Genomic DNA, 230686 nt, shown 5'->3' with positions numbered 1-230686 from the left:
TTGTCTCAGCAAAATTCAGGTTATTCTGTAAATGGTAGTTATGCTGAATATTGCGCGGCTCATGCTGAATACGTTGTGAAAGTCCCTGATAATCTTGATTACGTAGAAGCTGCACCGTTATTTTGCGCAGGCGTAACAACCTATAAAGCGCTAAAAGTATCTGATGCCAAACCAGGCAATTGGGTGGCGATATTTGGTATTGGCGGTTTAGGCCATTTAGCGGTTCAATACGCCGTTGCCATGGGCTTACGAGTAGTCGCTGTAGACACAGGTAATGCCAAGCGAGGCCTTGCAATGCAACTTGGCGCAGAATGTTACTTTGACTTTAAGACAGACGATGTCGTCGACGATATTCTAGAAAAAACAGGTGGCGTGCATGCCAGTGTTTGTACTGCTGTCAGCAAGGCAGGATTTAGACAAAGCTATGATGTAGTACGTCGTGGAGGAAAATGTGTATTGGTTGGTTTGCCTCCAGAAGACATGCCATTGCCTATCTTCAATACCGTACTGAATGGCGTGAGTGTGGTTGGTTCTATTGTTGGCACACGAAAAGACCTTGAAGAATGTTTAGAATTCGCAGCTCGTGGCAAGGTAAAAGCCATTATAGAAGAGAAAAAACTTGAAGATATTAACGACATTTTCGGAGACATGGAAAAAGGTGAAATTACAGGACGCATCGTAATGTCTATGTAACTGAGAACTTATTGGAATATCGATTCAAGGTATATCAGTAAGGTCTAGTCAAAAAAGAGCGAAACCAAACGGTTTCGCTCTTTTTTATGTATTAGAAAAAGATTTACGCAGCAGGTAACATGATAGTTGCTTCGCCTGTTACTACGACTTTTCCATCGCATTCACATACGGTTTTAAGTGTCGCTCGACGACGACGCTCATTCAAATCCGTCACCGTTACTGTTGTCACAACTTCTTTTCCGATAAAAACAGGGGCACGAAACTTCAATGTCTGTTCTAAATAAATGCACCCCGACCCTGGTAATTGAGTACCAATCGCAGCGGATATAAAGCCAGCCGTCAGCATGCCGTGGGCAATTGGTTGGCCGAATGAAGTTGTCGCTGCGTATTCTGCATCCAAGTGAACAGGGTTCGTATCGCCTGTTACGTCAGCAAATGCTTGCACATCCGATTCGGTGACTACTTTTCGAAATTCGACGCTTTGGTCAATGCTAAGTTGCTCAAATGTATAACCAGAAGTCATGACTTGTCCTTATATTGTAATTTATCGCTATGGTACACTTTCGCCACATCATTCTTAAGAGGTATCTATGGTTAAGTTGGTAATTTTTGATTGGGACGGTACTTTATTTGATTCCATCGATAAAATTTGCTTTAGCATGCTTCATGCTGGCAAGTTAGCAAACGCACCTCAACGTAAACATGATGATGTTAAAAATATCATTGGGTTATCTTTAGACAAAGCGGTTGATGTTATTTGGCCAGAACTCTCTACAGAAGAACAAAATATTATAATAGAACACTATAAACACAATTTTGTTGCCACAGATCAAACGCCACCCGATGCCTATGCAGGTGTTATAGAGACTTTAAATACGATTAAAAGCGCAGGTTTAAAAATGGCTGTGGCCACAGGGAAAAGCCGACGAGGTTTAGACCGAGTAATGGCCCTGAGCAATACAAGAGATTATTTTGTTACATCCCGTTGCGCAGACGAAGCACTTTCTAAACCTGATCCGCTTATGCTTGAACAAATACTGACAGAATTAAACCTTTTGCCAGAGCAGGCCATCATGGTGGGAGACACAGAATACGATTTAAACATGGCAACTAATGCAGGTATGAAAAGCATTGGGGTAACCTATGGTGCACACGATGAATTACGCCTAAAAGCGTGTCAACCACATGCATTAATAAATAATTTTAACCAATTGAAAAATGTTTTAGGACTATAAATAATGAGTTGGACAGAAGACGAAGATAAAAAGAAAGCGCTTGAGAAAAGCGCATCAGTACAAGCTCAAAGCATTGACGATACAGGGATCGACGATGAAGGAGTAACAAATCAAGAACAAGAACGTCTCGACCCTAATACAGCCATTTGGACATTGTTAGAAAAAACGCTTAGCGACAGTTTAATAGAGAAACGTCGAGGCAGACGCTGGAAGATCTTCTTCCGTCTAACAACACTCGCCATCACACTAGCTTTACTTGGAAGCTGGTTTTTTACATCTAACTTTGAAGAAGTGAGTTTAGATGAAAAAGTCGTTGCCATGATTCCTATGCGCGGCGTGATTGGCGCAGGTTCAGAAATAGAGTCTCTTGAATTTGTTGAGTTACTTGATAGTGCTTATCAAAATAGCAATCTTGAAGGCGTCATTATTGAAATGAACAGCCCTGGTGGAAGTCCTGTTCATTCAGGCATTATTTACGATGCTATTCGTGCGAAAGAGCAATTGCACCCTAATGTTCCTGTCATTGTCGTCGTAGAAGACATGGCCGCTTCTGGTGGTTATTACATTGCTTCTGCTGCCCATGAAATTTACGCAGACAAAGCCAGTTTAGTAGGTTCCATTGGTGTTATTTCATCAGGTTTTGACGCTACTAGCTTACTTGAGAAAATTGGCGTAGAAAGACGAACCTTTACAGCGGGTCGTAACAAAGCCTTTTTAGACCCTTTTGCGCCAATGACGCAAGAGGCCAAAGTAAAGTGGCAAGCCGTGCTTGATGAAACACATCAGCAATTCATTCATGCAGTAAAAGAAGGCCGTGGTGATCGATTAACCATTACGGACGATGTGTTTTCTGGCATGATTTTTACTGGCTCTCAAGCCATTAAAATTGGCCTTATCGACGGACTTTCAAGCACTAGTCAGCTGTTAAATTCGCGTTTTCCTGAAGCAGAACCTATTTATTACCAGGTGAAAGAAGAACCTTGGAAAGAGTTAGCAAAAGAGTTTGGTGTCGAAATGGCAACCAAGATAATGAATACCACGAACTTTCAATAATGTGACAACACTGGATTAAGGCTGCCGCTTTAATCCAGTGTCGTTTTAACGAAATAGCACTTTAATTGAGTGCTATTTTAATTCAGTAAAAGCATCTTCACTCCATTTTCTTTGTATTCCTAATCGCAAAGATAGAGCCGCAGTAAAATAGTCGCTATAATACGATTCATTCAGAACATCGCATTGTTGTTCACTATTTAAAAACGCATAAGAACATATAAGAAAACATAATGAGCTATCGACAATCCGCTGTTCGAGATTTATCTAGTATTAAAGATTTTATTCGTTGGACATTCAGTCGCTTTAATAAAGCAGACTTATTTTATGGTCATGGTACTGATAATGCTTGGGATGAAGCCGTTCATTTAGTGATGGGAGCGCTCAAGCTTCCAATTGATTTTGACCGTGATATGCTGGATTGTGCACTGACGTACAACGAGAAAAAACACATTTTAAAGCTAGTACAAACCCGCATTACGAAACGTGAGCCATTGCCGTATTTACTTGGTGAAGCTTGGTTTATGGGGTTGCCTTTTAATGTGACGAAAGACACCTTGATTCCTCGTTCTCCAATTATGTCTTTGCTCGAAAGTGAATTTGAACCTTGGCTAAAAGGCTATCCATTAAATATTTTGGATATGTGTACTGGCTCTGGTTGTTTAGGCATTGCAGCCGCTTTGGTGTTTGATGATGCTCAAGTCGACCTTTCTGATATCAGTGAAAGTGCTTTATTAGTCGCTAACCAAAACATTCTACGTCACCAAGTAGAAGAACGCGTTCAAGCGATTCATTCAGATATGTTTAAAAACTTAGCAGGTAAACAATATGATTTAATCATCTGTAATCCACCTTATGTGGACGCGGAAGATTTTCAGAATGCGCCTGCAGAGTTTCATAATGAACCTGAATTAGCTTTAGCCTCTGGTGATGATGGTCTTAACTTCACTCACGAATTCTTGGCTCAAGCCGCGCATTATCTACAAGATGACGGTATATTAGTATACGAAGTAGGGAACACCGAAGTGGCATTACAAGAAGCCTATCCAAACATTCCTTTTATGTGGGTTGAGTTGGAACAGGGTGGAAACGGGGTGTTTATCCTAACAAAAGAACAATTAAGCGAACTATTACAAGAGCAAAAATAATTATGTCTGGTAATACATTTGGAACACTTTTTAAAGTCACTACCTTTGGTGAAAGTCATGGTATTGCGTTGGGCGCGATTGTTGATGGATGTCCTCCGGGTATCGAGATTTGTGAAGAAGATTTGCAACATGATTTAGACCTTCGCAAACCCGGTACGTCCAAGCATACGACGCAACGTAAAGAACCGGATCAAGTCAAAATCCTTTCCGGTGTCTTTGAAGGCAAAACAACAGGTACGCCAATTGGTTTGCAGATCGAAAATACAGACCAGCGTTCAAAAGATTATGGCAACATTGCCGATACGTTTCGTCCTGCTCACGCTGATTATACTTACGATCAAAAATATGGCTTCCGTGATTATCGAGGTGGCGGTCGTTCATCTGCACGTGAAACAGCTATGCGTGTTGCCGCGGGCGCAATTGCTAAGAAATATCTAAAACAACAATTTGGTATCGAGATTCAAGGCTTTTTGTCTCAGCTTGGTCCAATTAAGCTTGAAGTGAAAGACCTGAGCCAAGTTTACAAAAACAGCTTTTTCAGCCCAGATCCAGATGCGATTCCAGAACTTGAGGAATACATGACGGCATTACGCCGTGAACAAGATTCTGTCGGCGCTAAGATCACCGTCATAGCAAAGAATTTAATGCCTGGTTTAGGTGCACCGGTGTTTGATCGTTTAGACGCAGACATAGCCAAAGCAATGATGAGTATTAACGCGGTAAAAGGCGTTGAAATCGGTGATGGTTTTGCCGTTGTAGAACAAAAGGGCAGTGAACACCGAGACGAGATGACACCAAAAGGTTTTCTAAGCAACCATGCTGGCGGCGTATTAGGTGGAATATCATCTGGGCAAGATATTGTTGTTCACATGGCATTAAAACCAACATCCAGTATTACAACTCCGGGTCGCAGTATTGACCGTGCAGGTAACGCTATTGAAGTGGTTACCAAAGGCCGCCATGACCCTTGCGTTGGCATTCGTGCAACACCCATTGCAGAAGCAATGCTGGCCTTGACGATAATGGACCATTTACTAAGACACCGAGCACAAAATGCGGATGTTGTTTGTAATACGCCAATTATCAAAGGCCAAGCTTAACGGCTCTGTTTTAGTGTTTATAACGATTGCTCTGTATTAAAAAACAAGAACTAAAAAATACGAACAAGCCGCTATTTTCCACCCGATAGCGGCTTTTTGGTTTTAATATCATTGTATCAACTTCACTTATTGAAAATCATGGAGAAAATAGTGTCTACGGTTATTCACCTTTGTGTTGGTTCAACCAATCCCGTAAAAATAAACGCGGCAAAACAAGCATTTGAAGCTGTATTTCCTGCTTATTCGATTCATTGTAACGGTATGAATGCACCTTCTGGTGTTTCAGACCAACCAATGACAGAAGCTGAAACACGGTTAGGTGCTAAAAATCGAGTTCAGTATTGCTTCCAGCAAGATACACAAAAATCAGCAGATTATTTTGTCGCCATGGAAGGCGGTGTAGATAAATTTGAGGAGGGCGTAATGACCTTCGCGTATGTCGCTATTTTACCAAGTAACGGCATTCTTTCTACAGGACGTTCTGCTAACTTACCTTTGCCTAATAAGATATTTAAGCGATTACAAGGAAACGAAGAACTTGGTGATGTCATGGATGATATTTTTCACACCACGAATATCAAACAACAAGGTGGCGCTATTGGCTTATTAACCAATAATAGCGCGACAAGAGAAAGCATTTACATCCAAGCGCTTATTCTTGCCTTAGCGCCGATATTGCATCCTGAACATTACTCCGCTTAATGGAGATTACACCTGTTAAGCCATCGAAAATAGAAGTAAAAACACGATAATGAAATACAAATGGATACTATTTGACGCCGATGAAACAATCTTTCATTTTGATAATTTTGCCGGTTTAAAGAACATGTTCTCCCGATATGAAGTCAATTTTTCACAATCTGACTTTGATGAATACCAAAGTGTAAATAAACCTTTGTGGGTGGAATACCAGAACGGTCAAATCACAGCAGAACAGTTACAAACCAGACGCTTTAAACAATGGAGCGAAAAACTGGGTGTGAGTGCTAAGGAATTGAATTCACAGTTTCTAGACTCTATGGCCGAGATCTGCCAACCATTACCTGGTGCGTTAGAATTAGTGACGTATTTACATCAAAATAATATAAAGATGGGCATAATCACGAATGGGTTTGCTCAGTTGCAGACCATACGCTTAGAACGTACAGGTTTTAAACTGTACTTTTCTCCTGTGGTGATTTCCGAGCTTGTTGGCGTTGCGAAACCACATACATTGATTTTTCAACATGCTTTGGAACAAATGACAAATAAAGGCACAGAAGTACCAGATAAAAACCAAGTACTTATGGTTGGTGATACATTAGAGTCTGATATTTTAGGTGGTAATAATTTTGGTTTTGATACCTGTTGGCTGAATCACCATAACAAAGCACACCCAACAGAAATAACACCAACTTATCAAGTAAGCACATTACATGATTTGTTAACATGGTTAAAAGCATAGGATGCATTATTTAAGATCAAAGCAGCGTGGTATATTCAAACACTATTTCCGATAAATGTTATTATCGGAAATAGAGTTATACGTTAACTTATTGCTACTTAATACATTACGCTTGTATTAGGCTTTGCTATTAACGTGTAACAACACAACGGTTACGGCCTAAATCTTTAGCTTCATAAAGCGCGTTATCCGCTAATGATAACGTCTCATCAATACTAACGGATCCATTAGGCCAAGCTGCAATACCAATAGAGACAGTAATATGACCAACTGTTTTAAATAGCTCCTCACTAATCGTAAGGCGTAAGTTCTCGGCAAATATAACAGCATTATCTAAAGGTGTATTACTTAATAGTATGGCAAATTCTTCTCCGCCAGTTCTAGCGATCATATCATCACCTTTAGTGCATTGAGTCATAATTAGACCTAAGCGTTTTAAAACTTCATCGCCTACACTATGGCCATAACTGTCATTAACGTGTTTAAAGTGATCAACGTCCAATGCCACAATAGAAAATGGTGTTTCTAATAAGGCTTGTTTTTCAAGTCTAAGCTGAAATGCTCTACGATTACTGGTATTAGTTAACGGATCTGTTTTCGCATCATGCTGAAGCTGACCTATCTGCCTATGCAGCAGTTTCATACCGCTTAAAATAGCTCTTTTAAGTCCTAAGCTTTCTACATACCAGGCATCTATTTTTTCAATGTCTTTACTGACTTCAGGACTATCGATGAGTTTTGCTTTATCGGTAAGTTGTTGAAGTGGTCGGGATATAGCTCGGGCAAAGATCCAGATAAAAAGAAATACAGCAAAAGCCATGGGCAAAGTGCGTGTAATTACCTTCATCATAATACCCGTTAAAGGCAATTGCGTAGATTCTAAGGGACTTTGAGTAATGACAACCCAACCAGTACTTGGTACTTCTGCATAACCTGCAAGCATCTCAATACCATTACTATTGGTTAACAACATCCCTCCTTCTTTCTTAGTAACAATTTCCTCTATACCTGTATTGTTATTAACATAAGCACCTATTCGACTTTGGCTCGGGTGATAAAGAACCTGCTTATTCTTATCTATAACATATATGTACGAACCGTTTTCATAATAGTGTTCGCCTAATATACTGCTTAAAATATTTGTTTTTTTGAGATAAATAGTACCACCTAAAAAACCTAAATATTTTTTATTGTCATCAAAAATCGGGGCGGATATCACAAGAAGTAAATTTTTGAGAGAAGATATATATGGGTCACTGATACTGAGTTTTCGATCTTTTAATATTGTCAAACTGCCTGTTGATACCAGTTTTTTTCCTACCAAATCTAATGTCTCTGGTGATGTCGCTTGGGCTATACCTTTAGCATCACTAATTACAATAGAATTAAAGGTATCCGTTTGATACTTGAGACGTTCAGCTTCTTCTTTTAGCGCTTCTCTACTGTTCATTTTGACTGAGGTTTTCTTAGCACTGTAAGCAAGCTGCTGTAAGGATGCTGTTAAAAAAACGTCAGTTGTCTCAGAAAGTTTTTTTGCGTAGGCTTTATTTACTTCCATTGCTTGAAGAATTAATTGTTCTTTTTGGACTTGATAGTTCGAATACAGACTATTGATAAAAGTAATAACCGTAGCGGTTAAAGCCATGAATAAGATAAGTCTATTAAGTTTAAAAAATTTACTTTTTAACGCAGTCAAGCCAAACACCCATTTTGTAATTTACATTGTAGTTTTAGACAAAAGTTATATATTAAGCCACACTTTCATTTGTCTGATTGGTAGGTTTACGACGGTTTAGCCAAACCATTATTAAAGCAATAAAAGACAGTACAGCCGCCACACTTGGAATCCAAGAAAAACCAAATCCAGCACTAATCACTAAACCACCTAAGGCTGCGCCGAAGGCATTACCTAAATTGAATGCTCCTATATTAATAGAAGACGCTAATCCAGGTGCTTGCTCAGCTATTTTCATTACTTGCATTTGCAATGGTGGACCGCTGCCAAATATAACAACGCCCCAGAGCAAAACCGTCACACTAGCCCCTATTACTGTGGTTGATGTGAATTGAAATACCAGCAACACTAAAACTTGTAAACTAAGAAAAATAAACAAGGCCATATCAGGTGATTTATCTGTAAGTTTACCACTGATATAGTTACCTAAAGTAAAGCCCACGCCTGTTAACATCAGCATAATGGCAACGGCATTGTCAGAAGCTTGAGCTAAGGTTTTCATGATTGGAGTAATGTAGGTATAAAGCGTAAACATTGAACTTGCGCACATTACAGTGGTGGCAAAAGCTCGTAAAGCCGCTGGTTGCATTATGGTTTTTAACTCATTTCTAACATTAGGTTTTTCGATGGGGGGCATAGCTGGCAAACTGCGGCTTAGGCCTATAACGGCAAGCACACCTAAAACAGCAGTCACGGCAAATGAGATACGCCAGTCAAAATTTTGACCTAGCCAAGTCGTAATAGGTACACCAATAATATTTGCTATGGTTAATCCTAAAAATATCGATGCCACGGCAGACCCTTTTTTATGATATGGGGCTAAATTCATGGCAACTACAGCCCCGATGCCAAAAAAGGCACCATGGGAGAGACTTGTAACAATGCGTGAAAACAGTAAGGTTTCATAATTTATAGAGGATGCAGACAGTACATTGCCTAATACAAATACAATCATTAATGCTAACAAGGAGGTTTTATGACTGTATTTAGTTAAATACAGAGTAATCAAAGGTGCACCTATCATGACACCAATAGCATAAGCGCTGATCAACAAACCGGCTGCGGGGATCGAGGCATTTACACCGTCGGCAATAACAGGTAACAACCCCATAGGCATGAATTCTGTCGTACCTATTCCGAAAGTGCCAAGAGCAATGGCAAAAACACCCCATTGATACGCTTGCATAATCGCCTCTATGTTAAATTCTAATTGGTTTGATGAAGATAATAATGATTTAAATCAGCCATATGCAGTTATAAATATGTTAAAGAAAGGCTTATTTTAAAGGCAGGTATAGTACAACACTTAAACTGTGTTTACTGTCTAAAATAGTATTTTTTTACATTAAATAGATATAAAAAAACCGAGACCTAATTTAATCTCGGTTTCATATTTACTCTAAATCTAAGTATGACTATTAAAAAAATCAGATCAATGAAGTTTTAGTTTAGGTTTCACGACTTTACCAATCTTTTGAGCAGCCATAATAACCGTTGCTTTAAACCAACCGTGTATTGCGATCAAATGCAGTCGATACAAGGACACATACACAAAACGAGCGATTCGACCTTCAATGAACATAGAGCCACCCATAAGGTTACCCATTAAGCTCCCTACCGTGCTATATCGACTAAGGTTAACCAAAGAACCATAATCTTTATATACATACTCCTTAAGTGGCTCACTTAAAAAAGATGCCTTGATGTTATTGAACACTAAAGAGGCCATTTGATGTGCTGATTGAGCACGAGGAGGAACAAATGAACCGTCTGCTTGTTGGCATGCACAACAATCACCAATAACATAGATATTTTCAAAGTTTGTTGTTTGCAATGTTCCTTTGACTAGAACTTGATTGTTTCTAGTTGTCTCAAAGCCCTCTATTTTAGCAACAAAATCTGGAGCTTTTACGCCAGCAGCCCATATCATCAAATCAGCTTCAATTTTATCTTCTTCTGCGGTTTCAAAACCACCATCGAAAGCACGTGTAACACGAGTGCCTTGACTTACCGTAACGCCTAAACGAATAAGTTCTTTTGTGGCTAAAGATGCAATGTGCTCTGGAAGCGCAGGTAAAATTCTTGGTCCAGCTTCAATGAGCTGTACATGAACACGTTTACCTGACATCTCTGGCATACCATAAGCTTTAAGCATGTCAGCCACATGAAAAAGTTCGGCAGACAGTTCAACACCAGTAGCGCCGCCGCCAACAATAGCCAACTTCAATTTGGCATCTTGCCCTTCCTGATGAACCCGTAAAAACTGATTCAGAAGCGCTTGTTGAAAACGCTCTGCTTGTTTATGTGAGTCAAGAAAGTAACAATAATCAGACACGCCTAGAGTACCGAAATCATTGCTTATACTACCAACTGCCATCACTAAAATATCATATTCTATGGTACGTTCAGGCAATACAATATGCCCCATATCATCGGAAAGAGAATCTAAAGTAAGTGCTTTTTTTTCTGGATTAACGTCAGTTAACGTGCCTAATTGAAACTGATAATGATGTTTAGCGGCATGAGCTCTGTAATTTAATCCATCACTATTAATATCTAACGAACCCGTGGCGACTTCATGCAACAAAGGTTTCCAGATATGTGTTTGGCTTCTATCAATAAGTACAACTTCAGCTTGGTTTTTCTTACCAAATGATTGGCCTAGTTTGGTAACTAATTCCAAACCTCCAGCACCACCACCAACGACTACGATTTTTTTCATAAAAATCTACCTATAAAATTAAATAATCTGGAAAATATTTATCAAACACTTTTCAGATTTCTCAATGGGATATGGGTCATATCTTTCTTTGGGCTAAAAGTTTATCGAGCGTATTTGCAAACGCCATACGGTCTTGCTGGTTAAAGGTAGCAGGTCCATCACCTTGTAACCCTGATGCTCGCATTTGCTCCATAAAGTCTCGCATTCCAAGACGCTGTTTAATATTTTCTTTTGTATATAGCTCTCCTCGTGGATTAATTGCCAAAGCACCCTTTTCTATCACTTCAGATGCAAGTGGAATATCAGCGGTAACAACAAGGTCTGTGGGACCTATATTATCGACAATATAATCATCGGCCACATCAAAACCAGAGCTAACGACTCGGCGCTCAATCCATTTTGAAGGAGGAATAGCAATTGCCTGATTAGCGACTAAAATACATTGTATTTGAACACGTTCTGCAGCACGAAAAAGAATGGTTTTAATTACATTTGGACAAGCATCCGCATCAACCCATAAACGCATATTTTTCCCCTTTATATAGGTGGTCATTATTGATCAGGCTAATGGTGAAATCCAGTATTGAATGTGAACAATCAAAGTACATTAATTTGTTATTATATGGTTTTTTTTACGCATAAAAAAAGGCTACATCAATGCAGCCTTTTTTATTTTACATTTATTCGTTTGGTTTTACTTAGTGACCTTCAGTAAAAGCAGACAATACTTCATCTACTGAAAGCTCTTCACTATCAGGATTAATACCCTTTGCTAATGCTGCCGCTTCTGCCGCTGCAACTTTTTTGTCTTGTTCTTCATTTTCATCAATAGGTTTTACAAACACAAAACGTCGCGGACGTACAACAGCGCCTGCTGCTTGCTTTTCTGGGAGCAGACCTAATCTATCAAGCTTTTTGTGTGCTTGTTCTTTACGTTCCTTGGATTTTTTTGTCGCAAAGCGACGAGTAGAAGACGACTTACGAGCTTTGTTTTGCTCTTTCATCGCTTCTTTTGAACCAGTTTTACCAAGTTTTCCACGCATACTGCGCGATTTTTTAACACGAGCCATAATATCCTCTCTTTATCGCGCGCATTGTAACAGTGAATTCAGGTGTCAGCCAGAAGAGTTAACAATTTGACTTAAAAGTTTGATGCCCTGTATTCCTCTGTGTGCCTATTTCCCCGAATATTTTTTTAACCTCTTCAGTATTATCTTCTATCAAGGCCATCTTCAAGCGGCTTAATGTGTCTATCATTTTTTTAATTGATTTTTCGTATGCGGCTGTCTGCAATTTTAACTGCTCACCTTCATAATGTTCAGACATGAACTTATTTGGTGTTACCTCGCTCGATTTTTCAAAATAAGAAATTAATGTTTGGACGCGTATTGCAGCTGATTCATTATCCCCAGACTTAACATCTCCGGACATCAGTTTTAACTCATCTTTAATATTCATCATGTAGCCATGTAGTTCAGTTTCATCACAATGACCGTGGGCAAATACACCAGATGACATGGTAAATGATAAAATTGCCGCGGCTAGAAATTTCTTATTCATGAAAATACTCCATACTTAAAACACACAATCAAATGAGGCAAATTGATTGCTTTATAAAACAGCCTTTAAAATACCATGCTGTTTGAAAAAGACACGGTGTAAATTGTAAATTCATTTCGATTTCTTCACATGAAAAATCGTTTTATGGCCAATATCTCTTTTATTTAATGTAAGATTTGATACTTAAAACAGAAAAATATTCAATCGAGAGTCAGCAGGAGTTAAGTATTTTTTATTTAAAGCACATTTTCTTTGTCACATTTTGCTTAACGATAAGTGGAACTGCATTCGCTGAATGCAGTGATTTTGACGCAAAATTGTCATCAGACAAACGCGCTGAAGCCTATGTAAAAGGCAAAACATTCAAAAGAGCACTTATCTTAAAAAGGCATTTACCTAGTAAACGTAAGGAAGTGGCTAGTTACGTTTATGTTAAAAATACAGACCTCTATTACACTGTTTTTTCATTAATTAATTTAGATTGTGACGCCCAAGTAATAAAAAGGACCAATGGCAAACACTAATTCACCATTGATCTTTTGATTATTCTAAATGCTTTTTATCGACAGCATCTATTTTTTGGATTTCACTTCAGGCTCCGATTTTTTATCTGACGCTTCCTCATCTTCAGGCTCTTCTTCCTCTTCACCTAAATTTGCAATTTCTTCCAAGCGCTCAATGACTCTTGCAGATAAAGTACCTTCAGGGTATTCACCTTCTTCATCCGCTACGCCAGGCTCTAAGCCAGTTAATAGATGCAGGGCCTCATCTGCGGTTGAAATCGCGTAAACATGAAACTTACCGTCTTTCACCGCCTCAATAATGTCGTCATTCAGCATTAAGTTATTTGCATTAGACTTTGGAACAATAACGCCTTGAGAACCTGTTAGGCCTCGAGCATTACAGACATTAAAGAAACCTTCTATTTTTTCGTTTACGCCACCAATGGCTTGAACTTCACCGTATTGGTTTAATGAGCCGGTAATAGCAAGGTCTTGCCGTAATGGTACTTGGATTAAAGCCGATAACAAGCAACAAAGCTCTGCCGTAGAGGCGCTGTCGCCATCGATATAACCGTAACTTTGCTCCATGGCAATTGACGCAGAGATATCCAAAGGAAAACGCTGTGCATATTTGTTGCCAAGATAGCCAGATAGAATTAATACACCTTTCGAGTGAATATTCTGCCCTAAGTTTGACTCTCGTTCGATGTCTATAATGCCTTTCCCACCAGGATAAACTGTCGTAGAAATGCGCGCTGGAGCACCAAAACTACTGTCACCGATCTGCATCACAGTTAAGCCATTAATTTTACCAACAGAATGGCCTTCACTTTCTAATAGCACAGTGCCTTCAATGATTTCTTCAATGATTTTTTCACTAACACGACCTGTGCGGTGTTTTTTTGCTTTTAGTGCTCGGGAAATATGATCAGCAGTAATTTCAGTATCTTTCGCCATTTGACGAACAAAATCAGCTTCACCTAATAACTCAAAGACATCACCAATTTTAGCGGCCATTTCACGCTGATGTTCTGCTAAACGACTACTGTATTCAATTAAAGCAGCGACACCATCACGAGTTACATTGGCATATTCTTCTTTATCTACACGGTCTTTCATTAGACGTGCAAATGAATATTCAGATTCTTTTGAGCGCTTTAGAGTGTCGTCAAAATCCACTAGAACACGAAACATTTCTTGGAAATCTGGGTCTGCATCTTGTAGAAGATAGTAAATATCACGAGCGCCGATCAACACCACTTTTACCTGCAAAGGTAAATCTTGGGGTGATAATGTCATAGTACTCATCAACCCCATGTCGGCATAAGGATGCTCAATTTTCAACATTTTGCTTTTCAGTGCACGCTTTAATGCTTCCCACAGGTAATGATCTGTTAACAGTTTTTCTGCATCCAATATCAAATAACCGCCATTGGCCTCATGCAGGCTTCCAGAGCGTATTAAACGATAATTTGTGACCAACATACCTTGATCACTGCTGTGCTCCACATGGCCAAACAAGTTGCGATAGGTCGGATGCGATTCATAAACAACAGGTTGTCCACTATTTGCATCATGTGTCATTGCAATATTTGGTAGATATAGTTCTTCGTAAAACTGGCGGCGACCGATCTCATCACGATTTTCAGAGGCTTTATCATCTGCCATTTGGTCAATAATTGTCTTGTCTAAATCTGCTCTAAGCTCTGTAAGGTGTGCTGTAATTTCGACATTACCTTGGTATTTTTCAAATAAGCCTGACGTTAAAGGATCTAATGCTTCTTTAACTGTATCTAAGTTTAATTGACGAATTTGTTCGTATGTTGCACGTTTCCATTGTGGCAGACCTAATAACTCTTCATTGAGTAAACCTTCAAGAGTGGAAACACCTTCTTGAAAAACGTCCCGCTCTTCATCCGTTAACGCGGCAAATTCGTTTTCTTCTAAAGCCTTGCCGTCTTTCATCGGAGCAAAGCTCACAGAAGAGGCATCACGGAACATAGCGACGCCAATTTTCCCAGAAACACGCTCTACTTTATTAATCGCCTTCTCATATTGATCATTGAAAGCACGATCTATAACGCTTTTTTGCTGTTGATAAGACGCGTTTTCAAAAGCCGCAGGAAAAGTTGTCATTAACCCATCGATTAATGTTCGAATATCTTTATCAAATTCAGAAGCCAATCCTGGTTCAAATTCAAGAGCTTTTGGACGATGACTTTCTGTGAAATTATTTACATACGCCCATTCGTTTGGCGCTGGACGACGTTTCGCTTCACTTTTCAGGTAATTCAAAACGTAAGAAGACCGCCCTGTACCAGAGTCGCCCATTGTAAAAATATTATAACCAGGGCGTTGCATAGCAACCCCAAATTGAATCGCTTCAACTGCTCTTTCTTGACCTAAAATCCCACTAAGAGGTTCGATATCGTTTAATGTTTTAAAAGGTAAATGATCGCTAGGTACTTTTGCAGCAAGTGCTTGATATGGTAAAGAAGTAACCATGTTAGACATCAATGGGTTTCCTTGTGTTTTGCAAGCCCTATAAACTTAGACTTGTGAAAGATGAAAGTATGTCTTCCAAAAAATTATATAAATACAATATATTGAGACTAACACTCTGGTTCTGCCACGCCTATATTTTATAGACTAAGTGTTAGTTGGTTTTCAGATTTTGCTCGTTTAAACACCCGGTGGAAGTTTTCAGCGGTTGCCTCTAGTAAGGCTTCATAACGAATGCCTTTTAAGTCAGCTACATATTGCGCTACTTCTGACACGTATTTAGGTTCATTTTTTTTCCCCCTGTAAGGCACTGGAGCAAGATATGGCGAGTCTGTTTCAACAATCAAAGACTCCAACGGCAATTTACGCACTGTTTCTTTTAGATCTTCAGCCGTTTTGAAGGTGACAATACCCGAAATAGAAATCAGGTAGTTTTCATCTAATGCCGCTTGAGCCATTGCATAATCCTCTGTAAAGCAGTGTAGAACACCTGCTGAATTAGGATTACCATGCTTTTTAATTAAGTTAAGAGTGTCTTCTTGAGCGCTGCGAGTATGAACAATAACGGGTAAGTCTAAATCTCCTGCAGCTTTTAGGTGATGCATAAAACTTACTTTTTGAGCTTCATGAGCTTCATCAGACGCTTCATAAAAATAATCCAACCCAGTTTCACCTATCGCAATGACATTAGGATTCTGAGCGTATTCACGCAACATTAGCTCGTCTGTAATTAGGCCTTTACTCTCAAGTGGATGAACGCCACAACTTGCATAAACGCCCTTACGTTGTGTAAAGCCTAAAATAGTATTCATTTTTTCAAGGTCAACAGAGATACTTAATAATTGACGTACACCTTGGCGGTACGCAGCATCAATAGCCCCGTTAATATCGTTGTCATAAGGTGCCAGATCTAACATATCCAAATGGCAATGCGTGTCGATTAACATATTTTTATTTACCACTGATTTAATTCGTATGTAAGTTGCATAATGGGGTTTAAATTGGTTTTTTTAAGGTCTGATTTTAATTTTTGCAATGCTTGATAGCGCTGCATTAAACCTTGAATACCTAAGCGTGAAATTAAAATGGGATAGACACTCTGCAAACTGGCATCCAATTGCGCGCCTGTAGAGCAACAAATACATTGATGTAAAATAGCTTCTAAGCCATTACAAAAATCTTCAAAGTTATTATTGTCCAGGCTTTTAAGTACATCATTTGCCGTAACTGAACCTTGTAGCATCTCGCTTAATTGAGCTGGAAGATCCACATAGAGTGGGACCTTATTCTGTTGTTGAATAGAAAGTAGGCGAAATGGTTGAGTGGTAAGCCAAAATAATTTACTAAGCTCTTCGCTTTCTGGTTGATCCATTAACCACGTCTTCACATCATCAAGGCTTGGAGTAGGAATATTAACTAAAAGACAACGACTTCGTATGGTGGGCAAAAGGCTTGTTGATTGCGAACTGGTTAAAATAAAATAGGTTCGTGGTGCAGGCTCTTCTAGCGCTTTTAATACAGCGTTGGCGGCATTAATGTTCATCGCTTGGGCATGGGTAATTAATACCACTTTATTTTGCCCAACTTGAGGTTTTTGGTTAATTTGCTTTACTAACAATCGTACTTGATCAACTTTAATGCTTGACGCTTCACCGTCTAGAATCCGAAAGTCAGGATGCGTTTCTGCTCGTATTAATTGACACGAATGGCAGTTCCCACAAGCTGCCGACTGATCACTTTCACACATTAGATCTTTTACCATTTCGCGAGCAAGCTGTTCTTGGCCAACCCCGTCCGCGCCCATAATAAGCAAAGCATGAGATAATCGGTTTGTTTGTTTCAATAGTTGAATTTGCTGCAAGCAAGGCTTCAACCAATGGGCAAGGTTTGTCATTTAAACATCACCTGACCAAGCATGATTTAATGCAATCAACTGCTTTTCAATTTGCACTTTTACCGCATCCAATGAAAGACTAGCATTGATGATTTTTATTCTTTGAGGGTCTGCACTCGCACGTTCAAGGAAGCCCTCTCGAACTTTTTGATGGAATTCAATAGATTCTTTATCTAAACGGTCTTGATGTTGACGTTGAACAACACGCTCCAGCCCTAATTCAACAGGAACATCTAACAACAAGGTGGCATCAGGATTATTACTGCCTACCACCCAATCAGCGAGCTGATCTAAAAACTCAACATTACCACCACGAGCCTTACCTTGATAAACATAAGTAGAATCAAGAAAGCGATCACTGATTACCCAGGTGCCTTCTTCTAAGGCTGGTTGGATTTTTTCAGCCAAATGCTGCGCCCTAGCTGCAAACACTAACAGCAGTTCAGTAACATCATTTACAGTTTCATTTCGCTCACTCAAAACAAGTTGGCGAATCTCTTCTGCCAAGGGTGTTCCACCTGGTTCACGCGTCATTAGATACGGAATATTATTTGACTCTAACCATTGCTGTATAAAATGAATGGCTGTTGTCTTACCACTACCTTCTCCGCCCTCAAGCGAAATAAACTTACCTTTCATAGAACAATGCCTCTATTCCGTCGGATCTGGAGTCGATCGGTAATCTTCACGTCGCTTAAACTGATATTTTCGTACCGCTCGATTATGCTCTATTAATGTATTAGAAAAAGCGTGTGTTCCGTCCCCTTTCGCAACAAAGTATAACGCACGGGTTTTCCCTGGATTTAAAGCCGCTTCAATTGCTTCTCGTCCAACATTAGCAATAGGAGTAGGCGGTAAACCATATACTCTATAGGTATTGTAAGGTGATGAATCTTTTAAGCCTTTCCGTGTTAAATTACCTGTGAAACGCTCACCTAATCCGTAAATCACAGTGGGGTCAGTCTGTAAACGCATCCCCTTTTCTAATCGACTAATAAACACGCGGGCGATTAAATTACGTTCTTCTGCCACACCTGTTTCTTTCTCAATAATAGAGGCCATAGTCAAAGCCTCATAGGATGATTTGTAAGGTAAATCAGCTACTTTCTCTTCCCATAATTCTTCTAATGTTGACAGCATTAAGCTATGAGAGTGTTTCAGTATGCTAACGTCAGTATCACCTTCATGGTAACGATACGTATTAGAAAAGAACTGACCTTCTGGGTGAGACACCTTTAAGTCTAGCGCTTCTGCTATCTCTTTATTAGATAAGCCAAGCAACGTCATACTAATGTTTCCCTTAGCTTGCATCGCCAATAGGTAATCTTGAGTTGTTTTTCCTTCTAATAATGTGATGGAGTAAAAAATAGACTGGCCAGAGTCAAATAGCGCCATAATATCTAATAAGTTCATCTCGGGCTTGATGGCATATTGGCCAACTTTAGGAACCCATTCCGGATGCAATTTAGAAACAACTCTGGTTAAAATGGGATACTCAATTAACCCCTTTTTACTTAATACATTTCCTAATTGATAGAAGGTATCACCTTTATTCACTTCAATCGTTTCAACGGAACCAACACCCACAGGCTCTGTAACAGAGTAATAAAGATAACCCGCCAATAGAGCAGACAAAGTAAATACTAAAAAGGCAACACGATAAATCCACTTAATGAACGCCATGCTCATCCTTAGCTTGCATTAAAATTTGTAGTTTTCGAGTATGTAACCCGATAGGGAAGGATTTCCCTGCAACACTAGTCACTGGGACAATTGCCATTAGACTATTGGTAATAAAGACTTCATCAGCAGACATCAAAGTAGACAATGGAAACCGACCAACTTGGATAGAGTAATTTACTTGATTCTCTATAATGTTTTTCCTAAAAGTTCCGCGTACACCCGCCAGTTGAAGTGAAGGCGTGTATAAAATTCCTTCTTTAATCCAAAACAGATTACTTTGGATACATTCAACTAACTCATTATTTCCGTTTAACATAATAGCTTCAAAATCTGGCGAGGCTAAAAAGCGTTTCGCCATAATATTTTCTAGACGATTTAAATGCTTGATGCCCGCTAAAAAACGATTACTACTTACCGGTACAGGTGAGATAGAAAGACTCACCCCTTTTTCTTGATGTATTTGATAATTGGGAGCTGGGAGAATACCGATAATAATTGTATGTGTACAATTTTCTGGAGGCAAATACCCCCTACCCCCCTCTCCACGAGTAACAATGATTTTTACAACCGAGTCTTCGTTCACGAGAGGCAGTATATGGACATTTAAGAAATGAGTTAATGTCTTTTGATCTTCAAAGGAGAAAGGCATTCCAAGCTTGGTTAAGCCGCTAGAAAGGCGAGACATATGATCATTAAGTTGGAAAAGAGTATTTGGAGTAGCGCGTATGGTTTCAAAAACGCCATCACCGTAAGCCAGCCCACGATCAACAACGGAAACAGAGGAATCTAATCTGTAATTGACAAACCAAGTCATGGCTAAATCTCAAAAATAAGGTTAGCTATGATAGCGTAAAAAAGAATGGTGTCCCATAGGGGGTTTGAACCCCTGTTACCGCCGTGAAAGGGCGGTGTCCTAGACCACTAGACGAATGGGACATAATTCAGTTTTGAAAAAACTGTAAACAAAACATCTCATTATCGCTAATTAAGATGTTGGAGCGGGAAACGAGGCTCGAACTCGCGACCCCAACCTTGGCAAGGTTGTGCTCTACCACTGAGCTATTCCCGCATTTGACATTGCCCTACTCTATTCAGGAAATATCTTATTTCTTAGATAAAGTATTTTCAAAAGAAAGTACCTTATCTAATAAATTGGTGTCCCATAGGGGGTTTGAACCCCTGTTACCGCCGTGAAAGGGCGGTGTCCTAGACCACTAGACGAATGGGACATAATTCAGTTTTGAAAAAACTGTAAACAAAACATCTCATTATCGCTAATTAAGATGTTGGAGCGGGAAACGAGGCTCGAACTCGCGACCCCAACCTTGGCAAGGTTGTGCTCTACCACTGAGCTATTCCCGCATTTGACATTGCCCTACTCTATTCAGGAAATATCTTATTTCTTAGATAAAGTATTTTCAAAAGAAAGTACCTTATCTAATAAATTGGTGTCCCATAGGGGGTTTGAACCCCTGTTACCGCCGTGAAAGGGCGGTGTCCTAGACCACTAGACGAATGGGACATAATTCAGTTTTGAAAAAACTGTAAACAAAACATCTCATTATCGCTAATTAAGATGTTGGAGCGGGAAACGAGGCTCGAACTCGCGACCCCAACCTTGGCAAGGTTGTGCTCTACCACTGAGCTATTCCCGCAAAACTATCTAACTTAAGCAAAAACTTCTCATTCAGAGAAATATAGGTAAACTATATAAACCAGCCTAATGAAAGAATGGCGTCCCATAGGGGGTTCGAACCCCTGTTACCGCCGTGAAAGGGCGGTGTCCTAGACCTCTAGACGAATGGGACAGCTACATAATCTTGCTGTGTTAGCGGGTGCGTATATTACTGTTACTAATCTTAAAATCAATAGTTTTTTTTATTAATTTAAGCTGCTTAGGTGAAAAGTCGCTTTAAAATCAATTGGATCGGAGCTCTTATGCTAAACAAACAACTTCTTTTAACATTATCACTCTCGGCACTTTTATTAGCTGGGTGTTCTACAACACACTATATAAGCATTACACCTCAAGCCAATGTTGCAACTAAGAACTTAACTAACGATAGAGTCATTAAAGTTTCCACCAGTACACAACTTACTAACTCTGTTGGCTCGATTAAAACGGCACTTAATGAACGCGCTTCGATTTATACAACAAATGACATCAACGAAAGCGTAAAAGAAAGCGTATTAAGTGGGTTGCGTAGATTAGGTTTCACCCCTGAACAAGGTGTCATGCCACCAGCAGACTTTAAAATTGAAATAACTAAAATGAGCTATGTAACAAAAGTCGAAACATTAAAAACAGTGGCTACATTAGATTTTGAATTAAAAGCAACCCTTACGGCGAAAGGACAAACCTATACAGCTAACTATGGATCTCAAAAAATCAAAGAGTATGGCACTATGCCCTACCAGCAAGACACTGAAGATAATATGAATGACTTAGCAAGCCAAACAGTTAAGCGATTACTAAGTGATCCAAACGTCATCATCTTATTAAAATAGTTAACAGAATAATATTGCAATAATAAAAAATGCGTTTCTTACAAAAAGTAAGAAACGTATTTTTTTTACCTCTCAACATTTATACCTCTCAACAAAAGTTTAGATCGTTTTTTTCAAAAAATAATAACCAAAATAGAAAACACGCCCCCTATCTAAAAGCGCTACAAGTCTCATTTAAGAGGATTAAGGAATAACTAGCCCAGTCACTTGAAATTACTTAATAAAGCCCTACTATGCCTTTTAACAGTTCATTAAGGAGTATCGCAATGCGCATCATTCTATTTTTATTAACAAACCTTGCTGTCATGGTGGTGGCAGGTATTGTTTTGAGTCTTTTAGGCGTTAATGGCTACATGACCAGTAACGGCTTAGATTTCACATCGCTATTGATTTTTTGTGGTGTATTCGGCTTTGCTGGAAGCTTGGTGTCATTGCTTTTGTCTAAATTCATGGCAAAGCGTGGATCTGGCGCAGTCGTTATTGAGCAACCACGTAATCACAAAGAAGTATGGTTACTGGATACGGTAAAAGAACTATCGCAAAAAGCGGGCATCAAAATGCCAGAAGTGGCTATTTTTCCTGCGCATGGTGCTAATGCCTTTGCTACAGGCTGGAATAAAAACGCCGCTTTAGTTGCCGTCTCCAGCGGTATGCTAGATCGTTTTTCACCTGACGAAATCAAAGCGGTGCTTGGTCACGAAATTGGTCACGTGGCGAATGGTGATATGATCACACTCTCTCTTATCCAAGGTGTCGTCAATACATTCGTGATGTTTTTTGCACGTATTGCAGGGTACGCAGTAGACCAGTTTTTACGTAGAAACGACAGCAGCAGCTCAGTCGGCTGGGGATATTACATCGCTACTTTTGTATTCGAAATTATTTTCGGCATATTAGCATCAACGATTGTAATGTGGTTTTCGCGTTTTCGTGAATTTAGAGCAGATGAAGCAGGGGCAAGGTTGGCTGGTAAAGGCGCTATGATCGCAGCTCTTGTTCGCCTACAAAAGGAAAGCGAAGAGGCAACTATGCCAGACTCCATGCTTGCGTTTGGCATTAAACGTGGCAAAAAACCAACACTAGGAGAACTTTTTTCAAGCCACCCTCCTATCGACGATAGAATAAAAGCACTTCAAGCCCTTTAGGCTTTAACTAAGTCACAAAAAAGCCAGCTGATGCTGGCTTTTTTTTGGCTGGATAATATGAAATCAATTCATTTATTTTTATTGCGTAGCGTTTCAAGAACAAAGGCAGTAAGAGGAATACCAGAATCCTTCGTTATGTTAATAAAACTAATGCCATAAACATAAAAGTACTCTGCCCCCATACGAGTCAAGAATTCATTGTCAGCAATGGTAGCCTGAACTTGCTCTAACATTTGAATTTCTTGAGAACGAATTTCACAATCTAATTTTAATATGTGCGTATAAGGCCCAATTTTTATATTACAGACTAAACGCATTGTCTGATTTATTGAGCCGAAATCATCTTTCGAGATGAGTTTCGCACCACCAAGACTCAAATCAATAATAATCGCAGAAGAAGGCTCTGCAATACTTGTCTTGGTTTTATCTGGTTCTAAATTTGATATTAGTCGAGTTTCAATACGGACGGTTTGACGAACCTCTGAAGTATCAACATGATCGGGGTGCGCGATATGAAGATGGGCGGCCGGCTCCAAATAGCTTTTAGCCACTTTACTTGAGAACGCACAGACATGAGTACTCAGCATAAGACGAATATTAACAAGCTGACCTTCTCTTACTAAGATATTTTTACCATTCAACCTAGGGCAAGACAAAATCAATGAACTACCAGCAATATTGCCAAGCACTTTGACCACATACCTACCAGGAGGTGAAATAAACTCCAACTGTACGTTCGTCCCTATAGGTACATCAAGATCACCTAGGTCAACTTGCATTACTCCAGCCATGTACTTAACCTTAGTTTTTATTAGTATCTATCGAAAAGCCAACCGCATCGAGAATATTGAGAGAGGCATTTTTTTGCGTACTTACAACACAAGTATTTAACTCGTCTCTTTCTACATAATGCTTACGCAACCAATCAAACACATTGTTTTCTTTGCTTTCTCGATACTTGTAACGCAACCGTGCATCATCTCTGGCCACATCATAAATGGCATGAATACATCGAGCCAGCATTTCTTCCTGCGGAAACTCAACACTCATATCAAAAGAAGAAAACCAACCTGCACTTATTGCATCATGCTTATGAACATCGACAATATCTAATTTCAAATGCTGACACAATGCCTGATACACCATCCATGTACCTTTCTCTCTACCTTGTTTGCTATAACCGGCAATATGAGGTGTAGCAATGTCTACAATAGACACTACATTATGATTGATATCAGGTTCTTTATCCCAGACATCTAACACAAGGTGAATATCGCCTTCTAAACGCTGATGACATGCTATTAAGGCTTGCTCATCGATAACACCGCCTCGACCTGCAGAAATGATAGCAACACCAGCTGATAACTTACTTAACTCTTTTTCACCTAACATTCCCTTTGTCGGATGATCACCATCTCGAGTTAAAGGTGCGTGCAAAGAAATCACATCACAAGTAAGTATTTCTTCTAATGAAACAAAATGAATAGAGGATGTGTCACTTTCTTTTAACGGATCATAAACACAAACACGACAACCCATTTGAGCAAACCGTGCATAAACTGTTTTTCCAACATTACCGTAACCAATTATTCCAATTTTTTTATCTAGCCATTGGAGTTTTTTAGTCATATAAAGATAACTTAAACCACTAAATACATAATCAGCAACCGCTTCCGCGTTACATCCTGGCGCACTACTAAAAACAATTCCTGCTTCAGCAAGGTAATCTAAATCTATATGATCCACACCAATGGTTGCACTCCCTACAAAGCGTACCTGGCTGCCTTCTAGAAGATCGCGGGTAACTTTCGTAACAGAACGAACCAGAAGGACATCGGCATCTTTTACCTGCGCCTGAGTTAAAGCTCGACCATTAACCAACTCAACACTACCTAAATGAGAAAATAATTTTTCTGCATTAGGCATATTTTCATCTGCAATAATTTTCATATTGTTGTTTTAAAAATCCATTAAAAACCACATCGGGCTGACGTTTAAGTAATAGTAATGTCGCAAAAGTGCAGGCACGTTCAGGTATTCCAGAGTCAATATAAGCTTTCACTTGATTCATTACAGCACGTTCAAAGTGCTGTGCATCATATTCTGGCAACGACAAGTTATCGACGCTGACACGAAACGGCAAGCCTGCCGCCCAATGTAAAATACATTCAACCGCTTGAGGTTTAACCTCAACCTGCTCAAATTTTTGCTGTGTTTGTAGATCCCGAGCATCAGATTCATACCAATATCCGTAATCTTCTAGTAAACGACGCTTATTACCTGCAATACACCAATGGCTTATTTCGTGCAAAGCACTGGAAGAATAATCAAAACGAAAATAAATCGTCGCGGGAACATCTACTCTTGCAGGCAGATAAAGAGGCTCTTCAGCCCCAGCAACTAAACGAGTATTAAAACTTGAAAGGAAATGAGCGTCAAAAGCCTCTACAAGCTGTTGTGCACTTACCAAGCGCAGACTCCCTAAAAATAAGAATTATCACATAAGAAAAAAAAATGCGCTACGCAAAGCCACTGAATTGGCAATGTGTAACGCATTTCATGTGGCGACTAAAGGGTTTTAGTTCGCTTTAGTCGCTAACATTTTAACTTTTAGCCACTAATTACGAATCATTACCCACGAAAATATCGAGAAGGCACAAAAGGCATTGCTGTTTGTTTTAACGGGATACTCTTACCTCGTACACTTGCAAACAAAGGTTCTTCAGAATTAAGAGGCGCCGTTGATACATAAGCCATAACAATAGGTTTAGACAAGGTTGGCGAAAAACCACCACTGGTAACAACACCTTGCACTTCACCATTAACATCGACTATTTCAACACCTTCACGTACTGGCGCACGACCTTCAACCAAATAACCAACACGCTTTCTCGCTGGTTTATTCGTAAATTGAGGAAGAATCACATCTGCACCAGGGAAACCACCGGCACGCTCGCCATCTAAACGACGGATTTTTTGAATTGCCCAGTTAATCGATGCTTCCACAGGCGTTGTGTTCGTATCGATATCATGTCCGTACAAGCATAGGCCAGCTTCAAGACGCAAAGAGTCACGAGCACCAAGGCCAATCCACTCAACCTCTTCAAAAGCTAATAAAGCACGAGCAAAATCATCAGCTTGCTCATTAGGTACAGACACTTCATAACCATCTTCACCTGTATAGCCAGAACAACTCACCCAAATTTCAACACCCTGCCAATCAAATTTAAGGCTTTGCATGAAAACCATATTGATCGCATCAGGAATAAGACGAGAAAATACTTCGCGAGCTTTAGGGCCTTGAATAGCAAGCAAGGCTCTATCTTCAATAACTTCAACATCACAACCAACCAAAGACGCCTTAAGATAAGCAATGTCTTGCTCTTTACAGGCTGCATTAACAACCATAAAGATATCGTCGCCCCAATTAGCAAACATTAGGTCATCTGTAATACCACCTTCTGGTGTCGTAAACATACCGTAACGCTGCATATTGACAGGCAGATCTAATACATCCACAGGAAGAATTTTTTCAAGGGATGATTTCACATTTTTCCCTTTCAACATCACTTGCCCCATATGTGACACATCAAACAAACCAGCATTTTCTCGAACCCACAAATGCTCCTTCATCACTCCTAGAGGATATTGAACAGGCATCTCATAACCAGCAAATTCAACCATTCTGGCATTGGAGACAATATGTTGATCATATAAAGCGGTACGTTTCATAGGGAAAGCCTTAATTAAAATGTTGATAGAACCTGTTTCCGATAGGAAACAGAATATCTAAAACTAACAGGATATGACAAGCATTAACGTGTATTTATTTGACCTAAACAACATCTAACACCTATATTAACAGAGGAAAAAACTGACCGATCGATCAATTAATTAACAAAATAAAGTTTAACCGTCATCAGCATTTATTGTTTCCAATTGGAAACTTTTTGATTATGATAGGATAAAATGACGTAAACCGGACAATGATTGACGCTCTTGGAAAGATGATCTTTTTTCATCATCTTAGACTGCCTTAGTGTTATTATACGTAAGACTCATTGTCTTTTGGGCATACATGTTTATTTAAGAGGATTTTTTCCATGGCTAACACCGACGCTTTTTTCAGCCAAACCCTAGCTGAAAGAGACCCAGAACTTTTTGCAACCATTGTTGAAGAAGAAAAGCGCCAAGAAATTGGTATCGAGCTTATTGCTTCTGAAAACATCACATCAAAAGCTGTTTTAGAAGCTCAAGGCTCAGTTTTAACCAACAAATATGCAGAAGGTTATCCTAATCGCCGTTACTACGGTGGTTGTGAAGCCGTTGATGTTACAGAACAGCTTGCCATTGATCGTGCTAAGCAGTTATTCAACTGTGAATTTGTAAACGTACAACCTCATTCCGGTGCTCAAGCAAATGGCGCGGTAATGCTTGCTCTATTACAACCTGGCGACACTATCCTGGGTATGTCTTTAGACGCTGGTGGACATTTAACACACGGTGCAAAACCTGCACAGTCTGGCAAATGGTTTAATGCCGTTCAATACCAAGTTCACCCAGAAACACTATTGATCGATTATGATGCAATCGAAGCGCAAGCATTAGAATGCAAACCAAAAATGATCATTGCTGGTGGTTCAGCTATTCCTCGTGTTATTGATTTCAAACGTTTCCGTGAAATCGCTGACAAAGTAGGCGCTTACCTTTTCGTTGATATGGCACACATTGCTGGTCTTGTTGCGACAGGTGCTCATCCATCACCACTTCCGTATGCTCACGTTGTAACAACGACAACGCATAAAACATTACGTGGCCCACGTGGCGGCATGATTCTTTCTAACGATCTTGAGTTAGGAAAGAAAATCAACTCTGCGGTTTTCCCAGGTTACCAAGGTGGCCCATTGATGCACGTTATTGCGGGTAAAGCGGTTGCCTTCGGTGAAGCGTTGAAACCTGAATTTAAAGTCTACATTGATCAAGTTGTTGCGAACGCGAAAGTATTGGCTGAAGTAATGATTGAACGTGGTTGCGATATCGTAACGGGTGGTACTGATAACCACCTAATGCTGGTTGACCTTCGCCCTAAAGGCATCAAAGGCAACATGGCAGATAAAGCACTAGAACGTGCGGGTATCACTTGTAATAAAAATGGTATCCCGTTCGATACTGAAAAACCGATGATCACATCAGGTATTCGTATCGGTACACCAGCAGCGACATCTCGCGGCTTTGGTATTGAAGAGTTCCGCAAAGTAGGTCATTTAATCAGTGACGTTATCGATGGCTTAGTTGCTATGCCTGAAGGTAACCCTGAAGTAGAAGCGCGTGTACTTGCAGAAGTAAACGCACTTTGTAAAAAATTCCCACTTTACCGCTAAGATCACATAGCCAAGAGACATTCTCTCTTGGCTATTTTTTAAAGAGGCATATATCTAATGAGCACTATTCCAGAAAATCTAAAATACGCAGATTCCCATGAATGGGTTCTAGATAACGGTGATGGCACAGTAACCGTTGGTATCACTGACCACGCTCAAGACCTACTTGGCGATGTTGTTTATGTTGAACTACCAGAAATTGGTTCAGAAGTAACCGCAGCTGAGCAGTTTTCATTAGTTGAGTCGGTAAAAGCCGCTTCTGATATTTATGCACCAGTAAATGGTGAAATCATTGCAGTGAATGAAGATCTTAACGATTCACCTGAACTAATCAATGAAGTGCCTTTTGAAGGTGCATGGATTGCTAAAATCAAGCTAAGCGACAGCGCTGATCTTGATAAATTACTTGATGCAGCAGGCTATTCAGCCTCTATCGAATAATATCTAAATTTGCTCTCTTGCCTTCTTACAAGAGAGCTTATCTTTTCCGTTTTTTTAAAATAGCTTCTTAAATAGGTGATCACACTATGGCATCGTTAATCCGCGATTTGCTCAATAACGACGAATTCATGGCTCGCCATATCGGCCCTGATGCTTCTGAACAAGCAAAAATGCTAGCGACTATAGGCGTAGACTCTCTTCCTGAACTGATTGACAAAACAGTTCCTGAAGCGATTCGTCAAGCAAATTTAGACCTTTCTGCTGAGCCAGTTAGCGAAAGCGATGCTCTTATTCAATTAAAGAAAATTGCCATCCAAAACAAAGTAGCGCGTTCTTTTATCGGTATGGGTTATCACGATACGCATGTCCCTTCCCCTATTTTAAGAAACCTATTAGAAAATCCAGGTTGGTACACAGCGTACACACCTTACCAACCAGAAATTTCACAAGGCCGATTGGAAGCGCTACTTAACTTCCAACAAGTCATCATCGACCTAACAGGTATGGAAATATCCAACGCGTCATTACTAGACGAAGCTACAGCCGCTGCTGAAGCAATGACGCTAATGAAACGCTCTAACCGTAAAAAGAACGACTCTCTTTTTGTTGCCAGCCATTGCCTACCGCAAACCATTGACGTTATTAAAACCCGTGCTGAATTATTGGACATCAATGTCATTGTTGATGATATTAATAATTTTGAAAGCCACGATGTATTTGGCGCCATTTTCCAATACCCAGGTATTGATGGCAGTGTAAGTGACTTAACGCCAGTGATTGCCAAAGCACACGAACAAGGCGCACTGGTAAGTATTGCCGTTGACCTATTATCTTTAGTATTACTGAAATCACCGGGTGATATGGGTGCTGACATTGTATTCGGTAGCGCGCAACGCTTTGGTGTACCAATGGGATTCGGCGGACCACACGCGGCATTCCTAGCAACAAAAGACGCATTCAAACGCTCTATGCCGGGTCGAGTGATTGGTGTCTCTAAAGACAGCCACGACAAACCAGCATTACGTATGGCAATGCAAACACGTGAGCAACATATTCGTCGCGAAAAAGCCACGTCGAACATTTGTACTGCTCAAGCCCTACTCGCCATGATGGCAGGATTCTATGCGGTCTATCACGGCCCAGTTGGATTGAAAAAAATCGCCAACCGTGTTGCCGCCCTAACAGATTGTTTTGCTAAAGCCGTTCAAGCACAAGGCTTAACCACCAACGCAAACTACTTTGACACTGTTGTTGTTAATACTGGGAGCCAAACTGACGCTATTATGGCAAAAGGCGTTGCCAAGTTGATGAACTTCTACAAGGTCTCAGAGAGCCAAATTTCTGTTTCTTTAAATGAAACCATCACACCAAGCGATCTAATCGATTTAGCAGAATGCTTTGGTGCAACACTGACATTAGAAGACGTGACTGGCTCTGACGCCTCATACGGCTTTGACACTTCCCTACTTCGCCAAGACGACATATTGACGCACCCAGTATTCAATAGTCATCACAGCGAAACCGAATTGATGCGCTACATGCATCAATTAGAAGTAAAAGACATCGCCTTGAATCAAAGCATGATTCCACTTGGCTCTTGCACAATGAAACTGAACTCAGCTTCAGAAATGATTCCAGTGACGTGGGCAGAATTTGGGCGCATTCACCCATTTGCACCAGATAACCAAGTCATCGGCTACCATGCGTTGTTGCAAGACTTGATTGAGATGCTTTCGAAAGCAACCGGCTACGACACCATGTCAATGCAGCCAAACTCGGGTGCACAGGGCGAATACGCTGGTCTAATCGCGATAGACAAATACCACAAATCTCGTGGCGATCACGACAGAAATATTTGTTTGATTCCTAGTTCTGCTCACGGTACTAACCCAGCATCTGCCGCATTAGCAGGCATGAAAGTCGTTATCGTAAAATGCGATGAAGATGGCAACATTGATTTGGTTGATCTGGCTGAAAAAGCAGAGAAACACGCCGCAGCACTAAGCTGCATCATGGCAACCTACCCATCCACTCACGGTGTATTTGAAGAACACATTCGTGAAGTGTGTGACATCGTCCACAAATTCGGCGGACAAGTTTACATTGATGGTGCAAACCTAAACGCATTGGTTGGCGTTGCGCCTCCAGGCAAATTTGGTGGTGACGTTTCTCACCTTAACCTGCACAAAACATTCTGTATACCTCATGGCGGCGGCGGCCCAGGTATGGGACCAATTGGTGTTAAATCTCACCTTGCACCTTTCTTACCGGGTCACGCAGTCACACCAGTAATGGGAATGAGCGAACAACATGGTGCGGTTTCTGCAGCACCTTACGGCAGCGCAAGCATTCTTGTCATTACTTGGATGTACATCAAAATGATGGGCGACAAAGGTCTGCGTGATGCAACCCTAACGGCTATTTTGAATGCGAACTACATTGCTAAGCGCCTTGAAGATCATTACCCAGTACTTTACACAGGTAAAAATGGCACAGTAGCGCACGAGTGTATTATCGACATTCGCCCGCTAAAAGCGGAATCTGGCATAAGTGAAGAAGACATCGCAAAACGTCTGATGGATTTTGGCTTCCACGCACCGACCATGTCATTCCCTGTTGCAGGCACCTTGATGATCGAGCCAACAGAATCTGAGAACATAGAAGAGCTAGATCGTTTCTGTGATTCCATGATTCAAATTCGTAACGAAATCAAAAAAGTTCAATCAGGTGAATGGACGCTGGAAGACAACCCGCTCGTTAACGCACCACACACAGCGGACAGTCTTTTGGATATTGAGTGGGAACATGGCTACTCACGTAAAGAAGCCGCCTACCCGCTTAACTGGATCAAAGCACGTAAATACTGGCCACCAGTGGGTCGTATTGACAATGTTTATGGTGATCGTAACTTGTTTTGCGAATGCCCTCCGATAGACAGCTATGAAGATTAAAATTTTATAAGCTGAAACAAAAAACGAGCCAAATGGCTCGTTTTTTGTTTCCTACGTTCCTTAAAGTTTTGATATCCTCAATAGAAGTATTCATTAGCAAAGCTGTTTTTAATAAATATAGTCGACGCCAGAGCAAGGAAATAAATGATGGAACAAAAAGTAAAGCTAGAGAAGCCAATAGCGGTAACACTTCAGGGGTGTAAACGAAGCTTTAGATCATTAGAAAAGCTTGATGAATTTTTTAACGAGCTTACTCAATTTTACAATAGCTTCAAGTACCTTTCAGAGTTAGTTATTCAATTAAGACAGTCTGTCCGAAACGAGTTAAAAAAACATAAAATTGCAAAAATAGATGATACATTCCATAGCAATAGTGAAATTATTGAGAAACAAGTATCAAAACAGTTAAGCGTCATTATTAATGACTTCTTTTATCCAAATGGTTGCTTATTTTACCCTGAGTCTCCTTTTGCAAAAGCCTTAAAAGAAACTGAGTTATCTCAAGACTATTTAAGTAATGCTTTTATTGTAGGCTTGCTTGGTAAACAAAGTCAGAACTACAGTGGGTTCCCTCATTTTTGTATGTTTATTCAAAGCGCCTATCGCAGTAAAAATGAAACGAATAACACTTTCAATTTATTTCTTGAAGGAATTGATAAAAGAGAAAAAATCAATAGAGAAATTAGTATAGAGGCTGAAATAGAAAACCGAACAGGTATCTTTTATCAAGATTTACTAGAACTACATGAGGAGCAAAACGACGAAATACTAGGAACTAGAGGTCGTATTGTTCGTTTATTACGAGAATTCCAACACAAAGATATACCAGAGCATAAGAAGCAATTAAACAATTTATTAGACAATGCCAAAAAAGATGTAGAAGCTACCATTGCTAACTTTAGAGAGCATATCGCCAATAAAGAAGCGGTTGTTTATTGGCGAAACAAGCAAAATGAAGCAAAAACTTCTGCATACAAATTAATTTTCACTTCAACCATTGCCCTACTTCTTACCTTCTGGGCTGAAAGTATCGTTATTCAATCTTATTTTGAATCAGGAACTTCATTAAATAAACTCATTACTGGAGAAGAGATTTCTGAAGGACTCAAAGCGTTTATGATCTTAATGGGAGTAACCATTACTGCGCTACCCGGTATATGGATTGCAAGATATTGCATGGCAACAGCTTCAGCAAGAACTAAATACGCTCAGTTTTCAGAAAATAAAGCCATGCAGATACAAACCTATCTCGCAATGAAGCAAAATAATCAAATTGGCGATGATCAAGATAAAATCATTATTGAAAAAATATTTTCAGATCATATCGATGGCAGTTCAGCCAGCTCTGATTTACCCAGTATTAGTGGCATGGCTTTGATAATGAAAGCCATTCAAGGAAAACAAAATTAACTGTTATGATGTTAGGGTAACTCATTTGAATTAATGCGTAACTTAACTATTTTCTCTACTCAACGCACCACCAAGCAAACCAAAATAATCTCGAAAGGCTTTATTGATCAATTCGCGTTGCCGTCCTTTAGGATAAAGCCCAACTTTGGCTTCTTCTGAGTATTTACTGCCTTTTACAAGGAACCTGCTAACTGGTTTAGCGTCTTCTATAAAAGCTTCAAAGGCACGGGCGCACATTTCTTCTGGTTTGGCGTAATAGAAAACATTGTATTTTTCATCGGCACGTTTCGATGCTTGGAACAGTTCGCTGGTGTCGCTTCCGTCTGGACTGAGTAGGACGCTTTTGAAGCAGTCCCCTAGCAGCGTGTTTAACGGGTGGGATTTTATATTGCTTGAGTCTGGTTCTTGTAGCCAATTACTGGAAGCAAAGCTGGATGATGAGGCGAAGTGAAACATTTTATCGCCCAGGTAATGGTCGAACGCGTGGAACCACTCGTGAGCTAAGCTTCCTGCTCCGGCGTTTTTTGCCAAGGCTAATTGCCGAGTCGCTGGCATGTAATGCGCTGCGACGCCACGTTGTCCGCCTTTGCCAAATTGAAGACCCAACGTACCTCGCAAAGAAATAAGCTGTTCAGGCCCTTGTAAGGCATCCATTAAGTCGTGCAAGGCTTGGTTAAAGTTAACCGCGGCACGATCTCTTTCTTCTGGTGTGACCCAACGGCCCATTTCGATACCGCGAAAGTCAAATTGCCGACGAATCGTCACAAAACTAAGGCTTGTTTGTTGTAATGACATTTAGACTCACAATCTAGACAGTGACTTAACGTGAAATAAGCTAATAGTGGCTTGAATACAGCCATTTTAGCATTTGATATTTCTTTCAGCACCAACATTTGTCTTTCGCATCTCAGCACGCACTGATAAATAAAAAAGGCGAACCTTTTTCGGTTCGCCTTTAAAAATACGGTCTTGTGAATAATTCGATCTAATCAAGTTTTAACGTATGCTGTTTACGTTTGGCTTTTGTTTCCAAATACTGACGATTATGTTGATTCACGTGAACTTGCGTTGGCACAATCTCTACAACATCAATGCCATTGGCCGTTAGCTGTTCAGACTTGTCTGGATTGTTTGTGAGCAATCGTACTTTTGATACCTCAAGCGCATCTAACATTCTTGCTGCAATACTAAAATCACGATCATCTTCTGGCAAATGAAGCATTTCATTCGCTTCGTAGGTGTCATAACCTTGATCTTGTAGTGCATAGGCTTCTAGCTTGGCATACAAGCCAATGCCTCGACCTTCTTGGCGCAGATAAAGAATGTATCCGCCTTCTTCGTTAATTCGGTCTATGGCTTCGTCCAATTGCTCTCCACAATCGCAACGACCAGACCCAAACACATCACCCGTTAAACACTCAGAGTGCAAACGTACTAATGGCACCGCACCATCTTTTTTTGGTGTCGTGCCTTCAAAATATATCCCTATATGTTCTTTGCCTGAGTCATCACCATTAAAGGAGATAAACTCGGCCATCACGTCACCTGCCCTTACAGGAATCATCACTCGACGTTTTATTGTTAACTTGCTCATACCTTTTCTCTTTCTAGGGACTTTTATTTAATCGATCATCCATTTATTAGGTCATAAAATCATAATTCAATGGGTGGTTATAATATAACATTTTATTTAGAGTAAATGCTCTAGCGGTAAAGCAGTACTTTCTTTAACGCTACGCAATAAAAAACTAGACTGAACACCAGTAACACCTGGTATTCGCGTTAGTTGCCCCAACAAAAAATCATGATATTTTTCCATATCTTCTACTACCACTTCTAGTAAATAGTCACAATTTTGACCTGTCACTAGGTTGCAATTTCTTACTTCTGGGAAGCAGTTCACCTGTTCTTCAAAGACATTAAAACGATCTGGTGTATGCCTATCCATGCTAATTTGTAGAAAGGCGGTTAACTTTAATCCCAAAGTAGATCGCTTTAGGATAGTCACTTTACGATCTATAATGCCACTCTCCTCTAAAGCTTTTACCCTTCTTAAACAGGGTGATGCAGAAAGACCAACACGATCCGCTAATTCTTGATTGGTTAAGCTAGAATCTTGCTGTAATTCACGTAAAATATTCAAATCAATCTTATCAAACTTCATTTAAATGCCACCTAATGACTAATTTAAAGACATATTACGCAATATAATGCCATATGGATTGATTATTTTCTAAAAAACGCAATCTTTTACTCAAAAAAATTCGTTATGATAGACATATAACAACGCACCTATTTCTCTACTCAGATAATAAGTGTCTTAATATTAAAACCTGAGCTTATCGGCTCTACCATTGAAAAAGGGAAGGATCATGACATCTTTTGATCACACTAAGTACACGCCGTTTAAATCTGTCGAGATTAAGAATCGAACTTGGCCAGACCAAGAAATCACAAGCGCTCCTATTTGGTCTAGTGTCGATCTGCGTGATGGCAACCAAGCGCTGGTTGAACCAATGACAGTGGAACAAAAGAAACAATTCTTCGCCCTACTTGTAGATGTGGGTTTTAAAGAAATTGAAGTCGGCTTCCCTGCTGCATCCCAGTTAGATTTTGACTTTGTACGTTGGTTGATAGAAGAAGATCAAGTGCCAGACGATGTCTACATTCAAGTATTAACTCAGGCTCGCCCAGAGTTGATCGAGCGTACTTATGAGTCATTGAAGGGTGCGAAAAAAGCCATCGTTCATGTTTATAATTCAACGTCTAAAACACAACGCGAGCAAGTGTTTCGTTTAGACAAAGATGGCATCAAGAACATCGCGGTAAAAGGCGCACAATGCGTAAAAGACCACGCAGCGAAACACCCTGAAACAGAATGGGTTTTCCAATACTCACCTGAAAGTTTTACAGGTACTGAAATTGATTACGCTGTTGAAGTAGTCGATGCGGTTGCGCATGTTTGGCAACCAACGCCTGACAACAAAATCATTATCAACTTGCCTGCAACCGTTGAAGTTTCAACACCTAATCGTTTTGCAGATCAGATCGAATATTTTTGTCGCGAAGTTAAGCAACGTGACAGCATGATTATTAGCTTACACACTCATAACGACCGAGGTTGTGGCGTCGCTGCAGCGGAACTTGGTTTGTTGGCCGGTGCAGATCGCATCGAAGGCACCTTGTTAGGTAACGGTGAGCGTACAGGTAATATGGATGTCGTCACTATGGCGATGAACATGTACAGCCAAGGCATCGATCCTAAATTGGCATTAGGCGATATGGACCGCATTATCAGCGTAGTACAAGCTTGTACTTTGTTGCAGGTTCACCCACGTCATGCTTACGCAGGCGAATTGGTTTTCACAGCTTTCTCTGGTTCTCACCAAGACGCTATTAAGAAGTGCTTAGCAAACCAAACAGACGACAAACCTTGGGATGTGGCTTACTTGCCAATTGACCCTCGTGATGTGGGTCGTAGTTACCAAGAAGTTATCCGTGTTAATAGCCAATCAGGCAAAGGCGGTGTTGCTTATACGCTTGAACAAGAATATGGCTTGGCATTGCCTCGTTGGTTACAAGTTGAATTTAGCCCATTAGTTCAACAGTTTGCAGAACAAGAAGGTGGTGTGGTAAACGCAGAGTCAATGAAAGCCTTGTTTGAAAAAAGCTTCATGACAGGGACTACGCCATACAAATTGGGCAAATACGACCTTGCTAAAAATGATGTAGACACAGTAAATGCAGAGCTTATTGGTAATAACGAAAGTATTAATATTAGCGGAAATGGTAATGGCGCTTTATCAGCCTTTAGTGAAGCACTAGGTAAGCATTTCGACATGCGTATCGATATTATCCAGTATCAAGAGCACGCGTTAACAGTGGGCAGCGACTCACAAGCTATCGCTTATGTGCAAGTGAACATTGACGGTGATCGTTTTAATGGTGTTGCCATTGATAACGACATTGTATCTGCTTCAATTCAAGCCTTGTTGGCGAGCGTGAACCAGAAAACAAAATAGGTTATGGCCTAATTGTTTTGTTCAATTGGAGTTTGGATACTAGAAAATATCTAACATGTAGACTGAAAAAACCGAGAGTCACCTGAAGTGACCTCGGTTTTTTTACGACTATGACTAAGCTAGAAAGTAATAGAATCAAGAGAGCATAATCAATACATTAAGCCCCAAACATTAAAAGCCAGTATGAACATCATACTGGCTTTAAGTTACAACTCATTCTCTAGGTTAGAAAAATGTGTATTATTTAAAAACGCGCTTTCGAACGTTTTCAAGGCGTTTTAAAATAGCATCTAAACGTTCAGGTTTTACCATAAATTCTTGGAACCCCTTCATACCTTCTTGAGCCATGCTTGGTTCGGTATCACGGTCGTAAAACTGAGCAGTACCAGCAGAATCATTAAGCATTTTAACACCTTTATTCAAAAAGAAATTATCAGGTGCTTGTGCCTTTTTATGCGGCGGTATCTGTAATAATGCGGCATTTACTAAGGTTTGATTATCTGCACGAGCCATAAATTCTAAGAATGTACGAGCATCCTTTTTATTTGCAGCTTTTGATGGGATATGAATAGTATCCATCGGTGCATCTTCAGCCATACCAATTGCTGGATCAATTTGTGGGAACTGGAAGAAGCCCATTTTGCCATCTAGCTCTTCAGGGAAGTTAGGCGTAATGAAGTTCCCAATCAAATACATCGCCGCTTTGCCGTTGTACATGAATGGTTGCGCTTCCTGCCAAGAATACGAAGCATGATTGTCTAGGAAATATCCTTTATCTACCAACTCCTTCCAGTGCTCAAATGTCTTACGCACACGAGCATCAGTATAAGGGATTTTGCCGTCCATTAGGTCGATATGAAAATCCAAACCATTTGTACGCATATTCAAGTAATCGAACCAACCAGCGGCAGTCCACAAGTACTTAGTACCAATGGCAATTGGAGCAATATCATTGGCTTTTAGCTTGGCATTAACGGCTAAAAATTCATCCCATGTTTTAGGTTCAGAAAGACCTAATTTATCAAAAATATCTTTTCTGTAATAAATACCCCATTGATAATAAGTGTAAGGAAGGCCCCACTGCTTATCATCGATTGTCATTGCAGGTGTAGCGGAAGGCATATTTTCTTTAAGATTTTCTTTTTCCCAAATATCACTTACATCTTCAAATAAACCACGGTCTACAAAAGTTTTCATACGGTTACCGGCGTACCAAAACACAACATCAGGTGGACTTGTAGATAACCAATTACGAATGGCTGTTTTATAACCTTCTTTATCATATAAATTATATTTGACCGTAATATCAGGGTTTTCATTTTCGAATTTTTGAACAATTTCAGTAAATGCTTTCTTTGGTGCTGGATCAGCTTGATCCGAGTTAATTACCAAAGTTCCTGCATTAGCCATAGACAATGTGGCGCTAGCGATAGCACCGACAAGTAATGATTGTAATTTTTTCATTCAGACAAGTCCTCTTATTTTTATTAAATGGAACAGAGTTTCAGTATTAAACAAATCATTCATATAATCAAGAAACGAAACTTAGTTTCAGTTTATTTTTTTATATGTTTTCTTTGATCTTTCAATTTTTTCCAAATCGCCACCCCAGCAGTGGTTATATTTTTATTACCAACAACCAACTCAGCACCTTCTGGTTCAAAAGATATTGAGCGAACACCATAATTAAAAACAAAAATCACATCGCCTCTCTCTCGAACCCGAATTCCGTCCGGTAAATAGTAAGTAGGTAACTCGGCTTTTTCGGCTAACTTAGCCAAACTTGTTTTTAATAAATCATTATCTAGACACGACCCAAGGTAAAAATGACGTTCAGAGCCCATCAATACAGGGTTACCAGAATCATCTTTTAATAAACAAGGCAACTCTGTACTAATTTGTTCATGCCAATGTTTTAAATTCCCTTTGCCCCAACGACCAGATACAGCGGGTTGAGTATGTTCAGGTAAGGCATCTACTCGCTCGACTTTTAAAGGCAACAAAGTGGATAACGGTCCCGGTGCAAGATTTTCAGGAATTTGATAGCTGTCTGTCTTACTTCCTGTTCTTGGACCTGCTAATAAAATGCCTTTATAAGCATGTAGCCTATTTTCCAAGTCTGACGAAATGTGTGCTTGTGCAGGCAACACGAGCAGTTCATACATATCCAATGATGCATGGCTGGAAATGATGTCTACAGATAAACCTAACTCACGCATGGCTTCATAAATTCGGTAGCACCAGAAAAGATAACGATAGGCACGAGACTGAGGCTGAATATCCAGTGACCAACAGGCATCGTAATCAAACATCAAAGCAACCTTACCTGAACTCGGCAGAGACATCAGTTCATCTTTATCCATCTCCATCGCGGCTGATAACATGTTGATTTCTTTGGCAACTTGTACGGCTTCTTGTGCGGCTTCAGCCTCTTTGGCATCGGGTCTCAACAAGCCAGCATGCATCTGTTCTTGTCCAAACGGGGCTTGGCGCCAACGAAAATAAGACACCATCTCAGCCCCATGAGAAAAAGCCTCCCAAGTCCACAAGCGTACTGCGCCATCAGCTGGCGTCGGATTATGTGGCGCCCAATTCACAGGCCCTGGTTGTTGCTCCATAATCCATAAACGCCCTTTACCACAACCTCGATACAAATCATGGTGAAAAGCACCAAAGTCAGGATGACCGACACGTAAATAGGTCTGTTTTTCTTCGTTTCTATAAATGGATTCTTGATCTAGAAAACCTAATGGATAAGTGTCCCAACTCGCTACGTCTAAATCCTGACCGACTTTGTGGTGATCAAATGCAGTGAAGAATCCCATATAATTATGAACCAGATCACGGCCAGCCGAATATTGACGCAAAATATCGACCTGCAGTTTATTGAACGCAACGACTTGATCTGAACAACAGCGCTGAAAATCCAATCGATGAGAAGGATTCGCTTCTGTCACGGTTAAATTAGGCAGTTCAATTTCGTCAAAGGATCGATAATCCATGCTCCAGAAAACGTTCCCCCATGCCTTATTTAACGCATCAACGGTTCCGTATTTATCTGATAACCATAGACGAAACGCCGTTAAATCGGTTTCGCCATAGCTTAAAATAGTATCGTGGCAGCCATATTCATTATCCGTTTGCCAAGACACTACCGCAGGATGCTGTCCATAACGTTCTGCCATGATGGTTACGATGCGATGACACTCTTCACGATATTCAAGACTGGAGAAAGTGTAATGTCGTCGAGATCCGAAACCACGTACACGACCTTGTTCATCTGTTGCAAGCATAGAAGGATGTCGATCCACTAACCATTTTGGTGGTGTTGCCGTTGGTGTACCTAAAATGACTTTTAAACCATGGGCATGAAGAACATCTAAACACTCATCCAGCCACTCCCAGTGTAATTCGCCTGACTTGGGTTCTATTGTGCTCCAACTGAATTCGCCGATACGAACATACTCAATTCCAATGCGTTGCATATGTTGTGCATCTTCAACCCAGCGTTGTTTTGGCCAATGCTCAGGATAATAACAAACACCTAATTTCATTCTTTACGCTCCTGCAAACGATTGACTGGGCGCACCTGACACATCAACGTCAATAGCGATAACATGGCCAGCGAGAGGTTGATTCACCAGATCTTCTGCATTCGTAGCAACCGATGCAGAAGTGATAAATAAGATTTTTCCGTCTTTCCCGCCCAATACACAGCTCGTCGGTTTTGAGAAAGGTAATTCAATCGTTTGCAACACCTCACCTTCAGGGCTGTAACGTACAACGCGGGAACCATTCCAGTGCGCATTCCAAAGGCAACCCTCTAAATCGATACAAGAGCCATCCGCGCCAATGCCTTCTTCAACTTCTAAAAAAGGCGTTTGACTACGTACGTCATGGAATTCGGGATAAGGAAAAGCGTGGATTTTTCGAGCCATAGAATCACCAAAGTAAAATCGGCCTAGAGTCTCATCCCAAGCCAAGGTATTGGCGATACCAACGCCTTCTAACATAAGCGTTTTCTGCCCAACAGAGGTGATTTTCCAAAGACGGCCAGAAGCTGATTTTTCAGCATCGTCCATAGTGCCAACCCAAAGTGTTCCATTTGGATCACACTTAGCATCGTTACTACGATTACCAATGACATCTGTGTCTAATTCACACAAATACTCTAATTCGCCAGTTACTTTATCTAGGTAAGCAACAGAGTCAGCTAACGTCACCAACAAACGGTCACCTTGTGTCGTAAACACGGCAGACACTTTTTGTGGCAAATCCCAATGCTGAGTTATATTTGTGTCTTGATGCCAACACCAGACTTGGCGAGCAGGAATATCGACCCAATATAAAGCCTGTTCAGATTGGCTCCAGAACGGTCCTTCTGCTAATTGATGTCTCTGAACGCTTATTTGCTTCATACTTTTCCTCCAACAGTATCAGAAGCGTTATTTTTATAAGCTTTCCACGCCATCATGAATGCCTGCGCATTCGCTTTGGTTGTTGCTACTGATTGGCCTTTTTTATACAAGGCAGAACCCAAACCAAAACCACGGGCACCCACATTCAAATAATCAGAAACATTTTCTGGCGTCACGCCACCCACAGGACACAACCAAGTATCAGCAGGAATAACCGCACCCAATGCTTTCACAACATTGATCGTTGGCAAGGCTTCCGCTGGAAACAACTTCACCGCATCAGCACCGGCATGCAAGGCTGCAAACGCTTCACTGGCAGTGAAAAAACCGGGCATAGCATATAAACCAGCCACTTTAGCGGCTTTTATTAATTCAGGATCTGTATGAGGACTAACCATCAGGCCAGCACCTGTTGCAACCAGTTCAGTGAGTTGCGCCATAGTCAAAACAGTGCCAGCACCAATCAAAGCATCATCACCAAAGGTATCTTGCAATAATCGTATGCTGTCAAAAGGTTCAGGCGAGTTTAGTGGCACTTCAATCAAACGAAAACCAGCCTCAATCAAAACACGAGCATGCTCAACCACTTCATCCTTTTCAACACCTCGTAAAATGGCAACCATAGGGAATTCTTGCATTAACGAATCAAAAGAGTGCTTCATATTATTTAGCCCCACTAGAAACAGCGTCAGAGATAATTTGGCTATTTGCCAAGCGTTTTAATCCACGAATACTGGCGTCATTTGCGGATAGAAATTCAGACTTTAGATCACGAGATAACAGTGCCAATGCATAGCGTTCACTTAACTCTTGGCTGCCTATAATAATGACAGGACTTTTCGGTATACTTAATGAAGACAAGACATCGTTTACATCGTGACCAATAACAACACCAGAGAGATAATCACGCACTTCATTTGAGGCTAATTCGCCACACACAAAACGACTACGCGCACTGAATAAATGGTGTAATATTCCACCCGCTTGCTGGCTGGCTAACACGCCCTTATTAAAAGCGACTTCATTAAAAACGTCAGATTTTGGTAACCCTTTCACCAAGCTGGACTCATTGTTTAACTGAGCGAACAACTCTCCTGTAATAGAGGTCGAAAACTGTGACACTGTACCGCCTTCAACTTGTACCCATTTACAATGGGTCCCAGGCAAACAGAAAACAGGATTGTCGTCACTAGGATGTCGAGCTTCAAGCCAATCTATCGCCCCTAGCAACTGAGTTTCTTCACCACGCATGACATCTTGTAGTCCTGCAACACCCACGCCCTGCAACCCAGGAACAATGGCAATAGGATTAGGCAAAGAGGTTTTTAGCCAGTAAAGATGCTTTGATAAATCACCTAACTGAATAGGACATTGCTGATAAGGAACTTCTTCCCAACCACCACGGCTACCCACCATGCCAGCCATATAAATGGGCAAATCAGGTGTTAACCAGTTGCCTAATAAATCGGACAACACAGCTTCAAATTCACAGGCATCCAGTTCCAACATGCCTCGATCATTGTCACGTTGAGCCTGTACTTGACCATTTTTGTTAATCAAGAAGGCGCGCAAGTTGGTCGTTCCCCAATCAACCGCAATAAAATGAGCTTGCTCATCAGAGTTGCATATATCAGATTTTGAAGAGTTCATTATAAACGCCCTCCGTCAATGACTAGGCTTTGACCTGAAATCATGCGACTGTCATCAGAACCTAAAAACAAAACCAAATCTGCCACATCTTCTGGCTGAATTTTTTCTTTTAACGCCTGCTGAACCATCAATTCAGCTTCAGCCTCTGGCGTTAGCCACAAACGTTTTTGTTTTTCCGTCATAACCCAACCGGGTAATACCGTATTAACACGAATTTTTTGTGGGCCAAGTTCTCGTGCCAAGCCTTTCGTTAAACCTGAAATACCGGCTTTTGCTGTCACATAACCAGGGTAACCCGCCAGCCCTAACATCCATGAGTTAGAACTCATATTGATGATACTGCCGCCGCCCGCTTCAGCCATAGTGGGAGCAATCGCTTGCGCAGCAAAAAAGTGATGTTTCAAATTCACAGACATACACAAATCAAACTGTTCAGAGGTCATTTCTTGCAAGGTATGACGCTGATCATTTGCCGCATTATTCACCAGAATACGAATTGCACCCCATTCTGATATACGGCTGTGAATGGTGTCTTTAAGCGTCTCGATTTGAGTCAAATCAATAAGGTCAAAATGCACCTGATAACCTTGTTTGTTTAGCGCTTCCATCAAGGCATTACCTGCCACTTGATCAATATCAAAGAAGCTAACTAAACAACCTTGCTGTGCTAACGCTCTGACTAACGCCTCACCAATACCGGAAGCGCCACCACTTACTAATGCGTGTCGCCCGACCAAACTGGGATAAATCGAATTATTTTTATTATTTGTCATTAATGAGACTCCCTACTCACTTTCGAACCACTGCTGCCAACAAGGAAGTCCAAATCGGCACCTTGATCGGCTTGCATAACATGATCGATATAGAGTTTTGCGTAACCCCGATGGTATTCACTTTCTTCTGGTTGCCATGCTGCTTTACGACGTGCCATTTCTTCATCTGAAATATGCAAATGCAAACCACGACCTTCGACATCCAACGTGATTTCATCGCCATTCGCTACTAAAGCCAAAGGCCCGCCCATTGTCGATTCAGGTGCGACATGTAATACAACCGTACCAAATGCAGTGCCACTCATGCGTGCATCACTAATACGCACCATGTCCGTAACACCTTGCTCTAATAACTTACTCGGTAACGCCATATTGCCGACCTCTGGCATACCGGGATAACCTTTTGGTCCACAACCTTTCAATACAAGAATGGAGTCTTTATCAACGTCCAGTTCAGCAGTATCAATACGTGCTTTATAATCTTCGATATTTTCAAAGACGACTGCTTTACCAGTGTGCTGGAGCAGATCTGGTGTTGCGGCACTGGGCTTAATAATCGCACCTTGTGGTGACAAATTACCGCGTAATATCGCAATCCCCGCATTGTCACGTAATGGCTTATCAAGTGGGCGAATGACTTCCTCATTAAAACATTCGGCTCCTTGGGTTATTTCTCCAAGACTGGCACCACAGACGGTGTTCGTTGTCATATCAAACAGATGGCTCAAACGCTGAATCAGAGCAGGGAAACCACCGGCGTAGTGAAAATCTTCCATTAAGAATCGACCTGAAGGCATCAAGTCGACTAAACAAGGGATTTTGGCTCCTATACGATCCCAATCATCTAGGGTTAAATCGACGCCAACACGACCAGCAATAGCCAATAGATGCACCACAGCATTCGTCGAACCACCAATGGCCGCATTCGCTCGGATCGCATTTTCAAAGGCAGACTTGGTTAAAATATCTGAAGGCTTAAGATCTTCTTTTACCATCTCAACGATACGTCCACCAGTGAGATGAGCTAACGCTTGACGACGCGCATCTACCGCAGGCAAAGTGCCGTTTTCTGGTAATGACATACCCAAGGCTTCAACCAAACAAGACATAGTCGATGCGGTGCCCATCGTCATGCAAGTACCACGAGAACGAGACATACCTGATTCCGCTCGCATAAATTCGTTCAAACTCATTTTACCGCCACGTACGGCCTCGCTGAACTTCCAAACATCAGTACCAGAGCCAATGTCTTTACCGCGATATTTACCATTTAACATAGGACCAGATGACACAACGATAGTCGGTAGATCAACCGAACAAGCGCCCATTAATTGAGCAGGTGTGGTTTTGTCACAACCACCTAACAGCACTACGCCATCCATGCCATAAGCACGCATGGATTCTTCCACATCCATACTCATCAAGTTGCGAAAAAGCATTGCTGTCGGTTTCATTTGAGTTTCACCCAATGACATAACAGGAAACTCCAGAGGTACACCGCCCGCTTCCCATACGCCGCGCTTTACATACTCCGCCAACTCACGAAGGTGGGAATTACAAGGGGTCAATTCACTCCAAGAATTACAAATACCAATGATTGGGCGACCATCAAAACTGTGATCTGGCAAACCTTGGTTTTTCATCCAACTGCGGTGAATAAAGCCGTCCTTATCCAATTTTCCATACCATTGTTGACTGCGTAATGGTTTTTTATTTTTATCTTCGCTATTACTCATTTAGGTATTCTCCGCCGTGGCTACAGTTTGCTAACTATCACTTGCTAACTAACTACAGCTTGAACTGTTAATAAAATAAGGGATTCAGGGTCTAAGATTGGCAATTGCAAGCCAATCTGGCTCAAACTGGCACCATTTAAAATAAGAGGCTTGCCCCACCATTTAGGCAAGGCTTTCATAAGATGACTAGGAAGTGGACTGTGCTCTAATACTTCAATGCGATAGAGCTGATCTGGTAATAAATTAGGTAAACGAACCAGCAAGGTTTGAGCTTGTTTTGGCATCGAAAGCTGACTATAGACAGCCACACCTTTTAACTTATCTTGGCTCAGAGCCCATTGTGTTTGAGCTCGACCATCAGCACTGGGTAAGCGCCAATTGTTTCCTTCGTGTAACACTTCACGACATGCTTTGTAATGAGACAACCAGCGAGCAATCGTTACTTTTTGCTCAGCATTTGCCGTCAATAGATTCCACTCGATTCCCAGATGCCCTAGCATCGCAGTGCCAGCTCGAAAAGCGACATCGTGAATTCGGCTGGTAGTGTGGCTTTGGTCAGGCCCAATATGCGACCCCATCACTTCTGGTGGAAAGTAATAACTAAAACCACGCTGAATACCCTGACGCTCTAATGCGTCATTGCAATCTGAAGCCCAAAAACGCTTGGTGAACTGTAAAATACCAAAATCGACTCGAGCACCGCCCGATGAGCAGCTTTCAATTTCCATATTAGGGAATGCTTGATTTAACTCCCCAAGTAATCGATACAATGCCTCTATTTGAGCATGAGCTTGTGGCGCAATATCGCCACTAGGTTGAGTGTAATCACGGTTCATATCCCACTTCACATAATCAATAGGATAGTCATTAAAGAGTGAAAACAAACGCTCACGAATATAGTGGTAGGCTTCTGGTTTCGCTAAATTCAATACCAGCTGATTGCGCCCTAAAACGGCGTTGTATTGCGGTAGTTGCAATACCCAATCTGGGTGAGCTCGAAAAAGATCAGAATCAGGATTCACCATCTCAGGCTCAAACCAAAGACCAAATTCCATTCCTAACCCTTTCACGTAATCAATCAAAGGCATTAGCCCATCAGGGTATTTGGCCTGATCGACAAACCAATCCCCTAATGCTGAAGTGTCATCATTACGACCACGAAACCAACCATCATCCAAAATATAACGTTCAACCCCTACGTCAGCCGCTTCTTTGGCCAATGCTTTTAACTGAACAACATCATGATCAAAATAAAATGCTTCCCACGTGTTCAAGTGCACAAGACGAGGTTTTTTGATCTGTAAACGCTGGCGTGCTTCTTGATGAAAATACTGGCTCATCAAATTTAAGCCTGCAGTGCTGTGGCTTGCCAAAAAATCAGGCGTTGATACACTCTCGCCTTTTGATAAGACAATTTCACTGGGTAAATACAGAGCTTCTGCCTGCAAATAACGATGCCCTTCTATGGTGTAATCAGCTTTTAGCCTATGATTACCACTCCAAGCCAGATGCGCTCCAACAACATCACCCTGCTGCTCACCAAAGCCTTTTTCACCGACAATAACAGACGGAAAATTCCCATGAGAGTTTCGACCACTGCGGTTTTCTTGCAACCAAGTCGATTGCCAATCGCTACGCTCTTGCTGAAATTCCTGACACCATCGTCCATAAAAGCTAAGTCGCTCTGTTAGATGGCTCATGACAGGCAACGTACAAGCTAAACGCTGCACGGTTACATCGTCTTCGCCTTGATTCGTCAGTGTCAGTTTTTGCTGCAACACACCAGAAGAAAGCAAACCGATTTCTAAGACCAATGACAAGGCGGCGACCTTATCATCTAAGTAGATAGAAAAGCCTAGCGTCTGTTCTTCAACAGCCACCAATGACCAACAAGCAGACCAAACTGGACGCCCTGTTGAACTGGCTTCTACAGCAGGCGATTGCAACCAACCTCGACCTGCTTCAGGAACCAAACTCATTGTCGCTGGCTGATCTAGCATCGCTTGAGGAACAGCCATTTGTTGAGCCAAATACAAATTTCCAAGCGATGTAGCAGTAGGTAAAGCATCTCCCCAATACACAAGCTCGGGCGCACCGTCTTGCGGGCATGCTATCACCAAGGTTTTATCTTGCTGATCTTGTCGATAAAAGTTCATATGCGATTCGTTTTTCATCATCGTTAACCTTTTGTCGCACCCAGTGTTAAACCAGCGATAAAGTGGCGTTGCATAGCGAAGAATAAAATCACGGGAGGCAACGCCGCCACGATAGAACCCGCCGCAATAAGCTGCCAAGACGCTAACCATTGACCTTTTAGGGCGCTAATTCCTGCTGTAATTGGGCGCACCTCATCACTTTGAACTAACACCAACGCCCAAAAATAGTCATTCCAAATAAAGGTAAAAATCAATACAGACAAAGCGGCCAAAGCAGGACGAACAAGAGGTAATACGATGTACCAGAAAATTTTCAGTTCACTGACACCTTCGACTCTTGCAGCTTCAATCAATTCATCAGGTAAGCCGATGATGAAATTCCGCATAAACAAGGTACAAAAGCCAGTTTGAAAAGCGATATGAAAAAGAATGAGTCCCGAAGCCGTGTCATACAACCCCATACCAATCGTTAAGTCACGTACTGGGATCATCAGAATCTGGAAAGGGACAAAATTGCCCGCAATAAAGGCGGCGAATAACGCTAAACTTCCGCGGAATTTGAATTTTGCCAATGCATAACCAGCCAAGGTAGATAAAGCCACAGCACCAAATACAGCAGGTAACGTAATTAAAATGGAGTTCAATAAGTACCGTAGCATGGGGGTTTCAGTAAAAACCAAGGTGTAATTTTCAAACAACATCCATTCAGATGGAATCCCCCAATAGTTACCAGCATTAATATCTGCAACCGAACGAGCCGATGTCATTAACACTGCAATAAGTGGCAACAACCAAAGGAACAAGGCAACCCAGATGGCAACCCGATAGGTCATATTGAATGGCAAAGATTTTTTTTCTATAGGTGTAGGAAACATTAGGCTTTCTCACTTTTCAACATGCGCCACAAAAAGTAGGCAATATAAATATCCATAATCACGAACAAAACGGTTGCTATCGCTGCACCATAACCCGCCCGATAGTTAAAGATAGATTGTTCGTACATGAAATAAGCCAACACACTTGAACTACCAAATGGTCCACCGCTGGTCATGGTTGCTACTAAGTCAAAACTACGCAACGCACCGATAACAGTAACCACGACAGCAATGAAGGTAGCTGGTCGCAACTGCGGGAGAATGACAAATCGCAACATTTTCCAACCATGCGCACCGTCTAAACGCGCAGCTTCAATTTGGTCGGGACTAAGATTATTTAAACCCGTGAGGTACAAAATCATACAGTAAGCTATTTGTGGCCAAAGACCTGCCACTATGATGCCAAATGTCACCCAATTTTCATCAGACAACACGGCGACAGGCTCCATTCCAAACAAACCAATCGCCTTATTAAAAAGACCAAAAGAAGGATCATAAAACCAAGAAAAAACCAGACCAACAACCACTTGAGAAAGGACAAAAGGAAAGAAAAACATCGATTTAACTAAACGTATGCCCATAACCTTTTGGTTTAGAAAAAGCGCAATGGCCAAACCAATTGGTGGCGCTAGCATAAAGAAAACCATCCAATACAGGTTGTTTTTTAATGCAACCCAGAATTGATAATCATCAAAAAGCTCACGATAGTTACTAAAACCTATAAAAGTTTTTTCACCGAGACCGTCCCACTCATAAAAGCTCAACCAGATACTTTGAAGAATAGGAAACATCACATAAACAGTAAATAAGACAACTGCAGGGGCAAGAAAAACCACTGGCATCCATTTTTGCTGCTTGCTATGCAAATTTTGCATGGCTCACGTACCTCTTTATTTTTATTTTATTAATTAGTTTGGATCGTTAGATTCAGACAACGAATAAAATAATGGAATAAAGTTCCATTTTTTGCAATACTCAATTCAAATTATTATTTTGGCTCGATGCTCCTAACCAAAATAAAGAACCAAACATTAGACAGGAAAAGGATAAAGTCATGACCGACTCAGAAAACAAAAGCGGAGGATCGTCATTAGATAAGGCTCTAAGCCTTTTGCAACATGTTTGTATGGCTTCTGTGCCTTTACGGTTTGCTGATCTAGTAGAAAAAACAGATTTACCGAAAGCGACCGCTCATCGCACCTTGATGTCATTAACTGAAAAAGGCTTGGTTCGTTTTGATGAAGTGACTCAACTTTATCATCCAGGTTACGGGCTTTTGGAATTAGCCCATCAAGCTTGGTCAAAAATCGATGTCCGAGATATCGCCGCAGATCAAATGAAACACCTTTGGAGCGAAACGGGTGAAACCATTCACTTAGCGGTATTGGATCGAGGTGAAGTGATTTATATAGACAAATTAGAGAGCCAAAAAAGCTTACGTCTCTTCTCTGCTGTTGGTAAAAAAGGCCCTGCCTATTGCACAGGCGTAGGTAAAGCCATGATGGCATTTTTAGATGAAGGTACCCTCGCAAAAGCGTTAAAAGAACAGTCTTTTTTCAAGCATACAAGTACGACTATTACTAACGAAGAAGACATGATTAATGAGCTTAATAAGATTCGTGCAAGCCGAGTTTCATTAGACTTAGAAGAACATGAAGAAGGAATTCAATGTGCTGCTTCCGTCATTCTAAACCATAGAAATGAACCGATTGCCGCACTGAGTATTACCGCACCAAAATTTAGAGTAGACGACTCACGTTTTCAACACTTTCAAGCATTAGTCAAAGAGGCTTGTGTGAAAGTATCCATCAGAATGGGGGCCATGGCCTCCGCTTGAGACTAGGGAAAAATTATGGCAACAATAAAATTAAAAAATGTCATCAAAAAATTTAATGAAATAGAAACAATCTATGGCGTCAATCTAGACCTAGAAGACGGTGAATTTGTTGTTTTTGTCGGCCCGTCAGGATGCGGTAAATCTACGCTTCTTAGACTCATTGCAGGATTAGAAGACATCACCGATGGCACGTTAGAGATAAACGGTATCAATATGAATAATGTTGCACCCGCTGATCGTGGTGTGGCGATGGTATTTCAATCCTATGCTCTTTACCCTCATATGACTGTAGAAGAGAATATGAGCTTTGGTTTACGTATGAATGGTGTTGCTCCCGAACAAATTAAAGAGCAAGTATCTAATGCTGCAAACATATTGCAACTCAATGAGCTGCTTGATCGTAAACCTAAGCAACTCTCTGGTGGTCAAAGGCAAAGGGTGGCAATTGGTCGTGCCATTGTTCGTCAACCTGAAGTGTTTTTATTTGATGAACCACTTTCAAACTTAGATGCTGAATTACGTGTTGATATGCGAATTCAAATCGCAAAATTGCACAATAGATTAAAAGCATCCATGGTGTATGTTACCCATGACCAAGTAGAAGCGATGACATTGGCGGATAAAATCGTTGTTTTACGGGATGGAAGAATAGAACAAGTTGGTTCACCCTTAGAGCTTTATCATAATCCTGCTAATGAGTTTGTTGCTGGTTTTATTGGCTCACCAAAAATGAATTTTATCGAAGGTAAAATTATCGATATCGACCATCAAAACTTAGCCGTTATTGAGATTCATGGAGAACGCATCGAACTTCAACTAAATGGGGAAAGCGTCTCTCAAAATGAGATCGTAAAACTTGGCATTCGCCCTGAACATGTAAAAGAAAACCTTAAAGAAGCGGATATTACACTACCAATAATGATCGATGTTGCAGAACATTTAGGTGGACTAACGTATCTTTATGGTCAATTCGAAAACCATACATTAACCATTGAAGTAAGTGGTTCAAACCTAACCCGCCACGGTGAAAGTATTAAAGTCGGCATTAAGAAAGAAGATGTTTACTTATTCAACAAAGATGGTACAGGCCTAGTGAATCGCCCTCTTCCTACTCGATAATGATATAAGTTAAGCTATGAAATAACGTGGTATTTTTTAGAAAGCAGTGCTGTTTCAGCACTGCTTTCTTGTTTCCGCTCACCAAGAATTTAATATAAAACACATTGCAACAAAGCCCTTAACCTACTACTAACAACCATAGCCACTCAGTCAATTGATAATAATTTGACTCTTTATCTCTGCTATTACTGATGATAAATCACTTTATTCCGGCCCGTGTCTTTAGCTTCATACAAGGCTTCATCAGCTCGCTTTAACAATGTTTGTTTTTGCTCTCTCCCCCCCTTAAAAGAAGCAACACCGATGCTTGTTGTTATAGAAATATTTCGACCTTTATGTATAACGGGCTTTTCTTCAACAATACAACGATAGCGCTCGAAAGCAGAAGGGGCATCCTCTTCGCATATATTAGGAAGAATAATGCCAAACTCTTCTCCTCCTAACCGACCAATAATTCCGCTTTCACCCAGAATGGATTTGATTCTTTCAACAATATCAACCAGAACAGCATCGCCGGCATCATGTCCAAAGGTATCATTAACGGCTTTAAATTTATCTAAATCAAAAATAGCGCAAGCGAGAGGCTTTCCATATTGACGAGTAAATGTCATTTCACGCTCTAACATCACTTCAAAAGCACGACGATTCGCCACACCCGTTAAATGATCAGTAGAAGCCAACTCTTCAAGAACCAAAATGGATTCAGCTAAACGGCGCCTCATATCAGCAATACGCTGCATTGCCAGCATTTTTGCAGACAGTACTTTTTGGCTAATTGGCTTAATTAGATAATCATCACCACCGACTAAAATTCCTTCTTCTACATCGGACTCTTCTGCACTAGCGCTTAAGAAAATGATAGGCAACCATTCTTGCTTCTTAATTTCTTGAATTTCACGAATGGCTTTAACCGCTTCAAAACCATTCATTTTTGGCATTTGTACATCCATCAAGATCAAATCCAGATCTTGGGAGTGCGCCATAAATTGATCAATCGCTTCTTGCCCATTACTTGCTTCTATAACTTCATAATCTAGCTTTGTTAAATGAAGTTTTAATAACAAACGATCAGTATTGGTATCATCTACAACTAATACTTTCATAAGCAAGCCACTATTCGTTGGATTTCAATTTTTACATTATGGTACATAGTAATTAATTCACGTAATTTTGCACTGAGGTTTAATACCTTACCTTGCCTGCTTTCTTGTTCAAGTTGAGCGGCCATTGAAGACAAAGCGGCAGCGCCAACATTTAAACTGATTGATTTTAAACTGTGAGTCAACTGAGATATCGCCTTATAATCAGGCGCCTCACATGTAACTAACATCTCCTCTAAAGAGGAAATGATTTGATCTGCGTCACCATAAAAAGCTTCGATTAACAATAAGAAATCATCACCCAACAGTGTTTTTAATTCATTAAGAACAGATTCCTCTATGACAATGTCAAACCTAATCTCAAAAGCTGACTCGGCCGGAGTGTTGTTACCAACAATCGACACATCAGTACCTTGTTGCTCACCTGGTAACCACTTATCCAACATGCTAATGAATTCTTTTTGTTTAAAAGGCTTTGGGATAAGTCCATCTCCACCAGCACGAAAAACTTTTGATAAGGTTTCTTGCTGAATATCTGCAGTCAAAGCCAATATTGGAACACGTTTATTCTGGATATTCTTTTCCGCTTGTCTAATACGACGCATTGCAGAAAGGCCATCCATTACTGGCATGTGCAAATCCATAAAAATAAGATCTGGTTTATGGACTTCCCACATATCAATACCTAGCGCACCGTTTTCTGCTTCAACAATATCAAACCCCATTTTAGCCAGAATCCCACAAGCCACAGCCATATTAGCTTTCATGTCTTCTACAACTAATATGAGACCCCGTTTTGATACTGAGTCCCTTTCTTCATATCGAGTATTTTGGATTTCGTTTAGTTCAGAGTAAGAAACTTGATGTCCTAATAAGTTTGAAGAGGTAGCATCGATCAAACCTTTCTTTAATACTGAACTACTCATAGGTTTTGATATACATACATTAACACCCGCAGCGGACAGAGACTCTTTAGGTAGAAAATCCGCTGAAGAAGCCATCAATATAATCGGCTGACTCATAGATCCGCTTATTTCTCGTATCAACTTGGACAACATTAAGCCGTCTAACTCTGGCATCATATAGTCCAATAGAACAATATGATAAGGCGAACCATCATTTATTGCCCTCTCTATTCGAGCCAAACCTTGTAACGGATCTAACTCTGTATCGGCATAGATGTCGCAAGACTTAAGTTGATTCTTTAAAATGGTTAGATTTATATCATTATCATCAATAACCAGAGTTTTCTTACCTATCAATAAAAATTCATCTGCCATTTTTTCAATACTAGGAATTGCATGACTTTCCGGCAGCGACAAAGCTATTGTAAAAGTAGAGCCAACATTCAGTTCACTAGATAATGAAATTTCACCATTCATTAATCCAATAAGTTGTTTTGTAATAGCAAGCCCCAAACCTGTTCCGCCAAATCGACGAGTGGTAGAGCTATCTGCCTGAACAAAGGCATTAAACAAATAAGGCTGAACTTCTTCAGCAATACCAACACCAGTATCGATGACACTCATGGTTACCGACACAATGCCTTGTTGATCAACAACGCCTTTTGTTGATATCAGAACATGTCCGGTTGAAGTGAATTTGATTGCATTACTAACTAAGTTTGTCAGAATCTGCTTAACGCGGAATACATCCCCTACTAAGAAACGAGGACAGTCATCTTGGTATTCAATCAGTAAATCAATACCTTTCTCTTCAGCTTTGAGCATTAACAGACGCGCAACGTCGTAAATGGCTTTTTCTAAGTTGAAGTCTTCCAATTCAATAGAAAGGTGTCCAGCTTCTATTTTAGAAAAATCTAATATTCCATTAATGAGCTCTAAAAGCCCTTCGCCAGATTCTCTAAGAATATTCAAACTTTGTCTTTGCTCTAAATCTAGCTGAGTTCCGGAAAGTAATTCAGCCATCCCTAATACACCGTTAAGAGGTGTTCTGATTTCGTGACTCATAGTTGCTAGAAAGTTACTCTTTGCTTTACTTGCGGCAACCGCTTGGTCACTGGCCTCCTGCAATACAACTTCAGTTTCTTTGCGAGAGGTAACATCTATATTCACACCGATAATATGAGCGGCATCACCATTGCGATCAAATATAATAGTAGAATTTGACTTCAAATAACGAGTTTGTCCATCTTTTCGAGTAATACGAAAGTCAGAATCTAAATTTTCAGATCGGCGCTTCTCATCATTTTCATCCTTAAAATACGCTCCGCCATCTTCTAGGCGAATCAAAGCATGTTTCAGTTTTTCTCTATCTTCAAAGTGAACACATTCTTCCCACACCTTTGTAGGTGAATATTGATCATCTTTAGAAAAACCATATAACTGATACATCCAATCATCCCAATGGAGTGTGTCTGTTTTTATATCTAATTCCCATACGCCTATACCAGCCGTATCCGTTGCAATAGATAAACGAATATTGGTATCAATCATCTTTTGTTCGACTTCTAGTCGCTCACTCACATCTCGTATATGACCAATATAACCACCAAAACTGCCATCGGCATTTTGAATCATGCTACCAATAGTTTCAGAATGAAAAACCTTACCTTGGCTATTTTTATAACTCACACGATAGCGATTTAAAACATCTTGAGAAGCACCACTATAAGCATTACCTCTCTCGATAAAATCATCTTCTTCGGCATAAAGCATTTGAGTACTTTTGCCTATGACGTCACTCGGTTGATAACCAAACAATTCGGTAAAAGCAGGATTAATCATCTTAATGTCGCGATTGATTCCGACTAAAATAATCGCCTCTGGCGCATTAATAAATAGGGATTCAAACAGAGATTTCTGTTCAAGTAATTCATTTTCAGCTTGGATCTGCTCTGTTTTATCTTGGAATGAAACCACAACACCTTCAACAAGATCCATTTCAGAATGCATAGCCACGCAAGTATATTCACAAACAAAAACGACACCGTTTTTCCTGCAAAAGTATTCACCACGAGCACGACAGTTTTCACCACTCAGCAAACTTTCTTGTATTGGATTATTCTCTAATGCAAATGCGTGCCCATCTTTATCTCGATGAGAAAGTGCTTCTATAAGATTACGACCCAGTAACTCTTCTACGGAATACTCTAAGATATGACATGCGGCCGAGTTAGCAAAAGTAATATTACCAACTGAATCCACACCAAATATGCCTTCATGTACCGCTTCTAAAATAAGATTCTGCTGCTTCGCTGCAGCTTTAAGATTAGTTTCATCCTGATGTTGAGTGATTTCATTACCGACCCATTGGGAGAGTAACTTCATTACCTCATAATCATCATCCCCAAAAGGCTTTGTCTTAGGATTTGGACTTGAAAAGTTCAACGTTCCCCAACGCTTCCCACCAACATAAATAACAATGCCAATATACGCTTCTAAACCAAATGCCTTGTAACAAGGGTGTTCTTTAATATCACTAATGGCGGTATGAAAATAAGAAGTTGGTAAATCATTCTCAAGTGTGTGAATACAATAAGTACTGCCTAAATCGAACTTTGCCCCTGGAAGCACTTCTCCACCAGGTGTGTGACTGTATTCCACATAATAGTCATCACCTTCGATACGGCTAATAAGACCTATAGGTAAAGAAAACTGCTCAACACCAACCTGCAGAATACTTTGCAGTTTTTCATCTAATGACAAGTCAAAGTTTGCCGTCACTTCATGAAGTCTTTTAAGTGTATTAAGGGTTCGTTGTTGAGACGTAATATCCTGCATATACAAATACAGGCCAGTCACTTCTCCATGTACAATACGAGGTACATAAGAAGCATCAATAAAACGCAGTTCGTCTTCATCGCCTTGTCGCAATTCATACTGAAAATTAACGGTGACACCAGATAACCCCTTTACAACATTTTCTTCAGTAACAGCGCAGATTTCAGCAGGAATAGAGCCTTTTACGTATTCTCCAACCACCTCTTTCTTTGACAATGAAAAACGCTGAGCATAAGCATCATTGATATACTCATAGCGAAGATCTTGATCCACTAATGCTATATAAATTGGAATTTTATTATTTAGTCTTAGAAGATCGTTATAGTCAACCATATCTTTATAGACATCTTCAGCTAGTAACGAGTTTAGTGGCTTCAATAACTCAATGAACAAGTGAACTAAATGCGAAATATTTTCTTCAGTCAGAGCAATATCAAGCTCATGATTAGAATCATCTAAGAAAAAAAAACTCGCATTACATTGAGGTAACGGCTCAATAAGACAACAGGAAAGATTAGGCAGACAGGAAAGTAAAGGCGATATAGTTGAGGTGTTTTTAAAATCAAAGTATCGAAAAGAAGAAATCCCATTACATTGCAAAGCATCAGAAAATTTTGTTTGTTCAAGCTGGTCTATTTTTCCTGAAAGAACGATTTTTCCACTTTCAAAAATAAGGCCAGCGCAACGCACTTTTAAAAGAGACCTAGCAACTTTTAAAGCTGCTTTTATGTCTTCCATACACTCGATTCCCTACTCAATATCAAGTATTTTTTAAATACGATTTTATGCAAATCAACATGGATATATAAAATATAGCAAAAATCATGTTAGCTACCATCAAAACATAACGACAGCTATTAAAATAGTTTATCAAATAAAAACCTCTACTACCGCTAATCTCTGCTTTATGCAGAGCTTGTGAGCGTTATATTTACCAACTTAGTAAAGGCTATTACTAAACCTTATTATCCACGTTATTGCCTTAGTATCCTAAGTTAAGACATGCCATAATTTGTGTCAGTCTTAAATTAAGACAATAACTTCATCATAGCGGCAAGAGAGTGAATTTATATGAGTAAATCCTACAACGAGCTGACATCAAAAGAAGCAAGAGTTATCATTGATAAGGGTACAGAGGCGCCATTTACAGGTGAATATACAGATACCATGGAAAGCGGTTTATATGTATGCCGTCAATGTGATGCACCGCTTTATACTTCAGAGCATAAATTTATTTCTCATTGTGGTTGGCCAAGCTTTGATGATGAAATAAAAGGCGCTGTAAAACGTGTACCAGATGCTGATAGACGCCGTATTGAGATTGTTTGTGCGAATTGCGAAGGCCATCTTGGACATGTTTTTGAAGGTGAAAGACTTACTGAAAACAATATTCGCCATTGCGTAAACTCCATTTCAATGAAGTTTAAAAGTTAGATTTAGTTCTCAATCTATACGTTAGCGTGCAAACCTTATAATACGGCACGCTAGTACTATTTAACCAGCGACCTTCCCCCTCTCTCTATTCCAGATCATACTGTATGAACATGTGCTCAAATTGCGCATGTTCGTAGCTAAAGCTCTTGATAAAAAATCAAATGGCTATGATTAACACAATATTTAAAACTCTAGCCAAAATAGTATGCTATCGGGCATAAGTCTAAAAATAGAAATAAATGGGATAACTTAGTAGGTTTATACATTGGATAGGGAATTAAGGTGGCACCTCTACCAGCCGCACCTCGGCACACGAGTCGACCGCTGTGGCTGCTTCCTTCCGGACCTGACCAGATTAACGGTTTATCATTGCGAGGGGACCAGCAGAGACACCATAAAGGAGGCCTGTGACCTTGGGGCGAAATTATACGCAGGATTTTTGAAATATCAACCAAGTTTGTTCGCTTTTTCAAATACTTAACTAGGATTCTTAATTTGTCTGCTTTTCACTGATTTATCATGGCATTTATTATTAAATTTTAGGTATGAATTTTTAAGTCAATTTTTGATAATGCTTATTAGTCCCCGATCTCCTATTACGGTAATATACCCACAATCTAACCTTCGTTACTAAAGCGACTACATCTCCCCAATTACTTACATTGAAGAATGCTCATCTAAAGATATGAGTACAACTTATGAGAAAGGAAAAAAAATGAGTTTAAAAGAATTTGAAAATCTCGCCAAAGGCGACACGCTATCTTTAGATACTGTACTAGCTAACCTAAAAACAGACGATTCAGGGCTGATTGCAGCCATTGCGCAACAACATGATACCGGCGAAGTTCTAATGCTTGCTTATATGAACGAAAAATCCATTCGGGAAACATTAAAAACAGGACATGTTTGTTATTGGTCTCGCTCTCGTCAAACCTATTGGCGTAAAGGTGAAAGCTCAGGACACATGCAATCATTGGTTTCAATGTCATTTGATTGTGATGGTGACTGCATTCTTTTAAAGGTTGACCAAAAAGGTCCTGCTTGCCATACAAACCGTCGAGATTGCTTCTTCTTTACCGTTAATGGTAATGATGTCGTGATTAGCTCAAATCCCACTATTAATAACTGAACAAACAGAAATACAACCCTAATACGCATATAAATAATGCGTATTAGGTAAATTTATCTATATCTTTACATACATCTTAAGTTATCTTTAAATCATTAATATTTTTTATACGTCATCTATTCAATGCTTGTTAAAAATCATTATTAAATGATATGTCCCTTTGATCATTACGCATTAGAAATGCTTTTTGATCATGACCAAAGTGAGAGTAAGTGATGAAAGGTGGTTACCGTCCACTACTCATGAAAAGAACCGATATGTCTCGGTAAAAAGTTGTTGACGTTTAAAAGACAGATCAACGCCATTCATTCTAACTGGATTTAAGTATGCTTAATTTTTCTGTACGCACGAAGATTCTTTCCCTTATTACACTCTTTTCAATTGTTATTATCGGGATTAGTGTCAGTTCTGCACTCACCAGTAAATCGGTTTCTTCGGAATTACAAAACCTTTCATCACAAAGTCTTCAACTCATGAAGAATCTAGAAAAAAGCCGCCAACTGTTACTACAACAATCTGTAGAGTTTGAACGTGGTTTTTTTCAAGTGTCTATTGCAAAATCTATTGGTGGATACGGTATAGAGCAAGTTACAGAGTCTGAAGAAAAATTCAAAACATATACAGGCGAATTATTAACTAGTATAGAGAACGTCAAAGACATTCTAGCTACAATGCCTGAAAACGAAGGTCTAAATGGATTACTAGAACAAATCAATGCACTTGAAGAACAGCAAGCGACGTTTTTAGAAGCCAGCACAGTAACTTATAGCTGGTGGGTAAAACTTAAAACGATGCAAGCAAATCGATCTCGACGAGCCGCTGACGAAAGTTTAATTGCAGTTAACCAACAAATGGAAGTTATCATCACGTCTATTGATGCATATAACAACAGCGTTGCCGCGAATCAAAACAGCAAACTAGACCAAACTATTTACACAAGCGGTGCTATTGCCTCTGCACTTATTCTAGCTGGAATTGTCATCAGTATACTCATCGTCAATGGTATTTGTGCACCTCTTATTAGGGCAGTACGACGAGCAGAAGAGATTGCATCAGGGCAATTAGTACAATCAAAAGTAAGCAGCACTCGCAAAGATGAAATTGGAATGCTTGAAATTGCTATGGACAAATTAGTTATTCAATTAAGCAGTATTTTACATGATGTAGCAGAATCCAGCTCTATGTTAACTAACGCAGCTAATGACTTAAATAGAATCACTGATGAATCCTCTAACATGGTGGATCGCCAACAGGAAGAAACCAACTTAATCTCTCATGCTATACAGGAAATTCAAAGTACAGCGGTTCATGTTTCAGAATCGACAGCAGACGCAAGCCTGGCCGCTCATAATGCAGAAACAGCAGCAAATGAAGGTTCAGTTATTGCTGTTAAAACAATTAGTAGTATTGAAGCGCTAGCTACTGATATTGAAGTATCAGCAGGTACTATTAACGAACTACAATCTAATACAGGTGAAATAAGTAACTTCTTGAACGTCATTCTTAGTATTGCAGATCAAACAAATTTACTTGCTCTCAATGCTGCCATAGAAGCAGCTCGTGCTGGCGAACATGGACGAGGATTCTCTGTGGTTGCAGATGAAGTACGCCATTTAGCCAAGAACACTCAAGACGCTACGCAAGAGATTGAAAAAATGATTGCGCTACTACAAAGTGGGACGAACTCTGCGGTAAAAGCAATGACATCTAGTCATCAAAGATCAACAGACACCGTGAATCAAGTAAAGCACGAAGAAGAAGCATTACGAAATATCAACATCTCAGTTTCTAAAATCCGTGATATGAATGATAGAATTTCAGCGACCGCAGAGGAGCAAGCTTCAGTGACAGCGGAAGTAAGTCGTAATGTATCTAATATCACAGAAATTACTGCTGAAACAACGAATTCAATACATGCCATTAGCCAATCTGCTGAACAACTTGCCGCTCTAGCAACACAGTTGTCCGCTAAAATAAGCTACTTTAATGTATAACGCTAGTGCCCAATAAAATGCTAAATTAACGAATTGCTTTTTAAAACTGTTTTAAAAAAATAAAAGGGAAGCAAAGTGCTTCCCTTTTATTTTCCTAGGAGAAATACATGTGTCGTTGGATGGCTTACCAAGGTGAGCCCGTTTATCTTGAGTCGTTAATATTTGAACAAGAACACTCCTTAGTCCACCAGAGCTTAAGTGCGAAAAAATCTGAAGTAACCGTTAATGCTGATGGCTTTGGTCTAGGCTGGTATGACGAAAGAGCAGAACCTGGCTTGTATCATGAAATATTGCCCGCTTGGAGTGATTGCAACCTCAAGAGTTTAGCTAAGCACATCAAAAGTGGTTTGTTCTTTGCCCATGTTAGAGCATCTACAGGTACCGCTACGAACCGCTCAAACTGTCACCCTTTTGGGTATAAGAATTGGTTGTTTATGCATAACGGCCAAATTGGAGACTATGAATTACTCCGCTGGCAGTTAGATCGATTAATTCCAGAGTATTTATACAGCGCACGGCAAGGAGCAACAGATTCCGAGGTGATTTTTTTATTGATGATTGCTAATGGATTAGAAATAGACCCTGAGAAAGCAATTATTGATACCCTAAGTCAGATATTGGCACTGATGGAAAGCAAAGGTATAACGGAAGCCTTTCGTTTTACTGCCGTATTATCCGACGGTGAAGAAATGTTTGCTATTCGATTCTCTAGTGATGACAAAGCACCAAGTCTTTTTTGCAAAACCTTCGATGATCACATTGTGATTGGGTCTGAACCTTTAGAGTTTTCTGGTAAAGGTTGGGTATTGATTCCAGCTGGACATATAGCAAGAATTAAAAATAACACTTACAAAAGTGCGCCCTTACCAGATTTTCTAGAAATGAGCGCTTAAAAAAACACCGTAGCAAAGAGCATCTACTTTTGTGGAAAGATTGATGCTCTTTGCTAAAATAAAAAAATTTAACTTTCTATTTTTGGTGGTTTTTTACTCAATGCTTTAGGCTTTTTTTCCCATCGAACTTTAATATCAAACTGCTGACGATCGTCTTCTTCAGAAGCGGTTACTTTTAAATACAACAAACCTTGAGGGTCTAAAGACAAAGTACCTTTGTCATCGGAAAACTCTAGTCTCCCTTTCCCCAAACCTTTTGAAATAGATTTAAGTAAGTCTTGAATGTCTGCAGGATCAAGCAATGCTTCATGTTTAAACTCAGTTTTTGATTTCATTTATTACCGTACCTTGTCTATTTCAATTATTGATAGAAATCATTCATACATTTCACCTAATTCTTGTGGTTTCAATACTTTAGCTGTTGGGTAATCACAGCTGATACCAATCAAACCTTGCTTCTTACCAATCAAAGTTGCGCCTATACCAAAGCTTTCCAACCCTTCATTTTTACGTGAGTTTTCATCCAAGGTAATATCTGCTTCAATATGAATTAAACCTTTCTTAATGGCGATTCGCTGCCCTTCTTGCCGATTCACATGACCTTGAACCACAAAATGAATTCCTGCTTTATGTATTGCATTAACGCCTCGTTCCGTTAATGGTAAATCTGCATCTCTATATTTTGTTCTAAATGTGTTGGCAATAGAGCTGTAATAAAAGCCAAATAAGTCCATGTGTTTTAAATTACGATGAAAAGCTTTATTCGCGTAGTTAGTACCATTTTTAAGTAATAATTCACTCATGGCATCATCTAAACCGGCATGTAAAAATAAGAAGGATCCACGTTTTTCTACTAACTTCATTTTTTTGAAAAACCAGTAGAATTCACCTTTTTTCTCTAAAAACAATTTCTGGCATTGTAACGATGCCGCATAAATGTGCCGTAAACTAAGGCCAACCTCAGCACAATTTTTTTCAAAGCTACTCGCTTTGGAACGCATTTTATGAACTTCTCGCTCAATCCCTTCTGCTGTTAAAATGCCAGCAGCATGATAAGGAAACTCTTTAAACCATTTCTCATTCGGAAAAAGTACTTTTCGACAAGAGTCTTCATCAGGAATTTTTTTATCCCAATTACTTCTGTCTAAATACTGTTCAAAGACTTCTTTAAAAAGCGGAATAACTTTTTTACCCATACGAACGAAGAAATGCTGATTACCAATGTTCTGTTTTTTTCGCTGTAATGCCAGTAAGCCCATTAATAAACGTAGGTCATGATTGCCTGCTAACAGAGTGATACGAGCGTCTAATTTATAAAGGTGCTTAATACTACGCAGTAAAGATAAGTTACTTGGGCCTTTATCAAGACAATCACCACCAATAATAATTTCGGCTTTTCGACCTTCTTTAGTCAACTTTAATTGCTGTAGTCCGGCTTTTTTTTGAACGGCAACACCAGAGGCTATAAGCGATGCTTCAAATGCTGTTGCATCTGCATGAGGGTCTGAAATAAATATCACAGGCCGGCTTGGCCATTTTAGTTTGTGCTTATTAAATTTGGCTGGCTTTTTTATAGGCGTGCGTGCCGCGCCATTGCAAGAGCTACTGTCTTTTGGCCATGTAGACCATTCAGTCGGTAGTCTTAGAATGATTTCAGCATGTTCTTTACATACTGGAATGTTTGGTAATCGGGTTTGCATAGTAAAAGCCCTGTCCATTATTAATATTGTATGTCTTTAATCTGGTACATCATTAATTTGACGCTGCTTCCACTCACCAAAAATTTGCCTCAAAAGTAAATTCTCAGTAAATTCGAATACCACTGGGTGACCATAAAACATGCTAAGTTTTTTAATGTATTTAAATTCAATCGCGTTCAAATAATTCGCGCCATGTCGAAAAGCAGCACCATGACCAATAAATAATTTAAGACCACCACTTGCCTCACGCTGCCAACTATTAATATGTTCTGCAACACGTTCACCTGCTTGAATAAGTGACTCCGCGCCATCAAATGGGAGTTGATAATAACTGTCTGACTTCCAATCTTTGGAAGGCGATTCAAATCTAGGATCAAGCGATAGAATACGCTCAATTTCTTCAATCGTTAGGTTAGCGACTGCGCCAACACTTCGCTCACATAAATTAAATGTAGTTTGAATTTTAGGTGTTTCAAGGAAAAAATCTTTTAACTCCTCAAGATAAATCTCACCCGTTTGATAAGCCCGTAACAAGGTTGAAGTATCCACAATGGGATTCAATTTTTCGCCAGTTTTTGACAACCATTTAGCCAACAATTGAGCTTGTCGACGGACTTCTTTTGCCCCTTCCATCGTTAAAGGGAACGGTTGTAAAGCACTTGGCACTTCAGGCAATTGTTCATAAGCACCATGACGAATCAAAGCAAATTTAGCGGTCATAGCGCATCCAAAGTGTCGATAAGTTCGTAGGCTTTATCAAAATCGATACATCCTGTTAAGCGAAATACTCGAACACTGTCCAGCTCTGCACAATAGACTTCAACTGATTCACAAGCGATTAGGTCAACAAAAGAGCCTGAGTTATCTTGATAAAAAGGCCCTGGACGTTTACGTAAACCCTCTATTACTTTTGGCTCAAGGCTCAAATCAACACGCTCGATTTGCGTTGGTTTACCAGATGAAAAAGACCAATCCAACATAATTAAATTAACTAGTTTCCCTGTTAATCCAACACGGTTTGGACCATATTCGTCTTCAATTTGAACATCGTATTTTTCTTCTAATACCCATAAATCGGCAGGTAACATATCAAGAAGCTGTTGTTGTCGCTCTTTAGTTAAAATATGGCGTAAGCGGTGCCCATGGGAATGCAGTAAGGTGCCTGGATTTACCCGAGGCAGTTTGGCAACGCCAACCGCTTTAACACCATCAGCTGAATGTTGAATTAAGATGCGATCATTCGTGATAAATTCACGCGTTTCTTTTTCTAAACACCGCAACATCAAAGTAGACTTACCACCGCCAGAGCCTGCAGCAATTGCCGTTAGATTACCGTTTACACTAAAGGCTGATGCGTGCCCTAACAAATAACCAGCACGAAGATGAAGATTTAAAAACTGATTGTTAATGAAGTTAATAATCTGCGCCATGTTTTCTATACAAGGCCCAATAGCAACGGGGCTTTCAACACGCTGAAGCAACAACATGCCCGTTTTAAACTTTTTAATCCAACGCCCTTCGAACACTTCATTTTCAGAGAAACAGTCTAAATACCCTTCTTTTTTACCTTGTTTTCCGGCTTCACGGGGTACATCCAACCATTCAACAGACTCAATTACTTCGCCATGCTCTATCGCATAAATATTTATCGACTGTTCATTTTCTGAACTTTGTCGATAGCTTTTATAATAGTCATTCAATTCATCTAAAATTACGGCTTGATTAGTATGGACATTCACAGTCAATGCGCCAAACGTCAATGTTAAAAGGTGCTCACAAGACGCCATTGCGGTTTGTAACGCTTGATCACTCAATGGGCGGGCATTTAGTGAAAAATTGCTGAATGCATGATTGTTAAAAGAGTGACTCATAGCTTATTCCTTACTATTTTTAATGCATAATCTGCATACGCTTCTGCCGCATCCAAATTACAACCGTCTAAGGCTCCTTTAAAACCACCAAAAGCAGACACTTCAAATACAACAGGGCCTTGGTCAGTAAGAGCGATGTCAACAGTAGTAAAACTCATATCAAAACAAGCTTGAGCGCGACACCCCAATTCAATAAGGTCTTCATCAGGTTCAAACATTTCATAGCGTCCACCGCTGTGAATTGTCGTATTCCAAGCATCAGAATCGGCAACACGAGCATAAGTACAAAAATATGTACCGCCCACAAACACCATACCTAAATCACGACCATTTAAATTAAGCGCTTGTTGTATATAAAACAAAGATTGCGTTTTTGTGTATTCTTCAAGCTGAGCAAGTACAGACTCATCACTGTCTTCTGCACGAAGAAATACCATTCCTCGTGCTTTTGTTGAATATAATGGTTTCAAAATAGCGGAGCCAAACTCACGAACTATATTAAATGCTAAATCAACCGATTCTGTGATTCTGGTTTTTGGCATAGGGATATTGCCTTGTTGTAATGCCAATGTACCGCTAAGACGGTTAATCAATTTCCCCATACTGTTAGTCGGACTAAATACAGATACACCAAGTGATTCTAAATGCGACAGTATATGGATTCTATCCTCTGTGCTCGGCGCATACACTTGACTAATTTTTTTAACAATCAAACCATCTAACTTTGTTAAATCTAATCCGTTGCAAAAGGCTTTATTTGTGTCTAGGTGCAATTCGATATCATTCATATCCATCACTGCACGAAATCCTGTTCTTGCTTCAAGACGGTCCGCCAACACTTCCGTTGACCATTTACCAGGAATTCCAATCACCCCGATTTTGAGACCTTGTTCAGATTTATTCAGCATACAGTTCCTTAAGGGAAAGTTTGAAGTTAGGTTCTTGCTCTGGCGTAATTCGCGCTAAATGCTCAAGTAAATAACGCGCACGAAGATGCATACGCGACGCCAGTTTTTTATCAAAAATAAAGCGGGTTGAAGTCGCAAAAGAACGAGCAAGACCTGCGGCCAATCGCAATTCAAAAGTTTCATCATCCTGCCGCTTAGCAAAACGACGCCCAAATTGATAAATTTGGATTGCACTTTGCATCATCAACTCTCGGGTTGATCCACTCAGCACTTGTAGTCGATAAATAGAAACCATCAACACAGAAATATCTTGGACATAATCGAAATAGGAAGATCGATGTAAGTCTATGAAATAAATACGACGATCTACTTCATCATAAATCACATTATCAACATTAAAATCTCCGTGAATCAGCACAGAAAATGGTACTGTCCAACGGTGCTCTTTTTCTGTAACAAGCCGTATTAGCTTTTTGAAACTTAGACTTACCTGCCCACAAATACGATGTTCTGGCGTGAAAAAATCAGGATGAACTTTAGCACTATCGTCAATTCGTTTTTCAAGCTGCTGCATGAATTTTGCATTACAGTGCTCTGGGGTATAAGTCAGCTTCCACGTGCGATTAAGTGTTGTAAACAGTGTTTTTAGAGCTGATTCTAGCAGATGCGTTTCTTCATTAAGGAGTAAAGCTTCGAATGTTTTTCCGGGAAGGTGCTCAATCAAAAGAGCTGATGATTGCCCATTTCTAGTGGTATGAGATAATACATCTGGCGCAATATTTGGATCTACCTTTTGCCAATTATTAACACCTACGATCTCTTCAGCCAATTTATTTTGGTCGCCTTCTTTGTATACAGCCAGTATATCCTTCCCAGATTCATTCTTATGAGAAATAGAGGCAATCGCACTACCAGAACGTGTGAGTGCAAGACGCCTGATTTTTAAATCACTCAAGCTATAATTTAACGATGACGCGCTATTACGCAAATGTTCATAGTTTTGTAGACTAACAACCTGCCCTAAATCAGCCTTTATTAAAGATTCACCCACAATGGCTAATTGTTGAATTACGCACTTCAGTGCAAAGTTCGTCAAGATAGAGGCTTGTAGTTGCTCATCATTCAGCACGTTTTTGGCAGCTAGAGTTACTGCTTGAATGTCATCATACGAATTCAACATGCCTTGCGTACGACGACCTAACTTAATGCCCGTTCGGCGCTGTGATTTATCTAACCCTAGTTTAACAAGATTTAAAGAACGATCTATTCGACGGATTAACTTACGACATAATGAAGCACTAGGGTGTCCATAAGGTTGAGTTAATGTTCCTTCTTGAACGCAATCAGAGTAGTAACGAGAAACGTTGTCTAACGCATTTGATAAAGCGCGTATTGCATCAATACGAACACTGTGTGATGTGCTAGATTTACGACTTTTTGTCATATTCACACATTCGATTTCAATTTTTTCTCGGAGTGTTTGAACATAACCTCGACGAGCTTTAATACGCGGTAAAATATCAATTGATGAGGTTTTAAAAAAAAGATCTACAAGACTGTAATGTTTTCCAACTTCATTCAGTAGAAAGTAGAGATTTTCTTGAATAGCCAAAGGCTGTGACGACATAACTTCTTAACACCGTAGAATTATCTAATTTCTACTCATTCTACCTTTAAAAAGTTACCTTTATGTTACAACGCTTATCTTTCTCTCTGTTCTTCAGGGAATATACTTCAGATGTAATACCCTAATGATTGATTGAAAAAAAATCAAAGACAAGAGGCATTCTATACCTCTTATCTTTGGTAAATCACTTTAGTTATTCACTATCGCGGTAAGAATAGGTTGCATCCAAACGGTATTGAATCCACTCTCCACCTAATATTGGTTCATATTTCGCAGGTTTTTCTGCCGTTGCACAACTTGGTACACATTCCACTTTCGTTTCGTAATCTGGCTCCACAAAAAAAGGAAAAGAATAACGATGTACATCTGTCGTAGAAGCTCGTACACGATGGGCAGTCGAAACATATTCATCATTAGTCCAATGCTGCATTAAATCACCAATATTAACGACTAACGCATTCTCTATTGGCGTTGCATCTACCCATTCATTCTGACGATTTTTAACCTGTAATCCGCCTATTTGATCTTGTAACAACAAGGTTACGCAGCCATAATCTGTGTGAGCGCCTGCGCCATTATCATGATTACTGGTTGGGCGTGGTGGATAATGAATCATACGCAATACGCTTACGTGATCTGTAAAACCACTGGTAAAGAAGTCATCTTCTAAAGACAAGGCCTGTGCCATTGCTGTCATCAATTTTTGAGCAACAGAAAAAACTTCTACATAGTAATCTTGCAAAACTTCAACTGTAGTAGGATCGGTTGGATTTTGATTTGGTCCATACATTTTTGGGTATTTAGACGCCAAAGGATGATCTGCAGGAAAATCCATTGCCATATCAAAGGTTTCTTTCCAATCAGCATGGCCATTTTCGTCTAGCTGCTCTTCGCCGATATTCCCATAACCGCGATGATTCACACTATTTCGAATATCAATCGCATTTTTTGCCTCTTGAGACTGAGCAAAAAAGCGCTTAGCTTCACGCATTAAAGCATTCATTAATGAGTTTGGAATACTCGTATTGATAAGATAGAAGAATCCAATTTCACGACAAGCTTTATCTAAAACTTGGTTTTCTTGATGGCGTATGGCATCCGTTTCATGGGTTAATTTTGCAAAATCTATTAAAGGTATAGACACTTTTTTGTCTCCTAATTGAGTTTATGTTCGTGAAGAAACTTTCACTAATCGCGTGTGTTTTGGATTAAAACGCTTTAACCCGATTTCACAAAAATCAACAAAGATCATTTTCTTGATACCTTGCTCTTGCCGTACAACAACACCTTGACCAAATTGATCATGACGTACTTTATCCCCCGGCTTTAACAGGTTTGTATTTTCTACTTTCTGTTTAAAAAGCAATTTAGGTGAAGGTGTTGTTGCTGTTAAATAACGCTGAAAAACAGCGCCTTTAACCGTATCAATTGGTGTCGTTCCGACACCCGTGTCACCATGTACTGTATTCCAAGCTTCACAAATGCGATTTACTACATAAGGTTGTGCTTCAAAAACAAATCGAGAGAGTGATAAGGTCTTAAGTGCCACACTTGGAATCTCGCCTTGTTTCATACGCTTATGTTCGTCTGGTGTTGGTGTCTCCAACAGAACTAATTTCTTTTTCGCTCTTGTAATCGCCACATAGAACAAACGACGCTCTGACGCTAGATCACTAGCGGCTTTTTTATCTATGGCACTAAGATCTTCATCATAATAAGGGAAGCGCCCTTCTTGTAATCCAAATAAAAGAACTTGCTCAAACTCCAAACCTTTTGATTTATGAATCGTCATTAAATGGACGCCGTGACTTACATCCATTTTGCGCTCATTTAATTGCGCCAGTTGTTCTAATATAGCATTAGCATTACCACCCACTCCTCGCACGTACGCCATAAATGCATCACACGTGGCTATTTTCTCTTGGGTTTGAATGTCTTTGTTACTGGTACTCTCAAAATAACGATAAATACCCAATTTTTCTAATGTATATGCCAAGCCTTGTGCAGGGTCAGTTCGGTACATACCTAGACTACGTAGCCAATCCGCACGTTCATAAAGCTTTTTGGCTCGCCAACCATCAGAAGAATCCGCCAATGTTTCAATAATCTGTGGTAACAAATGCGGTGACTGTTTCGCTTGTTGAATAAGCGTTTTACGCTGAACTAAAGAACCACCAAGGCTCGGAACCATAAGTAAGTATTCGATATCATCCTTATGGAAAAATACTTGAGGATTCTCCAAACCTCCCGCCATAATGGCTATATAGGCCATTAACATACGAATTTGACGGTTTTCTAATAAAGGTGAATCACCGTGTAACTGATACGGGACACCTTTGTGCATTAATGCTAACTGAATGGGCACCATATCACTGTATAAGCGAACTAATACGGCTGTTTCGTTTAGTGCTCGCCCTTCTTCAATCCAAGATTTTAACTCACCTAATAACGCTTTTCCTGTCTTTGGTGCACGGGCAAAAGATACTCGCGTTTGTTCTCCAGCACCAATAACCAAAGCATCTGGATCATTTTCACTAATCACGCTCGATGCCATTAATCCAATTGAATGGCCAAACCGAAAGCTCGTGCTCAGCGGATACGTAGCGACTTGATTAAAATCACTATCAAATTGAGTCGCCATGATATCAGGACTAGCACCACGCCATTCATAAATGCATTGTTGCACATCACCTACAATCATCCATTGACAATTCTCAGGGTAAAGACACTTAAGTAATTCATACTGACAAGGATTAATATCTTGGAATTCATCAATTAACAAATAACGAAAATCAGGAACAAACGTTTTAATTTGAGCGCGCTCAGGACTTGCCAATTTACTAATAAGATCATAGGGATCACTTAGCAAATCAGAAAAAAATCGTATATGACTGTTTTTACGCAGCCTTTCTAACTCATCAAACAAAGCAGGAAAAAACTGACGTTCTTTCGACCAATCTAATGCATCAAACACTTCTTTTGCACTTCTATCTGATGCTTTTACTTGATCAATAAATAATAAAACATCTTCTAGCCAGTCTTTTTCGTCTTGAATGGCAATTTTTTCTCCCTTACGAGCCAGGCGCTGTAGTGCTTCTCGTAACATTTTAACCAAACTAAAATCATCTGTAACCAACTTAGCTGGTACCAACCATCCTTGTTGTTCCAAACGACGACAAAACTTCATACCAAACGCATGAAACGTCATCACATTAGGTGAACGCAAATACCCTGAGGCCATTAATTGTTTATTTAAGCGCTCAGTAAATTCTTCCTGTGCACTTTTATTGAACATGAAAACGCCAATATGAGACGGGTCTACACCTTGGGATAATAAGTGTTCAATACGAGAAATTAAGGTAGTTGTCTTCCCAGCCCCAGCGACAGCGATAACTTTTGCGGGATTTATGAGGTCATGATGCACCACACGCTGCTGTTCATTCGTTAAGAAGGCTTGAGCCTCTCTCTTTGTCTCTGGATTATTGTGCACTTGTGTCAAAATAATATTGCCTAGTTTTTAAATCTATTAAATCTATTAAATCTTCAAATATACTTAATTTTTTAACACTCTTAATCTTCAAAGAGGTGTCCAGCTTCACGAAAGGAAAGATGTTCTTTACCTGCAATTTTCGCGATTGATTCGCCACAAACCACCAAACGGCGCTGTACTCTAGCAAAAAACACACCGTTAGTGCGGGCAATTAATGGATAACTGGAAGATTCTACATCGTCATCCATTAAATTGACTATTTCAGCAACCATCTCACCTACTTCAACCTTTTCACCAATATCTTTGTGATAGCAGACAATACCAGCACAAGGCGCTTTAACTAAGTCCATTGCATCAAGTGGATAATACTCAACTTGACTATCGTCGATAACAGGTTTTTCCCCATCGACTACGCCACGTAGTATCAAATAAGAAAATAAAGCTTTTGAATCTTGATGAGCAAGCTCATTTGAAATGTCATTCTCACCTCGCAACTCCAAAGTAAGCGAGCGACTCCCCCATGGTATTAAATCACCATGATCAGCTTTTAAGTTACGCCAGACACTCACATTGGTTTCATCAAACGAGGAAGCGCCTGTATCAAACTCAGACAACCCGACCTTTGCATTGAGCAAAGCTAATAGTGGCTTGAAGTGCGTTTCAAACTCTTGCGCTACATAAGCGTGCATGCTGGCTTCGCCAGAGCAATGTAAATCAATTACTTCATCGGCATCCATAGAAAGTGCCAGCAAGGTCTTCTTCATACCTTGTAATTCAGTTGTTTCTGGCAACAAAGCAAGCTCTTGATGAATCGCCTTACGAACCAAAGATTCATTCATTGAACTGTTGTTAGTAATATCGTCTTTAATTCGTTTCTGTATTTTTTTTCCTAACTGAGGCCAATTACGATTAAAGTTACCACCGCCATCAGAGAATGCGAAACGCCCTGGAATATAACCATGAAAATTCTGCGCCAGACCAATTGGGTTTGCCACAGGTATAACGACAATTTCACCTTTGATCAAACCTGTCTCATCCGCTTTTTTAAGTAACTTAATAAGTTTGTTTAAAACTAAGAATCCGGGCCATTCATCTGCATGAAGGCCAGCTTGAAAATATACTTTAGGACGGGCTCCTGCTTCACCAAAATGATGCGCTTTTAACATTCTTTGTGTTCCTGGTGTCGCACTAGGAAGGACATGGGAATAAATTTGATAGGACATAACACCTCGTCTATTACTTGCTTAACAACCAGAAACAATACTCAATCAATGTAGGGCAGCAAACATGTTACGCTAAATGCTCATTTTAATAAAAAACTTATGTTTAAGATCTATAATAAAAATACTGTAATAAATGGAACTTTAACCACGTCTAATGCTCCATATACCCATAACTCATTAGGAGAAATGAATGATAAAGTCGTTAGCCGCCGCTTCCATTACGGCCGCCTTGGCATTTTCTAGCTTACCCGCTCAAGCAGATTGGCAGGACACACTGCAAGAAGCCAAAGGTCAAACAGTATACTTCAACGCTTGGGGTGGTGCAGATAACATTAACGACTACATTCAGTGGGCCGCAGATCGTATCAAAAATGAATACGATGTAACGCTGAAACACATAAAATTGGCCGATACGTCAGACGCAGTAAATCGTGTTTTAGCAGAAAAAACGGCGGGCAAACATAAGAAAGGCTCAATCGACCTTATTTGGTTGAATGGTGAAAACTTCCGTGCAATGAAAGATAACCAACTCCTTTTTGGTCCTTTCAGTCAATCTTTACCTAATTACATAAAATACGTTGATGAAAGTGCTCGCCAAAGCATTACTCAAGATTTTGGTACTAATGTTGATGGAATGGAATCACCTTGGGGAATGGCTCAAGTTATCTTCATGCACGATACAGAAACATTGAAAAACCCACCTAAATCGATGCCAGAACTATTAGCGTACGCAAAAGCAAACCCTGGAAGAGTTACTTATTCTGAACCACCACAACATTTAGGTGTGACCTTTTTAAAACAAGCTTTGTATGAATTAACTTCCAATCGAGATGCGCTTTCGCAACCTGTCAGTAATGTTGATTTTTATGCTGTCACCGCACCTTTATGGTCTTACCTTGATGAACTAAACAAGGTGGCATGGCGCAGTGGTCAAAACTTCCCTTCTAGCTCAGAAGAAATGATGCGTTTATTAGATGATCAAGAAATTGATATCGCACTAAGTTTTGATATTTCTGCCGCCTCAGTACAAATAGACCAAGGAAATCTACCAGATACTGTTCGTTCTTATATTTTTGATCAAGGTACAATAGGCAACACTCATTTTTTGGCTATTCCGTACAACAGTAGTGCCTCGGCAGGTGCTCAAGTTGTGGCTAACTTCCTGTTATCCCCTGAAGCTCAAATTCGTAAGCAAATGCCAACAATTTGGGGAGATCTAAGTGTTTTATCTTATAAAAAGCTCTCTAAAGCTGACCAAGCTAAGTTTGATGCTTTACCTCGTGGAATCGCAACATTAAGCATTGCCGAGCTAGGTGAAACTTTACCTGAACCACACAGTAGTTGGGTTGAAGCATTAGAGACAGAATGGCGTAAACGCTACGCGAAATAATATTGAATGATGTCGTTATGACTATTTTTGGTAATGTTTTTTTGTAAAAAATTAGCCAGACAAAAACTGAATAACGACATCAACTACTAAATACCGAAACATTCTCAGTTTCAATTGTTATTAAAAATTGTTCACAACTAAGAAGTAAGATGCCACTAAAACACACGAAATGGATCACCGTTCTCATTGCTGCAATTATGACATTGCCAATTTTTATTGGTTTGATCGGCACCTTGCTACCTGCATTTCAATATTTCCCACCTATTGGCGAATACCATTTTTCTACCCAACCTTGGCAAAACATGTTTGCCGAAAGTGAGTTTTACTCAAGTTTAAAACTCACTTTAATCACGGGAGTCGGTGCTCCTTTACTAGCACTTTGGTTGGCTTTTTCATTATTAGCTTGGGGTTATCAGCGACCTTTTTTTCGTAAAATAGAAACGCTTTTGTCACCTATTCTTGCTGTACCTCATGCAGCCATTGCTATCGGCCTACTATTTCTATTAAGCCCTTCTGGCTGGCTAGTCAGAATTTTCAGCCCTTGGTTGAGCGGTTTTGTCCGTCCACCTAATTGGATCACAGTTCAAGATCCTTATGGTTTATCACTGATTTTTGCTTTAGTCGTCAAAGAAATGCCCTATTTGTTGTTTGTAATGTTAGCTGCAATGAAAAGCCTACAAGCAAGAGAAACTATACATGCTTGCCAAGCGTTAGGTTATGGCCGATTTGCCTTATGGCGTAAGGTTTTAATACCTCAGCTATACCCAATTATTCGTTTACCAATATTTATTGTGGTGGCATTCAGCTTAACCGTTGTTGATTTGGCCTTAGTTATTGGTCCAAATACACCTTCCACATTAGCAGTCACCTTATATCGATGGTTTAACAACCCAGATTTGGCCATGCGTCTTATGGGAAGTGCAGGCGCTGTATTTTTAATGATCACCATTATTTTAGTATTAGGCGGGTGGGAGTTTTGTCATCGCTGTCTTAGTAAATTGACCAGATATGAACGCAGCAATGGTAGACGTTGTGGAGCCACAGACAATCTACTTGGGTCAGGTGTAATTTTGGGCCTCATTACTCTAGTTAGTGCTTTTATTGCCTTAATGCTTTTACCAGTTTGGTCATTGGCAAAACGCTGGCGTTTTCCTGATGCATTACCATCAAAATGGACATGGGATAATATTGAGCGAGCGACACCTCTACTTATTGAACTTACCTCGAATACATTAAGCATTGCATTGATAGCAACCATTATGGCGTGCGCTGCCAGCTTGCTAATGTTAGAAACAAAACGTAAGAGTATGGAAGAATCAAATAAACCAACAGAACAACATGCGTTTGATTGGTTGATTTACGTCCCTATTCTTTTACCGCAAATTGGATTCTTATTCGGGCTTCATGTCTTATTAATTTATCTGGATCTAAACGGCAGTTTTTGCGCCATCATTGCATTACACCTAATGTATGTTTTGCCTTATGTTTACCTGACATTAAAAGGCCCTTACTTGGCCTACAATGAAAACTATCTATTACAAGCAAACCGATTGCGTTATCGTCCTTGGCACCATTATGTTTCGGTTAAATTAGCCATGTTAAAACCATCCTTATTTACTGCTTTCGCAATGGGTTTTTCCGTGAGCATTGCTCAGTACTTACCCACTCTTATTGCAGGTGAAGGTCGTCACAGCACACTAACAACCGAAGCCGTTGCTCGTGCGGCCTCTGGTGATAGAAAGCAAGTGGGTAGCATGGCGTTATTACAAGCTTTTTTCCCTGTCATTGTATTTTGGCTTGCGCAAATTATTCCTGCTCGTTGGACAAAATGGCGACTTGCCATGAAAACATTATTTAAGAAGGGTTCACCGTGTTAAGTGTAAAAGCATTTTCCTTGTCAACAAGTGACAAAGTACTCATAAAAGAGCTCAGTTTTGATATTGAGAACGGTCAAGTTTTGTCTATCATGGGGCCAAGTGGGGTCGGGAAATCAAGCTTATTGCATTTTTTAAGTGGTACATTATCGTCGACACTTACTGCAACAGGTGATTTTTTCCTAAATAACGAGTCATTTCACAACAAACCAATAGCAAACCGTAAAGTAGGCTTATTACAGCAAATGCCGTTACTTTTCCCGCACATGAGTATTATTGAAAACTTGTTATTCGCTATCCCACCAGACGTCAAGAAACAAGAACGCCAAGCATTGGCTCAGCAAGCCTTAGAGAAGTTAGAAATGCGTGACAAGGCTAATTCCTTACCTAACGAGTTATCAGGTGGTCAGCAAGCTCGTGTGGCCCTATTACGCACACTATTGGCAAAACCTGATTTCTTATTACTAGACGAGCCTTTTAGTAAATTAGACCCTGCACTTCGTCGAGAGGTAAGAAGCTTTGTACTAGAGGAAATTCGTAAGGCTAACATTCCAGCACTATTGGTTACCCATGACGCTGAAGACGCAAAAGCAATGGAAGGTCCTTGTAAAAACATAAAAAAAGCGGTTTAACGTTATAAAATCCGTTAACACACCTTCTTTTTGGCATTGAACTTAGATTAGATTTTAGCTTTGTGTTTTTTCTATCATTGAATAGATGGCATTTTTAACATCTTGCGGATGCGTATGGTTAATAATGTGACTCGCACCCTTTAGATAAATAACCTCAACATCGGACGATTCAAAAATCGCAGGAGCTTTTTCAGCACTACCTGGTCGAACCAAAGTGTCATCTGTACCTTGTAAGACCGTTATAGGCATTGAGATCGTTGCAAACTCACCCTGTAATCGCTCTAAACTCGGTCGAATCGCAATCACTTCATTATTCGAATTTCGCCACATGTCTGGCAATAATAAACTAGGAACCCAATCCAATAATGTATTAAACCAACGAGCTTCAGACAATTCAGGGTCTAAATCCCCTGCTAAGATAATTACACCTTTTATGTAATTTGGATAATCTACTGCTAATTTAGGCACCAAAGAACCACCAAGAGAATGCCCAACGACAATTATTTTTTCTTGATTATTTGCCTTCCAAATTTCCTCTAGAATAGGTTCGATTAAGCTAGATTGATCACTTAGGTTTACCGGAAAGGAATTTCCTAAATAACCAGACTCACCCCAACCTGGTCGATCGATAGAGTACAGCTGAACATTCTTAATAAGTGATTTGTCTTCAAAGTAACGAGAAAAAGTTCCCCAACTTCCCGGCGTTCCATGCACAAAGACAACACTGGTTTTTTGCTCGGTCTTATTTAGATTATTAGCAACAGAATAAGGGCTATAAACATAATGTAGGGAATAGCCAGAATCGATATTTAAAGTGCGATGAGTAATAACATCAGGATTGTTTTTGATACGCTCAGCAATATCTCGATTCTTATCAAGTTCGTCATTTTTATCTTTTTCAGCAAGCATAAGATAACCACCGATAAATATTAATGGCGTTAAAACAATAGCCATTTTCCATAATGTTAAAAACTTCATTAAAGCCTGCACTCTCATTGATAAAAGAAGGGATAGATAATCATAAGATAAGAGTTGGTTAAAACAAAAAAGTTCACATCGCCTCCCTTTTTTAGGTCTTTAAAGTACTTTAGTCATCTTTAATCTCTAAGGGGCCATCTTTTTAATCAAGACATCATAATAGGGAAGTAATTGTTCCGTGTGATATTGATGTATTAACGGAGCCTTAGCATCGTTTTCAATGTGTGTTTGAATCAAATCGACTGCGCTTTTAGCTTCTATTTTCACATTTAAGATATCACTTTCATAAAGATACTCGTCACCAAATAACTCTGGGTATACCTGACGGTTTGGTAATACAGGCACGCACCCTAAAGAAACGGCTTCAAGCACCGAAAGCCCTTGAAACTCATGCAAAGCGGTCGATAAAACAAAATCAGACGCTGATAAAAAAGCTAAAAAATCTTCTCGGCTTTCAGCGAATCCAAATTGAATAATTCGATGTGAAAATTGCACTTCAATCTGTTCAAACTCTTTTGGTGTACTGCGAAACTGTTCACCTAAAATAGCAATTTGATAGGATACAGAACGATCCTCTAATTCTTGCAGAATAGCCAATAGCCTGTCTGGCCCTTTATCAAACTCCCAACGAGCAGACCAAACTAATTTAATCATTTTTGTATCTACTCTTTTTTTTGCTTCCGCTTCAAAAGCTAGACAGTCATTTTGTATTTCAATACTTAATGGAACAGGCAATATGTCAGATTCTTTTTCAGTACTACCTAGCCAATCTGGTGATACGTAATCTGGCAGTTTTTTGAGTAAAGCACGCGCTCCATCAAAAAATGTATCTTTATTGAACTGACTATTAAACACGCAAACATCGGCTGCTAAGGCGCTGTATAAAGTCACCATTTGCATTTCAATTAAACCTTGCTGCTTATCACTAGCAGGATAAGCAAACTGATTTTCATGAAAATACAGTAGCCAAGGAATATTTTGTAAATCAGGGCAAAAAGCTTTTAAGCCAACACAATCTGTCATTGAAGTCGCTATGACTAAATCGTAAGGTTTTTCGAGAATCGGTTTGAATTTTGGATCAAAAGCAAAGCTCATCGCGTTACCACGAATTCTCCACGCAAAGTGTCGTGCCGGTAAAGACAAGTACTCCCATCGGTGCTCACTTAACCCTTTCATCAAGGTATGTGCCCATGCTTTATGGCTGCTTGCTTCATAGGCACTGATCAATAAAATTCGCACGCGTTATTCTCTCTTGTCATTCTGACTTTGATTGAGTTGTTCATATGCTTACCATGAAGGATTCAGCGATTGCTACTCATTCACGGGTCGAATATCATTATGAAAAATAACAAGCTTTTAAGGAACTTCATGATTATTCAACGACACGACGAAGATATTAACACGCCAACTGGCACCATGCGGTGCTCTGTTTATCGACCTGAAGCTGAAGGTGGCTTTCCTTGTGTCTTCTTTTACTCTGAAATTTTTCAACAGACAGCACCTATTGCTCGATCTGCCGCTATGATGGCTGGTCATGGATTTGTTGTCATCGTCCCAGAAGTGTTTCATGAACTAAACCCAATCGGCACCGTATTGGGTTACGACGATGAGGGGAAAGACAAAGGCAATACAGACAAATTCACTAAAACATTAGAAGCTCATGATAGCGACACAGTTGCGATGATAAGTTACTTCGAACAAGAAGATTACTGCACTGGTCAATTTGGCTCTATGGGTGTTTGTCTTGGTGGTCACTTGGCCTATCGTGCAGCACTTAACCCTTGTATACAATCATCATTTTGCCTATATGCAACGGACATACACTCAAACACTATTCCTTGCGAAGAAGGTAATGACTCTTTCACTCGAACAGAAGAAATTGAAGGAGAATTAGTAATGGTGTGGGGGAAACAAGACCCTCATGTTTCGACAGAAGGTCGTCAGAAGATCTATCAAAAATTGATCGACACAGACCGTTTTTTTTCTTGGCATGAATTTAACGGTCAACATGCCTTTATGCGTGACGAAGGCGATCGTTATGACCCTGCTATCGCCTTAGAATGCTATACTAAAGCAGTGGCTTTGTTCCAACGCACGCTTCACAAAGCCTAAAGCCAACTGCCCCCTATATGAATTAAATCTAGCTAAGTAAAATTACGAGGTGGGCTTATTGCTCGCCTCGCCAATTTGGTGTCATGGCACATTCGCCAAGCTCCCCAGAGATCCACATTTCACTGTCTTGTATTGTTACGTTTAACTGCATAGATCGAGTGCAAATTTTTGCTAACGATTGCACCTGCACTTCTGAAAACTGTAATACGCGTAGATTGTTAAAACGACTCATTTTTCCTTTGTTTTGCTCCCACCAAATGTCTGATTTATCGTTATAATTAACAACGACAACATTGTGAGCACGACCACAGGCTTTTCTTAAGCGCTTCTCATCTGGTTGACCTAGCTCAATCCAAAGTAAAACTTCATCTGAATAGTTCTTTTGCCAAAGATCAGGCTCATCTTCTGTACTAATTCCTTTGGTAAAGCTTAATTGTTCACCGCCCTCTTTTTCATCTGCTAATAAAGCAAAAGCGGCCAAACGCACCATCATGCGTTCTTCTGTTTCAGAAGGATGTAACGCCAAGGTTAAATCATAACCTTGATAATGATTTCGATCCATATCGGATACTTGTACCGATGCTTTATAAACAGTTGCTTTAGTCGCCATGAGATTCACTTATTAAATTCAAAAAAATGCCATAAAATCGCGACGAAATTGTACAGTAAAAAAGCAACAGTGTTCATTCGAATCTACGAATAACGACTCATTTCATAACAAATATAAGATATGGAAGAGAAAAACAGGAAAAATAAAAAGTGGTCAGAAATAATATTTGAGAAATTTATAAAGAAAAGGCATTTATTAAAGTTTTAATTAAACAAATGCCTTGAGCATCAAATTAGCTAGGTTTTCGGACAACACTAGCAACTACACCAAACACTTCTAAACTTGATGCTTCCACCGTAATCGCGGCAGATGAAGAGTACGCTTTATTCTTAGGTCGAAACAAAACATCTTCTTTTAGTTCTAGTGTGACAACTTCCATTTTACCTTTTTCACAAGTAATAACAGTGTCGCCATGTCTCGCGGTTAACGCTCTATCAACAACTAAAACGTCACCAGCATTAATATCAATATTTTCTGTAGACTCACCTAGCGCTCTTACAAAAAATGTTGTCGCAGCATTTTTTTGTGTTGTTTTCTTTTTAGTTGTTACTTCGTCTAAAGAACTATCAGATCCTCTAGAATAGAACGGGATTCGAACACTACCCTTAGGTATAAATGTAATAGACTCAGTTGAGCCAAGATAAGAGACGCGCATAAAAAACACTCTAACTGTATGTTTGTACAGTATGATTCAAAACGATAAAATCACCTAGTAAAATTTCGTAAAAAAGAAGCTTAAATGCGTAAAATATCAGCACATTAATAATAAAATTATTATGATTCATTATGTTGAAGAAATCACAACTCCCCCTTAGCGCTTTAATCAGTGTAAATTTAGCGCTTAACCATTAAAAATGTGACATTTCAATCAAAAAACAACAAAATATGAAGTAGTAAAAATAAACTCTATGCCATCAAGCCACCTGTACTTTTTCCAATATAACAAGGATATATTTCAAGTATATGAGCATTCTAAAAAAATACACAGGTTGGTTTGTACTTGGTACATTAATTTTTTATCTACTCTCAGTCACCCAATCTATTTCTGTTCTGATACCGACCCTGCTCGCTTGGTGCGCAAATTCGGCCATGTGGCATACATTGGCACCGAGTGCAAAACGTCAGGTCTCATGGTTAATGGGAATTGGCATTGCTGCATTATTATTTGCTGGCACTCAGGGCGTATGGATTCCTTGGCAACAAGTACTGGCTGTAAATTTGCCAATGCTCGCTATGTTTGTTGCCGTGTCTTTTTTAGACCTCACCAGTTCAAAAGATGAAAGCAGACCACTGCCAAAAGGCCTAGGCGCTATATTTAACACAGCAATAGGTGTACATCTATTAGGCGCAGTAATTAATTTATCGGTAATAATGGTATTTGCAGATCGAATGAAAGGCGCAATTAAACTCACGCCTGTGCAGCAATTTATTTTAACGCGTAATTTTGCCGCTGCAGCCTGGTGGTCACCTTTCTTTGTGGCTACTGGTATTGCTCTAATTTATGCTCCAGGCATGCAATGGGGAAAAACATTTATTCCTGGTGCTATGATGGCATTAACTGCCATTGTATTTTCAAGCATTGACGCTTATCGACGCACAAAAGGTGATTTTATTGGTTACCCTATTCGACGGGAAAGCTTATTCATTCCTCTTTTTATGGCGACAGCCATTATAGTGCTTCACTTTCTTTGGCCTGACATTAGTATATTGGTGCTTATTTGTCTTTTGGCACCTAGCGCCTCTATTTTATTAATGCGTACAACATCAAGACGAGAAAGCCTATTTCTCTTTGTAAACCAGAAACTACCACTGATCGGCAGTCAATTTGCCTTATTTCTAGCTGCTGGTATTTTTTCAAATGGTATTAGTGCGATTATTCTGAGTTATCCGCAATTTTTTAATTTAGACAGCTTTACTTTTGGGCCAATATTGTTTTCCCTTACATTAGCAAGCATGATTATTGTTGGATTGGTTGGTGTGCACCCTGTTGTTAGTATTGCTATTGCAAGTCCAATGCTTTTACCTTTAAACCCTGACCCAACAGAACTAGGCTTTTTGTTTTTAAGTGCTTGGGCTATTTCAGCAGGTAGTAGTGGATTAACAGGACTGGGATTACTCATGACGAGTCGATACCACATACCCACCAAAGATATAGTCACCAACAGTGCATTCTACGCCATTTTCATGTGGTTGCTTTGTTCACTAGTGAGCGGGATATTTTTATAAATTCGCCAACATCTCTAGTAGATTTTAAACTTTATAATCACAATGTGATTAACTACACATCAAACTCTCTCACGAGGGATTCCGTTTTGTACTCTTAATATATCAGCCATAATAGCGAGCGCTATTTCAGCGGGCGCTTTACTGCCAAGGTTTAAGCCAATAGGCATGGCGATTCGATTTATGTCTTCATCATTCAAACCACCGATGCGTTTTAGCCGCTCGGCTCGTTTATTGGATGTACGAACTGAGCCCATCACACCTAAATAAAAAGCCGGTGTCTTCACGGCATCGATCATCGCTAAATCATCAATTCTCGGATCATGAGTCAAAGCAACAATGGCCGTATTGAAATGAATATTATTAGTGTCGGAAATGTAACCGGTGGGGAAAACAGGTTCGAGCTGAACAAAAGGTACACTCCAGCCCAAGAACGCGTTTTCTCTGTGGTCACAAACTACGACCTGAAACCCCATCATTTGTGCATATTGAGCACAAAATGGTGTAACGGAAGAGTTGCCGACGATAATAAGCCTTGCGGTAGGACCAACACGAATACGAATGCAATTCATTGATTCATCTAACTCAACAGCCAAACCCTTTCCATTATCTTTCATAAAACGACGAGTCTGGGAGTCCAAGTCGATTATTCTAACATTCGGAGTTTGCCCCATTAAAATAGTCAATAATTGCTCAATGTATTGAATGTTGTCTTCATTTGAAAGTAAATATTCCACCAATACATCGAGCTGCCCACCACAAGGCAAGACTACTTGTGATCTCTCATTATCATCCGCTATGCCATAGTGAACCTGTTGCATAGATTCACTAAACTCACCTTTCTGCAATCGATCAAGAAAGTCTTCTTCTACGCAACCACCGGACAGTGACCCTATATAAAGACCTGAATCACAAGCGACCATCATAGTGCCAGGTGCCCGAGGAGAAGACCCAAAAGTGCTCAGTACGGTACATAACCATACAGAGCGACCTTCTTGCTGCCACTTCAACGCTTGTTCAACAACTTGTAAATCAAGGTGCAGCACTAAAAGCCTCCTAAATATTTAAAGACCTTAAGGACTTTAGCAAGCTTTGTCTCTGGGCAACAAGACACAAAATACAAACCATCTAAATACATGTTTATAAACCTGGTCTGTGACCTTGGTAGATGCTCAATTACGTTAGAGAAGCAAAGTAATCTATAACCTCATCACGCATCACAACATCACCATATTTACTATTGATATCAAAAAGATTCGCTTCATGAGGGTCAGGATGTCGATCACCAACACAATCTCGTACCACGATAGTACGAAAACCGTGTTGCATGGCGTCCACGGCCGACGCTCGGATACAACCACTGGTCGAACAGCCTATTAAAATAACCGTATCCGCACCCATTGCCGTAAGCGTTGCCGCTAAACTTGTACCAAAAAATGCACTTGCGTATTGCTTGGTTAATACCAACTCGCTTTCATGAGGTGCCACTTCTGGGCAAAACTCAGCAAAAGCATTGCCAGCCACCATCGCTTTCATGACCGGTGCTTTTTTCAACCAAACGCCACCATCCATAAAGCTTGGATGGTAAAGAATGTTGGTATGGATAACCGGCACATTATACTGCCTCGCTTTTTCCAGTAGCTGAGGGGACGCTTTCACAGCAGACACCACACCTTCTGCATACAATGGTGATGATGTATCGGTGTAGCCTTTCATAAAATCAATGGAAATTACGACCGGATTATTACCAAAGCCAATGCGTGAATCCCACACACCTTCATAATTATTTTGTAAGTTATCACTCATCTAATGAACCCTCGTATTTACGTCCTGCTATTCACCTTAATTCAGTTAATAAGCACCCGATAACAAAGCGCCAGCACCTGGAACAACCGTTTCTAAATTAAGCGATTTCAACATAGCGTAAGTCGTTGCTACCGCAGCGGTAACCACTGGCTTTCCTGTTAACGCTTCTACTTTAGCGATTGCACCTAAAGATGGCATTTGCACACACGCAGACAGCACAATAACATCCACGTCGCTGTAATCTAACTTAGCGACAATATCTGGTAATTTATTGAAATCATGGCGTCCTACATCTAAGTTATCGGCGATCTCAAGTGCGATGTGATCAGTCACTTCAAAACCTTCTTCAGAAATATAATCTACAACCAACTGAGTTAGCGGTTTCATATAAGGTGCAACCAAAGCGATGCGTTTCGCTTTCATGATATGCAATGCATCAACCAAAGCGCCCGCACTGGTAATCACAGGTGCATTACCACCGTTCTCTTTGGTATGAGACGTTAAACGCTTTTCTGATACACGATGATAACCAATCCCCATTGCCATAATCGCAACCAAACAAGCGTAACCCAGCACATCTACACGAGCATCACTTAGCTCTACCGCGCAACGATCTGACTCAGCATCCATTGCGGAAAGCTCTTCCTTAACCACTTTTTTCATTCGCATACGGCTAGAATGAAACGTAAAACGATCTTCTGGAAAAATAGCTTGTCTGGCCATCAACATAGCCGGTATTTCTGTTTCCATCGTGGTATTTGAACTAGGAACGATTTGTCCAATACGATATAAATTTGTCATAATCACCTCAAGAAATTAAATAATGTTAGCGTCAGTTAACGCCGCAAAGAAACCATCAAAGTCATCCCATGGAATCATATGCCCTGCGTCCATTACGTGATGAATAGATAGCTCAGATATTAAGCTGGCTATTTCTTCTTCATCTTCAGTCTGAATAACACCACCTTTACCAGCCACCATAAGCACAACAGGTACTGAAATTCCCGGTAAATCTTTATGAAAGTCATCATCATGAAAATCGTTAAAAGCTTTGACTATCGCTGGTGAATAACAGGTATGTAACCATTCTGCACGAAGCTGGCGTTGCTCTTCTGTCCAAGTAGGACAAAAAGACAACATATCTTCTGCGCTCATACCCTCGTTAGATTGTTTGATTGAGTCTACGTACCATGGCAATTTACTCGGGTAAGCTCTGCGACTCGGGCCTGATACTGGCGGATCAACCAAAACAGCATTACTCACGCCCGTTAATCCACGCGCTAATGCACGCGTAATAAAACGCGCACCCATAGAATGACCTAATACAACAAAGTCTTTAAAATTCAATGCTTTTGCGAATTCAACAATATCGTCGGCACACGTATCTGCGTCATAACGTAGCTCTGGGCCAGTAGAAGACAAGCCTCTGCCTCGCGCATCCAACACATAAGTATCAAAATATTCTGCCAACCTTTCTGCCACAAAACCCCAAGTAATCGCAGGGCTAGTAATACCAGGGATAAGTAACAACACAGGCTGAGACGTGTCTTTTTTACCGTACCTCAAATAGTGCTGGCGGATGCCGTTGGCATTAGCATGTGCTCCGTATCGGTAATAACTCATACCATCTCCTACTTACTTATGTTTTTTAAAGGTTCGTTATAAAGATCGTAGCCGAAGCACCAAGCAGGGTCTTCTTGAGTACGTAACCAAGTATTTGCATTGGAAGTGGTTTGAACACGCGTTGCTCGATCTTTTCTGTTAGCTTCATAAAGCTCGAATGCCGTTTCAAAATTCGATAATCCAACTTCTTCAATACAGCGTACTAACATAGCTGCATCTTCAATCGCCATCGCAGCACCTTGCGCCATGTGTGGTTTCATTGGGTGACAAGCATCACCTAGAAGGACCATGCGGTTTCTGCGCCATAATGGTAAAGGGTTACGGTTTTTTAATGGCCATTTAGTAACAGACTCTGTTGCATCGATTAACGCCTGAACGGTTCCATGATAACCATCAAACGCTTCACGCATTTCTTCGCGGCTACTGTCCACAAAAGAGGCGCTGCTGTTCCAATCAGGGTCAGGCACACCGGTTACATAATAATATTCATCACGGCGACCTGTTGTGTAATACACCATCATATGGCGATCTTCTGTCCACCATTTAATACAATCTTCGAAATCATGATCAAATTTAGCCAGCTGTTCGCCAGTAATCAACGCTCGGTGAGCAACCCAACCACTGTATGTTGGCTCTTCTTTGCCCAACAAGTTTTCACGTACCATCGAGTTGATACCGTCAGCACCGATAACAAAATCCGCTTTCGCTTCTGTACCATCTGCAAACGTCATCAAGACTTCATTACCTGTATCTTCAATCGATTCTAGGTGCTTATTGAAAATCACATCTGTTTCGTCAAGTGGCGATAACATCACATCATGCAAATCACCACGGTGTACCGTTACATAAGCGGCGCCGTATTCTTTAAGAGCAAATTCGCCCAGTGGAATACGTGACATGTATTCTCCAGTCAGTCCATCACGGCTAAACCAGTAGTCAGGATGTGAAGACATAAGGCTGACTTTCTCTTCAATTCCCATTTTTCTGAAAATTTTCATCACATTAGGCCCCATATGAATACCAGCCCCTAATCGAGAAAATCGAGGAGCCCTTTCATATACGGTAACGTCAAAACCAGCTTGCTTTAAAAGTACGGCGACAGCTGCCCCACCTAAACCCGCTCCAATGATGGCAAAACGTTTTTCACTGTTCATTAAATAACCTCTAAAAATATAAAACAAAAGACATTTATAATGTATACACCATTTATTTTCACATTAAAAGATAATTTCTGTTTTTAAAAAGCTTAAATACTGCTATAAAATGGATTAAAATTTATAAAACATAAATTTTAAAAAAATTAATTAATAGTGTATGCACTATAAAAAAGCATAGTGATTAAAACTGCCCACCTATGGGGCTTATTCGTCAATCAAAGGAGATTCAAAGTGCCTGTTAGTGATAATCAATTAGTAGAAATGTTCGAACACGTCCTGACGCTCTCTAACGTAACGCCCTCAGAAAGTGTAGCGATTCTTAAAAGCCACTACTCAAACCCTAGAATTGTCGATGCGGCTTTTAATGCAGCTCAACGCTTAGGCGCTAAAGTGTATGGTGTAGAACTTCCCGCTCTTAACCCACCTAAAGCCATGGGTAACGACATGACAGCCTATTGCGGCGACACACCTTTAACAGGAAATAAAGCGGCACAAACCGCCCTAGAAGCCGCCGATTTAATTGTTGATACAATGATGCTTTTGCATTCTCCAGAACAAGAGCAAATACTTAAAACAGGAACCCGTATTTTATTGGCAGTCGAACCTCCTGAAGTATTGGCTAGAATATTGCCAACTTTAGAAGACAAGCGTCGTGTCGTCGCCGCTGAAAAAGTATTGAAAACAGCTAAGAAAATGAGAGTCACCTCGGCCGCAGGCAGTGATTTCACAATGTCATTAGGCGACTACCCTACCGTCACAGAATACGGTTTTGCCGACGAACCCGGACGCTGGGATCACTGGCCAAGTGGCTTCTTATTCAGCTGGCCAAATGAAGAAAGCGCGAATGGCAAACTGGTTATTGATATTGGCGATATTTTACTTCCATTCAAAACCTATTGCCGCGAGTCGATAACGCTAACAATCAAAGACGGTTTTATTACTGACATTACCGGTGGCTTTGAAGCAGAATACCTCCGTGATTACATGGCTTACTTTAAGGATCCTGAAGTCTACGGCATCTCACATGTAGGCTGGGGTTTACAACCACGAGCTCAATGGACGGCGATGGGCCTACATGATAAAAACGATGGTATGTGTATGGATGCCAGAGCATTTAACGGTAACTTCCTCTTCTCTACAGGGCCGAATACAGAGGTTGGTGGCACACGTAAAACACCATGTCACATGGACATCCCTCTACGAAATTGCACTATAACCCTGGATGATGAAGTTGTCGTCGTTAACGCCGGAGAGGTTGTTTTTCCTAACACTCTTAGCGAATAGAAAATCCAATTCAATCAAAAAACCTAAGTAGCGATATAAGATGCTTAGGTTTTTTATGCGCCATTTTCGTAGGTAGCCTTTTACACACAGCCTTTTTATCGCGAAGACTCCCACCACGCCATCGCTTCTAATGGCGTATCAATATCAAGTACAACGCCGGGGTCATCTATCTCCACAAACTCAGTTTTCGATTTAAACTGCTTCAATATTTGCTTGCCGCCATCATCACCTGACAAAGAAAGGAATTCCGACCAAAACGCTCGACCAATCCAGACAGGGTGACCCGCAACCCCCTTATAAGTCGGCCGTACAATTTTGGACGCAGTGGCTTTTGCTTTTAACGCAGTCATTGTCGACACTTGAATGGCAGGCATATCGGCTAGATACACACCTATCGCAGGTGCATTGCGATAGCGAGGCTCCCGAGTCACATATCCAAACAAATTATTTAAACTTGAGCCTAGCCCTGAAACCGAGTTTTCAACGATAAGGATAGGAACAGGATAAGAGAGGTCAGGTATTATGCTCGTACCAGAAGTCACAACCAAAATATCAGCAATGGAGTGTGCATTAACAAGTTGATCCAAAGTGAATTGAATCATTGTTCGCCCGTCAGGTAAGCGATAAGAACGCTTATCTGATCCAAAACGGCGTGATATACCAGCAGCCATTACGGCCACTGGTAATCTATCAACTAACACTAGATTGGAGCACTATATAATTAGACAGAAAGGTAGTTTCTACGTACATCATCATTGGCAGCCAACTCTTCCATGGTTCCTTCAAAACGTACATGCCCATTTTCTAATACGTAAGCACGATCGCAAACTAAATCTGCGAATTGCAGATTTTGCTCAGATAATAGAATAGTTAGGCCTTGCTTTTTCAGAGCCATAATCATATTGGCCATTTGCTCAACAATTACCGGAGCAACACCTTCCGATGGCTCATCTAGTAATACCAAGTAAGGATTGCCCATCAAGGTCCGTGACACAGTTAACATCTGTTGCTCACCACCACTCATATTACCACCGGGACGGTGAGGCATTTCCCCTAAGTTAGGAAACAGTTCAAATAACTTCTCAGCCGTCCAATGAGGAGCTCCCTCTCGCTCTGACTGAGATCCTACTTCAAGGTTTTCTAATACAGTAAGATCCGTAAATACACGTCGGTCTTCTGGCACAAACCCCATCCCCATCTTAGAAATAACATGAGGCGCACTTTTAGCAATGGGGTTACCCATGAAGCTTATTTCACCCTGCGTACGGGAAAGCATGCCCATAATGGCTTTCATTGTGGTTGATTTGCCAGCCCCATTTCTTCCCATTAAGGCAACCACTTCACCTTTTCGAACTTTTAAGCCAACATCAAATAAAATATGAGCACGCCCGTAAAAAGCATTTAAACCATTAACTTCTAAAATTGTTTCTTGCATAACATCACCTTTTTAAGCCGCTTCGAATGATTTTCCACTGCCAAAATAAACTTCCCGTACTTTGGGGTCGTTTCTTATGTCGTCAGCACTACCATCAGCAATTAACTCACCTCGAGCGAATACAATCATACGATCTGCGTGTTCAAATACGACGTCCATACTGTGTTCGGTAAACAGCACAGAAAGGTTTCTGTCTATAACCATCTTCTTCACCAACATGACCAACTGATTTCTTTCTTTCGGCGCCATACCTGCCGTTGGCTCATCCATTAGTAATAATTTAGGATCATGAGCAAGTGCCATAGCCAGTTCGACTCTTTTTACATCACCATAGGCAAGTACACTACACGCTCTATCCGCTTGATCGGCCATGCCGACTTGATCTAAAAGAACCAAGGCCTCTTTTTTGTAATAAGACGCCGCTGGCGTCCATAAACGAAATAGTTTTTTATCGCGTGACAAGAGCACCATCTGTAGGTTCTCAAGTACCGTCAAAGAGCCAAAAGTAGCGGATATTTGAAATGTACGGCCCACACCCTCATTCCATATTTGGCGAGGATGACGCCCTACCAGCTCGACACCTTCCAACTTAATCGAACCAGAGTCTGGTTTCAGTTGGCCATTTAGCATATTAAAACAGGTCGACTTGCCCGCTCCATTTGGCCCTAATAAGGCCAACAGCTGTCCGCGAGGCAACTCAAAGGACACATTGTTAATCGCTTTTACGCCACCAAACGCTTTATTAATGTTATCTATAGTTAATAAGCTCATTTGGATGCCTCCTCTTTCTTAGTTTGCAAAAGTATATGATGCTTAACCCAGTGCCAAAGGTGGGATAACGTTCCCACAATACCGGCAGGGAATAGCAACACAATCAGCAAAATAATCATGCCTAATACTGCTTTCCAATAGTCCGTCTCTCGAGCCACTGAATCATGCAACCAAGTAAAAATACTGGCCCCAACAATAGGTCCAAACAGTGTTTGCACGCCACCTAACAATACCATTACTAGACCATCGATAGATCGACCAACACCAATGGCTTCAGGTGAAATACCACCTTTAGAAAAAACGTATATCGCACCAGCAATACCACCAAATAGGCCTGCCACAACAAAGGCAACCCATTGGACGCGCTTCACATCAACACCGATAGCATCTGCACGCAAATCAGAATCACGAGCAGCACGTATTGCAAGTCCAAATGGTGCAAATAAAATACGGCGTAATATCAGAATACCCGCAAGCATAATAGATAATGTTAGATAATACAGAGCAGTCGTGGATGACAACCAATCCGATGGCCAAACACCAAATATGCCATTACTACCACCTGTAACATCGTCCCATTGATATACGATAGACCAAACTATCTGAGCAAAAGCGAAGGTCAACATGGCTAAATAAACACCACTTAAGCGCACAGAGAACCAACCAAAAACCAATGCACCAAGAACGGCTAACAACGGTCCAGCAACAAGTGCTAGCTCCATCGGCAACTTCCAAGTCACAACCAATATGGCCGCACCGTAAGCACCCAAGCCAAAGTAAGCCGCATGACCAAAGGAATGCATTCCGCCTGGCCCCATGACAAAATGCAAGCTTGCTGCGAACAACACTGCAATAAAGATTTCCACTAAGATGATTTGAGCATAAGGGAACGTTTCTTCAAAAACAGGCACTAGCAATAAAGCCAACACTAACGCAGCCGTACACCATTTAAAGATGGGTAACGAAGGTCGTAATGGCGGCTCAGCAGAGTGGTCATTACGCGCTGCAGCTTGTGGCTTACCTAATAAACCCCAAGGACGAATAACTAAAATAATAGCCATTATTAAAAATTCGGCAACCAATGTCATTTTGGACATAGGAAAATCAATACCAAAAATGTGCAATGTACCAAGAGCAATACATAACGCTTTAACCTCGGCAATAAGAAGCGCGGCTAAAAACGCACCAGGAATAGAACCCATACCACCAACTACTACAACAACAAATGCAGTACCTATAGACTCTAAATCCAACGCTAAATTAGCGGGTATTCTTGGTTCTTGTAGAGCGCCGCCCAAGCCAGCTAGAAAACAACCCAAAGCAAACACACTGGTAAATAACCAAGCTTGATTGACACCCAGTGTTGATACCATTTCTCGATCTTGTGTCGCTGCACGAATCAATACACCCCAACGTGTTTTGTTCAACAGCAACCACAATATACCTAATACTGCTGGTCCAATAACAATCATCACAAGATTATACTGAGGGAAATTTCTACCAAGGATTTCGATAGATCCTGTTAATCCTGGTGCCCGAGGCCCAAATAAGTCTTCTGGCCCCCAAATAAAAAGTGCTAAATCTTGTAAAATCAGAACAAGGGAAAAAGTAGCTAATAATTGAAATAGTTCTGGAGCACGATACACTCGTCTCAATATAACGATTTCAATGAGTGCCCCTAATAAGGCTACTACCAAGGAGGACAAAATAATGGCCACCCAAAATCCACCAACAGACTCGCCCATGTGACTAACAAAGGTGTACGCAACATACACACCTAACATATAGAACGAACCATGAGCAAAGTTCATAATTCGCGTCACACCAAAAATAAGTGACAGGCCAGACGCTACTAAAAACAGTGACGAAGCATCAACTAAGCCATTTAGTAGCTGAACTAAAAGTCCCGATAAGGTCATAAACATTTCCTTCTACTGTTTTCTTAATACATATTTCAGAAAACAACATCTAATAAGCTACGAACAGCTATAAACTAGAATAGCTGCCCGTAACCATATTTTTATCCGCTTAGTTAGCAGGACGCATTGCAGCAACTTCAGCATCTGAAGGCTGAACATCAGCACCATCAATATAATGGAAATCTATCATTTCCCCCTTTCCATCTACCAATGCAGTTTTACCTACAAAGGCACCGAAAGTAGATTGATTATCTTGAGATCGATAAGTGATTGGACCAAATGGTGTATTGTGAGATAAACCACTAAAGGCTTTAATCAAATCATCTGTATCGGTTGAACCTGCTTTTTTAATCAATGCAGCAATGGTTTTTATAGAGGTATAACCAACCACCGAACCTGCGCGTGGATATTCTCCATACTTAGCTTCATAAGCTGCTTTAAAAGCATTGTGCTCAGGTGTATCAATTTTGTTCCATGGGTAACCCGTTACATACCAACCTTCTGGCGCCTCAGCACCCATAGGGTCAAGGTATTCAGGCTCGCCTGTTAACAAAGAAAAGACTTCTTTACCTTCAAACAACCCACGAGTATTGCCTTCACGTACAAACTTACCTAAGTCAGCACCAAACAAGACATTAAAAATAGCATCTGGCTTAGCGTCATCTAATGCTTGAACAACAGAACCGGCATCGATTTTTCCTAGTGGTGTTGCTTGCTCTACAACAAACTCAACACCCGGCTGCGCTTTAGAAAGTAACTCCATAAAGGTGGCAACGGCAGACTGTCCATATTCATAATTTGGATACACCAGACCCCAACGTTTTTTATTTAATTTAACGGCGTCAGGAATAAGCATGGCGACTTGCATATAAGTAGACGGTCTTAAACGGAAGGTATAATCATTGCCGTTTTCCCAAACTATTTTATCTGTCAAAGGTTCTGCAGCGAGATAAACCATTTTTCTTCGTTTCGCGTAATCAGTTAATGCAAGCCCTGTATGAGAAAGGAAGCCACCAAATATCATACTCACTTTTTCGCGAGTTCTTAATTCTTCAGCAACACGAATAGCATCACCAGGATTTGCATTATCGTCACGATAAATAACCTCCAGGTTTTTGCCTAGAACCCCACCCTGAGAGTTTATTTCATCAAGCCCCATCTCCCAGCCTTTTTTATAAGGCCCTAAAAAAGCTGACATGGCTTTATAGCTGTTCACTTCACCAATTTTTATAGTGTCAGCTGCCCAGCCTGCACTCGCTATGAGTGTACCGACCAACAACCCACTATTTACTAGTTTGTATAGAACTTTATTCATAATCACCTCTGCTCACGTAATGAAGTTTTAGTTATTAAACCCTTAAGCCATGACTTATTTCATGTAGTGCTTACTTCATGAATTACTGCAATCATCAGACCAATATTTGATAAAGATCACAAAAAAGTTGTTTAGTAGGTATTTTAAGCAAAAAAAAGAGGCCAAAGGCCCCTTTAATAATTGAAAATCTCATTCACTATTTACCACCACTACCCATTTTTTTAAGTAAAAAAATTAAAGCTAGCCTTTCTGCGGGATTTAAATCACTCATAGTAGCTTCGGTAATATCTTTAGCACACGGGATCATTTTTTTAAGCAATTCAGCTCCTGCTACACTAAGAGAAATCATAACTTTCCTACGATCTTTTAAATCCTCAGAAAGGTATACCCAACCCTTTGATTTTAAACGATCTATTACTCCACGCATGGTTGCTTGATCTACCGCTGTAGCAGAAACAATATCAGTAATTGAACAGCTAACCATACTTTGAATTGTACATAACGTAATAAACTGAGGCGCTGTCAAATTCGGTTCGCAACTCATCTCTTGAAAAATCATCATATGTCGCTGATGAGCCTTTCTAAGCAAATGCCCTACCTGCTCAGTAAAAACATAATCCGCATCAACAGATTTTTCATGAACATAACTATCGTCTATTTTTTCCTTACTCACCAATCATCTCCAAAAAAACAACCAAAACAGTGCACACACTGTAACATAATGAAATAAAGGCCATATTTATGAGCATGAATCACCCAATTAAATGATGTATACCTTATAAAAATAATCTACATTAATATTCAATCAATACAGGCACTACATTCATGATTGGAATCTAAGTTACCTCTAGATATCAATGATAACGGACCTAATAACCACATCTGAAATATGCTTCAGCCACTCACTTTGAAAAGACGCATCTTGAAAATTAGCACCAACAAAAACAGTAAGTGTATGTTGATTTGAGCAATAAAAATACGTCAATGCAGATATTGTAAGATAAAGATTTCTTGCAGTAACTTCTTTGCGAAAGACGCCACTTTTTTGACCTTTCTTTAATAAAGGAGCCAAGTTTCCCTGAATATTCCCAGAAATACTTTTAATGTTTTCTGACTGCCTAGAATGCTTCGCTCGATGAAGGTTCTCATCATTTAGAATAGCAACAAACTCAGGATGATCTAGGTAATAGCGAAAGGTAAACTCTATGATGCTCTCCAATGCCTCTATAGGGGAATCAATATCCAAGTCCAACGCTTTTTCTGCCTTGTAAAACTCTAAATAAGTTGCTTCCAAGACATTTAAAAATAACGATTCTTTATTCCCAAAGTAATAATAAATCATTCTATCATTAGAGTTAGCTTCACGAGAGATACGCTCAATACGACCTCCAGAAAAACCATCTTCAGCAAACACTTTCGTCGCAGATTTTAAAATTTTACTTTTAGTTAAACGAGCTTGCTTTGCACGCTTTCCTTCAATGGAATTGAGTGATTTATCATCAGATATAGATTGTTTACTCATTAGATCCTTATATATCACGATTTAAATAAAAATTAATGACTACCTGGATTCGCTCTAATATTAGCGATGGTCTGATATAAATCATTCCAACTAGGTTTGTCTGGTGCAAATTCTGCACGCATATAAACCACTAATGATGCCAACTGTTTATCATTAAAGCTATCAGCAAAACCGGGCATATAACCAAGCGAAGAGTCTACTGGTTCCTGTATACCATATAAAATGGTTCTGATTAAATTATTAGGTTTGTCGCTATGAATATTCGTATTAGCCTGCATTTCAGGACGTATACCAAACCAATCATCTTGTGATCTAGATGTATGACAAGCGGAACAAGCGCCTTCAAACATACTCTTTCCTTTCGTATAGGATAAAGTTTGAGAAGACGAATCATTTTTCCATTCTGTAGAAAGAATAGGCTCTATTTCAGCTGACTCAACAGAAGCGACAGGTACAGTTACATTAGCCAAAATAGCCTCCGTTGCAGACAATTCTTGCTGACTACCTATACTTGTTAAGTAATGCGACATAGCTCGAATATCGCTATCTGGTAACTTGCCCAACTCTTTAACGACAGGCCCCATTGGTCCTGTAGCCGGACCATGTTCTAGAGAATGACCTGATCGTAAATAATCAAATAAGGCATTTTCACTCCAAGGCGTTGGAGCCTTACTTAATGACGTTAACGCCGGAGCGTCCCATCCATCGACTTCTCCTCCAGCTAAAAAGCTTTTTCCTACTTTCTCTGCACCCATTAAGTTACGAGGAGAATGGCATGCGCTACAATGTCCTAAACCATTAACCAGATAAGCACCACGATTCCATATATCACTTTTCTCAGGGAGCTCTTTAAATTGAGTGCGACTTTTAAACAATGTATTCCAACCTGCCATCAGGGGACGAATATTAAATGGAAAACTTAGTTCGTTTTTTGGGAGACTCGTTTTCACGGCCGGACGTGACATGATGTAAGCATACAATGCCTGCATATCTTCATTATTCACATTTTGATAAGCCGTATAAGGGAATACTGGATACAAGTGCTTACCATCTCGACTAATCCCTTCACGCATCGCCCTTTCAAAGGCGGAAAAAGACCAATTTCCTAAACCTGTCTCTGGGTCTGGGGTAAGATTCGTGCTGTAAACTTTACCAAAAGGAGTATCTAACGCTCGACCACCGGCATTTATTTCACCGCCTTCAGATGTATGGCAAACAGTACAATCCCCTGCGGCAAACAACATCTCCCCTTTCGCGATTGTTGCTTGCGAATACGTTCCTACACTTGGAACTTGTATAGGAGCAATAGCAGGTCGCCAAGGCGACATAACTACGGCAACCCCAGCTATCGAAGTAAATAATGCAAACCATTTAGCAAGGCCATATTTTTTTTTTACGATTACTTCAGGTACTCCACTTTTTTTCAGTAGCCCTTCTTTCATTTTCTCCGCGGTAAAAGGTGGCTGCCTTAGTCGCACTCCTGTAGCATCAAAAATAGCATTAGCAATGGCAGCGGCACTGGGAACCGAAGCGGATTCACCAGCACCTTGCGGAGGCTCTTCTGGCTTATCTGCCATTACAATTTCGACATCAGGTATTTCTGGGAAAGTTAAAATAGGATAGGCACCCCATTCTTTATCAATCACAGCACTTTCGTTAAATGAAACACTCTCCTTTAACGCTCGACTCGTTGACTGAAGTACATTACCTTGAATCTGATGTCTCACGCCATCTGGATTAATCATCAGGCCTGCATCATGCCCAACTACAACTCGAGTAACGCTAACTTCCCCAGAATCAGTATCTACTTCTACATCAGCCACCCACGCAGCCCACGCAGCACCAAACCCAGGAAATTTGCTGTGCACATAACGTGCGTAAGCGAAACCTCGACCTTTAACAATTGAACCAACTTTATTCTTTTCTTCCCAGTGACCTTTTTTTGTTTCCCAATTCGCTCGATCAGCTACAGACTTCACTAATTCTGCTGCTCTCGTGTCTTTTAGATAGCGAAGACGATATTCAACAGGGTCTTCGCCTGCGGCTTCTGCTAGCTCATCAATATAGGACTCATGAGCAAAGGTATTAGGTAAAGCAGAGACTCCTCGTAACCAAGCCGCTCTCACAATAGGAGCCATATCGTTTACACGTACTCGAATATGATCAAAGTGATAAGGAGGAATAATTGTTCTATCCCCCATTTCTAGAGCAGCTGCTACAGGCTCTATAACGCCAGTCAATAAAAGGGTGATCATTGGTGCTCCGTTGGACGGATAAGATGCCGAAAAGTCGTATCCCGCCGGACTGCCATCCGCATTGATACCACCATCAACTTCCATTAACTGGCCTGCACCTTTTGGCTCCCAAAGACTCTCCTGCTCTCGTGTTAACTGCACTCTTACAGGGCGCCTTACTGCTCGCGACAATAAAACAGCATCACCACAAACGTCATCAGCACAATTTCTGCCATAACAACCCGATGCTTCATAACGAATAACCTCGACCATTCTTTCATCAATACTTAATAAAAAAGCTAAGTCGGTACGTAATATATGTGGGTTTTGCGTACCAGACCAAACAGTCACTTTATTAGATTGGACATCCGCTACACTACAAGAGGGACCAATGGAGGCATGCATTTGATATGGCCAAACGTAGGTACGTTGCATACGCTGATCAGCATTAGCAATCGCTTGCTCAACATCACCCTCTTCCAATAATGTTCTTTGTGTCGATGGATTAGCTTTAACGGCAAATTCCAAATCAGTTAGGTCTGGTAAGTTTGGGTGAGGTTTCCAGTGAACTTTTAATTCTTTCATTGCACGAATAGCATTCTCTTCACGTTCAGCAACGACACCAACAAAATCTCCAATCACTTCAATAGCGACAATACCTGGAATATGATCAATCGAATCTCTTTCTACTCCGAGTAAAGAGTTTCCGATGAAATCACCATCATCTCTACCTGAATAAGGTGGTCGAATAACACGCCCATGCAACATACCAGGTACACGTACGTCATGAACATAAGTCAACTCACCTGTAGCTTTAGCAGGGATATCTGTTCTACTAGCTGACTTACCAACAATTTTGTAATCATTTACAGGCTTTAGGGGTGCATTTTCATCTATTTCTAAAACAACTTTGTCGTGAGACACCAAGTCACCATAAAAAACCGATATATTAGGGTCTTCTTTAGAGAAAATATGACCAGCAAGGAAAGTTAATTTATCAGGTGTTATACCAAGATGCTTAGCAGCAGAGATTAATAAATATTGACGTGCTGTTGCTGCTGCATGACGCAAAGGCACAGCTGTTATCTGCAATGTTGCACTAGCAATTGTCGCACCTTGATTTGGGGCGCGCTCAGTATCACCTAAAACCATCTTCACTTGGTTCATTTCTAAGTCCAGCTCTTCAGCAACAATTTGTGCTAACGCTGTTCGAATCCCTGTACCTAAATCCACATGGCCATTGAAAGCAGTTACCTTTCCCTCTGCATCAATTGCAATATATATTTCTAATTCCGTTGTTGTTTTTATGTCATCTGCTTTTTGTGCTGGACTGAGTGGCGGATTACTTTCTTTAACAATAAACAAACCCTGACTTTTAGCGAAAAGTTCGGCCCTAGTTTCGGACGAATTACTGGTGATATTCAACATACTAATTTCCTTCTTCAAGCAAATTGGAAGCATCAGAAAAAAGATTTTCCGCTGCTGCTTCCACCGCTTTAATAATTTCTATATGTGTGCCACATCGACATAAATTTGCCCTTAATGCCTCTTTAATTTGTTCTTTTGATGGCTTAACCGCACATTTATTTAAAAATGCTGTTGTGGTAATTATCATCCCATTTGTGCAGTAACCACACTGAGATGCCTGCTCATCAATAAAAGCCTTTTGCACAAAACTAGGAGATTCAATAGAACCTAGCCCTTCTAAGGTTTGCACTTCTCGACCTTCCACAGCAATAAGAGGAATGACACAACAGCGAGCGACGCGGGTATCTATCAGGACAGAGCAAGCGCCACATTCTCCTAATCCACAACCGAACTTAGGCCCATTGAGTTGGAAGTCATTCCGCAATATATATAAAAGCGGTGTTTGTTCATCCGCTTCGACTTGCACCATTTTATTATTAAGTGAAAAAATAACTTTTTTAATCATCGTAATGCTAAGCGCCATCAATATTCATTAAGTACTTACTTAACAAAAATAAGCAATTTTGATACCAAAAGTGTTTTTAATTCATTGAAAAGTAAAAGGGCTCATATGCAGATGAAAAAAATCAATAGATTAAACATCTATAACGTCATATAAGACGCGATTAAGGCAATTTCATCTTTATCTTAAGCTCGAGGAAAAACCAAATAGCCGCCTGATTGTGGTTTCTAGTAACACATATAAATAGAAGTGAAGAGAGGATTAAAACGTACAGATTAATCATTAAAATAATAACCAATCTGTAAGTTATTATGGAAAGACCTATTGTTGAATTTTCAAGTTATTCAATATCACTCATACAAACCTCGCCTTATTTCATCCAAAACCACCATACAATTAAACAAATAACGAGTACCCCTAAAAAGTTAACCAACATATCAACCCCCTACTTATTATTTGATTTCGGTGTGAAAAAACGTAGTCGATTTGCATTTGTCACTACGGTAATAGACGACAATGACATGGCAACACCAGCAACAATAGGGCTCAAAAGCCACCCAGTAAGAGGAAATAGTAATCCTGCCGCTATTGGTATTCCCAGAGAGTTATAAACAAAAGCACCAAATAGATTTTGCTTTATGTTTTTCATTGTCGCAGAACTGATAGCGATGATATCGGAGACGCCATGCAAGGAACCTCGCATCAAAGTTATATCGGCACTCTCGATGGCGACATCGGTACCGCTGCCGATTGCAAAACCTACATCAGATTGAGCCAGTGCCGGCGCGTCATTTATACCGTCTCCCACCATGCCAACAACCTTGCCTTGCTGTTGGATTTTCTTTATCCAATCAAGTTTATCTGCGGGCATTAATTCAGCATAAAATTCATCTACATTAGCCTCTAATGCAATGGCTTTTGCTGTATTTTGATTGTCGCCAGTTAACATAACAACACGAAGGCCTTGCTGATGAAATCGCGCTATGGCTTCTTTAGCATCATCACGAATTGGATCACTTATTCCAAACAGAGCCATTAAACTATCATTTATGGCAAAGTAAGTTACCGTATTGGCCTGTTGCTCCCATTGATCAGCCATTACTTCAGAAACCTCTAAATCAATATTATGTTCGTGCATAAGTTTTTGATTGCCAAGTAGAAGACGATCTTGACCATAAGTAGCCTTTACTCCCATTCCTGTAATGGATTCAAAACCTGATATGTCTCCCTCAACCAGTGCTGTAGCATCCTTGTGTTCATTAGCATAATGAATGAGTGCCATTGCTAATGGATGATTAGATCCTTTTTCAAGTAATTCAATAAGATTCAAACCATCTTTTCTATCGGAAAAACTATTGTAATTAGTCACTAATGGTTTCCCTTGAGTAATGGTTCCTGTTTTGTCTAGCACAATGACGTTTAATTCACTGGCCTTTTGTAATGCTTCGCCATTACGAATTAGACCTCCAAACTCAGCGGCTTTACCTATCCCTATCATTGTTGAAATCGGCGTGGCTAAACCTAGCGCACAAGGACAAGCTATAATCAAAACAGACGTAGCGGCGACTATCATATAAACCATACTTGGTTGCGGGCCGAAGTTGTACCAAATTAGCGCAGTAAGAATAGATAAAATAATGACGGAAGGTACAAATATGGCCGACACATTATCTGCCAAACGATTAATAGGAGGCTTAGAGTTTTGAGCATTGGATACCATGTTAATAATTTGGGCGAGTATTGTATCGCTACCTACTTTTTTAGCCTCCAATACGATGCTGCCCTGACCATTAATGGTTCCAGCGGAAACAGTGTCGCCCGCTTCTTTTTTTACAGGCATAGGTTCTCCTGTCAGCATAGACTCATCAATAATACTCTGTCCTTCAAGCACAATACCGTCAACGGGGATTTTTTCACCTGCCCGCACTCTAATTTTATCGCCTACAACAACCTCTTCAACGGCTAAAACCAACTCCTTACCATCTCGAATAACCAGTGCGGTTTTCACTCTTAGATCAAGCAATCTCCTTATTGATTGAGATGTTCGTCCTCTGGCTTTAAGTTCCAGCGCTTGTCCCAGATTGATCAAACCAATGATCATAGCCGTAGCTTCAAAATAAAGGTGTCGAGCACCTTCTGGCAAATATTGCGGGAACAACACAACGATCATAGAATAAAGCCATGCGGTACCTGTTCCTAATGCGATCAAGGTGTCCATGTTGGCATTACGATTAACAAATGCTTTAGCTGCGCCAACGAAAAAGTGCTTTCCTGCTTTCCATAAAATAATGAAAGTAATCAACCCAACAACTAACCAAATCAGCTGTTCGTTTAAAGTATTGACGTTCATTGGACCACCAAGTAGCCCATAAACCATCAATGGAATACCCACACCTAGGCCGATATAACTTTTGATCATTTTGGCCCGATATTCATTCGAGTCTGATTTAACACGCTCTTTTTCCGCTTTATCTTCATCCAATATTTCTTTTGCGTCATAACCAACAGACTGAATAGTTTGAATTAAATAATCTGTCATCTGAGCCGTAGTTATCAATGCAGTACGATTAGCAAAATTAATGTCAACAGAATCGGTTTTTGGAAGAGTGTTAAGTGCTTTTTGAATTGTGTTAACACAACCAGCACATGTCACACCAATAAGAGCCAACTTTACTTTATGTGTTTGCTCACTGCTGATAGGTTCTTTCATTTTCATTTTGGACTCCTTCAATTAGTGCTCTGTGTTTCAGACCAATCGTCAATTAAACAACAAATTGCCTTATCATCCGGGAGTGTATCCGGCTCCTTAGACCAATCAGAAAAAGTGTTTTCCATAATGCCTAAATGACGATTAAGCTCTTCAATTTTTCGTTTTGCCTCAGTGATTTTACTTTCAAGCATTTGGCGAACAGTAGGACATGGAGAACTTCCTTGTTGAGAAAGCTGAATTATATGTTCGATCTCTTTAAGGCTAAAACCAATTGCTTTTGCATGTGAGATAAACTTCAAACGCTCGAGAGCTGCCGTGTCATATATTTTGTAACCATTTTCTGGCTGTCTCGTTGCAATTAGTAAACCTTTACGCGTGTAAAAACGTACTGTCTCAGGCGTTACACCTACAGCTTGAGCTAACTCAGAAGTTTTCATAGCATTACCACCACCATCTTTTTAATTACCAAAAACCTAATAGATACTGCCCATTTCACTCAAACAGAAATGCCAATGTAAAAATAACTATGAACATGATAAGAGATACCTTGAGCATCAAGCCTAAGTTCGTACTCCCTCCTTTAGGCGCTTTATTACAACAGTTCATAATATTAAGCCTTATATTTGAATCTATACAGCCATCATAAATCCTATGTGTTACACACAGGTCAAGGTGCACTTATAATAATTAAAATAAACCGAATAACAGACAATAAAAAACAACCAATTAGGCAAAAAAGATCATTAGGTATGGAGTATATAAAGGAATGAATTTTCAACGATCGAACAAATAGGTGAGTTTTATATCAGCTAATATGAACGATGTTTAGGTAGATTGGTAATAGTCAAAAGAACGCTCTTTTAGAATAGATATCTAACATTCGGTTTGTTGGGTTACCCACACAAACCGAATGTTAAAAATATCATGCATTTTGAACTAGGCTATTCTTTTACTTCTAATAGCCGCCTCCAAGGTGTTTTGCATCAGCATAGAAATAGTCATTGGCCCTACACCACCAGGAACAGGAGTAATGGCCGACACTTTATCAATGACATTGTCAAAGTCTACGTCACCAACAAGTGTATTTTTACCCTCTTCCGTTGTGATTCGATTGATACCAACATCAATAACAACAGCACCAGGTTTGATCCAACCTTCTTTTATGTGCTTCGGTATGCCGACCGCCGCAACAACAATGTCTGCCAGTTTACATAATTCAGCAGGGGTTTCTGTTCGACTGTGAATAATGGTAACAGTACAGTTTTCTTGTAATAAGAGACTCGCCATCGGCTTGCCAACAATATTAGAACGGCCGATCACGACTGCATGCTTTCCGCTCAGAGTGCTACCCATGACAGCTTTAATGAGATGGATAGAACCCGCTGGTGTACAAGGAACCAGTACGTCACTTGTATCACCTGTTGTGAGCTTGCCTGTATTCAGATAATGAAAACCATCGACGTCTTTTTCAGGCGCAATCGATTGTATAACATGATGCGCGTTGATTTGTTTTGGTAGAGGTAGCTGAACCAATATGCCATGAATAGTAGAATCGTTATTCAAGTTATTGATCAGCTCAAGCACCTCACTTTCTGACACATCAGCGTGCAAATCAAATTGTTTAGAAACAAAGCCACACTCTTTGGCTCTTGCACTTTTGCTTCTAACATAGACACTGCTTGCTGCATCATTACCAACTAAAATAACGGCTAAACCTGGAACAATATTTTCTATTGCCCTACGAGATTTAACAGACTCAATAATCTCCTCGGCAACTCGCTTACCATCAATGATGACAGTAGCATTATTCGACAGTGACAATTTATTGGAAGATAACGGTACGGTGGTCATGAAGAAGTATTCTACGTTCAAGTTGAAGTTTTACTGCTTTTGCAAGAACCTGACTCTCAGTATCACGGCCAATCGCAACCATATCACTTGCAGAGGCAGCATGATCGATACGCTTTACGTCTTGCTCGATAATCGGTCCTTCATCAAGATCTGCGGTCACGTAGTGGGCCGTCGCTCCAATAAGCTTAACGCCTTTATCACGAGCTTGATGATAGGGGCGTCCACCTTTAAAACTAGGTAAAAATGAGTGATGAATATTGATAATTTTACCGGACATTTTTTGGCAAAGATTGTCTGACAAAACCTGCATATAACGAGCTAAAATAACAAGGTCAATGTTTTCGTCATCGATAAGTTTAAGCAGTTCTGCTTCTTGTTCTGGCTTTGTATCAGGTGTAATTGGCAAATAGTGAAATTCTAAACCTTCATGCTCAACACGCGATTTATATCTTTCGTGGTTGGAAGCAACAGACACTAATTCCATTGGCAATTGGTCAATTGAATATCGATACAACAAATCATTTAAGCAATGACCCAATTGCGACACCATAATCATGACACGAGGCTTAATAGAAAGGTCATACACATTACACACCATCTCTGGATAAGAAATATTTACTTCTAGATCCTTTTGGAATGCTTTAAGCGTAACGCTATCATTAATTTCAAAGCATAAGCGCATGAAAAAGCGCTTATCATCTAGATCAACATATTGGCCACTTTCAATGATGTTACCCCCACTCGTGGTCACATAACTGGTAACGGAGCTGATAATCCCTGCGCTGTCATCACAAACAAGGTTGAGTACGAATTTTTTCATCTTCATATGCTTCTTTTTCTGGATTACTTTCACTATTTTATATAGAGAAAGTGATTTTTTGGCGGAATCATTAATCTTAAACATTTAACAATGCATGTCATGACTAATCACTTTTCTTAGCTAGGAATAACTTTGTACTGTTGGTGATAGTTTATAGCGCAGAGATGATTGCAAGCACAAAGGATATAATGGCACTCAGCCATTCCTAATTGGAATGCATTATTTTTATTATCGCTGTGATTAAGTTACACTTAAAATAAATTGAGGCGGAATGTGGAATGAGAACATCACTACCATTTATGAATTCTTTGGTTTTCTTTGAATCCACCGCACGCTTAGGTAGCTTTACTAAAGCTGCGGAAGAACTCTACATAACACAAAGTGCAGTGAGTAAAAAAATAAAATTATTAGAAGAAAGCCTAGGGTTTAATTTGTTTATTAGAGAGCCCAGACAGTTAATACTTACGGATGCAGGAAAGGAGTTTTACAACGACGCGAAAAGCGTATTGAATCAGATGTCTGAAACCATTAACCGAATCAATCGAAATTCCGACTCAAATACCGTTACTATTACTTGTACTCAAGCCGTCTCACACTACTGGCTGTTCCCTAGAATAATGCGTTTTAACCTTCAGCACCCAGAAATCGCGATCAACATCTATGCTTCGAATGACCTTGATGAAAACACCTGCGCTCAATTTGATCTAGGTATCTTAAACAGTGACGGTGATTGGAGTACCCAACTCAATAATCACTTATTATTTCATGAACGTATTTATCCTATTTGCCACTACGATTACCCCATTAATACCTTATTAACACCAGAAAACATTTTAAATCAAAAACTTATTCATCTAGACCCTTCAGCATGGCGATGGCCGACATGGGTAAACTGGTTTGCAAGCTTTGGCATCGAATTTTCCATTCCGAAAAATGCTCAACTATTCAATCAAGTCACATTGGCTTTAGAGGCCTCACGACAAGGTATGGGCATTAGTCTTGGTTGGGAGTTTATGACAGAAGAAATGTTAAAAAGGAATGAGCTGAAGCGTGTCAGCGATATGTTTTATGAACCAGGTATGGCGGACTTTTTGGTATACAGGAAGTCTAAAGAGCTTTCAGAATCAGCAAGAGTATTCCGTGATTGGCTGCTCAAGGATGTTGACAATCACAAATAAGAACCCAGTACATAAATGTCTTTTCAAAATAAACTACCAATGTTTTTCACACAATCCTCCTGTTTTTTTGAAATCCATATAAGTTCCAAAATGGAATGTATAAAATCATTTTTCCTTAGAAATCAAAAAATGTAAGCTAGTATTAGTGGATATTGTAGCCTGTATCATTCAAGTCGCACTCACTACCAAACAGATTTGTTTTTAAGAAAAGTCGATTTGATTTTACTCTACCCCCATCTATCAAGGATAATTCCCCAATAATGCATTATCAATGACACATCTTGGTAGATTACTGCAAACGACCTGTCTAATTAGTGGAACCCCTATTCAATGGAAATCAAAGTTAATTTTCTCGACAATCTAAGACTTGAAGCCAAGTTTGATGATTTCACCGTTACCACTGATCAACCGATCCGTTATAAAGGTGACGGTTCAGCTCCTAGCCCATTTGATTACTTCTTAGCTTCGTCAGCTCTTTGTGCCGCATATTTTGTAAAGGTATATTGTAAATCTCGTGATATCCCGACAGATAACATTCGTCTCTCTCAAAATAATATTGTCGATCCAGAAGATCGTTACAATCAGATCTTTCGAATCCAAGTTGAGCTTCCAGAAGATATTTCAGATAAAGATCGCCAAGGTATTTTACGTTCTATTGACCGCTGTACTGTTAAGAAGGTCGTGCAAACGGGGCCTGAATTTAAAATTGAAACCGTTGAAAATCTAGATTCTGATGCAAATGCTATGCTCATGGGTCAGTCCGATAATGCATCAAATACTTTTATTCTGGGAAAAGACCTACCTGTAGAACAAACCATTGCCAACATGACAGAGACGTTAGCCGACCTTGGAATGAAAATTGAGATCTCATCATGGCGTAATATAGTGCCCAATGTTTGGTCTCTTCATATTCGTGACGCGGCTTCGCCTATGTGTTTTACCAACGGTAAAGGCGCATCTAAAGAAAGTGCCCTTTGCTCAGCTCTTGGGGAGTTTATTGAGCGTTTAAATAACAATTTTTTCTATAATGATCAATTTTTTGGCGCAGACATTGCCAACAGTGAATTTGTTCATTATCCCAATGAAAAGTGGTTTGCATTAACAGAAGATGATGCTTTACCAATTGGTGTGTTAGATGATTACTGCTTAGATATTTACAACCCAGACGACGAGCTGTTTGGCTCGCACTTGATTGATACTAATTCAGGTAATAAAGAACGTGGTATTTGTTCGATTCCCTATACTCGAAAGTCCGATGGTGAAATTGTGTACTTCCCATCAAATCTAATCGAAAACCTCTTTTTAAGTAATGGTATGAGTGCCGGTAATAACCTACAAGAAGCTCATGTACAGTGCTTGTCAGAAATTTTTGAGCGTGCTGTGAAACGCCAAATTATCGAAGAAGAAATTGTTTTACCTGATGTCCCTATGCAAGTACTTGAAAAATACCCAAATATTCTTGCAGGTATTAATGGCTTAGAAGAACAAGGCTTTCCAGTAGTAGTAAAAGATGCATCACTTGGCGGTCAGTTCCCAGTAATGTGTGTCACTTTAATGAACCCAAAAACAGGTGGTGTATTTGCTTCTTTTGGTGCGCATCCTAGCCTTGAAGTTGCATTAGAACGCAGTTTAACTGAATTGCTACAAGGTCGTAGCTTTGAAGGTTTAAACGATGTACCAAAACCAACGTTTAACAGTATGGCGGTTAGCGAACCTGAAAATTTTGTTGAACACTTCATTGATTCTACTGGTGTTATTTCATGGCACTTCTTTAGTGATAAACATGACTACGAGTTCAGCGAATGGGATTTTTCTGGAACAAATGAAGAAGAAGCAAACAGTTTATTTGGCATCTTAGAAGATCTAGGTAAAGAGGTGTATATTGCCGAATTTACAGACTTGGGCGCTTCAGCCTGTCGTATTCTAGTACCAGATTATTCTGAGGTGTACCCAGTTGAAGACTTAGTTTGGGACAATACAAACAAAGCGCTGAGTTATCGTGAAGATATCTTAAACCTACATTCTTTAAGCGATAAACAGCTAGCCGATTTAGTGAATCGACTAGAAGATAGTCAACTCGATAACTACACAGATATCCCTACCTTAATCGGCATTGTATTTGATGACAATACAGTTTGGGGCCAATTAACCATAATGGAACTTAAAATCCTAATCTATTTGGCACTCGATTCACACGAAGATGCCATGGAGCTAGTCGGTGAGTTTCTACAGTTTAATGACAATACGGTAAAACGAGGCCTATTCTATCAAGCCATGAATGCTGTATTAGAAGTCATGTTAGACGATGAGTTAGAGCTTAGCGATTTCATGCATAATTTCAATCGTATGTTTAGTAAAGACGTTATGGAAAATGTGGTGGGCTCTGTCACTGGTGAAGTACGCTTTTACGGTCTAACTAAGACTAGTATGCAACTTGAAGGAATAGAGCCACATTTACGATTAATTGAAAGCTACAAAAAATTGCATCAAGCACGAAAAATAAGCACTACGAAATAACGCTGTTAATTAGTTTGGATCAACAAAATAAAAAAGCGAACCTTTGTGTTCGCTTTTTTCGCTTTTTTTGCATATGAGCTTCAGCTTATCAAGCTAAGCATTATAAATAATATTTTTCCTCACCAACAATCTCTCTACTTCAGAAATACAGCAATAAACCTATCTATATGATGTTACATCACTTTACAAAAAAATGAACATTCGCATTTTTAATAGACTATATTTTTATAAAAACTTATAAAACTACAGATTTAACTATCACTCTTTAAGGCTTCATTAAATGAATAATATATCTAATAGATATCAAATTAAAACCAGCTTTTAGTAAGTTTATTACATGCTAATAAAAAACTATAGGTCTTTAACTGGATCGATTTTCAAACAAAGAACTAATAGAGAAATCCAATATAAGGACATAGTATAAATGAATGTAACCATCAAAATTCGTCTGATTTTACTAGGCACTATATTAGCGTTTGTACCTACATTGATAATCAGTTTAGTGCTGCACAACACTGCAATGAACGATGCTTCAGTTATCGTAAAGAAAGACAAACAAGATAAATTGATTGCCCTAAGAGACGTTACAGCAACAACTATTGAAGATTACATCACCTTAATTCAAGACCAAATTATCAGTTTCTCAAGCAATTTAATGGTCGTAGAAGCAATGGAAAGTATGGATACATCATTCCATAACTATGTAGGACAAATAAGCGATGCAGATATAGCTGTAAAAAAATCAACTCTTAAAGATTTTTATAACACCCAATTTGATGTTGAATACAAAGCCCTTAACACTGGAAAAACCTCTTCTCCAAATGATTTATTTGAAAAAGCAGGAAAGCCTGCTTGGGCACTACAAGGTTTGTATATTAGTGAAAATCCAGCTCCATTAGGTGAAAAAGATAGCCTTATAGATGCAGGTATAACAAACGATTACACACAACATCATTCAAAATTCCACCCCATATTTAGACAGTATCAACAGCTATTTGATTATTACGATATTTTTCTTGTGGACGCAAAAGAAGGTCATATAATTTATAGCGTTTATAAAGAACTTGATTACGCAACATCGCTAAAATTAGGGCCTTATGCAGACTCGGCTATTGGTGAAGCTTACAGAAAGGCTCTTTCTGCAACAGATAAAGATCAAACTTTTTTAACCGATTTTTCTTCTTACACACCTTCTTACAACAAAGCAGCCTCATTTATTTCATCTCCTATTTTCGATAAAGACACCTTGGTTGGAATCTTGATATTTCAAATGCCAGTTGATCGAATCAATCGAATAATGAACCATAATAATGATTGGGAACACAGTGGCCTGGGTAAAACGGGGGAAACCTATTTAATTGGTGAAAATAAAACAATGCGCAGCAATAGTCGCAGACTCATTGAAAATAAAGAAGATTATTTAGCTTCCTTGTCTGCAACAGGAGTATCAGATGTTGTTTTACAAAATTTAAAAGAAAAAGAAAGCTCCATCAGCCTTCAATCAGTCGATACTATTGGCGTACAAAAAGCACTTTCTGGAGAGACAGGATTTTCTGTTTTTGAGAATATTTATGGCCATAATGTTTTTTCTGCTTACAAGCCCTTAGACATAAAAGATCTAAACTGGGTCATTATGAGTGAAGTCGATGAAAGTGAGACACTATATGGACTCGATGTATTAAATGAAACGCTGTTTAAACACATCTTAGTTTTTGTTTGTATTTTCTTAGTAGTCGGCACGATACTAGGTTGGTTATTGGCCGTTATTATCATAAAACCAATCAATCATGTGATAGATACTGTCTTTTGCCTCTCTGAAGGCGAAGGGGATTTGACTAAACGTTTAGAAATAAAGGGGAAAGATGAAACAGCAAAACTCTCTCAAGGCATCAATTTATTTATAGGCCATATTGATACCACCTTCTCCGCTGTACTTGATTCAGTTGTTCGTCTGATACCTATTTCAAAAGATATGGCGGATGTAAACCATAAAATTTCTGAATCATCTCATAAACAAAAATTACATTCCGAAAAAATCAATTCACTGTTAATTTCAACAAACGAGTCAACACAAGTCGTCGATGAAAAATTAGGGCAAATAAGAGAGTCAACAGAAAGTGGTAATAAAGTGGTTAAAAACACCTCTAAAGCGATGGAAGACGTTCACGACTCTATGGATATTTTATCTGATAATGTCACGCAAGCAGTTGCTGCAATTGATACATTAACAGAAGATACGGATCGTATTTCAGGAATAATTGATGTCATTAATGGCATTGCTGAACAAACAAATCTTTTAGCATTGAATGCAGCTATAGAAGCAGCTCGCGCAGGTGAAGCAGGACGAGGTTTTGCGGTAGTTGCTGATGAAGTTAGAAGTTTAGCATCAAAAACACGTCAATCGACTAATCAAGTAACTGAAATGGTTAATACTATTCAATCTAGTACTCAATCTGTTGTGACTTTGATGGCTAACAGTCAGAGCAATGCAGATAAGTCGTCTAAAAGCGTTAATCAGGCAACGCAAGAACTTGCTCTGGTAAACGACGCTATGGTGATTATTTTTGATCGTGTCAAAGATATTGATTCTGCACTCAAAAACCAACAGTCAGGGTTTATGGAAATAAATGACACTTATGAACTCATGAATCTTAGTTTTCAGGAATCTGAAGCTGCTGGTGAAGAATCTACTCTAGTTGGTGCAGATATAGAGAAACTTGGTGACACCATAATGAATAAAATCAGTGTCTTTACGGTGACTAACAAAAACTGGTCGACAAATAGACGTAATAAAATACGTATAAAAGAATCAAATGAACAGCAGGAAAAATAACTTCGGATTATGAGAGTGACATTTATTGATTAATTTTTTAGTAAAATCGATACGAAACGAAGAATACTAATTCTGGAATATATTCTTATTTGAAGCTCTTATCTCTGAGTTCACAGAGATAAGAGTCACATATTAAATCGAGACTCTACTTAACCAATTCAGATGAATTACGAAGCCATTTAATCAAGCTGAAATATGTGTGGTTGGCCACTGAAATAAAGACTGATTGAACACTATTAGTGACTCAGTATCATGATTTATTACACCAACCAACCTCTATCAATTGCAGTTCAATAACTAAATAACACTTCGTGAACAGACGTTTAAAAAATAGACATATAGAGATGCCGTACTCAAATCGCTCAATAGGAATAGGGATACTGACGGAAATTTGTTAATCTAAGTCATCAATCTAAATATGAAAGATTATGACACCTCTTGCTTTAATAGATAACTTAGAACATTTACCGAACCCTTTCACTCAATTTGAAAGCATTGCGGCTCATTTAGAAAGCTACACCCCTCAACTGTCCGACCCAGACTATCGTCGCGATCTACAACTCGCACTTTGCTTTATTTACAGCTACAACGGCTCTCAAGCGACGTTTAATTCGTATCGTCGTGAAGTTGAGCGCCTGTTACTTTGGTCGTGGAATTTCGCCTCTTGCCCTTCTACGCATTTACGACGAGACCAAATTGAAGAATTCATCCATTTTTGCATCGCACCACCTGAAACATGGATAGGTACGAAAAATGTTGCTCGCTTTAAATTACAAATGGGAGAAAGAACACCAAATAAAACATGGCGTCCTTTTGTTGCTCATGTCAGCAAGCTAGAGTTTAAAAATGGTGACGTACCACAAACCAAACAACATTCTTTATCTCAATCCGCTATTCGTGCGACCTTTTCCATTCTCTCTTCCTATTATGGTTTTCTTATGCAAGAAGATGCAGCACAGCAAAATCCAGTTGCGCTGATTCGTCAAAAAAGTAAATTTGTAAAAAAAGAAGTGACGAGAAAACAAGTAAGGCGTATTTCAAACTTGCAGTGGGATTACGTAATTGAAACGGCAGAACTATTGGCAGAAGAAGACCCGATAACACACGAACGCACTTTATTTATTATGAACGCCCTACTCGGAATGTATTTACGTATATCTGAATTAGTCGCAGATGAAAGGTCTGCGCCTACAATGGGAGACTTTATAAAAGACGCCGATGGACATTGGTGGTTTAAAGTTCTGTCAAAAGGCAACAAAGAACGTCTGGTCGCAGTATCAGACGACATGCTCTCATCCCTTATTCGCTATAGACGATTTAGAGACTTGCCTACACTGCCTACGATTGCAGAGAATACCCCTCTAGTACCCAAAAATCGTGGTCAAGGCGCTATGACAAGCTCGAGACAAGTTCGGAATATTGTTCAATCATGTTTCGATAAAGCCCATGAGCGTATGTGTGAAGATGGCATGAGTGCCGATGCTGACGATTTACGGGTCGCCACAGTTCATTGGCTAAGACATACTGGTATATCCGAAGATGTTAAAACCCGACCAAAAGAACACGTTAGAGAAGACGCTGGACACGCCAGTATGGCAACAACAGACAAATACATAGACACAGAATACAGAGAACGGCACGCCAGTGGACGTAAAAAAACGCTGCGCCCACATTAATCGAAAATATGTTTATATTATTTAACCCAACGCTCTAGGCTTTTTTCATCATTCGTATTGGCAGCAACCCATCGTGACTCTAAGCCTTGGGTTTCTTTTTTCCAAAAAGCAGCACGGCTTTTCAAATAATCCATAATAAAATCGCAGGCCTCAAATGCTTCAGCACGATGAGCAGCACTCACCCCAACAAACACGATTTGATCGTCAATAGACAAGCGTCCTACACGATGAACGACAGAGACATCAAGCAAAGACCAACGGCTATTGGCTTCATCCACAATCGCTTGTAAATTACGCTCTGTCATACCTGGATAATGCTCTAGCTCAAAAGAACAAGCCTGTTTAGACAAGTCGGAAAATTGACGAACCAAGCCAACAAACATAACAACTGCACCTGTTTGGTTGGCTTTTAATAAATTGTTATATAAGTCATCAACCTGAAAATTTTCTTGCTGAACTTGTATCATTTAACCTCCCGTTACAGGTGGAAAAAAAGCAATTTCTTTCACAGACTCAGAAATCATATCTGCGTCTCTTGTAAATTCAAAATCTACTGAAGATTGGATACTCTCATCTAATAATGCTTGCCCATTTTTCAATTCATTCGCCAATTTTTGCTTTAGTTGACCAATACTCACTGGCAAATCAAGTGTAATAACACAAGAATCTTGACCTATGATTTCTTTCAAGGAAGCGAAAAACACCACATTCACACTAAGCATTCCCTCTACTCCAATCACCACTTTTTCCACCCTTTTTTTCTAGCAAAGACACATTATTAATCACAATTCCTTTGTCTACTGCCTTGCACATGTCATAAAGTGTTAATGCAGCAATACTCGCGCCTGTTAACGCTTCCATTTCTACCCCTGTCTTGCCTGCTAACGAACAGGTACATAAAACTTCTAGTTCGCACTCATTAATGACATTAATATCCACACTAACTTTACTTAGCATTAGTGGATGACAAAGGGGAATAAGGTCCGAGGTTTTTTTGGCTGCTTGAATACCAGCAATACGCGCTGTCGCCAATACATCACCTTTAGGTAAACCGCCCTCAATGACTTTTATTAATGTAGATGCTTTCATTTTCAAAATAGCTTGAGCTGTTGCAGTACGCTTTGTAATACTTTTATCAGAAACATCGACCATATGAGCATGGCCTTGATGATCTAAATGGGTCAGTTTATCGGTCATAGTAATCCTAAAAAATATACATATATCAGAAATATCGCCTATATTTTAAGAAAGCGCACATGATTGCAAGTGAAGACTTCTCCATTACAAGCAAACTCATTAATATAATTTATGCTTAAAGGAGTTTTTAGCACCGTCATTACCCCATACATAAGGATAAGTAGGAATGATATTTAGAGGTTTTCTTTTTTTCTTTTTTCTGACATCTCAGTTATGGGCACAACCTCTTTTAATGCCAGAAGATCAACTTACACTCCCTGCAGAACTTTATACTTTTAGAGAGATTGGTCCTGTATCTGCACAATATTTATTGCAAGAAAAGCAATTCGAGAAGGGGTTATACAATGAGTCTCAAGGCTTCTCCAACAATGCTTACTGGCATAAATTAGAATTCCCAATAACACCAGTGGGAATTGGCAGCAATGCGATTTACCTCGGCATGAATTTTTATGTAATAGACCACCTTGATTTTTACCTTTTCCATGGAAACCAGCTACAAAACCATTGGAAAAGAGGCGCATTACAAAACTGGAATAACAATACAGCGCATTACAAAGGTATATGGATTCCTATCTCACTATCCAGCCAACACACCACAACGCTACTTATTAGAAAACAAGGCAATAGCCCTCTTCTTACTCCTATTCAATTATTTAATGAAGAAGATGCCATTACACAACAAGAACAAAGAATGCTCTTTTGGGCATTTATTATTAGCGGTTTATTTATCCTGCTTGTTCATAACGTTTTTGTATTTGTATTACTCAGACAACCAGGTTTCGTTTACTACCTTGGTTTGAATATTGTACTTTTTATTTCGTTGTCAATAATTACAGGTTTCAATCGTTGGATTTTTCCAGAAGCCATTAGCCAATGGACAGTCAGTAACATTTTTGTGATTTTTGGTATGGCCGCATGGATTCTATATAGGTTCAGCTTACACTTCTTAAAAGAAGTTCAAATTCCACACCCTCGTTCATTTATCAGAAGATACGGTGATTGGGCATTCATTTTATTTTTGTTATCAACTCAGCTAGTGGCGGTAAAGACATCTGCGTTATTTTTCGCGACGATAGAAGTTTTTATTTTTGCCTCTTGTACTTATTGGGGAATTAAAGCTTACAAGAAAGGGTTTATAGCTGCGCGCTTCTATCTCTTTTCATGGCTTATTTTAATGCTTGGCAGCATTCTTAATACTTGCATTTACTGGGAACTCTTACCAATTAATTTCGCAACAGAATCCCTTCTTCCAATAAGCGCAATCATTCAGCTGTTAGGCTTTTCATTTGCCTTTGCCGATAAAGCAAATCACATAGAACACAATCGCCAACTAGAAGCCGTTACAGACATACGAACAGGATTACCCAATCGCTCTTATTACTTTGATCATTTGCCGATCCAATTAAATAAAGTAAAGCAGCAACACCCAGAGCTAGTTCTTATAATGATAGATATTGCTAGTCATCTAAAATTGAGCCAAGCCTTTGGTCCAGCAACGGCAGATGAAGCCTTATGTGAAATAATGAGCAGCATTAATGAAAAAACGTCTCAGATGGATGGCTTTTTATCTTTTCCTTTACCCAATAAAGCACTAAAAAAATCGATCCGTTTAAACACTAAAAACATCGTTTTGATAAGTACAACACCTAGCTCACTAACAAAGCAGATTCAACAAATTCAACAGTTGCTCGAACAACCGACCTTAGTGAACAAAATACATTTTCGACACCAATACAAAATAGGCAGTGCACTCTATCCAACACAAGGCGAAAGTCTAGATAAGCTATATCAAAACGCAATGGTAGCCAGTAACTCGGTCCTATATTCATCAGGAAACTGGGTTCCTTTTACTCATCAATTGAAAAGTAATCATGCACATCAGCTACATTTAATTACGCTATTGACTGACGATATTGAGCACGGAAAGCTGTATTTTGATATCCAGCCTCAAGTCAATTTAGTGGGACGAAATATTGTAGGAGGAGAAGTCCTCATCAGGTGGCGTAATGAGCATATAGGGCAAGTTTCACCGGCAGAGTTCATTCCTTTAGCCGAACAAACAGGTTTGATTTATAAATTGACTGATATGTTACTTAAAAAGATATTTAAGTGGGCATCTACGCATCCAGAAGCGCTTCTTACACAAAGTTTGTCTATTAATATTTCTGCGTTAGACCTTCTCCAAGAAGATTTTGCGAAGCGTACAATCCTGTTACTAAAGCAATATGAATTGCCTGCAGAAAAATTTACTATAGAAATTACCGAAACAAGTGTATTTGAAAATAGCGATATCGTTGGTAACAACGTAAAAGAGTTACATAAAGCAGGTTTTAAATTAGCCATAGATGACTTTGGTGTCGGTTATAGCTCAATGCAGAATCTTGTTTCACTTAATACGAATGAATTGAAAATAGATCGTTTTTTCGTGATGAATTTACTCGTAGATACACAAAGCCAAATTTTATGCCGTAGCATGATAGACCTTAGTAAAGAGTTAAATATTGTCAGTGTTGCGGAAGGCATTGAGTCTGAGGAAATATTAACATTATTGAAAAAATGGCACTGCCAAGTTGGTCAGGGTTATCATCTTCATCGCCCTATGCCACCTGAGAATTACCTAAGTCTTTTAGAAGAGTCCAATACGCATTTGTCCTCGCCCATAAATAATGCATAATGAATTGTATAATTCACTACTATAACATGCGGTTAGTATCTGAAAATCTATGAGCTTAATAGACGACTATCAACTGTTGGACATTCCAACGAATGCCAATGAACAAGAAGCAAAAGCCGCTTTTAGGCGTTTAGCTCGACGTTATCACCCCGATAAAAACCCAGACACTGATACAACAGAGCTTTTCCAACGCCTACAGTCTGCCTATGAAAATGTCGGCAACGCAATACGACAAGGTACAAAAGTAGAAGATTGGAAGCCATTTACCTTTACAGATGGGCAACCTTCTCCAGCAAAAAATCGCTATAACAGTTTTTCAGATACAACAGATAAAGAACAAGAAGCGTTTATTAAAGAGCGCCAGCGTGCTTACGAAGAAATGAAGCGTAATAATGCACACCACGATAAAGCCCGCGACGATGCTATAAAAACAGCACGTAATACTCTGAATGAAAAACGCATCAAGGCCTTGTATGAAGAAGCGTTTAAAGCATCAAAAAACTTCACTTCAGAAGGTTATAGCTATACAGAGTCTGACGAAAAACAACAAAAACGTACTAATATTCCACCTTATCAATCATTTGTTGATGGCGATGAAGAATACATCCACTTCCATCAACAAAAAAAAGAGCCTGTCAGTCAGCCAATACGTTTAGATGCCGCTAAAGCGGCATTTCGAGCCACTACCTATATCGCCTTTTTTGCCGCTGGAATATACAGCACAATTTTTTGGCAATCTTTCCAAGACAGTCCAACGATAGAGTCACAAGAAACGGCGTATATTAGCGGTTTATACCCTCAGTTTAGAGTTGGAACGAACTACACATTAAGTAATACGAACTTATATGCCGAGCCTGACTTATCAAGCTCGGTATTACTGAATTTACCAACCCAATCAAACTTGCAAAGCATAAAAATGCAAGGTGACTGGCTTACTGTACGCTACCAAGGTGTCAGTGGCTGGGTACAAGCCAAGGACATAGGCTATGGAAGTATAGAGAACGCCCTCAAAACAGGCTGTATGGGACAACCAGGTGCATCACCATCACATGGGGAACAAATCGGGAAAATAAAAGGCAGTAGTCGACTCAGAATACTTAACCAGCTACCTCAACATAGCATGCTGACTTTTGAATCTTATGATGGACAAAAACCCTTCTCAATTTACCTTTATGGAAAGCAATCTTATGCGGCAAACTATATTCCAAGAGGCAGCTACAGATTGGTGTTAGAGACAGGATCAATGTATCATCACGCTTGTAATCAATTCCTCTTTAATGAGTCGAGTAAAGTCATTTTGGAAAACGTTGATTTTGCTAGCACAGAGCAATCCCTCACGCTAAAGCCATAATCATCTAAAAAATGACATAAGAAAAATCACACTAAAAACAATCAACCTAGAGTATTTCACTTCCCATGCTAAGTAACATCCGAATCGTTCTAATCAACACCTTTCATCCTGGTAACGTTGGCGCCATTGCCCGCGCTATGAAAAACATGGGGCTAACGAACCTTTATTTGGTTGATCCAAATGACTATCCATCAGAAGAAGCTACGAGCCGAGCGGCTGGAGCGGTTGATCTACTCGACAACGCAACGATAGTACCTACATTAAAAGAAGCCATTGCCGACTGCAGCCTTGTCATTGGCACCAGTGCACGCCATCGAACGTTTCAACTGCCTATTATGAATGCTCGTGAATGCGCAGAAACCGTTATACCTGAAGCGAAGCAACATAATGTCGCCATTGTTTTTGGCCGTGAAAAAACAGGTTTGCTAAACGACGAAATAGCTCAATGTCATCGTCAAGTGTATATAGACGCCAACGATGAATACCCTGTCTTAAATATTTCTCAAGCAGTACAAATTGTTGCTTATGAAATTTGGATGGCAAACCAACATAAAGACTTCGCAGAACAAGAAACACCAGACTACCCACATAGAAAAGATATGGATTTATTCTACGAGCATTTAGAAGAGACCCTTTACGGCATCAATTTTGTAGTTCGTAATCATCCAGGGAAAGTATTAGAAAAACTGCATCGCTTTTTCAATCGTTCGCGACCAGAAAAGCAAGAGTTAGGAATACTTAGAGGAGTCTTAGCGGCGGTTCAACGTGAAGCTGGGTTAACAGAAGCGAACAATCACCCTGAGAAAAAAGCAAAAGACGCGCTAAAAGACAATAATCAAAAAAATTAAACGTTTCTTGTTATGTGATATAAAAAATGCAGCCAATAGGCTGCATTTTTGTTTTTGCTATTCTGCAATTTTATAACGACTTCACGTCATTATTTATCAGCACGACCAGCAAACTTACGCTCTTCAACATTCACCTTAATTCGGTCACCTGTTGAAATATGCTCTGGTACTTGAACAACGGCACCAGTAGACAGTTTTGCAGGTTTATTACGTGACGTCGCAGAAGCGCCTTTGATAGAAGGGTCTGTTTCAATCACTTCCAACTCAACATTGGTAGGTAATTCAATCGCAACCGGTGAATCGTCAACCAGAACCACTTGAATTCCAACCGTGTCTTCGTTAATAAATAAAATCTGGTCTTCAATGGACGCTTTATTCAAACTGTAAGGCGTATAGTCTTCGTCATCCATAAAGACGTATTCATCACCATCCGTATAAGAAAAAGCAGCTGAACGACGAATAAGATCGGCAAGTCCAATCATGTCAGAATCTTTAAATGACTCGTCTAATTTACGCCCAGAGACCACATCGTACATACGCATACGGTAAATACTGCCACCAGCTCGACCTTGTGGAACAGAACGCTCAATGTCTCTCACAATGTATGTTTTACCATCGTAATCAACCGCCATATTTTTTTTAATTTCACTCGCCTTAGGCATTTTTTCTCATCCTAAAATAACATGTTATGAATCTATAAAAAGTAATGTACTAGAGCATTATCCTAATGGACTTAGAGATTGACTACCAGTCACTAAATCCATTAAACACTCTAATCATCGATATAATATAACGAAAAATAAGAATCAATATTCCGTGTACTTTTTAGCCTTACCTTTCACTTGCTCGACGGGATAATTATCCGCGTTTTTAAGCATTTTTTCTTGCGCAGCAGCGAATAAATCAATATTTAACTTATCCGCCAAACGCACAGTAAACAGCAAGACATCCGCCAACTCTTCTTTGGCCGCTTGAGCACTCTTATCATCTAACTGATAAGACGCCTCTTCCGTCACCCAACGAAAGCAATCCAATAGTTCAGCCGTTTCACCAGCTAACGCCATGGTTAAGTTTTTAGGTGAATGAAACTGATCCCAATCTCGCTCTTCAGCAAATTGGCGCATAGCAATTTTAAGCTGCTCTAGCGTGTCTTTACTGTTTATTGATAACTCATCAGCCATTGTTTACTCATCAACCTTCATGTGAGAGCTCATGATCACTTGATGGATAGGATATAGAACGTCTGCACCAAGAATTTTCGAACGTTCAGGCGACCACCCTACTAATTCGTCTGGTAAGTTTTTATTATCCTTAAATGGCATCTCTAAAGTAAAAGAAAGACATTTATAGGTTTCACCAACCCATTTGGTCGCTACAGTCAAATTTGCTTCGCCAAACTGATCTGGCGTATAGCCAATCTCTGTTTGGAAATCAGGACTTACGGCAAGAAATACGTCCTTAAATAGAGTTTCCATCGCCTTCATACGGTCATCAAACGAAGGAACACCTTGGCAACCATCAACAAAATTAACAGGCAAAGCTTCATCACCATGAATATCAAGGAACATATCTACACCCGTCTCAGCCATTTTCTTTTGTACGGCCAATACTTCAGGGCTAAATTCTTGCGTCGGGTTCTTCCATTCACGATTCAAATTCACGCCCTTGGAGTTCACACGTAAGTTTCCATGTACAGCACCATCAGGGTTCATATTAGGAACAATGTAAAAACGACAGTGCTTAAGTAATGAACGGGCAATGGGATGAGATTCATCGAACAATCGTTCAAGTAAACCTTCGATAAACCATTCAGCCATGGTTTCACCTGGATGCTGGCGTGCAATAATCCAGATGTTTTTTGCAAGACCTTGGGTTTTACTCACTTCTAATAGCGTAATATCACGACCTTCTGCCGTTTCACCTAAGTGATCAGTAATACAATCATCGTTGCTTGCCGCCCAAGACATCATATCTAAATGACGCTCATGGCTGTACGGTGCAAAGTATGCGTAATAAACACTGTCTTGTTCTGGCTGATGCGTAATTACCAGTTTCCCGCCTACATATTCGGTTGGTACACGAAACCAATACTCGCGGTCATAAGACGCTACTGCTTCGTAATCAACCCAACCGTCAGGATAAGCAGCATCACTTGCGTTCTCAAAATGAATCACGCACTGTTCACCCATTCCGCCTTGTAAACGAAAATAAAACCACTGGAGGAATTTAGAGTTTGTATCTTTAGGGATTTTTACTCTAATATTGTCCGGCTCCGAGGCATTTATAACGGAGATATTACCGCCATCAAACGCACTACTGATCTTGATTCGGCTGGTCATTTATTCTTCCTTAACAATCAAACATTGGTTCTAAATTATGGCAAGTTTACCTATATTCATGACGGCTGTCGCCAACTCTTCCGACGAGCCAGCTTTCCCATTAACCTTTACATGGTCAACACACGAAGCTCAAGTGAAAGAAGTCCTCGTTATTCCTGATGACGAATGGCTAGAAAATCACAATATCGAGTCTAATATTCATGACCTAGACGAACAACAACTCTATGAATTTGGCTTTGAGGCCAGTGATATATTAGCAGAATGGATAAATGAATTTGATACCGATACCATTTATGGATTAGAACCAGACATTCTTAATCCGTTAATTGAAGCGACGTATGAAATTAAGGGATTAGAGCCAAGTTTTGGCGTTCAAAGTATTCATTCTTGGTTTGAAGAGCGTGATGTCAATTTAGATGACGCTATCGCCCAACAAGGAAACAACACGCCACTACACCTACTAGCACCAGATGAACTTATTCTTCAACTGCTGCAAATCGCGGTAGAACACGAACTCATTAACCCGAATGACATTCCAGCGATAGAAGAATAATTATCCACGCTTACCAATCAGACATAAAAATTGGTAAGCGTAAATAAGCAAACTATTTACATGAGAGTAACAGGTTAAATCACCATACCTCTTACAGGTCGATCATTTTTAATATTAAACACCATACCGCTTAATAACTCAGCAAGATCAGGACGTGCCGCTGGGCTATTTGAAATAGAGACGATTTGCAAACCCCCATCAGGACGGATACAAAAAACAGCAGGTTCAGCAAAACGACCGTCGGCTTCACTTTCATTGATTGGATCACTAATATAAAGACCCAATTTACGCATTTCGCTTTCAGGAAGCTCGCACGCTACAGGGAATGTCCAACCGAACTCAGCAACATCGGCTTCCGCTTTTTCTCTCGAATCCGCAGAAACAACCATGATATCCAAACCGGCATCCACCCACTCAGATTGCATTTGCTCTAACGTGTTTAAATATTTTTTACAACGAGGACAATGCTTTCCTCGATAAACAACAACTAACTGCCACTTTCCAGAAGCCGCTCCAATGTCGAGTGTCGTCCCCTCTTCTACAGAAACAGCTGAGAATGGAGGGAAAATTGCACCGGCATCTATTTTTTGACTCTTCATCTAAAACGCTCCTCATAGTGTGTATCAAAATAACCCAGCCAGTCTTTCAAATTAAAATAACAAAGTCATCTAAACAGACTAGCTTACTCATTTATTACTTTGTTGAACGGCGCTTTTTCAGAGAGGAGCAATAATAGAGAGTGCATTACAAATCCAACATTCTCTTTTTCAAACGCGCTAAGCCAACCTCGCTTGTGCGTACCGTAAGCTTCACATGATCAAATTCATATTCTTCTTTGGTCACACTCATGCTATTGCGAATTTCACCGACAATACCGTTCGCGGTATAAGGGATAACGATCTCCTCTTGAAGCATTCCTTCTTCGGAAATACCAACAATATACTTATGCAGTTTAGCGATATCTTTAGGGTCGCGAGCGGAGGTTAGCATGGCATCTGGAAACTCGACCATTAGCTCAGCTTGTTGTTCCACACTGAGTTGATCTGACTTGTTTAATACCAATAATTTTTTACTGCCCTCAACACCCACTTCTTCTAATACTTCGTGTACCACATCAAGCTGTTTACGGAATGAAGGATCAGAGGCGTCAACCACATACAACAATAACGATGCATCGTGTGCTTCGGCTAGTGTTGAATGAAACGAGGCAACTAAGTCATGTGGTAGTTTTTTAATAAAACCAACGGTATCAGACACTAATATTCTTGGGTGCGTGATTGGGAACAAAGCACGAACGGTTGTATCCAGTGTAGCAAACAGTTTATTTTCGCCTTCTACATCACTGCCCGTAATGGCACGCATCATCGACGACTTACCTGCATTGGTATAACCAACCAAGGCAACACAAAAATTCTCAGAACGTTGTGTACGACGGCCTTTCATTTCTTCTTGAACACTAACCAGTTGGCGCTTTAATTCGGCTAACTGATCTCGTACATTACGGCGGTTTAGCTCTAGTGTGGTTTCACCAGCGCCTTTACCCATTTGGTGTTCTCTATCACCAGTAGACGTTTCACGTAATCTTGGCGCTACGTAATTAAGACGGGCAATTTCAACTTGTAACTTAGCCGTTTTGGTACGCGCATGACGGCTGAATATCTCGATAATCACGCCGGTGCGGTCAAATACTTCTACACCTAATTGGTTCTCAACATTACGCAATTGAGAAGGACTTAAGTCACAATCAAATACCACTATGTCTGCACACGCTAATGGCAAGTTATCCGACGGTACACTGGCCATATCTAAGTCATAGTCTAAGCCATAATCTAAGTCGTCATCCAACTCATCTTCACCGTCTTCTTCTGCTTCAATAACACCTTGATTACCCGTAAGTTGAGCTATTTCGGCCAGTTTACCCAAGCCTAATACATTCACCCTTCTCGTTGAGCTCTGGTTTTGAGATTGAGTGCCGACGACTTTAAAGCCTAATGTGGTCACCAAACGCGCAAGCTCTGCAAGTGACTCTGCGGCTTCTTTCCCTCTCAATTCGGGGGTACAAACAGAAATAAGTAACGCGTTATTAAGTGATGGTTTTGCTGTTAGCTGCATAAAAGAGTTTGATTCATGCACTGTCTATTCGCATTGTAGAAAATAAAGAGTGCAAGCCTAATGTTTAATGTGGGTAGACGGTAAGTTTACGCGGTTATAGAGGAATAAGCATTAGACTTAAAAATTACAGTGAAACAATGGCGAGAAGGAATCATACAATGTACAAAAACACGGTGTGAAGCATCAATTATACTGACATAAATTTGTGGAAATTCCTCAGGGTAAGGGGCAGAGTTAAATTAAATCATCCAAGTAAACTTACAAACCTCCTAATCTATTGAAAACGTTGTTACCTTAGGGAGCCTGCCCTAGTAAGTTGACCTAATCTTTTAGACACAACCACATCATTGAAAAGAGTTTAGCGGTGAGTAACAATTGGCTAAAATGTCGAGCGAAGCGGAACCGAGCCAACTGTTACGAATCCGGCTTAATGGCGTTGTTAGCTGCACTTTCTGGTTGGTAGTTCTGCTTCCAGTGACTACCTAAAGACAACATCACAATATGTAAAACTAACCACCAAAGAAAAACAGGTGCAATTCCATAAAAGTAACCTGCCGGCATATACCCATGGGACATTTGGTTTCTTAAGTCTCCATATATCTTATCTATTAAAATTGCTTGAAGATTGCCGACAATATCCTGTCCCAAAACTTCAATAATAGCTGGATGCTCTAATAAAAACTTAAGGCCACTTCTTTCTTGGGAACCATCACCGTGCAATGTTGTTGGTTCCTCACCTTGACTTCTCGCCACGTACCTAAGTGAATTTTCAATCTGTGGAATAAGAATATGGCACGCGCTGAGGAAGTCCCCTTCAAGGCCGAAAGTAATACCCTTTATATAAAAGTACTCATGCCCATAAGGGATGAATGGATTGTTTTTTAAAATTGACTCTAGAGCATACTCAGAAACATGATGTTGAATCATTAGTTCATTAAGAGCTGGTCGTATCTGCCCTTGGACAGCTAATTGATGATCAATTCCAATATTTTTCATCATCGTTGACCATGTAACAGAGCCATCTTGATTATCATTAAGCCCCATACCTGCAGGAACTGTAGCAACTGTAATACCGTCGTGATCTATATGCGTTCCACCAAACATCCATGCAAAACTACTTTGCATCTGTTCGATTGCTTGTTCTTTCAGCCTATTAATATCTGTAGGTCTTGAAACCAAAACTCCAAGCCTAAAAAGCATATCGAAAAAATCTTTGCCTTGAACTTGAATTTTTGCTTGATGAGCAATTTCGCTAATGTCTTGTGCTGGCGTTGAAAACTCATGAAGTTGATGTAGAGATTCAATTTGGTGGTCTCTCATTGTCTCATATAACTCAAGTCTTTCTTGCTTAGTATTAGGGACTTTAGACAATGCATCTATTGCTTTAAGTAAGCATCCGGCAGCTATCAACCCACCATCTTGAGATTCAGAATCTTTAACGTGGCAAGCAGCTATTTCTCTCCAGATTTCTTGCTGTTTAGTTTTATTTCGAGTTGAGTTTGCAGAGTGCAACGCGCACTCCCACCCATTAATCGCAGTTCTAGTATCACCTATTTCAAAACGAGCTTTAGCGATCTCCTCTGCTGTATCAAGAATCCATTCATCGTCCCCAACACCACATTCATGGGATAACTTCAATAAACGCAATGCATAAAAAGGTGGTTCATCTAACTTTTTATTATTTATCTCAGATGTAATAAAGTCTGCTAAGTTCCTGAACAAGTCAGGACGCTGAGAGTCTCTCCTGAACATACAACTCAACCTTAATGCACGTTCGATTCGCTCTGCTGGGTAAACCCATGTATCACCTCCAGCCAATAATTTTTTTGCTGATTCAAGATATGCCTCTATTGCTATATATGCATGCTCAACACTTCCAACTTTTGTGACCCAAGAAATATCGGCCAATCGTGCTTGTAACTCAGGAATTGTTACAGACGAGCAGAATTGAGAAAGAGCGTTCAAAGATTTTTTAGAAAAATCATTAGCAATAAAACCTCTACGGTCTTGCATTATAAATTTAGGTGAAAATGGAGCTTTCGGATTTTCAGGCTTTAGGTGCATCGAGCAAGTGGCAGATAGTAACTTTGCGGCATTAGAGTCTTTAATATTCCCAAAAGCCGATTCTAATTCATAATACACGGGGCGTTTACATGCACTGAGTATTTTATCTTGATCTAGCGATTGCAATTCCTCTAGAGTTACTTCAACTTCCTGGATAGACACATAACCTCCGTGTGCAGATTGCAGCTAACGAGGCTGTAGAATTAAACACTTTCAGCCTATTTATTTAATGTAAAACCACAATATTTCACATCCAACTAAGATTCAATAGATCATTCTATTTTCAACACAACCATTAACGAAGTCTAATCTGATTGACGATATCATAAGCTGCTCATCTACCTTACTCTTAAGGCCAGCTTTACAATAATCAAGAAATAACCTAGCCCTCCACTTGAAAAAATGGGAGGGAACTGCTGACCACAATAATTAATTTTCGATTCAATCCTGATTGAACGACATTAAGGTTTTGACGTGACCGTGTTTCTCGATATTCGATCAATTATAAGAACATCTAAATATATTACATCAAATATAGACTAGGAAATGCTTGCCGTATCCATAAGCAATGAGACGTTAAAGATCTAAAAGCGAATTTTTGTCTTCTTATAAAGACAAGTTTTGAGCGCTAGCAAAAAACTACCCGCTCAGCAGAGCGGAAAAATACTTATAAATACAAAGTATTTGAACGGAGCTCAAACAAATCAAAAAACTACAACCGTAGCCCAATCGGTAAACTCTCCCCGACTAACGCATTAAGTTCATCATTACTGATTTCACTGTTACTTTCTAAACGCTCTAACCATTGCGCTGGGCATTTGTCTTTTTTGAGTTTGTTCGCGACTTTTTTGCGGTAGCCATTTAGCTCAACCGATTCACCGACACTCAACTGGCTCATTAAAACAGCGGCAAGTCCTGCCATTTTACGTTTTTTCCAATCTTCTTTTAACACTGTGTCTAATAACGGAAAAAGAGTCTTTTCTTCAACACGCTGACTCTGCTCACCAGATAAAAGATGACGAGAAGCAATACGACCAATTGCCCACCAAGCCGTGTCTGGCTCGGAGGTTTTCTTGAGTCGTTTAACCAACCAATCAATTGTTGTCACCTTATCGTCACTTGATACACCTTCTAGCGCGCCAACAAGGCGAATAAGGTCATCACTAGACTTGGTGGTTAGTGCTTTTAGTTTCTCCCGTGAACGCTGCCCTATTGGGGAATAGTATTGATTGAACTGTTTCAAAACGTTCTGTTGTTGATCAATAGACAAGCCACCCGCAATACGACGATATAATGTCCAATATTGACCCCAAACAGGCGCTGAATCGAATTGAGTGCCTGATTGAGTCACATTGATGACTTGCTGTACACGATTTAAATCATCCGATTCACCATATCCAGGTCGTAAGCAATAGCCCATTAATTGTAGCCATTGACGTTCATGCTGAGCACTTTTAACTCGACCCGATTTTAAGCTTAATAGTTTGTCTACTAGACGACGAGACGTGACGAGGTTCCAATCATCTCGGTTGCCTAATAACTGGTCTAACTCTTGTTTAAGGGACTTAACTAGATCAGGGTGCGTTTTCTGTCCAACGCTAGAAAAACAGTGAACAAGCAACTCTTCTGCTTGGCCCATGTTTGCGTGGAAAACGCTATTGTCAGCATCGAATCCTGAGCTTTCTTTTTTTGATGTGGTCGAGAAGTTTAAGCGCCATTGACCTTTTGAGCTACTGGCTGCTGAATCATAGACAACTGAATCACTGGCTTTTAATTCTACTTCTAGCACACCGACTTCTGTCATTTTAGCGGATAACACCACAGATGTTTCTTTTGCGTCTATTGCGCCGTCTAATTCAGTCGTTAATGTCGATATATAATGCAAGCCGTCTTGACTGCGCTCTTTACCCACAATGCACTCTATGTGGTCATCAGAACGATACAAAGGAAACTGTACTTGCTGGCCAAGGGTGACAAAGAGTTCTTGCGTGACCTTAATCGTTTCACCTTTCAACGTACTTTTAGGCAAAATACCAACGAACTGATCTTCGCCTACTTGAAGATACAAGCTGTGTGCAACGCCACTTTCAATGCGAGCACCATCACCCGCTAAAGCGTTTAAATACATCACAGCGCCTTTGGCAACCGCTTCATTTGGTTCATCCGCTGAGCACACTAATATTGGCTCGTCTGCCCATTGATTTAATTGCTCTAGCAATCGATTTTTTAAAACATCACTGTTAAATAAACCACCGTTAAAAAGCACGGCATCAGGCATAGTCGAACCTGTAGCCTCTAAAATTTCCGCTTGGTGTTGATTTAAAAAAGCCGCTAAATGTCGAGTAAAAGCAGGATCTGACTCATAAGGTAACCCTAAGGTATGCATTGCATAATGGTTACCTTGCACTTCTTCATTGGCTGACACTAACGGGAAGAAACCGCTGTGTATTTGTTCTAACAATACGTCTTTTGATACGTTAAATTTTTGCGAACCGCCAATCAACTTACTGCCGCCGCCCAGTACGGTAATACTTAATGATTCTGGCGCGTCGTCGCTTAATAAAGTTTCTTTCGCTTGGCGTGTTTGCTGAACTAAAGCCGCTAAGCGTGTCGCAGATAAGGCAGAGATCTTTTTCGGATCAAGTTGAAACGCTAACGCTTGATCAAGGTTATCGCCACCCAGCAACAAATGCTCACCAACGGCAATTCGTTTTAATGAAAGTGAGGAAGCTTGATCTGCCGTTTCTAAATGTCGAATAGCAACCAAACTAAAATCACTTGTACCGCCACCAATATCGACAACCAATAACATTTTCTTGTTTGCTATAGCAGACAGTTTTTCATCGTCATTAATATAGTGATAACAAGCTGCTTGGGGTTCTTCAAGAAGGTATAAATTCGTTAAACCGGCAAGCTTTGCTGCTTCCAACGTGAGTGCTCTCGCCTCTTCATCGAAAGACGCAGGTAAGGTTAGTGCGATAGATTGTTGATCTAAAAAAGCATCAGGAAACTGATGATTCCAGCTTTGTTTAATGTGGTCTAACAAAAAGCGACTGGCTTCGAGCGGGCTGAGCTTTTTAGTAAACTCACTGGCCCAAGGTAAAATCGCTGAACGACGATCAACTTTACGATGGCTCAACCAACTTTTTGCACTTTGCACCAACTGCCCAGCACGACGTTGACCTAACGCCAAAGCCCCCACACCAACAATGTGCGTTTTATCATGCTGACGCCAAGGTAAGGTTGGATTAAGCTTATCAAGCTCATCGTTTGCCAAGAGGTAAATCGCGCTAGGAAGGTACGTAAATTCTTGTACCGAACCATCTTCCATGACTTGAGGTATGGGTAAAATTTGTGGCGTCGATGAAAATGATTCCGCCGCGTGATTAATCGAAAGATAGGAAACAACACAGTTTGTTGTCCCCAAATCAATACCAACGCGAAAAGCAGGTTGAGCCATGGGTTAAGCCTCTCTAACTTGAAACTCGATCGTCCAGCTTAAGTCGGATTGTGTATCATGAGCTTGCAGTAACAATAAGCCCAATTCAGTGACACGCGCGGTTAAGTATATTCGTACCATTTCACCAACAGGGTAATGACCTGCATCTAAGCAAATCGATAAGGGGTTTAACTCGCTCAATTGCCCTAAAGAAAAAGAAGATATAGTTTTACCAACCGCTTCTATTTCATTATTTTTAGATTGAAAGAAACGAAATGTTACATTCTCACCAACAACAAGCGCAAATTCGTTAGGCAACATTTGTTCATCTGCCCCTTCTTCCAAACCAAAAGACGCAACACAAATAGCATCCACTGGCGGAACCATACCTGGAATAGCAGGCATTGGGCTCGCGACACCAATATAGTAATTAGCCGCTAAACCACTCTTAACTTTTACACCGCCTTGCGCTTGAACTTGGGCGTAATAGGTCGCGCCTTTTGCGACAGCGTAATCCAAATGGGATGGCGTCAACATGGTGACATCCGCACCATTTAATAGATTACCAAGACGTTCTTCCAACGTAGAACGTATTAAAGAGGCGTTAAAAACACCACCATTCAATAACACTTTGGTTGGTTTGATATTATGCAGTGCTAGGAACTCACTAATATGACGAGTAATCGCTGGGTCACTTTCATAATCTAAATTAATTTTGCTCAAGCCACTGCGCACGGCATTCTGAGCTCGCTCACCTAACTGAACTTCTGGAAAAAAGCCATCGATCAATAGTTGCTGAACATCTTTTTGAGTCAAGGTCGCTTTAATGCTTTTATTAAACAAGCTACGTCCACGACTTGGTACGACGACGGTCGCTTCCGATAGATCAGGGTTCGATAATAATCGTTCTTTCGCTTCGCGACTGGCTTGCGTCAATCCAGAAATTTGCCAAGGTTCTAAACTTGTTCCTTTCTGCGCCAGTTGACCGGCCAAATGGTAAGTCAACGTCATGTCCATGTTGTCGCCACCGAGCAAAATGTGACGGCCTACCGCCACTCGCTCTAGACTTAAAGAGCCTTCTTTCTCGACCGTTTGAATTAATGATAAATCGGTCGTGCCACCACCAACATCCACCACTAATATATGTTCATTAACCTCAAGGCTATCCGTCCATGTGGATTGATCGCTTAACCACGCATAAAAAGCCGCGAGTGGTTCTTCGATTAAACGCGTTTTCAATCCGACTTTTTCAGCCGCTTTCTCTGTAATAGCACGCGCAGCAGGATCAAATGAAGCCGGTACCGTGATGACAACATTCTGTTCTGATATAGGTGTATTTGGAAACTGATTAGACCAAGCATTGACTAAATGCAATAGCAGCATTTCTATGATGATGGCGGGAGACACTTTTTGCACTTCATCCAAAGCATCTACCGGTAATATAGTTTCATCCACATTCACTCGTGAATGACACAGCCAACTTTTAGCACTTTGTACTAAACGCCCAGAAGACTTGGTCCCTAATTCTCTAGCCAATTGACCAACAATGGAAGTTACTTTTCCCCAAGGAAGCTGAAGATCACTTTCTAAAAATTCAGTTCCGTGTGGAAAATACACAAAAGAAGGCAGCAGAGGTAAAGAATCTACTCGCCCTGCGGCGGTAAGTTGTGGAATTGTTAACGCTTGTAAATTCAGCGAATCATCTGCCGACGCCGAATAGTAGACAGCAGAATGGGTGGTACCTAGGTCGATACCAATAAAATAATCACCCATGTTTTATACCTCGACTTCAGCTGGCGCTAAAATAGTTAGGTTGTCTGTATTCGTTACTTTAGGCAGTCTAGTGTCGACCACTTTCCAACCAGGGTGAATCAAGGTACCTGAATAAGGACCTAAGCCTTCAACACGACCTTCAAGCTTGATTTGCTTAACATCGTAATCGGAAGGCACTTCAATTCGACTGCTTTCAGACGCTGTATTAACCACCTCAATAGTGAAATGTTGTTTTAATACTTTTGCGCAACCTACGTGGATTTGACGCGCCGCCGCGCCAACGTCTTCATCCGTGTAGTCATCTATGCTTTCTTGTAGAAAATCAATGAAACGCGCTTCCTGCTGCAACAGTTGTAATAATTGATGAGCGCCATCTATATTGACAGTGTCTAATGTCGGTGCAGCCACTTCAATTTCACGAATAACGTCAATTGTTTCCGTAATTACAGTAGGTTCAGCTTCACTAGCAAGTAGATCACCAGAAGCAACTCGCTGGCAACGAGCGGCGTAATCGCCGCTCCCCATGTATTTAAAAAATTGACCAAAAGCACCAAAGAATCTAGGCACAAAGGAAACTGTTTTAATTTTTTGCGTCATAATTTATCCGTTTTTCATTTCTTCAAGCTCAAGCCAACGCTCCATTGTCTTTTCGAGCTCTTCTTCTTTATGGGATACTTTTGCCAACGTTTTTTGCACTTGATCTGCATCACCAGTATAGAAATCTGCTGAACTTGTTGTCGCATGAAGCGAAGCAATTTCACTTTCTAATTTTGCAATCGCTTCTGGCATATTTTCAAATTCACGTTGCAGCTTGTAGCTTAATTTCGCTTTTGGTTTAGCGACGACAACCGCTGCGGCTTCTTTTTCCGCTTTGGCTTTTTCTTTTTTCGTTGGTTCAGCGTTTGTTTGGGACGTTGATTCCGTCGGGAACTTACCACCCTGACGAATCCAATCTTGATAACCACCAACGTATTCTTTCACTTTTCCTTCGCCTTCAAACGCGATAACGCTTGTTACGACGTTGTCCAAGAAAGAACGGTCATGACTTACCAACAGCAAAGTGCCGTCGTAGTTCATCAAAAGCTCTTCAAGAAGCTCTAGCGTTTCTACATCTAAGTCGTTTGTAGGCTCATCCATTATCAATAGGTTGGCTGGCTTGGTGAAAAGTTTTGCCAATAAAACACGGTTTCGCTCACCACCAGACAAGGCTTTGATTGGTGTGCGAGCACGCTCAGGTGGGAACAAGAAATCACCTAAATAACCAATAACATGCTTATTTTGGCCATTAATTTCAATGACATCTTTACCTTCACCTACGTTTTCAGCGACTGTTTGTTCTGGGTCTAGTTGTTCACGTAACTGATCAAAGTACGCGACATTAAGCTTAGTCCCTTGGCGAACCGTGCCTTCTGACGGTTCAAGATCACCTAAAAGAATTTTTAATAACGTACTTTTACCACAGCCGTTTGGACCAACAAGTCCAATTCGATCACCGCGGTTAACAACCAAATCCATAGGCTGCAAGATAACTTTATCTTCGAATGAATGACCCACTTGTGAGAATTCAGCAACCAATTTCCCTGACTTCTCTTTCGTTTCAATCGCCATTTTTGCATTACCTTGACGACCAATACGTTCAGAACGCTCAACACGCAAGGCTTCTAATGCACGAACACGACCTTCATTACGGGTACGACGGGCTTTAATGCCTTGGCGAATCCACACTTCTTCTTCTGCTAGACGCTTATCAAACAATGCATTCGCACGCCCTTCTTCTTCTAACAGCTTTTCTTTGAAAACAAGAAATTCGTGAATAGAGCCACTGAAAGAAATCAGATTACCACGATCGACTTCTATGATGCGATTGGCTAGTTTTTCTAGAAAACGACGGTCATGGGTAATAAATAAGATTAAGCCACGGAATTGCTGAAGTTGTTGTTCCATCCATTCGATTGTCGGAACGTCCAAATGGTTAGTTGGCTCATCAAGTAACAAAACGTCAGGGTTAGAAATTAACGCTTGCGCTAAAATAACACGACGACGCCAACCACCAGACAGTTCAGACATGAGTTTATCAGCAGGCAAAGCGAGACGTTGAATCATGTGATTCACACGTTGCTCTAAATCCCAACCTTGAATCTGATCCAATTTAGTTTGAATGTCACCTAACTCATCTGAATGGTCGTTTTCAAAGTCTTCTAAAAGTTTGAAGTAACGTGTCATTAATGAGTGTGCTTCGCCAGCGCCTTCACTGACAACGTCACGAACCGTTTTACCATTCGCTTCTGGCAGCTCTTGAGGCAACTGAGCAATCTTCATTCCGCCTTCAAGACGTACCATGCCTTCGTCTGGGACTTGTTCACCAGAAATGATTTTTAACAAGGTCGATTTACCTGCGCCATTACGACCGATAATCGCAACACGTTCGCCTGCTTCCGCTGCAAAACTGATTTTTGAAAGCAATGGATTATGACCAAAAGCAACACTAATTTGTTCTAACGATAATAGACTCATATCTATCCATATAAATGTAAAAATTTTGTGGGCATATAGTATCACCCTTCTATATGAAGGTTCAGTAAATAGAAGCCATTAGAGGTGAAAACGAAGAGTATTTTATTTTAAATAAACACTTAGCCTTATTCTTCATTAAAAAAAGCCATCCTTAACTCACAATGTTTCTTGCACATTTCAAAGAAAAAACCTTTCTTTGTCATTCTTTGGGAATATACTTAGAGCCATATAAATACAATTTATCTAGCTTGTGGAGTGTTAAATGGAGTTGAAAAGCAAGGTCGGTCCAATTATTGCTATTGTTGTCATAATCATAGCAGTAGCTTGGATGTATTTGGGTGGAAGTGGCATTACCGTTAGCCCAGTAGCAACCGACCAAATAGAAACAAACCCTAAAGTAAATGACACTTCTTCACCAACAACAGAAAGTGCTTTTATTCATTCAGTACAAGCCGCTACATTAACCGCTCAAATAATAGAAACACACTTACCATTGAGCGGAAAAACGCTCGCCAATGAAACATTACTACTTACTAATAGCTATCAAGGTCGCATTACTAAACTTGCTACTGAAAAAGGCCAGTTTGTTAAAAAAGGCAGTTCTATTCTACAAATAGATACTCGAACATTAAAAACTCAAATAGAACAAGCTAGGCTTTTAGTAAAACAAAGAACACTTGAATTAGATGGCATTAAAAAACTTGTCGCTGATAATTTTTCTTCGAAAGTCAGTTTGGCTAAAGCAGAAACAGAACTTGCAGCAGCAAAAGCAGCTGAACGCACACTGTTGGTTGATTTAGAAAATGCCAACTTAACAGCCCCCTTCTCTGGCATAGTAAACACTCTAGATGTACAACAAGGGCAAGTATTAGCGAATGGAGCCTCAATCGGCACATTAGTATCGCTTAACCCGATAAAAATTAGCGTAAACATTCCACAAAACAAAGTAGAAAAAATCAAACTGGGTATTTTAGGTGATATTCGCCTTGAATCAGGCTACGAGGCTGAAGGCGTAGTTTCTTATATAAGCACAACAGCCAATGAATCAAGTCGAACCATTACGGTCGAAATTCAAGTAGAAAATCCAGACAATAAAATCCCTGCAGGTTTAACGGCTGCTGTGAACTTTATTCTAGATGATCAAAAAGCCCATGCATTCTCTCCAGCCCTACTGACACTTGATGATTCTGGCCGAACTGCAATTAAAGTCATCGACATTGATAATAAAGTTGTTATTACGCCTGTTGACATTGTGAAATCAGAACGCGATAAAGTTTGGGTCAGTGGTCTCCCTGATAATGTAAACATTATTACTGTCGGACAAGGCTTTGTGTCCGATGGTGACAAAGTCGAAGCTCATTATCAAAACTAAGGGAATCCAGCATGCAAACATTAATTGATGCGGCCTTAGCTCGCTCACGAACGGTAATGATGTTTTTTGTCCTAATACTTCTTATGGGCATAGTGTCTTACATTGAAATTGCCAAAGAAAGCGATCCAGACATAACCATTCCAATGGCTTATGTCTCGGTTTCTTTAGAGGGCATATCTCCTGAAGACGCCGACAGCTTATTAGTTCACCCTTTAGAAAAAGAACTTAAAGGGCTAGAAGGATTAAAAGAACTAAAATCCACAGCCTCTGAAGGTCATGCCTCTATCATTATTGAGTTTGAATCTGGCGTAGACATAGACCAAGCAATTATTGATGCAAAAGATAAAGTCGATCGTGCAAAAAGTGAATTACCTGATGACGCTGATGAACCAACAGTCACAGAGATAAACTTATCTACCTTTCCTGTTTTACGTGTGAATTTATCTGGTAATGTCGATTTTGCGACATTAAGTAGAACAGCAAAAAACCTTCAAGATTCTATTGAAGCGGTTGATGGTGTTTTAGAAGCAAAAATTAGTGGTGATCGTGATCAACAAGCTCAGATCATTATTCGCCCAGAGCAACTTGAGTCCTACAACCTTTCTCTTGCCGACGTGGCTAATTTCGTGTCTGGAAACAATCGCCTAGTTGCTGCCGGAAATCTAGATACTGGCGCAGGCCGCTTCTCATTGAAAGTGCCTGGTTTACTCAAAACGAAAGAAGATATTCTTAATCTACCCATTAAAGCAGATGGCGACCAAGTTGTTCTTTTAGGTGACATAGCGACTGGTGAACTTACTTTTGAAGACGCTAGCAGCTACGCACGGGTAGAAGGTAAGCGCAGTATTACTCTCGCGGTATCAAAGCGTGTTGGTGCGAATATCATAGAAACAATAGAAACCGTAAAAGCAGTAGTCGAAGAAGAAAGTAAGCAGTGGCAAAACGGCGTCTCGTACAACCTAACAGGTGACAAATCTTCTGATATAGAAACCTCCTTAAATGACTTGTTCAATAATGTGCTAGCGGCAACGTTATTGGTCATGATCGTAATTGTATGGGCTCTTGGTGCACGCAGTGCCTTACTTGTTGGTTTAGCTATTCCCGGTGCATTCTTGTCAGGAATTTTAATCCTTGATCTACAAGGCTACACGATCAATATGGTGGTCTTGTTCGCCCTAATACTCAGTGTTGGAATGCTAGTTGATGGCGCCATCGTTGTTACCGAATATGCAGACCGAAAACTAGCAGAAGGCGCATCTAAGCGAGAAGCTTACAGTGAAGCCGCAAAACGTATGGCATGGCCCATTACAGCCTCTACTGCAACAACTCTTGCTGTTTTTATGCCTCTACTTTTTTGGCCCGATATTGTCGGGGAATTTATGCGCTATATGCCCATTACGATTATCGCCACGCTGTCTTCTTCGTTAGTCATGGCCTTAATTGTCTTGCCGACCATTGGCTCTATGATTGGCAAAAAAGGCGCGTATAGTGAAAAAACAATGCACGCTTTACGCATAACGGAAAGCGGCAATTTAAGAGAGCTAACTGGACCAACTGGCTTTTATGGCAGAATGTTAACACGTCTAGTTGAGTCCCCTATTTTGGTTCTTTTGTTCACTATAATCTTGCTCATTAGTGTTTTTATGAGCTATGGAAAGTTCGGTAAAGGCGTAGAATTTTTCCCCAATATTGAACCAGAGTCTGCCAATTTAGATATACGTGCCCGTGGCGATTTATCCCTGGATGAAAAAGACTCTTTGGTTAAACAAGTTGAACTTCAATTAATCGGCACACCTGAACTTAAGAGTATTGTTACCTCCTCTTATGCAACGCCTGGCAACAACGCTGCACCAGATAGTATCGGCTCCATTTCAATGGAATTCACTGATTGGTATAAACGTGAACCAGCCAGTGTCATTTTGGATAGAATCAGAGAGAAAACAAAACAAATTCCTGGTATTGAAGTTAGCGCTGAAAAGGAACAAGGTGGCCCACAATCTGGCGCAGACATTCAATTACAGCTAACGTCTAGTTACACTGAGGCACTCAATATTGCCGCAGATGAAATAAGCAGAAGACTACTTGAAAGAGAAGAAATAATTACGGTCAGCGATGGTAGATCTCTACCCGGTATTGAGTGGCGTATTGATATAAATCGTGCCGAAGCAAGCCGTTATGGTGTCGATGTAAACAGTCTTGGCAATGTGATTAAATTGATTACCACTGGCATTACTTTAAGTGACTTCTTGCCCGAAGGCGCAGATGACAAAATCGATATTGTGTTGCGCTATCCAGTTAATCAACGCAGTTTAGACCAACTAGACCAGTTACAAATTCCGACGAATCAAGGAAGTATCCCAGCCAGTAATTTCATACATCGTTACGCAGCGCCCAAACAAGGCACAATCAATAGAACTGATGGTAAAAAATCCATTCAAATTGATGCAGATGTAAAAGACGGTCTAGTGGTTGATGAAGTCATTAAAGGTATAAAAAATCAACTTGATGCGACAAACATAGATAAATCTGTTAGTTATGAATTCCGTGGTAATACAGAAGAACAACAAAAATCCATGATATTTTTGGTTAAGGCCTTTGGTGTGGCTTTCTTTATTATGGCGATTATTCTAGTTACTCAATTCAATAACTTCTTCCAGTGTTTATTAATTTTAAGCGCTGTAATTTTTTCTACTATGGGCGTACTTATTGGTCTAATGATGAAAGGGCAACCTTTTGGTATCGTCATGAGTGGTGTCGGAGTTATTGCTCTAGCTGGGATTGTTGTTAATAACAATATCGTTTTAATCGATACTTTTAACGGATTACGTAAACAAGGCATGAAGGTTCGAGAAGCGGCGATTAGAACTGGTGTTCAACGCCTTAGACCTGTGATGTTGACGACTATTACAACAATTCTTGGCTTAATGCCTATGGTCTTCCAGCTAAATATCGACCTAATGCATCAATCACTAAGTATTGGCGCACCATCTGCCCAGTGGTGGACGCAACTGTCGACAGCGATTGCTGGCGGCCTAACCTTTGCAACTCCGCTAACTTTAATTCTTACCCCTTGCTTGCTTGTTTTGGGCTATCGCAGAAAAGAAAGAAAAGAACTTGAAGCACTTCAACAAGAAATGACGCCACAGGATGCTATCAAAGATAATGTATCTGAAGACAGTGCATTTGAAAATAACGCATTTGAAGACAATCAGGTCGATGTTAAAACGCCAAAAAGTGAAAGCGACTAAAATAGAACATCACATAATAAAAAGCGGGCTTAGAATACAAATCTAAGCCCGCTTTTTTCTTTCTGTTTTCAGTACCGCTACTTAATAACGAAAAGACTACATCGGATGCATCATATCGCTGGCCTGAACGTCTTCTAATGCTGATTTATTCATATCATTACGTGAGCCTTCAAGACTCGCTAAATAACCTTTGTCGATGTTCCCTGTAATATAAACACCATTAAACACAGAGGTATCAAATTCACGAACATCTGAGTGCTTTTCATCAATACAAGCATCGATAAGATCGTCTAAATCTTGGAAGATAAGTTTATCTGCACCAATCAATTCACAAATTTCATCAACATTCCGGTTATAAGCAATTAACTCATGTGCTGCAGGCATATCAATACCATACACATTTGGATGACGTACTTCTGGTGCAGCTGAAGCAATATATACTTTCTTAGCACCCGCCTCTCTTGCCATATCGATAATTTCTTTACTCGTTGTACCGCGCACAATCGAATCATCCACCAAGAGTACTGTTTTATCTTTAAATTCAAACGGTACTGGGTTTAGTTTCTGACGAACCGACTTTTTACGAATTTCCTGACCAGGCATAATAAAAGTACGACCGATATAACGGTTTTTTACTAAGCCTTCTCGGAAAGGTATGTTTAACGCTTGTGCGATTTGTAATGCAGACGTTCGGCTAGTGTCAGGTATTGGAATCACTACATCAATATCATGATCCTTCCATTCACGCTGAATCTTAGCAGCCAATTTATCACCCATATTAATGCGCGCTTTATAAACTGAAATGCTATCAATAACGGTATCTGGACGTGCAAAATAAACATATTCGAACAAACAAGGACGCGCCGCTTTTTTCGGCGTACATTGACGAACATGAACTTTACGGTTCACATCAAAAAAGATGGCTTCGCCAGGTAAAATATCCCGTTCAACTTTAAAACCAGCGGCATCCAAAGCAACACTCTCAGAGGCTACCATGTATTCGACACCTGTATCAGTTTCGCGAGATCCGTAAATTAACGGACGAATACCATCAGGATCACGAAACGCTAAAATACCGTAACCAGTAATTAATGCGACGACTGCATAGCCGCCTTCAATACGCTTATAAACACGCTCTAGCGCATTAAAAATATCTTCTGGCGTAGGAACAAACTTCCCTTCTTGATGAAGTTCGTGTGCCAATACATTCACCAAAACTTCAGAGTCAGATGTTGTATTAACATGACGTAAATCAGATTCAAATACTTCACGCTTTAATTTGGCAGTATTGGTTAAATTACCATTGTGTGCCAGAGAGATGCCATAAGGAGAATTAACGTAGAATGGCTGAGCTTCGGCTGAACTGGATGTTCCAGCAGTCGGGTAGCGAACATGTCCTATTCCTATGTTGCCCTGTAGTTTTTTCATATGACGAGTACGAAAAACCTCACTCACCGGACCATTGTCTTTGCGTAAAAATAAACGTCCATTATGGCTTGTGACCATACCCGCAGCATCTTGTCCACGATGCTGAAGAAGTGTTAATGCATCAAAAATTGACTGATTAACGACCGACGTGCCTACGACACCAACGATACCACACATGCTATAGATCCTCGTGTTGGGGAATTACGGTAAACACCGTAAACATTCTTTATCTATTTTGGCGCTGTTCTATTTAAGAAACAGCACCTAATTACCAAGAACACGGTCAATGAGAGTCGCATCCATAAGATCCGAGCTCTTGCCTAACATTTCACGTGTCCATTCATTCAACTGACTCAATTGAGGAATTAGTTGAGATGTTTTCCAAAAATCTGTTTTTTCTATTGCTGGGCTAAGACTCAATAATGAAACAAAAGCCACAACAATCAAACTACCTCGAGCAAAACCAAAGAGCATGCCTAATACTCTATCGGTACTCGATAAGCCTGTTACTTGTATTAAGGAACCTAGCAAAAAACTCACTAACGCCCCTACTACTAATGAAGCAATAAACAAAGAAACAAACGCAACAATGTATCGAATCTGATCATTTTGAACTTGTTCAATTAGCAACACTTGCATTTGATCTGAAAATTTCACGGCAACAACAAAGGCAATAACCCACGTTAACAGAGATAAAATTTCCTTCACAAAACCTCTTTTCAAACTAAGAAGTGTAGAAAGAATTACCACAGCGATAATAAGCCAATCTATTGTCGACATTGAGCTTGCTTGTTCCATGTATACCTCTAAAAAAACGCTGCGGAGTTTAGCAGATCACTAACTCATTCAAAATACCGCTTTACAAAAGCTGGTCTAATTAACTGAAAATTTAGTAACAAAGCCTGCTAATTTAAATTTACTTTTAATTTCGTCTCGCACTTTTTCAGAAGTATCTCGTTTAAATTCTGGACCAACATACACCTTATATAGTGAGTTCGTTGTAATACTATAAGCGTCATATTTTGCCGCTTTTAATTTATCTACTAGACGAGTGGCGTTGTCTTTACTCTTAAAAGTCGCAATTTGCACAACCCAACGCTCTGTCGTTTTTGCAGGCGCTTTGGCCTCAACTGTTTTTTTAGGAGCAGATACCGTAGGGGTAGGTAATGTCACTTTAGAAACCACTGAGTTTGGCTCAACATCTTTCGCGGCTTTAGGTGTTGGAATTAAAGTTATATCTTGTGCTGACTTTTCTGTTGAAGCAACAGGTAAGCTTTTCACCGGCTGTACTGGTGCTATTTTAATAACAGGGAAAGCAGGCGGTTCGCTAACTTGAACTTGAATATCCAGTTCTGGAGGGCGCTCACCATCTAAAATCAAAGGCAATATAACAGCCGCTGAAAGCACCATTATGCCAGCGCCGATAAGTCTAAAAGTTATGGTTCTATCTATCATAAATCACTCTTTCGATTGACTAAATGTCAAATATTCCGAGACAGTTACAAAGGACCCAAACACTATCACTGAACGCTGATCTGCTTTCGCTTTGGATAAAGCCGCGTCATAGGCTTGATTGACAGAATGGAATGTATGAACATGAGAAGAAAGGTCATTAGACAAAAGGTTCGGTAGACATCTTACAATCTCAGCAGAAAGATCCTCAGCCTTCGCCCCTCTTGGACCATCTAAATCGCAACAAAACCAATCAGAAAAACTATTCGCCAAATGACTCACGACACTAGCAATATCCTTGTCCTTCAACATACCGCATACCGCAATAGGAGGACGAACAAGTTGTTTTATTCTTTGCGAAAGCTCAATAGCCGCTTCTGGATTATGCGCAACATCAATATATATATCTGGAGTAGAAGCTACTTTTTGAAAGCGCCCAGTTAATTGCGCCGTTTTAAATAATCTAACTAAATCTTCTTGCTTAGGGGCCATTCCCATATAGGTTAACACGGCAATAATAGTTGCTGCGTTTTGCAAAGGAAGCGAAGGAGTAGGCAAGTTATTATACTCAACACCTGCACCAGACCATGACCAAAGGCCCTCGTCAGATACAAAGTTAAAGTCAGTTCCCTTCTGTCGTAAATGCGCTCCAATCTCTAATGCTGTAGCAGCAATAGAGTCTGGTGGATTAACCACACCACTAATTAATAATTTATCTTTCCTAGCGATTCCGGCTTTTTCTTGTGCAATAACATCAATATTGTCACCTAACCAATCAATATGATCCAAAGAAATAGAAGTAATAACCGCTACATCGGTATCGATCATATTCACTGAATCTAAACGCCCACCTAAACCAACTTCTAGTATCCAGTAATCTAGATCAGACTGATCAAAAATCCATAAGGCAGCAAGCGTACTAAATTCAAAATAGGTTAATGCTATATTTCCCCGTGCTGCTTCAATTGCATCAAAAGCACGACAAATCATCTCATCATCACAAGGAGAATCGTTTAAGGCTATTCGTTCATTGAAGACAAGAAAGTGAGGAGAAGTATAAGTACCAACTGAATGATGTTGTGCACAAAGATACTGAGTTAGCATGGCGCAGGTAGAACCTTTGCCATTTGTACCCGAAACGGTAATCACTTTATTTCTTGGTCGAGATAGACCCAACCTAGCTAATACTTCATTCCCTCTGTCTAAACCTAACTCTATTTCAGAGGGATGCTGGCTCTCAATGTATGAAAGCCAGCTAGCTAATGACGTCTGCGTCATTTAATTAAGCAACCTTATTGGTAAGCAAAGATAAGATATTAAATAAGCGATCACACATTTCTTCACGCTTAATAATCATATCTAACGCGCCTTTGTTCAATAAAAACTCACTACGCTGAAAACCTTCAGGTAGTTTTTCACGAACTGTTTGCTCAATAACCCGAGGGCCAGCAAAACCGATTAAGGCATTTGGCTCTGCAACATTTAAGTCACCTAACATTGCTAAAGAAGCCGATACGCCACCAAACACAGGGTCAGTCATAACTGAAATATATGGTATACCTTCTTGTTTCATTCGCTCCAAGCCTGCACTGGTTTTCGCCATTTGCATTAAAGAGATAAGCGCCTCTTGCATACGAGCGCCACCACTGGCAGAGAAACAAACAAGTGGAATACGTTTTTCCAAGCAAACATTAACAGCTTGAATAAAGCGTTCACCAACAATAGCGCCCATAGAACCGCCCATGAAACTGAACTCAAAAGCAACGGTCACAACAGGCATACCGTTTAAAGTACCTTCCATTGCAACTAAAGCGTCTTTTTCACCTGTTTTCTTTTGTGCATCAACAATACGGTCTTTATAACGCTTTGAGTCTTTGAATTTCAATTTATCTTCAGGCTCAAGATGCGCACCGATTTCGTGACGATTTTCTTTATCTAAGAAAATATCCAAGCGACGACGAGCACCTACACGTAAATGGTGCTCACATTTTGGACAAACATCTAAGTTTTTTTCCAATTCTGGGCGGTACAAAACGTTTTCACATTTAGGACATTTTTTCCAAAGACCTTCAGGTACAGTACCTGCTGTACCACGCTTAGATTCACTTCGAACAATCGAAGGGACAAATTTATCTAGCCAGCTACTCATTTAATTCTCCACATTTCTAATTTGCTGCCGCTTAGGCGTCCATTTCACTACGCATGGGAGCTAAAATAGATCCTAAAGCGTCAGCTATATATTCTTTTTTATGATCTTTATTTTCTGCAATGGCATTCACTAAAACACTGCCAACAATCACTCCATCAGCGCATTTACTGACCGCTGCGGCGGTTTTTGCATCACGAATACCAAAACCAACACCAATTGGTAAATCTGTAATAGAACGCAATGAATCAACGTGTTTTTTAACACTATCAACATCAAGTTCAGCGGATCCAGTCACACCTTTTACTGAAACGTAGTAAACATAACCAGATGCAAGGTCACATATTTTCTTCGCTCGTGCAGGTGTTGTCGTTGGTGATAATAAGTAAATCAGATCAATTTCATTCTTACGGAAGCATTCTACTACATCTGTCGCCTCTTCAGGAGCCAGATCGACTAATAAAATGCCATCTACGCCTGCTTCTTTTGCAGCGTCTGAAAAAGCTTGATATCCAAAGAACTCTATTGGGTTTAAATACCCCATTAAAACCACTGGTGTTTTATCATCACTTTGACGAAATTCAGCAATTATTTTCAATACTTTTTTAACACTAGTACCAGCCGCTAAGCTACGCTCACAAGCAAGCTGAATGACAGGGCCGTCTGCCATTGGATCAGAAAATGGCATACCAATTTCGATAACATCAGCACCAGACTTTACTAATGAATGCATCATAGTAACGGTATAATCAGGTGATGGATCACCTCCGGTAATATACGGAATGAGTGCTTTTTTACCAGATTTTTTTAATTTTTCAAAACATTGTGTTATGCGACTCATACTTCAATTCCATCCAATTCTGCAACAGTAAGAATATCTTTATCACCACGACCAGAAAGATTGATCACAACGATTTTATCTTTTGCCATTGTTGCAGCTAATTTCATACCGTAAGCCACCGCATGACTAGACTCAAGAGCAGGCATAATACCTTCCAAACGAGTTAAATCGCGGAAGCCATCCATTGCCTCATCATCATTGATTGCAACGTAGTTTGCTCGACCAATATCTTTTAACCAAGCATGCTCTGGACCAACACCAGGATAATCCAAACCCGCTGAAATAGAGTGTGTACCTATAATTTGACCATCATCATCGGCCATTACGTAAGTACGGTTACCATGCAGTACACCTGGGCGACCAGCACTTAATGGTGCCGCATGGCGACCTGTTTCAATACCATCACCTCCAGCCTCAACACCGTACATAGCAACACCCTCATCTTTAATGAAAGGGTGGAACATACCTATGGCGTTTGAACCACCACCAACACAAGCAACAAGTGCATCAGGTAGACGACCTTCTTGAGCCAAACACTGAGCTTTCGTTTCACGTCCGATAACCGCTTGGAAATCGCGAACCAATTTGGGATAAGGATGAGGGCCAGCAGCTGTACCAATAATGTAGAAAGTGTCATCGACATTACCTACCCAATAACGCATCGCTTCATTAAGGGCATCTTTTAATGTCTTTGTCCCTGACTCAACAGAAATAACCTCTGCGCCAAGCAACTTCATACGATAAACATTCAATGATTGACGACGAATATCTTCCGCCCCCATGAAAACCTTACATTTCAACCCTAATCGAGCCGCTACCGTAGCAGATGCAACTCCATGCTGCCCTGCTCCTGTCTCTGCAATAATATTTGGCTTACCCATGTGCTTAGCCAATAAAGCTTGACCAATGGTGTTATTAATTTTATGGGCACCCGTATGATTAAGGTCTTCTCGCTTTAAATAGATCTTCGCACCACCGGCTTTTTTAGTTAATCGCTCAGCAAAATAAAGTGGAGATGGTCGACCTACATAGTGCGCTAAGTCATAATCAAAAGCGGCTTGAAATTCGGCATCCTTAGACAGACGCTCATACATTACTGTCAAATCATCTAAAGCAGACATCAAAGTCTCAGATACGAATACACCGCCATATTGACCAAAGCGACCATGAGAATCAGGTAAATCTAGATTAATATCTTTGTTATCCACATTTTGCTCCACTAATAAATTCTTGAACCTTAAGTTCACTTTTGACGCCTTTAGATAACTCAACACCGCCACTTACATCTACAGCATAAGGTGCAACTTGCTTTATCGCGTCTTTAATATTGTTTGGGGTAAGGCCTCCCGCTAATACGATAGGCTTAGTCAATTTTTTTGGAATGAGCGACCAATCAAAAACCTCTCCAGTTCCACCTGGAACACCGGCTTTGTATGCGTCTAATAGCATTGCACTAGCGGTAGGATATTGATCAACTAAGGCAGCGACATTATCGCCCTCTTTAATTCGTAACGCTTTCATATAAGGTCGTTGATAAGACAAACATTCAGCTTCAATCTCGGCGCCATGAAATTGAATAATCCAACGTGGACTCCCATTAATAACAGTCCTAATACTTGCTTCGTCAGCGTCAACAAATAAAGCGACAGGAGTCACAAATGGCGGAAGCTGAGCTAGGATTGAATTAGCCATTTCAGGGGTGACATATCTCGGACTTTTTTCATAGAAAACAAAACCCAACGCATCCGCACCATGACGACACGCCATTAGCGCATCCTCTATATTAGTTATCCCACAGATTTTAACTCGACAATTCATAGGAAGGCTCGTCTACATAAGGTAAAAAGTGAGGCCCTAATTTGCAGACCGGAACATTGAAAACTTCAGGGTATTGAGCATCAACAAAATACAAACCATCAGGCGGTGCAGTTATTCCACCTTTGCATCTATCTTGTGCTTCTAATACGTCTTTTGACCAAGTTACTGGTTTCTCACCTGCACCAATAGTCATCAACACACCTGCGAAATTTCGAATCATATGATGCAAAAAAGCATTCGCCCGTATATCAAGGACAATATAATGGCCTAATTGCTGAACATCAAAGTTTAGAATAGTACGGATTGGCGTATTGGCCTGACAACCAACAGCTCGGAACGACGTAAAGTCGTGAGTGCCTAAAAATACCTTTGCGGCTTCTTTCATGGCATCGACATTCAACTTTTTAAAAGTCCACGTCACACCTTTCGCCAATATTGCTGGACGGAGGTCAGACTGATAAATCACATAACGATAGCGACGACTAACAGCGCTAAAACGAGCATGAAAATCATCAGCAACATCACTTGCAGCAATCACCGAAATATCGGTGGGGAGATAGGTATTAACACCAAGAGTCCACGAACGCTCGTTACGCACAACATTTGTTTCAAAATGAACGACTTGTGCGCTGGCATGAACGCCAGAATCAGTTCGACCAGCACAAATCACCTTAACAGGGTGATTTGTAATAACAGCCAACGCTTTTTCTAAATTCTCCTGAACACTTGGAACACCTGTTTTTTGTGCTTGCCAGCCCTTATAAGCAGAGCCATTGTATTCAACAACCAGTACAACTTTTTTAGTCACTTGGGAACATTCGCTCCATCATACTTTGAGCTTCAGCAACTTGTTTTTCGTTGCCAGACTCAACTACATCTTCAAGAATAACTCGCGCACCTTCTTCATCGCCCATATCCATATAAGCTCGCGCTAAATCAAGCTTAGTAGCAACTTCATCGCCACTGGCATCAAAGAAGTCAAACTCTTCTTCATCATCGCTTATTTCTTCATCCGCTGCGGCTTCCGCTTCACCAAACGCAGGAACCTCAACTTCTTCCTCTGCAGCAGCTTCAGCAAGTGTCTCTTCTATTGAATCCGCTATGGACTCATTTGGAACACCATTGAACATTGACGACTCATCAACATCGACTTGCTCATCATCGTTTAATAAACTAGAAACGAAAGACTCTTCTTCGCTTTCGATTGTATCCTCGACACTTTCAACAGGCTCTTCAAGCTCTGGTTCCATTGTCGGAATATCATCTTCCGTTAAATCCTCTAACTCGTCATCTTGACTGAAACTTGCGGCTAGATCAGGTAAATCATCTGTTTCATCAAAAGAAGATATTATTTCTTCATCTGTCTCTTCCTCTACAGCACTTTCCAGTTCAGTTTCAGGGTCTTCTGAAAAATCCATATCCTCAACAAAATCAACTTCATCGACAAGGTCTGTATCGTCAACTAGATCAGCATCATCCATTGACGCAACATCTGAATCAAAAGAGTCAAACTCTTCGTCGTCGCTGTCATTATCTGGTGTATCAAAATCAAACGCGAAAGGATCTTCCTCTTGAACGTGTTCAACCTCGTCAAAGTCATCATCTAATGCATAATCCGTTACGGCAGCAGTTGCAACAACAGGAGCTGCAACGGATGAAAGATCAAACTCATCTTTTTTTGAAGGTACAGAATCGTCTTGCTTCTTTCCAGCACGGCGCATAGCCAAACCAACAAACAACCCTAGAAGCAACAGCACTACAGCACTAATAGAAACAACAATAGGATTACCAAAAATCTTATTCATCAAAGAGTCAGCTTCTACTTGCTCTTTTTCACGACGAATCTGATCAGCTTCTAATAACTGATCAACCGTATTTTTTTGTTCTTGTAGAGATTGTTGAGCACTAGCAAACTGTTTCATCAACTCAGCCATTTGCTTATCTTTTAGGCTAATCAGATCTTCTAGTGTTGCTAGCTGTTTATTTAAGTCACTTAACTGACCAGACAGGTCGCCTTTCTCACGTTGCTCTTTATCAAGCATTTCTTGTGACGCTGATAATTCAGCTTGCAAAGCACTTATTGTTGCATTACTACCATCACCTACATTTGAACTGGCTACACTTTCTGGAAGCAAACCCTGACTAGAAGATAAAGTTAGTTTATCAGCTGTCGTGTCAGTCGCTGAGGCCGCAGCCTTTGCTGTTGCTTGAGTGTTAAGTTGAGCTTGATTAACAGAGTTATTACCTTGAACACCTTTCAGGGCTATCCAAGCTTCATGTTGGCGTTGAAATTCTTCTTGTGAGGTTGTGCGATTAAAAAGTGTAATTTGCTCTTGTGTTGGAAGGCGCAGAATCGCACCTTCTTTTAACAAATTAATATTGTCAGAATAGAAGGCATCTTTATTTAATGCCTGAATCGCCATCATAGTTTGATAGATAGTTAATTGATTGCTTGGGCGATTTTGACCTGCAATAGACCAAAGTGTATTACCTTTTACAACGTTCAAATTACTTTTCGGAGACATTGTCTCAGCTTGAAGCGTTGCAGCACGGAAAACAGAATCTGTAGACGAGGCAACCACTGGATCAGTCGAAACAACCGCCGCCTGCACTACTTCCTTTTGTGCTTTTTCAACTAATGCAGATTGGTTTAACGGTGTTTGGTATTCTCGTACAACCTGACCACTAGGCCAGCGAGCAGCTAAGATAAAATGAAGTTCATCTACAACCAACGGCTTATCAGATGTCACCTCAACAACTAGGTCACCTCCTTCACGAGCCACATCAAACTTTAATTGGGACAAGACTCTTGTTGGTGCAAAGCCAGCTTGACGAAATTCACTCTCACTACCCAAACGAATCAAGATATCGTTACTTGTTAATGTACCAACATCAGAAATTTCGATTTTGCCGCGATAAGGCTCATCCAAATTTGATTGAGAGGTTAACTCACCCAACTCTAATGCATAGCCGCTGGATGCGTACAACACACCAGTTACAGCAAGACTAACGAGGGTTTTTCTGAGCATAATCTTCCCTTTATTTACAAAATTTGGACATAAATATCTAACAAGTATCTTACACAGGTGAGTATTTATCAATAGCTTTAGAATCAATGGTTTGTACTTATATCAAGCGAGCAGCAGATCAGAGATTAAAGCGTACAAAATCTATACAAAAACAGCTTAAAAATGCACTTAAAGAAAAAGTATAAACTTACAAAAAATACACCATAAAAAAAGCCCCACTATAAATAGTGAGGCTTTCTTAACTAACGCTGAGTTAGAGGGGAATTACATCATTCCGCCCATACCACCCATTCCGCCCATGCCACCCATATCAGGCATGCCAGCAGAATCGTCTTTTGGCAATTCAGCAATCATTGCTTCCGTTGTGATCATAAGACCCGCAACAGATGCCGCTGCTTGAAGTGCAGAACGCGTTACTTTTGCTGGATCTAGGATACCCATTTCCAACATGTCGCCATATTCACCAGTAGTAGCGTTGTAACCGTAGTTACCTTCACCTTGCTTAACTTTATCAACAACAACAGAAGCTTCAGCGCCTGCGTTTGTTACGATTTGACGCATTGGCGCTTCCATCGCACGTAAAGCTAGAGCGATACCTACGTTTTGATCTTCGTTGTCACCAACAAGACCAATTACTTTAGTCAAAGCGCGTACTAGTGCAACACCGCCACCAGCAACAACACCTTCTTCTACTGCAGCACGAGTTGCATGAAGAGCATCATCAACACGAGCTTTTTTCTCTTTCATTGCTACTTCAGTTGCGGCACCGATTTTGATAACGGCAACGCCGCCAGCCAATTTCGCTACACGTTCTTGAAGTTTTTCTTTATCGTATTCAGAAGAAGAATTTGCGATTTCTGCACGAATTTGTTCAACGCGACCAGTAATGTTAGCTGCAATACCAGCACCATCGATAATTGTTGTACTTTCTTTCGTTAACGTAACGCGTTTTGCTGTACCAAGTTGCTCTAGTGTAGTCGTTTCAAGAGTCAAACCGACCTCTTCAGAAACAACCATTGCGCCAGTCAATATAGCAATATCTTGTAACATTGCTTTACGACGATCACCAAAGCCAGGTGCTTTAGCAGCAGCTACTTTAACGATACCGCGCATCGTGTTAACAACCAAGGTTGCTAACGCTTCACCTTCAACATCTTCCGCAATGATCAATAGTGGACGAGATGCTTTCGCAACGCCTTCCAATACTGGTAGCAAATCACGGATGTTAGAAATCTTTTTATCAACCAAAAGGATGAATGGATTTTCTAGCTCTGCACTCATTGTTTCTTGGTTATTGATGAAGTAAGGAGATAGGTAACCACGGTCGAACTGCATACCTTCAACTACTGCTAGCTCATCATCGAAACCTGAACCTTCTTCAACAGTAATAACACCTTCTTTACCAACACGTTCCATTGCTTCTGCAATGATCTGACCAACAGATGCGTCAGAGTTAGCAGAAATAGTACCAACTTGCTCAACTGCTTTTGTATCCGTACAAGGTGTAGACAGAGCAGCAAGCTCTGTTACAACAGCGGCAGCGGCTTTATCAATACCACGCTTAAGATCCATTGGGTTACGGCCCGCAGCAACAGATTTAAGACCTTCTGTTACCAAAGCTTGAGCCAATACAGTAGCCGTTGTAGTACCATCACCAGCAACATCATTTGCTTGAGATGCGACTTCTTTAACCATTTGCGCGCCCATGTTTTCAAACTTGTTTTCAAGTTCGATTTCTTTAGCAACGGTTACGCCATCTTTGGTCACAAGCGGTGAACCAAAAGATTTTTCAATAACAACAAAACGACCTTTCGGTCCTAATGTAACTTTTACTGCATCTGCAAGAACATTAACGCCTTTCAGCATTTGCTGACGAGCACTGTCTCCGAATTTAACTTCTTTAGCTGACATTCTTTTATATCCTTAATAACTGTTTTAAATGCTACAAATCGAATATGAACTGAAAATATTAACGATTAAGACGGTTAGGCTTCAACAACGCCATAAATTTCGTCTTCTTTCATAATAAGTAATTCTTCACCGTTCATTTTCACTGTCTGACCTGAATACTGACCAAATAATACAGTGTCGCCAACACTAACAGCCAATGCTTGCACATCGCCATTAGATTGAATACGACCAGTACCTACAGCTAAAACCTCGCCTTGTGTAGGTTTTTCTGTAGCGGATCCAGACAATATGATACCAGATGCAGTTGTTGTCTCTTCTTCTTTACGGCGAACAACGACACGATCGTGCAAAGGACGAATATTCATTAATCACTTTCTCCAATTAAAACAATACCAGGACTCCCCTGGCAGGATTAAAACCTTGTGGTGTACACAAGAATCTCTATCGGCTTTATATACGGCTACTAATCCGTTTTTCAACCCAATCAAAAAATTATTTTTTATCTAATAAGTCACTGTCTTCGTTTACGTATTCACCTTCAATGATCTCACCCTCTGGTTGTGAGCTATTATACTGCCCACCACGCCATTGGGAGCCTCGAGCCATCATAGAGCTCATAAACTTAACAATTAGCCCAGCGGCTAAGATTTTCCTTAAAAAAGGCACTAATAACAAAGCACCCATTACATCGGTAACAAACCCTGGAATTAACAAACATAAACCCGCAAACATCAGCATAACGCCTTCAGCCACTTCAGATGCAGGCAATTCACCACGACGCATTTTTTCCTGAGCTTTAAGCGAGGTCTCTAGACCTTGCTTACGAATAAGAGTAACCCCTACAATAGCGGTTAAGAAAACCAAACCAACGGTTGCTAGCGCACCAATTTCACTACCAACTTGAATAAGAACCGTCATTTCAATAATGGGCACTAGAATAAATAGTAAAAGAGCAAATCTCATGATCACCTTCTTTGTTGCAAACTTAAATTCAACCAATAACGTCTATCTATGGGCGAAACTATGACTAATCAAGCAATGGACCACTTTAAATCACAAGTACTCCTTATTTTAAGCGAAGTACCACAAGGGGAATGCATTGCTTACGGAGAGCTGGCAAAACAAGCAGGCTTTCCATCACACGCTCGACGCGTTGGTTTTTTAATGAAGAATTTACCCAAGGACACCAAACTACCTTGGCATAGAGTTGTTAACTCCCAACGAAAAATCAGCTTTGCAGAAAATACTGACGCCTACATCAGACAAAGAGAAAGGCTAGAGCAAGAAGGCTGGACTATAGTTGGCAATAAACTAACTGTTAATGAGCTTACTAATATGTAGTAAGTTCATTAACAACTTAAGAGGTTTACATGCTACAAAGCCTTGAAAACCTCTAGAAATTTAGTCTCGAAAGTTAGTAAACTGAACTGGCTGAGCTAAATCTGCACCACGCAACAACGCCATAACTTGTTGCAATTCATCACGCTTTTTACCTGTAACGCGAAGTTGGTCACCTTGAATTTGCGCCTGCACTTTAATTTTACTTTCTTTGATCATCTTTACGATTTTTTTCGCTTCATCTGTTTCCAAGCCTTCTTTCATTCGAACAGCTTGTGATGCACGCATATTGCCTTTTTCTATCGACTCTCTTTCCAGGCTTTTTAAATCAACGCCACGAGCAACCAACTTTTGATTCAAAATATCAGACATCTGACGAAGTTGAGGCTCAGCCTCTGCTTCCATCATCACGCTGGTTTTGTCTTTAATTTCGTAATGTGCTTTTACGCCCTTAAAATCGTAACGAGTCGTAATCTCTCGATTCGCTTGATCCACGGCATTACTGACTTCGTGCCAGTCCAACTCAGATACTACGTCAAATGATGGCATTTTTTGCTCCTTAGCATGTTCAAATAGATGTTTTGGCGCGATAATAACAGGGATTGAAATAAAACACCTAATGGAAACCTATTATGAACAATACACCTTGGCTCGTTATTGGCGCCGGTGCTATCGGTCTTTTCTGGGCATGTAAGCTTCAAACGCTTGGCCACAAGGTACATCTTGTGTACCGTTCAGAAAATCCAGGTAAAAAAATCACATTAGAATCCTTTACGGATGAAAGCGGTAATCAACAGTCCACCATATCCAAACACAAGATAAAAAGTTTCACAGCCCAAGAACTCACAGAACGCGAATCAACAGAAAAGTACGACAAGGTAATGATTTGCACAAAATCATTCGACCTAAAGGATGCCTACTTACAAGTTGCATCTCAAATAACAGAAGATGCAGATATTGCATGCTTATGTAACGGAATTGGCGCTCAAGAAGAACTCCAGCACGCCCTTTTAGAAACCCAAACACTGTGGGCAGGAACAACCAGTGAAGGCATATTGAAAGTAGATATCAATCACATTAAACACACAGGGTTAGGCGATACCTATTTTGGCCAATGGATAGAAACAACACCAGCCAAAACATTCCCTCTTGATAACTTAACCGTTACCAACATCCACCAACGTGTCATCGAGAAGCTGGCCGTTAATGCCATTATCAATCCCATTACTGCGCTTTTCAATATACATAATGGTGACATTCTTAATGAAGAGTACAAGTCATTATTGGCTGCGTCTTTTATTGAACTGGCAAGCGTATTTTCGCACCCGAAATTTAGTTACATTGAACAAAGTAAACACCTCACCTCTAACAACATAAAAAACCGAATAAACACCATAGCCCAGCTAACTCGTCTAAATAGATCTTCCATGTATGAAGACCTCAAACTACAAAGACAAACGGAAAATAATTTCATTTCAGGCTTTCTGCTGAAAAACAGCCCGATTGAGCTCCCTATCCAACAATTACTCCATGACGGCATCGCTTTTCCTGAACACCGTGAAGAAAACAAAAAAAAGCTGCTAAGTATTACTTAGCAGCTTTTTAAGCAGACAATATATACCTTAAATCTTACTGACTTTTTCTTTGGTCAGTTGGATTTTTTTGTCTTTATAAAGCGCACCTAGTGCTTTTTTGTACGTTGCTTTACTAACTTTAAATACAGCATAAATTGCTTCTGGAGACGCTTTATCTGTTAATGGTGACTCACCACCTTGCGCATCCAAATAATCCAAAATATCATCTAAGATATTACGAACTTTTTTGTAACCAACTTCTTGAAGACTCAAGTCAATCTTGCCATCTTCGCGCATCTGCTTGATAAACCCAGTGGTTTTTTCGCCTTTACGAAGCTGCCTAAACGCATCTTCGAAAAACAAAACACCCCAAAAGCGATCATCAATAACGCATTTAAAACCTATATTAGTTTTATCACCAATGATGATAGATACTTTATCACCTACGCGATAAGGTGCTTCTTCACGATTTAAAAGAGCATCAACTCGTGTTGTCGCCACTATACGATTGGTAATATTATCTAAGTAGATAAAAAGTAAATGCGTTTCACCTTCTTCTACTCGGTTTTTCTGCTGACTAAAAGGCACCAACAAATCTTTTGGTAACCCCCAATCAAAGAAAGCCCCTACCTGATTAACCGCTATTGCCGTTAAACCTGCAAACTCACCAACTTGCGCTTTCGGAATCTCCGTTGTCGCAATCAACTTATCATCTGAGTCTAAATATACGAATACATCCACTTCTTGATCTACTGCCAGACCTTTTGGAACGTAACGTTTAGGCAATAAAATCTCACCTAATTCATCAGCGTCTAAATACACGCCAAAATCTTTTTCTTTCACGACTCTTAATGTATTTAAGCGTCCAATTTGTGTAGCCATGATATCTCCGGCAAGCCATTTTTTTCGAACTATACGCACTTCATTTATAAGCGCAAGATTGATACGTTGAAATAACGAACTAGTCACTACCTGCTTTCATACACACAGCAAACATATCGTCTAATTTTGTTTTTCCAAGCGTTTCCATTTTTTCAATATTTTGATTGGGAATTTTTGATGTATCACCATAAAACTCAATCGCCTTATCCATGCTCGCCTCTCTTAGTAAATGCAACATAGGATAGGGAGATCTATTGGTATAATTGGATACATCATCAGGCTCAGTTCCTGAAAAACAATAATCAGGGTGGAATGTGGCAAGCTGATAAATTCCTTCACAACTTTGATCAAACATCAGGTTTTCTGCCATTTCAACAAAGTCTAAATAGCGATGAAAATCTTTAAATAAAGTAGGGAAAACCAACAGCGTCGTTTCTGTTTCTTGCTGCTCATCTAGCCACTGTATCTCTGCCATTAGCTCCTCTAATGCCACTTCCGTTTTTTTGGAACGCAACACCATAATACGCACCCTTTCTTTTTCAACTTCACGTTTTGCAAATGGGCAAACATTCAAAGCGACAATAAAGTCTTTGACCCATTTCATGGTTTGAGTCGTTACTAATTCATCCGATAACAGCATTACATATCTTCTTATCAATATTTATGAGTATTTTAGAGCAAAGCACACAAGGGGTCTAACTTATAAAGCATCATCTGATGGTTTCGATTTCGCAACCTCTGAAAACAAGGTATCATGGCGTCAATAGAGTCCATTATAATGGTCATACACTGAACCTTACGATTCAACATCCCAATTTTAGGTGTTCGTCCAAGCAAGGTGTGCCATTTATCCCGCTACAGAGAGTTTACATGTCATTTGCTGATTTAGATCTGGATTTCACCATAGAGCGCGCTATTAGCGAGCTTGGCTTTGAAACCGCAACAGAAATCCAAGAACAAGCTATCCCTATCGCTTTAGATGGTTCCGACCTTCTTGCAACAGCACCGACAGGCACAGGGAAAACCATTGCCTTTTGTGCACCTGCCATTCAACACATCATTGATCGTGATGAATCATCAACAACGGCTCCGAAGGTTCTAATTTTAGCACCTAGTCGAGAGCTAGCACGTCAAATATTTAATGTTGTTGAGCAGTTAACTAAACACACGCGCATACCTTCTCAATTAATTATTGGTGGCACGCCCTATGGCATGCAACAACAACAACTAAGTGAACCTTGTGACATTCTTGTTGCAACACCAGGTCGATTAGTTGAGCTTGACGAAAAACAATGGCTTGACCTAAGCGATGTGTCTTACTTTGTTATAGACGAAGCCGATCGCATGCTAGACATGGGTTTTGTAAACACAATTAATCATATTGCCAAAGAGCTACCAGCAGAACATCAAACGTTGATGTTCTCCGCTACGCTTGAAGGCGAAAAAATGGGCCGCTTTGCTAGTGCACTACTAAGCAATGAAACACAGCAAATACGCCTAGGCGAATCATCTCGTACCGTTCCAAGTCAGATCAAGCAAATCGCTTACCGAGTTGATAGCGAAGAACACAAAGAAGCTGTACTAAAGCACCTATTGACTCAAGAACGCGTTCAGCAAGCGGTACTTTTTGTATCAAATCGCGAGCATGTTGACGTTTGGGTTCAACGCATTCGTAACATGAACCTAATGTGTGATGGCTTACATGGCGAAATGAAACAAGGTGATCGCAGCGAGCATATGAAGCAAATGAAGCGCGGTCGCTTACAAGTATTAGTAGCAACGGATGTGGCTTCTCGCGGTATCGATTTACCTGAGATAAACACCGTTATCAATCTACGTTTGCCTCGTAAAGCAGACTCTTACATTCACCGTGCTGGTCGTGCCTCCCGCGAAGGCGCTCCAGGTGAATGCATTTCCTTGATCGATATTAACGATCTACCTATGATCGAAAAAATCCAACGTTTTATGCAAACCAACATTAAATTTGGTCGCATTGAAGGGCTTGAAGCGAAAACAAAAGCTCGCTCACCAAGCTCGAAGAAAAACAAGAAGAAAAAAGCCTCTAAGAAATAGGTTTTAAAAAAACAAACTTAGATAAAACATTAGTTAAATAAAAAAGGCGAACCAGAAGTGGATCGCCTTTTTTATTTATTAAAAACAAAAACAATACTTCACGATATTTCGAACTGTTTACTCACCTCATCAATTTTAGCGATTTTTATAAGCTTTAACTGCATAAGCTCATCAAAAATAATTTCTTTAGTTTCTTCAATCTTGGCAGAATCATGCTCTGAAATAGCCTCATGTAATGCTTGTTCGTATAGATCCAGCAATTCATCATAATCATCCTGATAAGCCTCTTCAATGAGTGCCAACGCCATTTGATACTGGTGTATTAAAGCATCCATTTTCTGAGAGTTTAGTTGTGTAGCACTCAGTCGTGTAGCGCTTTGACCCCCTAATACTTTCTGGCTTATTTCTTCCTGCATATGAGCAACAGTGTTTTCTAAATAAAGCCGTTCTAACGGTATTGTTCCAGACTTACTGTTAAGCGTATTTTTTCTGTCATTACTGAGCACTCTTGCTTGGAGCACTTCCACTTCATAATTAAGACCCGTTTCAGCAAAGCTGACAGGCACCGTATTCAGCACTAAAATAGCAGTTAGTGAGCGCAGTCTTCTTAGAAATATTTTTTTCATAACGATTATCTTCTTGTTGTCCAAGTGTATTGGCTAATAATGGAATCTTTGCATTCATTCCCAAAAACATTCTATAAACACCTACAAGCAAGAACAACAATTGAAATAAAGATCCTTATTTAAACTTTATCTTTACCGTAAAAAACTAAACATTTATGTATGGCGTTATGTGCTTTAAAGCTCGAGCAACATAGTCTTCACCCTCTCCTACAGGTGCAACGTAATGAATTGCGTTTTTTGCCTCCTCAACACCAACCAATCGAGCTATCACCCATGCAGCAAGATAATGAGAAGCAAGACACCCTCCTGCAGTGGCAATATTATCTTTGGCGAAGAAAGCTTGATTTAAAACAGTTATGCCAGCCTCTTCAACCCAAGGCGTTGTCGTTAAATCTGTACAAGCAGGAATACCTTTTAACAGGCCGAGTTTTGCTAACACTAAAGCCCCTGAGCACTGAGCACCAATTAGTTGACGACTTGGGTCAATATTAAGCTGCTTCATAAGGGAAGTATCAGCAACAACCTCCCGCGTTTTCAATCCACTCCCAATAATCACAGCATCAGCGAGAGCAATCTCATCAAGAGGTACATGCCTTTCAATAAAAACACCATTCATAGACTCAACTCTCGTCGTTGGGCTAGCAATCGACACCTTCCATCCTGGCTTTTTAACACGATTTAAAATACCTAACGCTATCAATGAATCTAGCTCATTAAAGCCATCAAACGTTAAAATAGTTATATGCATCTTAGTCACCCTATTCGAATATGATTGTGAATTATCACCTTACAATTTAATATGATGACAATATACTTATTGTCATGGATACAATTTATCGCACCTAAAAATAGATACAAAACAATTGTCGATATTTACGCCGCTAACATACGATCAGGTCAGTTAGCTGCAGGCGAACGGCTGCCCACACACAGAGAACTCGCAAAAAAAGAGAGTATCGCCTTAGTAACGGCATCTCGCGTGTATTTAGAACTAGAAGAAATGGGGCTAATTAGCGGAGAGATTGGACGAGGCACCTTTGTTAGAGAAATAGGATTGCCGTTTGGTCATGGCATAGACCAAATCGCTACATCGACCGATATGATGGATCTAAGCTTTAACTATCCAACATTGCCAAATCAGACTGACCTTTTGAGAAACTCATTACGTAAACTAGCCTCTTCTGGTGATTTGGAGTCGTTACTTAGATACCAACCCCATGCTGGTCGCCGACATGAAAGAACCATCATTGCTAAACATCTACTTAAGCGTGGTCTAAACGTAGATGCAGAACAAATATCAATAGTAAGTGGCGCACAACATGGATTAGCTTGCACTGCGATAGCGCTCCTCAATCCTGGCGACGTTGTTGCCGTTGATGCGCTCACTTACCCAGGCTTCAAAGTGGTTGCAGAAGCGCATCACTTAGAAATAGTACCTATACCAATGACAGAGCAAGGACCTGATTTAGACGCACTACTTAATCTGTGCCAGACTAGAAATATCCGTGCTGTGTATACAATGCCAACCCTGCACAATCCAATGGGATGGGTAATGTGCATGGAACAAAGAGAAAAACTTGCCTCTATCGCTAAAAAGCAAAACCTAATCATTATTGAAGATGCGGCTTATGCTTATTTAGCAGAAAATCCACCGCCGCCTATTGCTTCACTCGCCACCGATAACACCATTTACGTTTCAGGATTTTCTAAAAACATCGCTACAGGGCTTCGCATTGGCTTTGTCGTTACCCCGTTAAAGTGGCTGTCTAATATAGAAAGAAGTATCCGTGCAACGACATGGAATACCCCTGCATTAATTACAGCCATAACGTGTAGCTGGATAGAAGACGGCACAGTTGATCTACTTGAAAAAGAAAAACATGAGGATGCAAAAAAAAGACAAGCTATTGCACGTGAAATTTTCAAAGAATCGCCTCACATTAGCCATGCGTCTTCTTATTTTTTGTGGTTACCATTACCCGAAGAAGTTAGAGCCGACAAAATCGTTTTAGCACTCGCAAAATTACATATTTCAATATCAACTGCTGAGCCATTCTCAACTTCAGAACATTTTCCACAAGCCATACGACTGGCACTTGGTTCTGTTGAACTTCAACAACTTGCTCCAACATTAAAAATAGTTAAACAAGTGATTGATCTCCACTCGGATTACTAACAAAAAAGCCAGTGCATACAGTACACTGGCTTTTTTTGATTTCATTCAATACTACCAATAACCCAACACTTTCCACCAAAGCCCACCAACGACACCCCAAACGGTTAGATTAACGATACTCATAATAAAGCCCATCACCCACCAATTCTCCATGGAAACATAGCCAGACCCAAAAATAATCGGTGATGTACCTGTCGCATAATGCGTTAGTGACATCATCAAAGAAGAGGCACCAGCAAGCAATAAACCAAGGTATAAAGGTGGTGCACCCAAAGCCAAACCTGCTGCATAAAAAGCCGCAAACATAGCCGTTATATGCGCTGTTGTACTGGCAAAAAAGTAATGCACATAGAAGTAAACAGCAACCAGAATAACGACAGAAACAGCCCAATTAAAACCCAACTGCTCTATATTGCTTTCAACAACAGAAGAAAACCATTGCACCAAGCCTAGCTTATTCAGAAAAGTCGCCATCATTACCAAAGCAGAAAACCAAACCACAGTATCCCATGCAGATTTCTCTTTTAGCACGTCATCCCAGCTTAAAACGCCAGTCATCAGCAAAATACATAGACCTAAAAAAGCCACAGCAGTTGTATTTACAATATAAACAGAACCAAACAGCATCGCTGGCACGCCAGCCCAAAGCACCAACAACAAAGCGAAAACACCGATCATTACTTTTTCGCCATAAGACATTGCGCCCATTTCTACAAGCTTAGATTTCGCATAATTCTTCGCATCTGGGGTACTTTTTATTTCTGGTGGATAAATGGCATAAACCACTAGAGGCACCAAGGCAATACAAACTAACCCAGGCAACAAAGCTGCAAGCGCCCATGTGCCCCAAGTAATACTAATGCTTGAACCTGTTGCGTCAGCAATAAGCTTAACGATTAATGGGTTGGGTGCTGTCGCAGTGATAAACATAGCTGAAGTAATAGGATTAATATGATAATTAACCAAAGCAAGGTAATGACCAATTTTACGAGAGGTCCCTTCTTCTGGTGAAGAACCAAAGCTTGTCGCAATGGATTTCATAATAGGATGAATAATACCACCACCACGAGCCGTGTTACTTGGCGTTACTGGCGCAATGACCAATTCAGAAAGTGCCAAGGCATAACCAATGCCGATGGTTTTTTTACCAAACAAGGAAATGAAATTGTAACCTATACGATTACCCAACCCTGTTTTCACCAAACCTCTTGAAATAATGATGGCAATACCAATCAACCAAATCAGTGAATTTGAAAAACCACTCAAGGCATCTTTAATTGCAGCAGAAGGATTATCATTTGTCACACCAGTTAATGCGACTAAAGTAATGGCCAAGATAGCAATCGCACCAATTGGCATAGCCTTACCTATAATCGCTACTACGGTGCCGACAAACAAAGCCAACAAATGCCAAGCATTCGCAGTCACTCCATCAGGAACAGGTATTACAAACCAAAGTAGCAAAATTGTAACAATAGAGATTAGCCCTGGAACAACACGAACATCAGTGACTTTCATTATAACATCCTAAAACCATAGAAAATTTCATCTCTCAAAATCATTGAAAGATTGTCTCATCATATTACCCTTTACACTTACCTAAAAAGGTGACCTACATCATAAAAAAGTACAAGCTTACTTTCTGATGCATTACAAACAAAAAAAGATCTGCACAAACAGATCTTTTAAACAAAAAAAGATCTGCACAAACAGATCTTTTAAACAAAAAAACGTAAATTCTTTGGAAATGAACAATTAAGAAAAAGACGACGTTAATTTTTCATTCATCAAAGTTTGCCACTCTTTATCAATCGGAGCCTCAAATAACATACGTTCGCCATTAAGCATAATATCCAAACGTGTGGCATGCAGACATAACCGCTTGAAGCCAAGTTTTTTTGTCTCTTTTAAAGATTCAATTGGCGAATACTTTTCATCACCTACAATTGGGTAACCTGCATATTGAGTATGCACTCGAATTTGATGAGTTCGCCCTGTTACTGGTTCACATTCAACGAGACTATAACCTTCAAATTGTCGAACCAATTTAAACCGAGTCAGACTTTCTTTACCATCCATATGAACTTTCACAACACGTTCACCAGATTTTAATTCGTTTTTCAGCAAAGGGGCATTTACTTGAAGTTTACGTTTTGGCCAACTGCCGTACACCAAAGCTAAATACGTTTTTTGAACGCCTTCTTTCTCGCGCAGTGCTGTATGTAATTCTTTTAGTACTGCTCGTTTCTTGGCGATCATAATAAGACCAGACGTATCTCGGTCTAAACGATGTACCAGCTCCGTGAATTTTTCCAGCGGGCGCATTTGTCGAATAACTTCAATAAGACCAAAGCTCAAACCACTACCACCATGAACCGCAAGTCCAGAAGGCTTGTTTACGACAATTAGTCCTTTGTCTTCATAAATAATACGCGACTCTATTTCACTTTTTAATCGATCAGACAAAACTGGTTTTTCTGACTCTGGTGCAATAACAATTGGGGCAATTCGAACGATGTCTTCAATTTGAAGACGGTACTCTGGCTTAGTCCGTTTTTTATTAACGCGGATTTCACCCTTTCTAAGCAGGTTGTATATCTTGCCTTTTGGCACGCCTTTCAAAAAAGTAAGTAAAAAATTATCTATTCGTTGGCCATCATTATTCTCATCAATAGTGACGTAACGAACCGCTGGGCGCTCTACTAAATTCTGTTCTGAGTCCGACATAAGCTAATATTGGTTTCCTTTATAATTGAAGCACTTAGTTTTTACTGCTATATTCACATTCGCAAAGGGTAAGAGGCAACAAAACACCTCGAAGATAAGATGCAACAATTGAATGAAAATTGCCGAAGCGACACTTTGGCCCCTATCTTACCTCTGTAACAGTCAATCTTAAATAATAAACCGCATGATTCGGAAAAATCCGCTTCAGTGGAAGGAATTCTCATTAAATTGCTTGACCTCGCCTTCGCGTTGTTTCGTAAAAAAGAAACGAGACCGGTTAAAGAAACTATTTAGTATTTATAAAGGCAGCGACCGCACAAAAACGTTTAAGAAAAATAAACGAAGAAGCGTACTCCTCTCGCCAGGAAAGACTAAATGACTTGCTCTAATACCGAGTCAGATTTGTTAATGGTTACCTATCACTGCAGTGACTCTTTTTGTATCAGCTAACAGAGTTCACACATACAATGATTAGAATGCTTATAAATGCAACTCAACAAGAAGAGTTGCGCGTCGCCCTAGTAGACGGACAACGTCTATATGATCTAGACATCGAATCCGGTTCACGCGAACAGAAAAAATCCAATATTTACAAAGGCCGTATTACTCGCATTGAGCCGAGTTTAGAAGCTGCTTTTGTTGATTTTGGCGCTGATCGTCACGGTTTCCTTCCTTTAAAAGAAATTTCCAAAACCTACTTTTCCAAAAGATCGAACAACGAAGGCCGAGTTAACATCAAAGATGTGTTAAGCGAAGGTCAAGAAGTGATTGTGCAAGTGGACAAAGAGGAACGCGGTAACAAAGGTGCAGCACTGACAACATTTGTTAGTCTGGCTGGCCGTTATTTGGTATTGATGCCAAACAACCCGCGTGCTGGTGGTATTTCTCGTCGAATCGATGGTGATGACAGATCACACCTCAAAGAAGCGATGTCTGGACTCAACACACCTGAAAATGGCGGACTAATTGTTCGTACAGCAGGTGTAGGTCGTTCAACAGAAGAACTTCAATGGGATTTGGATTATCTGGATACGCTTTGGACATCAATCACCAAAGCTGCATCAGAAAAACCTGCTCCTTTCTTAATCTACCAAGAAAGCAACATCGTCATTCGTGCTATTCGCGATTACTTACGCGAAGACATTGGCGAAGTATTGATAGATGAAAAAGACGCTTATCAAGATGCTATCAACTTTGTTATGCAAGTTATGCCGCATTTCAAATCACGTATCAAAATGTACACAGACACAACACCGTTATTTAATCGTTTCCAAATTGAAAGCCAGATCGAAACAGCCTTCCAGCGTGAAGTTCGTCTGCCTTCAGGTGGTTCAATTGTTATTGACCCAACGGAAGCATTGGTTTCTATCGATATTAACTCCGCTCGCGCAACCAAAGGCGGTGACATTGAAGAAACAGCATTGCAAACCAACGTAGAAGCAGCAGACGAAATTGCTCGTCAGTTACGCTTACGTGACATTGGTGGTCTGGTGGTTATCGATTTCATCGATATGACACCTGTACGTAACCAGAAAGAAGTCGAAACTCGCATGAAAAATGCACTAGAAGCTGACCGTGCGCGCGTGCAAATTGGCCGCATATCTCGCTTCGGCTTATTAGAAATGTCACGTCAACGTTTACGTCCTTCACTGGGTGAAACAAGTGGTATTGTTTGCCCTCGCTGTAATGGCCAAGGATTTATACGTGATGTAGAGTCATTGGCACTTTCTGTTCTACGCTTAATTGAAGAGGAGTGCTCTAAAGAACGCACTTCTCAAATTCGCGCAGTTTTGCCTGTGTCTGTTGCTACTTTCTTGCTAAACGAGAAACGTACGAACATAGCTAAAATTGAAAAACGTAATAGTGTTCACATCATCCTTGTGCCAAATCCTCACATGGAAACACCGCACTTTGAAGTTGAACGTATTCGTGATGACAGTACTGTCGTATCTCAAAATGAAAACAGCTACTCAATTGTTGAAGCACCAGAGCAGCCTCCTTACGAGCCACGCCAAGCAAATGAAACTGTTCGCCCGCAAGCAGCAGTAACAAGCATCGCACCTAAAGCGCCAGCACCAGAACACACAACAACGACAGCCGCTACAACACCAACAACAAGTAGCAACACAGTTAAAAAGAAAAAAGTAAGCCTTTTTACTCGCATCATGAAAGCGCTATTTGGTGAACCTCAAGCTAAACTAAAGCAAAGAGCGCAAGCAAAAACCAGCACAAGTAGCAAAACCAGCAAAAGCACTCAAGCAACGAAAAACGATCGCACACCAAGTAAAACCAGTGGCAATCGAGTAAACACAAATAAACGCAATGTTAAGCACCAAAATGCAACTCGTGACGATTCAACAGAGATCAGCAACCGCTCCACTCGCCAATCTCGCAGAGAACAAGCTGAATCTAAAACGGGTACTAAGAGCAACAACAATCGCCGTAATAACAATCGCGGCAACAAAACAGAACAACAGGAAACTAGAGTTGAAAAGCAAGAAGCCGCTGTAAAAGCACCTCGCCAACAACTACCACCAAAAGAAAAAGTAATTCCTGAAGTAAAAGAGCGTCAGCGTGATCGCAACGATAATCGTCGCAGAAACGGAAAATTACAAGACGAAGCGTTAGAAGCGACAAAATTACAAGAGCAAGAAGATGCCGCTCTTCTTGTGGAAGCTGCTAAGAATGCAGTAACAGAAAGCAATGAAAATGGCGATGAACCTCAACGTCGCTCTCGTCGCTCTCGCCGTTCACGTCGTCCACAGCAGGATGCCGCTGAAAGTAACAATGAGAACACTCAAGAAGAAACATCAGCAGTTGAAGCGTCAGTTGTTGAAACACCAGCTATTGAAACGCCAGTTGTTGAAACACCAGCTATTGAAACGCCAGTTGTTGAAACACCAGCTATTGAAACGCCAGTTGTTGAAACACCAGCTATTGAAACGCCAGTTGTTGAAACACCAGCTATTGAAACGCCAGTTGTTGAAACACCAGCTATTGAAACGCCAGTTGTTGAAACACCAGCTATTGAAACGCCAGCTATTGAAACGCCAGTTGTTGAAACGCCAGTTGTTGAAACACCAGTTGTTGAAACACCAGTTGTTGAAACACCAGTTGTTGAAACACCAGTTGTTGAAACGCCAGTTGTTGAAGCGCCAGTAGTTGAAACGCCAGTAGTTGAAGCGCCAGTAGTTGAAGCGTCAGTAGCTGAAGAGAAAGCAGTTAAACCTAAAGTTTCTGTAAAAGCTCAAATCAGTCCGGTTGAATCCGCTGAAGCAGAAACAGCAGATAAGAAAGAAGAAGCTCTGGTTGAAGTAGCAACTGAAAAAGCCACTAAAGTAGAAGAAAAACCAGCACCAGCAGGTCGTACTCCTCGCCGTGGTCGCGGTAAACCTGTTGTACAGGCCGCAACAGAGGCTAAAACACCTGTTGAGTTACCTGAAGCAATCTTAGCTCAACAAGAAAAGCTTCGCCTTGAACAAGAAGAGAAGCGTCAAGCGAGCACTTCTCGTCGAAGAGATAGCGCAGGTCGAGTAAAGAACGACCCAAGACTAGACCGAAAAAGCAATACATCAGAAACAAACTCAGATTCAAACATAGAAGAGTAACAACCACTTCTATTTTAATCTGAGTAAAGAGCCCGCATGATGCGGGCTCTTTTGTAAGTAACGGATACGAACATAGATAAAAAATAGGTAACACATAATGCTTATTGATTTTTCTCGTTTTAAAGATTGGAACCTTATAGGTGATTTATTTGGTGGCGCAACAACTGCCATCGTATCTCTTCCTCTAGCACTGGCTTTTGGCGTGGCATCAGGCGCGGGCGCAGAAGCGGGTTTATGGGGAGCAATCCTAGTTGGTTTTTTTGCCGCCTTATTTGGTGGGTCGACTAGCCTTATCTCGGAACCAACAGGTCCGATGACGGTTATTATGACCGCCGTTCTTACCAGCATGATGGCGAGCAATCCTGACAGTGGATTAGCCATGGCATTTACTGTCGTTATGATTGCGGGCATATTTCAAATAACGCTAGGGTATTTAAAACTAGGCAAGTACATCACTCTAATGCCGTACAGCGTTATTTCAGGCTTTATGTCTGGCATAGGCATCATATTAATTATTTTACAGCTAGCACCCTTCTTAGGTCATCCATCACCACCTGGCGGTGTTATAGGAACAATCAGCGCACTGCCTAATCTAATTGTAAACCTACAGTTTTCAGAACTGTTTTTAGGATTACTAACACTTGGGGTACTTTTTTATCTACCCAAAAAATGGCGTCGGTACGTTCCACCACAACTGGTTGCCCTAGTCGCTATTACCCTAGTCTCCATTATATTATTTAGTGAGTCAGGCGTACGACGCATCGGCCTTATTCCTTCAGGCCTTCCTTCTATCCATTGGCCTACATTTGAAAGTACAGTCATTGTTGAAATGATAATTAATGGGTTAGTACTTGGCACTTTAGGCTGTATAGATACACTTTTAACAGCTGTAATTGCAGACAGCTTGACTCGCAAAGAACATGACTCAAATCGTGAATTGATAGGTCAAGGCATAGCCAACCTCACTTCAGGACTATTAGGCGGCCTCCCTGGTGCAGGCGCAACCATGGGCACTGTCGTAAATATCCAGTCCGGAGGAAAATCCCCTCTAGCTGGCATTGCTCGAGCCCTTATTCTTTTGCTTGTCGTACTTGGTGCATCTCAACTCATTAGCCCTATACCTATGGCAGTATTAGCTGGAATTGCACTGTATGTTGGTATAAACATCTTAGATTGGAGTTTTTTAAAACGAGCTCATAAAGTGGCGCTATCACCAACCATTATTATGTACGGCGTTATGGCATTAACTGTTTTCGTTGATTTAATGGTGGCCGTTGGTATCGGCGTGTTTATTGCCAACATCATCACAATAGAGAAACTCAGCCGACTGCAATCAGGAAATGTTAAAGCGATTAGTGACGCTGATGATGACATCCTACTATCAGATGAAGAAAGAGAGCTACTTGATCAAGCTGATGGACGTGTTTTACTCTTTTACTTATCAGGCCCAATGATTTTCGGAGCAAGTAAAGCCATAGCTAAACATCACAATCGAATCCACAACTACAAAGCCGTAGTATTGGATTTAAGCGCCGTCCCTATGATGGACTTGACCATAAGCCTAGCACTGGAAAACGCAATCAAAGACGCTATAGAAGCCGAATGTGCCGTTTATATTTTCAGCCCTAATGGACAAACAACAGAAAAACTCGAAAAACTAGGTGTGCTTAAACGCTTACCACATAACGCTTTTTGCGACTCTCGAAAATCTGCTCTAATGCATGCAGTTAATGATCTATCTCAATCACTTTAGAGCACTATACCCACAATAAATTAGCCAGAATAAACTTAGTATTTTGGCTAATTTATCTTCAGAAAATCTACTCTTTTTTAATCCTCCCCTTATCAAAAATAAAAAAACCGCGTCCTTTCGGAAGCGGCTTTTTTATTTCATTAAGAATAAATCAAAGCGTCAATCGACGAAGATCACTTAATGCAGAGTTCAAGAACGTCATAAAGCGCCCTGCATCACCACCGTTTACGGCTCTATGGTCGTAAGACAAGCATAGCGGCAACATAGTACGAGGCTCAAATTCTTTACCATTCCAACGAGGCTCAATGTCTGCTTTAGAAACACCAAGAATACCCACTTCAGGACAGTTAACGATAGGAGTAAACCCTGTACCGCCAATAGCACCCAAACTAGAAATGGTAAAACAACCACCCTGCATATCAGCAGGTTTAAGTTGCTTATTAAGCGCTTTTTTAATCAATTCATTTGCTTCTTGAGCAATTTGAATCACTGACTTTTTATCAACATCTCGCAAGACTGGAACCACTAGGCCCGCAGGAGAGTCAACCGCTATACCAATATGCACATAACGCTTCTGAACGTAACTTTCACCGTCAGCCATTAGCGACACATTGAAGCTAGGATTTACAACCATTGCTTGAGCAACGGCTTTAATAAGGAATGGCAGAGGTGTCAACTTGATACCCTGTTTCTCCATTTCTCCTTTCAAGCCCTTACGGAAGCTTTCTAGATCGGTAATATCCGCTTTATCAAACTGCGTAACTTGAGGCACAACAAGAGCGTTGCGAACCATGTTTTGAGCAGTTAAGCGCTGGATCTTAGACATTTTAACAAGTTCAACATCGCCAAACTTGCTGTAATCTTGATCTGGTACAGTTGGTAAACCAGAACCTGACGTAACACCACCCGCTGGAGCTGAAGCTGCTTTTTGTACCGCTGCTTTAACATAAGCGTGCAAGTCTTCTTTCGTAATACGGCCACGAGGACCTGTAGCACGAACAAGAGCAAGCTCAACACCCAATTCACGAGCGAGCATACGAACAGCAGGCCCAGCATGAACTTTCGTTGATGGAGTAGACAATACTGCCGACTGATCAACTGGCGTGGCTGCTTTTGCAACACTTGGCTGAGGTGTCGCCGCTGCCGGAGATGCTTTTTCAGCAACTGGCGCAGGTGCAGAAACACCTTCAACTTCAAGCTCAAGAACGGCATGCCCTTCGGAAACTTTATCACCAACCTTTATAGAAACAGATTTAACCGTTCCAGATTTAGGTGCAGGAATTTCCATAGAGGCTTTATCCGTTTCAAGAACGATAATAGAATCGCCCTCTTCAACTTCATCACCAACAGAAACAGCAACTTCAATAACTTCAACGCCTTCTGCGCCGCCGATATCAGGAACATTAACTGATTCAACACCACCAGAAACAGATGCCGCTGGTGCTGAAGCAGCAACTTGAGGCGCCGCTTCTTGAGGTGCCGCAGTTTCAGTAACAGCAGAATCATTCGATTCAGCCATTAACATAAGAACATCTGCACCTTCAGAAACTGTATCACCTACTTTGATAGAAATTTTTCCAACTTTACCGGTAAACGGTGAAGGGATATCCATAGAAGCTTTATCAGTTTCCAATACGATTAAAGAATCACCTTCTTCAACCATGTCGCCTTCCGCTACACAAATTTCAATGACTTCAACATCAGTTGCGCCACCAATATCCGGTACAGAAACTTTTTTCTCACTAGAAACCGAAGCAGGTGCCGCTACAGCTACTGGAGCCTCAACCGCTGCTGGTTCTTCCGCTTTCTCTTCAGGAGAAGATGCAGAAGCGCCTTCAATTTCAACAACAAGAACCTCATCACCTTCAGAGACTTTATCGCCTACTTTCACCGTAATGCTTGTTACTTTACCAGCCATGGAAGATGGAACATCCATAGAAGCCTTATCTGTTTCTAACACAATAATAGATTGGTCAACTTCAACAATGTCACCAACCTCAATACTGATCTCGATAACTTCGACATCAGTCGCACCACCAATATCCGGTACTCGAATGATTTCAGTACTCACAGAAATCTCCTTTGTCGTATAGACGCATCAAACTTAAGAACTTATCTGACCTAAGAAAACCTCAAGTCAGATACCTAGCTTGTCAGTTAATTAGCAAGTTACTGGGTTTGGCTTTTCTGGATCTAGACCAAACTTAGCAATCGCTCCACTAACTACAGATGCATCGATCACGCCGTCTTTCGCCAGCGCATTCAAGGCAGAAACAACAACCCAATAACGGTTAACTTCAAAGAAGTGGCGTAATTGAGCTCGAGTATCACTGCGGCCAAAACCATCTGTACCAAGTACGTTATAAGTACCTTTTATAAATGGACGAATTTGATCTGCGAACAATTTAATATGGTCGGTAGATGCAATAACAGGACCTTTACCATCTAAACAAGACTCGACATAAGACTGACGAGCTTCCTCTTCTGGGTGAAGCATACTCCAACGACTTGCATCAAGACCTTCACGACGCAATTCATTGAAAGAGGTCACACTCCAAATATCAGAGTTCACACCGAAATCATTGAAAAGAATCTCTGCAGCGGCTTCTACTTCACGAAGAATAACGCCAGATCCAAGTAATTGAACTTGTTTCTTATTCGTTTTCTTAGCATGAGATTTAAGCTTGTACATTCCTTTAAGAATACCGTCTTCAACACCTTCAGGCATATCTTCGTGAGTGTAGTTTTCATTCATTACTGTTAGGTAATAGAAAACACTCTCTTTATCCTGATACATGCGACGTAAGCCATCTTGAACAATAACAGCTACTTCGTAAGAGTAAGTCGGATCATAAGATATACAGTTAGGAATAAGACCTGCTTGAATATGGGAATGACCATCTTCATGCTGTAAGCCTTCGCCATTTAGCGTAGTACGACCTGCAGTAGCACCAATCAAGAAACCACGAGCTTGTGAATCACCTGCCGCCCAAGCCAAGTCACCAATACGTTGGAAACCAAACATTGAGTAGTAAATGTAAACAGGAATCATTGGAAGCGCACTGTTTGCATAAGATGTAGCTAATGCTAACCATGCAGAAAATGCACCTGGCTCATTAATACCTTCTTGAAGGATTTGACCGTCTGCAGACTCTTTGTAATACATGATCTGTGTATGATCGTGAGGCGTATACTGCTGACCTTCAGATGAGTAAATACCCAACTGACGGAACATACCTTCCATACCAAATGTACGTGCTTCATCAGCAACAATTGGTACAACACGCTCACCAATTTTCTTATCTTTCACCATGACATTCAAGGCACGCACAAACGCCATAGTCGTAGATATTTCACGACCTTTAGTTCCTGCAATTTGAGCTTTAAAAGCATCTAAGGTAGGGACTTCAAGCGCCTCGCAATCGTGATTACGAATCGGGAAAGCACCATGCAATTCTTTGCGACGTGAGCGCATGTATTGCATTTCTGGGCTGTCTTCCGCTGGCTTGTAATACGGTAAGTCTTTTAGCTCTTCATCACTAATAGGTATACCGAACTTGTCACGGAACTGAGCAAGCGACTCTTCATCTAACTTCTTAGTTTGATGCGCTGTATTTTGAGCTTCAGCCGCTTTGAACATACCGTAGCCTTTAACCGTTTGGGCTAAGACAACAGTTGGTTGACCTTTGTGAGAAGTCGCTTCGGAATACGCTGCGTAAACTTTATAAGGATCATGTCCACCACGATTAAGATTCATGATCTCATCGTCAGTCATGTCTTTAACCATTTCTAGCAACTCTGGATATTTGCCGAAGAAATGCTCACGAGTATAAGCACCACCATTTGCTTTGTAATTCTGAAGTTCACCATCGCAAACCTCATTCATACGTTTAACAAGCAAACCGTTGTGATCTTTCGCGAAAAGAGGATCCCAATGACGACCCCATAAACACTTGACTACATTCCAGCCAGCGCCACGGAACACACCTTCAAGTTCTTGAACAATTTTACTGTTACCACGAACAGGGCCATCAAGACGCTGTAGGTTACAGTTGATCACGAAAATAAGGTTATCTAGGTTTTCACGTCCAGCAAGAGCAATAGCCCCTAAAGATTCTGGCTCGTCACACTCACCATCACCAAGGAACGCCCATACTTTACGATCACCCTGATCGATAAGACCACGACTATGCTGGTACTTCATTACATGCGCTTGATAAATAGCTTGTAATGGCCCAAGACCCATAGAAACCGTTGGGAACTGCCAGTAATCAGGCATTAACCAAGGATGTGGGTAAGAAGAAATACCTTTGCCATCAACTTCACGACGGAAGTTATCTAGCTGCTCATCAGTCAAACGACCTTCAATATATGAACGAGCATAAATACCTGGAGAAATATGGCCTTGGAAAAAAACCATATCAGCTTGTTGTTTACCATCGTTACCACGGAAAAAGTGGTTAAAACCGATATCATAAAGTGTTGCCGCCGAAGAGAAGCTTGTAATGTGGCCACCAAGTGTTGAATCAACACGGTTTGCCTTCATTACCATAGCCAATGCGTTCCAACGAATTATAGAGCGTATACGACGCTCCATAAACACATCACCCGGTAATGGCTTCTCATTTTCAGGAGCTATTGTATTCCGGTATGCCGTCGTAATAGACGAAGGCATTGATGTACCAGATTTACTGGCTTCACTTGATAAACGATCTAAGATGTATTGCGCGCGATCAGGACCTTCTTCACGAAGGACAGACTCAAGCGCATCGACCCACTCTTTGGTTTCAATTGGATCGATGTCTTCGAGAATATGCTGCTCAGTCATCGTATTAATAACTCCCGCTATTAGAACAGAAACTTAACCACCCAAGGATATTTGTGTGTATTTTGGCCTTGGAGGCTACTTAAACGAACCGTCGAAATTTATATTTATAATAATATAAACCTCAGCCGACATAAGATAAAACGACACATTACTTCGTTGATTTTAAAGCGTCGTTGTATCTATTCCAATGGTAACTATTGTTGTTTTTGTATTATGTCCATTGCATCAACCACTAATATATTTAGTCGATTCGCTTCCATTTTGGGCTTGTTTTACCAAGCCCAGTATTAAGTTTTTACGCACATGTAGCTTTACTAGATGCACATAAAAATTCAAAACTTTTACTCTGTAAGAGCCTGTAGTATTGATTATTCCTATTATTTTCATCTCTATACAGATAAAAAACCGATAACAAATAAGCTTTTATTGCATCTACAAGTCTTCCAATATGGGCGTAAGGTTAACACCTAATCAATGAATCGCCTAGCCACCTAGCTCAAGATTAAAGTGAACTAGGTATTTTTGAGTCTATCTATTTTCTCAACGATTACTAAAAAACGACACTAAAGACTGAGACAAATACTTCAAAACGAAGGCGAACACTAACATTCACACAAAAAATCAGGTCAATAAACAAGATGAATACAACCCACATTTGTATGATAATTAAACAACCTTATTATTAATGACTATAAACATATCAAAAAAGTACGATAAAGAACCAAGCTAAACGTCTAAAATTTATTAATAATTATCGAAAAACAGCCAAGTGAAAGACTTGATGTACCAATCGATACATAAAAGCCATACATATCAATGAATATAAAAAAACAACACTGACTCATTAACTATATCAGGCTACAATAACTGTTTTATTACATGGTAAATAAGGACGGTATATGACCCTTTTGAACACTCTATTAATTGAGCATATTCAATCGCAAGTTGCTTTTTCACTAGAGGAAGATGTGGGCTCTGGCGATATCACCGCCCAATTAATACCTGCAGACCAACAAATTACCGCTACAGTGATTAGCCGTGAAGAAGCCGTTTTATGCGGCCAAGCTTGGGTCAACGAAGTTTTTTCTCAGTTAGGCAATCAAGCTTCTCTTGAATGGCACAATCAAGAAGGCGACCTACTAAAAGCAAACCATCCGTTTTTAACAATTAAAGGTAACGCAAGAGCTATTTTAACAGGTGAAAGAGTTGCCCTTAACTTTTTACAAACACTGTCTTATACCGCCAGTGTGACTCGCCAATACAGTCAAATCGTAGCCGATACTGAGCTAACAATTCTTGATACACGAAAAACACTACCTGGCATGCGCCAAGCTCAAAAATACGCCGTTACTGTTGGCGGCGGAAAAAATCATCGCATGGGTTTATATGATGCCTTCTTAATAAAAGAGAATCATATTATGGCTGCTGGCTCGATTGCCAACGCCGTTTCAATGGCTCAAAAAATAGCGCCAGGAAAAACAATCGAAGTTGAAACAGAAAATTTAGATGAGGTTTCCATGGCGGTAGACGCTGGTGCAGACATTATTATGCTAGATAATTTTTCATATGATGATATGACGAAAGCTGTCTCTGACTTTAAGGGTAAAGTGAAATTTGAAGCGTCAGGTAATATGACTAAAGAACACCTTTTAAAAGTCGCTAAAACAGGCGTAGACTTCGTCTCTATTGGCGCTTTAACAAAACACATTCAAGCAATAGACCTGTCTTTGCGTGTATCTCAGGATAAGTTATGAAAGATAGTATTTTAGTCATCAATTGCGGCAGTTCCTCTTTGAAGTTTGCCGTTTTATCTAACTCTGGAAAAAACACACTGGTAGAAGGCATTGCGGATCGCCTAGGATCGCCAGAAAGTAGCGTCACCTTCAAACATGAAGGCAGCAAGAATGAAATTTCATTAGCTGATGGCAATCACAACAATGCCGTTACCGAAATTAAAAAATGGTTAGATAAGCATCCTGAAATTGAAAGCTCGATTGTTGGTATTGGTCATCGAGTGGTTCATGGTGGAGAGACATTCACCGAATCCGTTTTGATTGATCAAAACGTCATTGATGGCATAAGAGAATGTGCGCAATTTGCGCCTCTACACAATCCAGCCCACATAAAAGGCATTGAAGTCGCGTTCAATCTTTTCCCTGGGCTCCCACAAGTAGCCGTGTTTGATACCGCGTTCCACCAAACACTCGCACCAGAACAATACCTATACCCTATTCCAATGAATCTTTATCGCGAACATCATTTTCGAAAATACGGATTCCATGGCACTAGCTATCGCTATATCAGTCAACATCTAGCAACAATTGTAAAAGATAGCGACAAGCAAGGTGTCTTAGTTGCTCACCTAGGCAATGGCGCTAGTGTTTGTGCAATAAATCAAGGAAGGTCATCAGATACAAGTATGGGTGTCACACCTTTAGAAGGCTTGATGATGGGAACGCGTTCTGGCAGCCTAGACCCAAGCATGGTTACATTTATCTGCCAGGCAGAGAACATATCATCCGATGACGCTCTAAATATCCTGAATACGAAAAGTGGGTTGCTTGGTGTCTCTGAAATCTCAAACGACTGTAGAACATTAGAAGAAGCAATGGCATCTGGAGATTTAAGAGCAAAACTGGCTTTGGATATGTTTGCAGCTCGTGCGGCTAAGTTCTTAGCAAGCGTATCTACTACACTAGACAGTATTGATCATTTGGTTTTTACAGGCGGTATAGGAGAGAACTCGAACTATTTGCGCCAAACTATATGCAATCACTTGAAAGCGCTTAATATCAATATAGATTTAACACTTAACAATAATGCTCCTCGTGGCGAGGTATCAAATATTAGTTCTCAGAACACAAACACTAATGTTTGGATCATTCCAACCAATGAAGAACTAATGATTGCACTTGATACTATTAGCTTAATTCAACATTAATCGAGACCATAGATTCCATAACGGACTATTTTAGGATTAGACATGTCAATAAATGTACTCATGACGGTTCCTACAGGACCAGGCGTCGGCTTAACCTCAGTCTCCGTCGGACTTGTTCGAGCACTAGAGCAACAAGGCTTAAAAGCCAGCTTCTTTAAACCTATTGCCCAACCACAACCAGGTGATAAAGGCCCTGATAAGTCCACTGCCATGGTGGCACAAGGGTCAACCCTGTCACCAGCAGAACCTATCCCTCTGCACGAAGCAGAACGCTACCTTTACAATGACAATATCGATGAATTAATGGAAGAAATCGTCGGCCGTTTTCAAGCTAGCGTAGAGCCTGATTCAACCGTTATTGTTGAAGGTCTTGCGCAAATTGCCGGACACCCATACGCAACACGACTCAACAAAGCCATTGCAAGAACATTAGATGCGGGTCTTGTTCTTGTCACCGCACCCAACAACATGCGCGTGAATGAATTAGAACACCATGTTGAGATTGCCGCCGGATCATACGGAGGTCTTAAAGCTTCAGATGTTATCGGTTGCATTCTAAACAAAACAACGCCGGGCTCATTAGGAGTCAAGTCTTATGGGGATCTGTTCGCGCAAAGAGACATTTTTAAACGTAATTTCAGTTTGCTTGGCCAAATTCCGACATCAGACGAACTCACCTTCCCTCGTGTCAAAGATGTCGCGGACTTTTTAAATGCCCGTATCATTAACGCCGGAGAAATTGATACCCGTCGAGTGCAGTCCTATACATTATGTGCCCGTGGTGTCGAAAACATGCTTGCCGCATTGCGACCAGGTGTATTGGTTTTCACCCCAGGAGATAGAACCGACGTAATAATGGCTACTGCTATTGCCGCACTAAACGACATTAAAATCGCCGCGCTTGTCCTCACTGGCGGTTACCAACCAAGTGAAGACCTAATGAACCTTTGCGGTAAAGCGATGGCGAAAGGTTTACCCGTTTTATCTGTAGAATCAAATAGTTGGGAAACCGTTATCAATATGCAATCTTTTAACCAAGAGATTCCATTAGATGACAAAGAACGCGTTCTCATGGTGAAAGAGCACATTGCTCGGTGTATCGATCATGACTGGATCAACTCATTCGCCATGAATCAGGATGAAAGAAAACTTTCTCCACCAGCATTCAGATTCCGATTGATTGAATTAGCTCGCTCCCTAAATAAGCGTATTATTTTGCCTGAAGGCGAAGATGTTCGTACCATTCAAGCGGCGTCCATTTGTTCAGAACGAGGTATCGCTCGCTGTACTTTGTTAGGTAATGAAACCGAAATTCTTCGTATTGCTCAAAACAATGGCATTGAACTGAATCATGGTGTCGAAATCATCAACCCAGTTAGTATTCGTGAGCGTTATGTAGCACCTATGGTTGAGCTGAGAAAAAGTAAGGGGTTGACTGATATAGTAGCCCGCGAGCAACTGGAAGATAACGTTGTTCTTGGCACTATGATGCTACAAGTGGGTGATGTTGACGGGTTGGTCTCTGGTGCAATTCACACAACAGCAAACACAATTCGCCCTGCCCTTCAGCTTATCAAAACATCACCAAATGCGAGTTTGGTATCTTCTGTTTTCTTCATGTGTTTACCAGATCAGGTATTAGTTTACGGTGATTGCGCTATCAATCCAGACCCAACTGCGGAACAGCTCGCAGAAATCGCCATTCAGAGTGCTGATTCAGCCGCCGCTTTTGGTATTACTCCTAAAGTTGCTATGATCAGCTACAGCACGGGCGGTTCAGGTATTGGTAATGATGTAGACAAGGTTCGCGAAGCAACCACTATTGCGCAAAATCTTCGCCCTGATCTTTTGATCGATGGCCCATTGCAATACGATGCCGCTATTATGGAAAAAGTAGCAAAGCAGAAAGCGCCTAACAGCAAGGTTGCAGGTAAAGCCACTGTCTTTATTTTCCCCGACTTAAATACAGGTAATACCACCTACAAAGCGGTACAACGAAGTGCAGACGTTGTAAGTATAGGCCCTATGCTTCAAGGTATTCGTAAACCTGTAAACGATTTGTCTCGCGGCGCATTAGTAGATGATATTGTCTATACAATCGCTATTACTGCCATTCAAGCAGGACAAAAAGAAAACGCATAGAACAAAAACCAATGTGGGTTATTTATCACCCACATTGGACATATTGCTTAATGGCAATTACTATTTATAAATAATCATTTATTGGTGGTCATCATGTCAGGCAGCCTTCCTCATACCATTGCGCTATCAAATAATACTTCGGCGAATACTACTCAGCCTGGGTATATTCCGTTTGATTTACGTTCGGATGAAGACACCAGCATAACAGCCCTAAATGCACGTAATGCAAAAGCCTCCAGTGATCACGTCGTAACCATATCAGAACAGGGCCAAGCGCTTTCCCAACGTAAGCAAAAGAAAGCAGATGAAGTTAAAACAAACAAATACAATAAGCTTTTAGAAGAACTAGAAGAAGAGTTTATAGGAGGAGACCTCCCTCTACTAAGTCATGCGAGTAATAAAGATATAAAGGGAAATTACGAAGAAAAGAAACCGACTGGCGATTATCTCGACCAAATCGTTTAACTTCATATTATGTAATATGAGTTTATTGGCAGGATGCTAATAATTAACAATCTTCAAGGAGTGAAGAATGCTACTTTCTCGCCTAAAAACGCGAGGCTTTACGCTATTAGAATTAATGGTTGTTATAGCCATAATTTCTATTTTAGCCAGCCTATCCGCACCTATTTTTACTCGTCAAATAGCCAAAGCTAAGTTGATTGAAGTTCAAAATCTCGCCACTCAACATCAATCTTTAGTTGAAGAGTTTATCTTGGTAAACGGAGACTTTCCCAGTACCGCTGAGTTTGACTTAATAAAGCGAAGTTTACCCGAAAGCTCTATTGTTAAAACACTAGCTGTAGAAAATCAAAACGAAGGTTCCGGAAACATCAGACTAACACTTAAAAGTGATACAGGTGTCAGCGAAGGTCAATATTTTCTTTATTCTCGCGATGATGATAGAAACTGGAATTGCACATCTGATTTAGACAGCAAGCTCCTCCCCTCTCAATGTATAAACCTAGTAAATGGTGCGGGAGAATAAAGATGACTTTAGAAGAAATCATTTCAACCGCGGCAAATGATAAAGCAACCGACATACATATTAACCACTCAAACCTTGGCATTCAGGTATATCAACGTCGCTATGGGCAACTTAGTCAAACAGCAACATTACCTCCAGAAAGTAACCTTATAAATCGCATAAAAATGCGCGCTAATTTAGACCTATCAGAAACAAGAAGAACCCAAGAGGGGCAATTTTTGTTTGAAGAAAGAGATCGCTGTACTTTTATTCGAGTGAGTATTATCTCGACGGTTAAAGGTGAGAAAATTGCAATGCGATTACTCCCTGAAAAAAATCGTTTAGGACTTAATAACATCGGCATACAGCAGCCACTGCTCCAGCACTTACAATCAGCACTAAAGCACCCTAGTGGTTTAATATTGGTATGCGGGGCAACAGGCGCAGGTAAAAGTACAACCCTTTACTCTTGTCTTGATACCCTAAATAGTGGCACAAAAACCATTTTCACCATTGAGGACCCTGTCGAATATGAAATATCAGGGTTATTTCAATGCGAGCCGAATCAAGCTATCGGTCTAGACTCTGCCACACTATTAAAATCATTCTTGAGGCAAGATCCAGATGTCATCATGGTAGGAGAAGTGCGCGATGCCATCACCGCAAATCTCGCTGTCAACGCGGCCCTTACCGGCCACCTTGTATTAGCAACGCTACATACAAACTCAGCACTCGATGCAATCCACCGCTGTCATGGTTGGCAAGTGGACTTTTTCTCTCTAACCAGTTCATTAAAGCTCATTATTCACCAATCAATGCATTACAAAACAACATCACAACAACCGATATTTAATGGTTTACAACCCCTATGGCAGGAGTCTCTCCCAAGAGACTATGAAACACTCATTTCCTCCCCTGAGCTCTGGCAAGCCTTTTCCCATCAAGGCAACAACCATCAAAGTAGTAAATACCAAAATAAAGACCATGAAAAGCACCCACCTTCAAAAAGCAGGCAAGCTGATAAGGAATAGCATGCCTTGGTATAGTATTAAGCACAGTAGTGGAGAAATAGACTACCAATACAGTTCATCCGAAAATGAGCTCTTTTTTGACTGTATCAAAAATAAAAAATGGCAAATATCAATTACCCAGTGGGCCCCTAAGAAATTAGATTATAAAGTACTGCTCACGCTCTACGAAGAAATACAAAGCGCCCTACACTCTGGCTTACAGCTTAATCAGGCAGTAGCTCATCTTGCCTCTTCATCAACGCACAAAGGAATAGCAACCATAAGCAAAGCGATATTAAGTGAATTAGAAAAAGGCACTTTGTTTAATGAAGCGTTACTCAAGCTTACTAACCAAGAAGCCGCACCTTATTGCCAGCTAGTGAATTCTCAAGGTACAAGAGAAAACTGCGAACAAAGTTTGGCCATTTCTATTAACCAACTTAATACCTTGCTAAGTTGGTCACAACGATTGCTAAAGGCTCTTGCCTACCCTTTTAGCATCATTCAAATAGCACTAATTATTATGATTGTTAATCGCTCTTTTCAATCCGCCTCAACGACAGATTATTTCATTCAATTAGCCAGTGACTTAGGTCTCTACTCATTATGCAGTGCTATTCAGCTTTTAGTGATTAATAGTTTGTATAAAGGCAATGCCTGCTACTGGCTAGAAAGGTACAGCGATAACTTTAGGCTCACTAAGCTTTTTTCTTTATTAAGCAGTACTAGAAAAACAGGAATTACACTACAAGACGCACTTAAAAATATGCCTGAATACTTTACATATAAGCCTATTACATTAGAAATTTTGAAGGTGTATTACACGTTACATCTCGGTAAATCTTATGAAAACAGTTTTCCAGTACATTGGTTTCCTAATGAGTCGGCAATTGCCCTTCATTCAGCAGGACAGGATGGCGACATAGAAAGAGCTCTTGTTTTAGCCGCAAAAGAACATGAAAAACGCTGGCAAAAAAGCGTTTCTTTGCTTGAGAAGCTTATCCCTGCCTTGTGCCTATTTATCGCCGGTGGGTTTGTTGCTTCAACTCTTGTGTCCTTATATGCCCCACTGTTGGAAATACAATAAATGGACATAGCGTTTTCTATCGTTTTTTTCTATGTGTTAATCGTCTTAAGCCTTGGTAGCTATGCTGCTGCATTTACAGTTAGGTGGCCTATTAAAAGTTTATATTTATGGCAAAAAGAAGCACACCAATTACTCTCACTGCCTTTTACCGAGAAAGAAATTTTTCTTAATAAAACACGATCACATTGCCCATCTTGCCACCATCCGCTTATATGGCGAGACCTTATACCGTTAGTGAGCTATCTATTCCTATTAGGGAAATGCCATTATTGCAAGCAACCAATTTCTTATCGTTATCCAGCTATAGAGCTCTTACATCTAATTTTTTGTTTGCCACTGATGTGGTTATTTCAAGATCCCTACCAACTGTTACTACACACTCTATTAGTAAGCTCATTAATTACCGCTGCAGCTATCGATGCTGAATATAAACTAATACCGGACGAATGCACCGTCGTTATATTTGCTTGCGCATTATTAATTCACATCGATAAGCAAACATTAGAAAGTAGTATATTGGGATTACTAATAAGTTACGGTTTTCTCTATCTTTTACATTGGTTTTATCTGAACATTAGAAAACAAGAAGGCATAGGATTAGGGGATGTAAAACTTGTTGGTGCATTAGGGTCTTGGCTCGGATTAACAGGCTTAGCGCCCTTGTTGCTTTATGCAAGTTTAATTGGAATCCTATATACTGCGGCTCTTAACAAAAATAAAATGGAGCAAATAGCTTTTGGTCCTTTTTTAATTCTATCCTCCATCTTGGTATTTTATTTTTAACCTATGAAAAATCACTCTCCCCCTATAATTGGCCTTGCTGGCGGCATAGGTTCAGGTAAAAGCACCATTACAAAATGCTTTAACGCCATTGGTATTCAAAGTGTAGATGCTGATGATGTAGCTAGGCTTGTCGTTGAACCAGGATCGAATTGTCTTCATCAAATTCATCAACGTCATGGCAATGACATTCTTTTAGAAGATGGCTCCTTAAACCGAAACGCTCTTCGCACTATTATTTTTAATCAACCAGAAGAACGATTATGGCTTGAGTCAGTAACACATCCAGCCATTAGAAAAGAAATTCAATCTCAACTTAACAAAACATCATCAAAATATACGCTTCTTGTTCATCCGTTACTCTTCGAAACAAAACAAAACACCCTTTGTCAGTTTGTGATTGCTATTGATGTTCCAATAGAGATTCAACTACAACGAGTGATGGCCAGAGATAAAATAAGCCAAGAAAATGCAGAAAAAATTTTCATAACCCAGTTAAGTAATAAAGAACGGATGAACAGAGCAGACCTAGTCTTGGAAAACTCTGGTAATATTGACAAAATGAATGCTAAAGTCATTAAATTAAATACAAAAATTTTAGAGTTATTAGTATGTTAAAGAGTAATACCGTAACCTTAGTTGCTTGCCCAACGTGCCAAACTAAATCACCTTGGTCTCAGGAGAATCCTGATAGACCATTTTGCAGTGCAAGATGTAAATTAATTGATTTAGGTGAATGGGCCAACGAGTCTTATTCGATTCCTCAGCTGACATCAGATGAAGACGAAATTTTTTCCGAAGACCTCGTTGTTGATACAAATAAATCTTTTTTACAATAGCTAAACCTGGAATGTAACTATTTATGGCTCAACAAGACTTCTCTAATAAAAAGGCCCTACTCATAGAAGATATGGCCGAAGCTCGTATTATGCAGAGAAAGATGCTGACAGACTTTGGCTTCACATCAATAGACATTGCAATGAAAGCTGAAACAGCCATAGAGCTTCTACAAAGAAATTCCTATGATGTTGTTTTATCTGATTACAACCTTGGAAAAGGCAAAGATGGTCAACAGCTTTTAGAAGAAGTAAGACATTCTAAGCTCATTCCAAATACCGCTACTTATTTAATGGTGACTGCTGAAACCTCCATTGAAATGGTAATGGGAGCTATTGAATATCAACCAGATGGTTACGTTACTAAACCCTTCTCTCAAGCTGTATTACAACGCCGCCTATCCAAGCTTTTAGAGACAAAACAACGTCTACTCGATGTAAATACAGCGCTTGACGCAAACGACCTTTCAGCTGCAATAACCGCGGCAACACTAGTAATGGAAAAATACCCAGCTCTCATTGGAAAATGCGAGCGTATCATTGGTGAAAGCCTTCTAGAGTTAAAAGAATATGAAAAAGCACTAGAGCTTTTTGAAGGTACAATTAAAAGCAGAAAAATGCCATGGGCCTTATTTGGTAAAGCAAAATCTTATTTCTTAATGGGTGACTTAGGAAACGCGGAACGATATTTTCGTCAACTAATGCTCGACAACCGCTTTTTCGTTAATGCTTATGATTGGCTCGCTAAAACTCAGCTTGCTCAAGGAAATCCAGAAGGCGCTCAAAATACGTTAATTGAAGCTATTATGAAGTCTCCAAAAAACCTATTGCGTCAAATGGAATTAGGCAGAGTGAGTCTTTTATTGAAAGACAGCATGACAGCAGAAATGGCTTATCGAAGAGCTGTATTTCTGGCAAAAAACTCTTGTTACAACACATCAGAACCCTATCTTTGCCACTTAGAGTCACTCGCTAGAATGTCTGATGAAGGTCCATTACAACAACGTCAAAAAGACAACTTTAATAGCACTCTCAAGAAAATACATGATGCTTTTTTTGATGATCCAGCGGATAAAGCAAGAACCTACAGTTATGAAATGGATGTTTATTTGGCTGAAGAAGATATTCTTACTGCAAAGCAGATATTCGAAGTTTGGATTGGTGAGGTAAAGTCTGGTGCAACTATCGCACCGACGCAAGAACAAAGCTCGACATACCTTAGCGCTTTCGGAGATTGATATAATGAAAAAAATGGAGATTAGCACCATTCTAGCCAGCGCAATACATGAAAGTAAAAACCAAGTTGGTACCCTGCTATATCAACTACAAGGCTTAAAGGAAACAATAGATAATAAAGGACCAAACCAAAAAAAAATCATCTTAATTGAAGAGTCCTTGAAAAAACTCAATGATGAATGGGTAGAATATCTATACCTCTATAGGTTAGCGTCTGATGGTTACGAGCTGCATGTAGACACATTTTTAATGGATGAGTTTTTAGACGATCAAGTATTTGCTTTGCAGCCTTCAGCTACAGCAAAAGACTTAGAATTAAGTTATGTATGTGATCCTAGCTTAACTGGTGTATTTGATGAGCGACTTATGACAGCCGTAGTAGGTACAGCTGTTTATAATGCTTTTCGTTTTGCTAAATCTAAAATCGTCATTAATGCAAAAAAAGAAAACAACTTCCTCGTTATTTCGATAGAAGATGATGGCAACGGTTTTAATTCACCTGAAGAGGAACATGAAGATATTCATGGTGAAGCAAACACAGGCTTAGGGTTATATTTCGCAGAACTATCAGCAACTGCACACACGGTTAATGACGTGCATGGCAGTATAAAAAAAGAAACATCTTCAGCCCTTGGTGGTGCAAGTTTAACGGTCTACTTGCCTCAAAGCGCTTAAATAGAAACCTAAAGACAACTATTATTCAGTTTTTATCTTTTTTAGATAATTCGTTAACAAGACTCCAGCCTCTTCTATGTGCTGTCTCAAATGTTTGAGCGCAGCACTTTTATCCCTTCTCTCAATAAAGCTAAGTAAAACCTCATGCTGATTCTGGCTTTTTTCTCGATGGCCTAAAGGCCCATACTGGAAGCCAAGGTAACGTACAGCTTGTGCATTTAACCCTTCCACCACACGTTGTAGTGTTGGCCTTTTCGCCACTTTATATAAGGCATTATGAAAACACCAATTAAGCTCCCCTCGACTAATAAGAGGTAAGTTTTTCTGATCTAATTCCAATAAGAAAGACCTCGCTTGCTTTACCTCTTGTTCACCGATTAAATCAAACGCCATATTGAATAACAGACACTCTAGCTCAGCTCGCATCAAATATAGATCTTCGGCTTCCTTCCAGTGTAAATCAGGAATCATCACGCCCGCTTTACCATGGGGTGACAACCAACCATCCGCTTTTAAAGACAGTAAGGCATCTCTAATTGGTATTCGGCTCACGTTATATCGATTCGACAAGGCTGTTTGACGTAAAGGTAAGCCTCTTGGGAGCTGGTTATTAAGTATGTCTTCTTTTATTTTTTGTCTAATATCCATAGGATGAGCATCTACTTTTTCTTAATATTTGAGACCAATAAACAAATCGCACCGAACACTATCCCCCAAAAAGCAGACGCAATCCCACCAAATGAAACACCTGAAACCGTCACTAAAAAAGTAACCAAAGCAGCTTCCCTATTAGTATCTTCCATCATCGCAGTTTTAAGATTCATTCCTATGGTTCCGAGTAATGCGATACCTGCCAAAGCGGAAATCATGGTTGCTGGAAAAATGGAGAATAAGGCCACTACTGATGTTCCAGCCAATCCTGCCAGCACATAAAATACGCCAGCAGACAATCCTGCAATATAGCGGCGTTTAGGATCTTTATGACACTCGTCTCCTGCACAAATAGCCGCCGTAATAGCAGCCAAATTGAAGGCAAAGCCTCCTAAAGGAGCCAAGACTATTGAGGTAAATCCTGTCCAGCTGAGTAGTGGTGAAACAGGAGTGTGGTAACCGCTACTGCGCATAACAGCGACACCAGGAATATTTTGAGCCGTCATGGTAACTATGTATAAAGGCAAACCAATACCGATTAACGCACTGATATTCCACTCCGGCCAAACCCATACAGGTGTTCCCAGATTAAAAGGAATATTAGATAAAAGATGAGCGTCTGATCTAGTCAAAACAAACACCACACCAGAAGCTAAAACAAACAAAACAGCATAACGAGGAATTAAACGTTTGCTCACCAAGTACGTGATAAGCATGACACCAACAAGGAATACATCGCTCATCATGGAATCAAAAATAGAAAGACCGAACTTAAAAAGAACGCCAGCGAGCATAGCGCAAGCAATTGGAAGAGGAACCAAACGCATTATTTTGTCAAACAAACCAGACAAACCGGTCAACAAAACAAGTACGCCGGAAAATACAAACACCCCTATAGCCTCAGAATAACTAATAGAACCTAAACTCGTAGCAAGCAAGGCAGCACCAGGAGTCGACCAAGCGGTAATAACAGGCGACCGATACCAGAGAGAAAGAAAAAAACAGGTAACGCCCATACCAAAGCCAAGCGCCATAATCCAAGACACTATAATACTGGCATCAGCTCCGGCAGATTGAGCGGCTTGAAAGACAATCGCGACCGAGCTAGCAAAACCAATAAGAACGGCAACAAAACCAGCAACAACAGCACTTAAGCTCGCATCATTCAAGATTCTTAGCACGGTTCCATCCTTTATATTGCAAACAAGAATGACAACTATATTCTAAGAAAACTATTTTTGTATACATTTTTATTTTATTTTTTGCATATATTTTAAATGCATATTATTGCGTCAACATGTAACCAACAAGGCCTAAAACAAACCCCATTACCGCCCCCATTGGTGGCGCCCAATGTTTTTCCAGTGTGACTTGTGGCGCTATATCTTGAAACACAGCGTACAGAATTCCACCAGAAGCAAACAACATGACTCCAGACACTAACGCAGGCCAATCAGACAACCAAAGATACGCCATTCCGCTTGCAACTGGACCACACAGCGCCAAGACAAAAAACATAAATAAGATCTTTAATGAAGAATAATGAGACGACGCTTTTAGTTCTCGAAAGGCATTAAAACCCTCTGGCAAATTTTGCATCGCAATAAGAGCCGCAATCAAAATAGCATCCGAACTGCCCAAAGCAAACGCCGCACCCAACGCCAAAGACTCAGGAATAAAATCAGACAACATAGCAACCAGCTGACTCATTGATGCTTTGCTTTTTGACAACAAAATATCAAGCGACATAAATGCCGCACCGCCCAATAAAAATAATGCCGCAGCAGGCAAAGGAGAGAAATGAAGAATTCCTTCGGGCACCAATACCAAAGCAACCGCTGACAACAATGCACCGCCACCAAAAGCGGTAATTCCATGAGTCAGTTCGCTTTCAAGCCATAGAGGTCGAATTTTTTCGTACTGAGCAATCAAGGCACCCGCAGGCATTGCTAGCCCAGCGAACAGAGCCAACAAAATGACACTATAAAAAGGGGTCATACAGGCAACACTCCATAAAATATGATGCCATTATTAGTGAGGAGGACATTATTTGTCACGCATAAAATATCTTATAACCGCTTTCTAATATTCTATTGCAAAGTAAGTATTTAGAAATGCACACACATTGATAGCAAAACATGCACGATAGAAAATTTATAAACATTTTAGATCGAGACGTGTAGGATAAAAAAGACGATTAATTAAAAGGAAAGAAGTTGGCCTATCTTAAGCAAATATTCGCACTCTGTTTTATCTGTACGAGTTTCCTACTTAACGCTCAATCAATAACCATTACTGAAAAACAATACCAAAGTGGTGGCTATGTTGTTATTCAAACAGCTCCTGATTCCACCGTTGAGTTTATGGGCACACTTTACAAGCTAGATTCAAAAGGTTATCTCGCCATTGGGTTTAGTCGAGAACTTTCAGGCAGCCATAAAATCATCATCACCTCATCTTCAGGTTCTGTTGAACGAAAAGAAATTAAGATTGCCTCACGAAAATACAATATTCAGCGAATAAAAGGTGCTCCATCCTCACGCGTTACTCCGCCACCTGAAGTAGCTAATCGAATTAGTACAGAAGCAGCACAAGTAAGAAAAGCACGTGCAATTATCGGTGATTATGATTTTTGGCGAGTTGATGAATTTCAGTGGCCCGCTAAAGGCCGTATTTCAGGTGTTTATGGAAGCCAAAGGTTTTATAACGGAAAACCTGGAAACCCTCACTGGGGAGTCGATATGGCAGCTCCCAAAGGGGATCCTGTCTATGCACCAGCCGGTGGTAAAATTGTATTGGCCGAAGATGATTTATATTACAGCGGCGGCACCATCATTTTAGATCACGGTGCAGGTGTAAGCAGTACCTTCCTACATTTATCAAGTGTAAATGTAACAGTGGGACAATACGTTAAAAAAGGCGATTACCTTGCTGCTATCGGCTCAACAGGCCTATCTACAGGTCCGCACCTTGATTGGAGAATGAATCTTCATGGGGTACGAATTGATGCCGCTTTATGGGTCAACGAATAAAGCAGGACGAAGTGTATTCCGTACTTCATATTACGATTTATCTAAAACGCTTAAATGACTCGTTATTAGTGTCACTATCATCAACTCTATTTGTTTAGGAATAACATGAATAAGAATAAATTAGCCGGAAAAAACGTTCTCATTACAGCAGGCGCTCAAGGAATTGGCGAAGCCATTACAAGACACTTTATAGACAGTGGCGCTCATGTTGCTATCCACTATTTTTCCAGTGCGGATACCGCGAATCAATTAATCGAATATGCAATCCAAAAAGGACAAAGGGCCATTGCAATAAATGGTGACTTAACCAATGAAATCGATGCAAATGCAGTAGTCGAAAAAACAGTCGAAACACTTGGTGGTTTAGACATACTCATAAATAACGCAGGCTCCCTAGTTGCACGTAAAATGCTAAACGAAATGGAGGCGGAATTCTGGCATAAGGTAATGGATATAAACCTTACCTCTATGATGTTTGTCACACGTGCTGCATCACCTCATCTAGCAAAAAATGAAAACAGTAGCATTGTTAATTTAGCGTCACTTGCTGGACGAAAAGGTGGCCACCCAGGATCTCTAGCCTACTCGACTAGCAAAGGTGCAATCTTAACCTTAACACGGGCACTTTCTGCTGAATTAGGGCCTCAAGGAACTCGCGTCAATGCCGTCGCTCCAGGACTTATTCTTGGTACGTCATTCCACAACACGCATACGTCAAAAGAATCAGCGGATGAAACAACGGCTGGCATTCCAATTCAACGAGCAGGAAACGCAGACGATGTTGCAAGAGCTGTTACTTACTTAGCGTCTGAATACGATGGTTTTATTACTGGAGCAACGCTCGACATTAATGGCGGCGTTTATAACATGTAATAATATCTAAAAGAACGATGTAATTTTTTAAAAACAACTAAGCTAGGTTTTAAGAAAAAAGTGCAATATCACTCGTTACTTTAAGAAAATCATTAAAATTTTTTATAGAAGAGAAAAAGGCTCTCTGAACGACTTGAACTTGGTTGACATAAAAAAGGCCTGCTAGAATAAAGATCTTTATATAAACGTTGTTCGATGAACCAACCTATAAGATCTGTCTAGCAAGCCTTCGACATTTACAATTTATTACTTAGAAAAAGCTTTTTACTGTGTATCCGTTTTCTTTATTTTTGAAAATTTCTAAATCTCTAGGAAATTTTTCAAATGTATAATAGGTAGTGTTTACAACACTTTTTCTTGATTTTGTGACCTTACAAACAGAATCATTGAAAAGCTTTTCAGCTTTCTTACGTTTCGTATCGTTTGCTAACGTTGCTTTTAACTTAGCAACATCTCTATTTTCTAGAAATACGCTGATTCTTTCTACATCAAGACTAACAAATGCTTTACATGCTTCTATCGCTGCATCATTCATAGATAGTTTAGATACATCTTCTTTGTCCAGAGCATCTGAACAACCTACAAGACCTAAAACACCAAGAGAAAGAACTAACGCCAATGATTGCTTTTTCACTATAAAATCCTTTTATAAATAATCCATTTTTCAACAGTGTTGCTGAAAGTGAACTTTATAATTTTTATATTGATTTTGTCAATAAAGTTTGAAGAACATAAGGTTATTTAGCTTTCTATTTTTTAAAATAAAAAGAAAAAATCCTAATTAAAAAATAAAAACCATACTAAAGTATGGTTTTTATCAATTGGAGTGGATAACTGTATAGGAAGATAACATTAGAAATTTAATTTGAATTTTAAATAAACATCAAACACATTAGATAAACCTTAATAAGATCCAGCTTAATCTATTATCCATTAATTCCTGATAATATAGTCGTGCTTTAAGTTAGTGGAAATATATTATTTATGAGTGCCTAACGTAAAAGCGATGTCCTTCATATAAACTAAGCGTTTTTTTGATGATATGCTAAAAATTCATCAGCTAATTTCTAGTGCACTAAGAGAGAGTTTTGAATAAAGAATAACAAGTACGATTGAGGGATACCTACTTAAAGATGTGACGCATGAAAATAAACACATTCAAAAAAAATTGACACGTCAAATTATGGTGCAGAAAAAATAGTAATGAATTTTTGATAAATCATAAAAAAGACAAAAAAATATTAGATTACAAACAGAAACACCTAATCTACACATTCATAGAACACTCTTTTCACCCTTTCTTTCCAAAGTAACCACTGTCACCTATTAGAATTCATGTAATTTTATGACATAATTACCGACTCTATAAGCAGTAAACCTAAGCTGCTCAAAACCGACTTTATATAGACTATTTTAATGCCTCTAGAAACAAGCTCTGCGCCAAATAATTCAAGCTCTAAGATAGATCGACGTTTCTCTATCGCACCAATGCTCGATTGGACCGTTTCCGATTACAGAGTATTTGCCAGAACGATGACCAAGAACACTTTGTTGTATACCGAGATGGTGACAACTGGTGCGATTTTATACGGCAACAATCCTGAGCGTTTTTTATTTCATGACGAATGCGAACACCCTGTTGCCTTACAGCTTGGTGGTTCCAATCCAGAAGATTTAGCAAAATGCGCAAAGAAAGCCGAGCAAGCGGGTTTTGATGAAGTAAACTTAAACGTAGGTTGCCCAAGCGATCGCGTACAAAACAACATGATTGGCGCCTGTTTAATGGAACACCCAAACATGGTGAAAGATGCTATGAAAGCAATGCAAGATGTTTGCAGCATTCCAGTGACAATTAAACACCGCATTGGTATAGATGACCAAGAAGAGTATAGCGTTGTACGTGATTTTGTCGGTGACATTGGGACAACAGGTACTAAAACCTTTATTGTTCATGCTCGCAAGGCGATTCTTCAAGGTTTAAGTCCAAAAGAAAACCGTGAAGTACCACCGTTAAAATACCATTATGTACATCAGCTTAAACAAGATTTTCCAGACCTTGAAATCATTATAAACGGTGGTATTAAAACGATAGCGGAATGCCAAGAACAGCTAAAACACGTAGACGGTGTCATGGTTGGTCGTGAGGCCTATCACAACCCTTGGATGTTAAGCCAAGTAGACGAGCAAATTTTTGGTGGCCAGTCCATCGTGACAGACCGCTATGAAGCATTGGAAAAATTCGTGCTTCACATGGAACGTAGAATGGCAGACGGTGTGCGTTTATCGCACTTAACTCGCCACATATTAGGAATTTTCCAAGGAGAAATGGGCGGTAGACAATTCCGTCGTTATCTTTCTGAAAACGGTCATAAAGCCGACGCAAAGCTTCATGTATTATTAGAGGCCATTGACTTGGTCAAACATCATCAGCACAAAGGATAAAAACAATGAGCAATAAATTATCTCAGTTAAAAGAGTTCACGACCATTGTGGCCGACACAGGTGATTTCACAGCGATTAAAGATTTTTTACCAGAAGATGCAACGACTAATCCATCTTTGATGCTGAAAGCGGCACAGATTCCTGAGTACGCACCTTTCCTAGAACAAGCGGTTGCTTGGGCAAAAACGCAAAGTAATGACAAAGCACAACAAATCCTAGACGCTGGCGACAAACTTGCCGTTATCGTAGGAACGGAAATTCTTAAATACGTTCCAGGTCGTATCTCTACTGAAGTGGATGCGCGTTTGTCTTTTAACAAAGAAGCGACTCTAGCAAAAGCACGCAAACTGATTGCTTTGTACGAAGACGCAGGCATTTCCCGTGATCGCGTTTTAATTAAGGCAGCATCTACTTGGGAAGGCATTAAAGCAGCAGAAGAGCTAGAAAAAGAAGGCATCAACTGCAACCTAACGTTATTGTTCTCTTTCGCTCAAGCTCAAGCCTGTGCTGAAGCAGGTGTTTACCTGATCTCGCCTTTCGTAGGTCGTATCCTTGATTGGTACAAAAAATCTACTGGCCAAGAATACACTGCTGAAACAGATCCAGGTGTTGTTTCCGTCACTGAGATCTATAACTACTACAAAGAGCATGGCTACAAAACAGTTGTTATGGGTGCGAGCTTCCGTAACATCGGTGAGATTGAGCAACTTGCAGGTTGTGATCGTCTAACCATTAGCCCGAACTTACTTGAAGAATTGAAGAAAGACGAAGGGACACTTGAGCGTAAATTACTTCCTGCTACAAGCGTAAAAGCCGCACCGGCTCCTGTTACTGAAGCAGACTTCCGTTGGGCAATGAACGAAGACGCAATGGCAACAGAGAAGCTGTCTGAAGGCATTCGTAATTTCGCTGTAGATCAAAGCAAATTAGAAGTTACTCTGGCTTCTATGCTTTAAGCATAACGATGATCTATAAAAACGCGGCTTAGGTCGCGTTTTTTGTCTCTTCTTTTTGACTTATCGATAGGCAAACAAATGACCGAATTTGAAAAAATGCTCAATGGTGAAAATTTTAACGGAATTGATACTGACCTGAGATTACGTCGAGAAGCCGCTCGCCTTGCATGTGCCAAATTCAACGCACATCCAAGTAAAGGCAACTTACGCCATGTAACGCGTTTATTTTCTGAATTTGGTAGTGTCGTCATTGAACCAGGTTTTCAATGTGATTATGGTTCTCAAATTCACATTGGTGAACGTGTCTATATTAACTTTCAATGTGTGTTTTTAGACAGCGCAGCCATTCATATTGGTAATGATGTATTAATTGGCCCTGGTGCTCACCTTTATACCGTCGATCACCCAAGAGAAGCAGATTTACGCGCAGTAGGACATTGCTTTGCCAGACCCATTCACATTGGCAATAATGTTTGGATTGGTGGTGGTGCTAAAATTTTACCCGGTATTTCCATTGGCGATAATGCCATTATTGCAGCTAACGCCATCGTGACTCGAAATGTCGAAACCAACGAGCGTTATTTTAAATAGCACGTTATGTAATGTATATTTACATAGTCTCTCTAAAAAACCTCTTTTTCATTCTTTAATGAACGTAAATATGAACACTTATCACAACTAGGCAAGCAATCAGCAATTGTAAAGGAAGCGCTTTCACTATCCTCTTTTTCACCCTCTTCTTCTATATACTGAGCTCAACACTTGCGGGAGGGCCGCCATATGAAAATTTGGATTGTATTTTTAGCGAGCCTTTTGGCTTTCAACACACAGGCTTCAAACATCGTAAATAATGATGTTCTGAACATTCAAAAAGTTTCTCAATTTAATGGAGTTCCATGGGCAATAGCCTTGGTTACCGACCAAGAAGCGATTGTATCGATTAAGCATGGGAACGCATATCGCGTAAATTTACTCAGCGGAGAAACACAAGCGCTATCTGGGTTGCCAGAAATAGACAATAGAGGCCAAGGTGGTTTGCTTGATGTAGCAAAAGCACCTAACTTTGAACAAGAAGGTTTACTGTATTTTACTTATTCAAAACCTTCGCTTGCTGGAACAAAAACTACACTAGCAAGAGCAAAGTTAGTTTCTAACACGCTCAAAGATTGGCAAGATTTATTTGTGGCTGATGTAATGTCCCCAAATCATGAACATTATGGTAGTCGCATAGCCTTTGATGATAAAGGCCATGTATTTCTTTCTGTCGGTGATGGCGGTATTAGAGAAAGTGCTCAGGACTTAACAAATCATGCAGGTTCGATCATTCGTCTAAATTTAGATGGAAGCGTACCAACTGATAACCCTTTTGTAAGACACGCCAGTATTAGAAATGAAATATGGAGTTACGGACACCGTAATCCTCAAGGCTTATTTTACGACAATAGCACGCATACGTTATGGTCAAACGAGCATGGTCCAAAAGGTGGAGATGAGATTAACCTTATTCGCCCAGGAGCAAATTACGGCTGGCCAATAGTGTCATACGGAAAAGAATATTCAGGCTCTGCTAGTATTGGAGAAGGCACACAAAAAGAAGGCATAGATAACCCAGCAAAAGTGTTTATTCCTTCTATCGCGCCAAGCAGTTTATTACGCTATAAAGGAATGCTGTTTTCCAATTGGAATGGGGATTTCTTGTCCACCGCTTTAGCCCTAAGACATTTGAATAAAGTGAAAATCGAAGCAAATGGTAAAACAACAGAAACGAGATACCTTGAACATTTAGATGAACGTCTACGTTCTATCGCTGAAGACTCACAGGGCGCGCTTTATATAGGAACAGATTCAGGCAAGCTATTGAAAGTGACGCTTTCTAACTAGCTACACAGTTAAAAAGGTATGTTTTTAACTGTACATTTCTAACTGAGTACTCCTAATAGTACAAATAGGTAAAGACTCAAAGATTATTCTCGAACAATAAAAAAGCACCTTATAGATGCTTTTTTATATTTGATTTATGTGTGTTTTATAACCTATTCGTCGCCCCAAGAATCCTCTTCGACTTCATCACCCCAAGAGTCTTCAACCTCTTCATCGCCCCAAGAATCGTCCTCAGTTTCATCTCCCCAGGAGTCATCTTCACTCTCTTCTCCCCAAGAATCACCATCGTCTAAGCTGATATCTTTCTTGGTTTTTTTAGGAGCAGGGGCACCATCATTAACGGCATAAGCTCGGTTTTGTAAATACACATCTCGGATAAAGGAATAAGAATCACCAATAATAAGAGATTCAACACTGAAAAGATGAACACGTGTTTGCACAACATCCAATGCTAATAAGGCTATTTCTTCTTCTAGTGTTAAATGAAGAAGATCAATTTCTTCTTCATAAAAGTACTCTACAACAAGCCCTGTACCATCTCGTACAGTAGAAGGCCCAAAGAACGGCAACATCAAATACGGACCTGACGAAACGCCCCAATAGCCGAGCGTTTGTCCAAAATCTTCATCGTATTCGTTTATACCCAACGCACTAGCAACATCAAAAAGACCAAATATACCAATCGTACTATTGATCAAAAATCGTCCTGTAGAAGCGACCGTTCCAACAAATTTCGCTTGCAAAAAGTTGTTAGTAACATTGGATACTTCACCAAGGTTAGAGAAAAAATTACTCACCCCTTTTTGAACAAAATTAGGCGTTATCCAGTCATAACCTTTCGCGACAGGCTTAACAATGGCATTGTCCAGCGCAGTATTAAAAGAAAACATAGAACGGTTAAAACCTTCCCATGGGTCTTCCTCTGTTTCTGCAAATATTGGTTGAGAAAGAACCAATAGCAAACTCAAAAAAGCAGAATGTATTACCTTAAACATTTTTTACTTTCCTCATTTTCAGTATTTCTACTTTTTAGTATTGTCTTGCGCTGTTTCTAACATGTTATTTTTACAATAGAACTTCTAGCAAACTACACAAGTTTTTTGACTTCTTGCCACTGTTTCGCCAATCGTTTATCTGAGATTGGCTCTAACGTACCAACAGATTGAGCAAACAAAGAAATTCGATATTCTTCTAGCATCCAACGGTACTTAATCAATTCAGGATCATAGAGTAACTTTTCTTCATGAGCTTTTAATTGCCTTGCGTACATTTTCCAAAGCTCTTCCAACTGAGACACATAGAGGTTCTCTTTGTTCAAATGATTTTGAAAACGCTCTAAACGAACTTCAATTCCTTTAAAATAACGAGGCAATTGGCCCAACCAAAACAAAGGTGTATTCCCGATAAAACCTGGATAAATAAGCTGACCAAGTTGAAACTTAATATCACCATACACTCTCGTCCATGGCAGAGGCATACTGCCCTTCATTTTTTTCGCGACACCTTGGTAAGAAGACAATACTCGATAAAGCTGTTCTGCCATATCATTGCCAACCGACACTAGGTTGGTTTTATGAGCGAGTACAGATTGCTCAAATTCATCTTTGGTACGTGGTAAGGGTCGACCATCTAAAAAGACTTTATTCAAAACCGCGTTAAGTAAATCCTCTAGTAGGGTTTCTTTTTGCCCAAGTGGAGAAAATATCAACATAGATTCCCTGAGATGAGGAAGATTTTTCTGTAAATATCGCATATCTTTACTAAGCGTTAATTTAAGTAAAGTAATCACACCTTTTCGGTGTGTTTCTATTGCAGTATTTTGATCATCAAACATCTTCAACGACACACTGTCGCCTTCTGACACTAACGCTGGAAATGCCGTTACCTTAATGCCAGCTTGTTTGATTTCCTGACGTTCAGGAATGTCTTGGTCTGGCCAAACCGTTAGACCTTCTTGCTCATGTTGCTTGGTACCGAACTTCGCAAAACTTTCTTGAACAAGATCACTAAACTGCGTTTGTAACTGCCCTAAGTCTTTGCCAACACCTAACACTTTACCTTGTTCATCAACCACTTCTAGGTTCAATGTAAGGTGCGAATCAAGCTTTTCTGCATTCCATTCATTAAGTGGAATATCAATTAGCGTTTCACGTTTAATTTGTAAACTGAGCTGTTGTAGTAATTCGCCTTTGTCTTTTGATAAATTCGGATACACTTTATCGACAAACTGAGGAATCGGTACAAAACGACGACGTAATACTTTTGGCAAACCTCGTAATAAGGCTTCGCAACGTTCTTTAATAAAGCCCGGAACCGCCCAACCAAGATCATCTAAACTCAGCTGCCTTAGTAAACCAACAGGCACTTTAAGGGTTGCACCATCGGTTGCTTTACCTGGATCAAATTTATAATCAATCGGCAATGCTACACCATTCAAACCAAAGGAATCAGGGAACGCCATATCATCAGCTTTCACATCTTGATTCACTAAGTCTTCCCTTGTCATAAACAAGGTATCAGGTGTTTTTTTAACGAAAAATTCTAAACTTTTTAAATTACGAACATCGTCTGGTAAGCGTTTATCATAAAAGTTAAATACCGTTTCATCATCGACTAATATATCGCGTTTTCGTAACTTAGCTTCTTGGGTCTCTAGCGACTCTATTAACGCTTGGTTCTTACGGAAGAACGCTTGCTTGGTGCGCAATTCCCCTTCTACCAAACCTGAACGGATAAATATCTCCCGTGCTTCTTCAGGATTCACATGACCATAATCGATACGACGTTTGGCAACGATAACCAAGCCGTAAAGCGAGACTTGTTCGCTCGCCATGATTCGACCTTGATTACGCTCAAAATGCGGATCAAAGTATTGGCGTTTCACAAAAGCCGCTGCGTATTCCTCGATCCAAGCGGGATCAATTCGAGCCGTTACACGAGCATAAAGTTTACTGGTTTCTACTAATTCTGCCGCCATAATCCATTGCGGCGGTTTTTTGAATAACATAGAGGCTGGAAAGATAGCCAGTTTACGAGAGCGGCAACCCAGCATCTCTTTGCTTTCTTCCATCTTGTTCGCTACTTGAGTAAACAGACCGGCCAACAAAGAGCGATGAATCGCTTCATAATGACGCTCTTCATGCTCTACTTCTTTAAAACCAAGTTGCTTGCAAGCAATCGTGATCTGACGGTGAATATCTCGCCACTCGCGCATTCGCATGAAATTCAAAAATTGCTTGCGGCAATATTGGCGTAAATGATTTTGTGACAACTCTTGGCGCTGAACTTCATACCGCTCCCACAGGTTCAAGAAGACAGCGAAATCAGAATCTTCATCCTTGTCTACCGCGTGAGCTTGATCAGATTGGGTTTTCTTATCTTGTGGCCGTTCACGTGGGTCAGGAATTGATAACGCACTGACAATAATCGACACTTCTTTTAAAACACTGTGTTGCTGAGCGGCAATAAGAATTCGACCGAGCTTAGGGTCAATAGGTAACTTAGCCAACTGACGACCAATTGGCGTGAGTCTTTCTTTATGTAAGGCGCCTAATTCGGTTAACGCTCGATAACCATCGTTGATCATGCGCTTTTCTGGCATTTCAACGAATGGGAATTTTTCCACAGAACCCAGTTTAAGGTTCGCCATCTGCAAAATAACAGAAGCCAAATTGGTACGAAAAATTTCTGGATCGGTAAATTCAGGACGCGTACTAAAATCCGCTTCATCATAAAGACGAATACAAATACCATCGGCTACACGACCACATCGCCCTGCTCTTTGGTTCGCACTGGCTTGGCTTATTTTTTCAATAGGAAGCTGCTGTACTTTAGAGCGGACACTGTAGCGACTGATACGAGCCAAGCCCGGATCAATCACATAACGTATACCCGGAACCGTCAACGAGGTTTCTGCCACGTTCGTAGACAATACAACTCGACGACCTGAGTGGGACTTAAAAATTCGCTTCTGCTCGCTTGCGCTCAATCTAGCGTACAAAGGTAAGACCTCAAGAGATCTTAATTCGGCACGACGTAAAATTTCTGCGGTTTCACGAATCTCACGCTCACCCGGCAAGAAAACCAAAATATCACCCGCACCACGGTAGCCAGATTGTCGCTCTTCGGCGATAAGTAACTCAACCGCATCCAAAACGCCTTGCTCCATGCTTTGATCTTCATCCAGCGCTTCTGAATCAGACTTACTGAGCAAAGGCTGGTAACGCACTTCTACAGGGTAGGTTCGACCAGACACTTCAATGACGGGAGCGTTATCAAAATGCGCTGAAAAACGGTCTACATCGATGGTTGCCGATGTGACAATGACTTTTAAATCTGGACGAGCAGCCAGTACTTGTTTCAAATAGCCCAGTAAGAAATCAATATTTAAGCTGCGTTCGTGGGCTTCATCTATGATGATGGTGTCGTATTTATAAAGCAGATTATCCTGTTGAATTTCTGCTAACAAAATACCGTCTGTCATTAATTTGATCAGGGTTTCTTCTGTGCTTTCGTCACTAAAACGAACCTGAAAACCGACCTGCTCACCAAGACTCACTTGCAACTCATCACTGATACGTTCTGCGACACTGCGAGCTGCCAATCGTCTTGGTTGTGTATGACCAATAATGCCCGCGATACCGCGTCCTGCTTGTAAACACATTTTAGGCAATTGAGTGGTTTTACCAGAACCTGTTTCACCCGCAATAATAATGACTTGGTTGTCTTGAATCGCTTTAATTATTTCATCAGCACGAGCGGCAACAGGCAAGCTTTCGTCGTAGGTTATTTTTGGCATGCGAGCCGTACGAGCTTGATACAAGGCACTGGACTTTTTGATCATGGCATCAACTTCATCCACCATACGATCACTAGGTAAACCGTCTTTTTGACGTTTCGCGAGTTGCGCTTTTTTACGGACAATAAGATGACGGTCTCGTGTCATCACAGCATGATTTTCCATGGTATCTAAAAAGGTATCCTGTCTAATGGGCGCTTACATCACTTAATACATTAGTGGTGCGCGTATCTTCTATCTATATAGTTGGAAATTCTAACATTAATCCCCATCAAGAGGTTATAGTGAAACTCATACGCTGTAATGATAATCAGCAACCAATCGATTAACAAAAGGAAATGGTATGTCTAACCACGTTTTTGAAGATAATTCCCTTACCATTGGCAACACGCCACTTGTGCGTCTAAACCGCATAGGCAATGGCAATATTTGGGCAAAGCTTGAATCCCGTAACCCTGCATTTTCTGTTAAATGTCGTATTGGTGCCAACATGGTTTGGGACGCAGAGAAAAAAGGCATTCTATCGAAAGGTAAATCTCTTGTAGAGGCATCAAGCGGTAACACAGGCATTGCTTTATGTTTCGTTGCTGCGTCTCGTGGCTATCCTATTACCATCACAATGCCATCTAGCATGAGCGTAGAGCGTCGCCAAGTAATGAAAGCGCTAGGTGCGACAATTGTATTGACTGAACCCGCTAAAGGCATGAAAGGTGCCATTGCTAAAGCAGAAGAACTTGCACAAGACGACAACGTCGTACATCTTCAGCAATTTGATAACGCTGCCAATCCAGAAATTCATGAGCAAACAACAGGCCCAGAAATTTGGAAAGACACAAATGGCGAGATTGATGTTTTGGTTGCTGGTGTAGGTACTGGCGGCACAATCACAGGCGTGAGTCGCTATATTAAAAACACTCAAGGCAAAGCGATTATCAGTGTTGCCGTTGAGCCAACGACCTCTCCTGTTATTACACAAACAATGAACGGCGAAGCGCCAACTCCAGCACCTCATAAAATCCAAGGTATTGGCGCAGGCTTTATTCCTAAAAACCTTGACTTGTCTATCGTTGACCGTGTTGAACAAGTGTCCAATGAAGACGCTATCGCCATGGCAAAACGCCTAATGCGTGAAGAAGGTATTTTGTGTGGTATTTCTTGTGGTGCAGCAGTGATTGCCGCAGAACGCCTAAGCCAATTAGATGAATTCAAAGATAAGAAAATCGTCGTGATTTTACCAGACTCTGGCGAACGTTACTTATCTACCGCACTTTTCGAAGGCGAATTTACGGACAACGAACTAGTACAATAAGTCGTCCTTTTAAATACAAAAAACCCGCTTGATTGAAATCTAAGCGGGTTTTTTTATGTATAAAAAATCAAGAACCGATTAACAGAATTAATGCGGTTTTTTAGTACCGTAGCGAACCATGTCTTTACCATTTTCGAATACATCTTGGGTTACCCAACGACCCAATACTAACTTCTGCTTGTCATCTAGTACCGCTACAAACGGACGACCATTAGTATTGTTTGTCGCCAACGCCACACCTTCAACGTTATTAAGGCCTAAGCCACCCATTTCAATCAATCGTAAAAACGTCTCAAGCTCGTCTAATGTTTCAATTACATCATTGTCATTAATCATTCTGTCTACTCTGTTACATCAATAATGGCGCTAGAATAACAGTAATTGCAGCTCGATAAAACGAGAACTAAAAACATCATCTAACTTGATGACAGCAATGAAGATGGAGGTGTTGTTTTAGAATTGTTAATTTTAAGCTCTCATAAAACACCTATAAAGACGTAAAAATAATTTCACTCTCATTCTTATTTAATCATGCACGAATTATATATTGTCATCCACTGGTCATAACTCAATGTTTCATCAAAATCATTCTGACACTGGTTCTGAGACTCAGTCGACTGCAATGCTTCAAGATCAGACACTAACTCTGTGACACACCCAGACATAAAGTCATTATTTAATACCGTTTGATTAAGCTCTTCAGACTCTAGGCTGTTAAATTTAGTAACTGGAGGGCAAGTAACCTCTTCCATATTGGAGCAGCCCTGCACAAGTAAAATCAAAACAACCACTAACAACTTCATTTATACGACTAACGCCTCATTAAGAATGAAAAAAACCTAAAATAGAAAACGAGTGAGCCTTATTAGCACTTTATTAAATACCATTGGGACAGAGCCAAAAATAGCTGAAAACTAGGTATATGTCGTTAATTTCACTCTGCCCCAATGACCAGACATTGTCTTTAAAATGATTCGCTAAACACGCTGCTCTCAGAACCACACAAAGTTCTCATAGATACAGATTGGTTATAAATACTCATATAATTTGATCCAGAACCTTCGCCTGGATCTAGATCAAAATAGTCATAGCTTCCATCTTCATACTCAACCCTCACCTTGCAATAATCTTCCCCTATGTTCTTAATATCCTGAAAACCTTGGCCATTTTTAACACCTGTCGTCCATCTAATGTCGCCGGTATAATCAGTATCACTTTGATCAGGGTAAGTTACCTGATATCCATTTTGTTCGCTCAAGCTATCATTAAGTGACCTCAAGTCACCCGCACTACACCCATAAAGAAACTGAGTAATTAATACAGCCACAATAAAATGAATTTTTTTCATATTTATATTTCTCCATAATAGGGATATGTAGTGACTCGTTTAATCACTGACTCTAAAGTTATTAATAGCACCACCAATAGGGTCTAAAGCTAAGAAAATGAGCGCAGAGATTATCTTAAGAAAGACAAAAAGAAGAACGCTAAGAGGGAAAACCATCCATTAACCGATTGGCTTTTCATTTCTTTATGTACAAAATGTAGCGTGAGTTTGTATGAATTTCCAGAAGGAAATTAAGTAAACACGAATAAATTGTCGCGAAAGTTGTGGCAAAAATAGTGAGTTATAGCAGGATACTCAGGTTAAAAACGTGGCTATTTCTAAGTAACCACGGTGATGGTTCAATTCTCTTAACGCTTTACTGGACAACCTGTCATATCGGTAATGAATAATTATGGAAATTTTCATTAGTCTTTTTATAACCTAGTTTTTCATACAAGTGTTGCCCTGCTTTATTAGAAAAGGCGGTCATTAAATCGATTCTGGAAGCACCTTGCCCCTTTGCGTACTCTTTTGCTTTTTCCATTAATAAAGTCCCCACGCCTAAATCACGAGCACTGCCATCAACATATAAATCATAAAGAATAAAAATACTTACCGCTTCCACAGAACAAAATGAAGGATACATTTGAACAAAACCTAAGTACTTTCCGTCACTTTCTGCAAAAAATATAATCGATTCATTTTGGTTTATACGTTCCAATATATACTTAGTTGCTAACTCAATATCTGGTTCACATTCGTAAAACTGCCTGTATAAATCAAATAGTCTAGCAATATCAGGGATGTGTGCTTTATCAGCTTGACGAATTAACATATCCACTCCATGTATTAAGTAAAGAAATAACGAAACTGTAGAACCACTTCAACAACCAACCTACGCAGCTAATTAAAAACCTAATGAATTTACCATTCGATGTTTTATAGGGCTGGACGATTATATTTTTTTAGATTAATGACGAATAAAATCAACCACAGTATTGGGATTATTATAAATAAAATTCCAAATGTAATCTCTGAGGCTTCGGATGGCGCTATACCTATTACCCGCTTTAAAAATAGCTGTCCATTAGTGGATGTAAAACCAGCGAACAAAGTAGTCAAAAATAACGTAACGCCTGCAGATAACGCCCAATAAACAGACGTTACAGTCTGCTTGGATGTTCTTTTAAAAACGATAAAAACAACGAAAAGGACACCAATGTAAATTAACTTATCTAATATTACGCTAAAAATCATTTCAAGCTTCTTGTAGCTACATTCATATATCTAACGCCGCGCTCTGCGGCAAATTTGGAGCGCAGCGGATAATTTGTCCGACAGCAGCGCATTGTTAGCACTTTAGCTTGCGCCGCCCAAGCAAGACGAACTGCTGATGAAGCTTATAGCACTCGGTGCTTTTCTCATTAAGTTCTTTAATTCGTAAATCGACATGTTCAGGCCAATCCCAGGCTTCTCGGTAGGCATCGGGAACAGCGGAGAGCATAGGGCCTGTGTGAATATACCCAGAACTTCGGGCTAGCTTATATATGAATTCATGCATTTTTTGGTATAGCTCTTTGCGGGCAGCCTCAAGCTCCTGATCCAAAAACTCTGTTTCTGCGGTATTCCATGTGTCTACGAAGTAATCAATTTCGTCGGTATTGTTGTCATGGTAGGAGTTACCGAAGTCATGCTCTTTTAGAAGAACCACCGATCTTGAGTTAGAAGGGAACGCTGCTAAAAACCTTTCAAACAATGCACGATCTACAGCCTCTAGCTCCTTTGCTTCGATTGCTGCAATGTCACCGGTTTTATAAATAAAGTACCTGCTTGCGACGTTATCGATTAATGCTAATGCGATGAGAGAAAAGCCTAACATATAGTCAGCTGTACTAGATTCTAGCTCTGCAAAAGTGAATTTCGCCCCAGAATTCAAGTTAAAGGTTGCTACTAGCCAGTTATAAAATATCTGTTTAAAAGCAGTTGGGGTCAAAATAATTGTTCCCCCTACCGTAACAACAAACCACGTGAGCTTGTTGGTAAAGTCTGGGAACAAATATTTTTTACCAAGAGCGACTGCTAGATCTTTTAGCTCTTTCTTTGATATCACTCAGTACTCCTAGAGAGTGCTAACGAGGCTGTAGAATTACTCCAACAGCCAAATTCAATTAAAAACCGAGTCTCTGAGCTCAATCCTAAGCGTTTTTAACGCACTAGGTAATGCATTTCGATCCCATAAAACAGGCTGATTTTCTTAAAAAAGAGTAATTCTACAGCCTCAACACCTCACTAAGAGGCAAAAAAATATTAGCCAAAATCAGCGAGGCACGAGCATGGCCAACTGTTTTTTGTCCTTGAATGCCTTGTTATAAGCTGGTTTCTACTAACTCCCATTCACGTACTCTACTTCGTATTATCTTAATAGCAGTATCAGCGTTATTAACCACTTCTTCTTGCCTTTTTTCCGCATCTTCCCAGTAATCATATCTATCATCATCACGGAATGGATCACGATGACGATATCTGACTGATTCACGGTGAGTAGCATTTTCAACAGAAACAATCGCTTCGTAAATTTCTTCAGGATAAAAAGGTTGCTTAGTCTCACGAGCTAAATAGAGTTCACGCCGAGCTTTATAAAACCGACCTAAACGTTCTTTTTTTCGTTCTTCTTCACTTTGATTTGGATCTACATGATCCATTATAGGTCTCAAGCTTAAGCACGTATCTCGTGTCTCTACCAATAAAGCAGTTAACTCCTGCAATATTTCAAATTCCTTTTCGTATCTGAAACCATGATTTTTTAACTGAGCATTAAAATGAGTTTTCGAACGTTCGAGTTGACCTGCATAATCAAATCTTACATTTTCTATTTTTTTAGTTATTTCGGAGATATCTTCTTTTGTTGCAAGATTTTTTCCTTTCTCTGATGCATAACTGAACAAAGCTTTTCGAAAAAGCACCAAGCATCCCAATGCCAGTAATATTAGGATCTCTAATATAACGATAACTATATCCATACACGCGATTCCAATTGAAGCTTATAATGCCCGCGTAAAAGGCGCGAGCTTGCGAGCGTCCTAATTGACGCGTTTGTTAGGTTCATCTTGTTCCGGATATTGAACACTTACTTTAATAATTGAAATATACGGCAAACTGCCTGAATCAATTATCTCATCATTTGGGTAATAAGATTCTGCATTGAACTGAGGATTTTGCGAAAAGCGTTTATTAACAGTAAAGGAGAAAGTATCTGACGAATAATGGCGTTTTTGTCTGTCATATCCTTTCATTTCTACGCCTTTATACCTGTTCTCTAGGTCTAACACCATTCTTGACCATTCGCACTTCGTAGGTGCAATGATTTCCTTTCCAAGGCCAGTACTACTATACATCTCTAAGATAGCTTCGGTTAAACCTTGCCCAAAAACCATCTCATTAGATGTTTCCCTTTTTGGCCAAGTTACATGAAAGGGTGAGCAGTTAAAAATAAAATCGTGAAACCAGCAGAGCTTCTTAGGCATCAGCAAAAATCGAGCACAATCTGAAAGCCCTTCTTTTACAACTGAGTCGAATAAATATTGGCCTATGATTGTAGAAGTCTTACTCATGCCAGCATTTAAAGTTAGCTTATACCTTCTATCAAGTTTCTCAAATAATGCTCGCTCCTTCCTTGTAGAGTTACCACTATCAATCTTTCTAGGGTGAATGGTGTTTTTACCCTGTAGCAATATACCTTTTCTACAAACAATATCCCCCTTATGATTTAACTCTTCAACTATATAAAGTAGGTCTGCCAATTCACACTTGACGTCCTTAGTTCTAGCTTTCGCAGTTGCTTGTGGGGTGCCATCAATCCAGATAGAATTTATTTGTACATGGCATGGTCGGCGATGAAGCTTATTAAATTCAACAACTCTTTCTGCTAGTAAGTTTAGATAGTCTTTATGGTGCAGATGACGTAAAGCCCACCTTTCTAAAGAGTGCCCTTTCTGTAACCTTTTAATCCAAAACCAGTACTGCCAATCAGAATATTGCACATACTCTCCAGTGAACCTAATATTTTAATAGTGCGCATGCGCGTTTACACATTTCAAAAAACTCTAAATATTCCTATAACCAATTGAATTTTCAGTGTTTTATAAAGCTATTCACAAAATTAAAAAATGGATAAACGAGCATGCGCGTTATCACTTCTCTTTATCAGGAAAGCACCGCCTGTTATCTCAGTATGATAAATTCTTATTCATTGATACTAAAAGACTTTTTATTTATCTACCAGTACAAACGCGCAAAAAAAATGGTTATTTTTTAAACAAAACGCGCAAAGATTTAGCTACTATAAAAATAAACTGTATATTCATCCAGTTTTTTTGTTTTTATCCACAAGGAGTGTCTGCCGATTGTTTTTGAAATGAAGGTTCAAGCCCTTTTCTCAACTTTATACGAACCGAACTTCGCTTACGCGGTTATAGCTTAAGAAATAGAAAAGTCTTATCTGTATTGGATTAAATACTTTATCCGTTATCACTAGCTCAAACGGCAGTGTCTAGCGGTTGGGATTGCTTTGACGAGATAAATAACGCGAGCATTTCAGTTACCCCTAAACTCAGAGATATAATTAGTCTTTAGGTAATTTTTTCTTTTATCGTTTCTTTTACAAAATGGCTTATTTACTTAGTTCAAAACGATCTTTAAGGCAGTTTTAATATTCCTTTAATCTATATATAATTCATGCCTATATTTTAATTATCTGGAGTGCTCTCATGCGCCGATTCGTGACTCTAACGGCTTTGTTTTTGTTTGGCTGGAGTGGTTTAGTGACTGCTGCTGACAAATCCCTTGAAATTGGCTATATGCCCATTATTCCGATTTCCCAAGCCTTTATTGTTTTGGAAAATAACGCCTTGGAAAGTGCTGGTGTTAGCGACCCTAAGTTGTTCCAATTTCAAAATGGTCCAGCTATTGTTCAAGCCTTGTTAGCCGGTCAGTTAGATATTGCTTACCTTGGTATTGGGCCAGCGATGGTTGCCCGCGCTAAAGGTGCAGACATTAAAGTTGTCGCTTCAAACATTGTTGAGCAAATCAGCATGGTTGCCCTAGGCAGTTTGTCTCCTTACTTTGATAATGGTGATGCAAACACAGCCTTTACTCGCTTCAAAGCAGATAAAGGTCGTAACGCGGTTATTTCCACTTTCCCTAGAGGCTCTGTGCCAGAAACCGTATTGCAGTATTGGTTGCAAAACCAGTTAGGCATGAGCCGTGATGAGATTAAGCAAAACATCGACATTATTTATCAAGGTGCCGCTCAAGTTCAACAAGCCCTAATGACTGAAGCCGTAGATGGCGCGGCCATTCTAGAGCCTGTTGTTAGTATTATTAGTGACCGGAAATCCGATGCAAAAGTTGTCGCGTCTGGTTCTGGTATGTTCCCTCATCAACCCGGTGCAGTGTTGGTTGTGCGTGAATCATTAATTAATGAGCACCCTGAGTTAGTGAAAGCGTTAGTGAAAGCACACATAGCGGCTACTGAACAATTGCGTGATGATCCAGAAGAAGCAGTAAAATCTGTTGGTAAATATGTCGGCGGTGGTCGCTTACCTGCGAAGATCGTTTTGAATGCACTGAAAAATTCACGCGATCAATTCGAAGCTAATCCGAATGCCATTATTGATGGCACTCGTACCATGCATGATTTCCAAGCAGCCCAAGGCACACTTAAAGTCAAAGTAGACCTTGAAGCCTTGTTTGATGTTCGTTTTTATAACGATCTAGTTAAGGAGTAATTCCCTATCATGGCATCACAGGCTCACCCTTTAGCACGAACACCATTAGGTCGTGCTTTATTGGGAATCATCGGTGTGGCAGCGTTTGTCATGCTCTGGAAATATGCCCAATCGGCAGGTTGGGCGGCAGCAGGAACTATTCCAGATCCTTTTAAATTGCCACAAGCACTGGCCGATGAATGGACATCTGAGCGTTTGATGCCGGCCGTTCTTTCTAGCTTGGTTCACTACATTTGGGGCTTGGCGATTGGTACTTTTCTTGGATTCTTGGTCGGGACATTGGCGGCCTCTTCATCCCTGCTAGATGCACTACATGCTTGGTTGGCACGAATTCTTCGACCGATTCCACCTTTGGCTTGGGTTGTCTTTGCCATTGCTTGGTTCAAAGTAAGCCATGCTGGCGCTGCCTTCGTTATTGCGATAGGCGTGTTCTGGGTAAATTACTTTGCGACCTATTCTGCTGTACGCAATGTGGACTCTCGTTTTTATGAATTGGCTCGTGCTTTTGGTCAAAACGGGCATTTACGTCAAGCACTTCAAGTAACCTTGCCGGGAGCGGCAACGGGTATTTTTTCTGGTATTCGTACCGGTATTGGCCAAGCTTGGATGACGTTAATCGCTGCTGAATTGTTGGGTGTTCCAGGTATGGGACAAGAGATGAATTCGGCCGCTGGCGTAGGTGCTTACGAAGTGGTTGTGGTTTACATGCTGATTATTTCTCTGGTTTACACCTTGAGCGATACCCTGTTTGGTTTTATTGAAAAGCGAGTGCTGACATGGCGTCCATCCTAAATATTGAAGGCCTGAGCTATCATTATGGTAACAGTCCAGACCCCGTTTTTGCCGATTTGAATCTTCGGATGGAAGACGGTGAGTTCATTGCGGTTGTCGGTGGTTCTGGTGTTGGCAAATCAACTTTATTACGTTGTGTTGCAGGTCTGGCTACGGCGAGTCATGGCAGTATTGCTATTCATGTTGAAGAAGACGATACGCGACGCTCCCGTGGCGTTGTGTTTCAAGATGGTCGTTTAATGCCTTGGCGTCGATTACGCAGCAATGTAGCTTACGGTCTAAAAGGACTTAAGCTAACAGCGGAAGAAAAACGCGACCGCGTAGATGAAGTACTGAAACTGGCTAGACTGGAAGAATTGGCTGAGCGTTGGCCACATCAATTGTCTGGTGGGCAAGTTCAACGTGGCGGCATTGCGAGAGCATTGGCGGTTCAGCCTCACTTATTATTAATGGACGAACCTTTCAGTGCGGTAGATGCGATTACTCGTCAACATTTACAAGATCAGTTACTAGCAATCTGGGAACAGACTCGCAAAGCAGTGATGTTTATAACCCATGATATTGAAGAAGCGGTGTATTTAGCGGATCGTGTCGTTGTGCTGTCTGGCTCACCTGCGAACATAGTGTTAGATAAGCGAATCGACCTGCCTCGTCCACGTCATCGCGGCACAGACGGATTACAAAAAATGGCTCAAGACATTGCAAATGCACTTTAATTTTTAAGAGGATATAACTATGGCTGTTACTCAATTATTGATCCATGCACCAACAGTAGATGCTTTGAAACGAGCTCAGAATAACGCGCGTAATTTGCTCAAATTAGAACCTGATGCCCAAGTGGAAATCGTCGTTAATGGCCCAGCGGCGGCATTGGCCGTCACCTTAACTGATGAGGATATTTTAAGTCGGTTGGTGATTTGTCGTAATAGTCTTCAAGCTCAAACACTGTCACCTCAACCTCAGGTTAAGCTAGTCGACGCAGCGGTTCAGTATCTTGCTCATCAGCAAGCGAAAGGTTGGGCTTATATTCAGGCCTAGGCTGTTTCCAATCGCCCAGTAAACCGCCTTGAAGTACGCCGAAGAAAATACCAAAAGCGAGGTCAAACGATAGTATCGAGCGGCTGGGATTACTTTGGTTGTTTGAAGTCGCCGTAATTTATCAGGCTATAAAGTCTAGAATTTTTTAACTACTAAGCTATTTCTAACAAATCACTAGTTTTGATCTGACAAACTACTTCGCCACCATCAAACGCACACAACTCGCCCTCTTCCATTTGTTGCCAGCTTTCATCTTGAGTTAGAGGTTACGTTGCAATAACAGTAACAACGTCTTTATCTGTAGTGACTTCTTTGAAGTCGATAATGACATCTTCGTCAGATAAAGTTGCTTTTTCATTAACAGGACAGGCACCATAAAAACATGATACCGAAATTCAGTAAAGCGGATCAAAGCTTACTAAAAAGTCTTTTTATTGCTTTTAAAGTAGGGATATTACAGAAAGGGATTTAATAGCTAAAATTAGAGGAATACTGAGCCAAATAACTATTATAATTAATGGATTTTCATTGAGTTTTTATAGCAGGTTAGGTGATTAGTTGTAAAACTTACCTTTTAGGCTTTCTCTATCATTAGTGTCTCTCGCAGTAATGGTCTATTGGTTATGATACATAACCAATTTTCTGAGAAAGTATTTAAAATGTTCTTAGGGTGTCTGTTCCAGTAAAACCGTTTCTTTATTAAAAAATGTGCTTTTATGTTAATATTTGTATTCTAAGTGTTAGATATAACTATAAGATCATAGAGGATTATATGAAAAAAATATTATTGAAATTAAGTGCATCTTGTCTTTGTTTAGTCGGAGTTGTTGCTTGTAGTAGCTCGCCTTCTTCTGATAGTTCTTTACCTTCAATTAAAACTTCTGAACAGTTTAGAATTGAAAATGTGGCATTGAATGTTGAACAGCTTGTTACACCTGATATTCAATATCATACGAGTGCAGAGATTCAGTCATTCGTTACTGATGGTATTAAGGAAAACTTATCGCAAGCTGGGTTGTTAACACAAGACGGCACTATGGACTCTTTAAGTATTGTTATTACTTATCACAGAAGGTTTGTTGGTGATAAAACGCCAATTCCATCAGACTCTTTAGCGTACCCATTTTTTGATTATGTTATAAAAATTAAAAGTAATGACAAACAGATTTCGACAATATCGAAACATAACCTAACATACCGCGGTGGTTTCACAATGAATCTTAAAGTAGCTGGTGGATTGTTAAGAGATAAATCAGATGAAATTGCATTTATTGATGCGTTATCTCGTTCTGTTTCAGATACGATTGAATCATTGAAAAAGTAAGATTATTGTTCTCAAAACTTAAAAAAGGTGACGAATTAAAACTCAATCACCTTTTTTAAGGTTTAACAATTCTCAAATCATTGAATAATTAGCGTCAATTAAGGTACAAGGCTTTGATCTGACAAACCACTTCGCCACCATCAAACACACACAACTCGCCCTCTTCCATTTGTTGCCAGCTTTCATCTTGAGTTAGAGGTTGCGTTGCAATAACAGTAACAACGTCTTTATCTGTGGTGACTTCTTTGAAGTCGATGATGACGTCTTCGTCTGACAAGGTTGCTTTTTTGAATGGCGCTCGGCGGGTTATCCAATGTAGCTTGGTTGTGCAGAAGCAATATAATCGGTCGCCATCAGACAGCATCATATTGAAAACGCCACGGGCTTTTAACTGTAACGCTAACTCAGACAAGGCCGTAGAAATAGCATCTAACGAGGGCTCATTCTCACCAAAGCGTGATTGTAACTGCTCGATGATCCAGCAAAAAGCACGCTCTGAATCCGTACTGCCCAGTGGGTGATGAACAGACACTGGTAAAGCCATTGCGTCTTCTAGTTGCCCATTATGGGCATATGACCAAGTTTTACCCCACAATAAGCGACTGAATGGATGCGTATTTAATAAGCAAACCCCACCTACATTGGCTTGGCGAATGTGGCTAATCACTATGTCACATTTTAATGATGTGCTGCTGATGATCTCCGCCATGTCTGAGTCTGCACTGGGTCTTGGGTCATGAACAGACCATACATATCCATCACGATACATAGCCATTCCCCAACCATCTTTATGAGGACCTGTACGCCCGCCACGAGCACGTAAACCAGAAAAACTAAAACAAATATCCGTTGGCACATTCGCGCTCATGCCTAATAACTCACACATTTTCTATGTCATCACTCTTAGCAGATTTATTTTTCTTCGAGAGGCGATACAAAAAGATACCCGCCCCAATAAGTAGAAGAACACCAAAGTTTAATGCACCGTACATAATCCATTCAGACGTAGATAAACTCTCTGTCTTTTGGTCATCCTCTTCCGCTGTTAATTCCTCTTCTGACATTGCTTCTTCATTTGGCACAGTATAATTAGAAGGCTCACTGTCTTCTTGATCATCAACAATAGAAACAGCAGGAGGAACCAGCATTGGCATTACGTCTCTATTCTGTGACGGAACAGACGTTAATAAAATACCAATAGGGGCAACATCACCTAAGATCACGGTCGCTTCGTTGTCACCTTCTCGGTTAAAGTTCCAATAAGGAGTCCAATAGTCAAAACGCAATCCAGTTTGTGTGACACCAATTAATTTGGCTCTCACTTTCACTTGGTCACCAGAAGAAACGGGGACCACTTTGTTCCAGTAGCCCTGACCTAGCAACGGCATTAATTCAGTATCTGTTGAGCCATTTTCGTAGGTAAATTCAATTTGTACGTTAGAACGCATCACATTGAGTTTTAGGTTTACTGGTTTAGCAGAAAACTCAACTAAATTACCACCTGTGTTCATTCCTTTAAACTCTATTCCAGGATGAACGGTGAAGTATTGACTCAATTGACGAGAGAAGGTTTTTCCATCCACAACGCTGATCAGTTCATAATTACCTGCGGCGGTAATGCCTTCTAAACGTTTTTTAAATTGGCTGTTCGTCTTGTCCATTTTATGAGAAAAAATCGTTTCCTTCTTCTCTCCATTTAACAAAACAAGTGTTTGCGTCACGGTTAATAAATCAAGAACGCCTTCATCTTGAATAAGAGTATCTTTTTCAAACAAACCTACTGTGGAGTAAATGGGTTCATTCTGAAAAATAACCGGAGCAACTTTGGTTGCCTGCGCACTCAAATGAGTAATGATGCGAATACTACTGCGCTCAAGATCAACATTATTGATTTGCCAATTGCCAATATCAGGCTTGCTAACTGTGATAAGTGTGTAATGGTCTGATGCGGATACAGACACATTAGTATCATCGATTAGAGAAAGAATTTTACCATTCGGTTTGATGATATGAGGTTGTATACCGTTCTCGTGGAATACGACTAATGTTAATTCGTCGATCGCGTCATCTACTGTAAAACGATTACCATCAAAAGGTAATTCATCGGACGGTGATGCTTGTGAAAAGATACGGTCGAATGTGTCTAATAAATCTTCTGGAATGGCAACTTCGGTGTGCGTTGCATCGGTTCTTAGGGAAATGGACTCAAGCAATTCTTTGTCTGTGTAGCCAGTCATGGAAATGGTATGAAGGTGTATACCGTTTTCTTCTAGCTTTTCAGTTAAACCATTAAGAATACGGTCACGGGATGCTTTGTTTACGGCTTCATCTAAACTAATGTCGACCATGCCATCGGTCACTAGAATCCAATGACGATTAAAACCTGCTTCAAGACCACCAGCGTCTGGTGTGTCTAAAAGAACCTTAACAATGGCTTCTAAATCGGTTTTAACGTCTTGTGTGACGTAACTATCAACATAACTCGCTAACTTAGCTTTGGTCGCTTTATTAACGATAGATTCTGGCAATAAAACACGAGGCGCTTCACCAAACAACCAAATACCCAAAGTGGCTTCTTCTTCAGGCGCAAGATTGGAAATAAGTCGTAATGCTTCTGACGTTAACTTATCAGGATCACTGATCAGCATACTACCTGACGCGTCCACAATAACGCGAAATTGGGTATCAGCTTGACTCACTGGCGTCCAAAATGACACAACAGCAGATAACAACAACACAGTATTTATTTTCAACCACTTCACGTTTGCGAACTCCTTGAACTACTTTGCTGAAATTAGCGGCCGTTTATAATCAGGTTAGATCATAAGGCTCTGGCATGCCATGTACCCATTTAATAATATGGGTTTCCCACTCTTCTTCGTCGACTGCATTTTCATTTACAGCGTAATGCTGAACCGTTAAACCTTGGCTCAACATTTCTTTGTTATTACCAACAATCAAAGGGTGCCAGTTAGGCAGTTCTTTGGTTTCATGCAATACACGATAGCTGCATGTATCTGGTAACCAATGAAACTCATCAATTTGATCTGGTGTTAACGTAATGCATGTTTCTACTTTCTTTTGTCGTGTCTCGTAGACCTTACATTGGCAAGTCGCTACGTTTAGCTGCTCACAAGATAGGTTAGTATAAAAAACCTCTTCTGTTTCATCATCTTGAAGTTTTTGTAAGCAACATTTACCACAACCATCGCAAATAGACTCCCATTCTGTTGGAGACATTTGCTCTAACGGAATGGTTTTCCAAAAAGGCTCTCGACGCTTAGCAATCATAGTTAATAAACAGCTTGTGTTGGTGTTTTATAAAGATCTAACAAGTAGTCGTCTTTCGCTGGCGGTAGCTGCAAATAAAACCCTTTTTCGCGAATGCCTTTGATCACGTTTTCAGGGGTGGCTCTGGCCAACTTACTTTCTGTCGTCAATAACATTGTCATTGCACTAATGCCTTTTCCGAAGCGCGTCATTAGCTCTTCAGGTATGTCTTTAAGACCTAGGCTTTTTTCCACATACAAGTACATTCCGTCATGTTTTGAAGAACGAAAAACTTGTACGATTAAATGCTGTTTCATAGTTTTCTCTAGGCGATTATCGCCATTTTCAGGACGTCTTATGTTCTTAAGACTGTTTAAATTGCTCTAACACTGGATCAATAATAACGTCACGACGCCAGCCTGTCATAGCAGGGTTAGTCCAGTCCACTTCAGTACCATCAAACAAATGACGCACTAAAGGGTCTAATAACTTACGTTTCATCATGGCTTCTGGTGCAATATTTAACGCTTCAGATTTTTCACGTACAAACGCCTTAATTTTTTTGCTTAAATCACCCGTCTGAGATGGCAATGGCATTTCTAATGGCAACTGATATTCATCTTCAGACAGTTCATTCACTAAGGCTACATTTTGCAAGATAACATCACCGTATAAACGATGTTGACGACCTGTTAACTCTTCTGCTTCTGACACCGCTTTATTGTGCGTTGGCAACGTACTCGCCAATGACCATAAAGTACGGTCTTTTAGAATTTGGCCTTTTGGCACATCTTCTTTGCGAGCTTGTTCGTCACGCCAAATAAACAACAAACGCAACAGGGTTAATCCTGCTGGAGACAAACGCCAAGCGGTTTTAATGTTCGCCCAGTTTTGTTCAGGATTGGCATTCATTCGATATTGCCATTTCAATGAGTCACCGTCTTCTATGACCCAATCCAGCATATTTTTTTCTTCTAGACGAGCAATCTGCAAAGGATAAAGTTTTGCCAAATACACAACATCTAAAGCCGCATAGCGTTTTTGAGCATCGGTTAACGGACGTTGAATCCAGTCTGAACGCGTTTCATCTTTGGCGACTTCTATTTTTAAATATTCATGCACTAGCTTCACATAGCTCAATGACCATTGGCCACTTGCGTAGGCTTCACCTATTTGAGTGTCGTAAAATGGCGTTGGTAGTACGCCCAGCAAACAATCAAATACATCTAAATCTTCAGAACAAGCATGAAACACTTTCATCACGGAAGGGTTAACCATTAAGGTTCTCAATGGCTCCCATTCATCAATGCTCAGTGGATCAATAAGGACAGCTTTATCACCTTCACTAATCTGGATGAGCCCTGTAATAGGGAAGTAGGTCGAACGACGAATAAACTCCGTGTCGACAGCAATCACTGGCAATTCTGCCCAGTAATTACACCAACTTAATAGAGATTCGTTATCCGCTACCCAAATAATATTTAGAGCATCATCTTGATCATTCATACTAAAGTGTTTTCCGTCCCTCTAGCGCTAACGCCAGAGTATTCCCATCAACGTATTCCAGTTCACCACCCATAGGTACACCATGGGCAATGCGGCTGACGTTGATGTTCAATGTTTTTAATTTTTCAGCGATATAGTGACAAGTTGCCTCGCCTTCTACCGTCGAATTGGTGGCGATAATCGCCTCTTCTACTTCGCTGTGCTGAACCAATGCCTCTAGACGGTCTAAACCCAACTCTTCTGGGCCAATACCATCGATAGGCGACAAATGACCAAGCAATACGAAGTAACGCCCAGTAAAAGTACCTGCAGATTCGATTGCAACAACATCTGCTGGTGTTTCAACAATACACAGATGTTTGGCATTTCGTTCTGGGTCTTGGCAAAGCTGACACTCAGCTTCTTCTGTCAGAGTACGACAGCTTGAGCAACGCCCAACTTTGTCGAGCGCCTCACGCAACGAGTTCGCTAGCCTATCCGCCCCTTGATGATCACGCTCTAATAGATACAAAGCCATTTTTTGAGCCGACCTTGGCCCAACACCTGGTAAGCAACGCAATGATTCAATTAATTCTTTAATTAAGGGACTAAACACAACAAACTCCTAGAACGGCATCTTAAAGCCTGGTGGCAAAGACATACCTGCTGTCGCTGCATCCATTTTTTCTTTTTGGCTTACTTCAATATTACGTACTGCATCATTTACTGCGGCTGCAATAAGGTCTTCTAACATTTCTTTGTCGTCTGCAAATAAAGAGTCGTCGATAGAAACGCGTTTTACGTCATGTCGGCCTGTCATTAGAATTTTCACAAGTCCTGCACCGGCTTGTCCTTCGACTTCCATATTGCCGACTTCTTCTTGCGCTTTTTGCACGTTTTCTTGCATCTGTTGCGCTTGGCGCATCATGTTACCCATACCACCTTTAAACATAACTACCTCTCTCTAAATTAAGCTTTAACTTTAACAGTATCATAAACCAATTGTGCGCCCATTTTAGTCGATAAAGCTTGCACAACTGGATGTAAATTTAAGTGTTCTATTGCTACCTGTAGGGCTTCGGCACGTTTACTGGCTGCAAATTCTTCTGCGGTAACACCTGCTGTCTCTTCTACCGTATCGATAATTAAAGGGACGGTTGTCGAGAAATAATCGCCTAGTGCACCTTGTATTTGTTCGTAACGGACTTGGTTGAGCATATGCCCGTATTCTAACGGAACCTGCAAACGAATACCTTGATCACTCGCGTCAACCAAACTGGAGTTCATTAAAATATTTTGAACCATGCCAGTTAAAGGCAAACGCGGAGCAACAAGCCACCAGATTTTCATGGTGAGCTCATTATAATGACTCATCTCTGGTACAGGTAGACCTAATGCAGGTTGCGCTATTTTATCTGGTACTTTTGATAAGCGTGTATCAGGTTCTTTTTCCCCATTACCTAAAGAACCATCCTCAGAAACGGAGTCTTCAGGATCATCAATCGAATTTAATGCATCGACTAAATCTGCAGCAGGATTAAAAGGGTCGATCACATCGGCAATCGCTCGCTCTTCCGCTTCTTCTTCGTCTTCATCATCCGAGTCTTGTGTATCGTCAGAAAAATCAGACTCTGCCACAACAAAGGGTTTGGTATTTTTTGTTTCTTTAATGTCTTCAGTTATTACAACTTCAGATGTATTTTGATCTTCAACAGCTTCTGGTTCTGTTGTTTCCATATTGGAAACGACCGCTGAAACCAGTGTCTCAGCGTTTACAGGTTCTTCTGCAGAAAATTCCTCAACAACTGCTTCTTGATCGACTTCACCGTCAAGGGTTGTTTCATTTTCAGCAGCAGTTTCTTCAAGGATTTCATCTTCAATTATAGTCTCTGCAGGTGCATCTGAACTTACTGTGCTTTGAACCTCTTCGTCCTTGTTTGGCTCAACAGCAATAAGTTCCATAGAAGACTCAGTTTCTGGAGCGGCTTCCCAAGGTGGACGTTCTGAAGCGGGTAAATCTGCCAACACTACAGGCTCTTTCGAACTTAAATCTTCAACATTATCCGTTATTGGGCTTTCATTATGTGTTTCCGTAACTTGTTCTGTTTTTTTTTCTATCGTTTCTTCTGCTACAGCCTGCGTTTCATTTGGCTCATAGGCGTTTGACATTTGGTTTGTCGCTGGCAGGTCTTCAACCATTACGGGTGGCGTACTGTGGCTAACAACCATTGGAGGAGTCGGACGAAAAGCGATTAGCCTTAACATCAGCATCTCAAACCCTGCACGAACAGAATGCGCAAGGTGTAAATCACGACGACCAATTAATAAGCTCTGATACATGATTTGAATTTCTTCAGGGCTTACACTGGCTGCAATGGCTTTTATTCGATCCAAATCCCCTAGCTGATCTGACAACGCATCTGGCACTTGTTGCTCTATGGCAACACGATGGAGGCTTTCTAATAAACTGCCACAAATAGCGACAAAATCAGGTTGATAATCGGCTAGCAGTTCAATTTTAGATAACACATCAGCGGCGTTTTTTGCCCCAACAGATTCTAATAAATCCAACACCTGGGCCTGATTGACTAGACCTAGCATGGCAGTGACGCCAGATTCAGAAATAGAGCCATTACCAAAAGCAATTGCCTGATCCGTCAAGCTTAAAGCGTCACGCATGCTGCCGTTTGCGGCTTGGCCTATTTGCCACAATGCGGGTTGATCATAATTAATTTGTTCGCTACCTAATACGGTTTGCAGATAGTCCACCACTCGTTCTGGTGACATATTCTTAAGATTAAATTGCAAACATCGGGATAAAACAGTGACAGGAAGTTTTTGTGGATCTGTCGTCGCTAAGAGGAATTTTACGTGTTCTGGCGGCTCTTCAAGCGTTTTCAATAAGACATTGAAAGAGTGAGTAGACAACATATGCACTTCATCTATCAGGTAGACTTTAAAGCGACCACGAGTTGGTGCGTATTGTACATTTTCTAAAAGTTCTCGGGTGTCTTCTACTTTGGTACGAGATGCCGCATCGACTTCAATTAAATCGATAAAACGACCTTCTGTAATTTCTCTGCAACTGTCGCAAGTACCACAAGGCTCAGGAGAAATACCGTTGGTTTCACAGTTTAAGCATTTAGCAAAAATACGCGCAATAGTTGTTTTACCGACCCCGCGGGTTCCGGTAAACAAATAGGCGTGATGTAAACGCTGTTGGCGTAATGCATTGACCAATGCCTGAAGAACATGGTCTTGGCCAGCCATTTCAAGAAATGTCTGTGGACGCCATTTGCGTGCTAAAACTTGATAACTCATGATAGGTACTTGCTGATAAAAAGCGATTTTTTATTGTACGGCAGTCCGAACAATTTCGAAACCACTCTTCGCATTCTGAAGGGAGAGTAATACAAAGAAATGACGAAAAACTTCATCATAAAGATCAATAGCTTGAATTTAGGATAAAGGTTTCACCTTAAATGATGAAACCCTCAGTCAATCAGTTCACAAAACGGTCGATAATATTAATTCGTTTTAGCTTCTCGCACTTTACGCTGGCGCTCTTTTTCTAGTGTTTTTTCTTGGCGATGCTTTTCAACCGCTTCCGATACTTCTGCGCCAATATGTTCTTCACCACGAGAACGAGCCAACTGAACCTGATGTTCACGCTCGATAAAACGCTTACGTTGTTCGTCGGTGAATTTTTCAGCACAATGAACACAGCTTACGCCTTGGATATAACGCTCATCTTGTTTTTCTTCTTCTGTAATCGGCATACGACATGCGTGACATTGGTCGTATTCGCCTTTTTCAAGGTCGTGATTAACAGAAACACGGTTATCAAAAACGAAGCATTCACCTTCCCACATGGTCTCTTCTTTTGGCACTTCTTCTAAGTACTTCAAGATGCCACCTTCAAGGTGATAAACCTCTTCAAACCCTTGCTCTAGCATATAAGCGGTGGACTTTTCACAACGAATGCCACCTGTACAGAACATAGCCACTTTCTTTTGTTTGGCTGGGTCCATGTTTTCTTTCACGTAATTAGGAAATTCACGAAAGGTATCTGTTTTTGGGTTTACGGCGTTTTGGAAAGTACCAATTTGAACTTCGTAATCGTTACGAGTATCCACTAAAACCACATCAGGATCAGAAATTAACGCATTCCAATCCGTTGGCTTTACGTAAGTTCCTACCACTCGCTTAGGGTCTATGCCTTCTACCCCCATGGTGACGATTTCTTTTTTCAATTTCACTTTGGTCCGGTAGAAAGGCATATCTTGGTCGTAAGACTCTTTCGTTACTATGTTATCTAAACCTGGCTGCAGAGCTAACCAAGCTAGCATGATATCTATACTTTCTCGAGACCCTGCCACAGTGCCGTTAATGCCTTCACTTGCTAACAACAAGGTGCCACGAATTTCATTATCTTCTAATGTTTTTTGAAGTGGCTCTCGGATGGATTCAAAATGAGGCAGTTCAACAAATTTATAAAGGGCACATACAACGACTTTTGACATTTCTATCTCCTATGCGATCTGGAACGTAAAACCAGAGCAATTAAACAAGGCGCGCATTATAGAGACTTATTGCGTGTTTTTCGAGTTTGTTTTGACCAAAAAAAACGTGTAGACCACTCTCTAGATAGATCAACACATCAAACTATTGATCTGGATCAAGCGTTTTACCTGTCGTGTTATTCACTCGATACCAACCCGCAATACTGTGGCGAGTTCGTTTGGCGACATTTACTTCATGATAAAAACACTCGCTTAGAAAAATAGCCAAGCGGCCTTTTATAGGAGGAAATCGGCCAAGTTCTATTTCAGGATTATGTTCGTCATAAATGATCAATTCACCGCCATCGTCCTCTTTCCAGTCTTCATTTAAATACAAGACCATGGATAAGATTCGATTACTTTGACCTTTAAAAGCATCTATATGCTTCTCATAAAAAGCACCTTCTTCGTAACGAGCAAAGTGTGCTTCATAATCAAACAAGCCTAGAAAAAGACGACGATTGAGAGCTACTCGAAAGCTCTCCATCATTTTTAAGTAATCAATTTTTATGGCTTTATCAGGATCTATCCACTGAATGTAATCTCGACGAGCACCTAATACTACTTGATGGTCTTGCTTCCGCCCTATGCCCGCCTGCTGCATATAGTCATTTTGTATGTTTTCTACCTCATCCATTAAAGCCTGAGTGAAGCCTTCAGAAAAAAAATCGTCTTGGATACTCCAACCTTGAGTTTGCAGATCGATTAGTAATTGTGAGAACGGCTCTATTCGAGTGAAAGCAGGAATAGAGTTTTCAACATAGGGATCTCTGCTCAGGGGAAAGTCAATAGACATAGATTAATCATTTTTAAACAGGCAAAATTACCATGGCGTCATAATACTGCAGCCTCACCTTTAACACACCAAGATTCCAAACATTATGAACCAGGCATTCGTATTACGAGATTATCAAACACAAGCTGTTGAATCGGCTCTGGCGCACTTCCGCCATACTGATGATCCTGCGGTAATAGTACTGCCTACTGGCTCAGGTAAAAGTTTGGTTATTGCCGAGCTAAGCCGACTTGCCAAAGGCCGTGTTATTTGCCTTGCTCACGTTAAAGAATTGGTTGAACAAAACCACGCTAAATTTTTAGCAACAGGCTCAGACGCAGGCATTTTTTCAGCAGGGCTTAGCCAAAAAAATAGCATGGCCAAAACCACTTTCGCTAGTATTCAATCCTTGTCTGCAAATCTCGATGTTTTTCAAGAACCGGCAAGTTTAATTATTGTCGATGAATGCCATCGAGTAGGCATGGAAGACAGTGGACAATACAATAAGACACTTGAGCATTTTCGTACGCTTAATCCACATGTAAAAATTCTCGGTTTAACCGCAACACCCTATCGACTAAGCAGTGGTTGGATTTATCGACATCATTACCATGGTTACACACGGCAATGCCCAACGTCTTTTTTCAAAAAATGTATTTTTGAACTACCACTTCAACACATGGTGAAAAACGGTTACTTAACACAACCAATTCATTACGACGCAGCGATTGCCCATTATGATTTCAGTCTACTAACCGAAAGTTTAGACGGTGAGCAAAACACCGACGACATTGCACTGAACGAGTTAATCCACAAACATGCACGGGTAACAAAAGCCGTAACAGAACAAATAATTCAACTAAGCCAAGACAGACAAGGCGTGATGATTTTTGCATCTACCATTGATCACGCCAAAGAAATCACTAGTTACTTACCCGTCGACGAAACCGCGTTAATTACAGGCACTACCAAGATAAAACAACGAGATGCATTGATTGACTCTTTCAAGGCGAAAGACATTAAGTACCTAGTCAATGTGTCTGTATTAACAACAGGGTTTGATGCGCCACATGTTGATGTAATTGCTATTTTAAGGCCAACTCAATCCATCAGTTTATTTCAGCAAATTGTGGGACGCGGTTTACGCTTAAGTCCTGGTAAGAAAGACTGTTTAGTGTTGGATTATACGAATAATGGTTACAACATTTTTCAGCCAGAGGTTGGAGAAAAGAAACCGACCAAAGACTCTGTTGCTGTACAAATCCATTGTCCCCAGTGCGATTTTGCCAATACATTTTGGGGAAGACAGGATTCAGAAGGAAATGTACTAGAACACTTTGGACGACGCTGCCATGGCTTAATCGACACAACCGATGGCGAAGAGCAATGCACGTATCGCTTTCGCTTTAAGCGCTGCCCACACTGCAATGAAGAAAACGACATTGCTGCAAGACAATGCCAACACTGCACTGAAAAGCTAATTGATCCTGATGATTTATTGAGAAGTGCGCTAAACCTTAAAAACAATAAAGTGCTTCGCTGCTCTGATATTACAACGCAGATTAACTGGGAGGAACAGAGCTTAAAAGTCACTTATCACGATGAAGATGGCATCACCCTGTCAGAAACGTTTAAGTTTAACTATAAAAAATCAGTACAGGCATTTAATGATACTTTTGGAAGAAGGATCGCGAACGGTAGCCAATCTATTCAATTTGATAATTTAAAAGAAGTGGAGAAGTTTTTGCCTTATCTTCCCTCTCCAGACTTTGTTATTGCTAAAAAGCAAAAACAACATTGGCAGGTCACAGAAAAGTTATTTGATTACCAAGGTCCATATCGTAAAGCCAACGAGCTTAATTAGCTGTTTCTAAGCGCATTACTGTACGAAGCTTCAAACGGTAAATTTAAGCGCTTTAAGTGTTCAATAGACGACTGGCCTAACACACCTTTTGGAACGCCATTCAACAAAACATACCAATAGTTGGCGATCATATTGTTAGTAAAAATAGTGGCTGCGTTATCGTCTACACCAACCTGCTTAAACCGTTTTATAACACCCTCAGAAATCACTGCCATTTGGTTGGTATGAAAACCACCATTCGCCAAACTGTCTAACAATACTTGCCGAGTAAATTCTGCATATTTATCATAAAAATCAAACAGTACCTGAGCCATTTGTAATAAATAATCGATAGGAGAAGTACAAGCAGTTTGGGCTTGAGCACCAATACGAAGAGCCGCATCCATTTCATCAAAGAAAATATCTTTAACTAAAGAGAGTTTATCGGGGAAGTGAACAAATAAGGTGCCTACGGCTATGCCAGCTTGATCACTCAAATAACGAGTGCTAGTGGCCTCTATGCCTTGTTCTAAAAAAGCGTGTTTGGCAATATTTTTTATTTTCGAACGAGTATTGGCTTTTTGTTGCTGACGAAGACTCACAGGAACATTCCCCTAAATAATATATAAAGAGAGTCTAGCCTGTCTCATTTTCGATGACGAGAAGAAAATTAACGTGCTGAGTTGATTGTTGGCATAGGAACCACCGTTAATGTCTTAGACAAGTCTTTCATAAAAGATGAAACGCGTTCAGCATTAAGGCCATAATCGCCATTGCCGGTCCTTGAAGATGAACGCATGTCTACTCGAACATTATCACCTTCAAGTTTTGTCACCCTAATGATGACATCATCACGAAAGCCAAATATAGGAGTACGCGCCGTCGCCTCTATCACACCAACTTGAGTGTAATCAGCAACAACTTCCCAATTACGATCTTCTACTATTTTTGTCACAGCAGCATACACAACTGTTTTCTTTTCAGTGGTATAGAAGGGTTTTATATCGCCGTAATATTTTTGTTGAATAGGAATAAAGTCTCTGTTGTAGCCGACATCGTTCTCATTCGACTTGCGAATAAAACTGACATTCATGTAAGCAGGAGGGGTATAAGTATCAGTTGTAATATCATTAATTTTAGGCAGTTCTGCTTTTTGTATATAAAAAGCGATCCACATCGAACTGTAAACCAAAGATACGGTTAACACCAACATGAAGAATCGCTGACTAGCAGCATTACGTTCTTTTCGACAAATACCTAATGAGCAAACTGCAAGCAAAGATAAAATCAAAGACGCTATAACACTTTTCCTTAACATGGAAAAACCTGTCAAAGGTTCAAAGATTCCAATTCGAACACCTGCAATAGATATAAACGCCATACAACCGACTAGCATTAAAAGGATGTATAACATTGGAGATATATAACGACTCATAAACAACTCATAGTACAAAAAGAATATCTCACACCATATCCTGCTCTGATCAGAACGAACAGAAGCAACTGGCTTGTTTTAGTTCATTCCTTTGTATTTGCATATTTTCTGTAAAGGTTTTCCTTAAAGGCTCAATAAAAGCGAATATTAAGATAGCCATTTATGAAAATAAATTACAATTTAAAAATTAATTAAAAATAATTTCTCACAGCAAAAAAGTTAAAACTAAGATTCCCTAAACAACAAGTTAACCCAACCATTAGAATGAAATTGTGCAGCCTGTTTTTTCTTTTTACCGACCAAGACAGGCCCATTATCTAAAAACAAAAATGCTTTCCAAGTACGCTTAAACACTCCCCACGTCAGCTCAAATACCAACTCATTATTGCAGCAAAAGTATACCGAAGTATCATCGCCCCAAGAGGCAAAGTGCTCAACCAATTCATCTGGTAATGAAGACTGCTCACTGTCCCAGATTTTTTCCCATTGAACCTTTGGTTTAGGGGCTTGTGCGCTCACTTTTTTCATCCAATCATAATCAGTAAAATGATCAGGATGAATTTGCTCATCACTTATATAGTCGCGCCAAATCTGACCCGCTCTTTGCTCACTGAATAAACGTATATTCTCTAGATCTTCAGATTCTATTTTTGGATCATTTCGTTTAAAAATCCAACTTTTTGTAAAACACTCTAACGGTTGATACAAATCTATTTCCTTAGTGAAATAAAATGATGAAAAAAACTAACCTTAATCGTGAAAAAGGATCGTTTGCTCAAAACCTAATGCCTGTCTAATATTGAAAATGTTGTAATAAAACAACATAAAACATTTTTTACAGGGGAATATTATGGACTCTCAAGAACAATATGAAGCGTTATTGGCACAATGGGGCTTTAAAGACACTACAGTTGAAGACCATGCTCGTCGTCAAAAACGCGCTCTTAGAGTTAAAGCGGTTATTGCTTTCTTTAAAGTATCTGTAAGTTCAATCCAAAAAATCAGCACTCGCCCACAACAACTAAATCAAGCAAACCTATAAGCCCATATTAATATGGCAATAATTATATAGTAAATGTGAATTTTAAAGGGGAGAAAAATAATAAAACTCCCTCCCTTCCTTTCTTTTTCTTTCTTAAATAGATTCAAATTCGTTATGATTCATTATCATTCACAACGAAATTTATTTTTTATGCCCTATTCCTACAAAGCTATCATCTTTGATTGCGACGGCGTCATTGTTGATACTGAAACCATATCTAACGACATATTCACATCCATGTTACGTCAACAAGGATTAGACATCGATGAGAAAACACTGCTTGAGCAATTCACCGGCTTCACGAACGAAGTAACCCTTAAAAATGCTGAGAAACTTCTCGGTAAGCCTTTACCTGATAATTTTGATACGGACTACCGAAAGCAGTTTCACGACCGTATAGACAAACACTTAGATACGATTGAAGGTGTTCGGGAACTACTCGAAAAAATACCATGCCCAATTGCTATGGCAACAAATGCTCGCCGTAAAGAAATGAATTTCAAACTAAACAAAATCAAATTAGTCGAAGCATTCAGTACACGATTTTGTGTTGAAGATGTTGCTAACGGTAAGCCAGCACCGGATCTATACTTAAAGGCTGCTAAAGCATTAAACATTAATCCAAAAGATTGCTTAGTAATAGAAGATTCTGTTGCAGGGATTACAGCGGGTTGCGCAGCTGGAATGAAAGTATTGGCCTATAGCGGAGCAATCAGTAAAGAGATGCAAGCCGCAGCAGGTGCTACGGCTTGTTTTGATACGATGCAAGAACTAGAGGTTTTACTGGGTCTTTAACTCTCCCAGTAAAACGAATTTGACACTACATCGATTGCAGTTGTTTAAGCAGGCTCTTAGGTAACTCTTTAATGACAAGCGTTCCTGAATCTGCATCAAAAACGACGGACTCACCTAATAATTCACTATCAAAGCTCAAGGTTAATGCTCTAGAACTACCTGACAACCGTGTGAGCTTTTTAAGTGCGGCTTTTTCAACGAAGATTTCTTTCTCCATCTTAAAACTTTCAGAATCCGCAATTTCTAAAAATTTGTTCGCTTGTTCTACCGAGAAACGTGATTCAACTTCAGACGCAATGACTTTAATTTCAAGAGGTTCACGATCTTGAACTTTTGCCTGACAATGCTCAGAAACCACTTTTTTAAACTCATTTGCTTGCTTTGATGGCAGCCCTTCTGACTGACAAAATGCAGACGTTAAGTCCACCAGCTTGCGCGTTTCTTTAGCTGCTACTTTCGGTTCATCACAACCGATAAATTGAGTAAAGTATTCACTTTCAAATTTCGGAGCCCGGCCAAAGCGAAAAGCAATGTAACGCCCTTCATCACCAGATTGCCAAGCAGTTAAATTTATACGCAATGCCATATGCAGCTTTTCCATCTCAATCTGCTCGATTTGAGACAAGCTAAGATCAGCACCAAGGCCGATACCATGTTTACGTTTGAGCATTACTATGTATAAAAAGTGCGTATCGTGTAGTTCATAATGGTTAAACCACAACAAGCCGCCTTCCGCCTCTTCCACAGGCTCAAGGTGCTTTAGATATTCTGCGGCGCAATCTTTAGTAAAGCCAGAAAAGTCCACAAACGCATCATCTTTAAAATGCTTAACCAGTAAAGCTGGGAATTGCGAACCTTCATCACTTCCTTGAGGATTAGCAAAACGCCCTGTATTCATACCTGAGCGATTAAATAGATTCGTCACCTGAGCAGAAACAGCTTCGGCTTGTCCATCAACAGGGTTCTCATTAGGACGTGCAATTAATATTGCTTTGCGTTCGCCTTCGTGTTTTTGAATCTCATGCACAATTAAGTTGCTAATAGACACCAGCTACCTCTTACGTTTAATATGGATAAATTATAACCAATTCCCAAGCTACTTACTTTACAGCAGGATCTCACCTAATTTAGACACTATGATAAATCCCAAGATAACGAAAAAAGACACACGAAAAGAACTCGAGTCTTTGGTAGATCAATTTATCAAGGCAAAAGGAGAAATCCAGCAAGTCGATATGGGTGAATCCGGCTTAGTGGATGGAAAGTATAACACGAGCCACATGGGCTTTAGCGAACCAAAACAAGATCGCACCCCATTAAACCATGTTGTTGCAGCACTTCAACAAAGAAAAAACAGTAAATCTCCTCCTAAACCACTCGTGAAAAAGCGGCCTAAGAAAAAAATCATCTATGATGACTTTGGTGATCCCTTAAGATGGGTATGGGAAGAATAAGAAGAAATAAGTCATTTTTCATCATTGCTTTGAATTAAGTTATTCATATTGAGACAATGACTTAATTGTTTAATCAAATTGAGGATCGACACATGTCTATTTCATACTTACACGCCATGATAAGAACGAATAAGCCTGAAGAAAGCCATAAATTTTACACTGAAGGTTTAGGCTTGATAGAAACAAAGCGCAAAAACTATGAGAAAGGCCAATTTTCACTTATCTACTATGCAACAGAACAAGGTGCACCAGAAGTAGAACTTACTCATAATTGGGGCGATCACAGTTATTCTAATGGGGATCAGTTTGGTCATCTTGCTTTTGAAGTAGACAATATTTATCAAACCTGCGAAAAGCTACAAAATATGGGAGTTACTATATTACGTCCACCACGTGATGGGCACATGGCTTTCATCAAAGACCCAAATAACATATCTATTGAACTTCTTCAGAAAGGCGAGAAACTTGAAAGTGCAGAGCCATGGTCTTCAATGGAAAATGTTGGAAGCTGGTGAGTTACATTTCATTACAAAACTGGTTTTTTTATCCGGTAAAGCTACAAAAACATCGTAGTCTCAGCATTTTTATTTCTTTAAGCTTAGTGTTATTAGAAGTAGCTCACGCGGAGTGGTAACCACCATATGAAAACTATTATTAAAACTATAAGCCTAGTTGGAATATTATTTTCTTTCAGTCATCTAGTTTTGGCTGAAAGCCTTTACTCAGAAAACCTTCAAGCTCGACTTGTTGACCTTGATAAAGATGGCGTTATTGACGCACGAGACCTTTGCTCAGATACGCCTCGTGGTGCTGCGGTTGACAACAATGGTTGTCCAAACCAATCTACAAAACTCCTTTCTCTTGAATTGAACGTATTGTTTGATTCTGGAAAATCAACAATTAGCCCTGTTTTTTATTCTGAACTAAAAGAACTAGCAACTTTTTTACAAGATCATCCAGACAGCAGTGTAATTATTGAAGGTCATACTGATAATAAAGGATCAGACGCCTTAAACCGTTCGCTTTCTCAAAAACGCGCCGTCGCAATTGCAAATGTATTAGTAGATAACTTTAGAATAAAAGCAGATCGAGTAGAAGGTGTCGGCTATGGTGAAAGCCGCCCTATCGATACTAATGACACAGAAGAAGGTAGAGCTAAAAATCGTAGAGTTGTTGCTGAAGTCATTGCAAAGCAAGCTATTAGAAAACAGCGCTGGACTATATATACTGTAGATACTCAGTCAAATACAGCTCTAAGTAAATACTAATAAGAACTCAGTATTTATAGCGTTTACAGTTTTTGATTATCCAATCATTGTAAATTGCTATAAACTCATCCCTTCATAACACTGTATTTCTGATAATTTTAATCACCTAAACTATTCCAACTACCTCTTAATACACTTCAACAAAGCTAACCTACTTTAATATAAACAAAAAAACATGAGCTAGATTCTTTAGATAACCTGTTCTTCATGAATTTTTATTTACGTTAAAAAATAATATTGAAGATACGCTGAAAGAAAGTAAACCAAATGTAAGCCTGTTTGATTAAGGTCTGCATGCCGATCATTTACGTCTAAATAAATGATCGGCATGCAGACAAAGTTAAAACTTAGTTAACTAAACAAACTCAGAAGCGGCATCAGCCAAAGAGTGCCATAAATAGTCTGCAGTTGCAGAGTCTGAAAGTACTAAAAAAGTACTACTCTTATCGCCTTCCATTCGTACTATGATGGCATTTACTCGCGCAACTGAAGTCTGTGCGATAGCTCCTTCAGAAAACGAATCAATATTCAAATCAACAGCGCAAATTTTAGCAAACATATCAGCAATAGGTGCCCCAGAAACAATGAAGGCTCCATGACTGTGCTGACAATACAAACGATAAACAGCATCTTGACCATTAGACGCCAATTCAAGGCTCTCAATAACAGATTGGTTAGTATTACTACTATCTATAAGCCAAAACTCTGTATTGCTAAGCCGTAAAATACAGATACCCAGCTCTGTCATTTTTGCTTGATTAGGTTTATCTGGCGCCGAAAAACCATTTTCTTTTAAAAAATTCAACGCGCCTTTTCCTCGAAACCCCACACGAGCACTGACACTAATATCACCCATTGTAATCACAGGGCTCAAGTTTATTGCCGCTTCAGACACCATACTACGACGGGCATTAGGTATTGCACTCAAATTAAAAAATGCCATTACTGAATCTCCTGACGTGCATTAGTTGGATCATAAAATGGCAATTTAACAACTTCCGCCATTACTATTTCACCATTATCTATCCTGATAGGAAAAGTGGAGCCAATGTCTTGTTGATCAATACCAACAAAAGCCATGCCTATGTTTGCCCCTATTGTGCTTGAATATTCAGACGACGTAACATTACCTGTAATAGCGCAATCAATCTGACTAGAAGACGCCAATACAATATGACCTTCTTTTGGTCTATTACTTTCAGCGCTTAGTTTAAAGCCAACTAATTTTCGAGTTTGCTTTCGAGCCATAACAATATCAACAGATCGACTACCAATAAAAAATGGCTTTTTACGATTAATAGCCCAATTTAATGACAACTCGCCAGGATGAGACATTCCATCGGTATCTTGACTAACAATAACGTGTCCTTTTTCTAATCGAAGTAGTCGTTGTGTCTCTACCCCGAATGGCTTCATATTAAATTCTTCTCCAGCCTCCATTAGTAGATCCCAAATACCTTCCCCAAACAGACTAGGCATATGAATTTCATAGCCCAGCTCACCAACAAACCCAACTCTTAATAAGCGGACAGGTACACCCTCAATAGTGCCTTCTCTGTAAGCCAAGTAAGGAAAAGATTCGTTTGAAAAATCAACATCAGAGCAGACTTTTGTTAGTACCTTTCTTGCTAGAGGGCCAGCCACATTTACGGCACAAAAAGCGGATGTTACATTGGCAATGTCGACACTCAAGCGCCACTGTGCATTCCATTTGGTCATTTCACGATATACAGCGTCTACACCACTGGTGGTTGCTGTTATGTAAAAGTGATCTTCTGATATACGACAAGAAACACCATCATCCACCACAACACCTTGCTCATTCGTTAGTACGGCATAGCGTGTTTTGCCAATGGGTTGTTTTAAAAAGCCAAAAGTATAAATACGATTAACAAATTCAGCGGCATCTGGACCTCGAATTTCGAGACCACCTAGGGTACTAACATCAATAATACCAACCGTATTACGTACCATTTT

General features: G+C 40.2%; 199 protein-coding genes, 7 tRNA genes, 1 other RNA gene and 1 pseudogene (2 of these 208 only partly in view). 72 read left to right on the top strand and 136 right to left on the bottom strand.

Annotated elements, in window-relative coordinates:
* Nucleotides 1–693, top strand: the 3' portion of a protein-coding gene (gene adhP / locus IF202_RS13370; protein ID WP_191595413.1) for an alcohol dehydrogenase AdhP. The gene continues 318 nt to the left of window position 1, outside the view; the window shows 693 of its 1011 coding nt (coding positions 319–1011); the start codon falls outside the window, past its left edge; it ends in the stop codon at nt 691–693.
* Nucleotides 694–796: 103 nt separating this feature from the next.
* Here the strand turns inward: adhP and IF202_RS13365 are convergent, their stop codons facing one another.
* Nucleotides 797–1216, bottom strand: a complete 420-nt coding sequence (locus IF202_RS13365; protein ID WP_191595412.1) for a MaoC family dehydratase — start codon at nt 1214–1216, stop codon at nt 797–799.
* 67 nt (nt 1217–1283) lie between these two features.
* Between IF202_RS13365 and IF202_RS13360 the strand changes: the two genes are divergently transcribed.
* From IF202_RS13360 to yjjG, 6 genes are all read left to right on the top strand, one after another.
* Entirely contained in the window at nt 1284–1928 is a 645-nt protein-coding gene (locus tag IF202_RS13360; RefSeq protein ID WP_191595411.1) for an HAD-IA family hydrolase, read from the top strand.
* A gap of 3 nt (nt 1929–1931) precedes the next feature.
* A complete protein-coding gene (sppA, locus tag IF202_RS13355; protein WP_191595410.1) occupies nt 1932–2981 on the top strand; it encodes a signal peptide peptidase SppA in 1050 nt (349 codons plus the stop codon).
* A gap of 230 nt (nt 2982–3211) precedes the next feature.
* Nucleotides 3212–4126, top strand: a complete 915-nt coding sequence (prmB, locus tag IF202_RS13350) for a 50S ribosomal protein L3 N(5)-glutamine methyltransferase (protein WP_191595409.1) — start codon at nt 3212–3214, stop codon at nt 4124–4126.
* Between the two features lie 2 nt (nt 4127–4128).
* On the top strand, nt 4129–5226 hold the full coding sequence (gene aroC, locus IF202_RS13345) for a chorismate synthase (protein ID WP_191595408.1): 1098 nt from the start codon (nt 4129–4131) through the stop codon (nt 5224–5226).
* A gap of 150 nt (nt 5227–5376) precedes the next feature.
* Nucleotides 5377–5928 carry an inosine/xanthosine triphosphatase gene (gene yjjX / locus IF202_RS13340; protein ID WP_328797228.1) on the top strand — a complete coding sequence of 184 codons (552 nt, stop codon included), beginning with the start codon at nt 5377–5379 and terminating at the stop codon, nt 5926–5928.
* Between the two features lie 49 nt (nt 5929–5977).
* Nucleotides 5978–6670, top strand: coding sequence for a pyrimidine 5'-nucleotidase (yjjG, locus tag IF202_RS13335; protein ID WP_191595407.1), 693 nt, complete (start codon nt 5978–5980; stop codon nt 6668–6670).
* A 130-nt stretch (nt 6671–6800) separates the two neighbouring features.
* Here yjjG and IF202_RS13330 read toward each other — a convergent pair whose 3' ends face one another.
* From IF202_RS13330 to IF202_RS13240, 19 genes are all read right to left on the bottom strand, one after another.
* Nucleotides 6801–8366 (bottom strand): sensor domain-containing diguanylate cyclase, encoded by a 1566-nt coding sequence (locus IF202_RS13330; protein WP_191595406.1) that lies wholly within the window; start codon nt 8364–8366, stop codon nt 6801–6803.
* Nucleotides 8367–8418: 52 nt separating this feature from the next.
* The gene (locus IF202_RS13325; RefSeq protein ID WP_191595405.1) at nt 8419–9591 is read right to left on the bottom strand and encodes an MFS transporter; all 1173 of its coding nucleotides are present in this window, start codon (nt 9589–9591) and stop codon (nt 8419–8421) included.
* Between the two features lie 246 nt (nt 9592–9837).
* A complete protein-coding gene (locus tag IF202_RS13320) occupies nt 9838–11127 on the bottom strand; it encodes an NAD(P)/FAD-dependent oxidoreductase (protein WP_191595404.1) in 1290 nt (429 codons plus the stop codon).
* A gap of 76 nt (nt 11128–11203) precedes the next feature.
* Complete coding sequence (locus tag IF202_RS13315) at nt 11204–11653, bottom strand: YaiI/YqxD family protein (protein ID WP_191595403.1); 450 nt, start codon at nt 11651–11653, stop codon at nt 11204–11206.
* Between the two features lie 172 nt (nt 11654–11825).
* Nucleotides 11826–12197 (bottom strand): hypothetical protein, encoded by a 372-nt coding sequence (locus IF202_RS13310; protein ID WP_191595402.1) that lies wholly within the window; start codon nt 12195–12197, stop codon nt 11826–11828.
* A gap of 58 nt (nt 12198–12255) precedes the next feature.
* On the bottom strand, nt 12256–12687 hold the full coding sequence (locus IF202_RS13305) for a cytochrome b562 (RefSeq protein WP_191595401.1): 432 nt from the start codon (nt 12685–12687) through the stop codon (nt 12256–12258).
* 572 nt (nt 12688–13259) lie between these two features.
* Nucleotides 13260–15704, bottom strand: coding sequence for a Lon protease family protein (locus tag IF202_RS13300; RefSeq protein ID WP_191595400.1), 2445 nt, complete (start codon nt 15702–15704; stop codon nt 13260–13262).
* Between the two features lie 128 nt (nt 15705–15832).
* A complete protein-coding gene (locus IF202_RS13295) occupies nt 15833–16639 on the bottom strand; it encodes a TatD family hydrolase (protein ID WP_191595399.1) in 807 nt (268 codons plus the stop codon).
* Nucleotides 16640–16647: 8 nt separating this feature from the next.
* A complete protein-coding gene (gene holB, locus IF202_RS13290; RefSeq protein ID WP_191595398.1) occupies nt 16648–17586 on the bottom strand; it encodes a DNA polymerase III subunit delta' in 939 nt (312 codons plus the stop codon).
* A complete protein-coding gene (gene tmk / locus IF202_RS13285) occupies nt 17587–18225 on the bottom strand; it encodes a dTMP kinase (RefSeq protein ID WP_191595397.1) in 639 nt (212 codons plus the stop codon).
* 12 nt (nt 18226–18237) lie between these two features.
* On the bottom strand, nt 18238–19269 hold the full coding sequence (gene mltG / locus IF202_RS13280; RefSeq protein WP_191595396.1) for an endolytic transglycosylase MltG: 1032 nt from the start codon (nt 19267–19269) through the stop codon (nt 18238–18240).
* Nucleotides 19256–20083: an aminodeoxychorismate lyase gene (pabC, locus tag IF202_RS13275; protein WP_191595395.1), complete on the bottom strand. Its 828-nt coding sequence runs from the start codon at nt 20081–20083 to the stop codon at nt 19256–19258. The genes mltG and pabC overlap by 14 nt, the downstream gene beginning before the upstream one ends.
* Before the next feature lie 46 nt (nt 20084–20129).
* Nucleotides 20130–20205: transfer RNA gene (locus tag IF202_RS13270), tRNA-Glu, on the bottom strand.
* A 58-nt stretch (nt 20206–20263) separates the two neighbouring features.
* Nucleotides 20264–20338 (bottom strand) — tRNA-Gly (locus IF202_RS13265).
* An 84-nt stretch (nt 20339–20422) separates the two neighbouring features.
* A tRNA-Glu gene (locus tag IF202_RS13260) sits at nt 20423–20498 on the bottom strand.
* Nucleotides 20499–20556: 58 nt separating this feature from the next.
* Nucleotides 20557–20631: transfer RNA gene (locus IF202_RS13255), tRNA-Gly, on the bottom strand.
* A gap of 84 nt (nt 20632–20715) precedes the next feature.
* Nucleotides 20716–20791: transfer RNA gene (locus IF202_RS13250), tRNA-Glu, on the bottom strand.
* A 58-nt stretch (nt 20792–20849) separates the two neighbouring features.
* Nucleotides 20850–20924: transfer RNA gene (locus IF202_RS13245), tRNA-Gly, on the bottom strand.
* 77 nt (nt 20925–21001) lie between these two features.
* Nucleotides 21002–21077, bottom strand: a tRNA-Glu gene (locus tag IF202_RS13240).
* Nucleotides 21078–21207: 130 nt separating this feature from the next.
* Between IF202_RS13240 and IF202_RS13235 the strand changes: the two genes are divergently transcribed.
* Nucleotides 21208–21777 (top strand): YajG family lipoprotein, encoded by a 570-nt coding sequence (locus IF202_RS13235; RefSeq protein ID WP_191595394.1) that lies wholly within the window; start codon nt 21208–21210, stop codon nt 21775–21777.
* Nucleotides 21778–22043: 266 nt separating this feature from the next.
* A complete protein-coding gene (gene htpX / locus IF202_RS13230) occupies nt 22044–22922 on the top strand; it encodes a protease HtpX (protein ID WP_191595393.1) in 879 nt (292 codons plus the stop codon).
* A 68-nt stretch (nt 22923–22990) separates the two neighbouring features.
* Here the strand turns inward: htpX and IF202_RS13225 are convergent, their stop codons facing one another.
* From IF202_RS13225 to gcvT, 4 genes are all read right to left on the bottom strand, one after another.
* Nucleotides 22991–23713, bottom strand: a complete 723-nt coding sequence (locus tag IF202_RS13225) for a flagellar brake protein (RefSeq protein WP_191595392.1) — start codon at nt 23711–23713, stop codon at nt 22991–22993.
* A 10-nt stretch (nt 23714–23723) separates the two neighbouring features.
* Entirely contained in the window at nt 23724–24872 is a 1149-nt protein-coding gene (locus IF202_RS13220) for a 4-phosphoerythronate dehydrogenase (RefSeq protein ID WP_191595391.1), read from the bottom strand.
* Entirely contained in the window at nt 24853–25392 is a 540-nt protein-coding gene (locus IF202_RS13215) for an elongation factor P hydroxylase (RefSeq protein WP_191595390.1), read from the bottom strand. Before IF202_RS13215 ends, IF202_RS13220 begins: the two co-directional genes overlap by 20 nt.
* Nucleotides 25393–25553: 161 nt before the next feature.
* Complete coding sequence (gene gcvT / locus IF202_RS13210; protein WP_191595389.1) at nt 25554–26654, bottom strand: glycine cleavage system aminomethyltransferase GcvT; 1101 nt, start codon at nt 26652–26654, stop codon at nt 25554–25556.
* Nucleotides 26655–27025: 371 nt separating this feature from the next.
* Between gcvT and glyA the strand changes: the two genes are divergently transcribed.
* From glyA to IF202_RS13190, 4 genes are all read left to right on the top strand, one after another.
* Nucleotides 27026–28303: a serine hydroxymethyltransferase gene (gene glyA, locus IF202_RS13205; RefSeq protein WP_191595388.1), complete on the top strand. Its 1278-nt coding sequence runs from the start codon at nt 27026–27028 to the stop codon at nt 28301–28303.
* A gap of 57 nt (nt 28304–28360) precedes the next feature.
* Entirely contained in the window at nt 28361–28744 is a 384-nt protein-coding gene (gcvH, locus tag IF202_RS13200; protein ID WP_191595387.1) for a glycine cleavage system protein GcvH, read from the top strand.
* An 86-nt stretch (nt 28745–28830) separates the two neighbouring features.
* Nucleotides 28831–31695 (top strand): aminomethyl-transferring glycine dehydrogenase, encoded by a 2865-nt coding sequence (gene gcvP, locus IF202_RS13195; protein ID WP_191595386.1) that lies wholly within the window; start codon nt 28831–28833, stop codon nt 31693–31695.
* A 144-nt stretch (nt 31696–31839) separates the two neighbouring features.
* On the top strand, nt 31840–33105 hold the full coding sequence (locus IF202_RS13190; protein ID WP_191595385.1) for a hypothetical protein: 1266 nt from the start codon (nt 31840–31842) through the stop codon (nt 33103–33105).
* 42 nt (nt 33106–33147) lie between these two features.
* Here the strand turns inward: IF202_RS13190 and IF202_RS13185 are convergent, their stop codons facing one another.
* From IF202_RS13185 to IF202_RS13175, 3 genes are all read right to left on the bottom strand, one after another.
* Nucleotides 33148–33900, bottom strand: a complete 753-nt coding sequence (locus tag IF202_RS13185) for a CLCA_X family protein (RefSeq protein ID WP_191595384.1) — start codon at nt 33898–33900, stop codon at nt 33148–33150.
* Between the two features lie 190 nt (nt 33901–34090).
* The gene (gene ribA / locus IF202_RS13180) at nt 34091–34699 is read right to left on the bottom strand and encodes a GTP cyclohydrolase II (RefSeq protein WP_191595383.1); all 609 of its coding nucleotides are present in this window, start codon (nt 34697–34699) and stop codon (nt 34091–34093) included.
* A gap of 96 nt (nt 34700–34795) precedes the next feature.
* A complete protein-coding gene (locus IF202_RS13175) occupies nt 34796–35269 on the bottom strand; it encodes an Lrp/AsnC family transcriptional regulator (RefSeq protein ID WP_191595382.1) in 474 nt (157 codons plus the stop codon).
* Nucleotides 35270–35477: 208 nt separating this feature from the next.
* Here IF202_RS13175 and leuA point away from each other — a divergent pair, with 208 nt between their 5' ends.
* Nucleotides 35478–37127, top strand: coding sequence for a 2-isopropylmalate synthase (gene leuA / locus IF202_RS13170; RefSeq protein WP_191595381.1), 1650 nt, complete (start codon nt 35478–35480; stop codon nt 37125–37127).
* A 240-nt stretch (nt 37128–37367) separates the two neighbouring features.
* Here the strand turns inward: leuA and IF202_RS13165 are convergent, their stop codons facing one another.
* The 10 genes from IF202_RS13165 to IF202_RS13120 all read right to left on the bottom strand — a co-directional run bounded on the left by IF202_RS13165 (nt 37368) and on the right by IF202_RS13120 (nt 49610).
* Nucleotides 37368–38591: an ABC transporter substrate-binding protein gene (locus tag IF202_RS13165; RefSeq protein ID WP_191595380.1), complete on the bottom strand. Its 1224-nt coding sequence runs from the start codon at nt 38589–38591 to the stop codon at nt 37368–37370.
* 92 nt (nt 38592–38683) lie between these two features.
* Nucleotides 38684–40681 (bottom strand): beta-galactosidase, encoded by a 1998-nt coding sequence (locus IF202_RS13160; RefSeq protein ID WP_191595379.1) that lies wholly within the window; start codon nt 40679–40681, stop codon nt 38684–38686.
* Between the two features lie 3 nt (nt 40682–40684).
* The gene (locus tag IF202_RS13155) at nt 40685–41545 is read right to left on the bottom strand and encodes an SMP-30/gluconolactonase/LRE family protein (protein ID WP_191595378.1); all 861 of its coding nucleotides are present in this window, start codon (nt 41543–41545) and stop codon (nt 40685–40687) included.
* Nucleotides 41542–42207, bottom strand: a complete 666-nt coding sequence (locus tag IF202_RS13150; protein ID WP_191595377.1) for a 2-dehydro-3-deoxy-6-phosphogalactonate aldolase — start codon at nt 42205–42207, stop codon at nt 41542–41544. The genes IF202_RS13155 and IF202_RS13150 overlap by 4 nt, the downstream gene beginning before the upstream one ends.
* Before the next feature lies 1 nt (nt 42208).
* Nucleotides 42209–43195, bottom strand: coding sequence for a 2-dehydro-3-deoxygalactonokinase (locus IF202_RS13145; RefSeq protein WP_191595376.1), 987 nt, complete (start codon nt 43193–43195; stop codon nt 42209–42211).
* Nucleotides 43195–43968 (bottom strand): SDR family NAD(P)-dependent oxidoreductase, encoded by a 774-nt coding sequence (locus IF202_RS13140; RefSeq protein WP_191595375.1) that lies wholly within the window; start codon nt 43966–43968, stop codon nt 43195–43197. The genes IF202_RS13145 and IF202_RS13140 overlap by 1 nt, the downstream gene beginning before the upstream one ends.
* Nucleotides 43968–45704 (bottom strand): IlvD/Edd family dehydratase, encoded by a 1737-nt coding sequence (locus tag IF202_RS13135; RefSeq protein WP_191595374.1) that lies wholly within the window; start codon nt 45702–45704, stop codon nt 43968–43970. The genes IF202_RS13140 and IF202_RS13135 overlap by 1 nt, the downstream gene beginning before the upstream one ends.
* Before the next feature lie 44 nt (nt 45705–45748).
* The gene (locus IF202_RS13130) at nt 45749–47998 is read right to left on the bottom strand and encodes an alpha-galactosidase (RefSeq protein WP_235963520.1); all 2250 of its coding nucleotides are present in this window, start codon (nt 47996–47998) and stop codon (nt 45749–45751) included.
* Nucleotides 47884–48735 (bottom strand): carbohydrate ABC transporter permease, encoded by an 852-nt coding sequence (locus IF202_RS13125; protein WP_191595373.1) that lies wholly within the window; start codon nt 48733–48735, stop codon nt 47884–47886. Before IF202_RS13125 ends, IF202_RS13130 begins: the two co-directional genes overlap by 115 nt.
* Complete coding sequence (locus tag IF202_RS13120) at nt 48735–49610, bottom strand: carbohydrate ABC transporter permease (protein ID WP_191595372.1); 876 nt, start codon at nt 49608–49610, stop codon at nt 48735–48737. Before IF202_RS13120 ends, IF202_RS13125 begins: the two co-directional genes overlap by 1 nt.
* A gap of 179 nt (nt 49611–49789) precedes the next feature.
* Here IF202_RS13120 and IF202_RS13115 point away from each other — a divergent pair, with 179 nt between their 5' ends.
* On the top strand, nt 49790–50572 hold the full coding sequence (locus IF202_RS13115; RefSeq protein WP_191595371.1) for an IclR family transcriptional regulator: 783 nt from the start codon (nt 49790–49792) through the stop codon (nt 50570–50572).
* A 15-nt stretch (nt 50573–50587) separates the two neighbouring features.
* Complete coding sequence (locus tag IF202_RS13110; RefSeq protein WP_191595370.1) at nt 50588–51691, top strand: ABC transporter ATP-binding protein; 1104 nt, start codon at nt 50588–50590, stop codon at nt 51689–51691.
* A gap of 185 nt (nt 51692–51876) precedes the next feature.
* On the opposite strand, the gene IF202_RS13105 is transcribed toward IF202_RS13110, so the two are convergent.
* Complete coding sequence (locus IF202_RS13105) at nt 51877–52794, bottom strand: GGDEF domain-containing response regulator (protein ID WP_235963518.1); 918 nt, start codon at nt 52792–52794, stop codon at nt 51877–51879.
* A complete protein-coding gene (locus IF202_RS13100; RefSeq protein WP_191595368.1) occupies nt 52791–57272 on the bottom strand; it encodes a PAS domain S-box protein in 4482 nt (1493 codons plus the stop codon). The genes IF202_RS13105 and IF202_RS13100 overlap by 4 nt, the downstream gene beginning before the upstream one ends.
* A gap of 333 nt (nt 57273–57605) precedes the next feature.
* On the opposite strand from IF202_RS13100, the gene IF202_RS13095 reads away from it, so the two are divergent.
* On the top strand, nt 57606–57968 hold the full coding sequence (locus IF202_RS13095; RefSeq protein ID WP_191595367.1) for a methionine-R-sulfoxide reductase: 363 nt from the start codon (nt 57606–57608) through the stop codon (nt 57966–57968).
* Nucleotides 57969–58257: 289 nt separating this feature from the next.
* Here the strand turns inward: IF202_RS13095 and ffs are convergent.
* Nucleotides 58258–58354: signal recognition particle sRNA small type (ffs, locus tag IF202_RS13090), an RNA gene on the bottom strand.
* A gap of 329 nt (nt 58355–58683) precedes the next feature.
* Between ffs and hisI the strand changes: the two genes are divergently transcribed.
* The 3 genes from hisI to IF202_RS13075 all read left to right on the top strand — a co-directional run bounded on the left by hisI (nt 58684) and on the right by IF202_RS13075 (nt 61984).
* On the top strand, nt 58684–59097 hold the full coding sequence (gene hisI, locus IF202_RS13085) for a phosphoribosyl-AMP cyclohydrolase (protein ID WP_191595366.1): 414 nt from the start codon (nt 58684–58686) through the stop codon (nt 59095–59097).
* A gap of 326 nt (nt 59098–59423) precedes the next feature.
* Entirely contained in the window at nt 59424–61091 is a 1668-nt protein-coding gene (locus IF202_RS13080) for a methyl-accepting chemotaxis protein (protein ID WP_191595365.1), read from the top strand.
* A gap of 107 nt (nt 61092–61198) precedes the next feature.
* Nucleotides 61199–61984 (top strand): class II glutamine amidotransferase, encoded by a 786-nt coding sequence (locus tag IF202_RS13075; RefSeq protein ID WP_191595364.1) that lies wholly within the window; start codon nt 61199–61201, stop codon nt 61982–61984.
* A gap of 68 nt (nt 61985–62052) precedes the next feature.
* On the opposite strand, the gene IF202_RS13070 is transcribed toward IF202_RS13075, so the two are convergent.
* From IF202_RS13070 to IF202_RS13030, 9 genes are all read right to left on the bottom strand, one after another.
* A complete protein-coding gene (locus IF202_RS13070; protein WP_191595363.1) occupies nt 62053–62319 on the bottom strand; it encodes an amphi-Trp domain-containing protein in 267 nt (88 codons plus the stop codon).
* A 39-nt stretch (nt 62320–62358) separates the two neighbouring features.
* Nucleotides 62359–63684 (bottom strand): metallophosphoesterase, encoded by a 1326-nt coding sequence (locus tag IF202_RS13065; RefSeq protein ID WP_191595362.1) that lies wholly within the window; start codon nt 63682–63684, stop codon nt 62359–62361.
* Nucleotides 63685–63720: 36 nt separating this feature from the next.
* The gene (locus tag IF202_RS13060; RefSeq protein ID WP_191595361.1) at nt 63721–64404 is read right to left on the bottom strand and encodes a histidine phosphatase family protein; all 684 of its coding nucleotides are present in this window, start codon (nt 64402–64404) and stop codon (nt 63721–63723) included.
* Complete coding sequence (locus IF202_RS13055) at nt 64401–65555, bottom strand: HprK-related kinase B (RefSeq protein WP_235963516.1); 1155 nt, start codon at nt 65553–65555, stop codon at nt 64401–64403. Before IF202_RS13055 ends, IF202_RS13060 begins: the two co-directional genes overlap by 4 nt.
* Nucleotides 65552–66463 (bottom strand): GAK system ATP-grasp enzyme, encoded by a 912-nt coding sequence (locus tag IF202_RS13050; RefSeq protein WP_191595360.1) that lies wholly within the window; start codon nt 66461–66463, stop codon nt 65552–65554. Before IF202_RS13050 ends, IF202_RS13055 begins: the two co-directional genes overlap by 4 nt.
* Nucleotides 66453–68090: a phosphotransferase gene (locus tag IF202_RS13045; RefSeq protein WP_191595359.1), complete on the bottom strand. Its 1638-nt coding sequence runs from the start codon at nt 68088–68090 to the stop codon at nt 66453–66455. Before IF202_RS13045 ends, IF202_RS13050 begins: the two co-directional genes overlap by 11 nt.
* A 193-nt stretch (nt 68091–68283) precedes the next feature.
* Nucleotides 68284–69234 (bottom strand): isopenicillin N synthase family dioxygenase, encoded by a 951-nt coding sequence (locus IF202_RS17740; protein WP_191595358.1) that lies wholly within the window; start codon nt 69232–69234, stop codon nt 68284–68286.
* Nucleotides 69235–69255: 21 nt separating this feature from the next.
* Nucleotides 69256–71580: an ATP-dependent helicase gene (locus tag IF202_RS13035; RefSeq protein ID WP_191595584.1), complete on the bottom strand. Its 2325-nt coding sequence runs from the start codon at nt 71578–71580 to the stop codon at nt 69256–69258.
* Nucleotides 71581–71660: 80 nt separating this feature from the next.
* Nucleotides 71661–72803, bottom strand: coding sequence for a M14 family zinc carboxypeptidase (locus IF202_RS13030; RefSeq protein WP_191595357.1), 1143 nt, complete (start codon nt 72801–72803; stop codon nt 71661–71663).
* 190 nt (nt 72804–72993) lie between these two features.
* Here IF202_RS13030 and IF202_RS13025 point away from each other — a divergent pair, with 190 nt between their 5' ends.
* The 3 genes from IF202_RS13025 (at nt 72994) to IF202_RS13015 (ending at nt 76699) form a co-directional block, all read left to right on the top strand.
* Entirely contained in the window at nt 72994–74193 is a 1200-nt protein-coding gene (locus IF202_RS13025) for an ABC transporter substrate-binding protein (protein WP_191595356.1), read from the top strand.
* Between the two features lie 149 nt (nt 74194–74342).
* Entirely contained in the window at nt 74343–76070 is a 1728-nt protein-coding gene (locus IF202_RS13020; RefSeq protein WP_191595355.1) for an ABC transporter permease, read from the top strand.
* Entirely contained in the window at nt 76064–76699 is a 636-nt protein-coding gene (locus IF202_RS13015; protein WP_191595354.1) for an ATP-binding cassette domain-containing protein, read from the top strand. Before IF202_RS13020 ends, IF202_RS13015 begins: the two co-directional genes overlap by 7 nt.
* A gap of 54 nt (nt 76700–76753) precedes the next feature.
* Here the strand turns inward: IF202_RS13015 and IF202_RS13010 are convergent, their stop codons facing one another.
* Entirely contained in the window at nt 76754–77677 is a 924-nt protein-coding gene (locus IF202_RS13010; protein ID WP_191595353.1) for an alpha/beta fold hydrolase, read from the bottom strand.
* Between the two features lie 126 nt (nt 77678–77803).
* Nucleotides 77804–78916 carry a tRNA-queuosine alpha-mannosyltransferase domain-containing protein gene (locus IF202_RS13005; RefSeq protein ID WP_191595352.1) on the bottom strand — a complete coding sequence of 371 codons (1113 nt, stop codon included), beginning with the start codon at nt 78914–78916 and terminating at the stop codon, nt 77804–77806.
* Between the two features lie 129 nt (nt 78917–79045).
* On the opposite strand from IF202_RS13005, the gene IF202_RS13000 reads away from it, so the two are divergent.
* Nucleotides 79046–79789 carry a dienelactone hydrolase family protein gene (locus IF202_RS13000; RefSeq protein ID WP_191595351.1) on the top strand — a complete coding sequence of 248 codons (744 nt, stop codon included), beginning with the start codon at nt 79046–79048 and terminating at the stop codon, nt 79787–79789.
* Nucleotides 79790–79844: 55 nt separating this feature from the next.
* Here IF202_RS13000 and IF202_RS12995 read toward each other — a convergent pair whose 3' ends face one another.
* Together IF202_RS12995 and IF202_RS12990 are read right to left on the bottom strand one after the other, a co-directional pair.
* Nucleotides 79845–80399: a YaeQ family protein gene (locus IF202_RS12995; RefSeq protein WP_191595350.1), complete on the bottom strand. Its 555-nt coding sequence runs from the start codon at nt 80397–80399 to the stop codon at nt 79845–79847.
* Between the two features lie 232 nt (nt 80400–80631).
* On the bottom strand, nt 80632–81054 hold the full coding sequence (locus IF202_RS12990; protein WP_191595349.1) for a S24 family peptidase: 423 nt from the start codon (nt 81052–81054) through the stop codon (nt 80632–80634).
* 308 nt (nt 81055–81362) lie between these two features.
* On the opposite strand from IF202_RS12990, the gene IF202_RS12985 reads away from it, so the two are divergent.
* The gene (locus IF202_RS12985; RefSeq protein WP_191595348.1) at nt 81363–82625 is read left to right on the top strand and encodes a hypothetical protein; all 1263 of its coding nucleotides are present in this window, start codon (nt 81363–81365) and stop codon (nt 82623–82625) included.
* A 59-nt stretch (nt 82626–82684) separates the two neighbouring features.
* Here IF202_RS12985 and IF202_RS12980 read toward each other — a convergent pair whose 3' ends face one another.
* The 5 genes from IF202_RS12980 to IF202_RS12960 all read right to left on the bottom strand — a co-directional run bounded on the left by IF202_RS12980 (nt 82685) and on the right by IF202_RS12960 (nt 87205).
* A complete protein-coding gene (locus IF202_RS12980; RefSeq protein WP_191595347.1) occupies nt 82685–83668 on the bottom strand; it encodes an XdhC family protein in 984 nt (327 codons plus the stop codon).
* A 130-nt stretch (nt 83669–83798) separates the two neighbouring features.
* On the bottom strand, nt 83799–84428 hold the full coding sequence (locus IF202_RS12975) for an N-carbamoylsarcosine amidohydrolase (RefSeq protein WP_191595346.1): 630 nt from the start codon (nt 84426–84428) through the stop codon (nt 83799–83801).
* Nucleotides 84429–84473: 45 nt separating this feature from the next.
* Nucleotides 84474–85229 (bottom strand): maleate cis-trans isomerase family protein, encoded by a 756-nt coding sequence (locus IF202_RS12970; RefSeq protein WP_191595345.1) that lies wholly within the window; start codon nt 85227–85229, stop codon nt 84474–84476.
* A gap of 15 nt (nt 85230–85244) precedes the next feature.
* Nucleotides 85245–86051 (bottom strand): alpha/beta fold hydrolase, encoded by an 807-nt coding sequence (locus IF202_RS12965; protein WP_191595344.1) that lies wholly within the window; start codon nt 86049–86051, stop codon nt 85245–85247.
* Between the two features lie 8 nt (nt 86052–86059).
* Nucleotides 86060–87205, bottom strand: coding sequence for an FAD-dependent monooxygenase (locus IF202_RS12960; protein ID WP_191595343.1), 1146 nt, complete (start codon nt 87203–87205; stop codon nt 86060–86062).
* Between the two features lie 234 nt (nt 87206–87439).
* Between IF202_RS12960 and IF202_RS12955 the strand changes: the two genes are divergently transcribed.
* Nucleotides 87440–88492: a M29 family metallopeptidase gene (locus IF202_RS12955; RefSeq protein WP_191595342.1), complete on the top strand. Its 1053-nt coding sequence runs from the start codon at nt 87440–87442 to the stop codon at nt 88490–88492.
* A 95-nt stretch (nt 88493–88587) separates the two neighbouring features.
* On the opposite strand, the gene IF202_RS12950 is transcribed toward IF202_RS12955, so the two are convergent.
* From IF202_RS12950 to purU, 13 genes are all read right to left on the bottom strand, one after another.
* On the bottom strand, nt 88588–89163 hold the full coding sequence (locus IF202_RS12950) for a nucleotidyltransferase family protein (RefSeq protein ID WP_191595341.1): 576 nt from the start codon (nt 89161–89163) through the stop codon (nt 88588–88590).
* 50 nt (nt 89164–89213) lie between these two features.
* A complete protein-coding gene (locus IF202_RS12945) occupies nt 89214–89927 on the bottom strand; it encodes an ABC transporter ATP-binding protein (RefSeq protein WP_191595340.1) in 714 nt (237 codons plus the stop codon).
* A 12-nt stretch (nt 89928–89939) separates the two neighbouring features.
* Nucleotides 89940–90698: an ABC transporter ATP-binding protein gene (locus IF202_RS12940; RefSeq protein ID WP_191595339.1), complete on the bottom strand. Its 759-nt coding sequence runs from the start codon at nt 90696–90698 to the stop codon at nt 89940–89942.
* Nucleotides 90695–92617 (bottom strand): ABC transporter permease, encoded by a 1923-nt coding sequence (locus IF202_RS12935; RefSeq protein ID WP_191595338.1) that lies wholly within the window; start codon nt 92615–92617, stop codon nt 90695–90697. Before IF202_RS12935 ends, IF202_RS12940 begins: the two co-directional genes overlap by 4 nt.
* Before the next feature lie 109 nt (nt 92618–92726).
* A complete protein-coding gene (locus tag IF202_RS12930) occupies nt 92727–93932 on the bottom strand; it encodes an ABC transporter substrate-binding protein (protein WP_191595337.1) in 1206 nt (401 codons plus the stop codon).
* Between the two features lie 196 nt (nt 93933–94128).
* Nucleotides 94129–94605 carry a MarR family winged helix-turn-helix transcriptional regulator gene (locus IF202_RS12925; protein ID WP_328797227.1) on the bottom strand — a complete coding sequence of 159 codons (477 nt, stop codon included), beginning with the start codon at nt 94603–94605 and terminating at the stop codon, nt 94129–94131.
* A gap of 174 nt (nt 94606–94779) precedes the next feature.
* Nucleotides 94780–95454 carry a TetR/AcrR family transcriptional regulator gene (locus tag IF202_RS12920; protein WP_191595336.1) on the bottom strand — a complete coding sequence of 225 codons (675 nt, stop codon included), beginning with the start codon at nt 95452–95454 and terminating at the stop codon, nt 94780–94782.
* A gap of 32 nt (nt 95455–95486) precedes the next feature.
* On the bottom strand, nt 95487–99116 hold the full coding sequence (locus IF202_RS12915) for a molybdopterin cofactor-binding domain-containing protein (RefSeq protein WP_191595335.1): 3630 nt from the start codon (nt 99114–99116) through the stop codon (nt 95487–95489).
* Between the two features lies 1 nt (nt 99117).
* Nucleotides 99118–99639, bottom strand: a complete 522-nt coding sequence (locus IF202_RS12910) for a (2Fe-2S)-binding protein (protein WP_235963514.1) — start codon at nt 99637–99639, stop codon at nt 99118–99120.
* A 424-nt stretch (nt 99640–100063) separates the two neighbouring features.
* Complete coding sequence (locus IF202_RS12905) at nt 100064–102334, bottom strand: heavy metal translocating P-type ATPase (RefSeq protein ID WP_191595334.1); 2271 nt, start codon at nt 102332–102334, stop codon at nt 100064–100066.
* Nucleotides 102335–102345: 11 nt separating this feature from the next.
* Nucleotides 102346–102765, bottom strand: coding sequence for a MerR family transcriptional regulator (locus IF202_RS12900; RefSeq protein WP_191595333.1), 420 nt, complete (start codon nt 102763–102765; stop codon nt 102346–102348).
* Between the two features lie 499 nt (nt 102766–103264).
* A complete protein-coding gene (locus IF202_RS12895; protein ID WP_191595332.1) occupies nt 103265–104179 on the bottom strand; it encodes a bifunctional 5,10-methylenetetrahydrofolate dehydrogenase/5,10-methenyltetrahydrofolate cyclohydrolase in 915 nt (304 codons plus the stop codon).
* Entirely contained in the window at nt 104151–104999 is an 849-nt protein-coding gene (gene purU / locus IF202_RS12890) for a formyltetrahydrofolate deformylase (RefSeq protein WP_191595331.1), read from the bottom strand. Before purU ends, IF202_RS12895 begins: the two co-directional genes overlap by 29 nt.
* A 278-nt stretch (nt 105000–105277) precedes the next feature.
* On the opposite strand from purU, the gene IF202_RS12885 reads away from it, so the two are divergent.
* The 4 genes from IF202_RS12885 (at nt 105278) to IF202_RS12870 (ending at nt 113203) form a co-directional block, all read left to right on the top strand.
* On the top strand, nt 105278–106177 hold the full coding sequence (locus tag IF202_RS12885) for a LysR family transcriptional regulator (RefSeq protein ID WP_191595330.1): 900 nt from the start codon (nt 105278–105280) through the stop codon (nt 106175–106177).
* Between the two features lie 330 nt (nt 106178–106507).
* Nucleotides 106508–108694: an OsmC domain/YcaO domain-containing protein gene (locus IF202_RS12880; protein ID WP_191595329.1), complete on the top strand. Its 2187-nt coding sequence runs from the start codon at nt 106508–106510 to the stop codon at nt 108692–108694.
* Between the two features lie 424 nt (nt 108695–109118).
* Nucleotides 109119–111527: a methyl-accepting chemotaxis protein gene (locus tag IF202_RS12875; protein ID WP_191595328.1), complete on the top strand. Its 2409-nt coding sequence runs from the start codon at nt 109119–109121 to the stop codon at nt 111525–111527.
* Nucleotides 111528–111955: 428 nt separating this feature from the next.
* Nucleotides 111956–113203: a tyrosine-type recombinase/integrase gene (locus tag IF202_RS12870; RefSeq protein WP_191595327.1), complete on the top strand. Its 1248-nt coding sequence runs from the start codon at nt 111956–111958 to the stop codon at nt 113201–113203.
* Between the two features lie 17 nt (nt 113204–113220).
* Here the strand turns inward: IF202_RS12870 and IF202_RS12865 are convergent, their stop codons facing one another.
* From IF202_RS12865 to moaC, 3 genes are read right to left on the bottom strand one after another with little or no spacing between them, the layout of a single operon-like run.
* Nucleotides 113221–113670 (bottom strand): molybdenum cofactor biosynthesis protein MoaE, encoded by a 450-nt coding sequence (locus IF202_RS12865; RefSeq protein WP_191595326.1) that lies wholly within the window; start codon nt 113668–113670, stop codon nt 113221–113223.
* Nucleotides 113671–113925, bottom strand: a complete 255-nt coding sequence (locus tag IF202_RS12860; RefSeq protein WP_191595325.1) for a MoaD/ThiS family protein — start codon at nt 113923–113925, stop codon at nt 113671–113673. It abuts the gene before it with no gap.
* Entirely contained in the window at nt 113918–114400 is a 483-nt protein-coding gene (gene moaC, locus IF202_RS12855; RefSeq protein WP_191595324.1) for a cyclic pyranopterin monophosphate synthase MoaC, read from the bottom strand. The genes IF202_RS12860 and moaC overlap by 8 nt, the downstream gene beginning before the upstream one ends.
* A 166-nt stretch (nt 114401–114566) precedes the next feature.
* Between moaC and IF202_RS12850 the strand changes: the two genes are divergently transcribed.
* The 3 genes from IF202_RS12850 (at nt 114567) to trmJ (ending at nt 119273) form a co-directional block, all read left to right on the top strand.
* On the top strand, nt 114567–117074 hold the full coding sequence (locus tag IF202_RS12850) for an EAL domain-containing protein (RefSeq protein ID WP_191595323.1): 2508 nt from the start codon (nt 114567–114569) through the stop codon (nt 117072–117074).
* Nucleotides 117075–117123: 49 nt separating this feature from the next.
* On the top strand, nt 117124–118425 hold the full coding sequence (locus tag IF202_RS12845; protein ID WP_191595322.1) for a J domain-containing protein: 1302 nt from the start codon (nt 117124–117126) through the stop codon (nt 118423–118425).
* Nucleotides 118426–118490: 65 nt separating this feature from the next.
* The gene (gene trmJ, locus IF202_RS12840) at nt 118491–119273 is read left to right on the top strand and encodes a tRNA (cytosine(32)/uridine(32)-2'-O)-methyltransferase TrmJ (protein WP_191595321.1); all 783 of its coding nucleotides are present in this window, start codon (nt 118491–118493) and stop codon (nt 119271–119273) included.
* A gap of 89 nt (nt 119274–119362) precedes the next feature.
* Here the strand turns inward: trmJ and efpL are convergent, their stop codons facing one another.
* The 3 genes from efpL to IF202_RS12825 all read right to left on the bottom strand — a co-directional run bounded on the left by efpL (nt 119363) and on the right by IF202_RS12825 (nt 121612).
* A complete protein-coding gene (gene efpL / locus IF202_RS12835) occupies nt 119363–119935 on the bottom strand; it encodes an elongation factor P-like protein EfpL (protein ID WP_191595320.1) in 573 nt (190 codons plus the stop codon).
* A gap of 144 nt (nt 119936–120079) precedes the next feature.
* Nucleotides 120080–120454 (bottom strand): nucleotide pyrophosphohydrolase, encoded by a 375-nt coding sequence (locus IF202_RS12830; RefSeq protein ID WP_191595319.1) that lies wholly within the window; start codon nt 120452–120454, stop codon nt 120080–120082.
* 3 nt (nt 120455–120457) lie between these two features.
* A complete protein-coding gene (locus tag IF202_RS12825; protein WP_191595318.1) occupies nt 120458–121612 on the bottom strand; it encodes a M14 family metallopeptidase in 1155 nt (384 codons plus the stop codon).
* Nucleotides 121613–121649: 37 nt separating this feature from the next.
* Here IF202_RS12825 and IF202_RS12820 point away from each other — a divergent pair, with 37 nt between their 5' ends.
* Nucleotides 121650–122165: a hypothetical protein gene (locus tag IF202_RS12820; RefSeq protein ID WP_191595317.1), complete on the top strand. Its 516-nt coding sequence runs from the start codon at nt 121650–121652 to the stop codon at nt 122163–122165.
* Between the two features lie 74 nt (nt 122166–122239).
* On the opposite strand, the gene IF202_RS12815 is transcribed toward IF202_RS12820, so the two are convergent.
* The 7 genes from IF202_RS12815 to IF202_RS12785 form a co-directional block, all read right to left on the bottom strand.
* Nucleotides 122240–122764, bottom strand: a complete 525-nt coding sequence (locus IF202_RS12815) for a redoxin domain-containing protein (RefSeq protein WP_191595316.1) — start codon at nt 122762–122764, stop codon at nt 122240–122242.
* 145 nt (nt 122765–122909) lie between these two features.
* Nucleotides 122910–124298, bottom strand: coding sequence for a GTPase HflX (hflX, locus tag IF202_RS12810; RefSeq protein WP_328797226.1), 1389 nt, complete (start codon nt 124296–124298; stop codon nt 122910–122912).
* Between the two features lie 393 nt (nt 124299–124691).
* Nucleotides 124692–126503: a DUF4209 domain-containing protein gene (locus IF202_RS17735; protein WP_191595315.1), complete on the bottom strand. Its 1812-nt coding sequence runs from the start codon at nt 126501–126503 to the stop codon at nt 124692–124694.
* Between the two features lie 550 nt (nt 126504–127053).
* On the bottom strand, nt 127054–129801 hold the full coding sequence (locus IF202_RS12800) for a hsp70 family protein (RefSeq protein ID WP_191595314.1): 2748 nt from the start codon (nt 129799–129801) through the stop codon (nt 127054–127056).
* Between the two features lie 3 nt (nt 129802–129804).
* Nucleotides 129805–131553, bottom strand: coding sequence for an Hsp70 family protein (locus tag IF202_RS12795; protein ID WP_191595313.1), 1749 nt, complete (start codon nt 131551–131553; stop codon nt 129805–129807).
* Nucleotides 131554–131556: 3 nt separating this feature from the next.
* A complete protein-coding gene (locus IF202_RS12790; RefSeq protein ID WP_191595312.1) occupies nt 131557–132150 on the bottom strand; it encodes a DUF2760 domain-containing protein in 594 nt (197 codons plus the stop codon).
* 3 nt (nt 132151–132153) lie between these two features.
* Complete coding sequence (locus tag IF202_RS12785; protein WP_191595311.1) at nt 132154–134067, bottom strand: ATP-binding cassette domain-containing protein; 1914 nt, start codon at nt 134065–134067, stop codon at nt 132154–132156.
* A gap of 262 nt (nt 134068–134329) precedes the next feature.
* Here IF202_RS12785 and IF202_RS12780 point away from each other — a divergent pair, with 262 nt between their 5' ends.
* Nucleotides 134330–135439, top strand: a complete 1110-nt coding sequence (locus tag IF202_RS12780; RefSeq protein ID WP_191595310.1) for an efflux RND transporter periplasmic adaptor subunit — start codon at nt 134330–134332, stop codon at nt 135437–135439.
* Nucleotides 135440–135450: 11 nt separating this feature from the next.
* Entirely contained in the window at nt 135451–138687 is a 3237-nt protein-coding gene (locus IF202_RS12775) for an efflux RND transporter permease subunit (RefSeq protein WP_235963513.1), read from the top strand.
* Between the two features lie 96 nt (nt 138688–138783).
* Here IF202_RS12775 and purF read toward each other — a convergent pair whose 3' ends face one another.
* The 13 genes from purF to IF202_RS12710 all read right to left on the bottom strand — a co-directional run bounded on the left by purF (nt 138784) and on the right by IF202_RS12710 (nt 152275).
* Nucleotides 138784–140292, bottom strand: coding sequence for an amidophosphoribosyltransferase (gene purF, locus IF202_RS12770; RefSeq protein WP_191595309.1), 1509 nt, complete (start codon nt 140290–140292; stop codon nt 138784–138786).
* Between the two features lie 87 nt (nt 140293–140379).
* A complete protein-coding gene (locus tag IF202_RS12765; protein ID WP_191595308.1) occupies nt 140380–140913 on the bottom strand; it encodes a CvpA family protein in 534 nt (177 codons plus the stop codon).
* 75 nt (nt 140914–140988) lie between these two features.
* Nucleotides 140989–141570, bottom strand: coding sequence for an SPOR domain-containing protein (locus tag IF202_RS12760; protein WP_235963511.1), 582 nt, complete (start codon nt 141568–141570; stop codon nt 140989–140991).
* Between the two features lie 3 nt (nt 141571–141573).
* Entirely contained in the window at nt 141574–142845 is a 1272-nt protein-coding gene (folC, locus tag IF202_RS12755) for a bifunctional tetrahydrofolate synthase/dihydrofolate synthase (protein WP_191595307.1), read from the bottom strand.
* A gap of 4 nt (nt 142846–142849) precedes the next feature.
* Nucleotides 142850–143716 carry an acetyl-CoA carboxylase, carboxyltransferase subunit beta gene (accD, locus tag IF202_RS12750; protein WP_191595306.1) on the bottom strand — a complete coding sequence of 289 codons (867 nt, stop codon included), beginning with the start codon at nt 143714–143716 and terminating at the stop codon, nt 142850–142852.
* A gap of 31 nt (nt 143717–143747) precedes the next feature.
* Nucleotides 143748–144554 (bottom strand): tryptophan synthase subunit alpha, encoded by an 807-nt coding sequence (gene trpA, locus IF202_RS12745; RefSeq protein ID WP_191595305.1) that lies wholly within the window; start codon nt 144552–144554, stop codon nt 143748–143750.
* Complete coding sequence (gene trpB, locus IF202_RS12740; protein ID WP_191595304.1) at nt 144551–145762, bottom strand: tryptophan synthase subunit beta; 1212 nt, start codon at nt 145760–145762, stop codon at nt 144551–144553. The genes trpA and trpB overlap by 4 nt, the downstream gene beginning before the upstream one ends.
* Entirely contained in the window at nt 145755–146372 is a 618-nt protein-coding gene (locus IF202_RS12735; protein ID WP_191595303.1) for a phosphoribosylanthranilate isomerase, read from the bottom strand. The genes trpB and IF202_RS12735 overlap by 8 nt, the downstream gene beginning before the upstream one ends.
* Entirely contained in the window at nt 146356–147180 is an 825-nt protein-coding gene (truA, locus tag IF202_RS12730; RefSeq protein ID WP_191595302.1) for a tRNA pseudouridine(38-40) synthase TruA, read from the bottom strand. The genes IF202_RS12735 and truA overlap by 17 nt, the downstream gene beginning before the upstream one ends.
* Nucleotides 147173–149401 (bottom strand): FimV/HubP family polar landmark protein, encoded by a 2229-nt coding sequence (locus IF202_RS12725; protein ID WP_191595301.1) that lies wholly within the window; start codon nt 149399–149401, stop codon nt 147173–147175. The genes truA and IF202_RS12725 overlap by 8 nt, the downstream gene beginning before the upstream one ends.
* 264 nt (nt 149402–149665) lie before the next feature.
* On the bottom strand, nt 149666–151312 hold the full coding sequence (gene groL / locus IF202_RS12720) for a chaperonin GroEL (protein ID WP_191595300.1): 1647 nt from the start codon (nt 151310–151312) through the stop codon (nt 149666–149668).
* Nucleotides 151313–151386: 74 nt separating this feature from the next.
* Nucleotides 151387–151677 carry a co-chaperone GroES gene (locus IF202_RS12715; RefSeq protein ID WP_191595299.1) on the bottom strand — a complete coding sequence of 97 codons (291 nt, stop codon included), beginning with the start codon at nt 151675–151677 and terminating at the stop codon, nt 151387–151389.
* 127 nt (nt 151678–151804) lie between these two features.
* Nucleotides 151805–152275 (bottom strand): FxsA family protein, encoded by a 471-nt coding sequence (locus IF202_RS12710; RefSeq protein ID WP_191595298.1) that lies wholly within the window; start codon nt 152273–152275, stop codon nt 151805–151807.
* A 60-nt stretch (nt 152276–152335) separates the two neighbouring features.
* Here IF202_RS12710 and IF202_RS12705 point away from each other — a divergent pair, with 60 nt between their 5' ends.
* On the top strand, nt 152336–152653 hold the full coding sequence (locus IF202_RS12705; protein WP_206705483.1) for an MGMT family protein: 318 nt from the start codon (nt 152336–152338) through the stop codon (nt 152651–152653).
* Between the two features lie 60 nt (nt 152654–152713).
* On the opposite strand, the gene IF202_RS12700 is transcribed toward IF202_RS12705, so the two are convergent.
* A complete protein-coding gene (locus IF202_RS12700; protein ID WP_191595297.1) occupies nt 152714–153199 on the bottom strand; it encodes a YajQ family cyclic di-GMP-binding protein in 486 nt (161 codons plus the stop codon).
* Nucleotides 153200–153282: 83 nt separating this feature from the next.
* On the opposite strand from IF202_RS12700, the gene IF202_RS12695 reads away from it, so the two are divergent.
* Nucleotides 153283–154245, top strand: coding sequence for a ketopantoate reductase family protein (locus tag IF202_RS12695; RefSeq protein ID WP_191595296.1), 963 nt, complete (start codon nt 153283–153285; stop codon nt 154243–154245).
* Nucleotides 154246–154272: 27 nt separating this feature from the next.
* On the opposite strand, the gene IF202_RS12690 is transcribed toward IF202_RS12695, so the two are convergent.
* Complete coding sequence (locus IF202_RS12690) at nt 154273–155106, bottom strand: CvfB family protein (protein WP_191595295.1); 834 nt, start codon at nt 155104–155106, stop codon at nt 154273–154275.
* Nucleotides 155107–155185: 79 nt separating this feature from the next.
* Nucleotides 155186–155746, bottom strand: coding sequence for a DUF1415 domain-containing protein (locus IF202_RS12685; RefSeq protein ID WP_191595294.1), 561 nt, complete (start codon nt 155744–155746; stop codon nt 155186–155188).
* 230 nt (nt 155747–155976) lie between these two features.
* On the opposite strand from IF202_RS12685, the gene IF202_RS12680 reads away from it, so the two are divergent.
* On the top strand, nt 155977–157179 hold the full coding sequence (locus tag IF202_RS12680) for a DEAD/DEAH box helicase (protein WP_191595293.1): 1203 nt from the start codon (nt 155977–155979) through the stop codon (nt 157177–157179).
* Nucleotides 157180–157277: 98 nt separating this feature from the next.
* Here the strand turns inward: IF202_RS12680 and IF202_RS12675 are convergent, their stop codons facing one another.
* Nucleotides 157278–157805 (bottom strand): hypothetical protein, encoded by a 528-nt coding sequence (locus tag IF202_RS12675; protein WP_191595292.1) that lies wholly within the window; start codon nt 157803–157805, stop codon nt 157278–157280.
* 145 nt (nt 157806–157950) lie between these two features.
* Nucleotides 157951–158553 carry a DJ-1/PfpI family protein gene (locus tag IF202_RS12670; RefSeq protein WP_191595291.1) on the bottom strand — a complete coding sequence of 201 codons (603 nt, stop codon included), beginning with the start codon at nt 158551–158553 and terminating at the stop codon, nt 157951–157953.
* Between the two features lie 51 nt (nt 158554–158604).
* On the opposite strand from IF202_RS12670, the gene IF202_RS12665 reads away from it, so the two are divergent.
* Nucleotides 158605–159981, top strand: coding sequence for an aminotransferase-like domain-containing protein (locus IF202_RS12665; protein ID WP_191595290.1), 1377 nt, complete (start codon nt 158605–158607; stop codon nt 159979–159981).
* Between the two features lie 51 nt (nt 159982–160032).
* Here the strand turns inward: IF202_RS12665 and IF202_RS12660 are convergent, their stop codons facing one another.
* The gene (locus tag IF202_RS12660; RefSeq protein WP_191595289.1) at nt 160033–161499 is read right to left on the bottom strand and encodes an anion permease; all 1467 of its coding nucleotides are present in this window, start codon (nt 161497–161499) and stop codon (nt 160033–160035) included.
* Between the two features lie 237 nt (nt 161500–161736).
* Nucleotides 161737–162708, bottom strand: coding sequence for a 23S rRNA pseudouridine(955/2504/2580) synthase RluC (rluC, locus tag IF202_RS12655; protein ID WP_191595288.1), 972 nt, complete (start codon nt 162706–162708; stop codon nt 161737–161739).
* Between the two features lie 467 nt (nt 162709–163175).
* Between rluC and rne the strand changes: the two genes are divergently transcribed.
* Complete coding sequence (gene rne, locus IF202_RS12650) at nt 163176–166316, top strand: ribonuclease E (RefSeq protein ID WP_191595287.1); 3141 nt, start codon at nt 163176–163178, stop codon at nt 166314–166316.
* A gap of 97 nt (nt 166317–166413) precedes the next feature.
* Nucleotides 166414–168069, top strand: a complete 1656-nt coding sequence (locus tag IF202_RS12645; RefSeq protein ID WP_191595286.1) for a SulP family inorganic anion transporter — start codon at nt 166414–166416, stop codon at nt 168067–168069.
* 151 nt (nt 168070–168220) lie between these two features.
* Here the strand turns inward: IF202_RS12645 and aceF are convergent, their stop codons facing one another.
* Complete coding sequence (gene aceF / locus IF202_RS12640; RefSeq protein ID WP_191595285.1) at nt 168221–170140, bottom strand: dihydrolipoyllysine-residue acetyltransferase; 1920 nt, start codon at nt 170138–170140, stop codon at nt 168221–168223.
* 90 nt (nt 170141–170230) lie between these two features.
* Nucleotides 170231–172897, bottom strand: a complete 2667-nt coding sequence (aceE, locus tag IF202_RS12635; protein WP_191595284.1) for a pyruvate dehydrogenase (acetyl-transferring), homodimeric type — start codon at nt 172895–172897, stop codon at nt 170231–170233.
* 899 nt (nt 172898–173796) lie between these two features.
* On the opposite strand from aceE, the gene nadC reads away from it, so the two are divergent.
* The 12 genes from nadC to IF202_RS12575 all read left to right on the top strand — a co-directional run bounded on the left by nadC (nt 173797) and on the right by IF202_RS12575 (nt 184571).
* Entirely contained in the window at nt 173797–174651 is an 855-nt protein-coding gene (gene nadC / locus IF202_RS12630) for a carboxylating nicotinate-nucleotide diphosphorylase (protein ID WP_191595283.1), read from the top strand.
* On the top strand, nt 174648–175838 hold the full coding sequence (locus IF202_RS12625; RefSeq protein WP_191595282.1) for an acetate/propionate family kinase: 1191 nt from the start codon (nt 174648–174650) through the stop codon (nt 175836–175838). The genes nadC and IF202_RS12625 overlap by 4 nt, the downstream gene beginning before the upstream one ends.
* Before the next feature lie 42 nt (nt 175839–175880).
* Complete coding sequence (pta, locus tag IF202_RS12620) at nt 175881–177980, top strand: phosphate acetyltransferase (RefSeq protein ID WP_191595281.1); 2100 nt, start codon at nt 175881–175883, stop codon at nt 177978–177980.
* Between the two features lie 93 nt (nt 177981–178073).
* Complete coding sequence (locus IF202_RS12615; RefSeq protein WP_191595280.1) at nt 178074–178445, top strand: hypothetical protein; 372 nt, start codon at nt 178074–178076, stop codon at nt 178443–178445.
* 67 nt (nt 178446–178512) lie between these two features.
* The gene (locus tag IF202_RS12610) at nt 178513–178968 is read left to right on the top strand and encodes a pilin (RefSeq protein ID WP_191595279.1); all 456 of its coding nucleotides are present in this window, start codon (nt 178513–178515) and stop codon (nt 178966–178968) included.
* A 2-nt stretch (nt 178969–178970) separates the two neighbouring features.
* Entirely contained in the window at nt 178971–179978 is a 1008-nt protein-coding gene (locus IF202_RS12605; protein ID WP_191595278.1) for a GspE/PulE family protein, read from the top strand.
* 1 nt (nt 179979) lies between these two features.
* Nucleotides 179980–181044, top strand: a complete 1065-nt coding sequence (locus IF202_RS12600; RefSeq protein WP_191595277.1) for a type II secretion system F family protein — start codon at nt 179980–179982, stop codon at nt 181042–181044.
* Nucleotides 181045–181827 (top strand): prepilin peptidase, encoded by a 783-nt coding sequence (locus IF202_RS12595; protein WP_191595276.1) that lies wholly within the window; start codon nt 181045–181047, stop codon nt 181825–181827.
* 3 nt (nt 181828–181830) lie between these two features.
* Nucleotides 181831–182442, top strand: a complete 612-nt coding sequence (gene coaE / locus IF202_RS12590; protein WP_191595275.1) for a dephospho-CoA kinase — start codon at nt 181831–181833, stop codon at nt 182440–182442.
* Nucleotides 182436–182663 (top strand): DNA gyrase inhibitor YacG, encoded by a 228-nt coding sequence (yacG, locus tag IF202_RS12585; protein WP_191595274.1) that lies wholly within the window; start codon nt 182436–182438, stop codon nt 182661–182663. The genes coaE and yacG overlap by 7 nt, the downstream gene beginning before the upstream one ends.
* Before the next feature lie 23 nt (nt 182664–182686).
* On the top strand, nt 182687–183898 hold the full coding sequence (locus tag IF202_RS12580) for a tetratricopeptide repeat-containing response regulator (RefSeq protein ID WP_191595273.1): 1212 nt from the start codon (nt 182687–182689) through the stop codon (nt 183896–183898).
* A gap of 4 nt (nt 183899–183902) precedes the next feature.
* Nucleotides 183903–184571: a sensor histidine kinase gene (locus IF202_RS12575; protein ID WP_191595272.1), complete on the top strand. Its 669-nt coding sequence runs from the start codon at nt 183903–183905 to the stop codon at nt 184569–184571.
* 21 nt (nt 184572–184592) lie between these two features.
* Here the strand turns inward: IF202_RS12575 and IF202_RS12570 are convergent, their stop codons facing one another.
* The 3 genes from IF202_RS12570 to IF202_RS12560 form a co-directional block, all read right to left on the bottom strand.
* On the bottom strand, nt 184593–185219 hold the full coding sequence (locus tag IF202_RS12570) for a GntR family transcriptional regulator (protein ID WP_191595271.1): 627 nt from the start codon (nt 185217–185219) through the stop codon (nt 184593–184595).
* An 11-nt stretch (nt 185220–185230) separates the two neighbouring features.
* Nucleotides 185231–186403 carry a benzoate/H(+) symporter BenE family transporter gene (locus tag IF202_RS12565; protein ID WP_191595270.1) on the bottom strand — a complete coding sequence of 391 codons (1173 nt, stop codon included), beginning with the start codon at nt 186401–186403 and terminating at the stop codon, nt 185231–185233.
* A 103-nt stretch (nt 186404–186506) separates the two neighbouring features.
* Nucleotides 186507–187220 (bottom strand): ZIP family metal transporter, encoded by a 714-nt coding sequence (locus IF202_RS12560; protein WP_191595269.1) that lies wholly within the window; start codon nt 187218–187220, stop codon nt 186507–186509.
* A 218-nt stretch (nt 187221–187438) separates the two neighbouring features.
* Here IF202_RS12560 and IF202_RS12555 point away from each other — a divergent pair, with 218 nt between their 5' ends.
* Both IF202_RS12555 and IF202_RS12550 read left to right on the top strand, forming a co-directional pair.
* On the top strand, nt 187439–188254 hold the full coding sequence (locus IF202_RS12555) for a M23 family metallopeptidase (protein ID WP_191595268.1): 816 nt from the start codon (nt 187439–187441) through the stop codon (nt 188252–188254).
* A gap of 105 nt (nt 188255–188359) precedes the next feature.
* Nucleotides 188360–189127: an SDR family NAD(P)-dependent oxidoreductase gene (locus IF202_RS12550; protein ID WP_191595267.1), complete on the top strand. Its 768-nt coding sequence runs from the start codon at nt 188360–188362 to the stop codon at nt 189125–189127.
* Nucleotides 189128–189377: 250 nt separating this feature from the next.
* On the opposite strand, the gene IF202_RS12545 is transcribed toward IF202_RS12550, so the two are convergent.
* The gene (locus IF202_RS12545; protein WP_191595266.1) at nt 189378–189761 is read right to left on the bottom strand and encodes a hypothetical protein; all 384 of its coding nucleotides are present in this window, start codon (nt 189759–189761) and stop codon (nt 189378–189380) included.
* 782 nt (nt 189762–190543) lie between these two features.
* Here IF202_RS12545 and dusA point away from each other — a divergent pair.
* The 4 genes from dusA to IF202_RS12525 all read left to right on the top strand — a co-directional run bounded on the left by dusA (nt 190544) and on the right by IF202_RS12525 (nt 194406).
* A complete protein-coding gene (gene dusA, locus IF202_RS12540; RefSeq protein ID WP_191595265.1) occupies nt 190544–191569 on the top strand; it encodes a tRNA dihydrouridine(20/20a) synthase DusA in 1026 nt (341 codons plus the stop codon).
* Between the two features lie 5 nt (nt 191570–191574).
* Nucleotides 191575–192525, top strand: coding sequence for a transaldolase (tal, locus tag IF202_RS12535; protein WP_191595264.1), 951 nt, complete (start codon nt 191575–191577; stop codon nt 192523–192525).
* 78 nt (nt 192526–192603) lie between these two features.
* Entirely contained in the window at nt 192604–193116 is a 513-nt protein-coding gene (locus IF202_RS12530; protein WP_191595263.1) for a sugar O-acetyltransferase, read from the top strand.
* A gap of 189 nt (nt 193117–193305) precedes the next feature.
* Nucleotides 193306–194406, top strand: coding sequence for a PQQ-dependent sugar dehydrogenase (locus tag IF202_RS12525; protein ID WP_191595262.1), 1101 nt, complete (start codon nt 193306–193308; stop codon nt 194404–194406).
* Nucleotides 194407–194558: 152 nt separating this feature from the next.
* Here the strand turns inward: IF202_RS12525 and IF202_RS12520 are convergent, their stop codons facing one another.
* Nucleotides 194559–195401 (bottom strand): MlaA family lipoprotein, encoded by an 843-nt coding sequence (locus tag IF202_RS12520; protein WP_191595261.1) that lies wholly within the window; start codon nt 195399–195401, stop codon nt 194559–194561.
* Nucleotides 195402–195493: 92 nt separating this feature from the next.
* Nucleotides 195494–199369: an ATP-dependent RNA helicase HrpA gene (hrpA, locus tag IF202_RS12515; protein ID WP_191595260.1), complete on the bottom strand. Its 3876-nt coding sequence runs from the start codon at nt 199367–199369 to the stop codon at nt 195494–195496.
* A gap of 178 nt (nt 199370–199547) precedes the next feature.
* Between hrpA and cysK the strand changes: the two genes are divergently transcribed.
* Complete coding sequence (cysK, locus tag IF202_RS12510) at nt 199548–200513, top strand: cysteine synthase A (protein WP_191595259.1); 966 nt, start codon at nt 199548–199550, stop codon at nt 200511–200513.
* Nucleotides 200514–200600: 87 nt separating this feature from the next.
* Here the strand turns inward: cysK and IF202_RS12505 are convergent, their stop codons facing one another.
* From IF202_RS12505 to IF202_RS12475, 7 genes are all read right to left on the bottom strand, one after another.
* Nucleotides 200601–200849 (bottom strand): hypothetical protein, encoded by a 249-nt coding sequence (locus IF202_RS12505; RefSeq protein ID WP_191595258.1) that lies wholly within the window; start codon nt 200847–200849, stop codon nt 200601–200603.
* Nucleotides 200850–201034: 185 nt separating this feature from the next.
* Nucleotides 201035–201316: a hypothetical protein gene (locus IF202_RS12500; RefSeq protein ID WP_191595257.1), complete on the bottom strand. Its 282-nt coding sequence runs from the start codon at nt 201314–201316 to the stop codon at nt 201035–201037.
* Between the two features lie 161 nt (nt 201317–201477).
* Entirely contained in the window at nt 201478–201861 is a 384-nt protein-coding gene (locus IF202_RS12495) for a hypothetical protein (protein ID WP_191595256.1), read from the bottom strand.
* A gap of 370 nt (nt 201862–202231) precedes the next feature.
* Entirely contained in the window at nt 202232–202675 is a 444-nt protein-coding gene (locus IF202_RS12490) for a GNAT family N-acetyltransferase (RefSeq protein WP_191595255.1), read from the bottom strand.
* A 516-nt stretch (nt 202676–203191) separates the two neighbouring features.
* Nucleotides 203192–203950 carry a hypothetical protein gene (locus IF202_RS12485; RefSeq protein ID WP_191595254.1) on the bottom strand — a complete coding sequence of 253 codons (759 nt, stop codon included), beginning with the start codon at nt 203948–203950 and terminating at the stop codon, nt 203192–203194.
* A 256-nt stretch (nt 203951–204206) separates the two neighbouring features.
* Nucleotides 204207–204860, bottom strand: coding sequence for a hypothetical protein (locus IF202_RS12480; RefSeq protein WP_191595253.1), 654 nt, complete (start codon nt 204858–204860; stop codon nt 204207–204209).
* A gap of 60 nt (nt 204861–204920) precedes the next feature.
* Nucleotides 204921–205880 (bottom strand): hypothetical protein, encoded by a 960-nt coding sequence (locus IF202_RS12475; RefSeq protein ID WP_191595252.1) that lies wholly within the window; start codon nt 205878–205880, stop codon nt 204921–204923.
* Between the two features lie 726 nt (nt 205881–206606).
* On the opposite strand from IF202_RS12475, the gene IF202_RS12470 reads away from it, so the two are divergent.
* The 4 genes from IF202_RS12470 to IF202_RS12455 are packed head-to-tail and all read left to right on the top strand — an operon-like array spanning nt 206607 to nt 209456.
* Entirely contained in the window at nt 206607–207626 is a 1020-nt protein-coding gene (locus IF202_RS12470; protein ID WP_191595251.1) for an ABC transporter substrate-binding protein, read from the top strand.
* A 9-nt stretch (nt 207627–207635) separates the two neighbouring features.
* The gene (locus tag IF202_RS12465; protein ID WP_191595250.1) at nt 207636–208418 is read left to right on the top strand and encodes an ABC transporter permease; all 783 of its coding nucleotides are present in this window, start codon (nt 207636–207638) and stop codon (nt 208416–208418) included.
* Entirely contained in the window at nt 208403–209134 is a 732-nt protein-coding gene (locus IF202_RS12460) for an ABC transporter ATP-binding protein (protein WP_191595249.1), read from the top strand. The genes IF202_RS12465 and IF202_RS12460 overlap by 16 nt, the downstream gene beginning before the upstream one ends.
* Nucleotides 209135–209153: 19 nt before the next feature.
* Complete coding sequence (locus tag IF202_RS12455) at nt 209154–209456, top strand: DsrE family protein (protein WP_191595248.1); 303 nt, start codon at nt 209154–209156, stop codon at nt 209454–209456.
* A gap of 152 nt (nt 209457–209608) precedes the next feature.
* Here IF202_RS12455 and IF202_RS17795 read toward each other — a convergent pair.
* Nucleotides 209609–209710: pseudogene (locus tag IF202_RS17795) on the bottom strand (hypothetical protein); the annotation flags it as partial.
* Between the two features lie 518 nt (nt 209711–210228).
* Between IF202_RS17795 and IF202_RS12445 the strand changes: the two are divergent.
* Entirely contained in the window at nt 210229–210780 is a 552-nt protein-coding gene (locus IF202_RS12445; RefSeq protein WP_191595247.1) for a hypothetical protein, read from the top strand.
* Nucleotides 210781–210874: 94 nt separating this feature from the next.
* On the opposite strand, the gene IF202_RS12440 is transcribed toward IF202_RS12445, so the two are convergent.
* From IF202_RS12440 to IF202_RS12395, 10 genes are all read right to left on the bottom strand, one after another.
* Nucleotides 210875–211666: a class II glutamine amidotransferase gene (locus IF202_RS12440; RefSeq protein ID WP_191595246.1), complete on the bottom strand. Its 792-nt coding sequence runs from the start codon at nt 211664–211666 to the stop codon at nt 210875–210877.
* Nucleotides 211659–213542: a VWA domain-containing protein gene (locus IF202_RS12435; RefSeq protein ID WP_191595245.1), complete on the bottom strand. Its 1884-nt coding sequence runs from the start codon at nt 213540–213542 to the stop codon at nt 211659–211661. The genes IF202_RS12440 and IF202_RS12435 overlap by 8 nt, the downstream gene beginning before the upstream one ends.
* A gap of 49 nt (nt 213543–213591) precedes the next feature.
* On the bottom strand, nt 213592–214071 hold the full coding sequence (locus IF202_RS12430; protein ID WP_191595244.1) for a YcgN family cysteine cluster protein: 480 nt from the start codon (nt 214069–214071) through the stop codon (nt 213592–213594).
* A 2-nt stretch (nt 214072–214073) separates the two neighbouring features.
* Nucleotides 214074–214367: a YcgL domain-containing protein gene (locus IF202_RS12425; protein WP_191595243.1), complete on the bottom strand. Its 294-nt coding sequence runs from the start codon at nt 214365–214367 to the stop codon at nt 214074–214076.
* 46 nt (nt 214368–214413) lie between these two features.
* On the bottom strand, nt 214414–215556 hold the full coding sequence (gene rnd, locus IF202_RS12420) for a ribonuclease D (protein ID WP_191595242.1): 1143 nt from the start codon (nt 215554–215556) through the stop codon (nt 214414–214416).
* A 1-nt stretch (nt 215557) separates the two neighbouring features.
* Nucleotides 215558–216151: a recombination mediator RecR gene (gene recR / locus IF202_RS12415; protein ID WP_191595241.1), complete on the bottom strand. Its 594-nt coding sequence runs from the start codon at nt 216149–216151 to the stop codon at nt 215558–215560.
* Between the two features lie 9 nt (nt 216152–216160).
* Nucleotides 216161–216487: a YbaB/EbfC family nucleoid-associated protein gene (locus IF202_RS12410; protein ID WP_191595240.1), complete on the bottom strand. Its 327-nt coding sequence runs from the start codon at nt 216485–216487 to the stop codon at nt 216161–216163.
* A 17-nt stretch (nt 216488–216504) separates the two neighbouring features.
* Entirely contained in the window at nt 216505–218856 is a 2352-nt protein-coding gene (gene dnaX, locus IF202_RS12405; protein ID WP_191595239.1) for a DNA polymerase III subunit gamma/tau, read from the bottom strand.
* A 206-nt stretch (nt 218857–219062) separates the two neighbouring features.
* Nucleotides 219063–220058, bottom strand: a complete 996-nt coding sequence (gene trhO, locus IF202_RS12400; protein ID WP_191595238.1) for an oxygen-dependent tRNA uridine(34) hydroxylase TrhO — start codon at nt 220056–220058, stop codon at nt 219063–219065.
* Nucleotides 220059–220200: 142 nt separating this feature from the next.
* On the bottom strand, nt 220201–220893 hold the full coding sequence (locus tag IF202_RS12395) for a 2OG-Fe(II) oxygenase (RefSeq protein WP_191595237.1): 693 nt from the start codon (nt 220891–220893) through the stop codon (nt 220201–220203).
* 85 nt (nt 220894–220978) lie between these two features.
* Here IF202_RS12395 and IF202_RS12390 point away from each other — a divergent pair, with 85 nt between their 5' ends.
* Entirely contained in the window at nt 220979–222736 is a 1758-nt protein-coding gene (locus IF202_RS12390) for a DEAD/DEAH box helicase (protein ID WP_191595236.1), read from the top strand.
* Here the strand turns inward: IF202_RS12390 and IF202_RS12385 are convergent.
* The 3 genes from IF202_RS12385 to IF202_RS12375 form a co-directional block, all read right to left on the bottom strand.
* On the bottom strand, nt 222733–223317 hold the full coding sequence (locus IF202_RS12385; RefSeq protein ID WP_191595235.1) for a TetR/AcrR family transcriptional regulator: 585 nt from the start codon (nt 223315–223317) through the stop codon (nt 222733–222735). The genes IF202_RS12390 and IF202_RS12385 overlap by 4 nt on opposite strands.
* 68 nt (nt 223318–223385) lie before the next feature.
* Nucleotides 223386–224150, bottom strand: a complete 765-nt coding sequence (locus IF202_RS12380; protein WP_191595234.1) for a DUF1499 domain-containing protein — start codon at nt 224148–224150, stop codon at nt 223386–223388.
* Between the two features lie 225 nt (nt 224151–224375).
* Nucleotides 224376–224858, bottom strand: coding sequence for a DUF2947 family protein (locus IF202_RS12375; protein WP_191595233.1), 483 nt, complete (start codon nt 224856–224858; stop codon nt 224376–224378).
* Between the two features lie 142 nt (nt 224859–225000).
* Between IF202_RS12375 and IF202_RS12370 the strand changes: the two genes are divergently transcribed.
* Both IF202_RS12370 and IF202_RS12365 read left to right on the top strand, forming a co-directional pair.
* Nucleotides 225001–225192 carry a hypothetical protein gene (locus IF202_RS12370; protein WP_191595232.1) on the top strand — a complete coding sequence of 64 codons (192 nt, stop codon included), beginning with the start codon at nt 225001–225003 and terminating at the stop codon, nt 225190–225192.
* Between the two features lie 150 nt (nt 225193–225342).
* Nucleotides 225343–225987: an HAD family hydrolase gene (locus IF202_RS12365; protein ID WP_191595231.1), complete on the top strand. Its 645-nt coding sequence runs from the start codon at nt 225343–225345 to the stop codon at nt 225985–225987.
* A gap of 25 nt (nt 225988–226012) precedes the next feature.
* Here IF202_RS12365 and IF202_RS12360 read toward each other — a convergent pair whose 3' ends face one another.
* Nucleotides 226013–227035, bottom strand: coding sequence for a nucleoid-associated protein (locus IF202_RS12360; protein WP_191595230.1), 1023 nt, complete (start codon nt 227033–227035; stop codon nt 226013–226015).
* An 88-nt stretch (nt 227036–227123) separates the two neighbouring features.
* On the opposite strand from IF202_RS12360, the gene IF202_RS12355 reads away from it, so the two are divergent.
* The 3 genes from IF202_RS12355 to IF202_RS12345 all read left to right on the top strand — a co-directional run bounded on the left by IF202_RS12355 (nt 227124) and on the right by IF202_RS12345 (nt 228709).
* On the top strand, nt 227124–227441 hold the full coding sequence (locus tag IF202_RS12355) for a hypothetical protein (RefSeq protein ID WP_191595229.1): 318 nt from the start codon (nt 227124–227126) through the stop codon (nt 227439–227441).
* Nucleotides 227442–227533: 92 nt separating this feature from the next.
* Nucleotides 227534–227956, top strand: a complete 423-nt coding sequence (locus IF202_RS12350) for a VOC family protein (protein ID WP_191595228.1) — start codon at nt 227534–227536, stop codon at nt 227954–227956.
* A gap of 126 nt (nt 227957–228082) precedes the next feature.
* Nucleotides 228083–228709, top strand: coding sequence for an OmpA family protein (locus IF202_RS12345; protein ID WP_191595227.1), 627 nt, complete (start codon nt 228083–228085; stop codon nt 228707–228709).
* A 355-nt stretch (nt 228710–229064) separates the two neighbouring features.
* Here the strand turns inward: IF202_RS12345 and IF202_RS12340 are convergent, their stop codons facing one another.
* Both IF202_RS12340 and IF202_RS17725 read right to left on the bottom strand, forming a co-directional pair.
* Nucleotides 229065–229652 (bottom strand): aminomethyltransferase family protein, encoded by a 588-nt coding sequence (locus IF202_RS12340; protein WP_191595226.1) that lies wholly within the window; start codon nt 229650–229652, stop codon nt 229065–229067.
* On the bottom strand, nt 229652–230686 hold the end of the coding sequence (locus tag IF202_RS17725; protein WP_191595225.1) for a 2Fe-2S iron-sulfur cluster-binding protein. It continues 1887 nt past the right edge of the window; only the last 1035 of its 2922 coding nucleotides appear in the window; its start codon lies off the right edge, out of view; it ends in the stop codon at nt 229652–229654. The genes IF202_RS12340 and IF202_RS17725 overlap by 1 nt, the downstream gene beginning before the upstream one ends.

The sequence above is a fragment of the Marinomonas colpomeniae genome (genome assembly GCF_014803385.1).
In the GTDB taxonomy this organism is placed as follows: domain Bacteria; phylum Pseudomonadota; class Gammaproteobacteria; order Pseudomonadales; family Marinomonadaceae; genus Marinomonas; species Marinomonas colpomeniae.
This window is presented reverse-complemented; position numbering and strand designations above follow the sequence as displayed.

Coding starts and splice junctions, on each gene's coding strand:
- IF202_RS13365 (WP_191595412.1), bottom strand. CDS start 1,216: ATGACTTCTGGTTATACATTTGAGCAACTTAGCATTGACCAAAGCGTC.
- IF202_RS13360 (WP_191595411.1), top strand. CDS start 1,284: ATGGTTAAGTTGGTAATTTTTGATTGGGACGGTACTTTATTTGATTCC.
- sppA (WP_191595410.1), top strand. CDS start 1,932: ATGAGTTGGACAGAAGACGAAGATAAAAAGAAAGCGCTTGAGAAAAGC.
- prmB (WP_191595409.1), top strand. CDS start 3,212: ATGAGCTATCGACAATCCGCTGTTCGAGATTTATCTAGTATTAAAGAT.
- aroC (WP_191595408.1), top strand. CDS start 4,129: ATGTCTGGTAATACATTTGGAACACTTTTTAAAGTCACTACCTTTGGT.
- yjjG (WP_191595407.1), top strand. CDS start 5,978: ATGAAATACAAATGGATACTATTTGACGCCGATGAAACAATCTTTCAT.
- IF202_RS13325 (WP_191595405.1), bottom strand. CDS start 9,591: ATGCAAGCGTATCAATGGGGTGTTTTTGCCATTGCTCTTGGCACTTTC.
- IF202_RS13320 (WP_191595404.1), bottom strand. CDS start 11,127: ATGAAAAAAATCGTAGTCGTTGGTGGTGGTGCTGGAGGTTTGGAATTA.
- IF202_RS13315 (WP_191595403.1), bottom strand. CDS start 11,653: ATGCGTTTATGGGTTGATGCGGATGCTTGTCCAAATGTAATTAAAACC.
- IF202_RS13310 (WP_191595402.1), bottom strand. CDS start 12,197: ATGGCTCGTGTTAAAAAATCGCGCAGTATGCGTGGAAAACTTGGTAAA.
- IF202_RS13305 (WP_191595401.1), bottom strand. CDS start 12,687: ATGAATAAGAAATTTCTAGCCGCGGCAATTTTATCATTTACCATGTCA.
- IF202_RS13300 (WP_191595400.1), bottom strand. CDS start 15,704: ATGTCTAACATGGTTACTTCTTTACCATATCAAGCACTTGCTGCAAAA.
- IF202_RS13295 (WP_191595399.1), bottom strand. CDS start 16,639: ATGTTAATCGACACGCATTGCCATTTGGATATGTTAGATCTGGCACCT.
- holB (WP_191595398.1), bottom strand. CDS start 17,586: ATGACAAACCTTGCCCATTGGTTGAAGCCTTGCTTGCAGCAAATTCAA.
- tmk (WP_191595397.1), bottom strand. CDS start 18,225: ATGAAAGGTAAGTTTATTTCGCTTGAGGGCGGAGAAGGTAGTGGTAAG.
- mltG (WP_191595396.1), bottom strand. CDS start 19,269: ATGGCGTTCATTAAGTGGATTTATCGTGTTGCCTTTTTAGTATTTACT.
- pabC (WP_191595395.1), bottom strand. CDS start 20,083: ATGACTTGGTTTGTCAATTACAGATTAGATTCCTCTGTTTCCGTTGTT.
- IF202_RS13235 (WP_191595394.1), top strand. CDS start 21,208: ATGCTAAACAAACAACTTCTTTTAACATTATCACTCTCGGCACTTTTA.
- htpX (WP_191595393.1), top strand. CDS start 22,044: ATGCGCATCATTCTATTTTTATTAACAAACCTTGCTGTCATGGTGGTG.
- IF202_RS13225 (WP_191595392.1), bottom strand. CDS start 23,713: ATGGCTGGAGTAATGCAAGTTGACCTAGGTGATCTTGATGTACCTATA.
- IF202_RS13220 (WP_191595391.1), bottom strand. CDS start 24,872: ATGAAAATTATTGCAGATGAAAATATGCCTAATGCAGAAAAATTATTT.
- gcvT (WP_191595389.1), bottom strand. CDS start 26,654: ATGAAACGTACCGCTTTATATGATCAACATATTGTCTCCAATGCCAGA.
- glyA (WP_191595388.1), top strand. CDS start 27,026: ATGGCTAACACCGACGCTTTTTTCAGCCAAACCCTAGCTGAAAGAGAC.
- gcvH (WP_191595387.1), top strand. CDS start 28,361: ATGAGCACTATTCCAGAAAATCTAAAATACGCAGATTCCCATGAATGG.
- gcvP (WP_191595386.1), top strand. CDS start 28,831: ATGGCATCGTTAATCCGCGATTTGCTCAATAACGACGAATTCATGGCT.
- IF202_RS13190 (WP_191595385.1), top strand. CDS start 31,840: ATGATGGAACAAAAAGTAAAGCTAGAGAAGCCAATAGCGGTAACACTT.
- IF202_RS13185 (WP_191595384.1), bottom strand. CDS start 33,900: ATGTCATTACAACAAACAAGCCTTAGTTTTGTGACGATTCGTCGGCAA.
- ribA (WP_191595383.1), bottom strand. CDS start 34,699: ATGAGCAAGTTAACAATAAAACGTCGAGTGATGATTCCTGTAAGGGCA.
- IF202_RS13175 (WP_191595382.1), bottom strand. CDS start 35,269: ATGAAGTTTGATAAGATTGATTTGAATATTTTACGTGAATTACAGCAA.
- leuA (WP_191595381.1), top strand. CDS start 35,478: ATGACATCTTTTGATCACACTAAGTACACGCCGTTTAAATCTGTCGAG.
- IF202_RS13165 (WP_191595380.1), bottom strand. CDS start 38,591: ATGAAAAAATTACAATCATTACTTGTCGGTGCTATCGCTAGCGCCACA.
- IF202_RS13160 (WP_191595379.1), bottom strand. CDS start 40,681: ATGAAATTAGGTGTTTGTTATTATCCTGAGCATTGGCCAAAACAACGC.
- IF202_RS13155 (WP_191595378.1), bottom strand. CDS start 41,545: ATGAAGCAAATAAGCGTTCAGAGACATCAATTAGCAGAAGGACCGTTC.
- IF202_RS13150 (WP_191595377.1), bottom strand. CDS start 42,207: ATGAAGCACTCTTTTGATTCGTTAATGCAAGAATTCCCTATGGTTGCC.
- IF202_RS13145 (WP_191595376.1), bottom strand. CDS start 43,195: ATGAACTCTTCAAAATCTGATATATGCAACTCTGATGAGCAAGCTCAT.
- IF202_RS13140 (WP_191595375.1), bottom strand. CDS start 43,968: ATGACAAATAATAAAAATAATTCGATTTATCCCAGTTTGGTCGGGCGA.
- IF202_RS13135 (WP_191595374.1), bottom strand. CDS start 45,704: ATGAGTAATAGCGAAGATAAAAATAAAAAACCATTACGCAGTCAACAA.
- IF202_RS13125 (WP_191595373.1), bottom strand. CDS start 48,735: ATGTTTCCTACACCTATAGAAAAAAAATCTTTGCCATTCAATATGACC.
- IF202_RS13120 (WP_191595372.1), bottom strand. CDS start 49,610: ATGCAAAATTTGCATAGCAAGCAGCAAAAATGGATGCCAGTGGTTTTT.
- IF202_RS13115 (WP_191595371.1), top strand. CDS start 49,790: ATGACCGACTCAGAAAACAAAAGCGGAGGATCGTCATTAGATAAGGCT.
- IF202_RS13110 (WP_191595370.1), top strand. CDS start 50,588: ATGGCAACAATAAAATTAAAAAATGTCATCAAAAAATTTAATGAAATA.
- IF202_RS13105 (WP_235963518.1), bottom strand. CDS start 52,794: ATGAAAGTATTAGTTGTAGATGATACCAATACTGATCGTTTGTTATTA.
- IF202_RS13100 (WP_191595368.1), bottom strand. CDS start 57,272: ATGGAAGACATAAAAGCAGCTTTAAAAGTTGCTAGGTCTCTTTTAAAA.
- IF202_RS13095 (WP_191595367.1), top strand. CDS start 57,606: ATGAGTAAATCCTACAACGAGCTGACATCAAAAGAAGCAAGAGTTATC.
- hisI (WP_191595366.1), top strand. CDS start 58,684: ATGAGTTTAAAAGAATTTGAAAATCTCGCCAAAGGCGACACGCTATCT.
- IF202_RS13080 (WP_191595365.1), top strand. CDS start 59,424: ATGCTTAATTTTTCTGTACGCACGAAGATTCTTTCCCTTATTACACTC.
- IF202_RS13075 (WP_191595364.1), top strand. CDS start 61,199: ATGTGTCGTTGGATGGCTTACCAAGGTGAGCCCGTTTATCTTGAGTCG.
- IF202_RS13070 (WP_191595363.1), bottom strand. CDS start 62,319: ATGAAATCAAAAACTGAGTTTAAACATGAAGCATTGCTTGATCCTGCA.
- IF202_RS13065 (WP_191595362.1), bottom strand. CDS start 63,684: ATGCAAACCCGATTACCAAACATTCCAGTATGTAAAGAACATGCTGAA.
- IF202_RS13060 (WP_191595361.1), bottom strand. CDS start 64,404: ATGACCGCTAAATTTGCTTTGATTCGTCATGGTGCTTATGAACAATTG.
- IF202_RS13055 (WP_235963516.1), bottom strand. CDS start 65,555: ATGAGTCACTCTTTTAACAATCATGCATTCAGCAATTTTTCACTAAAT.
- IF202_RS13050 (WP_191595360.1), bottom strand. CDS start 66,463: ATGCTGAATAAATCTGAACAAGGTCTCAAAATCGGGGTGATTGGAATT.
- IF202_RS13045 (WP_191595359.1), bottom strand. CDS start 68,090: ATGTCGTCACAGCCTTTGGCTATTCAAGAAAATCTCTACTTTCTACTG.
- IF202_RS13030 (WP_191595357.1), bottom strand. CDS start 72,803: ATGTCCTATCAAATTTATTCCCATGTCCTTCCTAGTGCGACACCAGGA.
- IF202_RS13025 (WP_191595356.1), top strand. CDS start 72,994: ATGATAAAGTCGTTAGCCGCCGCTTCCATTACGGCCGCCTTGGCATTT.
- IF202_RS13020 (WP_191595355.1), top strand. CDS start 74,343: ATGCCACTAAAACACACGAAATGGATCACCGTTCTCATTGCTGCAATT.
- IF202_RS13010 (WP_191595353.1), bottom strand. CDS start 77,677: ATGAAGTTTTTAACATTATGGAAAATGGCTATTGTTTTAACGCCATTA.
- IF202_RS13000 (WP_191595351.1), top strand. CDS start 79,046: ATGATTATTCAACGACACGACGAAGATATTAACACGCCAACTGGCACC.
- IF202_RS12995 (WP_191595350.1), bottom strand. CDS start 80,399: ATGGCGACTAAAGCAACTGTTTATAAAGCATCGGTACAAGTATCCGAT.
- IF202_RS12990 (WP_191595349.1), bottom strand. CDS start 81,054: ATGCGCGTCTCTTATCTTGGCTCAACTGAGTCTATTACATTTATACCT.
- IF202_RS12985 (WP_191595348.1), top strand. CDS start 81,363: ATGAGCATTCTAAAAAAATACACAGGTTGGTTTGTACTTGGTACATTA.
- IF202_RS12975 (WP_191595346.1), bottom strand. CDS start 84,428: ATGAGTGATAACTTACAAAATAATTATGAAGGTGTGTGGGATTCACGC.
- IF202_RS12970 (WP_191595345.1), bottom strand. CDS start 85,229: ATGACAAATTTATATCGTATTGGACAAATCGTTCCTAGTTCAAATACC.
- IF202_RS12965 (WP_191595344.1), bottom strand. CDS start 86,051: ATGAGTTATTACCGATACGGAGCACATGCTAATGCCAACGGCATCCGC.
- IF202_RS12960 (WP_191595343.1), bottom strand. CDS start 87,205: ATGAACAGTGAAAAACGTTTTGCCATCATTGGAGCGGGTTTAGGTGGG.
- IF202_RS12950 (WP_191595341.1), bottom strand. CDS start 89,163: ATGGCTGCTGGTATATCACGCCGTTTTGGATCAGATAAGCGTTCTTAT.
- IF202_RS12945 (WP_191595340.1), bottom strand. CDS start 89,927: ATGCAAGAAACAATTTTAGAAGTTAATGGTTTAAATGCTTTTTACGGG.
- IF202_RS12940 (WP_191595339.1), bottom strand. CDS start 90,698: ATGAGCTTATTAACTATAGATAACATTAATAAAGCGTTTGGTGGCGTA.
- IF202_RS12935 (WP_191595338.1), bottom strand. CDS start 92,617: ATGACCTTATCGGGACTTTTAGTTCAGCTACTAAATGGCTTAGTTGAT.
- IF202_RS12930 (WP_191595337.1), bottom strand. CDS start 93,932: ATGAATAAAGTTCTATACAAACTAGTAAATAGTGGGTTGTTGGTCGGT.
- IF202_RS12920 (WP_191595336.1), bottom strand. CDS start 95,454: ATGAGTAAACAATCTATATCTGATGATAAATCACTCAATTCCATTGAA.
- IF202_RS12915 (WP_191595335.1), bottom strand. CDS start 99,116: ATGTTGAATATCACCAGTAATTCGTCCGAAACTAGGGCCGAACTTTTC.
- IF202_RS12910 (WP_235963514.1), bottom strand. CDS start 99,639: ATGGCGCTTAGCATTACGATGATTAAAAAAGTTATTTTTTCACTTAAT.
- IF202_RS12905 (WP_191595334.1), bottom strand. CDS start 102,334: ATGAAAATGAAAGAACCTATCAGCAGTGAGCAAACACATAAAGTAAAG.
- IF202_RS12900 (WP_191595333.1), bottom strand. CDS start 102,765: ATGAAAACTTCTGAGTTAGCTCAAGCTGTAGGTGTAACGCCTGAGACA.
- IF202_RS12895 (WP_191595332.1), bottom strand. CDS start 104,179: ATGACCACCGTACCGTTATCTTCCAATAAATTGTCACTGTCGAATAAT.
- purU (WP_191595331.1), bottom strand. CDS start 104,999: ATGAAAAAATTCGTACTCAACCTTGTTTGTGATGACAGCGCAGGGATT.
- IF202_RS12885 (WP_191595330.1), top strand. CDS start 105,278: ATGAGAACATCACTACCATTTATGAATTCTTTGGTTTTCTTTGAATCC.
- IF202_RS12880 (WP_191595329.1), top strand. CDS start 106,508: ATGGAAATCAAAGTTAATTTTCTCGACAATCTAAGACTTGAAGCCAAG.
- IF202_RS12875 (WP_191595328.1), top strand. CDS start 109,119: ATGAATGTAACCATCAAAATTCGTCTGATTTTACTAGGCACTATATTA.
- IF202_RS12870 (WP_191595327.1), top strand. CDS start 111,956: ATGACACCTCTTGCTTTAATAGATAACTTAGAACATTTACCGAACCCT.
- IF202_RS12865 (WP_191595326.1), bottom strand. CDS start 113,670: ATGATACAAGTTCAGCAAGAAAATTTTCAGGTTGATGACTTATATAAC.
- IF202_RS12860 (WP_191595325.1), bottom strand. CDS start 113,925: ATGCTTAGTGTGAATGTGGTGTTTTTCGCTTCCTTGAAAGAAATCATA.
- moaC (WP_191595324.1), bottom strand. CDS start 114,400: ATGACCGATAAACTGACCCATTTAGATCATCAAGGCCATGCTCATATG.
- IF202_RS12850 (WP_191595323.1), top strand. CDS start 114,567: ATGATATTTAGAGGTTTTCTTTTTTTCTTTTTTCTGACATCTCAGTTA.
- IF202_RS12845 (WP_191595322.1), top strand. CDS start 117,124: ATGAGCTTAATAGACGACTATCAACTGTTGGACATTCCAACGAATGCC.
- trmJ (WP_191595321.1), top strand. CDS start 118,491: ATGCTAAGTAACATCCGAATCGTTCTAATCAACACCTTTCATCCTGGT.
- efpL (WP_191595320.1), bottom strand. CDS start 119,935: ATGCCTAAGGCGAGTGAAATTAAAAAAAATATGGCGGTTGATTACGAT.
- IF202_RS12830 (WP_191595319.1), bottom strand. CDS start 120,454: ATGGCTGATGAGTTATCAATAAACAGTAAAGACACGCTAGAGCAGCTT.
- IF202_RS12825 (WP_191595318.1), bottom strand. CDS start 121,612: ATGACCAGCCGAATCAAGATCAGTAGTGCGTTTGATGGCGGTAATATC.
- IF202_RS12820 (WP_191595317.1), top strand. CDS start 121,650: ATGGCAAGTTTACCTATATTCATGACGGCTGTCGCCAACTCTTCCGAC.
- IF202_RS12815 (WP_191595316.1), bottom strand. CDS start 122,764: ATGAAGAGTCAAAAAATAGATGCCGGTGCAATTTTCCCTCCATTCTCA.
- IF202_RS12800 (WP_191595314.1), bottom strand. CDS start 129,801: ATGGCTCAACCTGCTTTTCGCGTTGGTATTGATTTGGGGACAACAAAC.
- IF202_RS12795 (WP_191595313.1), bottom strand. CDS start 131,553: ATGGGTGATTATTTTATTGGTATCGACCTAGGTACCACCCATTCTGCT.
- IF202_RS12790 (WP_191595312.1), bottom strand. CDS start 132,150: ATGACGCAAAAAATTAAAACAGTTTCCTTTGTGCCTAGATTCTTTGGT.
- IF202_RS12785 (WP_191595311.1), bottom strand. CDS start 134,067: ATGAGTCTATTATCGTTAGAACAAATTAGTGTTGCTTTTGGTCATAAT.
- IF202_RS12780 (WP_191595310.1), top strand. CDS start 134,330: ATGGAGTTGAAAAGCAAGGTCGGTCCAATTATTGCTATTGTTGTCATA.
- IF202_RS12775 (WP_235963513.1), top strand. CDS start 135,451: ATGCAAACATTAATTGATGCGGCCTTAGCTCGCTCACGAACGGTAATG.
- purF (WP_191595309.1), bottom strand. CDS start 140,292: ATGTGTGGTATCGTTGGTGTCGTAGGCACGTCGGTCGTTAATCAGTCA.
- IF202_RS12765 (WP_191595308.1), bottom strand. CDS start 140,913: ATGGAACAAGCAAGCTCAATGTCGACAATAGATTGGCTTATTATCGCT.
- IF202_RS12760 (WP_235963511.1), bottom strand. CDS start 141,570: ATGATAGATAGAACCATAACTTTTAGACTTATCGGCGCTGGCATAATG.
- folC (WP_191595307.1), bottom strand. CDS start 142,845: ATGACGCAGACGTCATTAGCTAGCTGGCTTTCATACATTGAGAGCCAG.
- accD (WP_191595306.1), bottom strand. CDS start 143,716: ATGAGTAGCTGGCTAGATAAATTTGTCCCTTCGATTGTTCGAAGTGAA.
- trpA (WP_191595305.1), bottom strand. CDS start 144,554: ATGAGTCGCATAACACAATGTTTTGAAAAATTAAAAAAATCTGGTAAA.
- IF202_RS12735 (WP_191595303.1), bottom strand. CDS start 146,372: ATGAATTGTCGAGTTAAAATCTGTGGGATAACTAATATAGAGGATGCG.
- IF202_RS12725 (WP_191595301.1), bottom strand. CDS start 149,401: ATGCTCAGAAAAACCCTCGTTAGTCTTGCTGTAACTGGTGTGTTGTAC.
- groL (WP_191595300.1), bottom strand. CDS start 151,312: ATGTCAGCTAAAGAAGTTAAATTCGGAGACAGTGCTCGTCAGCAAATG.
- IF202_RS12715 (WP_191595299.1), bottom strand. CDS start 151,677: ATGAATATTCGTCCTTTGCACGATCGTGTCGTTGTTCGCCGTAAAGAA.
- IF202_RS12710 (WP_191595298.1), bottom strand. CDS start 152,275: ATGAGATTTGCTCTTTTACTATTTATTCTAGTGCCCATTATTGAAATG.
- IF202_RS12705 (WP_206705483.1), top strand. CDS start 152,336: ATGACTAATCAAGCAATGGACCACTTTAAATCACAAGTACTCCTTATT.
- IF202_RS12700 (WP_191595297.1), bottom strand. CDS start 153,199: ATGCCATCATTTGACGTAGTATCTGAGTTGGACTGGCACGAAGTCAGT.
- IF202_RS12695 (WP_191595296.1), top strand. CDS start 153,283: ATGAACAATACACCTTGGCTCGTTATTGGCGCCGGTGCTATCGGTCTT.
- IF202_RS12690 (WP_191595295.1), bottom strand. CDS start 155,106: ATGGCTACACAAATTGGACGCTTAAATACATTAAGAGTCGTGAAAGAA.
- IF202_RS12685 (WP_191595294.1), bottom strand. CDS start 155,746: ATGCTGTTATCGGATGAATTAGTAACGACTCAAACCATGAAATGGGTC.
- IF202_RS12680 (WP_191595293.1), top strand. CDS start 155,977: ATGTCATTTGCTGATTTAGATCTGGATTTCACCATAGAGCGCGCTATT.
- IF202_RS12675 (WP_191595292.1), bottom strand. CDS start 157,805: ATGAAAAAAATATTTCTAAGAAGACTGCGCTCACTAACTGCTATTTTA.
- IF202_RS12670 (WP_191595291.1), bottom strand. CDS start 158,553: ATGCATATAACTATTTTAACGTTTGATGGCTTTAATGAGCTAGATTCA.
- IF202_RS12665 (WP_191595290.1), top strand. CDS start 158,605: ATGATGACAATATACTTATTGTCATGGATACAATTTATCGCACCTAAA.
- IF202_RS12660 (WP_191595289.1), bottom strand. CDS start 161,499: ATGAAAGTCACTGATGTTCGTGTTGTTCCAGGGCTAATCTCTATTGTT.
- rluC (WP_191595288.1), bottom strand. CDS start 162,708: ATGTCGGACTCAGAACAGAATTTAGTAGAGCGCCCAGCGGTTCGTTAC.
- rne (WP_191595287.1), top strand. CDS start 163,176: ATGATTAGAATGCTTATAAATGCAACTCAACAAGAAGAGTTGCGCGTC.
- IF202_RS12645 (WP_191595286.1), top strand. CDS start 166,414: ATGCTTATTGATTTTTCTCGTTTTAAAGATTGGAACCTTATAGGTGAT.
- aceE (WP_191595284.1), bottom strand. CDS start 172,897: ATGACTGAGCAGCATATTCTCGAAGACATCGATCCAATTGAAACCAAA.
- nadC (WP_191595283.1), top strand. CDS start 173,797: ATGACCCTTTTGAACACTCTATTAATTGAGCATATTCAATCGCAAGTT.
- IF202_RS12625 (WP_191595282.1), top strand. CDS start 174,648: ATGAAAGATAGTATTTTAGTCATCAATTGCGGCAGTTCCTCTTTGAAG.
- pta (WP_191595281.1), top strand. CDS start 175,881: ATGTCAATAAATGTACTCATGACGGTTCCTACAGGACCAGGCGTCGGC.
- IF202_RS12615 (WP_191595280.1), top strand. CDS start 178,074: ATGTCAGGCAGCCTTCCTCATACCATTGCGCTATCAAATAATACTTCG.
- IF202_RS12610 (WP_191595279.1), top strand. CDS start 178,513: ATGCTACTTTCTCGCCTAAAAACGCGAGGCTTTACGCTATTAGAATTA.
- IF202_RS12605 (WP_191595278.1), top strand. CDS start 178,971: ATGACTTTAGAAGAAATCATTTCAACCGCGGCAAATGATAAAGCAACC.
- IF202_RS12600 (WP_191595277.1), top strand. CDS start 179,980: ATGCCTTGGTATAGTATTAAGCACAGTAGTGGAGAAATAGACTACCAA.
- IF202_RS12595 (WP_191595276.1), top strand. CDS start 181,045: ATGGACATAGCGTTTTCTATCGTTTTTTTCTATGTGTTAATCGTCTTA.
- coaE (WP_191595275.1), top strand. CDS start 181,831: ATGAAAAATCACTCTCCCCCTATAATTGGCCTTGCTGGCGGCATAGGT.
- yacG (WP_191595274.1), top strand. CDS start 182,436: ATGTTAAAGAGTAATACCGTAACCTTAGTTGCTTGCCCAACGTGCCAA.
- IF202_RS12580 (WP_191595273.1), top strand. CDS start 182,687: ATGGCTCAACAAGACTTCTCTAATAAAAAGGCCCTACTCATAGAAGAT.
- IF202_RS12575 (WP_191595272.1), top strand. CDS start 183,903: ATGAAAAAAATGGAGATTAGCACCATTCTAGCCAGCGCAATACATGAA.
- IF202_RS12570 (WP_191595271.1), bottom strand. CDS start 185,219: ATGGATATTAGACAAAAAATAAAAGAAGACATACTTAATAACCAGCTC.
- IF202_RS12560 (WP_191595269.1), bottom strand. CDS start 187,220: ATGACCCCTTTTTATAGTGTCATTTTGTTGGCTCTGTTCGCTGGGCTA.
- IF202_RS12550 (WP_191595267.1), top strand. CDS start 188,360: ATGAATAAGAATAAATTAGCCGGAAAAAACGTTCTCATTACAGCAGGC.
- dusA (WP_191595265.1), top strand. CDS start 190,544: ATGCCTCTAGAAACAAGCTCTGCGCCAAATAATTCAAGCTCTAAGATA.
- tal (WP_191595264.1), top strand. CDS start 191,575: ATGAGCAATAAATTATCTCAGTTAAAAGAGTTCACGACCATTGTGGCC.
- IF202_RS12530 (WP_191595263.1), top strand. CDS start 192,604: ATGACCGAATTTGAAAAAATGCTCAATGGTGAAAATTTTAACGGAATT.
- IF202_RS12525 (WP_191595262.1), top strand. CDS start 193,306: ATGAAAATTTGGATTGTATTTTTAGCGAGCCTTTTGGCTTTCAACACA.
- IF202_RS12520 (WP_191595261.1), bottom strand. CDS start 195,401: ATGTTTAAGGTAATACATTCTGCTTTTTTGAGTTTGCTATTGGTTCTT.
- hrpA (WP_191595260.1), bottom strand. CDS start 199,369: ATGGAAAATCATGCTGTGATGACACGAGACCGTCATCTTATTGTCCGT.
- cysK (WP_191595259.1), top strand. CDS start 199,548: ATGTCTAACCACGTTTTTGAAGATAATTCCCTTACCATTGGCAACACG.
- IF202_RS12505 (WP_191595258.1), bottom strand. CDS start 200,849: ATGATTAATGACAATGATGTAATTGAAACATTAGACGAGCTTGAGACG.
- IF202_RS12500 (WP_191595257.1), bottom strand. CDS start 201,316: ATGAAGTTGTTAGTGGTTGTTTTGATTTTACTTGTGCAGGGCTGCTCC.
- IF202_RS12495 (WP_191595256.1), bottom strand. CDS start 201,861: ATGAAAAAAATTCATTTTATTGTGGCTGTATTAATTACTCAGTTTCTT.
- IF202_RS12490 (WP_191595255.1), bottom strand. CDS start 202,675: ATGTTAATTCGTCAAGCTGATAAAGCACACATCCCTGATATTGCTAGA.
- IF202_RS12480 (WP_191595253.1), bottom strand. CDS start 204,860: ATGGATATAGTTATCGTTATATTAGAGATCCTAATATTACTGGCATTG.
- IF202_RS12470 (WP_191595251.1), top strand. CDS start 206,607: ATGCGCCGATTCGTGACTCTAACGGCTTTGTTTTTGTTTGGCTGGAGT.
- IF202_RS12465 (WP_191595250.1), top strand. CDS start 207,636: ATGGCATCACAGGCTCACCCTTTAGCACGAACACCATTAGGTCGTGCT.
- IF202_RS12460 (WP_191595249.1), top strand. CDS start 208,403: ATGGCGTCCATCCTAAATATTGAAGGCCTGAGCTATCATTATGGTAAC.
- IF202_RS12455 (WP_191595248.1), top strand. CDS start 209,154: ATGGCTGTTACTCAATTATTGATCCATGCACCAACAGTAGATGCTTTG.
- IF202_RS12445 (WP_191595247.1), top strand. CDS start 210,229: ATGAAAAAAATATTATTGAAATTAAGTGCATCTTGTCTTTGTTTAGTC.
- IF202_RS12440 (WP_191595246.1), bottom strand. CDS start 211,666: ATGTGTGAGTTATTAGGCATGAGCGCGAATGTGCCAACGGATATTTGT.
- IF202_RS12430 (WP_191595244.1), bottom strand. CDS start 214,071: ATGATTGCTAAGCGTCGAGAGCCTTTTTGGAAAACCATTCCGTTAGAG.
- IF202_RS12425 (WP_191595243.1), bottom strand. CDS start 214,367: ATGAAACAGCATTTAATCGTACAAGTTTTTCGTTCTTCAAAACATGAC.
- rnd (WP_191595242.1), bottom strand. CDS start 215,556: ATGAATGATCAAGATGATGCTCTAAATATTATTTGGGTAGCGGATAAC.
- IF202_RS12410 (WP_191595240.1), bottom strand. CDS start 216,487: ATGTTTAAAGGTGGTATGGGTAACATGATGCGCCAAGCGCAACAGATG.
- dnaX (WP_191595239.1), bottom strand. CDS start 218,856: ATGAGTTATCAAGTTTTAGCACGCAAATGGCGTCCACAGACATTTCTT.
- trhO (WP_191595238.1), bottom strand. CDS start 220,058: ATGTCAAAAGTCGTTGTATGTGCCCTTTATAAATTTGTTGAACTGCCT.
- IF202_RS12395 (WP_191595237.1), bottom strand. CDS start 220,893: ATGTCTATTGACTTTCCCCTGAGCAGAGATCCCTATGTTGAAAACTCT.
- IF202_RS12390 (WP_191595236.1), top strand. CDS start 220,979: ATGAACCAGGCATTCGTATTACGAGATTATCAAACACAAGCTGTTGAA.
- IF202_RS12380 (WP_191595234.1), bottom strand. CDS start 224,150: ATGAGTCGTTATATATCTCCAATGTTATACATCCTTTTAATGCTAGTC.
- IF202_RS12370 (WP_191595232.1), top strand. CDS start 225,001: ATGGACTCTCAAGAACAATATGAAGCGTTATTGGCACAATGGGGCTTT.
- IF202_RS12365 (WP_191595231.1), top strand. CDS start 225,343: ATGCCCTATTCCTACAAAGCTATCATCTTTGATTGCGACGGCGTCATT.
- IF202_RS12355 (WP_191595229.1), top strand. CDS start 227,124: ATGATAAATCCCAAGATAACGAAAAAAGACACACGAAAAGAACTCGAG.
- IF202_RS12350 (WP_191595228.1), top strand. CDS start 227,534: ATGTCTATTTCATACTTACACGCCATGATAAGAACGAATAAGCCTGAA.
- IF202_RS12345 (WP_191595227.1), top strand. CDS start 228,083: ATGAAAACTATTATTAAAACTATAAGCCTAGTTGGAATATTATTTTCT.
- IF202_RS12340 (WP_191595226.1), bottom strand. CDS start 229,652: ATGGCATTTTTTAATTTGAGTGCAATACCTAATGCCCGTCGTAGTATG.